The organism is Marilutibacter chinensis (genome assembly GCF_021725675.1).
GTDB lineage: Bacteria > Pseudomonadota > Gammaproteobacteria > Xanthomonadales > Xanthomonadaceae > Marilutibacter > Marilutibacter chinensis.
In genome coordinates, this window is record NZ_JAKJPO010000001.1 from 57672 (window position 1) to 288357 (window position 230686).

Genomic DNA, 230686 nt, shown 5'->3' on the forward strand with positions numbered 1-230686 from the left:
TCCCGCGACGACCGCACCCAGCGTTGTCCGGCCGACACCCGCGGCGGCGTGCGGCTGTTGCGGCAGCTGTCGAACACCCCCTGCGTCAAGGGCCAGACCTGGGGCGTCGACCGCGGTGGCGTATGGGTGACCCGTGGCTGCCGCGCCGAGTTCATCGCGGGCTACGGCGGCACCTCTCCGGGACAGGGGGCGGGCCTGGTGCGCTGCGAATCGGAGGACAAGCGCACCCGCCACTGTCCGGCCAATACCCGCGGCGGCGTGCGGTTGGTGCGTCAGCTTTCGTCGACGGCCTGCATCGAAGGCCGCAACTGGGGTTACGACCGCAACAGTGTCTGGGTCTCGCAGGGCTGCCGTGCCGAGTTCGTGACCGGGCAGGGCGGCGGCGGTGGTCATCGCCCGGACCCGGGGCGCGACCAGATCGTGCGCTGCGAGTCCCGCGACGGCCGCCAGCGTCGTTGCAACGTGCGGATCGAGCATCAGGCCGTCCTGCTGCGCCAGCTGTCCAACTCGCCGTGCATCCGCGGCACGAGCTGGGGCTGGGACCGCAACGGCATCTGGGTCGGCAGCGGTTGTCGGGCGGAATTCAGCGTCCGCTGAGTTTCCGGCCGACGCGGCGCGAGCGCTGCCGGCAGTCCGCATCGCGTCGTCGCCAGCGGTTAGACTCTGCCGATGACGCAGGACATCGACTTCGACCGCTACGACCGCATCCGCCCGATCCGCTGGACCGGTGACGCCCTCGAGCTTCTCGACCAGCGCAAGCTGCCATTCGACGTGGAATACGCGCGCTGCGAGGACAGCGACGCGGTCGCGGAGGCGATCCGGCTGCTGATCGTGCGCGGCGCTCCGGCGATCGGCATTTCCGCCGCATGGGGCGTCGTGCTCGCGGCGCGGCAGGTCGATGCGGCGGACGGACGGCAGGCGCTGGAGCGGCTCGAACCGGCGATGCAGCGCCTGAATGCGGCTCGCCCGACCGCGGTCAATCTGGCCTGGGCGCTGGCTCGGATGCGCCGTGTGCTGCTCGCGGCCGGCGCCGACTGGCGCGAGGTGATCGCGCGCGAGGCGCAGGCGATCGCCGAGGAGGACCTGGCCGCCAACCGGCGGATGGGCGCGATGGGCGCGGCGCTGATCGGCGAGGGCAGCGGGGTGATGACCCACTGCAACACCGGCTCGCTCGCGACCGCCGGTTTCGGCACCGCGCTGGGCGTGATCCGCGCCGGCGTCGCCGGGGGACGGATCGCCAAGGTCTATGCCGGTGAGACCCGGCCGTGGCTGCAGGGAGCGCGGCTGACCTCGTGGGAACTGCAGCAGGACGGCATCGCGCCGACCCTGGTCGCCGACGCCGCCGCCGCGCACCTGATGAAGAGCGGCGCGGTGCAGTGGGTGATCGTCGGCGCCGACCGCATCTGCGCCAACGGCGATACCGCCAACAAGATCGGTACCTATCAGCTGGCGATCGCGGCCCGTCACCATGGCGCGAAGTTCATGGTCGTGGCGCCGTCCTCGACCGTCGACATGGATACCCCGTCGGGCGACTCGATCGAGATCGAGGAGCGCGATCCGGGCGAGATGTTCGCAATCGGCGGCGTGCGCACCGCGGCGCCGGAGATCGCCGCCTGGAACCCGGTGTTCGACGTGACGCCGCACGAACTGATCGATGCGATCGTCACCGAGAAGGGCGTGATCGAGCGTCCCGACGCGGCGGCGATGCGGGCGGCGTTCGGGAGCTGAATCCGCAGCGTGCCGGCGACTCGCCGCGCTGCGTCGCATTGGCGTGCCAAGTCCTTGTTTCTGCCGGTAAATCAGCCGTCGCGGATGCTGCGGCGGGGGGCTCCGTTGTGCTAAGATTTCCCGTCTTTTTGGTGGCGCCGTGCGCGTCGCCCCGGATGGTGCCGTACCGGCCCGTCCGTGGGCGTCGGCGGGCGCCGGATCCACCGCCCAACACGGAACCCTGATGGCCGAACTCGCCAAGGAAATCATCCCGGTCAACCTCGAAGACGAGATGCGTCGCAGCTACCTGGATTACGCGATGAGCGTGATCGTGGGACGCGCGCTCCCCGACGCCCGGGACGGACTCAAGCCGGTGCACCGCCGCGTGCTGTACGCGATGAACGAGCTCGGCGCTCACAGCAACAAGCCCTACTACAAGTCGGCGCGCGTGGTCGGCGACGTGATCGGTAAGTATCACCCGCACGGCGACAGCGCGGTCTACGACACCCTGGTGCGCATGGCGCAGCCGTTCTCGCTGCGCTACATGCTGATCGACGGACAGGGCAACTTCGGCTCGATCGACGGCGACAACGCCGCTGCGATGCGTTACACCGAGGCGCGGATGTCGCGGCTCAGCCACGAACTGCTGGCCGACATCGACAAGGAGACCGTCGACTTCCAGCCCAACTACGACGAGAAGGAACTCGAGCCATCGGTACTGCCGACCCGGGTGCCGAACCTGCTGGTCAACGGCTCGGCCGGCATCGCGGTCGGGATGGCGACCAACATCCCGCCGCACAACATGTCGGAGGTGGTCGATGCGACCATCGCCCTGATCGACGACCCGTCGATCGACATCGACGGACTGATGGAGTACATCCCGGGTCCCGACTTCCCGACCGCGGGCATCATCAACGGCACTGCCGGGATCATGGCCGCGTACCGCTCCGGCCGCGGCCGGGTGCGCATGCGCGCGCGCGCCGAGATCGAAGTCAACGACAGCACCGGCCGCGAGGCCATCGTCGTCACCGAGATCCCGTACCAGGTCAACAAGGCGCGGCTGATCGAGAAGATCGCCGAGCTGGTCAAGGAAAAGCGCCTCGAGGGCATCTCGGAGCTGCGCGACGAGTCCGACAAGGACGGCATGCGCATCTACATCGAGGTCAAGCGCGGCGAGTCGGCCGAGGTGGTGCTGAACAACCTCTACCAGCAGACCCAGATGGAGTCGGTGTTCGGCATCAACATGGTCGCCATCGTCGACGGCCGGCCGCAGCTGCTGAATCTGAAGGACATGCTCGAGGTGTTCGTGCGCCACCGCCGCGAGGTGGTGACCCGCCGCACCATCTTCGAGCTGCGCAAAGCCCGCCAGCGCGCCCACATCCTGGAAGGCCTGACGGTCGCGCTCGCCAACATCGACGAGATGATCGAGCTGATCAAGACCTCGGAGAACCCGCAGGTCGCGAAGGAGCGGATGCTCGGGCGCACCTGGCAACCGGGCCTGGTCGGCAGCCTGCTGGCCGCCGCCGGCGCCGAGGCCTCGCGTCCCGAGGACCTGCCCAAGGGGGTCGGCCTGGTCGACGGCGCCTATCAACTGACCGAGACCCAGGCCCAGCAGATCCTCGAGATGCGCCTGCACCGCCTGACCGGCCTGGAGCAGGAAAAGCTGACCGAGGAGTACAAGCTGTTGCTGGAGACCATCCGCGGCCTGATCGAGATCCTCGAGGATCCTGAAGTGCTGATGGAGGTCATCCGCACCGAGCTGCGCAACGTCAAGGAGGAGTTCGGCGACGCCCGCCGCAGCGAGATCCGGCAGAGCGAGGAGGACCTCGACATCCTCGACCTGATCGCGCCCGAGGACGTGGTCGTGACCTTGTCGCACGCCGGTTACGCGAAGCGCCAGCCGGTCACCACCTACCGCGCCCAGAAGCGCGGCGGCCGCGGTCGCAGCGCGGCGGCGACCAAGGAAGAGGATTTCATCGACCAGCTGTGGCTGGTCAACACCCACGACACCCTGCTGACCTTCACCAGCGCGGGCCGGGTGTTCTGGCTGCCGGTGCACCAGCTGCCCGATGCCGGCCCGAACGCACGCGGGCGCCCGATCGTCAACTGGATCCCGCTGGAGGAAGGCGAGCGCGTACAGGCGGTGCTCCCGGTGCGCGAGTACGACGAGGGGCGCTACGTGTTCTTCGCGACGCGCAAGGGCACGGTCAAGAAGACGCCGCTGACCGAGTACGCGTTCCGCCTGCAGAAGGGCAAGATCGCGATCAATCTGGACGAGGGCGACGCCCTGGTCGGGGTCGAGCTGACCGATGGCGGCCGCGAGGTGATGCTGTTCGCCAGCAACGGCAAGGCGGTGCGCTTTGCCGAATCGGAGGTTCGCTCGATGGGCCGTACCGCTACCGGCGTACGCGGCATGAAGCTGGCCGACGGCGAGGTCGTCGTCAGCCTGATCGTGATCGACGGCGACGGCGACATCCTGACCGCGAGCGAACGCGGCTATGGCAAGCGCACCCCGGTCGACGAATACCCGTGCAAGGGCCGCGGCATCCAGGGCGTGATCGCGCTGAAGACCACCGAGCGCAACGGCAAGCTGGTCGGCGCGGTGCAGCTGAGCGAGCAGCACGACGTGCTGCTGATCTCCGATGGTGGCACCCTGGTGCGCACCCGTGCGGCCGAGATCTCCCAGGTCAGCCGCAACACCCAGGGCGTGACCCTGATGAGGCTGGCGGCGGACGAGTCGCTGCAGGCGGTGGAGCGCCTGGACGCGTCGCTGGAGGTGGATGACGAGTCCGAGGACGGTGCGGCCTCCCTCGTGGAGACCGTTCCTGGAGCCGACGCGAGCGGCCCCGAGCCGGTCGATCCAGCAGGCTGACCGCCGGCGCGACCGCCCACGGTGGCGGTCGCGTTCCGGCCGATTCCGCAACGCCGCCTCCGGGCGGCGTTTTTCTTTCACCGTCCACCGTCGATGACGTGCGAACCGCCGTTCCGCTCGAACTCTCCATCGCGGCGGCGGGGTCTATACTCACCCCACGTCATGGAAGCCGCAGCCGAGGGGAGTTCGACGATGGGGATCAATCGCCTGCACAGTTCCGGGGCCGGCCCGGGCCGGAGCGGTATCCGCCGGGCCGCATCGTTGTCGCTGGCGCTGTTGTTGATGCTGCTGTTCGCGACCGCATGCCAACGCGACCAGGACGGCCAGCTGCCGGCGACCAGCGGAGAGAAGATCCAGGCAGAGAAGACGGCCGTGCAGGCCGGATTCGCGCTGGCCTCGGCCTATCCCGACCATCACGACGAGCAGCTGGCGATCGCGCTGGAGTTCACCCAGCCGCTGGTCGGCTCGCAGGACTTCGATGAGCTGATCGCGGTCGCCAACGACAAGGGCGCGGTGGTGTCCGGCAGCTGGGTGCTCGGCGACGACGGCAAGGTGCTGCGTTTTCCGCACGTGGAGGCGGGCAAGGACTACAAGGTCACGATCAGGGCCGGCCTGACCGCCGCGGCCGGCGACCGGCTCGACGGGGAAGTGGTCAAGACCGTGCATACCGGTCCGCTGGCCCCGGTGGTCGGCTTCGCCTCGCAGGGCAGCGTGCTGCCGGCGCGCGACAGCCGCGGCCTGCCGGTGGTTTCGGTCAACGTGCCCGAGGTCGACGTCGAGTTCCTGCGCGTGCGCGAGAAGTCGCTGCCGAAGTTCTTCAGCGAGTACCAGCGCGGCGGACGCCGCGGTTCCTGGGAGCTGGATGCCGACTATGGCGACAACACCCCGCTGGGCGAGCTGGCCGAGTCGGTCTACGTCAACCGCTTCGTGCTCGGCGGCAAGCCCAACGAGCGCGTGCTGACCTACCTGCCGCTGCAGGACATCAAGGAGCTGCAGGAGCCGGGCCTGTACTTCGCGGTGATGAAGCGCGTCGGCCGCTACAGCGACCAGTACGAGACCGCGTTCTTCACCGTCAGCGATCTCGGCCTGCATGCGCGTGCGTACAAGGACAAGCTGTTCGTGCACACCGCGTCGCTGGCCAACGGCGCACCTGTCAGCGGCACCGGGCTGCGCATCCTCGATGCCAAGGGCGAGCCGGTGCTCAAGGGCGAAACCGACCGCCACGGCAACGCGATGCTCGAGTACCGCCTCGACGCCGGACACGTGCTGGTCGCCGAGCGCGGCGGCGACGTGTCGATGCTGCCGTTCAACCAGCCGGCGCTCGACCTGTCGGAGTTCGCGGTGTCCGGCCGGGAACAGGCGTGGTTCGACGTGTTCGCCTGGTCCGGCCGCGATCTCTACCGTCCCGGCGAGACGGTCCGCGTCTCGGCCCTGCTGCGCGACCAGGACGGCCGGCCGCTGAAGGGCGGTGATGCGGGTGGCACCGGCGGGGCGAAGCAGCCGCTGTACGTACGCTACGTGCAACCCGACGGCAAGATCCTGATCGAGACCGCGCTGGCCCCGGACCCGCAGGGGTATGTCCGCCACGAACAGGCGATCCCGGCCGACGCGGCGACCGGTCGCTGGAAGGTCGAGTTCCGCAGCGACCCGGCCAGCAAGGAGGCGGTGCAGGGCATGACCCTGCGGATCGAGGAGTTCCTCCCCGAGCGGATGAAGCTCGACCTCGACAGCCCGCAGGACGTGCTCAGGCCCGGCGAGCCTTTCAAGCTCGAGGCGACCGGCGCCTATCTGTACGGCGCGGCGGCGGCCGGCAACCGCTTCACCGCCAAGCTCGCCGTCGCGGTCGACCAGCATCCGATCGAAGGCCTGCCGGGCTGGTTCTTCGGCGATCCGACCGTGCAGCTGCCGCGCGAGGCGAAGGAGGTCGTCGACGCCAAGCTGGCCGACGACGGTACGTTCGCGCAGGACATCGCGCTACCGGCCGAGGCCAAACCCACCACGCCGATCGCGGCGATCGTCTCGGGCAGCCTGTTCGAGACCGGCGGGCGCAGCGTCAATCGCAGCCTGAAGCGGGTGCTCTGGCCGGCCGACGCACTGGTCGGCGTGCGCCCGCTGTTCGACGACAAGGAGGGCACCGACGCCAACGCCAATGCCGGCTTCGAACTCGGCCGCTTCGGCGTCGACGGCAAGCCGCGCCCGGTCAAGGGGCTGCGCGTGACCCTGGTCCGCGAACACCGCGACTACCACTGGAACTACGACGACGAGGACGGCTGGGACTACGACTTCACCCGCCGATTCGAGGACATCGAGACGCGCGAGGTCGAGGCCGGTGCGACGCCGCTGAAGCTGCATTTCCCGGTCGAGTGGGGCGACTACCGGATCGACGTGTTCGACCCGGCCACCCAGCTGACCACGCGTTATCCGTTCACCGCGGGCTGGAGCTGGAACGACGACAACCGGGGCCTGGACGCGCGCCCCGACAAGGTCAAGCTGTCGCTGGACAAGACCGGCTACCGCGCCGGCGACACCCTGAGGGTGACCCTGACCCCGCCGCACGAAGGACGCGGGCTGGTGATGGTCGAAAGCGACCGGATGCTGTTCGTGAAGGGCGTGGAGGTGAAGTCCGGCAGCACCGTCGAGGTCCCGGTGACCGAGGATTGGGAGCGCCACGACGTCTACGTGACCGCGCTGGTGTTCCGCGGCGGCAGCGCGCCGAGCAAGGTAACCCCGGCGCGCGCGGTCGGCGTCGCCCACGTGCCGATGGACCGCAAGGACCGCAAGGTCGCGGTCGGCCTGGTCGCGCCGGAGCTCATGCGTCCGGAGCGGGACATGCCGGTGACCGTCAGCGTGCCGCAACTGGCCGGCAAGGATGCCTGGGTCACCGTGTCCGCGGTCGACGTCGGCATCCTCAACATCACCCGCTTCCCGGTGCCGGACGCGGCCGCGCACTTCTTCGCCCAGCGCCGGCTCGGGGTCGACGCCTACGATGTCTACGGCCGGGTGATCGAGAGCTTCGACGGCAGCCTGGCGCGCATCCGCTTCGGCGGCGACATGGCGCTGCAGCCGCTCGCACAGGCACGCCGTCCGACCGCGCGGGTGCAGACCGTCGACCTGTTCGCAGGCCCGGTCAAGCTCGACGGCAAGGGCAATGCGCGCATCGCGCTGCCGGTGCCGGACTTCAACGGCACGCTGCGGGTGTCCGCGCTGGTCTATGCGGGTGGGCACTACGGCAGCCACGACCGCGAGACCATCGTGCGCGCACCGGTCCTCGCCGAGGCCAGCCTGCCCCGGGTGCTGGCGCCGGGCGATCGCAGCAAGCTCACCCTCGACGTGCAGAACTTCACCGGAAAGCCGGGCACGTTCAAGGTGCGCGTCGACGGCATCGGTCCGGTCTCGGTCGCCGATGGCGGCCGCAGCGTCGAGCTGAAGGTCGATGGCAAGACCACGCTCGACTTCCCGCTGACCGCGCGCGAAGGCTACGACGTCGCCCGGGTCCGCGTCCGCGTCGAGGGCAACGGCTACAAGGTCGACCGCAGCTACGACCTGCCCGTGCGCCCGGCGTGGCCGTCGGTGCTGCGTGCGCGTACCCGGGTGCTCGACGAGCTGGCCGCGATCCAGCTCGACCCGGCGCTGGCCGAGGGGCTGATGCCCGGTTCGGTGACCGCGCGGCTGTCGGTCAGTGCGCTGCCGCCGATTCCGTTCGCCAGCGCGCTCGAAGGCGCGCTCAAGTATCCGTACGGCTGCGCCGAGCAGACCACCAGCAAGGGATACGCCGCGCTTGAACTCGACGACGGGACCGCGCGGATGCTCGGCATCGAGGGTCTCGACGCGACCAAGCGCCGCAACCGGATGGAGGGTGCGTTCGCACGCCTGGCCGGCATGCAGATCAGCTCGGGCCATTTCTCGATGTGGGGCGACGGCGACTACGTCAACCCGATCATCACGCCCTACATCGTCGAGTTCCTGCTCGACGCGCGCGACGCCGGTTTCGCGGTGCCCGACGCGATGCTGCAGAAGGCGCTGAAGGTGCTCAGCGAGGACCTGCTGTCGGGTGGCCCGCCGTTCTTCGGCTACGATCGCCGCGAACACCTGAAGTTCGCCTACAAGGCCTACGCCGGCTATGCGCTTGCGCGGGTCAACCGCGCGCCGCTGGGCACGCTGCGGGCGATGTACGACAACGACCGCGACAAGAGCCTGACCGGATTGCCGCTGGTCCACCTCGGGCTGGCGCTGAGCCTGCAGGGCGACAAGGCCCGCGGTGCCAGGGCGGTTGCAGCGGGCTTCGACCGCGATTCGGCCGCCCGACCGTCATACCTGGGCGATTACGGCAGCCGCCTGCGCGACGACGCGCTGATGATCGCGCTGGTGCACGAGCACGACCTCGCCCGGCCCGAGTATGACGCGCGCGCGGTCGACCTGGGCCGCGAGCTCGACGCCCGCCGCAACCGCGGCTGGTTGTGGCTGAGCACGCAGGAACAGGTGGCGCTGGCCCGCCTCGGCAAGGCGTTGATGGCCGACCAGGGCAATCGCGTTTCCGGCGAATGGCGGGTCGGCGAGGAGACCGCCACTGCCGCGGCCGCCCGCTACATCGGTCGCGACTTCGACCACACGCGGCTGATGTCCGGGATCCGCTTCACGCCGGAGGGCAAGACCCCGCTGTACGCCAATCTCGAGGTCGCCGGCGTGCCGCGCGACGCTCCGGCGGCCGACGAGTCGGTGATCAAGGTCACCCGGCGCTGGTACACCACCGAAGGCAAGCCGTGGAGCGGGGGCACGCTCGAGGAGGGCGACGTACTGATCGCCGCGGTCAGCATCGTCGCCGATCGCGACATGCCCGATGCACTGTTGACGGACCTGTTGCCGGCCGGCCTGGAGATCGAGAACTTCAACCTCGGCGATGCCAAGCAGTGGGCCGATGTCGTCGTCGACGGCATCACCCTCAGCGAACGCGAGGATGCCGCCGAGATCCGTTACGAGGAGTACCGCGACGACCGCTACGTGGCCGCGCTCAAGCTCGACCGCGGCGACACCGACAGGGTGTTCTACATGGTCCGGGCGGTGACGCCGGGCACGTACGCGGTGCCGCCGTCGCTGGTCGAGGACATGTACCGGCCCGACCTGCGCGGGATCGGTCGCGCGGCGCCGGCGACCGTGACCGTGGTGCCGCCGGGCGGCTGAACGCATCTCCGGCGTCCCTTTGCACCCGGAGGGGGCGCCGGCTCCGCCGTCCACGCAGGTTGAGGCGCGGAATCCGGCCGCACGGAGCGGGATCGCCTCCGGCTGCGCCGCCGGCGAGCCGCTTCGGATCTCCCGTGTCGTGACGCGGCCGGGAAGTGCAGAATCCCCAGACAATGTCCGCTACCGAGCCTTCCGCAAGCGTGCCCATCGGAGCACCGCCGCCTTCCCGTTGGCGCCGTCGTGGCCTCGCGGCCGCGCTGGCGGCATTGCTGACGGCAACGCTGGCGATGCTGCTCGACCTGGCGTTTCCGCTGCCGCTGCCGGATGCGCGCGACGCCGGGGCGGTGGTGGTGGCCGCCGATGGAACCCCGCTGCGCGCGTTCGCCGACCGCAACGGGATCTGGCGCTATCCGGTCGAGGTCGAAGACGTGTCGCCGCTCTACGTCGACGCCCTGCTCGACTACGAGGACCGCTGGTTCCGGCATCATCCCGGGATCAATCCGCTGTCGATGCTGCGCGCGACCGGGCAGTGGCTGCGGCACGGGCGGGTCGTCTCGGGCGGCTCGACCCTGACCATGCAGGTCGCGCGCATCCTCGACCCGCCGGCCGGTGGCAGCAGAACGCCCTGGGCCAAGCTCCGGCAGATGCTGCGGGCGCTGCAACTGGAAGCGCATTTCTCCAAGCGGCAGATCCTGACCCTCTACCTCAACCACGCGCCGTTCGGCGGCACCATCGAAGGCGTCGAGGCGGCCAGCTGGGCCTATCTGGGCAAGCCGTCGTCGCAGCTGTCGCATGCGGAGGCCGCGCTGCTGGCGGTATTGCCGCAGGCGCCGAGCCGGCTGCGGCCGGACCGCGAGCCCGAAGCCGCGCTTGCCGCGCGCGACAAGGTGCTCGAGCGGATGGCCACACTGGGACGCTGGAGCCCGGCCGTGGTCGATGACGCCCGGATCGAGACCGTGGTCTCGCGTTCGCTGGCGCCGCCGCGCCATGCCGCATTGCTGGCGCGGCGCCTGCGCGAGGCGCATCCGCAGGCGCGGCGTATCGCCTCGACTTTGGACATCGACCTCCAGCGGACCCTGGAGGCGCGCGTCGCCAGCTACTTCTCGGCCTTGCCGGAGCGCACCTCGGCCGCGCTGCTGGTGGTCGACAACGCGACGATGCAGGCCCGCGCCTATGTCGGTTCGGTCGAGTTCGCCGATGCCGAGCGGCTCGGCCACGTCGACATGGTGCGCGCGTGGCGTTCGCCCGGATCGACGCTGAAGCCCTTCCTGTACGGCCTGGCGATCGACGACGGCTTGATCCATTCCGAAAGCCTGCTGGTCGATGCGCCGCAGGCTTTCGGCGATTACCGTCCCGGCAATTTCGATGCCGCCTTCAACGGACCGGTCAGTGTCGCGACCGCGCTGCGGTTGTCGCTGAACGTGCCGGCGGTCGACGTGCTCGACCGGGTCGGCCCGGTGCGCTTTTCCGCGCGACTCGCCCATGCCGGCATCGAACTGCACTGGCCGCGTGGCGCCTCGCCGAACCTGTCGATGATCCTCGGCGGTACCGGAGCACGGCTGGAAGACCTGGTCGGTGCGTATGCCGCGCTCAACCGGGCCGGCCTGGCCGGTCGCGTCCGCTACACCGTCGACGATCCGCAGGCCGAACGGCGGTTGCTGTCGCCGGGGGCGGCCTGGATCGTGCGCGAGATCCTGGAGACCAATCCGCGGCCGGGCACCGCTGTGGACACCTTCGACTCGAGCCGGCGCGCCCGCGTGGCGTGGAAGACCGGCACCAGCTACGGGTTCCGCGACGCCTGGGCGCTGGGCTCGACCCGCAGCCACACGGTCGGGGTCTGGGTCGGGCGGCCCGATGGCACCCCGCTGCCCGGGCAGTACGGCGCGGTGACCGCCTTGCCGCTGCTGTTCGAGGTGATCAACACCCTGCCGCGCCAGCGCGGCGATGCGGCGGCGTCGCCGCCGCCGGCCGGGGTGGCCCAGGTCGGGGTCTGCTGGCCGCTGGGGCTGCCGCCGGACCCGGCCGCACCCGGGCTATGCCAGCAGGAGCGCAAGGCCTGGACGCTGCAGGGTGTGGTGCCGCCGACCTTCGCCGAACGCGGTGCGCGCCTGTGGAACGCCGGCGTGGTCAGCTTCGATGTCGATGCACACAGTGGTGCGCGGCTGTCGGCCGAGTGCGGTCGCCCGCATCAGCGCCGCCCGGTCCGGCTCGCCCGCTGGCCGGCACTGGCGTCGCCGTGGCTGACGCGTGCGCAACGCGATGCCTCGCGGTTGCCGCCGCTGGCGGCCGACTGCGTCGACGACGGACGCGAGGGTGGGGAGGCGTTGAGCATCGAAGGCATCAACGACCGCGCCACGCTCGCGGCCGCGCCAGGCGGCCGCCGTGGGCTGCGGCTGTTCGTGCGCGCGGTCGGCAGCGATGCGCGGATCCGCTGGCTGCTGGACGGTCGCCTGATCGGCGAATCGGAGGGCAGCGGCCGTTTCGAGCACGACTTCGGTGAACCCGGTACGCATACGCTGACCGCGCTGGCCGATACCGGCGCCTGGGCGAGCGTCGATTTCCGCGTGCTGCAGTAGGAGACCCTCGGCCACGGATCAACGCGGATGTACGCGGATAAACCTTGAATGGCTTTATCCGTATTTATCCGTGTGATCCGTGTGATCCGTGGCTGATATCCGGACCGCGTGTGCTTATGACAACTGCTCGAGCACGTGTTCCGCCGAGGACACCTTGAACTCGCCCGGCGCCTCGACCCAGAGCTGCTTGACAACGCCGTCCTCCGCGTACAGCGCGAAACGCTTGGCGCGCAAGCCCATCCCATAGGCGGTGGCGTCCAGCTGCAGGCCCAGCGCCTTGGTGAACTCGCCGTTGCCGTCGGCGAGCATGTGCAGCCCGGCCGGCACGTGCTGGGCCTGCGCCCAGGCCTGCATCACGAACGGGTCGTTGACCGACAGACAGGCGACGTCCACGTCCTTGGCGCGGAACGCGTCGAACTGCTCGACGAAGCCCGGCAGGTGACGTTCGGAGCAGGTCGGCGTGAACGCACCGGGGACCGCGAACAGCACCACCTTCCTGCCGGTGAACAGGGTGGCCGAGTCGACCGGTTCGATGCTGTCGCCGACCTGCTGCAGCAGGGCGTCGGGAAGGGGGTCGCCGATCTGGATGCTCATGCGGGATCTCCGTGGGGGAAGCGCGTAGTGTAGGCCTTCCGGCTTCAGCCAGAGAGGGGCGTCCATGCGTGGCGCATCGCCCGGAAGCGTCCGCGTGGCTTGAAATCGGCGCGCCGGCACCCATCTCGCCGACATGGCCGGGGCGGCTGCGCGCCGGTCCGGCCGCGTGCGAACCAACCTGAAACTGGAGTATCGACATGAACATCGTCCGTTACCGCCAGTGGCCCGGCCCTGGCGCTTTGCAGGAAGAGATCAAGCAGGTCTTCGACCGTTTCTTCGACAATGGCGACGCCGACGAATCGTCGGTGGTGACCAGCCAATGGGTGCCGCGCGTCGACGTCAAGGAAGAGGCCGACCGCTTCGTGCTGTACGCCGACCTTCCGGGGATCGACCCGGCGGACATCGAGGTGCAGATGGACAAGGGCATCCTGACCATCAAGGGCGAGCGCCGCAGCGAGAGCACCACCGAAACCGAGCGCTTCTCGCGGATCGAGCGCTACTATGGCAGCTTCCACCGCCGCTTCGCGCTGCCGGACAGCGCCGATCCCGACGGGATCGCCGCCAACGGGCGCAACGGCGTGCTGGAAATCGTGATTCCGAAGAAGCCCGAGACGACGCCCCGCCGCATCCAGGTCGGCAAGCCCGGCTGACCGCACGACGGCCGGGGGAGGTGGGCCCTCCTTCGGACACACTGCCAACCGCGGCCGGCGGCCATCCGCCGGCCGTTGTCCACGTCGCCCCGGTACGTCCGCCGTCGTTTCCTCCGTGACCAGGAGCCCCGGATGCAGTTCAAGGATTACTACGACACCCTCGGCGTCGAGCCAAGCGCCGGCGACGCCGAAATCAAGACCGCGTATCGCCGGCTGGCGCGCAAGTACCACCCCGACGTCAGCAAGGAGCCTGGCGCGGAAGAGAAGTTCAAGGCCGTCAACGAGGCCTACGAGGCGTTGCGGGACCCGGAAAAGCGCAAGGCCTACGACCAGTTGCGCGCACGCGGCTACCGGCCCGGCGACGAGGTGCAGCCGCCCCCCGGGGGGTTTGGCGGCGGCGGTTTCGACGGCGTCGATTTCGAGGAGATCTTCGCCGGTGGCGGTGCCGGCGGAGGGTTCAGCGATTTCTTCGAGAGCCTGTTCGGGCACGGACGCCGCGGCGGCGGTTTTGGCGGACCGGGGGCGGGACCACGCGGTCCGGCGCCGCGCGGCGATGTCCGGGCCAAGCTGGCGGTGCCGCTGGAGGCGGTCTACGACGGCGGCAGCGTGCGGATCTCGGTCAATGGCAAGACCCTCGACGTGCGCGTGCCGAAGGGCGTCCGCGAAGGGCAGGTCATCCGGCTGGCGGGGCAGGGCCGCGCCGATGGGCAGGGCGACCTGTTGCTGGAGATCGAGTACGCGGCGCACCCGCAGTTCGAGGTGGACGGACGCAACATCATCCACGTATTGCCGCTGGCGCCATGGGAGGCCGCGCTCGGCGCGACCCTGAGCGTGCCGACCCTGGGCGGGCCGGTCGAGGTCAAGGTGCCGGCGAACTCCGAGGCCGGCCGCAAGCTGCGCCTGCGCGGCCGCGGTCTGCCTGGGGTCGCGCCGGGCGACCAGATCGTCGAGCTGGAGGTGCTGGCGCCGCGCGCCGACAGCGATGCGCAGAAGAACGCCTATGCCGCATTGCGTGATGCCTTCGGCGACGGCTGGCGGCGGGCCTGAATCGGGCGCAGCCGGGACACCGTCGGGGATCGCCGCAGGAGCGGCGCAAGCTGCGACCAGGTGTCCCGCAATCGCGGCTTACGCCACTCCCGCGGGGTATGACGGTCGGTCGGCGGGGTTCATGCGCTCGCCGGCAGCAACTGCGCGATCACCTCGGCGAGGTCGCTTTCGGTGAAAGGCTTGGTGATGTAGGCCTTGGCGCCCTGGCGCATGCCCCAGACGCGATCGGTGTCCTGGTCCTTGGTGGTCACCAGGACTACCGGGATGTGCCGGGTGGCTTCGTCGCGGCAGATCGAGCGGGTCGCCTGGAAGCCGTTGAGGTTCGGCATCACCACGTCCATCAGCACGAGATCGGGCAGCTCGCGCTTCGCGGCGTCGACGCCGGCGGCGCCGTCCTCGGCGGTGATCGCATCATGGCCGAGCTTCTCGACGATGCGGCGGATGCCCATCAGCTGCGAAGGTGAGTCGTCGACGATCAGGATGCGCGCCATAGTGGTCCCCCGGGAACGTGAGCCCGATTGTAGCGGCGGGCGGTGACGCCGCAAGATCAGTCGCCGAACGCGACCAGCGTCCGGCCGAACGAGCCGCCGCCGAGCATGGTCCGGAACACTTCCGGCAGGCCGTCCAGGCCGACCTCGCGGGTACAGATCCGGTCCAGGTGGCGCGGCTTCCAGTCGCTGGCCAGATGCTGCCAGACGGTCTGGCGGATATCGCGGGCGGTTCCGGCCGAGGCCACCCCGAGCAGGGACACGCCGCGGATGATGAACGGCATCACGGTGGTGTCCAGCGCGTGCGATGCGGCCAGACCGGCGCTTGCGACGTTGCCGTAGGGTGCGGTCTGCGCGAGCAGGCTGGCCAGCATCGATCCGCCGACATTGTCGAGGCCGCCGCCGAAGCGCGCCGATTCCATCGGCCGTTTCGTGGCCAGCGCGTCGCGGCCCAGGACCTCGCTCGCGCCGATCGACTTCAGATAGCCGGCCTGGTCGGCCTTGCCGCTGATCGCATGAACCTCGTAGCCGGCGCGGCTGAAGATGTCCAGCGCCAGCGAACCGACGCCGCCGCTCGCGCCGGTGACCGCCAGCGGGCCCAGCTCGGGCGTCTGCCGGTTCTCGGTCATCCGCAGCAGCGCCAGCGCGGCGGTGAAACCCGCGGTACCGAGGATCATGCTCTCGCGCAGGCTCAGTCCGGACGGCAGCGGAATCGCCCACTTCGCCTCCAGGCGCGCGTACTGCGAGTAGCCGCCGTCGCGGGTTTCGCTGAGGCCGCAGCCGGTGACCAGCACCGCGTCGCCCTCGCGGAAGCCCGGATCGGTGGAGGCGACCACGTGGCCGGCCACATCGATGCCGCCGACCAGCGGGAAGCGGCGCAGGATCTTGCCTTCGCCGGTGCCGGCCAACGCGTCCTTGAAGTTGACCGACGAATACGCGGTCCTGATCACGAGCTCGCCGGGCGACAGGTCGTCCAGCGATACCTGCTCGATGCCGCTGCGATAGCCGTCGTCGTCGTCGTGGATCCGGAAGGCGTTGAAGGCGGTGGGGGCGCTCATTGCGGGTTCCTTGTCGCAGTCGGAGGAGAAGCCGGTCCGGTCAGGCTGCCCGGTCCGGCTGTCGGATCATCTCAGCGACCTGCGCCGCTTCTCGTCCATCCATTTGCTGGCCTGGGCCGGCGTGTAGTCGCGCATCCATGCCAGCATCGCAGGGATGTCCTCGCCGTGCCACAGGTCGGCGCGCTGGTCGGGGTGCAGGAAGCGCTCCTCGACCATGCGGTCGACCATCGCGATCAACGGCGAATAGAAGTCCTCCACGTCGAGGAACGCACAGGGCTTGTTGCCGATGCCGAGCTGGCGCCAGGTCAGCATCTCGAACATCTCGTCGAGGGTGCCGAAGCCGCCAGGCAGGGCGACGAAGCCGTCGGCGAGGTCGAACATGCGCGCCTTGCGCTCGTGCATCGAGCCGACCACTTCGAGCCGGGTCACGCCCCGGTGCGCGACTTCCCAGTTGACCAGTTGCTCGGGAATCACGCCGATGACCTCGCCACCGGCCTCCAGCACCGCGTCGGCGACCGTGCCCATCAGGCCGACATTGCCTCCGCCGTAGACCAGGGCCAGTCCTTCCTTCGCCAGTTGCGTGCCAAGCGCGATCGCGCGTTCGGTGTAGGTCTGACGCGAGCCGGCGTTGGAACCACAGTAGACGCAGACGCTTTTCATCGGTCAATGGTGAGCGGTAACGGGCAGGGAATAAAAGCCAAAAAGCGGAACGCCGTGCTTCCTCTGCTTTTGCCCCAGCCTCCAAGTTGGGACGGTTCGCGCCACAGGCGCGAAAGGGCGGGGATGGCGGCATGCACAAGCCCAAGGTCGCGAAGCAAACTTGGGGGGCGGTCCGCGCCATGGGCGCGGAATGGCGGTGTGATCCGGGGCCCAAGGTTCGCGCAGCGAACCTTGGGTTCACACAAGGCCAACGTCAGTTGGCCTTGTGGATCGCGCGCTTGTCGACCGCCATCGCGGCGTCGTGGATCGCCTCCGACAGCGTCGGGTGGGCGTGGCAGATCCGGGCGAGATCGTCGGCAGAGCCCTTGAACTCCATCGTCAGCACGCCCTCGTGGACCAGCTCGGAGACGCCGACGCCGACCAGGTGCATGCCGAGCACGCGGTCGGTTTCCGCATGCGCGATCACCTTGACGAAGCCGGCCGGCTCACCCATCGCGACCGCACGGCCGATCGCCGCGAACGGGAAGCTGCCGGCCTTGTACGGCACGCCCTCGTCCTTGAGCTGCTTCTCGGTCTTGCCGACCCAGGCGATCTCCGGTTCGGTATAGATCACCCACGGGATGGTGTCGAAATTGACGTGGCCGGGCAGGCCTGCGATCAGCTCGGCGACCGCGATGCCTTCCTCGAATCCCTTGTGCGCCAGCATCGGACCGCGCACGCAGTCGCCGACCGCCCAGACGCCGTCGACGCCGGTGTGGCAGTGCTCGTCGACCTGCACCATGCCGCGCTCGTCCAGCTTCACGCCGGTGTCGTCGGCCAGCAGGTTCTTCGTCGCGGCCCGGCGGCCCACGGCGACCAGCAGCTTGTCGACGACCAGGGTCTGCTCGCCCTTGGCGTCGGTGTAGGTCAGGTGGACTTCCTTTTTCTTGCCCTTGCTCTTGACCTCGGCCTTGCTGACCTTGGCACCGAGCTGGATGTCCAGGCCCTGCTTCTTGAACTCGCGGGCGGCGGTCTTGGCGACCTCGGCATCGGCGGCAGCGAGGAAGTCGGGCAGCGCTTCGAGGATCGTGACCTCGGCGCCGAGGCGTTTCCACACGCTGCCCAGTTCCAGGCCGATCACGCCGGCGCCGATCACGCCCAGGCGCTTGGGCACCTCTGTGAAGTCCAGCGCGCCGACGTTGTCGACGATGGTGTCGCCGTCGAACTTGGCGAACGGCAGCTCGATCGAGTCCGAGCCGGCGGCGATGATCACGTTGGTGCCCTTGAGCTCGACCTCCGAACCGTCGTGTTGCTTCACCTTGACGACGTTGCCCTTGTGCAGGGTGCCGAAGCCGTAGAACGGGGTGACCTTGTTCGCCTTGAACAGCATCGCGATGCCGCCGGTGAACTGCTTCACGATCTTGTCCTTGCGGCCGATCATCGCCTCGACGTCGATCTTCGCGTCCTTGAAGCTGATGCCGTGTTCGCCGAACAGGTGGCCCATGTTCCAGAACTGGCGCGAGGAATCGAGCAGCGCCTTCGACGGGATGCAGCCCACGCGCAGGCAGGTGCCGCCGAGGGCCGGCTTGCCGTCCTTGCCGAGCGCGGCGTCGATGCACGCCGTCTTCAGGCCGAGCTGGGCGGCGCGGATGGCGGCGTGGTAGCCGGCGGGGCCGGCGCCGATGACGACTACGTCGAAATTCTGCTGATCGCTCATTCTTCTGTCCTGGATTGTTTTCCCTTCTCCCGCAGGCGGGAAAAGGTGGCGCTGGGCGCCGGATGAGGGCGGGGCGGGCGACACGTCTTGTGTGGCACGGCCCTCACCTGACCCTCTCCCGCCAGCGGGAGAGGGAGGGAGAACGGAATCACATGCCCAGCAGCATGCGGTGCGGGTTCTCGAGCTGGTTCTTGATGTCGACGAGGAACAGCACCGCGTCCTTGCCGTCGATGATGCGGTGGTCGTAGCTCAGCGCGATGTACATCATCGGCGCGGCGACGACCTGGCCGTTCTCGACGATCGCGCGCTCCTTGATCGCATGCATGCCGAGGATCGCCGATTGCGGCGGGTTCACGATCGGGGTCGACATCAGCGAGCCGAAGGTGCCGCCGTTGGTGATGGTGAAGGTGCCGCCCTGCAGGTCCTCGAGCGCCAGCTTGCCGTCGCGCGCCTTGGTCGCGTAGTCGGCGATTCCCTTCTCGACGTCGGCGAAGGACATCCGCTCGACGTTGCGCAGGACCGGGGTGACCAGGCCCTTGTCGGTCGAGACCGCGATCGAGATGTCGGCGTAGCCGTGATAGATGATGTCGTCGCCGTCGACCGAGGCGTTGACGACCGGGTGACGGGCGAGGGCGTTGGCGGTGGCCTTGGCGAAGAAGCTCATGAAGCCGAGCTTGATGCCGTGTTCCTTCTGGAAGCTCTCGCCGAGCTCCTTGCGCATCGCCATGACCTTGCCCAGGTTGACCTCGTTGAACGAGGTCAGCATCGCGATCGATTCCTTGGACTGCATCAGGCGCTCGGCGATACGCTTGCGCATGCGGGTCATCGCGACGCGTTCTTCCGGACGCGCGCCGCCGGCCTGGCCGACGCCGCCGCTGCGGGCGTAGTTGAGCAGGTCTTCCTTGGTCACCGCACCGCGGCGGCCGGTGCCTTCGACGCTGGCCGGGTCGATGCCCTGGCTGACGGCGGTGAAACGGGCGCCCGGCGGCAGGTCGTCGGTCTTGCCGGCCGGCTTTGGCGCCTCGGCCTTCGCCGCCTCGGCCTTCGGCTGGACCGGCTTGGTGTCGGCGTCCTGCTTGGCGGCTTCCTTTTCGGCGCTGGCGCTCTGCGCCTTCGGCGCCTCGGCTGCCGCGCCTTCCTCGACGAGGCCGAGGATCTGCTCGCTGGTGACGGTGTCGCCCTCGTTGAACTTGATCTCCTTCAGCACCCCGTCGACCGGCGAGGGCACTTCGAGCACCACCTTGTCGGTCTCGAGGTCCACCAGGTTCTCGTCGCGCTTGACCGCGTCGCCGGGCTTCTTGTGCCAGGTCGCGATGGTGGCGTCGGAGACGGACTCGGGCAGTACCGGAACTTTGATCTCGGTGCTCATGGGGCGGGCATCCTGGATTGCTTGGAATGTGGGTCGGTGGGCGGAGGCGGGAGGCTATTCGGGGCTGGCGTCGCCCTGGAGCGGATTGACGAGCGCGTCGGCGACAAGCTGGGCCTGTTCGGCGACATGGTCCGCATAGTGACCCGCCGCCGGTGAAGGCGAGCGCAGGCGCCCGGCATAGTGCAGGGTCTGCTTGCCCTGCAGGCAGTGGATCAGATGGTGGCGGATCTGGTACCAGGCGCCCTGGTTCTGCGGTTCCTCCTGGCACCAGACCACGTCGGTGGCCTTGGAGAAGCGCTTGAGCTCGGCCGACAGCAGCGCCCGCGGGAATGGATACAACTGCTCGACTCGGACGATCGCCACGTCCTCCAGCTCGTCCTTCTGCGACTGTTCCAGCAGGTCGTAATAGACCTTTCCGCCGCAGACCACCACACGCTTGACCTTCTTCGGGTCGGCGGCGTTGTCCGGGATCAGGTGCTGGAACTCACCGTCGGCCAGTTCGTCGAGGGTCGAGACGGCGAGCTTGTGGCGCAGTAGCGACTTCGGCGTCATCACCACCAGCGGCTTGCGCGTGGTCATGCGCATCTGCCGGCGGATCATGTGATAGGCCTGCGCCGGGGTGGTCGGCGTACAGACGATCATGTTCTCCAGCGCGCACAGCTGCAGGAAACGCTCCAGCCGCGCGGAGCTGTGTTCGGGGCCCTGGCCCTCGTAGCCGTGCGGCAGGAACAGGGCCAGCCCGCACAGGCGGCCCCACTTGGCCTCGCCGGAGGCGATGAACTGGTCGATCACGACCTGGGCGCCGTTGGCGAAATCGCCGAACTGGGCTTCCCAGATGTCCAGCGTCATCGGGTCGGTGGTCGAGTAGCCGTATTCGAAGCCCATCACCGCTTCCTCGCTCAGCAGCGAATCGATGATGGTCACGTCCGACGGCGTGTCCACCAGCCGGCGCAGCGGCAGGATGTACTCGTCGGTGTTCTGCTCGTGCAGGATCGCGTGGCGGTGGAAGAACGTGCCGCGACCGCAGTCCTGGCCGACCAGGCGCAGCTTGTAGCCCTCGTCGAGCAGGGTCGCGTAGGCCAGGTTCTCGGCGAAGCCCCAGTCGCCTGGCTGGTCGCCGGCGGCCATCTTGCGGCGGTCGTCGTAGATCTTGGCCACGCGCGGGTGCAGCTTGACGGTGTCCGGTACCTCGTTGATCGTCTCGGCCAGCCTGCGCAGCTTGTCGCCGTCGAAGGAGGTGTCGACCGGGTCGCTGAGCTTGCCCTTGAGGAAGCTCGGCCAGTCGATGGTGAACTCGTCGGACTTGGTTTCGGCCAGCTCGGTGGTGACCTCGCCGGCGTCGAGACGGTCGCGGTTGGCGTCGACCAGAGCCTGCACCTCGTCGGCCGACAGCGTGCCCTCGTTGACCAGCCGCTCGGCGTAGATCGCGCGCGGGGTCGGGTGCTTGCGGATCTTCTGGTACATCAGCGGCTGGGTCGCCGCCGGCTCGTCGGCCTCGTTGTGGCCGTGGCGGCGGTAGCAGACCAGGTCGATCACCACGTCCTTGCCGAAGGTGTTGCGGAAGTCCAGCGCCAGCTCGGCGCAGAACACGACCGCTTCGGGATCGTCGCCGTTCACGTGCAGGATCGGCGCGCCGACCATCTTCGCCACGTCGGTGCAGTACAGCGTCGAGCGCGCGTCCTGGCGGTCGCTGGTGGTGAAGCCGACCTGGTTGTTGATCACGATGTGGACGGTACCGCCGACCGCGAAGCCGCGCGCCTGCGACATCTGGAACAGCTCCATCACCACGCCCTGGCCGGCGAACGCGGCATCGCCGTGCATCAGCACCGGCAGCACCTGCGCACGACCGGCTTCGCCGCGACGGACCTGGCGCGAGCGCACGCTGCCGGCGACCACCGGATCGACGATCTCCAGGTGCGAGGGATTGAACGCCAGCGCGAGGTGGACCGGCCCGCCCGGTGTCGCGATGTCGGCGGAGAAGCCCATGTGGTACTTCACGTCGCCGGTGTGGGCACGGTCGCCCTGCGGGTGCTCGAACTTGCCTTCGAACTCGTCGAACAGCTGCCGCGGCGGCTTGCCGAGCGTGTTGACCAGCACGTTGAGGCGGCCGCGATGGGCCATGCCGACGACCACGTCCTGCACGCCGTTGGAGCCGGCGCGGCGGATCAGGCTGTCCATCAGCGGGATCAGGCTGTCGCCGCCTTCCAGCGAGAAGCGCTTCTGGCCCACGTACTTCGTGCCGAGATAGCGCTCCAGGCCCTCGGCCGCGGTCAACCGCTCGAGGATCCGCTTGCTGTCGTCGCTGCTGCGGCTGAAACGGCCACCGGCCTTCTCCAGCCGCTCGTAGACCCAGCGGCGCTGCTCGGCGTCGGAGATGTGCATGAACTCGGCGCCGATCGGGCCGGTGTAGGTGGCCTTGAGCAGGTCGAGCAGCTCGCCCAGCTTCATCCGTTCCCTGCCGGCGACGCCGCCGGTGCTGAACTCGGAGGAGAAATCGCTCCTGCTCAGGCGGTGGAACGGCAGGTCGAGGTCCGGAGCCTCCGGCTTCTCGAGCATGCCGAGCGGATCGATGTCGGCCGCCAGGTGGCCGCGCGAACGGTAGGCGGTGATCAGGCGTCCCACCGAGCGTTCGCGCTCGTCGCCGCTGCCCGGCGCGCCGGCCTTGCCGACGTTGCGGGCGGCCATGGCGATGCTGTCGAGGACGGCCGAGTGCGGCAGATCGCCGGCTTCACGCCCCTTGAAGCCGTCGAAATAGGCTTTCCACTTGGGCCCGACGCTGTCGGGATCGACCAGATACTGCTCGTACAGGTCTTCGATGTAGGCGCCGTTGGCGCCCAGTTGCGACGACTGGGAGAACTGCTTCAGGAGGCTGTCCACGATGGCATCGGGAAACTCGAGGGGAAGGATCGGGCCGTTCGGGGCGCAAATCGCACCTTAACGGGGGCCAAGCGCAAAATTATAACGGCAGCAGGGGGGGCGGCGGCCACCACCAAAGTCGAAAACGGCGGGCAATGTGTGGTCGCGGGTCATCCGACGCTCAGGGAACCGCCGGGTCTGCCCGCGACGGTCGCGACGGATGGCGCGACTTCGGGCCGGGCAGGCGGGCGGTCGAGTCCGCGAAATCGGCTCCGGTCGCGAGCCGGTTCCGCGTTTCAGGATCCGGCATCCGGTCGGCGCTCCACTCAGATTCCCAGCGCGCGGAACTCGGTGCACGGGCGGGCGCGCTCCCAGACTTCCTGGAACGCGGCACGCAGCTGGCGGGCGCGGCCAGGCGAATCGAGCCGGGTCTCGCCTTCGAACCGGTGGCCCAGCGAGCGGTAGTACCAGCCCCCGCGATCGTTGACCGCGTAGGCGCCGGCGAAATCGCGGTCGACCGGCTCCTCGACCACGCGGAAGCCGATCGCCGACGGCAGGCGCTGCGACAGTGCGATCAAGGGCGCCTGCTCCCGCTGCGGCGACTGCGGGTCCTGCAACAGGATCCGCAGTTCGCCACCGGCGACCGCGAACCGGCGGAAGGCCGCCATCAGCTCGGGCCGGTCGAGCAGCCCCGGGTCGAGTTCCCGCGTGTACAGGCGCAGTTCGCGGCGGGCGGTGGCGACCAGCCCCAGCATCGCCGCCAACGCCGTCTCCCGGTCGGCAACCGGATTGGGACCGTCGATCACGCGGCGCATGGCCTGGTGCTGGATGCCGGCCTCCTCGAAGCGCGGCCCTTCGGGCAGGAAGCCATGACGCAGGTAGAACGCGATCGCGTCGGCCTGGGCGTGCAAGGACACCGCCCGCCAGTGGTGGGCCCGGGCGCGCTCGATCAGGGCCGCCAGCAGGGCGTCGCCGACCCCGCGACCGCGCCACTCGGACAGCACCGCCATCCGGCCGATCCGCCGCTCCGGGGTCAGCCGGCCGGTACCGATCGGCCGTCCCACGCCGTCGCGGGCGAGGACGTGATCGCACAGCGGGTCCAGTGCGTCGAGCTCGATCTCGGCCGGAACGCCCTGTTCGCGGACGAATACCGTCTCGCGGACCGCGCGCAGGTCGGGCAGGGCTGCCGCGTAGTCCACCGCCTCGACGGTGAAGGCGGCGCTGTCGTCCACCGCGCTCATGTCGCGCTCCCGCCGGCCGGTCCGTCGCCAGATGGACCGTCGGATGGCAGGTAGCTGGCGCCGTTGCCGCCGTCCTCGTCGTCGACGCGCAACTGGTAATGACCGGCGCGGAACAACTCGAACACGCAGTCACGCCCGGCCTGCGACAACGCGCGGTAGTCCTGGCCGTCCAGCGAGCGCTGGTTCGCGATCCGTGCCGCGTCGCGGGAGGACAGGGCATGGGCCTGGCCGTTGACGTAGAGGCGCGCACCACGGCGGGCCCGGCGCCAAGCCATCCGCGACCATGGATGGCGATCGAGCACCGCGCCCTGTTCGAGGTCCCATTCGACTTCGATCCGGGAGTACTCGGGGCCGCCGGCCATCACCTCGCCGGCGCTGCGGTAGAGGGTGATGAAGCGGCCGAACCAGTCACCGAGGCGTTCGGGGTCGTTCATCCGCAGCATGTTCAGTGCCTCGACCGCGCGGTTCATCGCCGCGGTGTCGATCTCGGCCGGGTCGGCGGGCGGGGCGAGATCGGGATCGCGGTAGCGCTGCGATTCGTCGGCATCGGCCGCCAGGGTGTCGACGAAATCGCCGAGCAGTTCGGCCGCCGAAGGCGCGCGCATGCCGACCGAGAACGTCAGGCAGGCGTCCTCGGCGACGCCGTGGTGCGGCACGCCCGGCGGCAGGTAGAGCATGTCGCCGGGACCGAGCACCCAGTCGTGGGTCGGGCTGAACTCGCGCAGCAGCTTCAGTTCGGTGTCGTTGCGGAAGTCCAGCGGCGGCTCGCCCCGGCCCAGGGCCGCGGAGGCATCGATCTGCCAGCGGCGGTGGCCCTGGGCCTGCAGCAGGAACACGTCGTACTGGTCGACATGGGCGCCGACCGAGCCGCCGGGCGCGGCGAACGAGACCATGATGTCGTCGATGCGCCAGCGCGGCAGGAAGTCGAAATGGTCGAGCAAAGAGGCGACGTCGGCATCCCATTTGTCGACGTCCTGGACCAGCAGGGTCCAGTCCTGGTGCGGCATGCCCGGGAACTCGTCCTCGCGGAACGGCCCGCTGCGCAGTTGCCAGCGGTCGCCGGCGCGGTCGTGGCTGACGATCCGCGAAAGCGCGAGCTCCTCGCAGGCCAGCCCGGCGAGATCCTCGGGCTGGATCGGGGAGACGAAATCCGGGAAGGCGTTGCGGATCAGCAGCGGCCGTTTCTGCCAGTAGTCGCGCAGGAAATCGACCGGCGCCATTCCCAGCGGCGGCAGGGCGCGGGCGTCGATTTCGAACGGCGGGGCAGCGGCAGTGCGGCGGGTCTCCGCGCGCGTGCGGGCGGTCTTGGGGCTGGGTCGGGCGGTCTTCCGGTTCATGGGACGATCTCGTCGTAGCCGCGGCCGAGGAACTGCAGGAGGCACCAGCCGTGGCCGAAGGGATCGGCTACGGTCACGATGCGGCCCCAGACCGCTTCGCGGATGTCGCCTTCCTGCCGTGCGCCGGCGGCCAGCGCACGGGCCAGCGCGGCGTCGAGGTCGTCGACGAGCACATCGCAGTGCAGCGGCATCCAGTGTCGCGAGTAGTCGCGCGGCGAATTTCCGGCGCCGATGGTGGCGGCGCCCTTACGCAGCAGGTACAGCGGAATCTCGGCACCGAGCAGTTCGAGCACGGCGTCGCCGAACCTGCGCGCCGGTTCCAGGCCGAACGCCTCGACGTAGAAGCGCTCGGCTTCATTCAGATCCGGCACATCGATGTTGAGCAGCAGCTTCATCGGGAGGTCCGGGGGCAATGGTCGCAGCCGCCCGGCCGATGCCGGACGAACCCCGGAGGAGCGGTCTCGCGGACGCGGGCGGGTATGGTCCGGCTCATGCGGGCTCAAGCGGCGTCTGCTGGTGTGAGAACAGCATCCAGCCGCCATCTCCGCGCAGGTAGACGCTGCCCACCAGCGCGCGGTAGGGCGTATCCAGGCCGGGGCGCTCGGCCTGCGCGCGATAGGCGAGCACGGCCAGTCCGGGCGCGGGCGAGCTCACGCTCACCTCGTCAAAGGCGAACCGGGTCCAAGGAGCGGCCCGGGCGACCGCGGCCAGCACCGCGCCCTTGTCCATCGGATGCGGCAGGTGGGGCAGCAGCATCACGCCGTCGTCGTGGAAACGCGCGCCGTAGTGGCCGGCATCGCCGGCGGCTTCCCAGAAGCCGCGCTCCATCGCCACAAGTTCGTCGAACAGGCTCTCGGCGTTCACGCCAGCATTTCTCCAAGGCCGGGCGGAATAGTTTCGTCGCTGCGGCGTGATGCGGCGGTCAGTTCAGATTTCCCGCGCCAGTCGTTCGGCAAGGCCGGTATAGCGGGCCGGGGTCATCGCGAGCAGCGCTTGGCGCGCCTCTTCCGGGAGTTCCAGGCCCTCGACGAAGGCGCGCATCGACTCGGCGTCGATGCCCTGGCGACCGCGGGTCAGGGCCTTCAGCTGTTCGTAGGGATTCGGCAGGCCGTAGCGGCGCATCACCGTCTGCACCGCCTCCGCCAGTACCTCCCAGGCCGCGTCGAGGTCCTCGGCCAGCCGCTCCGGATTCGCGCTGAGCTTGCCGAGGCCGCGCAACAGCGCGTCGAAGCCGATCAGCGCATGGCCGTATGCGGTGCCCAGCGCGCGCAGCGTGGTCGAGTCGGTCAGGTCGCGCTGCCAGCGGCTGATCGGCAGCTTGGCGGCGAAGTGCTCGAACAGCGCGTTGGCGACGCCGAAATTGCCTTCGGCGTTCTCGAAGTCGATCGGATTGACCTTGTGCGGCATCGTCGAGCTGCCGACTTCCCCGGCCTTGACCGCCTGTTTGAAATAGCCCAGAGAGATATAGCCCCAGACATCGCGGGCCAGGTCGATGCAGATCGTGTCGATCCGCCGCTGCGCGTCGCACATCTCGGCGATGCCGTCGTGCGGCTCGATCTGGGTGGTGTACGGCTGCCAGTTCAGGCCGAGCGAATGCACGAAGCGCTCGGAGAACGCCGGCCAGTCGACTTCGGGATACGCGGCAACATGCGCGTTGTAGTTGCCGACCGCGCCGTTGATCTTGCCGGGCATGCGTGCTCCGGCGAGCGTTTCGCCCTGGCGCTGCAGGCGCGCGACGACGTTGGCGAGTTCCTTGCCGACCGTGGTCGGGGAGGCGGTCTGGCCATGGGTGCGCGACAGCATCGGCAGCCCGGCATATTCGTGCGCCATCGCGCGCAGCTTCTGGATCAGCTCGTCGAGCTTCGGCAGCAGCACGTGCTGGCGGGCCTCGTTGAGCATCAGCGCGTAGCTGAGATTGTTGATGTCCTCGCTGGTGCAGGCGAAGTGGACGAATTCCAGTGCCGGCCCCAGCGCGGCGTCGTCCTTCAGCCGTTCCTTGATGAAGTACTCGACGGCCTTGACATCGTGGTTGGTCGTCCGCTCGATCTCCTTGACCCGGGCCGCGTCGTCGACCGACAGCCCGTCGGCGAGCGCACGCAGGCGCTCTGCCGCGGCGTCGGAGAACGGCTCGAGCTCGGCGATTCCGGGCTCGGCAGCCAACGCCAGCAGCCATTCGACCTCGACCCTGACCCTCGCCTTGATCAGGCCGTACTCGGAAAAGATCGGACGCAATGCGTCGACCTTGCCGGCATAGCGGCCATCGAGCGGGGACAGGGCGACGAGCTGGGACTGGACGGGCATGGCGACGGCGACTGCGTGCTGGAGGCGGGCGCGCATTCTAACGCCGATGGCCCGGGGCCGTGGGCGGCCGGCTCACGCACCGGCCACGGCGGCGCCCGTATCCTGATGTGTCACAGACAGCATTCCGGAACCGGAGAACGTGATGGCCAGTCAGGACTACCGCATCGAACACGACAGCATGGGCGAGTTGCGGGTGCCGGCAGACGCCCTGTGGGGCGCGCAGACCCAGCGTGCGGTGCAGAACTTCAGGATCTCCGGTCAGCGCATGCCACGCGATTTCATCCGGGCGCTCGGCCTGATCAAGGCCGCCGCCGCCGAGGCCAACGGCCGCTTCGGCCTGCTCGGCAAGGGGGCGGCGGCGGCGATCCGCAAGGCCGCGCTGGAAGTGGCCGGCGGCGACCACGACGCGCATTTTCCGATCGACGTGTTCCAGACCGGCTCGGGCACGTCCAGCAACATGAACGCCAACGAGGTCATCGCCCGCCTGGCGGCGGGAACGCGGCTGAAGGTCCATCCGAACGACCACGTGAACCTCGGCCAGAGCTCGAACGACGTAGTGCCGAGCGCGATCCGGGTCTCGGCCTGCATTTCCGCGCGCGAGTCGCTGCTGCCGGCACTGGTGCACCTGCGTCGGACCATCGAGCGGCGGGCCCGCGCGCTTGGCAAGGTCACCAAGACCGGCCGCACCCACCTGATGGACGCGATGCCGCTGACCTTCGCCCAGGAGTTCGGCGCCTGGGCCTCGCAACTGCGTTCGGCCGAGGCGCGGATCGTGGACTCGCTCAAGCGCCTGCGGCGGCTGCCGATCGGCGGCACCGCGATCGGTACCGGCATCAATGCCGACCCGCGCTTCGGTACGGCGGTGGTGAAGGCGCTGTCGTCGCTGGCGGGCGTGCGCTTCGAATCGGCCCCGGACCGCTTCGAGGGAATCGCCGCCCAGGACGACGCGGTCGAGCTGTCGGGACAGCTCAACGTGCTGGCAGTGGCCCTGATGAAGATCGCCAACGACCTGCGCCTGATGAATTCGGGCCCGCTTGCCGGGCTCGGGGAGATCGAGCTGCCGGCGCTGCAGCCTGGCAGCTCGATCATGCCCGGCAAGGTCAACCCGGTGATTCCCGAGGCGGTGACGATGGTCTGCGCGCAGGTGATGGGGCATCACACCGCGATCACCGTCGCGGGCCAGAGCGGCAACTTCCAGCTCAACGTGATGTTGCCGCTGATCGCCTGCGATCTGCTCGACGGGGCCGGGCTGCTGGCGAACGCGATGCGCCACCTCGCCGACGACGCCATTGCCGGGCTGGTGGTGCGCAGGGATCGCGTCGAGGAGGCGCTGGCGCGCAATCCGATCCTGGTGACCGCGCTGAACCCCATTATCGGCTACGAGAAGGCCGCCGCGGTCGCCAAGCAGGCGTACCGGGAAGGGCGGCCGGTGCTGGAGGTCGCGGTCGAAGCGACCGGGATGCCGGCGCGCGAACTCAGGCGCCTGCTGGATCCGGCGGCGCTGACCCGCGGCGGCATCCGGGACGGCGGTTGACTGGCTCGCACGCTGGCTTCGGGCGGGTATGTTTCCCTGCGCGAGCGGTTATGGCAGGGTGGTGCGGCGGACGGGCTGCCCGGACCGCGAACCAAGCGGGAGCGCGCGCCCGCGCCCTTACGGAGGGGGTCCGAACATGCGGAGCGTCCCGATGAACCTGCTGCTGGTGTGCGTCATGGCGGGTACGGCCAGTTGCACGGAGCGGCCGCGTGTCGACGACGGCCCGGTCCAAAAGGTCGGCAAAGTCGAATTCGAGCGCTACTTCGTCGCGGCGGCCGAACAGGATGCCGAGAAGGACAGGTACAAGCGCTGTATGCGCTATCCGAACCCTCCCGGTTCCGATTGGTCGGAGGCATTGATACTCGCCATATGCGGGGATCATGCCTCACCGGTAGAAAAGGGCGACCGGATCCAGGCCATGGTGGGCGAGGAGGACTGGTCCGGATTGCAGGCGCTCTACGAGGGGCGGCTGCGCAAGCATCACTCCGGAGAGGATCCGGAGCGGGTGCTGTATCGGCTCTTCCTTTCCGACCTGTGGCCGTCCCTGGATGATCTCGACGCGTCCAGCCGCCGGTGGTTGCGGGCCGTGCCCGAGAGTCCGTATGCGAAGACATTGCGTGCGGAGGCCCTGCTGCGTCTAGCCTGGAAGGCTCGTGGTCAGGGCTTCGTTCGCGACATTCCCGTTTCCAGGATCAGGAAGATGCGCCGTCTTGCCGACCAGGCGATAGGCCTGGCCGAATCGGCGCTCGAGTCGGAAGCGGGGTTGATGCCGGCCTATGCGATCGTGATGCAGGCTTCGGCACTCAACGGTCGTCGCAATGCACTCCAGCTGTTGCGGCGCGCGCTCGAAGTGTCGCCGGACTCCTACTACATGCGACTCGCGGTACTGCCGTATCTCCAGCCCAAGTGGGGCGGCCGTCTCGAGGACATGGAGCGGGTAGTGGACGATGCCCAGGAGTTGTCGACGGTGAACGCCAGGATGCCGCTGCTGAAAACGTGGCAGGTGTCGTTCTCCGCAGGCGATTACAACGCACCCGACAGGTACGCGCCGGCGCTGAAGACCTTTCGAGAGGCGATGGCTTTCGGGCCCGAGTACTCGACGATGTATGAAGCGGTCTGGCTGGCCGCGCAGGCGGATCAGTATGCCGAGTCGGCGGTCATAGCCAGTCAACTCATCCGTCTGAACGGAAAGACCATCTATGCCTTGTCAAAGCGGGCTTGGGCCTTCGAGATGGCCGGGGACTGGCCCCGGGCCCTGAATGACTATATGGCGGCAGCGGAGCGCGACCCGGGGAACTCCGATCATCTTGAACGGATCGCCGGGATCCACCATGGAAGGCGGAACTTCGGGGTGGCGGAGGAGTACTACCTCAAGGCCTTGGCGATGGATCCGGACAATACCCGGGCCCTGCGCGGTGCCTGCCGCATGTGGGTGCACCTGACGCTGGAACCAGGCAAGGCCGAACCCTACGCGCAAAGACTGGTGGGACTGTTGCCGGACGATCCCGACGCCTGGCTGCTGTTGGCGAACGTACAACACAGCCTGAAGCGCCCCGAGGTGCGCGACACCGCGCGCAGGTTCCTGGAGCTGGCCCCGCCGGACGATCCGGAGTTTGCGGGACCAGTAAAGAACATCCAGAGATTCCTCGGCGATAACTGAAGCGTCGCCGGACGCAGGCTCAAATGTCGACCTTGCCGTCGTCCATGCAGTCGTCGATGTCGGCTTGGTCGAGGTCGGCGTAGGGCGCAAATTCGGGCAGCGATTCGACCAGCGCCTGCTCGGTTTCCATCATCGGCGGCAACTGTTCGCAGAGCCTGGTCACCGACGCCATGATCTTGTCTTCGACGTCGGCCTCGATGCGCTTCTCGATGTCTTTCTCGGAGTCGCCGGTGAAGATGCCCTTGATCGCGTCGCCGATCGCGTCGGTCGCGATACCGGCGGCGTGCAGGCCGACCTCGGCGCCGGCTTCGGCGACGATGGCGACGTGCTCGCGGTACTGCATCAGGAGCGCGCGCTGCGCGTCGTTGATCGCGACCTTGTCGCCGCCGATCAGCAGGTCGCCTTGCGGGGTGATCTTCGCTTCGGGCGCGTTCTTGTCGTCGCTGTTGAGGGTGATGTCGCCTTCGCGGACTTCCCTGCGGACCTCTTCGCGAACTTCGACCAGTGCCTTGGCGATGCCCGAGCGGGTTTCCTCCGAAGCTTCGGCGGCAGTTCCGCCGGCCGCGGATCCATCTCCGTCCCGGCCGCCGCATGCGGCGAGCCAGGGCACGAGGGAGAGCAGGGCGACGGCGAGAACGATGGGGCTCTTCATGATGGGGTCTCCAGATCAGCGTGACGCGAACCCTTGGCGGACCTGCTCTTCGCAGTCGTCGACGTCGTCCGCTTCGAGGGTGGCATAGGGGCGGAACTGCGGCAGGCTGCGTGCGAGCCGCTGTTGCGATTCCATCGCTGCGGGCAGTTGCCTGCAGAGGTTCCGCACCGCCGGCTCGATCTCCTCCGCGATGGTGCGTTCGACGCGACGCTCGAGGCTTCCGGTCATCGCGCCGAACAGCATGCCGACCCAGGAGGTGCCCACTGCATCGAGTGCGGCCTCGGCACCGCGCTGGCCGATATCGATGCCGGACCGGGCGATGCCCACCACCAGTCCGCGGTAGGCGAGCAGCTCGCGGCGCTGGTCGGCATCGATGGTCTGCGCGCGACCCTCGATCAGGAAATCGCCCTGCGGCGTGATCTCGGCCCGTGGCAGGTCGGCATGCGGACGGTCGGACCTACCGAAGTGCATGCCGTCGTCGAGGCGCAGGTTGCCGGTTTCGAGCTCCTGCCGGGCTCGAGCGAGTTCGACGTCGACCTCCTGGCGCGCGTCGGCCAGCTCCTGTCGGATCTCGGCGCCGATACCCGACGGTGCGGGGTCCGCGGCCTGCGCGGCGAGGGGCAGCAGCAGGCACAACATGGCGGGAAGTATGCGAAGGGTGCTCATCGTGGTCGTCTTCCGGGGGATGGCGGCAGGGCGCATGGCTCAGTTGTCGTCGCGCCAGCGGCGCAGGCGGATCGCGGCGAAGATCAGGGTCGCGCCGACGACCGCGCCGATCCACAGCTCCGGCATCGAGAGGTTCTCCAGCATGCCCATCGGTGATGCTTCGTGGAGCAGCGGTTCGATGCCGTCCTGGTCGTTGATCAGACTGTCGGAGCCTTCGCGGTAGGGCAGGTGGATGCCGGGCACGGTGCCCAGCAGCGCGCGGCCGACCACGTTCGACCAGAACCAGCCGCTCTGCATGTTGAACAGCTCCATCACGTCGAACCAGCTGACGAAGATGCCTGCGAAGACCGGGATCATGATCGCCCACAGGAACGGCTTGCTGCGCGCCCAGACCGAACACAGCATCAGCCAGCCGACGGTCGGCAGCGCCCACAGCGCATAGACCGGGATCCAGGTCAGGTGGCCGAGGGTCAGGTTGAACAGGTGCGCGGGGCCCCACAGAAGCGTGATCGGGTTGCCTCCGTGGACCAGGACCACGATGCTGATCATCGCCAGGAAGCCGAACATCGTGGCAACGCCGACCAGGCCCGCGATCACCGGGGCGACCAGGGTCGCGCTGGCAACCTTCGACAGTACGGTCTCGGTGTCCGACAGCGGCAGCGATTTCCAGAACAGCACACTGCGGTCCTTGCGTTCGTCGTACAGCGCTCCGATGCAGTAGAAGAACACCACGAAGGCGAGCACGATGTAGGGCCACATGCCGCTGAAGAACAGCGACAGGTCGATGCCCTGGCTGAGCTTGGCGATGTCCTCGGCGCTGAGCTTGCTGGTCAGCATCGCCAGATCGAAGCCATTGATCTGCACGCCGTCGATCTCGATCTCGCCGGCGGCCGCGGCGCGGTAGCCCGCGACCAGTCCGACGATGATGCCCATCAGCGTCAGCAACAGGGAAATGCCTCCGGCGATGACCGGAGCCCAGAAGAAACCGCCGCGATGCTCCCAGAACTCGCGCTTGAGCAGCAGCTTGAACTTGTGGGTCGGGTGGGGCGCCGCATGCGGGCCCCGCGCCGGCGAATCGTGGGTTTCGGCGATGGCGTTCATGCGTAGGTTCCCTTCATGGTGGCGACGAACAGGTCGGCCAGGCCCGGGGTGCGGGTCTCGCCGAGGGCAGCCAGGCGTTGGGCGGTCACGCCGGAAGGCGAGCCGTCGGGCAGCCGGCCGTCGTACAGCATCACGGTCTTGCCGAACGGCAGCGCGCGCTCGTCGATCGGCCCCAGGCTCCGCGCTTCCTCGGTCCGGTCGCCGTTGACCAGGACCTCGACGAAGCGTTCGCCCAGCTCGTCCATCCCGCTCTCCAGCACGATCCTGCCGTCGCGGATGAACATCACGTCGGTGAGGATGTGTTCGATCTCCTCGACCTGATGCGTGGTCACGATGATGGTCTTTTGCTCGTCGAAGTAGTCCTCCAGCAGGCGCTGGTAGAACTGCTTGCGGTAGAGGATGTCCAGGCCCAGGGTCGGCTCGTCGAGCACCAGCAGGCGGGCATCGATCGCCATCACCAGGGCCAGGTGCAGCTGTACGATCATGCCCTTGGACATCTCGCGTACCCGCATGTTCGGCTTGAGCTGGGTGCCCTGGAGAAAGCGCTCGCAGCGGGCCTTGTCGAAGCGCGGATGCACGCCGGATACGAACTCGATGGCCTCCTTGACCTTCATCCAGCGAGGCAGCACGGCGACGTCGGCGATGAAGCACACGTCCCGCATCAACTCGTCGCGCTGGGTGCGCGGGTCCAGCCCGAGCACGCTGAGCGAACCCTCGAACGGAATCAGCCCGAGCATCGCCTTCAGCGCGGTGGTCTTGCCGGCGCCGTTGGGGCCGATCAGGCCGACGATGCGACCGGCGGGGATCTCGAACGCCGTGTTGTCCAGCGCGAGTTTGTTCTTGTAGGCCTTGCGCAGGCCCCGGGCGTCGATGACGGTGGAAGCGTTCATTGCGTGCCTCCATTGCCTTCGCCCGCGGCCAGCAGCTCCTCGGTGCGCAGTCCCAGGCGGGCGATGCGCTCGAGTACCAGCGGCCATTCTTCTTTCAGGAACCGTTCGCGCTCGTTGACCAGCAGCTTCCGGGCGGCTTCTTCGGTGACGTACATGCCAAGTCCCCTGCGTTTCTCGATGAGGGCCTCGTCCGCGAGCTCCTGGTAGGCACGCGAGACGGTGATGGGGTTGAGCTGATACTCGGCCGCGACCTGCCGGACCGAGGGCAGGGCGTCGCCCGGCTTGAGCACGCCGTCGAGCATCATCGCGATGACGCGCTCCTTCAGCTGACGGTAGATCGGAGCGCCGTCGCTCCATTGGATGGCGGTCATGGTCAACCCCGCGGTGCGAATGAGAAATAGGGCATCACCAGCGGCTGGCGGTTGTCGCGCCGGCTGCGGCTGGATGTGGTGGTGGCCGCGTCCGTGGCCGATTTGATGTTCTGGATCAGCGGCGCGGCGGGGGCCGTGGCCGGCAGTTCCGCGGCCTGTGCGGAACATGGCGAGGCTTCCGCGCATGGGGCCGGGGCGGCGGTGAGCGTCGTACCGATGAGGGCGAGGGTGTCGACGCCGGCATGGTCAACCGTCACGTTCAGCTTCGTGACCCGGTCGCCGGCCCGGATCAGCGGACTGACGCCGACCAGCGCGAGGACCAGGGCCACGCTGCAGGTGGTGAGGGCGGTAAGGCTATTTCGGAGCTTGCGGTTCATTGGGGGCCGTCCTGCTCGTTGGTAGACCGGTGTTGTATGCAACTATAACACCAAAACACGACCGGTCAAGCCCCACGGACCTGCCGCGCCACCCAACTGAAGTCATACTGTGCTGATCGCCTGTCCGGAGACGCCCGCATGGCCCCGATTCGCCTGAAACGTCCGTTGCCGCTGGTTCCTGCGTTGTGCCTGCTCCTGTGCCTGACACTGGTTGCGGGGGTTGTCTTCGCCGCCGGCGGCTTGCTGGCCCACAGCTACCGTCCGCTGGCGGGCAAGACGCCGGTCGATCTTGCGGATACGTATGGGGGCGATGTCCTGCTGATCGTCAACACGGCCAGCAAGTGCGGCTTCACCCCGCAGTTCGAGGGGCTCGAGGCCCTGCATGCCCGTTATCGGGAGCGGGGATTCGCGGTGCTGGGCTTCCCGTCGGGCGACTTCAAGGAACAGGAGTTCGAGGACGAAGCGCAGATCCAGGAGTTCTGTACGCTGACCTACGGGGTCAGGTTCCCGATGTTCCAGAAAGTGCACGTGGTCGGCGACCAGGCAACGCCGCTGTACCGTGAACTGGCCACCGCCGCCGGCGAGGCGCCCAAATGGAACTTCCACAAGTACCTGGTCGGCCGCGACGGCCGTCTGATCGCCAGCTACGGCAGCCGTACCACCCCGGACGATCCGGCGCTGGTCGCGACGATCGAGCGTGCGCTGGCGGCGCCGCGTCCGGCTTCCGCCGCCGATTGAGCCTTCGGGATTTGCCGCGGTGGCATGAGCCCGCGACAATGGCCGCCTGTTCCGCTGCCTCAGCGGAGAGCGGATGCGGTCCGTGGTCGCGCCCGGCGGCGCATCCAACGTCGCCCGCTGCCATCGACCGGTCCTGATCACCACAGTCCGACTCGATACATTCGATACCGCAACATCCACCGAAACAGGAGCAGGTTTGCAATGAAGGCTTTGATGCGTGGCGCCGCCGCGCTGCTGGTATCCGCCGTGGCGATCACCGGCGTCGTCTCCGCCCCGGTGGCGCAGGCGCAGGACAAGACCGCGCTGGGCAGCGATCGGGAGAAGGTCAGCTACATGGTGGGCCACGATGTCGGCCGGTCGATCGAGCCGATCGGTCCGGATCTTGACTTCCAGGCCTTCCAGCGTGCGATCGAGAACGCGTTCGAAGGCGGCAAGCCGCTGATCAGCGAGGCCGAGGCGCCGGCGGTGGGCCAGGCGATGATGATGCGCTCGGCGGCGCGCGCGGGCCAGGCGCCGGAAGGCGCGCAGATCCCGGAAGTGGCCAAGGACAAGGCCGGCTATCTGGTCGGTGCCGACATCGGCCGTTCGCTGACGCCGATCAAGGACGAGCTCGATCTGCCGGTGCTGATCCAGGCCGTCCGCACCGTCGTGAACGGTGGGTCGCTGTTGCTGGACGAGACCGAGCTGGCGGCCGTGCGCGACGCGTTCTCGGCGCGTCTGAAGGAGAAGGCCGCCGCCAAGGGCGAGGCCAACAAGGCCGAGGGCGAGCAGTTCCTTGCCGGGAACAAGGCGGTCAAGGGCGTATTCAGCACTCCGTCGGGCCTGCAGTACATGGTGTTGCGCCAGGGTTCGGGCCCACGTCCGAAGCCGACCGACACCGTGCGCGTGAACTACCGCGGTACGCTGCTCGATGGCACCCAGTTCGACAGTTCCTACGATCGTGGCCAGCCGGCCGAGTTCGCGCTGAACCAGGTGATCGCAGGCTGGACCGAAGGTCTGGCGCTGATGCCGGTGGGCAGCAAGTACAAGTTCTGGATCCCGGGCGATCTGGGCTACGGTGCGCGTGGCGCGCCGGGCGGCGTGATCGGACCGAATGCGTTGCTGGTATTCGAAGTCGAGCTTCAGGCGATCCTGTAAAGCTTGGGCCCGGCTGCCGACGGCGCCATGCATGCGTATACATGGCGCCGCACCGTGGCCGGAGCGGCGGACCGGCCGGGATGTCGCGGCCGCGTTCATCGTCCGCGTGCGACCCTTGCGTCTTTCCTCTTTCCCTCCTACTGCCGGAATTCCGTCAATGTCCAAGATTGCACGCACCGCCAAGGTCGCGCTGACCCTCTCCGCCCTGAGCATTGCACTGCTTTCGGCCTGCACGCCATCCACGGACGCTCCCGGTGGCAGCGGCGACGAGCAGGCCGCAGCCGGCACGGCCGAGGGCGACGCGCCGGTAATCGAGGGGTTGGAAGGCGACAAGGCCCAGGCCAGCTACATGATCGGCATGGAGATCGGCAAGTCGCTCGAACCCATGAAGGACGAGATCGATACCGAGGTTCTGTTCAAGGCGGTCCGCGACAGCCTGGACGGCAAGCCGCCGCTGTTGTCCGAAGAGCAGGTTCAACAGGTCGCCAGCCGCTTCGGCGAGCACATGGCGAAAAAGATGGAAGCCGAACGCGAGGCGGAGGCCAAGAAGAACGCCGAGGCCGGCCGGCAGTTCCTCGCCCTGAATGGCAAGAAGGAAGGGGTGAAGACCACCGGGTCGGGCCTGCAGTACGAGGTGATCAGTGAAGGCAGCGGACCGAAGCCGAAGGCGGAGGACGTCGTTCGCGTCCACTACAAGGGCACGCTCCTCGATGGCAGCACGTTCGATGACTCGACCGCGCGCGGCGAGCCTGCCGTGTTCCCGCTTGGACAGGTGGTACCCGGCTGGCGCGAGGGCCTGACCCTGATGCCGGTGGGCAGCAAGTACCGGTTCTGGATTCCCGGGGAGCTCGGCTACGGCGAGATGGGTACCCCGGGCGGCCCGATCGGTCCGAACGCCACCCTGGTGTTCGAAGTCGAACTGCTCGGGATCGAGGAACCGACGGCCAACTGAGCAGACGGCCCGGATCGGGAGCGCGCGTGCCGCCGCGGCGCATCAGGCGCGGCGTACCTTCTTTCCCGCAACAGCCGTCATTGCGACAGGATCGAGTATGCGAGTCACAATTTTCGGAACCGGTTATGTCGGCCTGGTCACCGGTACCTGCCTGGCCGATGTCGGCCATGACGTGGTCTGCGTCGACATCGATCAGGCCAAGATCGACGGTTTGAAGCGCGGTGTCGTACCCATTTTCGAGCCGGGTCTCGAGCCGATGGTCAAGGCCAACCACGCGGCCGGCCGGTTGCACTTCACCACCGACGCCGAATCGGCGATCGCACATGGCGACATCATATTCATCGCCGTCGGCACGCCGCCGGACGAGGACGGCAGTGCCGATCTCAGATACGTGCTCGAGGTCGCCCGCACGATCGGCCGGCATCTGTCGCGGCCGGCAGTGGTGGTCGACAAGTCGACCGTGCCGGTGGGCACGGCCGACAAGGTGCGCGCGGCGATCGCCGCCGAACTGCAGTCGCGTGGCGTCGGGATCGCGTTCGAGGTCGCTTCCAATCCCGAATTCCTCAAGGAAGGCGACGCCGTCAACGACTGCATGCGCCCCGATCGCATCGTGATCGGCGCCAGCGACCCGGCAGCGGTCGAAAAGCTCAAGCGCCTGTATGCGCCGTTCAACCGCAACCATGAGCGCATCGTGGCGATGGACGTGCGCTCGGCCGAGCTGACCAAATACGCCGCCAACGCGATGCTGGCGACCAAGATCAGTTTCATGAACGAGATCGCCAACATCGCCGAACGGGTCGGTGCCGACATCGAGATGGTCCGCCAGGGCATAGGCTCGGATCCACGGATCGGCTGGCACTTCATCTATCCTGGCGCCGGCTACGGCGGCTCGTGCTTCCCGAAGGACGTGCAGGCATTGGCGCGCACCGCCCACCAGCACGGTGTCGAGCCGCGCCTGCTCGATGCGGTGGAGGCGGTCAACGATCATCAGAAGGGCCACCTGTTCGAACTGATGGCGCGCCATTACGGCGGTGTCGACGGGTTGCGCGGGAAGACGGTTGCGGTGTGGGGGCTCGCGTTCAAGCCCAACACCGACGACATGCGCGAGGCATCCAGCCGCCGCCTGCTGGCGCAGCTGTGGGGCGCCGGCGCCCGGGTGCGCGCCTACGATCCGGAAGCGCGCCGGGAGGCGCAGCGGATCTTCGGCGAGCGCGATGATCTGGTGCTGTGCGACTCGGCAAACGCCGCGCTTGCGGACGCCGATGCGCTGGCGGTGGTGACCGAGTGGAAGCCGTTCCGCAGCCCCGATTTCGCGCGGATCCGGCAGGCACTCGCCGACAGCGTGATCTTCGATGGCCGCAACCTGTATCACCCCGACGAGGTCGAGGCCGCCGGTATCGCGTATTACGGTATCGGTCGCGGGCGCTCGATCGGCGCGGGTGGATCCGGCACCCAATGAACCCGATGGCGGAGCGATGCAGGGCGACCACGAACAACGTCTGACGGAGCTGGAGTCGCGTATCGCGTTCCAGGAGCACGCATTGAACGAGCTCAGCGATGCGCTTGCCGCTGCCCGCGATGAGGAGGCCCGCAATGCGCTTTTGCTTCACCGCGCGCTGGAAGAGCTCAGGCAATTGCGTCTCGCGCTTTCCAGCGGCCCAGTGACCGGCGATCCGTCGAACGAGCCGCCGCCCCCGCACTACTGATTGATCCGGAAGACCGGCCACAACGATGAGCGACTCCCTCCGCAACCAGCTGCTCGGGCTGGGGTTCAAGCCCCGCCCGGCGAAAGAATCGGCTAAGACCGTCGACCGGACCAGGCCAAAGGGCGGCGGCAAGCCGCGACAGGGCGCTGGGACAGGAAAACCCCCCAGGCCCGCCGGAAAGGCCCGCAGCCGCGAGGACATCGATCTCGCGAAAGCCTATGCGATCCGTGCCCAGCGCGAAAAGGAGGAGCGGATCGCGGCCGAACAGGCCCGGCAGGAGGAAGCGCGCAAGCGCCGTGAGGCCCGGGCCCGGCTCGCCGAAATGCTGCAGGGCAAGACATTGAACCGCGACGATGCCGATATCGCCCGCCACTTCGAGTACGGCGGCAAGATCAAGCGGATCTACGTGACGGCCGATCAGCTCAGGGCCCTCAATGCCGGCGAACTGGGCGTGATCCAGCAGAACGGCCGCTATCTGCTGGTGACCGCGGAAGTGCTGGCGCAGGCCGAGCAGCTGTTCGCCCCGGCGGTCGCGCTGAAGGTGGATCCCGGGGCGCCGGCCGCCGATGATCCATACGCCGATCCCAGGTACCAGGTGCCCGACGATCTGGTGTGGTAGCTGCCCGACCCGCGCTCCCTCTCCGGAACAGATAGGAACGACCGCAGGAGTGGCGTGGGCCGCGATCCCTGGAAGTCTCCAGGGTTTGCTGCGCAGACCCTGGGCCCCGCCGTTGCGCTTCCATACCCCCAATCGCGCTTGTGGCGCGAATCGCCCCCTGACTCAAGGGGGCATGGCTCCATGACGTAGGGGTGGCGCAAGCCGCGACAGCGCTTTCCCGGGAAGGCCCGATCGTGGCTTACGCCGTTCCTGCAAAGGCCCGAGGCCTGCGGTCCTCCCCGGCCCTCAGCATTCAGTCCGGATCGTAGTCGAGGTTCGACGCCAGCCAGCGCTCGGCCTGCGCCACGCCGACGCCCTTGCGGCTGGCGTAATCCGCGACCTGTTCCCTGCCGATCCGGCCGACCACGAAGTACTGGCTGCGCGGATGGCTGAAGTAATAGCCGGACACCGCGGCCGCCGGGTACATCGCGAAGCTCTCGGTCAGCCTGAGTCCGGCGTGTCGCTCCGCATCCAGGATCCGGAACAGGGTCGCCTTCTCGCTGTGTTCCGGGCAGGCCGGGTAGCCGGGGGCAGGGCGGATGCCCGCGTAGGCCTCGTCGATCAACGCCTCGTTGTCCAGCGCTTCGTCGCGCGCATAGCCCCAGAACTCCTTGCGCACGCGTTCGTGCAGGCGTTCGGCGAAGGCCTCCGCCAGCCGGTCGGCCAGCGCCTTGAGCAGGATCGCGTTGTAGTCGTCGTGGTCGGCCTCGAAGCGGGCGACGTGTTCCTCGATGCCGATGCCAGCGGTCACCGCGAATGCGCCGATCCAGTCCTGCCGACCGCTCGTTCGCGGGGCGACGAAGTCGGCGAGGCAGAAGTCCGGACGGTCGGACGGCTTGTCGGCCTGCTGGCGCAGGAAGTGCAGAACGACCGCCTCGTCGTCGATCCGCGCGATCACGTCGTCGCCGTCGCTGTTGGCTGGCCACAATCCGAATACGCCCTTCGCGATCAGCCAGCGTTCCTCGACGATCCGTCGCAGCATCGCACGGGCGTCGCGGTAGAGCTCGCTGGCCTGGGGACCGACGACCTTGTCGTCGAGGATCGCCGGGAACCTGCCGGCCAGCTCCCAGGTATTGAAGAACGGGGTCCAGTCGATATAGCCGACCAGCTCTTCCAGCGGATAGTCGTCCAGCACGTGCAGGCCGGGTTGCAGCGGGGCAGGTGGCGCGTAGGCGTCCCAGCCGCCGTCGAATCTCTGCCCGCGCGCTTTCTCCAACGACACCAGGCGCTTGCCGTCGCCTCGGTTGCGGTGGCGCTCGCGGATTTCGGCATAGTCGGCATCGTTGGCGGCAACGAACGGCCCTCGCAACTCGGCGCTGATAAGCGACTGGGCGACTCCCACCGCGCGGGAGGCATCCTTGACCCAGATGGTGGGCGCCGAGTAGTGCGGATGGATCTTCAGCGCGGTGTGCGCGCGCGAGGTGGTCGCGCCACCGATCAGCAATGGGGTCTCGAATCCCTGCCGCGAGAGCTCGCGGGCGACGTGGCTCATCTCCTCAAGCGACGGCGTGATCAGGCCCGACAGCCCGATCAGGTCCGCGTTCTCGGCCCGTGCGCGGTCGAGGATGGTCTGCGCGGGCACCATGACGCCCAGGTCCACCACCTCGAAGTTGTTGCAGGCCAGCACGACGCCGACGATGTTCTTGCCGATGTCGTGGACGTCGCCCTTGACCGTCGCCATCACGATCTTGCCGTTGGACTTGCCGGCGTCGCCGGTGCGCAGCTTCTCGGCCTCGATGAAGGGCAGCAGGTAGGCCACCGCCTTCTTCATCACCCGCGCGGATTTCACCACCTGCGGCAGGAACATCTTGCCGGCGCCGAACAGGTCGCCGACCACGTTCATGCCGTCCATCAGCGGGCCCTCTATCACGTCGAGCGGGCGGGCGGCCTGCGCCCGCGCTTCCTCGGTGTCGGCCTCGATGTACTGGTCGATGCCGTGAACCAGCGCGTGGCTCAGGCGTTCGCGCACCGGGCGCTCACGCCACGCCAGGTCCTCGACCTTCTTCTCGCCCTTGCGGCCCTTGAAGCGTTCGGCGATCTCCAGCAGCCGTTCGGTGGCATCGCGGCGCCGGTTCAAGACGACATCCTCGACCCGCTCGCGAAGCTCCGGGTCGAGATCGTCGTACAGGGGCAGGGCGCCGGCGTTGACGATGCCCATATCCATGCCGGCGCGGAGCGCATGGTAGAGGAACACCACGTGAATGGCCTGACGCACCGGTTCGTTGCCGCGGAACGCGAACGAGACGTTGGAGACGCCACCCGAGATGTGGCTGAGCGGGAAGCGCCGCTTCAGCTCGCGGGCGGCCTCGATGAACGCCACCGCATAGTCGTCGTGCTCCTCGATGCCGGTCGCGATCGCAAACACGTTCGGGTCGAAGATGATGTCCTCTGGCGGGAAACCGACCCGCTCGGTCAGCAACCGGTACGCGCGCGAGCAGATCTCGACCTTGCGTTCGACGGTGTCGGCCTGGCCGGCCTCGTCGAAGGCCATCACCACCACCGCGGCACCGTACCGGCGAACCAGCCGGGCCTGGCGCAGGAACTCGTCCTCGCCTTCCTTCATCGAGATCGAGTTGACGATGCCCTTGCCCTGCAGGCACTTCAGTCCGGCCTCGATCACGCTCCACTTCGAGCTGTCGACCATCACCGGGACGCGTGCGATATCCGGCTCGGCGGCGATCAGGTTGAGATAGTCGACCATCGCCTTTTCGGAATCGAGCAGGCCCTCGTCCATGTTGACGTCGATGACCTGCGCGCCGCTCTCGACCTGCTGGCGCGCGACCTCGACGGCTTCGTCGTAGCGGTCCTCCTTGATCAGCTTGCGGAACTTCGCGCTGCCGGTGACGTTGGTGCGCTCGCCGACGTTGACGAAGTTGCTCTCCGGCGTGATCGAGAGCGGTTCGAGTCCGGAAAGTCGGGTCTGGCGGGGGAGGGTCGTCATCGGGAGACAGGTACCTGGCCGCGGATGTCGCGGATGAACACGGATGGAGCAAAGCCGCAATGCCGGTCGGTCGATGCTCTGTCCGCGTCCATTCGCGCAATCCGCGGCGAAAGGGACAGGGTCATGCCGCGTCGGCCAGTTGCGGTACCTGTCGCGGCGGAATGTCGCGGACGGCGTCGGCGATCGCGGCGATGTGCTCCGGCGTGGTGCCGCAACAGCCGCCGACCAGATTCAACAGGCCGGCCCGCGCGAACTCGGCCAGTACGCCGGCCATGTCCTGCGGGGTCTCGTCGTAGCCGCCGAACGCGTTGGGCAGACCCGCGTTCGGATGGGTGCTGACATAAGCCTCGGCGACCTGCGAAAGCACGTCGACATGCACGCGCAGGTCGCGGGCGCCGAGCGCGCAGTTCAGTCCGATCGCCAGCGGTCTCGAATGACGCAGCGAGTACCAGAACGCTTCCGCGGTCTGCCCGGACAGGGTGCGGCCGGAGGCGTCGGTGATCGTGCCGGAGATCATCACCGGAAGGCGTGCACCGCGCGCGTCGAACGCGTCTTCTATCGCGAACAGCGCGGCCTTGGCGTTGAGGGTGTCGAACACGGTCTCGACCATCAGGACGTCGGCACCGCCGTCGATCAGGCCCTCGGCGGCCTCGCGATAGGCGTCGCGCAGCTCGTCGAAGGTGATCGCGCGGAACCCCGGGCGGTTCACGTCCGGACTCAGAGAGGCGGTGCGGCTGGTCGGGCCGATCACGCCGATCACGAAGCGCGGACGTTCCGGATCGGCGGACTCCGCAGCATCGCAGGCCTCCCGCGCCAGGCGCGCGCCGGCCTCGTTGAGCTCGCGTGCCAGGTGTTGCAGGCCGTAGTCGGCGAGCGAGATCGAGGTCGAATTGAAGGTATTGGTCTCGACCATGTCGGCGCCGGCATCGAGATAGGCGCGGTGGATTTCCCGGATGATCTCCGGCCGGGTCAGGCTGAGCAGGTCGTTGTTGCCGCGCTGGTCGCGACCACAGCCGCAGTCCGGGCCGTGGGCGTGTTCCCGGGCGGCGCGCTGCGCTGCCTCGTGCTCACGATCGAAGCCGTCGGCAAAGCGCTCGCCGCGGTAGTCGGCCTCGGCGAGGCCGTGCTGCTGGATCATCGTGCCCATCGCACCGTCGATCACCAGGATACGGTCGCGCAGGCATCGTTCCAGCGTCTGTGCACGGGCGGGGTTCAACCAGGGCAGATTCTGCATGTCAGGTCTTCCTCTGTGTCTTGCGCGATGCCCGGGGCTTGTGGGCAATCAGCGCGATCACCTCGAAGTGCGGGGGACGACGCTCGCGCGTCACGGTCTCGCAACTGACGACTTCCAGCCCGGCCCTGTCGGCGAAGCGGCGCAGCTCCTTTCCGCCGAAGCCAAGGTTCACATGGCCGTAGGCTTCGACCGTGCTGCGGTGCTCGTGCGCCGCCAGGCTGGTCAGCAGCAGGCGTCCGCCGGGACGCAGCACCCGACCGGCCTCGGCGACGGCCCGGGCGGGATGGTCGGCATAGGTCAGCGCATGCATCAGCACGACCAGGTCGAATTCGGCGTCGGCGAACGGCAGCTCGTGCATGTCGCCCTCATGGACCTCGACGTTGCCGAGCCGGCGCAGACGCTCGGTCGCAGCGTTCACGACCTTGCTGCTGGCATCGAGGCAGACGTAGCGGTGCGCATGCGGCGCCATCAGCTCGGCCAGTACGCCGTCGCCGGAGGCGATGTCGAGCACGTCGCCGGGCTCGAGCAATGGCAGCGCGGAGCGCGCCATCGCCTCCCAGGTGCGGCCGGGCGAATAGTGCCGCTCCATGTCGCCGGCGACCGAGTCGGCCCAGTTCTGGTCGGCGGCGCGGCTGGCGAGGACGCCCGGCAGGCGTTCGGCGTCCTGGCGCAGCAGCGGGTCGTCGCTGCCACCCCGCAGGGTCTGCCACAATGCGCGCTGGGCCGCGTCCAGTGCGTTCTCCTCGAAGCGGTAGTAGGCGGAAACGCCGGAGCGCCGGTCGCGGACGAGCCCGGCCTCCTTGAGGCGGGCGAGGTGGGTCGACACCCGCGGCTGCGCAAGCCGGGTGACGGCGGAAAGCTCGGCGACGGTCAGCTCCTCGCTTTCCAGCAGCGCGAGCAGGCGGACGCGGGTGGCGTCGGCGAATACCTTGAGCCTGGACGACCAGCCTTCTAGATCCATGGGGACTCCTGGATGCGGGCGATGCAGGATCGGTGCCGGGCGAGGGCATCCATCAAATCATCGCGATATAGCGATAAGTCTGATTCGCAGGGCGGCCCGGGTCAAGTCCGCGACACCGCGGCGCGACCCTCCACGGCTGGGGTTATCGCGGCCCGACGGCTACAATGAGCGGATTGTCCAGCCGACCCGGGGTCGCCCCCGGGCATATCTCGAGGTGCCGACGTGGATTTCCGCTTTACCGAAGAGCAGTTGATGATCCAGGACGTGGCGAGGCGCATCGCCCAGGAGAAGATCGCCCCGAGCGCCGAGCACCACGACCAGACCGGCGAGTTCCCGCTGGAGAACATCCGCACCCTCGGCGAGAACGGCCTGATGGGTATCGAGGTGCCGGCCGAGTACGGCGGCGCCGGCATGGACCCGGTCAGTTACGTGCTGGCGATGGTCGAGATCGCCGCCGGCGATGCCGCCCATTCGACGATCATGTCGGTCAACAACTCGCTGTTCTGCAACGGCATCCTGAAGTTCGGCACCGAGGAGCAGAAGCAGGTCTATGTCCGCGCGATCGCCGAGGGACGTGAGATCGGCGCGTTCGCGCTGACCGAACCGCAGTCGGGGTCCGACGCCACCGCGATGCGTTGCAAGGCGGTCAAGCAGGCCGACGGCAGCTTCGTGATCAACGGCAAGAAGAGCTGGATCACCTCCGGTCCGGTCGCCCGCTACATCGTGCTGTTCGCGATGACGGACCCGGACAAGGGCGCGCGCGGCATCACCGCGTTCATGATCGACACCCGGCGCGAGGGCTTCCACCGGGGCAAGACCGAGCCCAAGCTCGGCATCCGTGCCTCGGCCACCTGCGAGATCGAATTCGCCGACTACGTCGCGCGTCCCGAGGATGTGCTCGGCGACGAGGGACATGGTTTCAAGATCGCGATGGGCGTGCTCGACGCCGGTCGCATCGGCATCGCCAGCCAGGCGATCGGCATCGCCCGCGCCGCCTACGAGAAGACCCTGGAGTACGTGCGCGAACGCAAGGCCTTCGGACAGCCGATCGGCGCGTTCCAGATGACCCAGGCCAAGATCGCGGACATGAAGTGCAAGCTCGACGCCGCGCTGCTGCTGACCTTGCGTGCGGCCTGGACCAAGGGCGAGACCGACAGGAACGGCGGCCGTTTCAGCAACGAGGCGGCAATCGCCAAGCTGACCGCGTCCGAGGCGGCGATGTGGATCACGCACCAGGCGGTGCAGATCCACGGCGGCATGGGCTACTCGAAGGAAATGCCGCTGGAGCGCTACTTCCGCGATGCCAAGATCACCGAGATCTACGAGGGCACCAGCGAGATCCAGAGGCTGGTGATCGCCCGCAACGAGACCGGCCTGCGCTGAGAGCCCGTTCGACGCCATGTACGCCTTCCGGGGCCTTCTTTCCTCGAGCCGCTGCGCATCGTCCGGCGGCGGCGGGAGTGAATGCCGTGGCCGCCGGCTTTGCACGATCGTGCCGGTCGACGCGGCGTCATTGCGTATTCACGCGGCGGGGCGTGCAATAGCCGCTCTTCCCGTCGATCACTGTATGGGCGACCCCAGCAAGGTTTCCTCCCCATGATCCCTGCGGCCCGCGCGAAAGCGTGGGCCTTCCTGCATTGGAATCGCGGATTCCATGAGCCATAAGCACCCATGAGCACCTCCAAGACTCCTGCCAAGAAGAAGGCCGCCAAGACCGCCGGCCGTGCGAATCCGTCCGTCCGCGCCGTTGAGCCGGGCAACAATGGTGGCGTATCCCTTGCCCCGATCGTGGCGGCGATGCGCGGCAAGCTGCCGAAGGCGCGCCACGCCGAGGCCGAAGCTTTCGTCAAGGCTTTCTACGTCCGCATGGGCGACGACGAGCTGCCGCAGCACAGCACCGAAGGCTGGGCCGCGCTGGCCAACGACTTCCTGGAGTTCGCGCGCATCCGCAAGGCCGGCAAGGCGCTGGTGCGTCTGTTCAATCCGACGCTGAAGGCGCACGGCTGGGAGTCTCCGCATACCGTGCTGCAGATCGTCAACGACGACATGCCGTTCCTGGTCGACTCGATCACGATGCGGCTGGCCGAACTCGGCATCGGCGTGCACGTGCTCGGCCATCCGGTCGTGCGCCTCGAACGCGACCGCTCCGGCAAGCTGGAGACGGTCGGCAGCGGCAGGCCCGAGTCGCTGATGCACCTGGAGATCGACCGCCAGGCCGCCGATGCGATGGTGGAGATCGAGCAGGCGATGCAGGCGGTGCTGGCGGATGTCCGCGCGATCGTCGTCGATTGGCAGGCGATGCGCGAGAAGATGGTCGAGATTGCGGAGGACCTGCCCGGACGGCGCTCGCCGGTGGGTGCGGCGGGGCGCCGTGAGGCGCGCGAGTTCCTGCTGTGGGCCGCGGACAACCATTTCACGCTGCTCGGCTACCGCGAGTACGAGGTGGTCAGACAGAAGGGCGTGGAGGTGCTGCGCGCCGTCGGGAACAGCGGCCTCGGGCTGCTGCGCGCCGGCGACGTCGGCAAGCCGCGCCTGCTGACTTCGCTGGCTGCGCACTACATGCCGCAGTCCGGCGCGGTCGATGCGCTGATCCTGACCAAGACCAATGCGCGCGCGACGGTGCACCGGCCGGGCTACATGGACTACATCGGCATCCTCGACTTCGATGCCGAGGGCAAGCCGGTACGCGAGCAGCGGTTCCTCGGCCTGTACACGTCCAGCGCATATACCTCGCGCCCATGGACGATTCCGCTGGTGCGCGAGCGCCACGAGTACGTGATGGAGCATTCCGGGCTCGCTCCGGACAGCCACAACGGGAAGGCGCTGCGCCACATCCTGGAGACGATGCCGCGCGACGAGCTGTTCCAGGCCAGCGGCGACGAGCTGCTGCGCACCGCGATGGCGATCCTCGGCCTGCAGGAGCGTGTGCGCAGCAAGCTGTTCCTGCGCCGGGACCGCTATGGCCGTTATTTCTCCGGACTGGCGTACATCCCCCGCGACCGCTTCAACACCGAGGTCCGCCACCGTATCGAGGCGATGCTCAAGCGGGTCCTGCACGGCGAGTACATCGACACCAACGTGCAGCTCAGCGAATCGCCGCTGGCCCAGCTGCACCTGATCGTGCGGCCGAAGTCGGGCGAGGCGATCGAGATCGATCATGCCGCGATCGAGGCGGAGCTGGCCGAGATCGTCCGCAACTGGCAGGACGATCTGCGCGACGCGCTGATCCGCCGCCACGGCGAGCAGGAGGGGCTGCACATCAGCCAGCGCTTCGGCCGCGCGTTGCCTGCGGGCTACATCCAGCATTCCGGGGCCGAGGCCGCGGCCCGCGACGTGGAGCACCTGGCCGCGCTGACCGGCCCGGAGGACCTGCGCCTGAGCCTGTGCCGCGTGCACGAGGGAACCGCAGGTCTGCGCTTCAAGTTCTATCGCCAGCTCGACGACATTCCGCTGTCGGACGCGCTGCCGATGATGGAGAACATGGGGCTGCGGGTGATCGCCGAGCATCCGTTCCGGATCGTGGTCGAGGACACCCCGCTGTACATCCAGGACTTCGAGGTCGAGACCGCCGGCGGCGACATCGACATCGACCAACTGGGCCAGAACTTCGAGGACGCCTTCGCCCACATCTGGCGCGGCGACGCCGAGAACGACGGATTCAACCGCCTGATCCTGGCCGCCGGCCTGTCGTGGCGGCAGGTCGCGATGCTGCGCGCCTACTGCAAGTACCTGCTGCAGGTGGGGGTGCCGTTCTCGCAGGCGTACGTGGAGCAGACGTTCGCGCGCTATCCGTTGCTGGCGCGGCTGATGGTCGAGCTGTTCGAGGCACGCTTCCATCCTTCGACCGGCGGGGAGAGCAAGGCCGAGATCAAGGCCGGCATGGCAGCGTTCCGCGCCCAGCTGGAGCGGCTTGCCGGCGGCGACGCGACCGTGATGGGCGTGCTGGAGCCGGTCATCGAGGCCCGTGCCGGCAAGCGCGAGGCGCAGACCGATGCGACCCGCAGGGCGCTCAAGGCCCTGCTCGACAGGGTCTCCAGCCTCGACGAGGACCGCATCCTGCGCAGCTACATGGGGGTGATGGAAGCGACCCTGCGCACGAGCTACTACCAGAACGGCGCCGGTGGCGCCGACAAGGGCTACGTCAGCTACAAGTTCGACTCCGCCCAGGTGCCGGACCTGCCGAAGCCGCGTCCGTACCGCGAGATCTTCGTCTGCGGCCCGCGGGTAGAGGGCATCCACCTGCGTTTCGGGCCCGTCGCGCGTGGCGGCCTGCGCTGGTCGGACCGCCGCGAGGACTTCCGTATCGAGGTGCTCGGCCTGGTCAAGGCGCAGATGGTGAAGAACACCGTGATCGTGCCGGTCGGCTCCAAGGGCGGTTTCATCTGCAAGCGCCCGCCGGCCGATGGCGACCGCGACGCGGTCTGGGCCGAGGGCGTGGCCTGCTACCGGATGTTCATCAACGGCCTGCTCGACATCACCGACAACCTCGTCGACGGCAAGGTCGTGCCGCCGCGCGACGTCGTGCGGCACGACCAGGACGACCCGTACCTGGTCGTCGCCGCCGACAAGGGCACCGCGACCTTCTCCGACATCGCCAACGGCATTGCCCGCGAGCATGGCTTCTGGCTCGACGACGCGTTCGCCTCCGGCGGATCGGTCGGTTACGACCACAAGGGCATGGGCATCACCGCCAAGGGCGCGTGGGAATCGGTCAAGCGCCACTTCCGCGCGCTCGGCCGCGACAGCCAGAAGCAGGACTTCACCGCGGTCGGCATCGGCGACATGTCCGGCGACGTGTTCGGCAACGGCATGCTGCTGTCCAGGCACATCCGCCTGGTCGCCGCGTTCGACCACCGCCACATCTTCATCGATCCGGATCCGGATGCCGCGCGTTCGTTCAAGGAACGCCAGCGCATGTTCAAGCTGCCGCGATCGAGCTGGGCGGACTACGACGCATCGCTGATCAGCAAGGGCGGCGGCGTGTTCCCGCGCACGGCCAAGTCGATCCCGCTGTCGAGGCAGGCGCGCGACGCGCTGGGCATCGAGGGCGACGTCGATGCGCTGAGCCCGAACGAGCTGATGAGCGCGATCCTGCGCGCGCCGGTCGACCTGCTGTGGAACGGCGGCATCGGCACCTATGTCAAGGCGGCGAGCGAGTCGAACGCCGACGTCGGCGACCGCGCCAACAATGCGCTGCGGGTGAACGGACGCGACCTGCGCTGCAGGGTCGTGGGCGAGGGCGGCAACCTCGGCCTGACCCAGCTCGGCCGCATCGAGGCCGCCCAGCACGGCGTGCTGTTGAACACCGACTTCATCGACAACTCGGCTGGCGTGGACACCTCCGACCACGAGGTCAACATCAAGATCCTGCTCAACGGCGAGGTCCAGGCATCGAGGCTGACGGTGCCGGCACGCAACAAGCTGCTGGCGGCGATGACCGACGAGGTCGAGGCGCTGGTGCTCACCGACAACTACCGCCAGAACCAGGCGATCAGCCTGATGGAGCGGATGAGCGTTCCGCGCCTCGGCTCCAAGCAGCATTTCATCCGCACGCTCGAGCAGCAGGGCCTGCTCGACCGCCAGATCGAGTTCCTGCCCAGCGATGCCGAGCTGGCCGAGCGCAAGGCGCGTGGGCAGGGGCTGACCCGCCCGGAGTTGTCGGTGCTGCTGTCCTACGCCAAGCTGGTGATCTACCAGCAGTTGCTGGAGTCGGATATCCCGGAGGACCCGTACCTGTCCAAGGAGCTGGTGCGCTACTTCCCGCAGCCGCTGCAGAAGAAGTACGCCAGGTCGATGGAGCACCACCGGCTGAAGCGCGAGATCATCGCCACCGCGGTCACCAACTCGATGGTCAACCGCATGGGCGCGACGTTCACCCTGCGCATGACCGAGGACACCGGCCGCAGTGCCGCCGAGGTCGCGAAGGCCTATACCATCAGCCGCGAGGCGATCGACGCGCGTGCGCTGTGGGCGCAGATCGACGCGCTCGACGGCAAGGTGCCGGAGGCGGCCCAGATCGATGCGCTGCAGGTGATCTGGCACCTGCTGCGGACGATGTCGCGCTGGCTGCTGTCGCGGCCGGGCGCGATCCCCGAGATCACCGAGGCGATGGCAAGCTACGGCGCCGGCCTCAAGGCGGTGCAGGCGGCGCTGCCGGATGCGATGTCGGACGTTCGCCGCGAGAGCTTCGAAGCGCGCAAGGCCGAGTGGAAGGACAGGGGGCTGCCGGCGGCACTGGCCGTGCAGCTCGCCGCGCTGCCGCTGCTGGAGTTCGGCTGCGACATCGTCGAGGTCGCCAACGCCCGGCGCCTGCCGCCGGCCGAGGTCGCCAGCGCCTACTTCGCGCTCGGGGCGGCCCTGCACATGCCGTGGCTGTACGAGCAGATCGACGCGTTGCAGGTCGATGGCCGCTGGCAGGCGCTTGCGCGCGGGGCCCTGCGCGACGAGCTCGGCGTGCAGCAGCGCGCCCTGGTCGCGCAGATCCTGTCCGGCGGCGGCAAGCAGCCGGCCAAGGCCAAGGTCGAGGCGTGGCTGGATCGCGACGATCCGTCGCTACGTTTCACCCAGGCGATGCTGTCGGAGCTGCTCAACCAGAAGTCGGTCGACTACCCGACCGTTTCGGTGGCGGTGCGGCGGCTGGCGCAGATCGCCGGTTCCACCGCCTGAGCGATGGCGGGGAGGAGCGAGCGGATGGCGGCCCGGCTTGTGGGCGCGCATGCCGGAGGCGTGAACGACGCCTCCGGGGTATCCTCGGTGCACGCCGCAAGGAGCCGCCGATGACCGAATCGCCCCGGATCGCCTTCTTTGCCAGTCCCGCCGAGGACGCCGCCCACGCACTCGACGAGCTGGTCGCAATCCACGGCCAGCACGACCCGGCTTCCGCCGACGTGCTGGTCGCACTCGGCGGCGATGGTTTCATGCTGCAGACCCTGCACCGCCATGGCGCGTTGGGCAAGCCGGTCTACGGGATGAAGCTGGGCAGCGTCGGCTTCCTTATGAACCATCATCGTTCCGACGGCCTGCTCGAGCGGCTGCACGCGGCCGAGCCCGCGGTGCTCAGGCCGCTGGAAATGGTGGCGGTGACCGAGTCCGGTGCCACCGTGGGCTCGCTGGCCTACAACGAGGTCTCGCTGTTGCGACAGACCCGCCAGGCCGCGCACCTGAGCATCGAGCTCAATGGTCAGGTGCGGCTGGACGAACTGATCAGCGACGGCGTGCTGGTCGCGACCGCCGCCGGCAGCACCGCCTACAACTTCTCCGCCCACGGTCCGATCCTGCCGCTGGGCACGAACGTCATCGCGCTGACCCCGATCGCCGCATTCAGGCCGCGGCGCTGGCGCGGCGCGGTGCTGAAGGCCGACACCGAGGTCAGGTTCCGTGTGCTCGACCCGTACAAGCGTCCGGTCAGCGCGACTGCCGATTCGCATGAAGTGCGCGACGTGGTCGAAGTGACGATCCGCGAGTCGCAGGATCGCACGGTCACCCTGCTGTTCGATCCCGAGCACAACCTCGAGGAGCGCATGCTGGCCGAGCAGTTTTCCAGCTAGATTCCGGCCACGGATCTGCATGGACAAACACCGATAAGGCAGCATCATGGGTGCGCTCGCGCCGAAGGAGCGGTACCGAGAGAACCGGATTTCGCTCCATCCGTGCCCATCATCCGCGCAATCCGCGGCCCGGAACCGTTCGCACCCTTTGAGACCGGGGCGGGGCACAATAGGGCCATGCCCGATGCCAATGCCGACCCGCTGATCGTCGCGATTTCTTCGCGCACCCTGTTCGACCTGGAGGACAGCCACGCGTTGTTCGAGGCCCAGGGCATCGATGCCTACGCCGACTACCAGCGCGAACACGAGGACGACGTCCTGACCCCGGGAGTCGCGTTCCCGCTGGTGCGCAAGCTGCTCGGGCTCAACGACGGCGCGCCGCCGGAGGCACCGCGGGTCGAGGTGATCCTGATCTCGCGCAACTCCGCCGACACCGGCCTGCGCATCTTCAATTCGATCGCCCATCACGGGTTGTCGATCAGGCGCGCGGCCTTCGCCGCACACGAGCGGGCCAGGGCCGGCGAGCCGCTGTCCGGCGGTCCGTTCCGCGGCTTCCTCGACGCGCTGCATCGGTTGCAGGCGGCATTCCCGGTTGGCCAGGATGCGCCGATCCGGACCGCGCTGGTCACGGCGCGCTCGATCCCGGCCCACGAGCGGGTGATCCGCACGCTGCGCGAATGGGGCATCCGCCTCGACGAGGCGCTGTTCCTCGGCGGACGGGCGAAAGGGCCGTTCCTGGAGGCGTTCGGCGCCGACATCTTCTTCGACGACTCGGTGCACAACATCGAGTCGGCGCGCGGCCTGGTCGCCGCCGGCCATGTGCCGCACGGCATCGCCAACCGCAGCTGAGGTTTCCCCGGGCGATCGATGCTTTCCGCAGGAGCGGCGCAAGCTGCGATGAGGCCTCCGTCAAAGCCCGATCGCGGCTTGCGCCGCTCATGCTGATGCTTATTGAACGTGTTGCCCGCCAGGGTCTGTCTCGCCGAGATTGATCTCGGTGACTTTCCAGCTCAGCCCCTGACGGCGCAGCACCACCTCGACTGGCAGTTGCCGCTGGCTGCCGGTGTCGTTGTCGAGGCTGACGCTGAAGCGGTCGTGCGACTGCAGGCGGTAGCGCGCATGCTCGAACGGGTCTTCCGGTGGCCGCGTGCCCAGCGGCTCGTCCAGCGTCAGTCCGGACGCGGTGCCCTGGCGCCACGCCACGCGGCCGGTGATCAGCATGGCGACGCCCTGCGGTGTCGCAACGGCCTCGACGAGACTGCCGGTCAGGCGGCCGGCGACCTCCAGCGCGATGCTTCCCAACAGGGTGTCGCGCACCATCGGCCCGGCCTGGCGGGCCAGGTAATCCTCGCTCTGTGCGCGCAGGTTGCGTTGCAGGGCCGGAAAGTCGATGTGGCGGGCGAGGGCGGCGGCGTCGTTCTCGCGCAGGGCGCTTCGGATCCCGTGGACCGCATACAGCGGCGAGACCATGAACAGCGCCAACAGCAGCGTGGCGAGCAGGGCGAGCGACAGCAGCAGTTTCTTCATCGTGATCGATCGGCAACCGGGCGGGGGAGTCGGGCGGCGTCGCGCCGCGTGCCCAGTGTAGGTGCAAGCCCGGTCCGGGGAGGACCGGGGCCTCGACGGATGCGGGGAATGCCGGCGGCCGTCGCGGCGGCCGCCGGGCTCCTGCGGAGGGATCAGAAGCGCAGTCCGTGCTCGCGCACTTCCAGCGGTGCCATCCGGGTCTGGTCGTGCAGCTCGAGCTGGCGCACCTCGAACGGGGCTTGGTAGCCGGCCGGCAGGTGGGCCGGATCGAACTTCAGGGTCAGCGCGCCGTCGCCGGCTGCCAGCCAGGCGGCCGAATGCGACTGCGACACCGGTCGCCGCACGCCGTCCGGGCCGGTTGCGTACAGCACGCCGCGGACCTCGTAGCGTCCGTCCGCCGCGACGTCCAGCGGCAATTCGACCTGCAGCCGGCGCGGATCGGCGTCGTAGCCTCCGTCCAAGCGTGCGGTCGGCACCGCCACCGCGAACGCGGTGCGGGCATCGCGCGCGGTCTCGCCGTCATTGGCGAACACCTGCAGTTCCCACAAGCCGGGCTGGCCGGGGACATGGTCGGGCAGGCGCAGGTCGGCAGTGCCGCGGCCCTGTTTGTCCAGGCGCAGCCGGACCGGGAAGCTCTCACCGTCGGGAGCGACCAGCAGGGCCTCGGCCCGGGCCGGGACGCCGCGCGCACCGCGCCGCATCTCGACGTCGACCGCCATGCGGCCGCGACCGAGGGCATGGTGGCGTCGCGGCTGGGCATGCAGGACGACGTCGCTGTCGGGCTCGAAGACGTGGACCACGTAGCGTCCGCTGGCCCCGGCAGCCTGCAGGCGGTAGCGACCGGCAGCGGCGGTGCGATCGGTGCGCACCACCATCGTGCCCGGATTCACCGCCATCCCGGTCGCGCGCAGCTGCTCGGCAGAGGCCATCGCCTCGAGCGCGACCGCACGGCCGCCGGCCTGCTGCATTTGCAGGCGTCCGGGGGCGATCGGGGCGGCGCCGCGGGCCGGACTGACCCGGATCAGCGCGCCGGGTGCGCTCAGGCCGAGGTCGACCCCGCGCTCGAGCGTGGCGCCGTCGACGGTCATCCAGAACTCGCGGCTCTCGGCGGCGTGCGGTGCCGGCTTCGACAGCTCCGCCGCCGGATCCAGCAGCCAGGAGAACGACACCGGCGCGCGCTCGAAGTCGCCGGCCGGCACCGGTGCGGCGGCCAGGCGCTGCGGGACCTGGTCGTCGTTGCCGGCAGGCAACAGCGGCTGCGCGGCCGTGGCGGCGAGCGGGATCCAGAGCAGGGCGGCGATGGACAGGGTGAGGATTCGATGGGTGTTGGACATGACGGTCACCTCACTGCTGCAGGTCGGAACGCAGGATGGTGTCGAGCCGGAAGCAGGCGCGACGGCTCTGGTTGTGGCTCAGCGGCTCGCTGCCGTTGGTTCTGCTCTTGTCGACGAACCAGACCGTGCCGGCGGCCGACTGGCTGCTGCAGTCGAGGAAACCGTCCGAACAGCTGTTGAGCCAGTTCTGGGTCGTCTCCAGGCCCACGTTCTCCCAGTAGCCGCCGCAGTAGCTGTCGGAATCGAACGGCGAGGAATCGACGTCGCTGCCGACCACGCTGCGGAACGGCTTGGGCAGCGCCGGGCGTCCGGAGGTGCCGTACAGGTACTCGGCGTTGTAGTACGCCATCCAGCTGACCTGCTGCTGGCGGACCGCATCGTTCTGATAGCCCAGCAGCCAGCCCACCGACTGCTCGAAGCTGTTGCCGTTCATCACCGCATCTGCGAGTGGAGTGCCGGCCGACGACGGCGCCAGTGCGTTGACGCGGACGACCCTGCTGATGATGCCCGGATAACGGCTGTCCCAGGTCGGATTCGACATGATCCATCGCATGACGTTGCCGCCATTGGAATGGGTGATCACGATCAGGCGGGTGATGCCGCGGTCGTTGATGAAGGTGGTCAGCTGTCCGGCCAGGCAGCCGGCTGCGCGGCTGTCCCACATGTACTGCTCGAAGTCGCAGTTGATCACCGTGTAGTCGGCGCCGTTCGGCAGCCCCTGCCGTACCGAATCCACCATCGAGGGTGTCCAGTAATCCTGGTAGGCGTTGGTCTGCTTGCCGGTGCCGTGCACGAAGGCGACGCCGGTGACGTCGGCCAGTGCGCAGGGAGAGAGCGCGGCCACGAGAAGGCCGCAGGCGAGTTTCCGCATGATCCTTGTCCCCTAATCCTTGGCGCGGCGGTGACCACCAGGGACTCCGCCGCTGGTCTGATTGCTGCTGGTATCCCCTGCGCCACCCTCCGGCGCATCGCCACCGAGCGTACCCATCCGTACGGGTATGTCATGCGGCGCTGCGGCGCTGCGGCGGTTTCAGGTCACAGAACGCAAGGGTCGGGGCGCGATGTGTCGACGTGCCGTCGCTCCGGTGACAGCGACGTGACGAAGAAACGCCTGCGACGGCCTCAGAAATCCAGGTCCAGCGCCGCGCACAAGTAGTCGATCAGCGGCGCGAGGCCTGCCAGGTCCTTCTCCAGCACCGCGCGCAGCCGGGGACCGGTCATCGTCGCATCGTCGATGTTGCGGACGGCGACGAAGTTCTTGCGCCGCAGATCCTCGGCATGCCCGAACTCGGGCGGAAAGCCGCGCGGCATCCGGGTCAGCATCTCGCTGTCGTCCAGCGCGTAGCGGCGCCGGAAGCTGCTGTCGCCGGTGACCCTGGTCCACGCACCCGGATTGTCGAGGATGAAGTGGCGGATACGGCGCAGGCTGTCGGCACCCGGATGCCAGATTCCGGCAGCGACGAAACAGTTACCTGGCTGCAGGTGGATGTAGTAGCCCGGCGCCTCGACGTTGCGGCTGCGCTCGTGGAACAGGCGGGCGCCCTGCCAGGTCTTGTACGGGGCCTTGTTGTTGCTGAAGCGGGTGTCGCGGTGGATCCGGAACAGCGAGCCGCCAACGGTCCTGGGATCGGCGCGGTAGTGTTCGCTCTGTTCGGTCAGGGCCGGCTGCAGGTCGGCCAGCAGCCGCCGGAACGGTTCGCGGACGTGGCTCTCGTAGCGCGCCTTGTTCGCGTTGAACCACTCTCGCTCGTTGTGCCGGGCGAGATCCTTGAGGAACTTGAGGCTGGCGTCGCTGAAGTAGGCGGGCATCGGAGACTCCGGGGACGGTGGGCGAGACGCTTCAGGTCAGGCTCAGGCGCAGGTCGCGGCCCCAGGCCTGGAGCTGGTCGAGCAGCACCTGGCGCGGGCCGTCGCCGGCGTGCTCCTGGCGAAGGGTAGCGATCTCGCCGTCGAAGCGCGCGAAGTCGTACTCGGCGAAGCCGCCGTCGCGGAGCCGGCGGCGGCGGTACTCGTCCCAACGCGCCCGCTCGCTGGCGGAGAGCGTCGAGGGCCAGTTGCGGGCGCGGTAGCGGAACAGCAGCTCCGGCAGCCGCGGGTCGCGGAATGCGAAGGCCGCTGCACCGAGCGCTTCCGGTGGGGTGCTGCGTACGTCGCGGAACAGGCGCTTGTCGCCGTCGCCGATGAAGCCGTCGTAGAGCGCGCCGTCGACGTCCGAGGGCGGACGCTCGCGGCCATCGTCGAACACCCGCCGCAGCTTCTCCGCCAGCGCAGGCCCGGCATCGCGCAGGATACGGGCTCGGGCCTCGGCGAGGGCGGGGTCGATGCCGAGGCGTTCGAACTCCTGCGGCCGCAGGTGCGTCCACGCGACCAGCGCCGGACACCGGTTGAGGTGGACCTCCTTCAGCGCGATCCGGCTTTCGCCTTCGGGCAGGTCGGCCGCGGGGGTGTACAGGCGGTCGGCGATACCGGACGCGTCCAGTTGCAGCAGTGCGGCCGGATCCTGGTCGAGGTCGAACACGATCACGCGACTGTCGATGCGCGGGTGGCGTGCCAGCGGCAGTACCGGGGCTGCGCACATCCGGTTGGCTGGATAGCGCTGCGAGACGTGCAGCACCGGCGTCATCGCTACCGTGTCCAGCAGGCTGGCGGCAAAGCGCTTGTCGCGCAGGCGCAGCGCGTAGTCCCAGAAGCGCGGCTGCGCCGCCTTCAGCAGCCGCGCGAGGCCGATCAGCGCACGCACGTCGGAAAGCGCCTCGTGAGCATCGCCTTCGCGCACGCCGTTGGCCTCGGCCAGGTGTTCGAGCCTGAACGAGGCGCAGCCGTCGTCGCGTCGTGGCCAGACCAGGCCGTCGGGACGCAGTGCATGGGCCAGGCGCAGCACGTCGAGCAGGTCCCAGCGCGAGTTGCCTCCGCGCCATTCCCGCTCGTAGGCGTCGTAGAAGTTGCGGAACAGACCGTGACGGACGAATTCGTCGTCGAACTTCAGCGAGTTGTAGCCCAGGCTGCATGTCTCCGGCCGGGACATCGCCTCGAATATCCGTGCGAACGCCTCCGCTTCTGGCACACCTTCGCGCAACGCGTGTTGCGGGGTAATGCCGGTGACCAGGGTCGCCGCAGGCGAGGGCAGCAGGTCGTCGGCTGGCCTGACGAAGAAACTGACCGGTTCCTCGATCTCGACGAGCTCGGCGTCGGTGCGGATCGCCGCGAACTGGGCGATCCGGCTGCTGCGCGGATCGGTACCGAAGGTTTCCAGGTCGTAGAACAGGAAGCTGGCAGGCATGGCTGGAATCGAGGACCTCATGGAACGGGAGATGCGGACTCCGCCGTTGCGATGGATCGCGATCGACGGGACGATCGGCTATCCCGCCGCCGGAAGCCGCCGCACCCGGCCCATCCTACGGGTTCAATCGTCCTGGGGCAGCGGGTCGAGCCGTGCCAGCACCATCGCGTCGACCACGTCCCAGTCCAGGGTGTCGAGCGAATCGTGGCCGCGGGTCAGCTCGACGAGCAGTTCGCGCTGCAGCCGGCCGCGCTCGAACGCCATCGCGTAGGGCAGGCGGTGGAAGCTGACCATCGAGTAGCGTGGCATGAAACGCGCCGGGTGGCGCTCGGCCAGCTTCTGCTCCAGCGCGCGCTGCAGCAGGTAGTCCTCGTCGTCGACGCGGTCGCGCATTTCCAGGTAGTTTTCCAGCGCCATCGCCTGGATCGCGCGCGAGTTGGGCAGGCGTTCGGCCTGGAACGCGGCAAACGCGGCCGCCCGGTCGCCGGTGGCATCGAGATGCTCGGCCAGTGCAACGCAGTCCTCGAACGCGCAGTTCATGCCCTGGCCGTGGAACGGTACCATCGCGTGGGCCGCGTCGCCGAGCAGTACCGCGCGATCGTCGAGTTGCCAGCTGTCCAGATACAGAGTGCCGAGCACGCCGGTCGGGTTGCGTTCGAAGTCCTGCTCCAGCGTCGGCATCAGCGGCAACGCGTCGGGGAAGTCGCGTTCGAACAGCCCGCGAGCGTCGGCGCCGTTGCGGATGCTGGCGAAGCTCGGACCCCGGGCGCGGGCCCGGTCCCGGACCGGTTCGGCCCCGTCGCGAGGGCTCTCGTCGGGAACATCGTTGTTGGGCAGGAACAAGGTGACGGTGAAGGTGCGCTCGTCGTTCGGCAACGCGATGCACATGTAGCGACCGCGCGGCCAGATGTGCAGCGCGTTGGGCTCGATCCGGAATCCGCCATCGTCGGCCGGCGGGATTTCCAGTTCCTTGTAGGAGTGGTCGAGGAATTCGCTGCGCTCGCCCAGTTCGGTCTCGGCGGCCATCGCCTGGCGCAGGGCCGAGCCGGCACCGTCGGCTCCGACCAGGGCCTCGAACGGAACATCGTGCCGGCTGCCGTCGCGCTCGTCGACGTAACGGGCGAGACGGGCATCGAAGTCGACGCTCTCCAGGCCACGGTTGAAGTGGAGACGGACCCCGGCGCGCTCCGCGATGTCGAGCAGCACGATGTTCAGCTCGCCGCGATGCACCGACCAGATCACCTCGCTGTCGTCGCGGCCGTAGCGTTGCAGGCTGGTGCGGCCGTCGCTGAAATGCACCATCCGGCCGCGCATCATCACCGCCTGGGTCATCACCGCCGCATCGGCGCCGGCCAGGCGCAAGGCATGGCGGCCGCGCTCGGCCAGGGCAAGGTTGATCGAGCGTCCCCCTTCGTAGCCACGGACGCGCGGATCGCCGCGCTTCTCGAACACCTCGACCTTCCAGCCGCGTCTCGCAAGCAGGGTCGCGAACAGCGCGCCGGCGAGGCCGGCACCGATCACGGTGATGCGCCTTTCCACCAGGCCGGGATCGTCAAGCGGCATCGCGCCAGGCCTCCACGGCTCGCGCGAAGCGCAGGATGTCCGCGTGGGTGTTGTACAGCGGCGCCGGCGAGATCCGGATCACGTCGGGCTCGCGCCAGTCGCCGAGCACGCCATGACCGGCCAGATGATCGAACAGCGCGCGTCCCTGTGCGCGACCGCCTGCGACACGCAGCGACAGCTGTGCGCCGCGGCGCTCGGGTTCGGACGGGGTGACGATCCGCAGCACGCCGGACAGTCGCTGCCTGATCAGGGTCTCGAGGTATCCGGTCAGTCGCAGGGACTTCGCCCGCAGTGCCGGCATGCCGACCGCGTCGAACAGCTCCAGCGAAGCGCGCAGCGGCGCCATGCCGAGGATCGGCGGGTTGCTCAGCTGCCAGCCCTCGGCGCCCGGCGTCGGCCGGAATTCCGGCCCCATCAGGAACCGGGTCGAGGGCTCGTGGCCCCACCAGCCGGCAAAACGCGGCCGTTCGGTGTAGGCGTGCCGGTCGTGGACGAAACAGCCGGCGACCGCGCCCGGACCGCTGTTGAGATACTTGTAATGGCACCAGACCGCGAAATCGACGCCGCAGTCGTGCAGCGCCAGCTCGCGGTTGCCGACGGCGTGGGCGAGGTCGAAACCGCAGACCGCCCCGGCCGCGTGCGCCAGCCGCACGATCCCGGCGAGGTCGAAGAACTGGCCGGTGCGGTACTGGATGCCGGGCCACAGCACCAGCGCGAGGCGGTGGCCGTGGGTGCGGATCGCGTCTTCGATCGCGGCCATCGAGATCGTGCCATCGGACTCGTCCGGTTCCAGCTCGATCAGGTCGGTGTCCGGATCGAAGCCGTGGAACCTGACCTGCGACTCCATCGCATGGCGGTCGGACGGAAACGCTCCGGCTTCGATCAGGATCGCCGGGCGCTCCGGCGTCGGCCGATAGAAGCTGACCATCATCAAGTGCAGGTTGACCGTAAGGGTGTTCATCGCGACCACCTCCGACGGCCTGGCCCCGACCAGCCGGCCGAGCTGTTCGCGGACCAGTTCGTGGTAGGTCATCCACTGCGAGTCGCCGGTGAAGTGGCCTTCGACCGCGACTTCCGCCCAGGTCCGCAACACCTCCTCGACGTGGTGCCGCGCGCCCCGCGGCTGCAAACCCAGCGAATTGCCGACGAAGTAGGCCTGCTCGCCGTCGCCATGGCGCGGGATCAGGAATTCCCCACGCAGGGTCGGCAGCGGGTCGGTCGCGTCGAGGTGGGCGGCGTGCGCGGGGTCGAACGGGTCGGTCATGCGGGTCGATCTCTCGGGACGTCGGGAGGTGCGCCAATCGTGGCGGGTGTCATTCGAAGCGGGACATCGGCAGGCCCAGCCATTCCAGCGCGGTGCCGTGGTAGAGGCGGGCCCGTTCGGATTCCGGCAGTTCCAGCGAGGCGATACCGGCCCCGGGCGACTGTTCGCCGAGCGGGAACGGGTAGTCGGTGCCGAGCATCACCTGCGAGACGCCGCAGGTATCGAGCAGGTAGCGCAGCGCGCGCGGATCGGCGACCCAGGAGTCGAAGTACAGTTGCGACAGATAGTCGCGCGGGTTGCGCGGGTTGTCGGTCGCGACCAGGTCGGGTCGCATGTTGAAGCCATGTTCGATGCGGCCGATCGTGTACGGGAACGCGCCGCCGCCGTGCGCCATGCAGACCTTCAGTCCAGGCAACCGTTCCAGCACGCCGCCGAAGATCAGGCAGCAGGCCGCGCGTGACTGCTCGGCCGGCATGCCGACCAGCCACGGCAGCCAGTACTTGGGCATCGACGGCGTGCCCATCATGTCCCACGGGTGCACCAGGATCGCCGCACCGAGTTCCGCTGCGGCCTCGAAGAACGGGAACAGTTCCGGTGCGTCGAGGTTCCAGTCGTTGATGTGGCTGCCGATCTGCACGCCCTGCAGGCCGAGCTGGTCCATGCAGCGCTCCAGTTCCTGGATCGCGAGCCGCGGCGATTGCATCGGCACCGTGCCGATCCCGGCGTAATTCCGCGGGAAGTCGTGGCAGGTACGTGCCATGTGCTCGTTCAGCGCCTGGTGCAGCTCCAGCGCCTGGTGCGGCTTCGCCCAGTAACTGAACATCACCGGTACCGTGCTCAGCACCTGCACCTGCACGCCGAAGCGCGCATAGTCGGCCATCCGCTCTTCCGGGTCCCAGGTCTTGGACCAGATCTCGCGGAAGAACTTGCCGTCCTTGTAGATCCGGTGGCGGCCGTCGTCGGTGTGGTGGATCACCGGAAACCGGTTGTCGCCGTACTTCCTGACCAGATCCGGCCAGTCGCGCGGTAGGTAGTGGGCATGGGTATCGATCTTCAGCATGGCATCGATCCGCCGGTCCGGTGGGCGACGGCCAATGTCGCCGGAGGCTCCGGCCAACCCCTTCCAGCCGGAGCGGGCACGTGCAGATTCGCCATGTCGCGGCTCAGGCCGGGTCCGCCGGCGGTTCCGGCGCCTCGTAGCGGGCCGGTCGCGGGTTGAGGTGGCCGCAGGCGCCGCAGGTGCGGTGCTCGTCGGAGCGGTAGAAACGGTCGAACACCGGCGGGAAATCGCGTTCGATGTCCTGCAGGTGGAAATACTCTTCGTAGAGCATGTGATTGCAGCGCTCGCAGTACCAGAGCAGGCCGTCCTTCTCGTGCGCCAGGCGCCTGCGCTCGATCACCAGGCCGACCGAGTCGGGCATGCGCTGCGGCGAATGCGGCACCCGCGGCGGCAGCAGGAAGATCTCGCCGGCACGGATCGGGATGTCGCGGACCCTTCTCCCGCCGTCATCGGTCTGCTCCTGGATCTTCAGCACCATCTCGCCCTCGAGCTGGTAGAACCACTCCGGACCCTCGTCCCAGTGATAGTCGGTGCGCTGGTTCGGGCCGCCGACCACCATCACGATGAAGTCGCCGTCGTAGATGCACTTGTTGCCGACCGGCGGCTTGAGCAGGTGACGGTGCTCGTCGATCCATGCCTGGAAGTTGATCGGGCTGGGCAGCATCATTCGCCTCCGGTTGCCTGCGTGGCGATGCGGGCCACGCACTTGAGTTCGATCGCGATCGGCGTCGGCAGCGCGCTGATGCCGAGCGTGGTCCGGCAGGGCGCATCGTCGGGATCGGGGAAGTACTCCGCCCAGACCGCGTTGTAGGCGGCGAAATCGCGCGCCATGTCGGTCAGGTAGACGGTCACGTCGACCAGATCCTGCCAGCGCGCACCGCTGGCCTCGAGCACGGCTTTCACGTTGGCGAACACCGACCTGCACTGCAGCTCGATGTCGTAGCCGATCAGCCGGCCCTCGGCGTCCTGTACGTTGCCCGGCACCGCGTTGGTGGCCGGATCGCGCGGCCCGATCCCGGACAGGAACAACAGTTCGCCTACCCGGCGCGCGTGCGGATAGCGGCCGACCGGCCGCGGCGCGCCGGGGGCCTGGATGCCCGTGTTCATCGCGGCGAGTCTCCGCTGGCGGCATGCACCCGCGCGACTGCCTCGGCATAGCGTCCGCCGAGCCGCTCATAGTTCTCGACATCGATCTGCAGATCGTTGACGCGGCCGTTCTTGAGGCTGTAGACCCAGCCGTGCACGGTCAGCGCCTGGCCACGGCTCCAGGCGTCGCGGACGATGTTGGTCTGGCAGACGTTCTGCACCTGGTCGATCACGTTCAGTTCGCACAGGCGATCGTGGCGCTCGTGTTCGGCGGCCGCATGCAGGCAGCCGGCATGCTTCTCGGCGACGTCGGCGACATGGCGGATCCAGTTGTCGGCCAGGCCGACCCGGTGGCCGTGCAGGGCGGCGTGGACGCCACCGCAGCCGTAGTGGCCGACGACGATGATGTGCTCGACCTTCAACACGTCCACCGCGAACTGGATCACCGACAGGCAGTTCAGGTCGGTGTGGACGACGACGTTGGCGATGTTGCGGTGGACGAATACCTCGCCCGGCGCCAGGTCGATGATCTGGTTGGCCGGTACCCGCGAGTCGGAGCAGCCGATCCACAGGTACTTTGGCGCCTGCTGTTTCGACAGTTGCTCGAAGAAATGCGGATCCTCGGCGTTGATCCGTTCGGACCACTCGCGGTTGCGTTCAAGAAGGTCGTGCAGTTTGCTCATCGTCGACTCGACAGAAGAAAGGTCAGGCGGTGTGGGGCAGGGAACGGCTGCGGCGGACCAACGAGCGCGGCACGGTCGTCCAGAACGCGCCCATCATGCCGCCCGCGATGCAGGGCAGGAAAATCGCCGCCGCGCTGTAGCGCAGTATCGGAAAGACGTAGCCGCCGAGCCAGCACGCGATCATTCCCGGGCCGGCGGTGATCACCGGCGCCACCGGCAGGCGCAGCACGGCGATGGAATCGGGCACGACCGATCCGTTCATTGCGCCTCCTTTATCAGCAGCCCGACGTTGCGGGCCTCGGTGAAGAACCGCATCGCCTCCAGGCCGCCTTCGCGGCCGAGCCCGGACGCGCCGGTGCCGCCGAACGGCGTACGCAGGTCGCGCATCAGCCAGGTGTTGACCCAGACCATGCCCGCACGCAGTGCGGCGGCCACGCGGTGGGCGCGGTCGAGGTCGCGGGTCCAGACCGATGCGGCGAGGCCGTAGTCGGAGGCATTGGCCAGGGCCAGCGCCCCGGCTTCGTCGTCGAATGCCTGCAGTGTGACCACGGGGCCGAAGATCTCCTCGCGGTTGGTCGCGCAGTCTGGGCCGAGTCCGTCGAGCACGGCGGGGGCGACGAACCAGCCCGGGCGGTCGAGCGCATGACCGCCGCAGTGCACGCTGCCACCCTCGTCGCGGGCGCGTCGCAGAGCGGCGAGCACCTTGTCGAAGTGGGCCCGCGACACCAGCGGACCCATCTCGGTGTCCGGATCGACCGGATCGCCGATGCGCAGCGCGAGCGCGCATTCGACCAGGGCGTCGCGGAACGCGTGGTAGATGCGCCGCTCGACGAGGATCCGCGAGCCGCACAGGCAGATCTGGCCGCTGTTCTGGAACGCCGAACGCACGATGGTCTCGAGCCGGTCCTCCCACGCGCTGTCGGCGAACACCAGGGTCGGGTTCTTGCCGCCGAGCTCCAGCGAGACCTTCTTCAGTTGCGGAGCGGCGATGCCGGCGATGCGCCGGCCGACCGCGGTGCTGCCGGTGAACGACACCGCCCGTACCGCCGGGTGGGAGACCAGCGGCTCGCCGACCCGCGGTCCGCTGCCGTGGACCAGGTTCAGCACGCCAGGCGGGAATCCGATCTCCGCCGCCAGTTCGGCCAGCATCGTCGCGGTCACCGGGGTCACTTCGGAGGGTTTGGCGACCACGGTGTTCCCGGCCGCCAGCGCCGGCGCGATCTTCCATGTGAACAGGTACAGCGGCAGGTTCCATGGCGAGATCGTCGCGACCACGCCGAGCGGTTGTCGCAGGGTGTAGTTCAGGCCGGCCTCGCCGTGGTGGGACTCGCTGGCGAACTGGGTCGCCGCCTGCGCGAAGAAGCGCAGGTTGGCGACCGCGCGCGGAATCTCGACATCCCGCGCCAGCCGGATCGGCTTGCCGCCGTCGCGGGATTCGGCGCGGGCGAAGTCGTCGGCACGGGCTTCCAGCGCCTGGGCGAGCCGCTCCAGCCAGTGCGCGCGCCGGCTGTTGGGCAGCGAAGACCACGCGGTGAAGGCCGCCTGCGCCGCTGCGATGGCGGCATCGACATCATCCGCGTCGCCGTCGGCGACCTCGGCGTACGCGGTGGCCGTCGCAGGGTCGAAGATCTCGAGCCAGCGATCGCCCGCAGGTGGATGGGCGGTGCCGTTGATCCAGTGGGTCAGGCGCATCCGCCAAGCTTAACGCGAGCGGAGTCGACCGCGCTTAACGTGCTGGGCGGGATGGAGGTACCGTCTGCGGTCCGTGGTACTCGAAGCCGATGCGCGCGTCGCCAGCCCGGGCAACCCGCGCCGGCACGACCACCGCCGGCTTGTCGAGGCCGTCGTAGAAGAACAGCCGGACCAGCTCCTCGTCGAGCAGATCGCAGGCTTCCGGACGGACGATCGCGCAACCGTTCTCGGACAGGTCCAGAGCCTCGGCGAACCACGCGTCGTGGCCGCGCACGACCATCACCCGTTCGGCGAACGGGCGTCTGCCGCCGAAGCGGCGTTCGTCCCCAGGCGGCTGGATCATGTGGGCGGGGTCGGGGAGGGCGTTCAGAGCGAGCGGGTGCGGCCGCCGTCGACCGGCAGGTTGATGCCGGTGATGTAGGCCGCCGCCGGCGAACACAGGAAGGCGACCGCGGCCGCGGTCTCCTCCGGCCGGGCGAAGCGCCGCATCGGGATCGCGGCGACCATCTCGGCCTCCACCGCGTCGCGATCGCGGCCGCTCCTGGCGGCGCTGCTGTCGATGATCTGCTCGATGCGCGGGGTCCGGGTCGAGCCGGGCAGCACGTTGTTGACGGTGATGCCGCCGGGGGCGAGCTCGGTGGCGAGGGTCTTGGCCCAGCTGGCGACCGCCCAGCGGGTCGTATTGGACACGCCCAGACCCGACAGGGGTTCCTTCACCGAGGTCGAGATCACGTTGACGATGCGGCCGTAGCCGGCCTGCTCCATGCCCGGAACGACGATCTCCGCGAGCACGTGGTTGCCGATCAGGTGCTGGCGCCATGCCGCCTCGAACGCGGCGATGTCGGCCCCGCGTACCGGGCCGGGCGGCGGGCCGCCGCTGTTGTTGACGAGGATCTGGACCGGTCGCCTGGCGACAAGGACCTCGGCCTCTCTCCGCAGCGCATCGGTATCGGCGGCGTCGACCGCGATCCAGCCGTGGGTCTGGCCCGGGCGCGGTCGCGGCAGCTCCGCGGCCAGCCGTTCGAGCAGATCGGAGCGACGCGCAAGCAGGGTCACGTCGGCGCCCAGCGCGGCCAGCTCGCGCGCACAGGCCAGCCCGATGCCTTGGCTGGCGCCACAGACCAGCGCATGTTTTCCGGTCAGGTCGAGATCCATCATCGTTCTCCTTCGTTTCCCTGGTCCGCTGCCGGCAGCGCATGGCGGCGCATCAGCGTGGCAACCGCACGTTCGCGGTCGCCACTGCGCCCTTCCAGGTCGGTGGCGACCGCGGCGACATTCGCGGCCGGATGGTTCTGGCCGAGCTTGAACTTGACCTGCACCTCGTCGATGTCGAGGTGGAAGCCGATGATGCCGCGCAGCTGGCGCCGGTGGTCGTCGCGTTCCGGCTCGAAGGCCCAGTCGCGGCCGAGCCGGGTTTCCTGCACGTGGCTCAGGGCGGCGACCAGTCCGGCCAGGCCCGCTTCGTCGTCGAACGTGCGCAGGGCCCCGCCCAGATGGGCGACCGCGTAGTTCCAGGTCGGTACGCGCGCGGCGGTTTCCTTGTCGGGGTAGACGCCGGGCGATACGTAGGCGTGAGGGCCGTGCACGATCGCCAGCGCGCGGCCCGCATGCCTCGCCTGGGGATTCGGCCGCGCCCAATGGCCGGACAGACGGATCCCTCGGTCGTCGCGGCGGTACAGGACCGGCAGATGGCTGACGGTCGGGACGTCGTCGCGCACCGTCACCAGGGTGACGAAGGGGTTCGCGTCGATCAGCCGGTCGAGCGCGGCCGGGTCGTCGATCGTGAAGGCGCGCGGTGTGTACACGTGTCGGTCAATGGTGCGAAGGCAGCTTCTGGACCATCAGCTCGCGCAGGCGCTCATCGTCTTCGGCGCGTGGCGGGACCAGCTCGTCGAGCACGAAGCCGCGGACCTCGGCATCGTCGTCGTCGAGGCCGTCGAGGGCGACGAACTCGGCGTCCATCAGCGCCGCGCGGGCGCTGTCCTCGCTGTCGTACGTCAGGGTGTTGCCGTCGCTGTCGAAGACCTCGGCGGTGCCGGCCTCGCGCACCCGCATCCGCGCCCAGATCACCGTGCGGCCCAGGGTCGCGAGCCACCAGTGGGTACGCAGTGCGTCGTTGTCGCCGTTCATGCCACCACCTCCGCGACCAGCCAGAGCAGTCCGGCCATCAGCAGGCCGCCGAGAATCGTCAGCAGCGACAGTCGGGCGGGCGTCGCCAGACCGCAGAGGTTGCGGTCTCCGATCGCCGCGTAGTCCTTGCGCAGCAGCCAGCCCAGGGCGGCCGGACTGATGAAGGCGCCTGTGCCGAACCCGGCCAGGATCGCCGGGTGGCGATCGCGCACGTGCACCAGCGCCAGCGGCCAGAAGATCACGAAGGCGGTGGCGCCGGCGATGGCCAGCGACAGCGAGACCAGGGCGAAGAACAGGATCATCGTGGAGGGATCACCGAAGCTGGATCGTCGTATGAACGTGGCGGATCGTATGAATTCGGGGGCTTGTCCGCCCGGCCCGCGACTCCAGGCCCGGCAGCATCAGAACTCAGCCTGGCCCGGTGCGCGCGGGTACGGGATCGCATCGCGGATGTTGGCCAGTCCGCACACGTAGACCACCAGGCGCTCGAAGCCGAGGCCGAAGCCCGCGTGCGGCACGGTGCCGTAGCGGCGGAAGTCACGGTACCAGCCGTAGTGTTCGGCATCCAGGCCGAACTGCGCCATCCGCGCATCGAGCACGTCCAGGCGTTCCTCGCGCTGGCTGCCGCCGATGATCTCGCCTATGCCCGGGGCCAGCACATCCATCGCCGCGACGGTCCTGCCGTCGTCGTTCAGGCGCATGTAGAACGCCTTGATGTGCTCGGGGTAGTTCGTCACCACGACCGGGCGGCCGACGTGCTGTTCGGTCAGCCAGCGCTCGTGCTCGGTCTGCAGGTCCAGGCCCCATTCGACCGGGAAGTCGAACTTCTGTCCCGACTTCTGCAGCAGCGCGACCGCGTCGGAGTAGTCGATCCGTTCGAACGGCGCGTTGACGAAGGCCTCCAGCCGGCTGACCGCATCCTTCTGCACGCGCTCGGCGATGAATGCCATGTCGTCGGCGCGTTCGTCGAGCACCGCGCGGAACAGGTACTTCAGGAACTGCTCGGCGACCCGCGCGTCCTCGGCGAGGTCGGCGAACGCGATCTCCGGCTCGACCATCCAGAACTCGGCCAGATGACGGGTGGTATGACTGTTCTCGGCGCGGAAGGTCGGGCCGAAGGTGTAGACCTTGCTCAGCGCCAGGCAGTAGGCCTCGACATTGAGCTGGCCGGAGACGGTCAGGAAGGTCTCCTTGCCGAAGAAATCGCGGGAGAAGTCCACCTCGCCGCGGGCGTCGTGCGGCAGGTTGGCCAGGTCCAGGGTCGAGACGCGGAACATCTGGCCGGCGCCCTCGGCGTCGGAGGTGGTCACGATCGGCGTGCTGATCCAGTAGTAGCCGTTCTCGTGGAAGAAGCGGTGCACCGCCTGGGCGAGACAGTGGCGGATGCGGGTGACCGCACCGAACAGGTTGGTGCGCGGGCGCAGGTGCGCGACCTCGCGCAGGAATTCCAGCGAATGCGGCTTGGGCTGGATCGGGTAGGTTTCCGGATCCTCGACCCAACCGACCACCTCGATCTCGCGCGCCTGCACCTCGAAGCCCTGGCCCTTGCCCTGCGACTCCACCAGTTCGCCACGCGCGATCACCGAGCAGCCTGCGCTCAGGTGCTTCACCTCCGACTCGTAATTCGGCAGCGCCGCCGGCGCGACCACCTGGATCGGCGCGAAGCAGGAGCCGTCGCTGACGTTGACGAAGCTCAACCCCGCCTTGGAGTCGCGACGGGTGCGGACCCAGCCGCGGATCGTGACTTCGCCGCCGACCGGCACCCGGCCGGCAAGCGCGTGTTCGACGCTGATGATCGTCATGCTGTGGGCACCGTCGTGGCTTGAAATCGGCCCCGTCCGGGCCGATATGGGGGAAAGCGGTGCAGTTTAACGGTTGGGCCGCAGCGCGGCGATACCGACGCGGCCCCCGTAGACCGGATGTCGACCGCATGTCGTCGACTGCACATCTATAATCGGACACAGCCTCTCCCCGGAGCTCCACATGGCCGTCACCCTCGCTCCCGCCGCTCTCGCCCGCGTCCAGCGCTTCCTCGCCGAGGATCCGTCCGCGCTCGGCCTGCGCTTCGGCGTGACCCGCACCGGCTGCTCGGGCTGGCAGCACATCGCCGATCTCGCGCGCGAGGAGAAGCCCGGCGATACCGTGTTCGAGCAGGACGGCGTGCGCATCTATGTCGACCTGACCAGCCTGCCGATCGTCGACGGCACCCGCATCGACCTGGTCAGGCAGAGGCTGGGCGAGCAGTTCCTGTTCCACAACCCCAACATCGCCGAGGCCTGCGGCTGCGGCGAGAGCTTCACCACCGAGGCGATCCCCGACCTGCACGCCTGAGCCGCGGAGCGATCCGGGTCCGCGGCCGCGCCCCCGACTTTCGTCAGGGGGCGGGTGGGGTATGCGTTGGCTAGACTCCGGCGTTTACCGTTCGCTGGAGGCCGCCGTGACCCGATCCATCCTGCTCGCACTGGCGATCGCCGCCGCGCTGTCGCCGACGGCGTCCCTCGCGGCGGCTGGGCCCGCGACCATCGCGGAGTCCCGTTCTCAGGCTGCAGTCGAGCTGCATGCGCTGTTCGGCGAGGAGTGGGAGTACGGGATGCGCGAGGACCCGGAGAGCGCCAGTTACCGCGGCGACGCGCGCTACAACGACCGCTGGACCGACCAGAGTCTCGACGCGATCGCCCGCCGCGAAGCGCACGAGCGCGAAGTGCTCGACCGGGTCCGGGCGATCGACCGCGAAGCGCTGTCCGAGGCGGACGGGCTCAGCTACGACGTGTTCCTGTGGCAGGCCGAACGCGCGGTCGAACGCCAGCGCTTCAAGGAGTGGCAGCGCCCGCTGAACCAGCGCGGCGGCGTGCAGAACGCCGAAGGCATCGCCGAGGTGCTGCCGTTCCGCAGCGTGGAGGACTACCGGGACTGGATCGAGCGCCTGCAGGGCGTGCCGGCGATGGTCGAGCAGACCACGGCGCTGATGCGCGAAGGACTGAAGGCCGGAAACACGCCGCCGCGGGTGCTGATGGCGCGCATCCCGGACCAGATCGAGGCGCAGATCGTCGACGACCCGGCCGCCAGCCCGTTCTACAAGCCGTTCACCCGCATGCCCGACAGCATCCCGGCTGCCGAGCGGGCGGCGCTGAAGGCGCGGGCCGAAGCCGTGATCCGCGATCGGGTGGTGCCGGCCTACCGTGGCTTCGCCACGTTCTTCCGCGACGAATACCTGCCCGGCTGCCGCGAGTCGATCGCGGCCGTCGATCTTCCCGACGGCCGCGACTACTACGATTTCGTCGCCCGATACTTCACCACCACCGACCTCGATGCCGAACGGATCCATGCGATCGGCCTGGCGGAGGTCGCCCGCATCCGTACCGAGATGGAGAAGGTCAGGACGGAGGTCGGCTTCGATGGCAGCCTGGCCGAGTTCTTCACCCACCTGCGCAGCGATCCGCGCTTCTTCCATGACGGTCCCGAGGCGTTGCTGGAGGCCTACCAGGCGATCTCCAAGCGGATCGACCCCGAACTGGTCAAGGTGTTCAGGACCATCCCGCGCCTGCCGTACGGCGTGCGCCCGATCCCCGACAACATCGCCCCCGACACCACCACCGCCTACTATCAGCCCGGCGCGGTCGACGGTAGCCGGGCCGGCTTCTACTACGTGAACCTGTACAAGCCGGAGGTCCGGCCGAAGTGGGAGATGATGGCGCTGAGCCTGCACGAGGCGGTGCCGGGGCACCATTTCCAGTTCGCCCGCGGGATGGAGCTGCCGGACGTGCCGATGTTCCGCCGGGTCGGCTACTTCGTCGCGTACGGCGAGGGGTGGGGGCTGTACGCGGAGCGCCTGGGCTACGACATGGGCTTGTACGAGGATCCGTACGACCGCATGGGCCAGCTGGCCTACGACATGTGGCGGGCGGTGCGTCTGGTGGTCGACACCGGCATGCACAGCAAGGGCTGGAGCCGGCAGCAGGCGATCGATTACTTCATGGACAATTCGCCCAAGACCCTGCAGGACGTCACCAACGAGATCGACCGCTACATCGCATGGCCCGGCCAGGCGCTGGCCTACAAGATCGGGCAGCTGAAGATCTCGGAACTCCGTGAGATGGCCTCGCGGGAGCTCGGCGAGGATTTCGACCTGCGCGAGTTCAACGACGCGGTGCTGGAAACCGGCTCGGTGCCGTTGCAGACCCTGGAGCGCCATATCGAGGACTGGGTCGCGCGCCAGAACCAGAAGGGATGACCGTGCGCTGATGGGCGGGGCCGGCGTGCGTCGACGACGCGCGCGCCGGCACCTGAACCGGCCGGGGATGCGTCGTGGCGCCGGCAGTTGCCTGACGCTGCCCGCTGCTGCGATAATTGCCGGCTCCCTGGCCAAGGCCGGGGACCCTTGCTCCACCGCGGATCCGGTTCGGCCGGATCGTCCGGGGGGCTGATCCGGCCGCGGCACAGCGGCCATCATCCACAAGGAAAACACAATGCGTCATTACGAAGTCGTGTTCCTGGTCCATCCGGACCAGAGCGAGCAGGTTCCCGCCATGATCGAGCGCTACAAGTCGCTGATCGAGAGCGGCGAGGGCAAGATCCACCGGCTGGAGGACTGGGGCCGTCGTCAGCTGGCCTATCCGATCCAGAACCTGGTCAAGGCCCACTACGTGCTGCTCAACATCGAGTGCGACCAGGCCGTGCTGAACGAGCTGGTCGACGGTTTCCGCTTCAACGACGCGGTGCTGCGCCACCTGGTCATGAAGCGCGACGAGGCCGACACCGAGCAGTCGCTGATCATGAAGTTCAAGGACGAGAAGGGCGACAAGCCCGAGCGTTCCGAGCGCCGTCGTCGTGACGACGACAGCAGCAAGGACGACGGCGACAGCAACGCCGACGATTCCGACGACAACGCCGAAGCCGCCTGAGGATTGCCCCCATGTCCAAGTTCTTCCGCCGCCGCAAGTTCTGCAAGTTCACCGCCGAGGGTGTCAAGGAGATCGACTACAAGGATCTCAACACCCTGCGCCAGTACCTGACCGAGACCGGCAAGATCGTGCCGAGCCGCGTCACCGGTACCAAGTCGAAGTACCAGCGCCAGCTGGCGACCGCGGTCAAGCGCGCCCGCTACCTGGCCCTGATCCCGTACACCGACAACCACAACGCATAAATCTGAGTCCCTCAGAAGAGCCCGCATATCGGTGTGCGGACTTTTCAAGGGAGCCCGAATCCCTCGGAAGAGCCCGCATGTCCATGTGCGGACTCTTCAAGGAAAACCAGTGCCTTCGGTGCGTCCCTGGACGCCCGTCGGCCGGTCTCCCTGCCTTCGGACAGCCATCCGCTGCGGGCCCTCCGGTCCGCTAACGAAACAGGACACACACCATGCAACTGATCCTCCTGCAGAACGTCACCAACCTCGGCAAGCTCGGCGACAAGGTCACCGTGAAGCCTGGCTACGGCCGCAACTACCTGGTCCCGCAGGGCAAGGCCGTGCCGGCGACCGAGGCCAACCTGGCCGAGTTCGAGGCGCGTCGCGCCGAGTACGAAGCCAAGGCCAAGGCGATCCATGACGACGCCGTGGCCCGCCAGGCCAAGCTCGAGGGCGCCAGCGTGACCGTCTACGCCAACGCCGCCACCGAGGGCAAACTGTACGGCTCGGTGACCACCCGCGACGTCGCCGAGGCGCTGACCAAGGCCGGCTACGAAGTCGAGAAGTCCGAGGTGATCATGGGCGAAGGCGCGATCCGCCACGTCGGCGAGTACGACGTCGTGGTCCACCTGCACGCCGACATCGACGTGAGCGTAAAGGTGATCGTGGCACCGGAAGCCGCCTGAGCACGGCCACCGGCACCACCACAAGGCGGGCGCTCCGGCGCCCGCTTTTCGTTGCGGTTCCCACGCGGGACGCCGCCTGAACGGCATGGTCCACTCCGGATCAGCCGGGAGCCCGGCCCAGGGTCGGTTGACTGCCGCCGCGTCTCGGCCGCTGAGACGCGTTTGCGGTATCTGGACACCCAGCGCCGGACTTGTCCCCGCCGCATACCCGGATATCCACAGGCTGGCCACAGGGTTGTATGCAACCCTCGATCGGCCGCCGGGGCTAGGATGCCCAACCCGTAATCCGCATCCGTTGCCCTGGTGGGCAGCGGTCGCAAGCATCCGCCAGGAGTTGGCCTTCCGATGAACGCACGCCCCGGTTTTCGTAGCGATGCCCGCAGCGACTCGCGTGGAGACGGACGCGGGGACAGGCGCTTCCAGACCCGCGACGAGGCCCGGGTCGACCAGTTGCGGATTCCGCCGCAGTCGATCGAGGCCGAGCAGGCGGTGCTCGGCGGCCTCATGCTGGCGCCGGACGCCTACGACCGCATCGTCGACCACCTCTCCGAGTCGGACTTCTACCGCCGCGACCACCAGCTGATCTTCCGCGCGATCAACGAGCTGGCGCAGAAGGCCAAGCCGTACGATGCGGTGACCCTCGGCGAGTGGTTCGAATCGATGGGGTTGGGCGAGCAGGTCGCCGGTGGCGCCTACCTGATCGAACTGGCCAGTACGACGCCGTCGGCCGCGAACATCCGCGCCTACGCCGACATCGTCCGCGACAAGGCGATCCTGCGTCAGTTGATCGACGTCGGCACCGGCATCGTCAACGACGGTTTCCAGCCCGACGGCCGCGAGAGCAGCGAGATCCTCGACGAGGCCGAGCGCCAGGTGCTGGCGATCGCCCAGGCCAGCAACAACGGCAAGAACGACTTCACCAGCGTCCACCAGGCGCTGACCGCCGCGTTCGACGAGCTGCAGACCCGCTACGCCAACGGCGGCGCGATTACCGGCCTGCCGACCGGCTATACCGAGTTCGACGAACTGACCGCCGGTCTGCAGAAGACCGACCTGATCATCCTCGCCGCGCGTCCTGCGATGGGCAAGACCACGCTGGCGCTGAACATGGCCGAGTACGCGGCGTTCCGCAGCAAGCAGCCGGTCGCGGTGTTCTCGATGGAAATGTCGGCCAGCCAGCTGGCGATGCGCCTGATCTCCTCGGTCGGCCGGGTCAACGCCCAGCGCCTGCGTACCGGCCAGCTCGAGGACGAGGACTGGAGCCGCGTCACCAGCGCGATCCGCCAGCTGCGCGAGGTCAAGATCTTCATCGACGACGAGCCGGGGCTGTCGCCGACCAAGCTCGCCGCCAAGGCGCGCAGGCTCAAGCGCGAGCATGGCCTGGGCCTGATCGTGATTGACTACCTGCAGCTGATGTCGGTGCCGGGCAACAACGAGAATCGCGCGACCGAGATCTCGGAGATCTCGCGCTCGCTGAAGGGCCTGGCGAAGGAGCTGGAGGTGCCGGTGATCGCGCTGTCGCAGCTCAACCGCTCGCTGGAAACGCGTACCGACAAGCGCCCTGTGATGGCCGACCTGCGCGAGTCCGGCGCGATCGAGCAGGACGCCGACATGATCGTCTTCATCTACCGCGACGAGTACTACAACAAGGAAAACTCGCCGGACAAGGGCCTGGCCGAAGTCATCATCGGCAAGCAGCGAAGCGGCCCGACCGGCTCGGTGAAGCTCAAGTTCTTCGGCGAGTACACCCGCTTCGACAACCTCGCCCACGACTCGATCGGCAGCTTCGAGTGATGCGGCGGGCAGGGCCGCCGGTGGATTAGCATAGGCAGCCATGCACGCGCCCGATCACGCCCAGGATGCATCCGGGCCGGTTCAGTCCGGCGTCGTCGACACCCGCCCGACCCGGGTGCGGGTCGACCTCGACAACCTGTCCCACAACCTCGGCCGCATCCGCGCCCATGTCGGCGTACCGGTGATGGCGATCGTCAAGGCCAACGCCTACGGCCACGGCCTGGTGCCGGTGGCCCGCCACCTGCAGGCGCAGGGCGTCGACCAGCTGGGCGTGGCCTTCGTCGAGGAGGGCGTGCGCCTGCGCCAGGCCGGCGTCACCACGCCGGTCCTGGTGCTCGGCGGCATTTCCGGTCGCCAGATCTCGCAGTACATCGCCCACGACCTGGAGATCACCGTGTCCTCGCTGGACAAGTTGCACCAGGTCGAGGCGGCGGCCGAGGCGATGGGGCGACGGGCGGTGATCCATCTGAAGATCGACACCGGCATGGAACGCATCGGGGTACACAGCTACTCGTCGCGGCCCTTCATCGAGGCGGCGGCGGCTTCGCGCTGGTGCGAGCTGAAGGCGGTCTATTCGCATCTGGCTTGCGCGGACGACCCCGGGTCGGCGATGACCGCGCTGCAGCTGGAGCGCTTCCTCGAAGCCTGCGCGCATTTCGACCGGATCGGCGCGCCGATGCCGCTGCGCCACCTGGCCAACTCCGGCGGGGTGCTGCACTTCCCGCAGACCTGGCTCGACATGGTCCGGCCGGGGATCGCGCTGTACGGCGTGCTGCCGGATCCCGCCTCGCGCCGCAGCATCGATCTCCGCCCGGTCATGTCGCTGGTCTCGCAGGTGGTCTATTTCAAGGTCGTCAAGGCCGGCAACCCGGTCAGCTATGGCGCGACCTGGGCGCCGTCGACCGACACCCGTGTGGTGACCATTCCGATCGGCTATGGCGACGGCTATCCGCGCGCGCTGTCGTCGGCTGGCGACGGGCGGGGCGGGGCGGTGCTGATCCGCGGCCGCCGCCATCCGATCGTCGGCCGCGTGTGCATGGACCAGTTCATGGTCGACATTGGCCAGGAGAGCGCCTGGAACGAGGACGAGGTCGTGCTGATCGGCCGCCAGGGCGATGCGTTCCTCGGTGCCGAGGAACTGGCCCGGATGGCCGGCACGATCCCGTACGAGATCATGGTCGGCCTCAACGAACGGATTCCGCGGCAATACGTCGGCGGCGTCGCGGAGTAGTTCGCGCCCATCGTGCATGCCGGCCGGCGCCGTCCCGGTTCCGGCGGCGCCGGCGCGAGCCCCTGCCTGCCGTCCGCGACATGCGCGTTGACGTTGTTCGAGCGCCCATGATTCACTCCGGGCGTACCGGGGAGAGCACATGGACAAGTCAGCATCGCCCGGCCGACCGGATCCCGGCGGCCAACGCGAACCGATGTCGAAGGTCGATACCGCGTGGTTGCGGATGGAGCGGCGATCGAACCCGATGATGATCACCGGGGTGCTGATGTTCGCCGAACCGTTGTCGCTGGACGCGCTGCGCCGGCTGGTCGGCGAACGTTTCCTTGCCTATCGCAGGTTCCGCCAGCGGGCCGTGCAGACGGCCTCCTCGGCGGTCTGGGAAACCGATGAAGCGCTCGACATCGACTGGCACGTGCAGCCGGCGAGCCTGCCGGGGCGCGGCGGCAAGCGGGCGCTGGAACGCTTCGTCAGTCGCCTGGCATCGACACCGCTCGACCCTGCGCGTCCGCGCTGGCAGTTCCACCTGGTCGAGGACTACCGCGGAGGTTCGGCGCTGGTCGCCCGCATCCACCATTGCTACGCCGACGGCATCGCTCTGGTGCAGGTGTTGCTGTCGCTGACCGACACCCGGCGCGACCCGCGTCGCGACGCCGACCTGACCCATGCCTGGCTGAAGCAGGAGCATGCCGGCGTCGCGCGCCGCGTCGGCGCGGTCGACCGCTACGTCAGGCTCGGCGGGAAGATGGTCGAGAAGGGGCTCGAGATGTATCGCGATCCGACCCTGGCCGCGGTGCTGGCCCGGGAGGGCGGCGAGATCGCGCGCGAGCTGCTGACCGCGCTGGCGCTGCCCGACGATCCGCCATCGCTGCTGCGCGGCGCGCTGGGCCCGCGCAAGCGGGTGGCCTGGGCCGAGCCGCTGGATCTCGAGGAGGTCAAAGCGGTCGGCCGCGCCTGCGGTTGCACCGTCAACGACGTGTTGATGGCGGTCGCCGCCGGTGCGCTGCGGCGCTACCTGGTCGAGCGGGGCGATCCGGTCGATGGCATGACCCTGCGCGCGACCGTGCCGGTCAATCTGCGGCCCCTGGAACATGCGCGCAAGCTCGGCAACCACTTCGGCCTGGTGTTCCTGGAACTGCCGGTCGGCGAGGCCAACCCGGTGCGTCGGGTGGAACGCGTCGCCGACTGCATGAAGTCTCTGAAGAATTCAAAGCAAGCCATTGTCGCATATGGACTTCTTGCGACTCTCGGCGTGGCGCCCGCAGGCGTGCAGTCGGTCGCGCTGGAGCTGCTGAGCCGCAAGGCCTCGACCGTGGCGACCAACGTGCCCGGGCCGCAGCAGCCGCTGTACCTCGCCGGCGCCGCGCTCGACCAGATGATGTTCTGGGTGCCGCAGACCGGCTCGATCGGCGTCGGTATCTCGATCCTCAGCTACAACGGCCGCGTACATTTCGGACTGATTTCCGACGGCAAGCTGATCCCGGACCCGGACGATGTGATCCGGCATTTCGGCGAAGAGTTCGAGAAGCTGCTCTATCTCGCCCTGATGGGGAGCTGGGACGCGCCGCTGGATGCCGATGCGGCCCAGGCGATGCTCCCGGAGGAGTAGGCGCAGACGCCCTTGCGACGGGCCTGCTGCAAGCTGAATGGGGTTTCCGGCCGTCACCCACCGGAGACGCTGGAAGGATTAGCGTGTGGACCTGTCCTCACGCCACCCAACGAGGTTGACCTCATGAAGATCCAGATTCGCAACGTTCTCGCGGCTGCCGTCGTCACCGCGATGGTGGCCGGTTGCGCGACCACCGGTTACGGTGGCGGCTATGGCGATCAGGGCTATGGACAGCCGCAGCAGCAACAGTCGGGCATGAGCCGAACCCAGAAGGGCGCCCTGATCGGCGCGCTGGCCGGGGTGGCGGCGGGCCTGCTCAGCGGCGACGACGCGACCGAACGCCGTCAGCGTGCGCTGGTCGGCGCCGGCATCGGCGGCCTCGCCGGTGGCGCGATCGGCAACTACCAGGACCGCCAGGAGCGCGCGCTGCGCGAGCAGATGGCCGGCACCGGCGTCGACGTGATCCGCCAGGGTGACAACATCACCCTCAACATGCCGAGCAACATCACCTTCGACTTCGACAAGTCGGACCTGAAGCCGGCGTTCTACCCGGTGCTGGACGATGTCGCCAACACCCTGCGCCAGTACGACCAGACCATCGTCGAGGTCGCCGGCCATACCGACAGCGTCGGCAGCGATGCCTACAACCAGCAGTTGTCCGAGCGCCGTGCGGCCGCGGTCGGCAACTACCTGATGTCGCGCGGGCTGCTGCGTGACCGCTTCATCCTGATCGGCGCCGGCGAGGGTCATCCTGTCGCCAGCAACGACACCGAAAGCGGCCGGGCCCAGAACCGCCGCGTCGAGATCACCCTGGTGCCGGTGCGCTCCTGAGGACGTCGCGGGCAACCCGCTTTGGCACCGACAGCTGCACAGACACGGGCCGCATCAGCGGCCCGTGTCGTGTCCGGCAGCGGCATCCACCCACCCTCAGCGTTCCAGGGCCCTGAGGATCGTCAACACCACCAGCGTCAACAGGGTGGCCGCGATGCCGAGCAGATGGAAGCCCAGACCGCAGGCCACTCCGATCACCGCGACCATCAACAGGGATGCCGCTGTCGTGATGCCGGCGATCGCACCGTCCGAGCGCCGAGCGAAGATGGTGCCGGCGCCGATGAACGCAACGCCCGCCACCACCGCTTCGATCAGCCTCAACGGGTCGACCTGCAGGGTCGCGCCCGACAGCGGAAAGGCATCGCCATCGAGGACGAGGCGGCCCACACCCAGCAGCAGGGCCGCGGCCGCGCCGACCAGCATGTGGGTCCGGAACCCGGCGGGCCGGTCCTTCAATTCGCGCTCATAGCCGATGAGCCCTCCGAGCACCATGGCGATGCCGACGTTGCCCAGCGCGATGGCTTGCGACATCCAGTCCATCGGCGCAGCTTGCGACCGCGAACGTGCAGGCCAGGTCAACCGGCCGCGGGCCGGCCGTTCTTCGGGACCGCCGGCGACGGCGGAAGGCAGGCGGTCCGGGCCAATCGGGGCCGCTGGCGTTACTATGGCGGACCTTTCCTAGTCATCGAATGCAAGGCCAGAAGCCGATGTGTACCGGACGCAGCATCGTTCATCACCACGGGTCCGGCGCCTCGGCGTGGTCCGCCCGGTGTCCGCTCCCGTCTTCCACGTCGCCGTCGGCAGACGCGGCTGATCCTCTGCGGGGGCGATGGGGTTGAAGGGGCGGCCCGAAGGCATCGGCAAGCCGGTTGCGGCTGTCAATCCCCGCCCGCTGATCGCCGCCGACGTTGGCGGCACCCATGCGCGGGTGGCGCGGGTGGAGCCGGTCGCGGTGCCGGCGACAGTGCGGCTGGCCGACTATCGCCGCTACGACTGCGCCGACTTTCCCGATCTGGCGGCGATTCTTCGCACCTTCGTCGACGAGGCCGGAATCGGCCCGCAGGCGGACGCGACGGTGGCGATCGCGGGCCTTCTGGTCGGCGACACGCTCGTGCACGCGAACCTGCCATGGTCGGTGTCGGTCAGTGCGACCGTCGCCGCGGCCGGTTTGAACAGCCTGCGCCTGATCAACGACTTCGAGGCGATGGCCTGGGCGGTGCCGAGCATCGATCTGGGCCGGGCGCGGCTGGTCAGCGGTCCGGACAGGACCACCGAGCCGGGGCCGGCGCTGGTGATCGGCCCCGGTACCGGCTTCGGCGCCTCGGTGCGGGTTCCCGGGCGGCCGCCGCTGGTAGTGCCGACAGAAGCCGGACACGCTGCGCTGTCGGTGCGCAGCGCCCATGAACTGGAGGTGCTTGCGGTGTTCATGCGCCGCTGGAGCCACGTCGGCAACGAGCGCATGCTGTCCGGCCCCGGCCTGCTCAACACCTATCAGGCGCTGTGCGGGATCGACGGCGTGGCTGCCCGTCTGCAGGAGCCGGCCGCGATCACCGCCGCCGCTCAACAGGGGTGCGATCCGCAGGCGGTCGAGGCGCTGTCGATGTTCTGCAATGTGCTCGGCAGTGTCGCCGGCGACCTCGCGCTCACCTTCGGTGCGAAGGCGGTCTACCTGGCCGGGGGCATTCCCGCGCAGATCGCCGACTTCCTGCTCGCCAGCGATTTCGCCGCGCGCTTCGTCGACAAGGGCGTGATGGGCGAGGTGCTCAGGCGCGTGCCGGTGCACCTGGTCGAACACGGTCAGCTCGGTCTGCAGGGCGCCGCGTCCTGGTACATGGAGCACCTTCCGGCTGACTGAATCGCCGGACCGCGGCGACCTGTCTGGCTGCCGATGGAGAGTTGCCAGCGAACGAACGGAAAAGCCCCCGCCATTCCTGGCGGGGGCTTTTGTCGATTGGTGGAGGTGGGCGGAATCGAACCGCCGTCCGAAGGCACTCCATCCCCGGCACTACATGTTTAGTGCTCCGTTGAATCTCGTCTGCCGACAGCACGGCGCACAAAGCGCATCGGCGGACCAGCCCGTTTTGGTTTGACCGGGGGCTGACGGGCGGCGGCCCCCGGCGATTCCGTGATGATGACCCTACGCTGCGAGCACGGACACAGGCAGTTTCGGGGCTTAGGCCTTAAGCGGCCAGAGCGTAGTTGTCGTCGTTGGCAACTATGAGTTTTGCAGCTGGATTTACGAGGAAAGCTACCCCCTCGACATGCGCCAGGCGATTTCGCGACCCCCGTCGAAGCCAGTGCACCCCCGGGGACATGAAAAACCTGTCGCAGCCAGTATAGGGGCGGCCGGCGCCAAGGCAATGGGCGGGCGTTCCGGCTCCGGCGTTCCGTTCATGCCGCCGCCACGGCTGACGGCCTGCGTCGGCGACACGGTATCCTGCATGGATGAGCGATCCAGGGGCCCGGTTGCAGGCTGCCAGCGGCGACGACAGGCCGATGTCGCTGCGGCGCGGCCACGTGCTCGCTCTCGGCGTGCTGGTGTTCTCGCTGCTGGTGACCTTCGGCGCCTGGGAGTACGCCCGCGAGAAGGAGACGCGGGCGGCGGAGACGGAGTTCGTCGCGATCACCAGCGATGTCGCCGGCGCGATCGACGCCCGGCTGGAGAACTACGAGATCGTGCTCAAGGGCGGTGCCGCGCTGTTCGCCAGCGTCGACCGGCCCACGCCGCTGCAGTGGCAGGCGTATGCCGAGGGCATGAGGCTGGGCGGGCGGTTTCCGTCGATGTCGGGGCTGGGCTACGCCGCGTACGTCCCGCATTCGCGCCTGCCCGACCTGCAACTGGAATGGAAGGACGCCGGTTACGGGCTGCTGGACGTGTTTCCCCGCGGCACCCGCCGCTTCTATGGTCCGGTGCTGTATCTCGAGCCGCGGACGCCGGTGAACGTCGCCGCGGTCGGCTACGACATGATGTCGGACGCGGCCCGTCACCGGGCGATGTCGCGGGCGATGGAGAGCGGCACCACCCAGATGTCCGGGCCGGTCCATCTGCTCGGCGATCCGGAGGGCTCGCCGCCTGGCCTGCTGCTCTACGTGCCGATATACCGCAATGGCGCGATCCTGAGGACGCCGGCGGCGCGGCGCGACGCGATGCGGGGCTGGGTCTATGCGCCGTTCTACGTGGATCACTTCGTCGAGTCGACGCTGGGCGCCGAACCGATGGTCCGGCGTTTCTCGATCCACGACGTCAGCCAGGGCAAGGCGGTGCCGGTCTATGCATCGGGGCCTTCCGCCGAGGCTGCGGAAGAACAGCCGGCATTCGTCCATCAGGTCGTGCTGGAACAGTTCGGGCGGCGTTGGCAAATGGAGTTCGAGTCGGTGCCTTCAGGGCGGGCGATCCCGCGCCTGCGCAATCTCTACAGCGCGCTCGCGCTGGGCATCTTCGCATCGATCCTGCTGTCGACGATCGTCTGGGCGCTGGCGCGCACCGAGCGGCGCGCGCGCCAGATCGCCCGCCTGATGACCGAGGACTACAAGCGCAGCGAGGAGCGCTTCCGCACCGCGATGCAGTACTCGGCGATCGGCAAGGCCCTGCTCGACAGCGACGGCAGCATCGTCGAGGCCAACCCCGCGCTCGGCCGGATCGTCGGTCTCGAACCGGGCAGCCTGGCCGGCGTGGATTTCGAGTCACTGTTCGAAGACGAGGGGCCGGACCTGAAGGAGTGGCTGGCCGGCGACGAGCCGGGGGCGGACCTGGTGAAGCGCGCGACCCGGCGGCTGCACCGCGCCGGAGATCTGCCGCGGCACGTGCAGCTCACCTGCGCGCGCATCCCGGGCAATATCGGCCAGGACGTGCGCGGCCTGGTGCAGGCCGAGGACGTGACCGAACGGATACTCGCCGAGGCCCGCGTGCATGCGCTCAACCGCACCCTGGAGGCGAGGGTGATGGCGCGCACGCGCGAGCTCAGCCAGGCGAACCAGGAGCTGGAATCGTTCGCCTACAGCATCTCCCACGACCTGCGTGCGCCGCTGCGCGCGATCGACGGCTTCAGTCGTGTGCTGGCCGAGCAGTACGGCGACCGCCTGAATGACGCCGGCCGCGCGTACCTGGGACGGGTACGTGCCGCTACCGGACGGATGGCCGACCTGATCGACGCGCTGCTGACCATGTCGCGGCTGAGCCGGGTCGCGATCAACCCCGGACCGGTCGACCTCAGCCAGCTGGCTCGGGAGGTCGTCGACGAGCTGCAGGCGGACGAACAGCATCCGCGCCTGCAGGTGGAGATCGCTCCCGGCCTGCGTGCCTGGGGCGATGCTCCGCTGCTGCGCAACCTGCTGTCGAACCTGATCGGCAACGCGATCAAGTTCAGCGCCGGCCGCGAGGCACCGCGGATCGAGATCGGACGCCGGAGTGGGCCTGGCGGGGTGGACGAGTTCTTCGTGCGCGACAACGGCGCGGGTTTCCCGCAGGAATATGCCGGCAAGCTGTTCCGCCCGTTCCAGCGACTGCATGGGCAGGACGAGTTCGCCGGGCACGGTATCGGCCTTGCGTCGGTCAAGCGCATCGTCGAGCGCCACGGCGGCTCGATACGCGCCGAGGGCAGGGTCGACGGGGGCGCGATCTTCTACTTCAGCCTGCCCGACGAGGCGCCGGCCGCCGAAGACGGCGTCTGACGATCGGCTCTGCGCGAGTCCGTCCCTGCGAAGGCCATCCGCGTCAATCGCGCGAACGGGAGGGAACGCGCAGACCGGTGCCGGGACTCTCGAGCCGTCCCGGAGTCCCGGGCGATCCGAAGCTACGCGTCGCGGTTGTGCTGACGCAGCACCCGCTGCTTCTCGCGGGCCCAGTCGCGCTCCTTGCTCGCCGCGCGCTTGTCGTGCTGCTGCTTGCCCTTGGCCAGCGCCAGTTCGGCCTTGACCTTGTTGCCCTTCCAGTAGAGCGCGGTCGGGATCAGCGTATAGCCTTCGCGTTCGACCCGGCCGATCAGGGTGTCGATCTCCTGGCGGTGCAGCAGCAGTTTGCGGGTACGCCGCTCCTCGGCGACGACATGGGTCGAGGCCGAGATCAGCGGGGTGATCTGGGCGCCGAACAGGAACATCTCGCCATGACGGATCACCGCATAGCTCTCGCCGATGTTGGCGCGGCCGGCGCGGATCGCCTTCAGTTCCCAGCCCTGCAGCGACAGCCCCGCCTCGAAGCGCTGTTCGAGGTGGTACTCGTGGCGCGCGCGCTTGTTCAGGGCAATGGTGCCGCCGGCACCGCCCTTTCCTTTATCCTTGCCGGCCTTGTTGTTGGTTTTCTTTGCCATCGCGACATTGTCCCTGATTGCGGGGGCGATGGGCGACCCGGCCCGACCCACCAAACGGCTGCATGACGACGATACGCCGCTCCGCCCTGGTCGAGCACTCGACCCGACGCATGTTCGACCTGGTCAACGACGTGGCCGCCTATCCGCGCCGTTTCGACTGGTGCGAGGCGGCCGAGGTCATCGCCGCCGACGACGCCCGGGTGATCGCCCGGCTGGACCTTGGCCTGGCCGGCCTGCGCACCTGGTTCACAACCGAGAACACGCTGTCGCCGCCGCATCACATCGACATGGTGCTGGTCGATGGCCCGTTCCGGCGCCTGAGCGGGCGTTGGGAATTCCATGCTCTCGACGAGTCGGCCTGCAAGGTCACGCTGACGCTGGACTTCGAGCCGTCGATGAAGCTGCTGACGCCTGCGTTCACGCTCGGGTTCCAGGGGCTGGCCGATCGCATGGTCGACGATTTCGTACGCGTCGCCGACCGCGAGGAGGCGGCATGAAGATCGAGCTGCTGCGGGCATGGCCGCGGCGGTCCGATAGCGTCCGGGTCGAGCTGCCCGAGGGGGCGTGCGTGGCCGATGCGCTGGCCGCGGCGGGGTGGGCGTCGCTGGAGGAGGTCGCCGGCTATTCGATCCATGGCCGGCGCGCGGCGCCGGCCACGCAGTTGCGCGACGGCGACCGACTGGAGCTGTTGCGCGCGTTGACCCTCGATCCGAAGGAGGCGCGGCGGCGGCGGGCCGAGGCCCGGCCGCTCAGGAAGCCTCGCTGAGGCGAATCGCGGTCAGTTCGGGGTAGCCGCGGATGGCGGCCGTCAGCGGCCGCGCTTGTCCTTGTCCTTGGCCAGGTTGGGGCCGAATTGCTGGACGGTATCGCGCGCCAGTTGCTCGTCCTGCTCGCCGAAATAGTCGCCTTCCCAGCGGGCCAGGCTGTCGCCCTCGAAGTACAGGGTCAGGTTCTTGGTCTCGGTGCGGGCGAGGCGGCCGACGCGCTGGCTTGCCGCGTAGTCCCAGCGATCGGGGCTGAACGGATCGCGGATCGACGGCGAGCCGAGCAGGGTCATGACCTGCTGCTTGCTCATCCCGGGCTGGAGCTGCTCGACGGCGGAAGACTCCAGCAGGTTGCCCTGGTAGATCGGCTGGCGGTACATCACGCCGCAGCCGGACGCCGTCGCGGTGGCGATCGTGGAAACCAGGAGCATGGGCAGGAGCTTGCGCATCGGGTATTTCACGGTGTGCGTTCACGGCTTGCTGGGGACGCGCCGATGATACACTGAAGCCGTCGCGACGCGGCGGCGGCGGGTGGGCGTTCATCGGACGTTGCCCCCCGCTTTTCGATGCCAGCCGAACGGGCCCGCAGGGACCGCGCCGACCCTTGCCATCGCGTCGATACGTCCCGGGCGGTACGCTTCGCCGGGTCGCCGAGGCATTGCCCCGCCGAGTCAAATCCGGAGCCCTTATGGAATCGCAAGAACTGCGCAATGCCGGCCTCAAGGTCACCCACCCGCGGATGCGCATCCTCGAACTGCTGGAGACCGCCAAGCCGCGGCACATGACCGCCGAGGACATCTACCGCCATTTGATGTCGAACGGCGAGGACATCGGCCTGGCGACGGTGTACCGGGTGCTGACCCAGTTCGAGGCGGCCGGCCTGGTGCTCAAGCACAACTTCGAGTCGGGGCAGTCGGTCTACGAGCTCGACCGCGGCCATCACCACGACCACATGGTCGACATCGATACCGGCAAGATCATCGAGTTCGAGAGCGAGGAGATCGAGGAGCTCCAGCACAAGATCGCCGCCAAGCACGGTTACGAGATCGAAGAGCATTCGCTGGTGCTCTACGTGCGCAAGAAACGCTGAGCGGCGACAGTCCGCGGGCCGCGAGGCGAACCATCGGCGGCCCGGTTGCACGGAACGGTTTTCTCCAGCAGGCGCTCGTCCGGTCCGCTGCCATGTCCCGCCGCTTCGGACCGCCGCTGGAGGGCGACATCGGGCCGTTCGTTGCTACGGCGCTCCCGATCCGGACCGCGGCCGGGTCCTAGCGCCTCACTCCACGTCGGCGAGCAGGCGGCGTGCGGCGGCGCGGGCTTCGCGGGTCAGCTCGGCGCCGCCTAGCATCCGCGCCAGTTCGTCCTCGCGTTCTCCCGCCCGCAGGGGGCGCACCTCGCTCTGGGTGATACCGGCCGCGGCGGCCTTGCTGACCCGGTAGTGGGCGTGGCCCTGGGCGGCGACCTGGGGCAGGTGGGTCACGCAGAGCACCTGACGACGCGCCCCAAGCGCGCGCAGCTTGCGGCCGACGATATCGGCGACCGCGCCACCGATGCCGGAATCGACTTCGTCGAACACCATCGTCGGCACTGCGTCCAAGCCCAGCGCCGCGACCTCGATCGCCAGCGAAACCCGCGACAGTTCGCCACCGGAGGCCACCTTGCGCAGCGGCCGCGCCGGCTGCCCGGGGTTGGCGGCGACCATGAACTCGACACGTTCGGCGCCCTGCGGATCCGGGCGGACCTCTTCGATGGCGTCGATCGCGATCTCGAAGCGGCCCGCATCCATCCCGAGCTCTCCTATCAATGCGGTGGTTTCCGCGGACAGTGCGGCAGCGGCTTCGCGACGACGCGCTCCGAGCACGTCGGCGGCCTTTTGCCAGGCCCCGCGCGCCGCGTCGATCTCGGCGTCGAGCGCCCGCAGCCGTTCGCCGGCGCCGCGCAGGCCGTCCAGTTCGGTAGCGATCTCCTGCCGCCGGGCCAGCAGGTGCTCGGGCGGGACGCGGTGCTTGCGGGCCAGGTCGTGCAGGCGCCCGAGGCGCTGGTCGAGGGCCTGGAACGCCGCCGGGTCGATGTCGAGGTCGCTGCGGATGCGGTCGAGCAGGGTCTGTGCCTCGTCGAGCTGGATCGTCGCGGCGTCGAGCATGCCGTCGACCTCGTCGAGCCGGGGTTCGTGCTCGCGCATCCGCTGCAGCGAGCCGCGGATCTGCTCGACGATGCCGACCGGGGACGGCAGGTCGTCGCCGCTCAGCTGGGCGAGGGCGCCGTCGCACGCGGCGATCAGGTCGGCGGCATGGGCCTGGCGACGATGGTCGGTGGCCAGCTGGTCGAGCGCCGCCGGTTCCAGTTCCTCGCGTTCGAGCTCGGCGAACTGGTGCTCCAGCCAGTCGATGCGGTCGGAGACGTCGCCCTGCGCGGACAGGGCTTCGCGCTCGGCCAGCAGCGCGCTCCAGCGTCTCGCCGCGTCGGCGACCGCGCTCCGTTCGGCGTCGGTACGGCCGAACGCGTCCAGCAGCGAGAGCTGGCTGGAGCGGGCAAGCAGGGCCTGCTGCTCGTGCTGGCCGTGGATCTCGACCAGCAATCCGGTCAGCTCGGTCAGTTGGCCGACGGTGGCAGGGCGCCCGTTGATCCAAGCACGCGAGCCGCCGTCGGCACGGACCACCCTGCGGATCTGGCAGGCGTCATCCTCGTCGAGGTCGTTTTCATGGAGCCATGCGCGGGCCGACGGCGCGTCGGCCAGGGCGAACCCTGCCGCCAGCTCGGCGCGGTCGGCGCCGTGGCGGACCACGCCGCTGTCGGCGCGCAGCCCGCAGATGAGTCCCAGCGCATCCACCAGCAGCGACTTGCCGGCGCCGGTTTCGCCCGAGATCACGGTCATGCCGGGGCCGAACTCGAGCTCGGCACTGTCGACGACGGCGAACTGCTTGATGGACAGATGGGTCAGCATGGGCGGGGATTCTACGGCTTGTCGGCCGCTCGTTCGCGGTGCCGGCCGGATGCGGGCGACGGACGCGCCGGTGGGCGGCCAGGGCGGGGGCGGCCGGACTTGCGCCCGCCGCCGACGGCGCTTATATCCGTCACATGGCCCGTCATCCCACCGACTCCGCCGATCTCGACCCCCGGGCCAGGCAGCTCCTGCGGACGCTGATAGGCCGTTACATCCGCGACGGCGAGCCGGTCGGTTCGCAGACCCTCGCGCGCCACGCCGGACTGGCGGTCAGCCCGGCGACGATCCGCAACATCCTCGCCGATCTCGAGGAGGCGGGCCTGCTCAGCGCGCCGCACACCTCGGCCGGGCGGGTGCCGACCGCGCAGGGCTATCGGCTGTTCGTCGACTCTCTGCTGCAGGTCAAGCCGCTGCCGGAGGGTGAGCTGGCGCGCCTGCGCAGCGAGCTGCCGGCCGGCTCCGGCACCCAGGCGCTGCTGGGCAGCGCGTCGGAACTGCTGTCGGCGATGACCCACTTCGTCGGCGTAGTCAGCCTGCCGCGGCGCGAGCAGTTCGCGTTCCGCCGGATCGACTTCGTCCCGCTCGATACCCAGCACGACAATCAGCGGGTACTGGCGATCCTGGTGTTCGCCGACAACGAGGTGCAGAACCGGATCATCCAGACCCGGCGGCCGTTCGACGCGGGCGAACTGGAGCAGGTCGCCAACTATCTCAACGGCCAGTTCGCCGGCCGTGCGCTGGCCGACATCCGCGCCGCCCTGCTGCGCGAGCTCAAGAGCGCGCGCAACGAGATGGAGAGCTTGCTGGCGCGCTCGATCGAACTGGCCGAGCAGGTGCTGGTGCCAGGGCAGGACGACATGGTGCTGGCCGGGCAGACCCGGCTGATGGGGGTGCAGGAGCTGGCCGACCTCGATCGTCTGCGCGAGCTTTTCGATGCGTTTTCGCGCAAGCGCGAGATCCTGCAGCTGCTCGAGCGCACGATCCGGGCGCCGGGGATGCGGATATTCATCGGCGAGGAAACCGGGCTGGCGCCGCTGGAGGGCATGTCGCTGGTGACCGCGCCCTATGCAGCCGGAGGGCAGGTGCTGGGCGTGCTCGGGGTGATCGGGCCCAGCCGGATGGCCTACGAGCGGGTGATCCCGGTGGTGCAGGCCGCGGCCGACGTGCTCGGGGACGCGTTCTCCATCGACCCGGCCTGAGCGGCCGCCGGCGCCCGGCAACGGATCGCAGTCTGGGATTTCAGTCTGAATCGGGCACCCGCCCGGCAGCTCGACGGGGATTGCTTGAATCCTGCGATCGCGTCCCCATTGCTGGCCGTGTCGCGGGCGCCCGTCGCCCGTGGTTCACCCAGGCCCGCGAGCCAACCGCCAGAACGCAGGGGACAGAGCAAGCCGATGACCACAGCACCGCACCAGGACGATACCGAACAGGACATGGCCATGAGCGCCGACGACAACGACGCCCACGCCCGGCTCGCGATCGAGCTGGAGGAAGCCCGGGCCGAACTGACCGCGTTGCGCGACGAATCGCTGCGCGAGCGCGCCGAACTCGAGAACCAGCGCAAGCGGATGGCGCGCGAGGTCGACACCGCCCGCAGGTTCGCCAACGAGAAGCTGCTGGCGGAGCTGCTGCCGGTGATCGACAGCCTGGAGGCCGGCCTGAATGTCGAAGGCGACACCGCCGATCACCTGCGCCAGGGCATGGAGCTGACCCTGAAGCAACTGCTCAAGGTCGTGGCCGACAACGGCTTGACCGCGGTCGATCCGGTCGGTGAGGCCTTCAATCCCGACCACCACCAGGCGATGAGCATGGTCGAGAGCCGCGAGTACGCGCCCGGCCAGGTGGTCCAGGTCTACCAGAAGGGCTGGCTGCTCAACGACCGCCTGCTGCGCCCGGCGCTGGTCGTGGTCAGCCGCCACGACTGAAGCCGCGGCCGCCGTCCAGCCCCGGTGGTTACCCGGTCCGTCCGGTTTTCCGGAGCGGCGTCAGGCATCGGTCGAGGGCGGAGCAATGGTCGGCAAACGGGCGCTCCCGCCCCCTTGAAGGGGACGCAGGAAACCCCAGATAGCAGACATCGGCGGCGCGGCCGCCCGCCCGGAGGCCGAGTCCTCCCGGCTCACCGGATACGCAACAGCAACAGCATTCAGAGAGGGAACAGCACCATGGGCAAGATCATCGGTATCGATCTGGGCACGACCAACTCGTGCGTGGCGATCATGGAAGGCGGCAGCGCCAAGGTTATCGAGAACGCCGAGGGCGACCGCACCACACCGTCGATCGTCGCGTATACCAAGGACGGCGAGGTCCTGGTCGGTGCCTCGGCCAAGCGCCAGGCCGTCACCAATCCCAAGAACACCTTCTTCGCGGTCAAGCGCCTGATCGGCCGCAAGTACGGCGATGCCGAGGTCCAGAAGGACATCGGCCTGGTCCCGTACGGGATCGTCCAGCACGACAACGGCGATGCCTGGGTGCAGACCGTCGACGGCAAGAAGATGGCGCCGCAGCAGATCTCGGCCGAAGTGCTGACCAAGATGAAGAAGACCGCCGAGGCCTATCTGGGCGAGACCGTCACCGAGGCGGTGATCACGGTGCCTGCATACTTCAACGACAGCCAGCGCCAGGCGACCAAGGACGCCGGCCGGATCGCCGGCCTTGAGGTCAAGCGCATCATCAACGAGCCGACCGCGGCCGCGCTGGCCTACGGCATGGACAAGAAGGGCGGCGACCGCAAGGTGGCCGTGTACGACCTCGGCGGCGGCACCTTCGACGTGTCGATCATCGAGATCGCCTCGGTCGACGGCGAGATGCAGGTCGAGGTGCTGTCGACCAACGGCGACACCTTCCTCGGCGGCGAGGACTTCGACAAGCGCGTGATCGACTATCTGGTCGAAGAGTTCCAGAAGGACCAGGGCATCGACCTGCGCAAGGACCCGCTGGCTCTGCAGCGCCTGAAGGACGCGGCCGAGCGCGCCAAGATCGAGCTGTCCTCGTCGCAGCAGACCGAGGTCAACCTGCCCTACGTGACTGCCGATGCTTCCGGTCCGAAGCACCTGAACATCAAGTTGACCCGGGCCAAGCTCGAGTCGCTGGTCGAGGACCTGGTCCGCAAGACCATCGAGCCGTGCCGCACCGCGCTGAACGACGCCGGCCTGCGCGCGAGCGACATCAGCGAGGTGATCCTGGTCGGCGGCCAGACCCGCATGCCGAAGGTCCAGCAGGCCGTTGCCGAGTTCTTCGGCAAGGAGCCGCGCAAGGACGTCAACCCCGATGAGGCGGTGGCGCTGGGCGCGGCGATCCAGGGTGGCGTGCTCGCCGGCGACGTCAAGGACGTGCTGCTGCTCGACGTGACCCCGCTGAGCCTGGGCATCGAGACCCTGGGCGGCGTGTTCACCAAGATCATCGAGAAGAACACCACGGTGCCGACCAAGGCGTCGCAGACCTTCTCGACCGCCGAAGACAACCAGTCCGCGGTGACCGTGCACGTGCTGCAGGGCGAGCGCGAACAGGCCCGCTTCAACAAGTCGCTGGCCCGCTTCGACCTGGCCGGCATCGACGCCGCGCCGCGCGGCATGCCGCAGATCGAGGTGTCGTTCGACATCGACGCCAACGGCATCGTCCACGTGACCGCGAAGGACAAGAAGACCGGCAAGGAACAGAAGGTCGAGATCAAGGCCGGCTCGGGCCTGTCCGAGGACGAGATCGCGAAGATGGTCGCCGACGCGGAGGCCAACCGCGAGGAGGACAAGAAGTTCCACGAGCTGGTGCAGGCCCGCAACCAGGCCGACGGCCTGATCCACATGGCCCGCAGCACGATCAAGGAGCACGGCGAGAAGCTGCCGGGCGAGGCGATCGCGCGCGCCGAGACCGCCATCGCCGAGCTCGAAACCGCGATGAAGGGCGACGACAAGGGCCAGATCGAGGCCAAGTCGAAGGCGCTGGAGGAAGCCGCGCAGGCGCTGCTCGCCGCCACCCAGGGCCAGCCGGCGGACGGTGGCGCTGCGCCGGGGACGGCGGGCGACGACGTCGTCGATGCCGAGTTCACCGAGGTCAAGGACGACAACAAGTAAGCCGGCCGGCCCCTCTGGCATGAATCCGGCGGGGTCGCCACAGGGGTTCGGGGCCGTTCCGCGGCTCCGGACCCTTGTCGTATCAACAGTCCGTGGCGGCCGATGCCGACGGAGCGGGGGAAGTCGCAACAACGATGAGCAAGCGTGACTACTACGAAGTGCTGGGCGTCGGCCGCGACGCGTCGGCGGAGGACCTGAAGAAGGCCTATCGCCGCTGCGCGATGAAGCACCACCCGGACCGCAACCCCGGTGACGCAGCGGCCGAGGTCGCGTTCAAGGAGTGCAAGGAGGCCTACGAGGTCCTGTCCGACGCCAACAAGCGCCGAGTCTACGACCAGCACGGCCACGCCGCGTTCGAGCACGGCATGGGCGGCGGCGCGGGCGCCGGCTACGCCGACATGGGCGATATCTTCGGCGACATCTTCGGCAACATCTTCGGTGGCGGAGCCGGTCCGCGCGGACCGCGCCGCGGCGCCGACATCGGCTACGTGATGGAGCTGAGCCTGGAAGAGGCGGTCGGCGGAGTCGAGCGGCAGATCGAGATTCCCACCCTGGAGAACTGCGATACCTGCAGCGGCAGCGGTTCGGCCGACGGCAGGACCGAGGCCTGTACGACCTGTGGCGGTCGTGGCCAGGTGCGGTTCCAGCGCGGCATCTTCTCGATGCAGCAGACCTGTCCGCATTGCGGCGGCCGTGGCCAGACCATCGCCGACCCGTGCGGCGACTGCCATGGGCAGGGCCGGGTCGAGCGCAACAAGACCCTGCAGGTGAAGGTGCCTGCCGGAGTCGATACCGGTGACCGCATCCGCCTGGCCGGCGAAGGCGAGGCGGGGCCGGCCGGGGTCGCGCCCGGCGACCTCTACGTCGAGGTGCGGGTCAGGGAGCACGAGATATTCCAGCGCGATGGCGACGACCTGCACTGCGAGGTGCCGATCCGGATATCGCAGGCGGCGCTGGGCGACATCATCCGCGTACCGACGCTGAACGGCGATGCCGAGATCCGGCTGCCGGCCGAGACCCAGAGCGGCAAGCTGTTCCGCCTGCGCGGCAAGGGCGTGAAGTCGGTGCGCAGCCGCAGCGAGGGCGACCTGTATTGCCGGGTCGTGGTCGAAACGCCGGTCAACCTCACCGCCGAGCAGCGCGAGCTGCTGGAGAAGTTCGAGGCGACCTTCTCCGGCGAAGGTGCGCGCAAGCACTCGCCGAAGTCGGCGACCTTCCTCGACGGCGTCAAGGGCTTCTGGGACCGGATGGTGTCGTAGTTCCGGCGGGAGCCCGGTCGCGGCTGCGCCCCGGCCTGCGGCGTCCGGCCTGAGGTTTATGATGGTGGCCGGCCATCAGGATTGCGCAGGCGTCGGATGAAGACTCCCCCGAAGGATCCCGGGACGATCCCCGCGAAAGCGCCGGAGTTCGACCGCAGCGTCCGTCCCTACGACGGTCCAGCCGGCGGCTGGGATGCGCTGAAGGCGGTCGCCGGCGCGGTCCGCGGGCAGATGGCGATACCGCGGTCGGTCGGTGCGCTGCACCGGGTCAACCAGCCGGTCGGCTTCGACTGTCCGGGTTGCGCCTGGCCCGACCCGCGCCACACGTCCTCTTTCGAGTTCTGCGAGAACGGCGCCAAGGCGGTGACCTGGGAGGCCACCGCCAAGCGCACGACGCCGGAATTCTTCGCCGCCCACACCCTGTCCGAGTTGTGGGACTGGAGCGATCACGACCTGGAGAACGAAGGCCGCCTGACCCATCCGATGGCGTACGACGCGGCCCGGGACAAGTACCTGCCGGTCTCGTGGGACGAGGCCGCCGCGCGCATCGGCGCCGCCCTGAGCGCATTGCCGAAGCCGGAGATGGCCGAGTTCTATACTTCCGGGCGCACCTCCAACGAAGCGGCATTCCTCTACCAGCTGTTCGTGCGCGAGTACGGCTGCAACAATTTTCCCGACTGCTCGAACATGTGCCACGAGGCCACCAGCACCGGCCTGCCGGAGTCGATCGGGGTGGGCAAGGGTACGGTCTCGCTCGAGGATTTCGAACACGCCGACGCGGTGTTCTGCATCGGCCACAACCCCGGTACCAACCATCCGAGGATGCTGGCGACGCTGCGCGGGGTCTCGCTGCGCGGCGCGCCGATCGTGGTGATCAATCCGATGCCCGAGCGCGGGCTGGAGCGGTTCGTTTCGCCGCAGGATCCGGCCGAGATGCTGACCGGGCATGCGGTGCGGATCGCTTCCACCTACTTCAAGCCGCGGATCGGTGGCGACCTGGCGGTACTGAAGGGCATGATGAAATGGCTGCTGGAGGCCGACGCCGCCGATCTGGCCGACGGCGGCGAGGGCCTGCTCGATCGTCCGTTCATCGCCGGGCACACGCGGGGCTTCGAGGCGCTGGCGGCCGATCTGCAGGCGAGTTCCTGGGACGCCATCGAGCGCCATTCGGGGCTGTCCCGCGACGAGATCGCGAGCGCGGCCGGGATCTACGCCAGCGCCGGGCGGGTGATCGTCTGCTACGGCATGGGCATCACCCAGCACCGACACGGCACCGAGAACGTCCAGCAACTGGCCAATCTGCTGTTGCTGCGCGGCAATATCGGCAAGCCCGGCGCCGGTATCTGCCCGTTGCGCGGACATTCCAACGTGCAGGGCGATCGCACGGTCGGCATCACCGAGAAGCCGGGTGCCGCGCTGCTCGAAGGAATCCGCCGTACCTATGGCTTCGAACCGCCGGCCGCGCATGGGCACGACGCGGTGGCCGCGGTCAAGGCGATCGCCGAAGGACGCTCGAAGGCCCTGGTCTGCCTCGGCGGCAACCTTGCGGTGGCGATCTCCGATCCGCAGGCGACCTTTCCGGCGATGCGCAAGCTCGAACTGGCGGTGCACATCGCGACCAAGCTCAACCGTTCCCATCTGATCCCCGCGCGGCAGGCCTTCCTGCTGCCGTGCCTGGGCCGCACCGAACTGGACATCCAGGCCGGCGGGCCGCAGTCGGTGACGGTGGAGGACTCGATGTCGATGGTGCATGCGTCGCAGGGCCGGCTGAAGCCGGCCTCGGAACACCTGCGGTCGGAACCTGCGATCGTCGCGCTGCTGGCGCGGGCGACGCTGCCGCAGTCGAAGGTCGACTGGGAGGGCATGGTCGCCGATTACGACCGCATCCGCGACGGCATCGAGGCGGTGTTCCCGATCTTCGCCGACTTCAACGCGCGTATCCGGATGCCCGGTGGCTTCCATCTCGACAACGCCGCCGCGCGGCGGCGCTGGAACACCCCCGACGGCAAGGCGCGCTTCCTGCCGGCACCCGGTCTGGACGAAGATCCGCCGGCCGTCGACGGCCTGCTGAAGCTGGCCACGGTCCGCTCGCACGACCAGTACAACACCACCATCTACGGCCTCGACGACCGCTACCGCGGAATCCATGGCCGTCGCGACGTGGTGTTCGTGAACCCCGACGATCTCGCCGAGCGTGGCCTGCGCGAGGGCGACCGCATCGACGTGGAGGCCTGCCGTCCGGACGGTATGCCCAACGGGCGCAGCGTACGTGGCTACGTCGCGGTGGCGTTCGGTATCTCGCGTGGCTCGGCGGCGATGTATTACCCGGAAGGAAACGGTCTGGTCGCGCTCGACGACCATGATCCGCGTTCGGGCACGCCCGGCTACAAGTCGGTGCCAGTGCGGCTGTCGGCGTCCGCGTCCGCGGCGCAAGGCGACCGTGGGCTCTGACGACACACGCGTGCGCCCCGGCCAGGCGCACCGTGCGGTCACCGTCCACGGCGGCGGGGATGGGCAGAGCGGCGAGGACTGGCTGGCCGAGGAGGTGCCGGTCGAGCTGCGCTACAACGGCGAGGCGTTTGCGGTGATGATGGCGACGCCGGTCGACCTGGAGGACTTCGCGTACGGCTTTTCGTTGAGCGAGGGGCGGGTCGCCCATCCTGGCGACATCCACGGCGTGACGGTACACGCGCAGCTGGAGGGCTACATCGTCGAGATCGCTGCCCCGGCCGCGGTGAGCCCGGAGGCGGGCGACGCGCGTCTGCTGCCGGGGCGCAGCGGATGCGGCCTGTGCGGCAGCCGCCGGCTGGAGGAGGTGCTGCAACCGGTGGAGCCGGTACCCGAGGGCCCGACAGTCGACCCCGGTGCGCTGGAGCGGGCCCAGGCGGCGTTGGCCGAGCGGCAGCCCCTCAACGCCGTCACCGGTGCGATGCACGCCGCCGCCTGGGCCTCGCCGGCAGGCGGGATCCTCCAGGTGCGCGAGGACGTCGGTCGCCACAACGCACTGGACAAGCTGCTCGGTGCGCTCGCTCGCGAAGGCATCGATCCGCGCACCGGCTTCGTGATGATCACCAGTCGCGCCAGCTACGAGATGGTGAGCAAGGCGGCCCGCCTCGGGATCGGCATGCTGGCGGCGATTTCGGCGCCGACCGCGCTCGCCGTCGACCTGGCCCGCGCCGGCAATCTCACCCTGGCAGGCTTCGTACGGCCGGGGCGCTACGTGCTCTACAGTCATCCTCAACGCCTGGCGAAGGCGCGCATCGCCGACCGGCCGTCCTGAAAGGGAGCGTCGGTGCCACGTGCCTTGTGAGTGCGCGCGGCAGCCAGTAGCCTGCGCCGATGAACGAGCCGAGTCCCCCTGTCCGACTGTTGATCCACGGTGCTGCCGGGCGAATGGGCCAGGCCCTGCTGCGCCTGGCCGGCGAGCGCGACGATGTCGACGTGGTCGCCGCGGTCACGCGTTCGAAGCCGGCCCAGCGGGTGATCGACGGTGTGCCGCATTTCTCCGCCACCGAGCTGGAAGCGGTGCCGGAGTTCGATGTCGCGATCGACTTCAGCCTGCCGCAGGGGCTGGACCCGCTGCTGGCGCTGTGCGTGTCGCGCGGCCGCGCACTGGTTTCCGGCACCACCGGGCTGGAGCCGGAACAACGCGCGGCACTGGATGCGGCAGCCGGGAACATCCCGGTGCTGTGGGCGTCCAACTTCAGTCTGGGCGTCGCGATCCTCAACGAGCTGGTCGCGCGCGCGGCGGCGGCGTTGCCGGGCTGGGACTGCGACATCGTCGAGTCGCACCACGTGCACAAGAAGGACGCGCCGTCCGGCACCGCGCTGACCCTCGGCGAGCATGCGCGGACGGGCGGGGCGCAACCGCGTTACGCGGCCCTGCGCGCCGGCGACATCATCGGCGAACACACGGTCCAGTTCACCGGCCTGGGTGAACGCGTCGAGCTGATCCACCGGGCGACCAGCCGCGACATTTTCGCCCGCGGCGCACTGCATGCCGCCGCGCGCCTGCGTGGACGCCCCCCGGGCCACTACCGGGTCACCGACCTGTTGAGCTGAACGCGCCCCCGGCGTCTGCCGTCAAGGTGTCATCGGAGGCTGGCGCCGGGGGCGTCGGCCCGCTAGAATTCCCGCTCGCCTGAACCTCTCGCGCCGGACCGGTCCTCACCGCGTCCGCGCTTTGCTGCAACCTGAATTCACGGGTCTGCGCGAAGCCGAGCGGTCAGTATTCCCCGGCATCCAAGGCGACCCCCGTGACCCAACCCGCACTCCTCGCTCTCGAAGACGGCACCCTCTTCGAGGGCGTTTCCGTAGGCGCGCCCGGCCTTTCGGTCGGCGAAGTGGTGTTCAACACCGCGATCACCGGCTACCAGGAAATCCTTACCGATCCGTCCTACGCGCGCCAGTTGGTGACCCTGACCTATCCGCACATCGGCAATACCGGCTGCACCGACCAGGACGACGAGGCGCGCCGGGCCTGGGCCGCCGGCCTGATCGTGCGAGACGTGCCGCGCCGGCCCAGCAACTGGCGCAGCCAGGTCGCGCTGCCGGAATGGCTGGCCGCGCGCGGAATCGTCGGCATCGCCGGCATCGACACCCGCAAGCTGACCCGCCTGCTGCGCGACACCGGCGCGCAGGGCGGGGCGCTCGTCGCCGGCAACGCGATCGATGCGGAGAAGGCGATCGAGGCCGCACGCAAGTTTCCCGGCTTGAAGGGCATGGATCTGGCGAAGGAGGTCACCACCGCGGAGCGCTACAGCTGGCGCGACGGACAGCTCGACCTCGACACCAACGCCTTCGTCGGCGCCCAGCCGCGGTTCCGGGTCGTCGCCTACGACTTCGGGGTGAAGCACAACATCCTGCGCATGCTCGCCGAGCGCGGCTGCGAGCTGACCGTCGTCCCGGCGAAGACGCCGGCCTCGGAAGTGATGGCGCTCAAACCCGACGGCGTGTTCCTGTCCAACGGCCCCGGCGATCCGGAGCCCTGTGACTACGCGATCGCCGCGATCCGCGACTTCGTTGCCGCGAAACTGCCCGTGTTCGGCATCTGCCTCGGTCACCAGTTGCTGGGCCTTGCCGCAGGCGCGCGCACGATGAAGATGAAGTTCGGCCACCACGGCGCCAACCATCCGGTCCAGGACCTCGACGGCGGACGGGTGATGATCACCTCGCAGAATCACGGTTTCGCGATCGACGAGAGCAGTCTGCCGGCGAACGTGCGGGTTACCCATCGCTCGCTGTTCGACGGCTCCAACCAGGGCATCGAGCTGACCGACGCCCCCGCGTTCAGCTTCCAGGGCCACCCGGAAGCCAGCCCGGGCCCGCACGACGTGGCGCCGCTGTTCGATCGCTTCGTCGCCTCGATGGAACGGGGTGCGTGAGCGGGACCATGCGCGGACTGATAGCGAGCCTCCTGCTGATGCTGTCGTCGCCGGCCTTGGCTGCGACGCCGGCCGATGGGCGGCTTGCGCAGGTCCGGCAGTTGCTGGGATTGGACGAATCGCTTCATCGTCAGTTGCGCGAGCAGCTTTACAGCTCGCCCGATTTCGCGGCCTATGACGAAGCGAAACGCAGTTGTATCAGTCAGGTGGTGTCGCAGAACTTTTCCGACGGGATCGACGAAGCCTTCAGCGAGCTGCTCGACGAGGATGCAGTCGTCAACGAGTTGCTGGGTTTTTCGCGCACCGATACGGGTTCGCTGTTCTTTGCGGCATTGCGCGAGGACATGCAGGCAAGGCTGCTGTCCGGCGGTGAGGCGGGCGGGGATGCGGATGGCCTGCTGCGTGGCCTGTCCGTCGAGCAACTGGCGGAGGTCGGCGAGTTTTCCGCGACGTCGGCGGCAGACCTGCTTCGACGTCTCCGGCGAGCGGATTTCTCGCAGGGGCGGTCGGCAACGGCGCTGGATCAGCTGCAATCGCACTGTGGCGTTGCAGCCTCAGGAACCTGATGGCGGTCCCCGTTACACATCGCATCGGCAGGCGCTGCATCGGCCATCGGTCTGCCGATATGCCCCCTCTGGCCGCAGTCGAACAATCGGCGATCGGAAGACGATCCGCCGAGCAGCTCACCCGGTCCGCCCGATGGGCGCGCCGGCAAAGATCTTATCGAGGACGAAATGCCCAAGCGCACTGATATCCAAACCATCCTGATCATTGGCGCGGGCCCGATCGTGATCGGCCAGGCCTGCGAGTTCGACTACTCCGGCGCGCAGGCATGCAAGGCGCTGCGCGACGAGGGCTACCGGGTGGTGCTGGTCAACAGCAACCCGGCCACGATCATGACCGATCCGGAGATGGCCGATGCGGTCTACATCGAGCCGATCAACTGGCAGACCGTCGAGAAGATCATCGCCAAGGAAAGGCCCGACGCGCTGCTGCCGACGATGGGCGGCCAGACCGCGCTCAACTGTGCGCTCGACCTGGCCGACAACGGCGTGCTGGAGAAGCACGGCGTCGAGCTGATCGGCGCCTCGCGCGAGGCGATCCGCATGGCCGAGGACCGCGAGCTGTTCCGTGTGGCGATGGAGGAGATCGGGCTGGAGTGCCCGCGCGCGGCGGTCGCCAGGAGCTTCGAGCAGGCGGTCGAGATCCAGGTCACCGTCGGCTATCCGACCATCATCCGGCCGAGCTTCACCCTCGGCGGCAGCGGCGGCGGCATCGCCTACAACAAGGAGGAGTTCGAGGACATCGTCAAGCGCGGCCTCGAGCTGTCGCCGACCAGCGAGGTATTGATCGAGGAATCGGTGCTGGGCTGGAAGGAGTTCGAGATGGAGGTGGTCCGCGACAAGGCGGACAACTGCATCATCGTCTGCTCGATCGAGAATTTCGATCCGATGGGCGTGCATACCGGCGACTCGATCACCGTCGCCCCGGCGCAGACCCTGACCGACAAGGAGTACCAGCGACTGCGCGATGCCTCGATCGCGGTGCTGCGCAAGATCGGCGTCGACACCGGCGGCTCCAACGTGCAGTTCGGCATCAACGCCAGCAACGGCCGCGTCGTGGTGATCGAGATGAATCCCCGCGTATCGCGCTCCTCGGCGCTGGCGTCGAAGGCGACCGGCTTCCCGATCGCCAAGATCGCGGCGAAGCTTGCCGTCGGTTACACCCTCGACGAGCTGCGCAACGAGATCACCGGCGGCGCGACCCCGGCCTCGTTCGAGCCGACGATCGACTACGTGGTCACCAAGATCCCGCGTTTCGCGTTCGAGAAATTCCCCCAGGCCGAGGCCCGGCTGACCACCCAGATGAAATCGGTCGGCGAGGTGATGGCGATGGGCCGGACCTTCCAGGAATCGCTGCAGAAGGCGCTGCGCGGGCTGGAGACCGGCAAGGTCGGCCTCGACCCGACCGGCCTGGACCTGGCCAGCGAGACCGACCTGGCGACCCTGCGCCGCGAGGTGAAGGAGCCCGGTCCGGAGCGGATGTTCTACATCGGCGATGCGTTCCGCGCCGGGATGAGCGTCGAGGACGTGCATGCGTTGTCCTTCGTCGATCCATGGTTCCTCGACCAGATCGAGGAGATCATCGCCGAGGAGAAGGCGGTCGCGGAATCCGGCCTTGCCGCGCTCGACGAGAAGCGGATGCGTGCGCTCAAGCGCATGGGCTTTTCCGATGCGCGACTGGCCGAGCTGACCGGCACCGACGAGGCCGCGGTGCGCACCCTGCGCCACGCGTTCGGCGTGCGCCCGGTCTACAAGCGGGTGGATTCCTGCGCGGCCGAGTTCGCGACCACCACCGCCTACATGTACTCGACCTACGAGGACGAGTGCGAGGCGGCGCCGAGCGACCGCGACAAGATCATCGTGCTCGGCGGCGGCCCGAACCGGATCGGCCAGGGCATCGAGTTCGACTACTGCTGCGTGCATGCCGCGCTCGCGCTGCGCGAGGACGGTTTCGAGACCATCATGGTCAACTGCAATCCGGAGACCGTGTCGACCGACTACGACACTTCCGACCGGCTGTACTTCGAACCGCTGACGCTCGAGGACGTGCTGGAGATCGCCGACCTGGAAAAGCCGAAGGGCGTGATTGTGCAGTACGGCGGACAGACCCCGCTGAAGCTGGCGCGTGCGCTGGAGGCGGCCGGGGTGCCCATCATCGGCACCAGTCCGGACAGCATCGACCTGGCCGAGGACCGTGAGCGTTTCCAGAAGCTGGTGCAGGACCTCAAGCTGGCGCAACCGCTGAACCGCACCGCGCGCAATCCGGAGGAAGCGCTGTTGCTGGCCTCCCAGATCGGCTACCCGCTGGTGGTGCGCCCGAGCTACGTGCTCGGCGGCCGCGCGATGGAGATCGTCTACTCCGATGCCGACCTGACCCGCTACATCCGCGATGCGGTCAAGGTGTCGAACGATTCGCCGGTGCTGCTCGACCGCTTCCTCGACAACGCGGTCGAGGTCGATGTCGACGTGATCGCCGACCGGGAAGGCAATGTGCTGATCGGCGGCGTGATGGAGCACATCGAGGAGGCCGGCGTGCACTCGGGCGATTCCTCGTGCTCGCTGCCGCCTTACTCGCTGCCCGCCGCGGTGCAGGACAAGCTGCGAGAGCAGGTCAGGGCGCTGGCGAAGGCGCTGAACGTGGTCGGCCTGATGAACACCCAGTTCGCGGTCACATTCGACGAGGACGGCGCCGACACGGTCTACCTGATCGAAGTCAACCCGCGCGCCTCGCGCACGGTGCCGTTCGTGTCCAAGGCCACCGGCCTGCCGCTGGCGAAGATCGCGGCCCGCTGCATGGTCGGCCAGACCCTGGCCGGGCAGGGCGCGATGAAGGAGATCATCCCGGACTACTACTCGGTCAAGGAGGCGATCTTCCCGTTCGCCAAGTTCCAGGGTGTGGATCCGATCCTCGGGCCTGAGATGCGTTCGACCGGTGAGGTCATGGGCGTGGGCCGCAGCTTCGGCGCGGCGATGGCGCGGGCGCAGGAGGCCGGCGGCATCCGTGCGCTGCCGGGCGAAGGCAAGGTCTTCGTGTCGGTCCGTGACCCGGACAAGAAGCGCGTGCTGCCGGTGGCCCGCGACCTGATCGCCCGCGGCTACTCGCTGGTGGCGACCTCGGGTACGCATGCCTTCCTGGCCGGGCACGGCATCGACTGCGAGCGCATCAACAAGGTGATCGAGGGCCGTCCGCACGTCGTCGACCTGATCAAGAACGGCGAGATCGCGTACATCGTGAACACCACCGAGGGCCGACAGGCCATCAGCGATTCATTCTCGATCAGGCGCGAGGCCTTGCAACAGCGGGTGACCTATTCGACGACGATCGCCGGCGCGCGGGCGCTGGTGAACTCGCTCGATTACCGCGGCACCGGTCCGGTCTGGTCGCTGCAGGAATTGCACGCCGAAGTGAACGGCGCCGGCTGAACGGCGCCGCCCGGCGCAGGGGCGGGGATGGGGCGGGGCGGGTTTCGGCCCGCCCCGCATTCCTGCTAGCCTGTAGAGGCTTTTTTTGCACGGCCGTGAATGGGTGGTTGGACGCCTTGGCATGACGCCAATCGCATCCGCCGCCTTCTTTCTTTTGCGGCCCCGAACGAAAGAAAGGACGTACCCATGAGAGCACCGATCACGGTGAAGGGCGCGCAGCGCCTGCGCGCGGAACTGGAAGAACTCAAGTCGGTCAAGCGGCCGGCGGTGATCAATGCGATCGCCGAGGCGCGTGCCCATGGCGACCTCAAGGAGAACGCCGAATACCACGCCGCGCGCGAGCAGCAGGGCTTCATCGAAGGCCGCATCAAGCAGTTGGAGGCCGAGCTCTCGCACGCGCAGGTCATCGACGTGGCCTCGCTGAACGCGGGTTCGCGGATCGTGTTCGGTGCGACCGTCGAGCTGGCCGATGTCGAAACCGATGCGAGCACGACCTACCAGATCGTCGGCGACCTGGAAGCGGACATCAAACAGGGCTGGATCGCGATCTCCTCGCCGGTCGCGCGTGCGCTGATCGGCAAGCACGAGGGCGACAGCGTCACTATCGAGGCGCCAGGCGGCACCCGCGAGTACGAGATCGTATCGGTCAGCTACGCAGGCTGACGGATCTGGCGATGCGGGTCAGCCTGCTGCTGCCGGATCCCGCCCGTTTCGGCGGGCAGCGCCTGTTTCCGGATCTCGCCCGAACGCTCGGGCGCGCCGATGCGACCCATGACGACAGGCCGCAGCGCGAACGCGTATTCGACGTCTTGCCGCGCGGCTGGCCGGTGGCGGCAGTCACCCGCCAGGGCGACGTCGGCGATGCCGCCGATGCGATCTGGCTGCGCGCGGATCCTGCCTACGTACGCCCCGACATCAATGGCGCCCGGTTGCTGGCTCATGGTCGCGGCCTGCGGCTGACAGAGGCCGATGCCGCTGCGTTCCTGTCGGCGTTGCGCCCGCTGTTTGGGGATCTCGGCAGTCCGATCGATGCGCCCGTGCCGTCGCGCTGGTACCTGCGGCTGCCGCAGGGCAGCCGCCTGCCGGCTTTCAGCTCGCCCGAGGAAGCGCTCGGCGACGAGCTGTTCGAACACCTGCCGGGCGCGGGCGACGAAAGCGACCGGGACAGGCAGGCGTCGCGGCGCTGGCGGGGATTGTTGAGCGAGGCGCAGATCGTGCTGCACAACCATCCGCGCAACGCCGAACGTGCCGCCGCGGGTCTTCCGATGGTCAACTCGTTGTGGTTCTGGGGCGGCGGACAATTGCCCGACCGGGTGCGATGCGCGGCGGATGCCGTCCACTCGGACGACGATGCGCTGGCGGCTTTCGCGAACCTCGCCGGAGTGACGGCGCTGCCGCTGCCCGCCGCGTGTCCGGACCTGACCGGGTCGGGCGATTGCCTGTTCGACCTGCGCGAGGCGAGGGATCTGGCCCGTCTCCAGGGCGACTGGCTGCAGCCGCTGATCCAGCGTCAGAACACCGGCACTGTCGCCGAGATCGTGCTCGATTGCGCCGACGGCAGCATCTTCACGCTTCGGCGTTCCCAGCGGTGGCGGTTCTGGCGGCGTTCGCGCGAGCGGTTGGGCGCATGAGCGGTCGGGCGCTGGAATGAAGCCACGGACCCTCTTGCAGCGTCGGGCGGCGCAGGCGTCCGGCGAGTGGTCGACGGCGATGCCGGCATTGCTGCGCAGGATCTATGCCGCCCGCGGTGCGCTCGACGAGGCGCAGGCGCGACCGCGGCTCGTGCAGTTGCCGCCGCCGGACGGATTGATGGGTGCCGCGGCGGCGGCCGGACTGCTGGCGGATGCGATCGCCGAAGATCGTCACATCGTCGTCGTCGGAGACTTCGATTGCGATGGCGCCACGGCCTGCGCATTGGGCGTACGCGGCCTGCGCATGCTCGGCGCGCGCCGGGTCTCGCATGCGGTGCCCAACCGCATCGTCCACGGCTACGGACTTTCTCCGGCCCTGGTCGATGAGCTCGCCGCGATGGAGCCGGACCTGCTGGTCACTGTCGATCATGGCATCGCCTGCCATGCCGGCATCGCCGCTGCGAAGGCGCGCGGTTGGCAGGTCCTGGTCACCGATCACCATCTGCCGGGCGACACCCTGCCGCCGGCCGACGTCATCGTCGATCCCAACCAGCCCGGCGACGCCTTTCCGGGCAAGACGCTGGCCGGGGTCGGGGTGATGTTCTATGTGCTGCTGGCATTGCGACGCCTGCTGCGCGAGCGTGGTGTCTTCGATGGCGACGCGGGCGAAGAGCCGGACCTCGCTGTCCTGCTCGACCTGGTCGCGGTTGGCACCGTCGCCGATCTGGTGCCGCTGGATGCCTGCAACCGGGCACTGGTGGCGGCCGGATTGCGACGGCTGCGGGCAGGACACGGCTGCGCCGGACTCCGGGCGTTGATCGAGGTGTCGAACCGCGATCCGGCCCGGCTGACCGCCGCCGATATCGGATATGCGATCGGCCCCCGTCTCAACGCGGCCGGCCGCCTGGAGGACATGTCGCTGGGCATCGAGTGCCTGCTGACGGACGATGCGCGCCAGGCACGCGGGATCGCGGCGACCCTCAGCGAGATCAATGGCGAGCGCCGCGCAGTGCAGCAACAGATGACCGACGAAGCCGAACTCGCGCTGGCGCGGGTGGCACTGGCCGGCGACCCGCCGCTGGCGGTCTGCCTGCACGACCCCCAATGGCATCCGGGCGTGGTCGGACTGGTCGCTTCCAAGCTCAAGGAGCGCCTGCACCGTCCGGTGATCGCATTCGCGCCGGCCGAGCCCGGCAGCGATTCCCTGCGCGGCTCGGCACGCTCGATCCCGGGATTCCATATCCGCGACGCGCTGGCGGCGATCGACGCGCGCACCCCGGGCCTGATCGAGCGCTTCGGCGGCCATGCGATGGCGGCCGGCCTGTCGTTGCCGCTTGCGCGGCTGGAGACGTTCCGCGATGCGTTCGAGCGGGTGGCGAGCGAAACACTGGGTCCGGAGCTGCTGCAGGCGGTCGTGCTCAGCGATGGCGACCTGGCGGCGGACGAGTTCACCCGCGGCAATGCCGAGGCCCTGCGCGACGGCGGCCCCTGGGGCCAGGGCTTCCCCGAGCCGCAGTTCGACGGCGAGTTCGAGGTGCTCGGCTGGCGGGTGGTCGGCGAGCGGCACCTGAAGCTGGAGCTCGGCCATGGCCACCGTCGCCTGAACGCGATCCACTTCGGCAGCTGGGACGGCAATCCGCCGCAGGGCCGCATCCGCATCGCCTACCGGCTCGAGCCCGACGACTACCGCGGCGGCGATGCCGTACAACTGGTGGTGGTGCACCGCGAGCCGGTCTGAATCAGGCCAGATCCGACTCGGGCCGGACGCCGCCAGGTGCCGGCACCGGTGTCGCATGCGCCTTCCGCTTCAGCCCGAACAGCGGCCGCAGCAACGGGATCCTGCGGATCAGCTCGTAGCCGCCAAGGCAGATCGCGAACGTGGCCAGCACCAGAAGCGGCCCTTCGAGCAGCGGCGGGATCGCCAGCGGCTGCAGGTTGTGGGCGAGCACGACGATCACGGTCTGGTGGAGGATGTAGACCGGATAGACGGCCGGGGCCAGGTAGCGGAGGGCAGGGCTGTCGCCCTTCACCAGACGGCGGGCGAAACCGAGGATCGCGGCGATGCTGAGCCACTGGTTCGCCCCCCAGACCAGCCGCTGCAGCATCCGCAGCCATTCCGGTGGCGGGTTGGCTTCGTCGAAACGACCGAAGTAGGCGACCAGAACGAGATAGGTCGCCGCAGCGACGGCCAGCGCCAGCCAGCGCCAGCGCAGGATCGCGTCCCAGACCGCGTCGGCACGGGCCAGCCAGAAGCCCAGCAGGAACACCGGCAGGTATTGGGCGTGGTTGTACCAGTCGTCGAACAGCGCATGGGTCGACTCGAAGCGGCCTGCCAGCAGCATGCGTGCCACTCCGAGGGCGAGGGCGGGGACGACCAGCACGGCGGGGCCGGCGAACCAGCGCGTCAGGCGCCCGCCGATGGTCGTCATCGCGCGGCCGGCAAGCTTCAGGACCGCCCACAACGTCATCGTGTAGGCCCACAGGTAGGGAAGGAACCACAGGTGGTTCCAGGTCGGCACCCGCAGGCAGTCGCCGTCCCTGCAGAAGCTGCCGTCGCCCTGCAGATAGCGCGACCAGAACGCCAGATAGCCGTCGTGATAGCCGCCGGGCAGCTTCTCGACCACCTCGTAGTACGACTGAGGCGGCACGATGACGAGCATGCCGAAGGCCAGCGGCAGCAGCAGTCGCCACGACCGGTTCCCCACGAAGCCCTGCGGCCGCCGTTCGAGCATGAACGCGGTGGCGGCGCCGGAGACCAGGAACAGCAGCGACAGCCGCCAGGGCGCGCTGAGCAGCATCAGCGGTTCCAGCGCGGTACCCGCGTCCGGACTTTTGACGTGCCAGTCCCAGCTCACGTAGTACATGCCCACGTGGTAGAAGACCAGCAGGCCAAAGGCGAGGGTACGGACCCAGTCGAGGTCGTAGCGGCGTGTCATGGCGGTCTCCCTTGCGACTCGCGCTCATCGTGGCCACGACCAGGCCGGAAGCCAGCGTCGAGGGACGTGACGACAGCGCTCTGGGACGAATGGCGGATCGTCGTGACGAACCGTGGGGCGGGCACGCGGCACGGACCGTAGAATGCGCGGGATGGACCGGACCGATAGCCGCGATACCGGCGATGAACGCCCCGGCGAGATCGTCTCGCCGCTGAGGCGGACCTTCGAGGTCGGGTTCTGGGTCGCGGTGACCCTGGTCAACGGCGTCGCCAACAGCATCACCGTACTGATCGACATCCGCCGCTCCGGCCTGGCGTTCGCCGCCTGGGAGCCGGCGGTCTGGGAGTTCTCCAGTGGCCTGGCCTTCCTCGCCCTGGTCCCGGCCCTGCTGTGGTTCACCCGACGCTTTCCACTGCACTGGGATACGCTGCGCCGGCACCTGCCGTGGCACCTGCTGGCCAGCGTCGTGTTCTCGTCCGCACACGTGCTCGCCATGGTCGCCATGCGCGAGCTGGCCTATGCGGGGATGGGGACGAGCTACGAATTTGGCGATTGGTCGCGTGGCCTGCTCTACGAATACCTCAAGGACGTGCGTACCTACGTCACGATGGTGGCGACGATCGAGGGTTACCGTTTCGTCCGCCGCCGCCTGAAGGGCGAAGCGCGTCTGCTGGATGCGCCCGACGACGTCGAGACGCCGCCCGGAAAGATCGAACGGCCGGAGCGCTTCCTGGTCCGCAAACTCGGGCGCGAGTTCCTGGTCGCGGCGACGGACATCGAATGGCTGCAGGCGGCCGGCAACTACGTCAACCTGCATGTCCGCGGGCGCGAGTATCCGTTGCGCAGCACGATCGGCGGCATCGAGGCCAGGCTCGATCCGGCCCGTTTCGTCCGCATCCATCGCAGCTACATGGTCAATCTGGACCGTGTCGCCTCGATCGAGCCGCTCGATACCGGCGATGCGCGGGTGCTGATGGCCGACGGCAGCCGGCTGCCGTGCAGCCGGCGCTACCGCGAGGTGCTGCGCGAGCGGGTGGCCGGCGGCCGTACCTGATCGCGGGGGAGGCCGCGGCCGCCGGGGCGGGGTGCCGCGTTGCGAGCACGGAAGCCTGGACGTTGCCGCGCCCGGACATTGTCGTCCCCGGCGCCTGCCGGTCCCAGCTCCTGTCGACCTGATAGAATTGCCGGCCTTTGCACTTTTGTCCTGCGGCTGGAAGCTATCTATGATCGAGCTCAATCCCATTCGCCAGCGCATCGCCGACCTGCAGGGTCGGCTGGATGCGCTGAGGGGGTATCTTTGACTTCGACAGCAAGGTCGAACGTCTCGAGGAAGTGAACCGGGAGCTGGAAAGCCCCGATGTCTGGAACGATGCCGAACGCGCCCAGGCCCTGGGCCGCGAGCGCGCGTCGCTGGAGAAGGTGGTGCTCGGCAGCCGCCGGCTGACCGACGGTCTGGCCGGTGCGCTCGAACTGCTGGAGCTGGCCGAGATGGAGGACGACGAGGACACCGCCCAGGCGGTGGTCGCCGACGTCGACGGCTACCAGCGCGACGTCGAGCAGCTCGAGTTCCAGCGCATGTTCAGCGGCAAGATGGACGGCGCCGCGGCGTTCGTCGACATCCAGGCCGGCGCCGGCGGTACCGAGGCGCAGGACTGGGCCGAGATGCTGCTGCGCATGTACCTGCGCTGGGCCGAATCGCGCGGCTGGAAGACCGAGCTGATGGAGGTGTCCGGCGGTGAGGTCGCGGGCATCAAGTCGGCGACGTTCCGGGTCGAGGGCGATTTCGCCTACGGCTGGCTGAAGACCGAGACCGGCGTACATCGCCTGGTCCGCAAGTCGCCGTTCGACTCCGACAACCGCCGCCACACCAGCTTCACCTCGGTGTTCGTCTCGCCCGAGGTCGACGACAACATCGACATCGAGATCAATCCGGCCGACCTGAAGACCGACGTCTACCGCTCCTCCGGCGCCGGCGGCCAGCACGTCAACAAGACCGAGTCGGCGGTGCGCATCACCCACGTGCCGAGCGGAATCGTGGTCGCCTGCCAGAACGGCCGCAGCCAGCACCAGAACCGCGACACCGCGATGAAGATGCTGGCCGCCAAGTTGTACGAGCTTGAGATCCAGAAGCGCAACGCCGAGCGCGATGCGGTCGAGGCGACCAAGTCCGACATCGGCTGGGGCAGCCAGATCCGCAACTACGTGCTCGACCAGAGCCGGATCAAGGATCTGCGTACCGGCGTCGAGCGCAGCGACACCCAGAAGGTCCTCGACGGCGACCTCGACGAGTTCGTCGAGGCCAGCCTGAAGGCCGGTCTCGAGGCCGGGGCCAAACGCGCCGACGCGGTTTGATCTTCGGCCGGTCGATCTTCAGCCAGGGGGTTCACGGATGAACCCGGATAAATCCGAAACCTGATTGGAAACGCTCTATCCGTGTTGATCCGCGCCAATCCGCGGCCTCCATGTTCTTCATCGAAAACCACACCCATGACCGACAAGACGCCCGAGACCCCGACGCACGCCGACGAGAATTTCCTGATCGCCGAGCGTCGGAACAAACTCGCGGCCCTGCGCGAGCGGGGCCAGGCGTTTCCGAACGACTTCCGCCGGCAGGACTATGCCGGCGACCTGCAGGTCGAGTTCGCGGATGCCGATCGCTGGACCGCCGAGGCGATCGAGGGTGAGGGCCGTCACGTCGCGATCGCCGGCCGCATCCTGCTCAAGCGGGTGATGGGCAAGGCCAGCTTCGTGCAGATCCAGGACGAGTCCGGCCGCATCCAGTTGTTCCTGCAGGCCAACGCACTGGGCGAGGTCTACGACGCGTTCAAGGGCTGGGACGTCGGCGACATCGTCGCCGCGCGCGGCGGGCTGACCCGGACCCGCACCGGCGAGCTGTCGGTCAGGGCGACCGAGCTGCGCCTGCTGACCAAGTCGCTGCGCCCGCTGCCGGACAAGTTCCACGGCCTGGCCGACGTCGAGCAGCGCTACCGCCAGCGCTATGTCGACCTGATCGTCTCGCCGGAGGCGCGCGAGGTGTTCGTCAAGCGCTCGCGGATCATCCGCGCGATCCGCGAATGGCTGGACAGCCGCCGCTTCCTCGAGGTCGAGACGCCGATGATGCATTACATCCCCGGCGGCGCCGCGGCCAAGCCATTCGTCACCCACCACAACGCCCTCGACCTCGAGCTGTACCTGCGGGTCGCACCGGAGCTCTACCTGAAGCGCCTGGTCGTCGGCGGCCTGGAGCGGGTGTACGAGATCAACCGCAACTTCCGCAACGAGGGCGTGTCGACCCGGCACAACCCCGAGTTCACGATGCTCGAGCTGTACGAGGCCTACGCCACCTACAACGAGGTCATGGACCTGACCGAGAACATGATCCGCGACGTCGCCAGTTCGGTGCTCGGCACCACGGTGATGGAGTGGGAAGGGGCCGGGATCGATCTCGGCCCGGCGTTCCGCCGCTGGCGCCTGGACGAGGCGGTGCGCGAAAAGAACCCGGAGATCAGCGAGGCCGACTGCCGCGACCGCGAGGCTCTGGCCGCGCACTGCGCGCGGCTGGGCGTTGCGGTCAGGCCGTCGTACGGCTGGGGCAAGCTGCTGCTGGAGATCTTCGAGAAGACCGTCGAGGGCCAACTGGAGCAACCGACCTTCATCACCCATTACCCGGTCGAGGTCTCGCCGCTGGCCCGGGAGAGCGACAGCGAGCCGGGCATCACGGACCGCTTCGAGCTGTTCGTGAACGGAAAGGAACTGGCGAATGGCTTTTCCGAGCTGAACGATCCGGAGGACCAGGCCGAGCGCTTTCGCGCCCAGGTCGAGCAGAAGGAAGGCGGCGACGACGAGGCCATGCACTACGACGCCGACTACATCCGCGCCCTCGAGGTCGGCCTGCCGCCGACCGGCGGACTGGGCGTCGGCATCGACCGGCTGGTGATGCTGATGACCGGCTCGGCGTCGATCCGCGACGTCCTGTTGTTTCCGTACATGCGGCCGGAATCCGGCAGCTGATCCGTTCAGCCCCGATAGGAGGGTCGTCAGCCCGGGCGGCCAGGGAGGGGCGGCCGGACGGGCGCAAGCTGCCAAGCGCGGCTGAGCCGGGGTATGCTGCCGGCATGGCCACCCGGACAGGTGACGTTGCATGCAGGGACCAGTGTGAACGTTGTCATCGTTGACGATCAGACATCGGCGCGCACGATGCTGCGCCATATCATCGAGGACATCGCGCCGGAGCTGAAGGTGCACGACTTCGGTGAGGCCGAGAGCGGTCTGGAGTGGTGTGAGAACAACCACCCGGACCTGCTGCTGCTCGACTATCGGATGCCGGGGATCGACGGGCTGGAATTCGCCCGCCGCTTCCGCCGACGTCCGCTGCACCGTGACATCCCGATCATCCTGGTCACCGTCGTCGGCGACGAGCCGATCCGCCAGGCCGCGCTGGACGCGGGCGTGATCGACTTCCTGGTCAAGCCGGTCCGTCCGCGCGAACTGCGTGCGCGCTGCCGCAACCTGCTGCAGCTGCGCCAGCAGTCCGAGAGCGTCAAGCAGCGGGCGATGTCGCTGGAGCAGCGACTGCTGTCGAGCATGCACGAGGTCGAGGAGCGCGAACGCGAGACCCTGCAGCGGCTCGCGCGGGCGATCGAATACCGCGATCGCGGTACCAGCGTCTACCTCGAGCGGATGTCGCATGTCGCCGGCCTGATCGCCGAGCAGTTGGGGATGTTCGAGGACGAGGTGCGGATGATCGAGATGGCCGCACCGCTGCACGACATCGGCAAGATCGCGATCCCGGACGCGGTCCTGCTCAAGCCCGGCCCGCTGAGCGAGGGCGAGAAGGAAATCATGCGTCGCCATCCGGTGATCGGACAGGAACTGCTCAGCGGCAGCCAGAACCGCTTCATCCAGACCGCGGCCACGATCGCCCTGCGCCATCACGAACGCTACGACGGCAGCGGTTACCCGGACGGGCTGGTCGGCGAGGAGATTCCGATCGAGGCGCGCATCGTCGCGGTCGCCGATGTGTTCGACGCGCTGATCTCGCCGCGGCCGTACAAGGAACCGTGGGGCATCGACGTCGCCCTTGAATACCTGATGGCCGAGCGCGGCCGACTTTTCGATCCCACCTGCGTGGACGCGCTCATGCGCAGCCGCTCGCGACTGGACGAGGTCTGCAAGCGCTACGCCGCCGGCTCGGTGCGCCCGGGACTGCCGTGACCGGCATGGCTGGCGTCCTATCCAGCCTGAAGCAGCGCCTGGCCGGACGGCCGGACAGCGAGCACGGCCAGGCCTTCGTGCGCCTGGCGATCCTGTTCGTCGTGCTCGTCTACATGCTGATCCGCGGCTACGGCGGATCGCTGCCGAGGCAGGAGTATTTCAATGTACTGGCCATGGTGGTGGTCGGCATCAGCGTCGGCCTGGTCATCATCGGATGGATACTGGCGGCCCCCGGCAAGTCGAGGATCCGGCGCGGGGTCGGGATGGTTTCCGACTATGGCTTGATGGGACTTGCCATGACCCACATGGGCGAACCGCTTGCCTGGGTCTACGTGATCATCATGTGGGTGACCATCGGCAATGGCCTGCGTTACGGCAACCGGTATCTGTATGCCGCGGTGGCCATGGCCTGTGCCAGCTTCGGCGTGGTCGTGGCGTTGAATCCCTACTGGCGGGCCAATCCGGTAATCGCGCTCGGCCTGCTGCTGGGGCTGGTGGCCATCCCGCTATACCTGTCGGGTCTGCTGAGGGCCTTGACCCGCGCCACCGAGGAAGCGCGACGGGCCAGCGAGGCGAAGACCCGGTTCCTCGCGAACATGAGCCACGAGTTCCGCACGCCCCTCAACGGCCTGGCCGGGATGTCGGAGCTTCTGGCCACGACCCGACTGGATCCCGAACAGCGCGAATGCCTGGACACGATCCAGGCGTCCACCCGAAGTCTGCTCTCGCTCGTCGAGGACGTGCTGGATATCTCGGCGATCGAGGCGGGAAAGCTCAAGCTCGATACGACCGAATTCTTTCCCCGGGAGATCGTCGAGAGCGTCAGCCTGATTCTGCAGCCGCAGGCACGGACCAAACAGATCCGTTACGAGTCCCGCATCTCGCCCGAGGTGCCGGAAGCATTGCGCGGGGATGCCGGCCATCTTCGACAGGTGCTGCTCAACCTTGCCAGCAACGCCGTCAAGTTCACGGACTTCGGCTCGGTGCAGATGGACGTTGCGGTCACCGCGCGGACCGGGGGCAAGATCAGACTGCGCTTCACCGTCACCGATACCGGAATCGGCATTCCCGAGTCGATGCGCCAGCGCCTGTTCGAGGCATTCGAGCAGGCCGACGCCGGGCTGGCCCGGCGTTATGGCGGCACGGGGCTCGGCACCACCATCGCCAAGGGACTCACCGAGGCAATGGGTGGGAGCATCGGCTTCGAGAGCCTCGAACAACGGGGCAGCAGGTTCTGGGTGGAGCTGCCGTTCGAGGTGGCCACGGTGGAGGCCGACGGTCCAGGCGGCCACGTGGCGGATGGATGCGAGGCGCATTCCGCCAACGTGATCGCGTTCAGCGATCCGTTCCTGCGACATCGGGCGCGGGTGCCGCGCCTGTCGATTCTCGTTGCCGACGATCATGCCGCCAACCGGAACGTGCTGCAGCGCCTGCTCGAGAAGGCCGGCCATCGGGTGACCTGCGCTGACGGCGGTGAAAGGGTGCTGGATGCCTTGGCCCTGGCCGATTTCGACGCGGTGATCGCCGATCTGCACATGCCGGATGTGAGTGGGTTGGACCTGCTGCGCCAGCTGAAGGTGATGGAGGCGGGGGAGGGACCACGGACCCCGGTCCTGATCCTCAGCGCGGATGTGACTCCGGAGGCCATCCGCTCCTGCCAGCAGGCGGGAGCGCGCGCGTTCCTGTCCAAGCCGGTGTCGGCGGTCCGTCTGCTCGATGCCCTGGCGGACATCGCGACCACCGGCGCCAAGGCCCCCCCGATCGTCGCGTTGCGCGACGATCCCGCGCCCTCAGCTCCGGACAGCGAGATGCTGGACGATTCCGTACTCGATGAACTCCGGGCGCTGGGTATGGGCGAGTCCTTCGAGCGGGAGTTCGTCGCCCAATGCCTGCGCGACGCTACCGACTGCATCCAGACCCTGGAGCAGGCCGGCATGAACGGAGACTGGAACTGCGTGAGGGAGCAGGCTCATGCGCTCAAGGGAGTTGCGAGCAACATCGGGCTGACAAGACTGACCAGTTCCAGCAACGATCTCATGCGGCTTGCCGACTGGCAGGTCGCGAGCGAGTGGAAGTTGCGGCACGGTGAGCTGAGCGAGCATCTGACCCAGGGCAGGGAGGTGCTCGAAGCGCGCGGGCACCTTCGTGCCCGCGGCGACGAGCATACCTACTGAGCGACAGCTCATGCGGCTATCGCCGAGCGTCGCGTCTGTGCCCTGACGATACGTTCCATCGTGCGAAGGGATTTTTCTCCCAGGGCCAGGGCGGTATCCACCCATACTTCGGCGATGCCCATCAGTTCGTCGTAGCCGACCGGCTGGGAAATGCCTCTCATTGCATTCATCGCCAGATGCGCATGAGGAGAGCGCTGCTGCTGTCGGATGATCTCCTGGACCGCGGCCTCCCCCTGGCCCCTGGGCACGAGCACGTCGACGATTCCCATCCGATGGAGTTCCTCGCCGGGAAGAATCGCGCCTTCGAGGATCAGTTTCTCGGCCACGTTCGGCGACACGCGCTTGCAAAGGAACGAGTAGGCGCCCATCCCCGGAAACAGCCCGAACATGACCTCCGGCAGCCCCATTTCCACGCCTTCCTCGGCGATGATCGTGTGACAGGACAGCGCCAGCTCCATGCCTCCGCCGAGCGCATCGCCCTGGACCAGTGCGATCGTCCGCACGTCGCCACCCAGCCCGCAATGCAGGTGATGGACTCCGTCGATGCAGCGGCGGGCATAGGCCAGAAGCAGTTCGCGATTGTCCTCGCGGATCAGTCTGGAGAACAGCTCCAGGTCTCCGCCCAGATTGAACGCCGGGGCAGCAGAGGCAAGTACCACGTGCCGCAGGCGCCCCGACTGGCGCTGCTCGTCCCGCAGCGTGATCGAAGACAGGAAACTCCACATGTCGTTCATCAGTTCGGTACGGAAGCAGGGACGCCCCCCCGGTTCGATGTCGTGGTGCATGTACATCCAATGGACATTGCCCGCCGGGTCCGATTCGATCTGGAGGGTGGGATATTGACACGCGCGTTGCAGTTTGACGGTGTTCATCAGGAGCCCCCGGTTGACCGCCCAGGACTGGTGGGTGGTGGGTATCGGGCGGCCAGGTGTGCCCACCGCTTTCGATGCTACACCCGCACGAGCGCCCGCAAATAAAAGCCCCTCCGGGGAGGGGCTCGGGTAACCTGAATGAAGCCGGAGTTCAGGAGCCGGCAGCTTCGTCTCGCAACTCCCGGCGCAGGATCTTGCCGACGTTGGTCTTGGGCAGTTCCTTGCGGAACTCGACGATCCGCGGATGCTTGTAACCGGTGAGGTGCTCGCGGGCGTGGGCCTTCACCTGTTCTTCGGTCAGGCCCGGGTCCTTCTTGACGATCACCACCTTGACCACCTCGCCGGACTTCTCGTCGGGCACGCCGACCGCGGCGACCTCCAGCACGCCCGGCATCAGCGCGATCACGTCCTCGACCTCGTTCGGGTACACGTTGAAGCCCGAGACCAGGATCATGTCCTTCTTGCGGTCGACGATGTAGAAGTAGCCCTGTTCGTCCATCCGGGCCATGTCGCCGGTATGCAGCCAACCGTCGGCGTCGATGACCTTGGCCGTTTCGTCCGGGCGCTGCCAGTAGCCCTTCATCACCTGCGGCCCCTTGATGCACAGCTCGCCGACCTCGCCGACCGAAAGAATCCGGCCGTCCTCGTCCTTGACGCAGGCATCGGTCGACGGGATCGGCAGGCCGATCGAGCCGTTGTAGTCCTTCAGGTCCATCGGGTTGATGCAGGCCGCCGGGGAGGTTTCGGTCAGGCCGTACGCCTCGATCAGGGTCACGCCGGTGACCTTCTTCCAGCGTTCGGCGACCGAGCGCTGTACCGCCATGCCGCCGCCAAGGGTCAGATGCAGGGCCGAGAAGTCGACCTCGTCGAAACCGGGCGTGTTCAACAGACCGTTGAACAGGGTATTGACGCCGGTGATCGCGGTGAACCTGACCTGCTTGAGTTCCTTCACGAAACCCGGCATGTCACGCGGGTTGGTGATCAGGTGGTTGAGGCCGCCGAACTTCATGAAGACGAGCCCGTTCGCGGTCAACGCGAAGATGTGGTACAGCGGCAGCGCGGTGATGATGACCTCTTCGCCGAGCTTGACGTTGGTCCCGACCCAGGCCGCGGCCTGCTGCATGTTCGCGACCAGGTTGCGATGGGTCAGCATCGCGCCCTTGGCGATGCCGGTGGTGCCGCCGGTGTACTGGAGGAACGCGATGTCGTCCGGAACGATGCTGATCTCCGGCAGCGCGTGCTTCTGGCCCAGCGCCAGCGTGTCGCGGAAGCGGACGGCGCCGGCAATGCTGTAGTCGGGCACCATCTTCTTGATGTGCTTGAGCACGAAGTTGACGATCGCGCCTTTCGGAAAGCCCAGCATGTCGCCAAGTCCGGTCGTGATCACCTGCTTGACCGGGGTGTCGGCGATCACCTCCTGGACCGTGTGGCCGAAGTTGTCGAGCACCAGGATCGCGCTCGCGCCGGAGTCGACCAGCTGATGCTTGAGCTCGCGGGCGGTGTACATCGGGTTGGTGTTGACCACGGTCAATCCGGCACGCAGCACGCCGAACGTGGCGATCGGGTATTGCAGGCAGTTGGGCAACATGATCGCGACCCGGTCGCCCTTCTTCAGCTTCAGTTCGCCCAGCAGATAGGCGGCGAACTGCCGGCTGAGGACGTCGATCTCGGCATAGGTCAGGGTCTTGCCGAGGTTGGCAAAGGCCGGCCGCTGGTTGTAATGGCTGATCGCGTTCTCGAGGACGGAAACGACCGAAGGAAACTCATCGACGTCGATGTCGGACGGCATGCCTTCTGGATACTGCTTCAGCCACGGACGGTCAGCACTCATTGCGGTCCCCTATGCATTTCGGATGTCGTCGCGTGCGATGCGCAAGCGTACGGTCGCTCGGATTGGAGCATAGGCTCTAGGGGCTGGCAAGGTCGGGCGCAGCAATGCCCGCATGCGCCTGACCGGTGCCCGATACCGGTTTCGATGCGCTAGGCTGGGACTTTGCCGAGGGGGACGCGGATGCGTCGCAGTCGATCGCTGGCGTACGCGGCCGTGTTGCTGGCCGCGATGTTCCTGCTGCTGGCGGCCGGGTGCCGCCGGGACGATCCGGAAGCGGCGTTGCTGGCCACGCTGGTCGATGTCCAGACAGCACTGGAGAAGCGCGATGCGGCTGCGCTCGGCGGGGCCCTGGCTGCGGATTTCGTCGGCCCTGAAGGACTGGATGCAGACGGCGCGGAGCGGATGGCCAGAGCGATGTTCCTGCGTTACCGCAATGTCGACGTCAGCGTCGGTCCGCCCGCGGTAGCGATGACCGGTGGCCACGCCACGGTGAAGTTCGAGGCCATGCTGACCGGCGGGCAGGGACGGATTCTTCCGGACGCGGTGCGGGTCTACTCGATCGAAAGCGGCTGGCGTCTGGAGGGCGACGACTGGCGCCTGACCAGTATCCACTGGGAACCGCGCATGTAGCACAAAGCGCATCCGACGGCCCGTCGCGCAGCGACGGGCCGGTCTTCCGCCCTCTCCGATGCCTAGGCGGCCTGCTTGGAGGCGAGCTGGCGGAGGACGTAATGCAGGATACCGCCGTGGCGGAAGTACTCGACTTCCTTCGGCGTCAGCAGCAGCACCTTGGCCTCGAAGCGCACCTCGTTGCCGTCGCTCTTGCGTGCGACCACCGTCGCCGCCCTGGAGCCGCCGTCCTCGAGCCCGCCGATGCTGATCGTCTCGCTGCCCTCGAGGCCCAGCGAGCCGACGCTGTCTCCATCCTTGAACTGCAGCGGCAGCACGCCCATGCCGACCAGGTTGGAACGGTGGATCCGTTCGAAGCTCTCGGCGATCACCGCCTTCACTCCGAGCAGGTTGGTGCCCTTTGCTGCCCAGTCGCGCGACGACCCGGTGCCGTATTCCTTGCCGGCAAGCACCACCAGCGGCACGCCGTCCGCCTTGTACTTCATCGCAGCGTCGTAGATCGACATCTTCTCCGGAGGGTTGCTGCCGAAGTACAGCGTGTTGCCCCCTTCCTCGCCGTCGAACATCAGGTTCTTGATGCGGATGTTGGCGAAGGTGCCGCGGACCATCACGTCGTCGTTGCCACGACGGGAACCGTAGCTGTTGAAGTCGGCCGGCTGCACGCCGCGCTCCATCAGGTAGCGGCCCGCGGGGGAGTCCTTCTTGATGTTGCCTGCAGGGGAGATGTGATCGGTCGTGATCGAATCGCCGAACAGCCCGAGCACGCGTGCGCCGACGATGTCGTCGATCGAGCCCACCGCCATCGTCATGCCGTCGAAGTAGGGTGGATTCTTGATGTAGGTCGAGTCCGCGTCCCACGCGAACGACTCGCCGTCCGGCGACGCGATCGTGTTCCAGCGATTGTCGCCCTTGAACACGTCGGCATAGTTCTGGGCGAACATCTCCGGGCCGACGGTCGCGGCGATGACGTCGCCGATCTCCTTGTTGCTCGGCCAGATGTCGCGCAGGTAGACGTCGTTGCCGTCGCGGTCGTGGCCGATCGGATCGTTGACCAGGTCGATGTTGATCGTGCCGGCGATCGCGTAGGCGACCACCAGCGGCGGCGATGCGAGGTAGTTCATCTTCACTTCGGGATGCACGCGGCCCTCGAAGTTGCGGTTGCCCGACAGCACCGAGGCGACGACCAGGTCGTTCTCGGCGATGCCGCGGGACACCTCGTCCGGAAGCGGACCGGAGTTGCCGATGCAGGTGGTGCAGCCGTAGCCGACCACGTAGAAGCCCAGTTTCTCGAGGTCGTCGAGCACCTCCGCCTTGCGCAGGTAGTCGGTCACCACCAGCGAGCCCGGCCCGAGCGAGGTCTTCACCCACGGTTTGGCGGTGAGGCCGAGCCGGGCGGCATTGCGGGCGAGCAGGCCGGCGCCGATCATGACCGCCGGGTTGGAGGTGTTGGTGCAGGAGGTGATCGCGGCGATCACCACCGAACCGTCGCGCAGCTCGGCCTCTTCGTCGCGGATCGTGATCCTCGACACCGGAGGTGCCGCCAGATGGTCGGCCTGGTGCTGGTGGCCGCCTTCGGCATCCATCCGCGACTCGCCGTTGCGCTGCGCACGATGGGCGATCAGTCCGGTCAGGTTCTCGCGGAAGTTGCTCTGCATGTCGCTGAGCAGCACCCGGTCCTGCGGCCGCTTCGGACCGGCCAGCGACGGCTTGACGTCGCCCATGTCCAGTTCCAGCGTCGCCGAATAGGTGGCCTCGGGCGCGCCGGGTTCGTGCCACAGGCCCTGTGCCCGCGCATAGGCCTCGACCAGGGCGACCTGGTCGTCGCTGCGACCAGACAGGCGCAGGTAGGTCAGTGCCTCGACGTCGATCGGGAAGATGCCGCAGGTGGCGCCGTACTCCGGCGCCATGTTCGCGATCGTCGCGCGGTCGGCCAGCGGCAGGTGCTGCAGGCCGTCGCCGAAGAACTCGACGAACTTGCCGACCACGCCGAGCGAACGCAGCATCTGGGTCACGGTCAGCACCAGGTCGGTCGCGGTCGCGCCCTCCGGCAAGCGACCGCTCAGCTTGAAGCCGACCACCTGCGGGATCAGCATCGACGAGGGCTGGCCGAGCATCGCCGCCTCGGCTTCGATGCCGCCGACGCCCCAGCCGAGCACGCCGATGCCGTTGATCATCGTGGTATGGCTGTCGGTGCCGAACACCGTGTCGGGGAAGGCCAGCGTCCGGCCGTCGACATCGCGTTCGACCACGACACGCGCCAGGTGCTCCAGGTTGACCTGGTGCACGATGCCGGTGTTGGGCGGCACCACTTTGAAGTTCTCGAACGCCTTCTGGCCCCAGCGCAGGAAGCTGTAGCGCTCCTTGTTGCGCTCGAACTCGATCTTGCCGTTCAGGTCGAGCGCGTCGGGGCGGCCGAACACGTCGACCTGCACCGAGTGGTCGATCACCAGCTCGGACGGGATCTGCGGGTTGATCTGGCCGGCGCTGCCACCGAGCCGGCCGACCGCGTCGCGCATCGCCGCCAGGTCGACCACGCAGGGCACGCCGGTGAAGTCCTGCAGCACCACGCGCGCCGGCATGAAGGCGATCTCGGTATCCGGCTCCTTGCCGGCATCCCATCGGGCGACCGCCTCGATGTGCTCCTTGCCGACCGTCTGGCCGCCATCCTCGTGGCGGAGCAGGTTCTCGAGCAGGATCTTCATCGAGTAGGGCAGGTGACGGATGTCGAAGCGCTCGCCCAGCGCAGGCAGACTGAAGTAATCCAGCTCGCGGCCGTTGACGGACAGGGTGCGGCGGGTGGAGTAGGAGTCGGACATGGGGGTGGGGCTCCTGTGTTGGCATGGCTGCGCCCCCCGTGGCCCGGAGGGCGATGGCTTGGTGACGCCGTGCGCGGATGCGGCAGCGGGCGGCGTCGGGCGACGCGCACCGCCCATTATCGCCGCATCGCATTCAGGTAGCGTGGAGACATTCGTCCAATGGTGGACGCCCGATTGCGGCGCGACGGCCGTCCGATGTGCTGAAACCCTTGTGCGGCAGGCCTTCCGCATCGGCAGCGAATTGCCGGGAGGCCCCGGATCGGGCAAAATACGCGGTCGTAGGGTCGCCCTTCGCGGCGGCCCGACATTCCGGCAACGCCCGTCGATCCCGCTTTCGCGCCCGCCGTGGACAGCCCTGTCCCGGCAGGACGTGCGTCGATGCGCGGGCGTCCTCTCCGCTGCATTCCGACGGGAGTCTTCATGCTTTCCAGCTATCGCCAACACGTTGCCGAGCGCGCCGCGCTGGGCATTCCGCCGCTGCCGCTCACCGCCGAACAGACCGCCGAGGTCATCGAGCTGCTGAAGACTCCGCCGGCGGGCGAGGAACAGTTCCTGCTCGAGCTGCTGACCGAGCGCGTGCCGGCAGGTGTCGACGATGCGGCGAAGGTCAAGGCGTCCTATCTGGCCGCGCTGGCCTTCGGCAGCGAGAAGAACCCGCTGATCGACCGCGCCCGCGCCACCGGACTGCTGGGCACGATGCTCGGCGGCTACAACATCCACCCGCTGGTCGAACTGCTCGACGACGTCGAGGTCGGTACCCTCGCCGCCGATGCGCTGAAGAAGACGCTGCTGATGTTCGACGCCTTCCACGACGTGCAGGAGAAGGCATCCGCCGGCAACGCCAATGCGCAGGCGGTGATGCAGAGCTGGGCCGACGCCGAATGGTTCACCGGCCGTCCGGAGGTGCCCGAAAGCCTGACCATCACCGTGTTCAAGGTGCCGGGCGAAACCAATACCGACGACCTGTCGCCGGCGCCGGACGCGACGACCCGTCCGGACATCCCGATGCACGCGCTGGCGATGCTGAAGAACCGGCGCGAAGGCGCCGCGTTCGAGCCCGAGGAGGACGGCAGGCGCGGGCCGATCCAGCTGATCGCCGACCTCAAGCAGAAGGGGCACCTGGTCGCCTACGTCGGCGACGTGGTCGGCACCGGCTCCTCGCGCAAGTCGGCGACGAACTCCGTGCTGTGGTGGACCGGCGAGGACATCCCGTACATCCCGAACAAGCGCTTCGGCGGCGTCTGCCTGGGCAGCAAGATCGCGCCGATCTTCTACAACACCATGGAAGACGCCGGTGCGCTGCCGATCGAGCTCGACGTGTCGAAGATGGAAATGGGGGACGTGGTCGAGCTGCGCCCGTATGAAGGCAAGGCGCTGAAGGACGGCGAGGTGATCGCCGAGTTCGCGCTCAAGTCCGAGGTGCTGCTGGACGAGGTCCGCGCCGGCGGCCGCATCCCGCTGATCATCGGCCGAGGCCTGACCGCGAAGGCGCGCGAGGCGCTGGGCCTGCCGCCGTCGGAGCTGTTCCGGCTGCCGCAGAATCCGGCCGACAGCGGCAAGGGCTTCTCGCTCGCACAGAAGATGGTCGGCCGCGCCTGCGGATTGCCGGTGGTCGACGGCGTGCAGCCGGGCATCCGCCCGGGCACCTACTGCGAGCCGAAGATGACCTCGGTGGGTTCGCAGGACACCACCGGTCCGATGACCCGCGACGAACTGAAGGACCTGGCCTGCCTGGGCTTCTCGGCCGACCTGGTGATGCAGTCGTTCTGCCATACCGCGGCCTATCCGAAGCCGGTCGACGTCAAGACCCATCACACCCTGCCGGAGTTCATCTCCAACCGCGGCGGCATCTCGCTGCGTCCGGGCGACGGCGTGATCCACAGCTGGCTCAACCGCATGCTGCTGCCGGACACCGTCGGCACCGGCGGCGACTCGCATACCCGCTTCCCGGTCGGCATCTCGTTCCCGGCGGGCTCCGGCCTGGTCGCGTTCGCCGCGGCCACCGGCGTGATGCCGCTGGACATGCCCGAGTCGGTGCTGGTCCGTTTCAAGGGCCAGATGCAGCCGGGCGTCACGCTGCGTGACCTGGTCAACGCGATCCCGTTGTACGCGATCAGGCAGGGCCTGCTGACCGTCGCCAAGCAGGGCAAGAAGAACATCTTCTCCGGCCGCATCCTCGAGATCGAGGGCCTGCCGCAGCTGAAGGTCGAGCAGGCGTTCGAGCTGTCCGACGCTTCCGCCGAACGCTCGGCCGCCGGTTGCACGGTCAAGCTGGACAAGGAGCCGATCGTCGAATACCTCAACAGCAACATCACGCTGCTGAAGTGGATGATCGCCGAGGGCTACCAGGATGCGCGTTCGCTGCAACGCCGGATCAAGGCCATGGAAGCGTGGCTGGCAGACCCGCAACTGCTCGAGGGCGATGCCGATGCCGAGTACGCGGCGGTGATCGAGATCGACCTGAACGAGATCGTCGAGCCGATCGTGGCGTGCCCGAACGACCCGGACGACGTGAAGACCCTGTCCGACGTGGCCGGCGCCAAGATCGACGAGGTGTTCATCGGCTCGTGCATGACCAACATCGGCCACTTCCGCGCTGCCGCGAAGCTGCTGGAAGGCAAGCGCGACATCCCGACCCGCCTGTGGGTCGCGCCGCCGACCAAGATGGACGCTTCGGAGCTGACCAAGGAAGGCCACTACGGCACCTTCGGCACCGCCGGCGCGCGGATGGAGATGCCCGGCTGCTCGCTGTGCATGGGCAACCAGGCGCAGGCGCGCGAGGGCGCGACCGTGTTCTCGACCTCGACCCGCAACTTCCCCAATCGCCTGGGCCGCAACACCAACGTGTACCTGGGTTCGGCGGAACTGGCGGCGATCTGCTCGCGCCTGGGCCGGATCCCGACCCGCGAGGAGTACATGGCCGACATCGGCGTGATCAATGCGACCGGCGCCGAGGTCTACCGCTACATGAACTTCGACCAGATCGCCGAGTACAAGGACGTGGCGGACACCGTGGCCGCCTAGACATCCCGGTAACACTCGGGCCTAGCGGAAACCCCGGCAGCAGTGCCGGGGTTTCTCGTTCTGGACAGCTGTTCCGGCGGTGCGCGGGCGTCGTCGCGATGGTCGCCGGGTCGCCACCGCCACGGTGCCGCCCGGGACCGGAGCCGTGGGTCAGGCGTGGTCCTGCAACAACCTGACGAATTCCTCGGCCGCCGCACTCCGCTCGCCCGGGCGGCGCACCAGCACGTACTCGGCTTTCGGCAACGGCGGCAGGCCCAGCTCGTCGTCGACGATCTTCAGGCCCGGCACCAGCTCGCTGGTCGTCATCACGGCGACCCCGAGGCCAGCAAGGGTGGCCGCACGCAGACCTTCGTTGCTGGAGGAGGTGAAGGTGAAATGCCAGGACCTGCCGGCGCGCTCCAGCGCCGTGAGTCCGATGTGCCTGCGCAGGCAGGGCGCAGGCGCGAACGCGAGCGGCAGGGAATCGCCGGTGGGCGGCGCGTAGCTTTCGGCCGCGCTCCACACGAACCGGCTGCTGCGCAGCAGCAGCCCGTCCTCCTGGTCCGGCTCGACCAGAACCACGGCCATGTCGAGTTCATCGGCGGCGACCATCGCGCGGAAATCCAGGCTGGAAGCGACGTTCACTTCCAGCCGCACGCAGGGATGGCTGCGTGCGAACTGGCCGAGCAGGGTCGGCAGGCGTGCGCCGAGAAACGTCTGGGACACTCCGAAGCGGATCACGCCGGACACCGGCGACAGATGGAAACGGCGCGTCAGCGCGTCGGACGCATCGAGGATGCGCTGCGCCAGGCTGAGGAACTCTTCGCCGTCCTCGGTCAAGGCGAGGCGCCTCGTGGTGCGGCGGAGCAGGGGACGTCCGGCCTGCTCTTCCAGCCGCCGGATCTGGTGGCTGATGGCCGATTGGGTCAGGTGCAGGCGCTCGGCGGCTCGGGTGAAGCCGCCGCTGTCGTGGACGGCGACGAAGGCGCGCAGAAGCGTGGGATCGAAGTCCATGTCGGATAAATGAAAGGAATTCATGGGTGAGAATAAATTAAATCATTTCCTTCATTGAGTGCGGCTTCGGACAATGGCCTCCAGAGGCGCCCGGCTCCTCGCCTGCCGCGCTGATGATTCCTGCCCCTTCGGAGCCCCCATGTCCGCTTCCCTGTCCACGCGGAAACGGACGGCGTTGTTCGCCGTCTGTCTCGCCTCGCTGATGTTCGGTCTGGAAATTTCCAGTGTGCCGGTGATCCTGCCGACCCTGGAACGGGTGCTGGGCGGCGATTTCCGGCAGATGCAGTGGGTGATGAATGCCTACACCATCGCCAGCACCACGGTGCTGATGGCCGCCGGTGCGCTCGCCGACCGGTTCGGCCGGCGACGGGTATTCCTGGTCAGCGGCCTGCTGTTCGGGGCCAGCTCGGTGATGTGCGGCCTGGCCGGCGAAGTGGGCGTGCTGATCTTCGCGCGGGCGTTGCAGGGCATGAGCGGCGGTGCACTGCTGATCAGCATGCTGGCGATCCTCTCGCACCAGTTCCGCGAGGGTCGCGAGCGCGGCAAGGCGTTCGCGGCCTGGGGTGTGGTGTTCGGTTTCGGGCTCGGATTCGGGCCGCTCATCGGCGGCGCGATCGTCGCGTTGTCCGACTGGACCTGGGTGTTCCTGGTGCATGGGCCGATCGCCGTGCTGACCCTGCTGCTGGTGCTCGCCAGCGTGGACGAATCGCGGGACCCGCAGGCGCGGCGGCTGGATCTGGGCGGAATGCTGTCGCTGTCGCTGGCCGTGCTGGGGCTGACGTTCTACCTGACCCAGGCGGGAGCGATGGGCTTTGCCGGCGGCGCGTCGCTGGGGGTGCTGGCGGCGACCGCGAGCAGCGTTGCGGTCTTCGTCGCGGTGGAGCGGCGGGCGAGCCATCCGATGTTCGATTTCTCGGTGCTGCGCAATCGCGGGTTCTCGGGTGCCTTGCTGGGCTCGATGGGAATGAACTTCAGTTTCTGGCCGCTGATGGTCTACCTGCCGATCTACTTCCATGGCGTGCTGGGACTGGGAGAGCTGCGCTCGGGCATCGCACTGCTGGCCTATACGCTGCCGGCCCTTGTGTTCCCACCGGTGGGCGAGCGTCTGTCACTGCATTACCGGCCGGGGCTGGTGATCCCGGCAGGACTGTTCACCATCGGCATTGGCCTGCTGCTGATGCACTGGGGGACAGCGCAGGCGAAGCCCGGCTTGTGGACCGTGCTGCCGGGCGCGCTGATTGCGGGCGTCGGGCTGGGCATCACCAACACCCCGGTCACCAACACCGCCACCGGTGCGGTATCGCCGGACCGCGCCGGCATGGCGTCGGGACTGGACATGAGCGCGCGCCTGATTTCGCTGGCGATCAACATCGCCCTGATGGGCCTGTTGCTGGTGCGCGGCGTGCAAGCCGCACTGCAACAGCACCACGCCGCGGCCGCCCGTCCCGACCTGCATCGGCTGGCCGAGCGGATCGCTGCCGGGGACGTGGGCGGCGATCCGGCCGCGGCTGCTGCCCTGGCGCATGGCTTCGGCTGGGTCACCCTGTATGGCGGCGTGAGCGTCTGTCTGCTGGCGTTCGCCAGCCTGTGGGTGTTCGGGGCGGCGGGTGTGCGCCGGAAGGCTCGTGTCCCCTGCGTCGGCTGAGCCGGCGCAGATCGGTTCAGCGCAACAGCTGTTCGACCGCGGCGACGATCTGGCGTCGACGCAGCAGCAGGTCCCACAGGCTGCCGCCGAGCTGTCGCCACAGCACCGCCGAGCGCACCGCCGCCAGCAATACCGCACGCACTTCGGCGACCACGTCCGGCTGGCCGAGGTAGTGCGGGTTGCCCTGCACCAACACCCGCGGACGCAGGTGGCTGAGCGTGGCGGCGTACAGATCGCCGAGTGCGCTCATCACTTCCGGATGGGTGCTGCCCTGACGCTCGGCGGGCGCCTGCTGGGCGACGATTCCGTCGCGGACACGCCGCGCCATCGCATCGTCGGCGACGAAGCGGCGTTCGAGCTGGATGACCGCCAGCGCCAGTCGCGGCAACTGCTCGTCCTTCAGGCGGCTGCCGAAGTATTCGCGCAGCAGGGTCAGGCCCGGGCGCAGCGCCGCCTGGCCGCCATAGACATCGGCCGGGGAAGCGGCATCGATCCGGAACACGGAATCGAGCGAGGTCGTCAGCACGTCACCGTTGGCCTGACCGGTTTCGGCGATGCGGCGGACCTGGGCGAGCGCCTGAAGCAGGCCGGCCAGGGCGAGCGTGCGATCGACGAGGCTGCGGTCGACGGGCGGGGAGTTGCTGGAATCGGTCATGGTTCGATTTCGGGTACGGATGGGATGATCAGGCCGCCTCGGAGCGCAGGCGCTGCTCCAGCGGCGCATCGGTGGCGGCGATGACGGCGCCACCGATGCATTCCTCGCCGTCGTACAGCACCACCGACTGTCCGGGCGTCACCGCCCTCTGCGGTTCGGCGAAGACGATCTCGAGGGTGCCGTCTTCGCGGACCTCCACCTCGCAGGCCTGGTCGTCCTGACGATAGCGGACCTGCGCGGTACAGGCGAAGCGCGCGGCCGGCGGTGCACCGGCGATCCAGTGGGCGGTCTCGCTCCACAGCCGCTGCGAACGCAGCCAGCGGCTGTCGGCGCCCTGGTCGACATAGAGGATGTTGCGGGCGACGTCCTTGCCGACCACGTACCAGGGGGCGGCTTCGAAGCCCTTCACGCCGCCGATGTTGAGGCCCTCGCGCTGGCCGAGGGTGAAATAGAACACTCCCGGATGCTCGCCGATCGCGCGGCCGTCCGGCGTCAGCATCTCGCCGGGGCGGGCCGGCAGGTAGCGCGACAGGAACTCGCGGAAGTCGCGCTCGCCGATGAAGCAGATGCCGGTCGAGTCCTTCTTCGCCGCGGTCGGCAGGCCGGCGTCCTCGGCGATGCGGCGCACCTCGGGTTTGGGCAACTCGCCGAGGGGAAACTCGGTCGCGGCCAACTGGGCCTGGCCGAGCTGGTGCAGAAAATAGCTCTGGTCCTTGCCGCGGTCGCGCCCGCGCAGCAGGCGCTGGCGGCGACCCTCGCGGACGACGCGGGCGTAGTGGCCGGTCGCGATCGACTCGGCGCCCAGTTCCCGGGCCGCGTCGAGGAAGTGCTTGAACTTGATCTCGCGGTTGCACAGCACGTCCGGGTTCGGTGTGCGGCCGGCGGCATACTCGGCGAGAAAGTGCTCGAACACGCCGTCCCAGTACTCGCCGGAGAAATCGCGGAAGTGGATCGGGATGCCGAGCCGGCCGCAGACCGCGACCGCGTCGCGGCGGTCTTCCTCGGCCCGGCAGTCGCCCCCCTGTGAGTCTTCCGTCCAGTTCTGCATGAACAGTCCGGCGATCGGCTCGCCTGCATCGCGAAGTCGCAGGGCCGCGACCGAGGAATCCACGCCCCCGGACATGCCGACGATGATCCGTGCCGAGCTCATTGCCTGTCCTTCACCGGCCAGCACTCACGCCAGCGCCCGCGCCAGCTCCAGCGGATGCCGCTGGCCGGCGAGGAAATCCGCCGCCGCGCGCCAGACCAGCGGACTGCGATGCTCGTCGCGCCGGGCCTGGAGCTCGGCCGGGGTGAGCCACACGGCACGCAGGATGCCCTCGTCGAGCGGGCGTTCCGGGTCGTGGCGCAGCGGCTCGGCGGCGAATGCGAAACGCAGGTAGTGACGTCCACCGCTGCCGTCGTCGGCGGTCGGCGACTTCCACTGGTAAGCGCCGACGAACGCCGTCAGGCGGACGTCCCAGCCGGTCTCCTCGCGGGTTTCGCGAAGCGCGGCCTCGAGCAGGGTCTCGTCCGGCTCGAGATGGCCGGCCGGCTGGTTCAGCACGCGGGCGCCGGCGACCATCTCCTCGACCAGCAGAAGGCGGCCGCCGTCCGCCACCACCGTGGCGACGGTCACGTCGGGTTGCCAGAAGCGGCCTTCGCGATAGCTCATCGGATACCTGCGTGCGTGGTGGGTGGGCCCGGAATCTCCGAATCATCCGGAAATTCCAGATGTCCGGGATGGTGTCCGCGGAGCGGGCATGCAAGTGCCCGCTCCGGCGGAAGCGGGGCAGGCGCTTGCCTGGCCCCGCCCTATCTGAACGAATACGGAGGATCCGTTCAGCCTCTTCTAGAACTCGTCCTCGCCGTCGGTCAGCACCACCTCCATCCGGTCGGCGACCTGGGCGGCGTACTCGATCGCGTCGTTCAGCTCGTCGTCGGGAGCATCGGCGGAAATCTTGACCACGTACACCGCCATGTCGTCCTGCTTGGCCCAGGCGCCGAGCTTGTTCTCCATCGTTTCCTGCAGCAGCCGGTTGGCGACCAGCGCCGGGAAGTCGCTTTCCTCCGCCCGGTAGGCCGGTGCCCAGACCTCGCGTACCCGGTGGCTGCCGTAGGTCTCGACGTTGGAGATCACGAAGACGAGCTGGGTACGGCCGTCGTCGACCTCGAAGGTCATCTTGTAGTCGCCGTCGTCGTCGATCTCGTAGTCGTGGCCGAGCGCGTCGAGCTGGCGCTTGATCGCGGCGTCCTGCGCATGCGCAGTACTGCCGAACAGCGCGGCGCAGGACAGCAGGGTGGTCGCCAGCAAAGCCGAGGTCAGTCGCATCGTATATCCCCCTGGGTGGATGGGTCGTGGTCCAGCGTTGAAGAAGACAACGGCCGCATTGTGCCGGTGCCCGCGGGGGAGCGTCCATCCGCGGGCGCCCCTTATAATCGCGGCATGGCGAAACAGATCGACCAAGAACACAGCCACGGCGTCCTGGTGGAAGTCGGCAAGCCCGAGGTGGCCCGCCCGCCGCTGTACTCGGTGCTGCTGCTGAACGACGACTACACCCCGATGGACTTCGTGGTCGAGGTGCTGATGCGGTTCTTCCCGATGAACATCGAGAAGGCCACCCAGATCATGCTGCATGTCCATACCCGGGGCAGGGGCGTGTGCGGCGTCTTCACCCGCGAGGTGGCGGAGTCCAAGGTGGCCCAGGTGAACGAATATTCAAGACTCAACCAGCACCCCTTGCTGTGCACCATGGAAAAGGCCTAAAAGCTCTGTTCATGACGTCCTATCCAGTGAGGGGCGGCAGCAACGGGGCGGGTTGACCTGATAGGTTGAACCTCGCGCGGCCGACCCGGTCCAAGAATGCAGGAGGAACACGGGCAGGGGCGGTCGACGGGATTCAGTGTCCCCCCCGGACGCGGTGGAATTCCGTCGCGGAAACCCCCATACAGGACCGCAGTAGCTTTCCCGGAGATCATCCATGTTCAGCAAGGATCTCGAATACAGCATCGGCCAGTGTTACAAGCGTGCCCGCGAAGCGCGGCACGAGTACATGACGGTCGAACACCTGCTGCTGGCCCTGCTCGACAACCCGTCGGCCGAAGGCGTGCTCAAGGCCTGCGGCGTCGACTTCCACCGTCTGCGCGGCGACCTGGAACAGGCCATCTCGACCTCGGTGTCGGTGCTGCCCGAGGACATCGACCGCGACACCCAGCCCACGCTCGGTTTCCAGCGCGTGCTGCAGCGGGCGGTCTATCACGTGCAGTCCTCGGGCAAGAAGGAGGTCACCGGCGCCAACGTGCTGGTGGCGATCTTCGGCGAGAAGGACTCCCACGCGGTCTACTACCTCGGTCAGCAGGACATCTCGCGTCTGGACGTGGTCAACTACATCTCCCACGGCATCATCCGCCACGACTCCGCCAGTGGCGAGGGCGAGGGCGGTACCGAGAGCGAGGTCCGCCCCCCGGAGGCCGAGGGCGACGGCAAGGCCGAGCCGCTGGAGGAGTTCGCCACCAATCTCAACAAGGCGGCCGAGGAAGGGCGGGTCGACCCGCTGGTTGGCCGCAGCGAGGAGGTCGAGCGGACCATCCAGGTCCTGTGCCGCCGGCGCAAGAACAATCCGCTCTACGTCGGCGAGGCCGGTGTGGGCAAGACCGCGATCGCCGAAGGGCTGGCCCTGAGGATCGTCGAGGGCAAGGTCCCCGCGGTGCTGCAGGACGCGGTGATCTACGCGCTCGATCTCGGTGCGCTGGTCGCCGGCACCAAGTACCGCGGCGACTTCGAGAAGCGCCTGAAGGCGGTGCTGGCGCAGATCAAGAAGCAGCCCGACGCGATCCTGTTCATCGACGAGATCCATACCATCATCGGCGCCGGTTCCGCCAGCGGCGGCACCATGGACGCGAGCAACCTGATCAAGCCCGCGCTTGCCACCGGCGAGCTGCGCTGCATCGGCTCGACCACGTTCCAGGAATATCGCGGGATCTTCGAGAAGGACCGGGCGCTGGCGCGGCGGTTCCAGAAGATCGACATCGTGGAGCCCACCGTCGGCGAGGCCTTCGAGATCCTCAAGGGCCTGCGCAACCGCTACCAGGAGCACCATGACGTGCTCTATACCGACGACGCCCTGCAGGCGGCGGTGGACCTGTCGGTCAAGCACATCGGCGACCGTCTGCTGCCGGACAAGGCGATCGACGTGATCGACGAGGCCGGCGCCCGCCAGCGGCTGATGTCGGAGGAGGAGCGGCACAAACTGATCGACGTCGACGACATCGAACTGATCGTCGCCAAGATGGCGCGGATCCCGGCCAAGCAGGTCAGCGCGACCGACAAGGACGTGCTGCGCAACCTCGAGCGCAACTTGAAGATGGTGATCTTCGGCCAGGATCCGGCGATCGAGACGCTGACCTCGGCGATCAAGCTGGCCCGTTCGGGGCTCGGCAATCCGGACAAGCCGATCGGCAACTTCCTGTTCGCCGGCCCGACCGGCGTCGGCAAGACCGAGGTGACCAAGCAGCTGGCGCTGCAACTGGGCATCGAGCTGGTGCGCTTCGACATGTCCGAGTACATGGAGGCGCATTCGGTCTCGCGCCTGATCGGCGCGCCTCCTGGCTACGTCGGCTTCGACCAGGGCGGCCTGCTGACCGAGAAGATCGTCAAGACCCCGCATTGCGTGTTGTTGCTGGACGAGATCGAGAAGGCGCACCCGGACATCTTCAACATCCTGTTGCAGGTGATGGACCGTGGCGTGCTGACCGACACCAACGGCCGCGAGGCGAACTTCAAGAACGTGATCGTGGTGATGACGACCAATGCCGGCGCGGCCCAGGCGGCCCGCCGCAGCATCGGCTTCACCCACCAGGACCATTCGACCGACGCGATGGAAGTCATCCGCAAGAGCTTCAGCCCGGAGTTCCGCAACCGCCTCGATGCGGTCGTGCAGTTCCAGCCGCTGGCGATGGAGCACATCCTGCGCGTGGTCGACAAGTTCCTGATCGAACTGGAGGCGCAGCTGCACGAGAAGCACGTGACGCTCACCGCGACGCCGACCGCGCGCGACTGGCTGGCCCAGCACGGCTTCGATCCGCTGATGGGCGCGCGGCCGATGACCCGGGTGATCCAGGACCGCATCAAGCGTCCGCTGGCGGACGAACTGCTGTTCGGCAAGCTGGTCGACGGCGGCCGGGTCACGATCGACGTGCGCGACAACGAACTGGTCATCGACGTCCAGCCGGAGCCCGAGAAGCTGCTGCCGGCGTCGATCGCCTGACCCGCCGGCCAGATCCGGTCCACGAAAAAGGCGGCCTTGGCCGCCTTTTTCAATCAATGAGTTGCAGCAATTATTTCATGCGGTAGGTGATGCGACCCTTGGTCAGGTCGTAGGGCGTCATTTCCACCTTCACGCGGTCGCCGGTCAGGATGCGGATGTAGTGCTTGCGCATGCGGCCGGAGATGTGGGCGATGATCTCGTGCCCGTTTTCGAGGCGCACGCGGAACATGGTATTCGGAAGGGTTTCCGAAACCGTGCCCTCGAATTCGATCACGTCGTCTTTGGCCATGTGTTCCTTGGTGTTGCGGTATGGGGATTGTCGGGAAGGAAAGGCCGCCGCGGGCGGGTTTCCGGAAGCGACTGACAAGCCGCGCATTCTGCCATGCCTGTGGCGGCGGCGCAAAGAACGCGTTAAGCCGGCGCCGGTAGTCTTCCCAGACCGAGCGCCGGTGTACCGGCCGCCGTCGCCTCAGCCGGCGGGTGGTGCGGCTGGTCTGCCTTCGGCCAGTTCCATGGCAGCCATCGTTCCGAAGCGTTCCCGCCAGTCGCCCGGCGGGGAGGGCAGCGCCACCTGTCGGGCGACGGCCCCGAGGAATTCCGCGCGCGGCATCGCGACCGCCCCCAGGCTGAGCAGGTGCGCGTTCTCGACCTGGGCATCGAGCAGCGGCCAGCCCCACTCGTGCAGGCGCCGGGCGAGCCCGGCCAGGGCGACCTTCGATCCACCGGATTCGGCGCTGAACATGCTCTCGCCGAAGAACATCCGTCCGACCGCGACGCCGTAGAGGCCTCCGACCAGGCGACCGCCACCGGAGCCGTCATCATCGACGACCTCGATCGAATGGGCATGGCCGGCGCGATGCAGGTCGAGGTAGGCGCGGATCATCGCATCGGTGATCCAGGTACCGCGCTGGCCGTCGCGACGGATTCCGGCGCAGCGGCGGATCACCGCTTCGAAAGCGTGGTCGGCCCGCAGCGTCCAAGCGGAACGGCGCAGGCGGCGACGGAACCTGGACGGGAGATGGACCCCTTCGCGGTCGATGCGGAACACGGTACGGGGATCGGGCGACCACCACAGCAGCGGCTGGCCCGCGGAGTACCAGGGAAACACGCCGTGGCGATAGGCATTCAGCAGGCGGGGCACGGACAGGTCGCCGCCGATCGCGAGCAGGCCATTGGGGGACGCGAGTGCGGTGTCGGGCGGCGGGAACGGTGCCGTCGGATCGGCGGACAACAGGCACGGGAGCTGGCTCATTGCCGAAGGGTAGCGGCTGACAGCGGATGCGTGCGGATCGGGCGGGCACGATATCCCGGGGCATCGCGTTCTTCCGCATCGTTTCGTGGCCGTCAGGTTTCCGCCCGGCGAAAAGGGGAGTGGGCCGCCAGCGTGCGGGCATGCTGCCGGACCGCGGCGGTCTGCTGTCGACACCAGTCCTGCAGGGCCGCCCGGAATTGCGGGTGCGCGATCCAATGGTGGCTGCGGGTAAGGGCCGGCAGGAAGCCGCGCGCGAGCTTGTGCTCGCCCTGGGCGCCCGGCTCGAAGCGGGTCAGGCCCTCGCGCAGACAATAGTCGATGCCCTGGTAATAGCAGGTCTCGAAATGCAGGCCGGGCAGTCTCACGTGACTGCCCCAGTAGCGCCCGTACAGGGTGTCGCCGCCACGCAGGCACAGCGCGCCGGCGACCGTGTCCCCTCCGAGTTCGGCCAGGATCAACACCAGCTGCCGTGGCATCGTTGCAGCGAGGTGCCGCAGGAACGGCAGGGTCAATGCCGGATGGTTGCCGTACTCGGCGAAGGTCTGCAGATAGAAGCCGTGCATCGCGGCGAGATCGGCGGGGTCGGCCTCGTCGCCGTGCACGATGCGGAATCCGACGCGACTGCGGGCGACCCGGGAACGCTCCTGGCGGATGTTCTTGCGGTGCTTGTGGTCGAAGGCAGCGAGGAAGGCGTCGAAGTCCTGCCAACCTGCGTCGTTGCGCCAGTGATACTGCACGTCCAGGCGCTGCAGCCAGTCGGCTCCGAAGCACGGTGTCTCCTCTACCGGATGGAAGTTCACGTGGGCCGAGGACACCGCGCCCCCGTCGCAAAACGTGGCCATTGCCGCCGTCAGCATGGAGCGGTGGGCGGCATCGGCAGCCAGCAGCCGCGGTCCGCTGACCGGCGAGTAGGGCACCGCGCACAGCCACTTTGGGAAATACTCCAAACCGTGATGGGTGTACGCATGGGCCCAGGCGTGGTCGAACACGAATTCGCCGTGGGAGTTGTTCTTCAGGTAGCCAGGGGCGGCGGCGATCAGGGCGCCGTCCCGCCACAGGGTGAGGTGGTGCGGCGTCCAGCCCCAGTCCGGCCGGATGCAGCCGTACTGCTCGAGCCCGGCGAGAAAGGCGTGGGAGACGAAGGGATTGCGGCCGTCGTGCAGGGCGTCCCAGCGGGAGGGCTCGACCTGGTCGAGCCCGGCGAGCCAGCGGATCTCGGTGGCACTCATCCGGCGTCCGGGACCTCGGTTTCGGGCGGATCCTGCAGCAGCGACGGCCGGGCGGCCGCACGTACGGCTTCCAGGTCCGGCGCGAAGCCCATCGCCGCTTCCGCGCGTGCCAGCGCACCGCGCGCGTGCCGACGCAGCGGGATCTCGAAGCGCGGATCGCCGAGATCGGCCAGGGCCGCGAGGGCCTTCTGCAGGCGGATGCCGATCTCGCGCATGCCGGCGCCGTCGCGCGCGATCGGCGGAAACACATCGTCGAACATGTCCTCCTCGCGCAGCGCCGGGACGAACACGCGAGGATAGGTGATCTCGACTTCCTCCTCGCGGCGCGCGCGGCCCCGGGACCAGCCCGACAGCAGGCGTACGACCGTTCCGATCACGTCGATCGCGGTGCCCGGGTCGTTGATGCCGGGAGAAAGCGCCCTGATCGCGACCTCGGTCAGCACGACCAGGCCGTAGCGAGGATCGTGCTCGAAGGTCCTGGCATCGCCGATGACGAAAGCCTTGCGGATCTCCGCGGCCTGCTCCTCTCCAATGGCTGCCGACGCCATCGCCAGCGGCCGCCCGGGAACCGCGAACGTGCCCGGCAAGGCCTCCAGGTGAACGTCGAATCCGCCCTCCCGGCTGACCCGGTCGAGCCGCTCGATGTCGACGTACTCGATGTAACCGACCCGTCCGGCCTCGATCGCAACGCCGCCGTCCGGAGCCGGGCGATAAGGGGCGCCGCCGAGCCATGGACTGCGTGCGCGGTGCTGCATCGCCCGCCGGGTCGCATCCTCGACCAGGTTGACGGTCTCGCCCATCCGTCCGAACCGCGACAGCTGCTCGATCCAGCGCAGCAGGGTGACGGTGATCAGCACGATCACCGCGATGGTCGCGGCCAGCAGCAGGACCCGGCCGCTGTCGCCGTAGATGCTGGCGCTGAGCGCGATCAGGCCGACGATGGAGTAGAGGAATGCGCCGATGAATGTCGCCAGCGAGGCCTGGGCGGTCGTGTCCTCGATCAGCAGCTTGGCGGCGCGCGGGGTGGCGGTCGTCGACGCGGTGCCGTAGGCGGACACCATCGTCGCCAGCGAGAACGTGGTCACCGCCAGCATCGACGTGGCGAGGATGCCGAGGATGTTGCCGACCGAGCCGGCCCCGATCGACCCGGCCAGGCCCGGCGGGATCAGCGGCTGGGCGACCGCGCCCAGCAACGCCGTGACGATGCCGAGCGCGCCGTACAACGATGCGCGGAACCACATACGCCGCGTCAGCCGCGAGAGCAGGAACCGCCACTTTTCGGTGATTGCCATGCAGGTCTTCCGTCCGGGCCTGATGCCAGTATGGCCGGCCGCGGGTACGTCGCGTTCACCGCGTTCCTGCGACCGGCATCCGTGCGGCCCGGTTCAGGGCCTGAGGTGGAGCACGTCGATGGTCGGTGGATTGAACAACCGCATCGGCAGGCCGATCTCGCCGAGCCCGGAGGTGACGAACACCCGCACCGTGCCCCGCGGCGTCGCGAACAGGCGCTCGCCGCGGTCGAAGCCGTAGACGCTCGGGATCACGTGCGGGTACAGCAGCGGGATCCGGATCTGGCCGCCGTGGGTATGCCCGGCCAGGACCAGGCCGGCATCCGTCGGCGACAGTTCGATCGCGCTGTCCGGGTTGTGCGCGAGCACGAAGGTGGGCCGGGCCGGATCGGGGAAGCGCCGCAGGAAGGTCGGATCGTCCTTGCCGGCCCAGCGGTCGCCCAGGCCGGCCCAGCGTATTCCGACCGGGTCCACCAGTACGCGACCCTCGATCACTTCGACCCCGAGCGCGGCCAGCGCGGCGCGCAGTTCCGCGTCGATGTCCGGGCCCGGCGCCTGCTGGTCGTGATTGCCGAGCACCGCATGGACCGGCGCGCGCAGTTCCGCCAGCGGCGCGAACATCTCACGCAATGGCGCGCCGCCAGGCTCGTAGGTCAGGTCGCCGGCGATCAGCACCGCGTCCAGTTGCAGGGTGTTCAGGCGATCGACCACGCGACGCAGATAGCCGGTGTCCTTGTAGACGCCCAGATGGATGTCGCTCACCAGCGCGATCGTCGCACGTGCGCCGGTGCCGGGCAGGGTGGTTTCCCGCACGCGGAGCATCTGCGGTTCGACGAAGCGCGCCCAGACGAACACCAGCAGCGCCGCCATCGCCGCGCCGGCGATCAGCCGCCCGCGCGGACGGCGCAGGCGCCACGCGAGCCAGGCCAGGACGGGGAACACGAGGTAGCTGCCGAAGAACAGCGCCTGCTTGATCAACAGCTTGTCCATCGGAGACATCCTTGTCGTCGGCGCTTCGGCGGGCCGCTCAAGGGCGGGGGAGCCGGACGGGGTGGATCACTTCTCCAGGAAGCGCTCGGCATCCAGCGCGGCCATGCAGCCGAAGCCGGCAGAGGTGATCGCCTGGCGGTAGACCTGGTCGGCGACGTCGCCGGCGGCGAACACGCCCGGGACGCTGGTCGCGGTGGCCTCGCCGGCAAGTCCGGTCCTGATCGTGATGTAGCCGTTTTTCATTTCCAGCTGGCCCTCGAACAGCCCGGTGTTCGGCGTATGACCGATCGCGACGAACAGGCCGTGGATGTCGACCTCGCGGGTCGAACCGTCCTGCACCGACTTCACCCGCAGCCCGGTGACACCCGCGTCGTTGCCGAGGACCTCGTCCACGACGTGGTGCCAGACCGGCTCGATCTTGCCGGCCTGGATCTTCGCGAACAGCTTGTCCTGCATGATCTTTTCCGCGCGCAGGGTGTCGCGGCGGTGCACCAGATAGACCTTGCGGGCGATGTTGGACAGGTACAGCGCCTCCTCGACCGCGGTGTTGCCGCCGCCGATCACCGCCACGTCCTGGTCCTTGTAGAAGAAGCCATCGCAGGTCGCGCAGGCGGACACGCCGCGGCCCTTGAACGCCTCCTCCGACTCCAGCCCGAGGTACTTGGCGGTCGCACCGGTGGCGATGATCAGGGCGTCGCAGGTGTACTCGCCGTTGTCGCCGACCAGCTTGAACGGCCGCTCCGACAGATCGGCGGTATGGATGTGGTCGAACACGACCTCGGTGTCGAATCGTTCGGCGTGCGCCTGCATCCGCGCCATCAGGTCCGGTCCCATCAGGCCATGGGCGTCGCCGGGCCAGTTGTCGACCTCGGTGGTGGTCATCAGCTGACCGCCCATCTGCAGGCCGGTGATCACGACCGGCCTGAGGTTGGCGCGGGCCGCGTAGACGGCGGACGTCCAGCCGGCGGGACCGGATCCGAGAATGACGAGGCGGGCGTGCTTGGGAGGGGTCATGGGTATAATCGCGGCCGGTTGGGGCGCGCATCCGCGCGCGAGAATCGTGGTCCGGAAACCTCGCGACGCAGCGCGCGCGAAGCTGTCCGGCGAAAGCTTCATAGCTTGGAGGCGGCGTGCGGGCAAAACAAGCCGCGGTTCGCGACGCAGCGTTCCGGGTGGGAGCTGGCCGGTGACGTGTCATCGGGCGAAGCGGGAACGAAGGGCAGGGCCGCCGCATCCGCGTTTTTTCACAAAGGCACGCCCGACTCCGGCCGGTCGCGCGCCGTTCCCGGGATCGGCGGGAGGTTCGCTGGCGCGGCCACCCGGATCATCGATTTTGCTGTATCTTCAACAACTAACGGAATCTAGCTGAGGCAGAACATCACGGTGGCGTCCGCGGCAAGCCGAAAGAAGTCCCAATCCGCCGATCCCAAGCGCGTGCCGCCGTCGCCGCGTCGTCAGCGGTTGATGCGCGACATCGCCCTGATCCTGATCGCGCCGTTCCTGCTGTACCTGCTGGTCAGCCTGTTCACCTATTCGCCGGACGATCCGGGCTGGTCGCAGTCGGGCAGCATCACCGCGCCGCTGCACAATTCCGGCGGTCGGGTCGGCGCATGGATCGCCGACGTGCTGCTGTACCTGACCGGCTACGTGGCCTTCCTGCTGCCGCTGGTGCTCGGACTGGTCGCCTGGATCGCACTGTTCGGGATGGACAGCGATGGTGACGGTGAGGCCGACCTCGGCCCGGCCCTGCGCCTGGTCGGAATCGTCGGTTTCCTGGTGTCGTCCACCGGCTTCCTGCACCTGCGGCTGGGCGTCGCCGAGAACTTCTCCGCCGGCAGCGGCGGCATCCTCGGCCAACTGGTCGGCAAATCGCTCTACAGCGGTTTCGGCTCGGTCGGCGGCAATCTGTTCCTGCTCGCCCTGATGCTGGTCTCGGTGACCCTGGCCACCGGCATCTCCTGGCTGGCGGTGATGGACCGGATCGGCCAGTGGGTGCTCGCGCTCGGCCCGCTGCTGTCCGGGCTGTTCCGTCGCGGCAGCAAGCAGGCCAGCCAATGGCAGCAGACCCGGGCCCTGCGCGAGGAGCGCGAGGAGATCCGCAAGGTCGATACCGAGTTGCGGGCCAAGCGCGCACCGGTCCGGATCGAGCCGCCGCCGGCGCCGGTGGTGGAAAAGAGCGAGCGCGCCAAGCGCGAGACCCAGATTCCGCTGTTCCATGCCGGCGATGGCTCCGGCATCCCGCCGCTGGCGCTGCTGGACGACCCCAAGCCGCAGCCCAAGGGCTACGACGAGCAGACCCTGGAGACGCTGTCGCGGCAGATCGAGTTCAAGCTCAAGGACTTTCGCATCGACACCCAGGTGGTCGGCGCCTACCCGGGACCGGTGATCACCCGTTTCGAGATCGAGCCGGCGCCCGGGGTCAAGGTCAGCCAGATCAGCTCGCTGGACAAGGACATCGCCCGCGGCCTGTCGGTGAAGTCGGTGCGCGTGGTCGACGTGATCCCGGGCAAGTCGGTGATCGGACTGGAAATCCCGAACACCTCCCGGGAGATGATCTTCCTGTCCGAGCTGCTGCGTTCGAAGGAGTACGACAAGGCCGCCAGCCCGCTGACGCTGGCGTTGGGCAAGGACATCGCCGGTCGCCCGACCGTCGCCGATCTGGCCCGCATGCCGCACCTGCTGGTCGCCGGCACCACCGGTTCGGGCAAGTCGGTCGCGGTCAACGCGATGGTGCTGAGCCTGCTCTACAAGGCGTCTTCGAAGGACCTGAAGATGCTGATGATCGACCCGAAGATGCTCGAGCTGAGCGTCTACGAGGGCATTCCGCACCTGCTGGCGCCGGTGGTCACCGACATGAAGGAGGCCGCCAACGGCCTGCGCTGGTGCGTGGCCGAGATGGAGCGCCGCTACAAGCTCATGAGCGCGGTCGGCGTGCGCAACCTGGCGGGGTTCAACAAGAAGGTCCGCGACGCCCAGGAAGCCGGCCAGCCGATGATGGACCCGCTGTTCAAGCCGAACCCGGAGCTGGAAGAGGCGCCGCCGACGCTGGAGCCGCTGCCGTACATCGTCGTGTTCATCGACGAGTTCGCCGACATGATGATGATCGTCGGCAAGAAGGTCGAGGAACTGATCGCGCGCCTGGCGCAGAAGGCGCGTGCGGCGGGCATCCATCTGATCCTGGCGACCCAGCGGCCGTCGGTCGACGTGATCACGGGCCTGATCAAGGCGAACGTGCCGACCCGGATCGCGTTCCAGGTGTCCAGCAAGATCGACTCGCGCACGATTCTCGACCAGTCCGGCGCCGAGACGCTGCTGGGCAACGGCGACATGCTCTACCTGCCGCCGGGCACCGCGATGCCCGAGCGCGTGCACGGCGCCTTCGTCTCCGACGAGGAGGTGCACCGCGTGGTCGAGCACCTGAAGGAGGCGGGCGGCGGCCCGGACTACATCGAGGGCGTGCTCGACGAGGTACAGACGATGGGCGACGGGGTCGTCGTCGGCGCGACCGGCCTGCCGGAGAACGGCGGTGGCGGCGACGAGTCGGACCCGCTTTACGACCAGGCCGTACAGATCGTCACCGAAACCCGGCGCGCATCGATTTCCGGCGTGCAACGGCGGCTGAAGATCGGCTACAACCGTGCCGCCCGGCTGGTCGAGGCGATGGAGGCCGCCGGCGTGGTCAGCGCGCCCGAACACAACGGCGACCGCACCGTGCTGGCGCCGCCTCCGCCGAAGTAGGCGCCCCCCTTTCGGTGAGATCGGCGCAGGACGCGGTGAGGCCTTCCGCTGAACGTCCATCGCGGCTCACGCAGCTCCTGCGACCGCTTCCAGGGCCGTTCCTGCGACGGCGGAAGCGGTGGAGCGCCTCCGTTCATCGAGCGCCCCGCACACTCGTCCCATATCGCACCTCCGAGGATGCCCAGATGCGTCTGACCCGCCTGTTCGCAACCACCGCCACCCTGGCCGCGCTGCTGTTCGCGTCCGGCGTCCATGCCGGCGCCCGCGAGGACATGGCGAGCTTCACCCGGGGCCTGAAGGGCCTCGATGGAGAGTTCACCCAGAGGGTCTTCGACGCCAACGGTAAGCTGAAGGAAACCTCGACCGGCAAGGTCGCGGTATCCGCGCCGCGGCAGTTCCGCTGGGAATACCTGACGCCATATCCGCAGCTGATCGTGGCCGACGGTCGCACGGTATGGATCTACGATCCGGACCTGGCCCAGGTCACCCGCCGCCCACAGGGCGTCGAGGAGCAGAACAACCCGCTCGGCGCCCTGGTCGATCCGTCCCGGCTCGATGCCCAGTTCACCGTCACCGAAGCCGGCCAGGCCGACGGTCTGAGCTGGCTGACGCTGTCGCCGAAGGATGCCGCCGATGCCAGCTTCAGCTCGGCACGGCTGGGCTTCCGTGGCGGCGCGCTGGCGCGGATGAGCATCGTCGACACGCTCGGCCAGCGCACCGAGATCGAATTCAGCCCGTGGACCCGCAATCCCGGCTTCGCCAAAGGCACCTTCAGCTACACGCCTCCGGAAGACGTGGACGTGATCGGCGAAGGCTGAGCGACGCCGCTCCTGCGGAATACGTGAGGGCACGTGGTCCTTGTCGGATCTCGCCCTGACGGACGCGCGATTGGTATCGTGGGCGTTCCCAACCTCGTTCGCATCCCGAACCTTGTCACGCCGCGCTTCGCAATCGCCGCCTGAAACTCCGGACCTGCTGGGTGCCGGTGGTGAATCGAGTCCGTTGTCGCCGTCATCGCCGGTGCCGGTCGCGGGCGCGGCGCTTCGCCCGCTGGCCGAGCGCATGCGTCCGGCCAGCCTCGACGAGATGGTCGGCCAGCGTCGCCTGCTGGCCGGGGGCAGCGCGTTGCGCCGCGCGATCGAGGGCGGCCACGTCCACTCGATGGTGCTGTGGGGGCCTCCGGGTTGCGGCAAGACCACCCTCGCGCTGCTGCTGGCGAAGTACGCCGACGCCGAATTCCGGGCGATCTCGGCGGTGCTGTCCGGACTGCCGGAAGTGCGCCAGGTGCTGGCCGAAGCCGCGCATCGCTTCGCCGGCGGTCGCCGCACCGTGCTGTTCGTCGACGAGGTCCATCGCTTCAACAAGGCGCAGCAGGATGCGTTCCTGCCGCACATCGAACGCGGCACGATCCTGTTCGTCGGTGCGACCACCGAGAACCCCTCGTTCGAGCTGAACTCCGCACTGCTGTCGCGCTGCCGCGTGCACGTGATGGAGGCGGTATCGGCCGAGGACATCGGCACCGCCCTGCGTCATGCGCTGGACGACGGGGTGCGAGGGCTCGGCGGGCAGGCGATCGAGGTCGACGATGCCCGCCTGGCCGAGATCGCCCGTGCCGCCGATGGCGATGTGCGCCGGGCCCTGACACTGCTGGAAATCGCCGCCGAACTGGCGGTCGAAGAGGGCGGAAGGATCACCGAAGCCACCCTCGTGCAGGTCCTGGCCGACCGCACCCGCCGCTTCGACAAGGGCGGCGAGCAGTTCTACGACCAGATCTCGGCGCTGCACAAGTCGGTGCGCAGCTCCAACCCCGATGCCGCGCTGTACTGGCTGACGCGGATGCTCGACGGCGGCTGCGACCCGGTCTATCTCGCCCGCCGGCTGACCCGGATGGCGGTCGAGGACATCGGCCTGGCCGACCCGCGCGCACTGCAGATGGCAACCGAAGCCTGGGATGCCTACGACCGCCTCGGCAGCCCAGAGGGCGAGCTCGCGCTGGCGCAGGTCGCGATCTACCTGGCCAGCACCGCGAAGTCGAATGCCGCCTACACCGCGTTCAAGGCGGCGAAATCCGACGTGCGCGAGTTCGGTACCCAGGAGGTGCCGCTGCATCTGCGCAATGCGCCGACCAGGTTGATGAAGTCCCTCGGCTATTCGAAGGGCTATCAGTACGATCACGACGCCGAAGGCGGCATCGCGCTGGACCAGACCGGTTTTCCGGACGCGCTCGGCGAGCGGGTGTACTACCGCCCGGTCGAGCGTGGCATGGAGATCAGGCTGAAGGAGAAGCTCGACCGCCTGCGCGCGACCCGCGAGCGGGCCCGGCGTGAGGCCGGCGAAGATCCCGGCAAAGGCGGGTCCGCGGAAGACGGCGGGCGGGACTGAATCAGGCGAGGGGGCGTTGTGGTGTCGATTCCGTTGTGGTGGCAGCAGTTGCTGCTGGTGATGTGCGGAGGAGCGCTGGGGGCCGCCGGTCGCTACTGGCTCGGCGGCCTGCTGCTGCGCCAGCTGGGCAACGGATTCCCGTGGGGGACCTTCGCCGTCAATCTGATCGGCTCTTTCGCCGCCGGCTTTCTCGCCGTCTGGCTGGAGGGGCGCGGTCCCGCAGGCCTGTACTGGAAGGCCTTCCTGATCGTAGGCGTGCTCGGCGCATTGACCACCTATTCGGCGCTGATGCTCGACTGCCTGCTGTACGCGCGCTCGGAACGGACGCCGCTGATGCTGCTGTACCTCGGACTGACCCTGGTCGGAGGGCTGTTCCTGGTCTGGAGCGGCTCGCGCCTGGCCGTGCTGGTCAAGGGATGAGTGCCGGGCGGTAACCCGCCGGTGGAGTCGCGGCGGCCTTCAGGGGCCGCGCGCCACGCCGTTCCCGGCACGATGCCGCTCAGCAGGGCCCCGCTTCCTGCCATTCATTGCCCTGCTTGCGATAGGCGCGGCCGTCGATGCACTTGCCGCCGGAGGCCTGCAACTCGCGCCGCTCGCGTTCGACCTGTTCGCGCATCGCGCGTTCCTGCTCCGCCGCCTGGATCCGCTTGCGCCGGATCTCGTTCAGGGCCGCTTCGCGCTCGTCGGTCGACAGCGGCTGCGGGGTCGCGGCAGCGGCGGCCGTCGGGGGAGGGGCGGTCGCCTGCGATGCATCCGCGCCATCCTGTCCCGTGCATCCTCCGAGCAGGGCCAGAAGCGCAGGCGCCATCGTCGTCAGCACTGCCGACCGGAACGTCTCTGCGATGCTGCCGATCCCGTTGCCGCCGCCCACCGGCGCACCTGTCTGTTCCATCGTTCCACCCGCTGGTACGAACTGGCGGCAATGGTAATCTGAAGTCGAGCGCTCCCGCAGCGCAGGGCGGTACGGCCGGCATGCTGTTTGTGACCCGGTTCAAGCCCCCGCCGGACCGAATGCCGAAGCGGAGCGCGATACCCGGAGAACGTCTCATGCGCGATGATCGCCCACCACGGACGAACCTGAAGGTCGGAGGGAGCGGGTCGCTGGTGGTCGCGCTGCTGATCGTCGTCTTGGTACTGCTGGCCGCCCTCGGGATCCTGCCGGGGCCGATCGCCTGGGAGGTGCTGGGACAGTAGACGCACCGCCCGCGGTCGAGGCCGACGTCTGCGGCCCGGGCCAGCCCGTCACCGGTGCATCCGATCATGCACGCCGCGTTGGCGCGGACCATGACAGCGTGACAGCCGTGCCGGCCGCTGGCATGTCGAAGCAGGTGATGCCGTATGAGAAGCGGGACGATGCCGTCCGATCCGCCGCCGGGCAATGCTCACGCAACCCTCGAGACAGCTGCCGGGCTGGCGACCGCCTCGGTGCCGGTGTACACGCCGGACCGCCGCGTCGGCGACCTGCGACGGGAAATCGCCGGGCAGCGATACGACTGCGCCAGTCACGTGGTCGCCTGTGACGGGACGGCATTTCTGGGCCTGGTGCGCATCGAGGACCTGCTGGCGGCGCCGGCCGACGCCACCCTGCAGACCGTGATCGATCGCGATCCGCCGGTGGTGGGGCCGGACATGGATCAGGAGATCGCGGCATGGCTCGCCGTGAGCCATGGCGAGTCCGCGCTTGCCGTCGTCGATGCGCAACGGCGGTTCATCGGGCTGGTTCCGCCGCGCAGATTGCTGCAGGTGCTGCTGTCCGAACACGAAGAGGACCTGTCGCACCTGGGCGGCTTTACCAGGGGCGCGATGCAGGCGCGCGTGAGCAGCGTGGAGCCCGTCCGGAGGCGTTTCAGGCATCGTCTGCCCTGGCTGCTGGTCGGGCTGGGCGGAGCATTGCTGGCGGCGGACCTCGTCGGCCGGTTCGAAGCGCAGCTGCGCACACAGGTGATGCTGGCGTTCTTCATTCCCGGAATCGTCTACCTGGCCGACGCGGTCGGCACCCAGACCGAGACGGTGGTCGTGCGCGGGCTGTCGGTCGGCGTCGCCTTCGGCCGCATGGCAAGGCGGGAGTTGCTCGCAGGCCTGGCGATCGGCCTCGCCCTGGCCGTCGTCGCCGGCCCCGTCGTCTGGTGGCGCTGGGCAGATGCCGAGCTCGCGTTGAGCGTGGGCCTGGCGGTGTTCGCCACCTGTTCGACGGCCACCGTGACCGCGATGGCGCTGCCTTGGCTGTTCGAGCGGTCCGGTCTGGACCCGGTGTTCGGCAGCGGTCCGCTGGCGACGGTGATCCAGGACCTGTTGTCGATCCTGATCTACTTCGCCATCGTCTTCGCGGTGATGGGGTAGGCGGACCGTGTCCGGGAACCGGGAACCTGCCGGCGCCGGCCCGTCCACGAAGACGGGCCTGGGGCGCGGACCGCGGGGCGGATCGCCGTCGGCCCGCTATCCGCTGGTGCTGCTGACGATCTACCTGCTCTGGTGGTTCGCGTTGGCGATCGCACCGCGGTATCGCGAGGACTGGCTGCTCGAGAACGTGCTGGTCGGCCTCGCGCTGCCAATGCTGGTCTGGGGGTACCGGCACCTGCGTTTGTCCGATCGGGCCTATACGTCGCTGTTCGCGTTCTTCGCCCTGCATGCCGTCGGCGCCTACTACACCTACGCCGAAGTTCCCTACGACGAATGGACGCAGGCACTGACCGGCCATGCCCTCGGCGACGTGCTGGGCCTGGAGCGCAACCATTTCGACCGCCTGGTGCACTTTCTCTACGGCCTGCTCGTCGCCCCGGCGGCGATCGAACTGCTCGACGCACGTGCCCCGCAGTCGGGCATGTGGCGCTGGCTGTTGCCCGTGCTGTTCATGACCTCGCACTCGACGCTCTACGAGGTGATGGAGTGGGGCGCGGCGGAGGTCTTCGGCGGCGATCTCGGCCAGGCCTATCTCGGTACCCAGGGCGACGAATGGGATGCGCAGAAGGATTCGGCGCTGGCGCTGCTGGGTACGGTGATCGCGACGCTGTGGTATCGCCGGCGTGACCCGCCCGAATCCGGTACAGGCCGACAGGCGGGTCGCAGCACCTGAAGATCGGGAGCGTTGCGGTGCATCCATCGCATTTCGCCCGCGGTGCCGGGCGGCGGCCATTCTCTCCGCAAAGCAGAGCGTTGCGATGCGGAACTCCCGGGGCTTTGCGCACGACCGGAGCGGGTGAGCATCGGATCACCCCGGCCCACCCGTCGTCGCGGCATCCATGGCGCGTCGCGGGAGGCTAGAAGTCTTCGACGAACTCGACGTTGGCGTCGAGCAGCTCGGAGGTGCGGGCGGCGATCTCGCGCACCTGCTCGGCCTTGACATGGTCGGACACCTCCACCTCGATCGCACGCATGCCGGGGCCCAGATCGCCGGGCAGTCCCGCCGAGCTCGAGTCCTCGTCGTCCATGTGCGGCATCAGGTCGGCGACCTGCTCGACGCGCTCGACACCATCGAGTCCATGGAGGACGGTGATCAGCGAACCGGTGTCGGTTTCGCTTCCGAAGACACGGATTCTCACGATAGGCATCGGCGGCTCCCGCTAGTCGATAAAAGTCCTGAAGGCGTATGCAGGGGACGGAATGGACGTCGACACGAACCCGTCGTCGCGCTGCCGGGCGACAAAGCACCCCGCAGCAGCGGCACGCGGGGAACCGCATGCCGGCCGCGACTCCAGCTGTCCCGGTCGCCGATCTGGATGGTGGACATCCGGGCCCTGCCTTTCGGCATCGGCGGCGCCCACCACCGCTTCGGGTACGGTGTCGTGGGAGTAACGGTCCTGCTGCGAGGCTTGTGGGTATCGGACCGCGGATGCGCCATGGCGTTATTGATCCAGGTCAAACCTGCGGCTTCTGGGACGTATCTTCCGGAGCGCGATGTCAGCGAGCCCACAGGTGAAGGAAATGAAAGGCGGGATCCGCAATCCCGCGTCAATCGAGCGGATGTGCCCCGTTCCGGGCGACGGCCGTTCCCGCGGTCGGAGCGGTCCACCTGCGCGCCAGCAGCGAGGCGCGGTGATGGCGCAGGAAGGACGACGGCAGCGCGTCGCGGACTTCAGGGAGAGATCCGGCGGTCAGGTTCTTGGACACCTTGGCCACCACGCATCCACCCGTTTGCGCGCCCAATGCCGTGTTCAGTTCGCCCATGAATGCGGGAGGCGCGATCAGCACGAGTTCATCGTAACGACGGGTCGCGCGGCCCTTGTCCAGCATTCCACCGAGCTGGTTGGCGAAACGCCGCGCGGCCTTCTCGCGCGGTCGTGTGTGGGGTTCGATCGCATGGCGGCCTTCGCCGAAGCGATCGTGGGCACGAGGTGGGCGATCACTTTGCAGCTCACGACCGGGAAGGCGGCCCTCGACATTGACGAAACTCTGCAGCTCGACCAGTGCTTCGTCATTCCCGTCCAGCGAGAACAGGCGCGCCTTCGCGCGATCGGCGACCAGGATCCAGGTGGAGGACATGGCGAACCTCATGGAGAACAACCGGATATCCAGTCTATCCGCCGCGCCCCGGAATGAATTGACGAGGGTCAACAATCAGGCAGGGTGGAGTGAGGAGTAGGTTATTGATTCAGATCAATGAACGTTTCGTCATGCGGCGTGAAATGCATGCACAGTCACTGCCATTGGAATCGCGGCCATGATCAAGGACCTAATGCTCGCCCTCACCGGTACAGACGCCGACGACAATGCGCTCGACAACGCATTGGCCATGGCCGACTACGCGCAGGCGCACCTGACCGTCGTCGGCACCGTGCGCCTGCTGGTGCCCGCCGTCGGCGACTGGGGCGTGGCCCCGGACGCCTCGTCGATGCAGTTGATCCACGCCGAGATCCGGGCAATGGCCGAAGCGCAGGCAACCCGGCTGCGGGAACGGCTGGCGCGCGAGTCGGTGCCCTCCGAAGTGCGCATGGTCGAGACGATGTCCTACGACCCACAGCGCGAATGCGCACTGCATGCGCGCTACACCGATCTGGTGATGATGACGGCGGACGGCGGCGGCAGGGGCGAGAGTGCTTCCGTCAACGCGTTCTTCAGCTCGATCCTGCTGGAGTCCGGCCGCCCGGTGATCGTCGTGCCGCCCAGCCACCGGATGCGGGTGCCGCCTCGGCACGTCGTCGTGGCCTGGCGACCGACGCGCGAGGCCAGTCGTGCGCTGCACGAGGCGATGCCGTTCCTCAGGGCCGCGGACTCGGTCGACGTGCTTGAGATCGAGTCGGGGCCCGACGAGCGCAGCGACGACGGCCCACAGCCCGGTGCGGATATCGCCACCCATCTTGCGCGGCACGGTCTCAAGGTGCGGGTGGTGGTCCGGCAGAGGCGGGACGAAGCGGTGTCGACGGCGCTGCTCGACCACTGCGAACAGTCGGGTGCGCAGCTGCTGGTCGCCGGCGGCTACGGCCACTCCCGGCTTCGCGAGTGGATGATCGGGGGCACCACGCGGGAGCTGCTCCAGTTCGCCCGGCTGCCGGTGCTGTTCTCGCACTGAGCATTGACTGGGAGGCATCGGACCCAAGGCCCGTCCCAAGGACTCTTCCTCCGGCCGTGGGAATCGCGTCACGCCCCATGCGACATCCGCCGGGCGGGCTGTCAGGGAACGAGCCCGCCGGAGATACTCGCCGTACCGCTACGCCCGCGTCTGCAGCTCGAGTTCATGGATCAACTGGGAAGCGTCGGCCGGATCCGGGCGCGTGTGGAAACCGAGGTGGAACGCCAGATCCTTCATCGCACGATTTCCGGCCGAATCGACCGAGTACAGACGCGTTACGCCTCGTTCGCGCGCGATTCCGATCAGGTGTTTCATCAGGATCGTTCCGAGGCCCTTGTTCTGCCACTCGTCGTCCACGGTGACGGCGCATTCGCCTCCGGCTTCGTCCCGGCTGATGCTGTAGCGGCAGGTTCCGACGAAGCGTTCGTCGTCGCCCATCGGCACGACCGCGGCGAACGCGACGTGGTGGACCTGGTCGACGTCGGTGAGCTGATGGACGAGCGCGTCTCCCGGCACGCCCAGCTGGCCAAGAAACCTGAATCGCCTAGCCGCCGGAGACAGCCCTTCGATGAAGGCGCGCTCGCGCTCGGCGTCACCTGCGGTGATCGGCCGGATCGTGACCTGGCTGTGGTCGCGCAGGGTGTCGGTCCAGCGCGGGTGGCCAGGACCGATGTCCGGGGTTGGGAGAGTGATGGACTTGTTCATGCCTGCTGTCTCGCAACGGAGGGTGCCAGCGGTAGCGAATGCGCCGCGGGGGCGAACGGCCCGGATCGATATTGACCGGCGCCGCGAGCCCGCTGTTGATCCAGGTCAATCGCGGCGGATGTCGGCGTGGCACGCTGCGGTATCGAAATCCTGCCTGCCCGCCATGTTCAAGGACATACTGCTTCCGCTGCTGTCCGGCCGGTTCAGCGAGCCGGCGCTCAGCACGGCCTGTGCGCTGGCGAAGACGTTCCGCGGACATGTGGTCGTGCTGCTGACAAGCGATGCGGCCGCTTCCGAAGCCTCGATGCGGACGCACTCTCCAGGCGGCATCTATGCGCTGCTGCAGGAACATGCCGGCACGCCGACGTGGGCACATGTCGGCGCGCTTCGCGAAAGGCTTGCACGGGCCGGCGTGGCCTTCGATATCCGTCAGGCAGACGGCTTCTGGCTGACCGCCGAGCAGCAGTCCGTCACCCATGCGCGCTATGCCGATCTGGTCGTCCTCGGCATCGAGCGGGAGAGCATGCATGCCGAATCGCGCCGGTTCTCCAGCGTGGTGGTGGAGGGCGGACGCCCCGTGCTCCTTGTTCCTCCGCAGGCCGCGGACAGGGACGCGTGGCGCCACGTGGTGATCGCATGGAAGTCGACACCGGAAGCCGCGCGTGCGGTTCATGACGCGCTCCCCATCCTCCGGCGCGCCGACACGGTGGATCTGCTGATGGTTGACAATCGATACGAGTCCCATGGAATCGAGCAGACGGCCGATGCGGCGATCGTTCCCTGCCTGTCCCGGCATGGGCTGCAGGTGAATCTGGTGCGGCGATCGGCCGCGCACTCGTCGATCGGCGAAGAGGTGCTCGCCTACGCCGGGGAATGCGGGGCCGACCTCATCGTCGCCGGCGCCTACAGTCGCCCCAGAGCGCTCGAACGGCTGTTTGGCGGAGTCACCCGGACGCTGCTCGAGCGAACCGGCATCCCGGTGATGTTCTCGCACTGAGCTCGCGGGACCGGACACCGTTCAGTATCGGTGACGAGCACGCGGTACCTGGCTCATCGCGCGGTGTAGCCTCCGTCGATGACAAGTTCGGCACCGGTCACGAACTTCGACTCGTCCGACGCCAGGTAGACCACGCCCCAGGCGATGTCATCGGGCTCGCCCATGTGGCCGAGCGGATGCAGCTTGCCCACCTCGGTACGCGCGACGCCCAGATCGGTGGCGCCGCTGTCGCGCAGGTGCCGCTCGACCATCGGTGTCCAGATGTACCCCGGGTGCACCGAGTTGACCCTGATCCGGTCTCCGGCATAGAGCAGCGCATCGGTCTTGCTCATCAGCCTGACAGCACCCTTGGATGCATGATAGGGCGGTACGTCGGGGCCGCCGACCAGGCCGTAGATCGACGACAGATTGATGATGCTGCCGCCGCCGCTGCGCCGGAGGTGTGGAATGGCGTGCTTGGTGCACAGGAAGACGCCTTTGACATTCACCGCCTGCACGCGATCCCACTCCTTTTCGCTGATCTCATGGGTGGGCTTGTTGATGCCGGCGATGCCGGCGTTGTTCACCAGCACGTGCAGCGAACCGAAACGCGCGACCACCTCGTCGATTGCGGCCCTGACTTCCTTCTCGCGGGCGACATCGACATGCCAGTAGTGCGCATCGGCGCCCCAGGCCAGCAGCTCCGCGAGCAGTTCCTCCGCGGCATCGTCCTGCATGTCGAACAACGCCACGGTCGCTCCGTGCTCCGCCAGGCGCCTCACACATGCCGCGCCTATTCCCATGGCGGCGCCGGTGACGATGCAGGTCTTTCCACTCACGCGACTCATGGCGCTCTCCCCGGATCATCGGACCGGCACAGTCCAGCACGCGGGCGGCAACGTGGCATTGACCTGGATCAACGCGCCCGGCGCGGCAGAGGCCGGGAGCGCCGATGTCGGGGGGGGGGCCACCGCCGGGGATGAATGCGGGAAGCCTTGATCTCGATCAACGCGGATGTCCGGGATCCACCTACAGTCCCTCCCTGCGCCGGATGGCGGGCGTCCTTACCTTCCCCCGCGCCATCAAACTACCGGAGAACCGCCATGACACTGCCCACACGCTGGAATCCGTTCCAGACCGCCCGTTTCGACCCGTTCCGGGACTTCGACGACCTGGTGCGAAGGCTCGGCACCCAGGATCTGATCTCGCGCGAGTACGAGAAGACCATGGAGATGCGCATGGACATCACCGAGGACGATGGGCAGTACCGCGTGGCCATCGACATCCCCGGTGTCCGGAAGGAAGACATCGAGGTATCGGTCGACGGCAACCAGGTCTCCGTCAGCGCCAAGGTCGAGCGCGAGAGCACGAAGGAAGACGAGAAGACGATATGCAGCGAGCGCTACCAGGGCAAGGCTTACCGGTCGTTCCTGCTGCCGTCCGAGATCGACGCCGCGAAGGCAGAGGCCCATTACGACGGTGGGGTGCTCAGCCTGGCGTTGCCCAAGAAGGCGGGAAACGGTTCTCGCAAGCTGTCGGTCAACTGAGACCTCGCCCGCGCGAGAAGCGAGAGTGGACATGAACAGGCAGCTGGTTGTGCTTGCGTTGTCGCTGGTGCTGCTCCTTCCGACCGCCGCGCCGGCCCAGGAGCGACACGAGGAAACGGCCGCCCAGCGGCTCCTGAGGAAGCGGCGGACGAGGACGAAGCCAGGCTCAGGAGAGAGGTCGACGAGGCCATGGACGTACTGCGAACGTACTCGGTCGAGCGTCGCGACGAAGCGGTGGCCCGGGCGAGACAGGCAACCGCGTCGATCGACGTGCAGATCCAACGCCTGCAGGCACGGATCGATGCAGACTGGTCCGGGATGAACGACGACGCCAGGCGCAGGTCGCGATCGGCCCTGAGGGAGATCGAACGCGGGCGAAACGCCGCGGCGGAATGGTATGGCGGCATGCGCCATGGTTCGTCCGCGGCCTGGAAGGAGGTCCGGGAGGGATTCGTGCGCAGCTACGACGAGCTGGCGCGGGCCCTGAGACATGCGCGCGAGGAGCTGAGGGACGGGGGGCGTCCGCGCCCGGAAGACGACCCGTCCTCGCAGGACGCCGGGCAGAAGGAAGGTTCATGAGCTGGCCACGGCCAGGATCCACTGGCAGACATCCACCAACCGAGGCATCGGGATGAACAGGCTTGATACAAGACGGATGCGTCACGACCTTCATGGCCTTGTCGATCAATTCGAGGTCCTGTTGCAGGACATGGCGGACGCGACAGGCGAGCGACCGGACGAGTTGAAGCGGCGTGCGGATCGGCGGTTGCGGAAGCTGCGCTCACGCCTGTCCGGACTGGAGCAGGCGGCCGCCGGCCGGGCGCGGGCGATCGGCCGCAGCACCCGCGGCTACGTGTCCGGCCATCCCTGGATTGCGGCGGGTGCCGTGCTGGCGGCCGTGCTCGCGGTGGGGCTCGTCGCGAGGCGCCGCCTGCCATGACGGGGCAGGGCGACGGCCATCGCCCATGGCGACCGTAACCGTTGCGTTACCGTCCGTTTCATTCGGTTACACAGGCCCAATCAACGGGTGACGCGGCTCCGGCAGGATCCCGAACATGGTCCTTCCGGAGCCGTTTCCATGTTCGACTTTCCCGATATCGTCCATACACCGGATCACGCGCCTTCGTTTCAGGCGCCTGCTCCTGTCGCGCGGATGCCCGCGCTGCTCGAGCTGGAAGCCATGCTGGCGGCATTGCCGCTGCACAGGCGGCGGATCCAGGCGCGCCAGACCCTGTTCCGCGCCGGTCAGCCGCACACGTCTCTCTACCTGGTGCATGCCGGATTCTTCAAGACCTGCGTGCTCAGCGAAGACGGGCGCGAGAAGATCACCGGTTTCCACCTGCGCGGCGATCTGCTCGGCATCGATGCACTGGGCATGCCCTGCCACGGCTGCGATGCGGTGTCGCTCGATCTGGGTGAGGTATGGGAGATCCCGTCCAGCGTGATGACTGGCGGGATGCCCGAGATCCGCGAGGCGATCACGTCGGCGCTGGCAGCGGAGATACGACGTGACTGGAACTGGATGCTGATGGTCAGCACGCTGACCGCCGAGCAGCGTGTCGCGACCTTTCTGCTGGATCTGGCGACGCGCCTGCAGTCGCTGGGATTCAGCCGGCGACACGTGATGCTGCGGATGACGCGCGGCGACCTCGGGAACTATCTTGCGCTGAAACTCGAAACGGTCGTGCGTGCGCTGACACGCATGCAGGGCGCCGGGCTGATATCGATCGACCGCCGGGAGATCCGCATCGAGGACGAGCCGGCCCTGCGCGAGCTGATGAGTCGGGCACGGACGACGCATTGACGCCGTCGGACGGCACCCCGCCATCAGCCTGTCTTCGGTACGGCCGCATCCGGCTTCCTGCTGTCTCGGGGCTGTTGGATTCATCCTTTCGCCGCGCGGGACAGGGGGGCCATCCGCATTGCCAGGATTTCAGGGCGCATCCGGCTCCCAGTCGAGGTCGAAATCGTCGCTTCCCTCCAGCAGCTGCTGGAGGATGGACAGCAGCAGGTCGGAGGCGCCGGCCTCCGCCCAGCGCTCGATCAGTTCGGGATCCAGCGGAATCGGGTCGTCCTCACGGCCGGGTTCTTCGAACAGCGACATCAGCCGGTTGCATTCGTGTTCGCTCAGCTTCCCGAGATAACGGCCGCTACGACGGTCATACAGGCGCGGCATCACGGCTTCTCCAGTGGTTCGTCGCCATCGGGGGGCGAGCCTGCGTCGATGAATACGGTCGAACGGGAAGCGGGAGCCGTCACCGCGGAAACCGTGGACTCCTGGAGCCGTTTGCGCAGGGCACCGAAGGCATGGTCGACGGTCTCGTACAGACCTTCGCGACCACGGCTTCCACCCCCGGAACGTGCGATCTGGACCACCTGCCCGGGGATGTCCGTGCTGATGCGGACGAGATAGCGATCATGGCGCCGGTGCCGGACGTCCCGGCTGATCGTCACCAGGCAGGATTGCAGGCCGGGGACGTAGCGCAGGAGGTGACAGGCCTGACCCTCAATGTCGGCGCGAAGCAAGGTCGAAGGTGGCATGCCGAAGAAGTTGACGGCGATGTGGAGTTGCATGGCCGGATTCCGCTGCTGCGACGTCCGAAGCATGGCCAGGGACGACGGCGGGATCTTGATCCAGGTCAGCAGTCGTGCGGATTCCGGGTCCGGCCCGGGACGCGGAAGCAGATCCTGGTCGCGCACCCAACGGGTCTGACCTGTGCGGATCGCGACCCGGGCGGCGTCCTCGCACCGCCGCAACGCAACGATTCAAACGGACGCACGCAGGGCAAGTGGAGATGGCCGGCTGTCGGCGCCGCTCCAGTGACCATCCCCATCGTCCGGAGAGCCGGTTGCGGGAGGCGAGGGCGCACGTCATGTCCGCGCGGTGCTGCAATCCGCGGCCCGAATCGCACCGGGCAGGCGCGGCAAGTTGATGCAGGTCAATCCGCCCCGCGGGGACGGGACCAGAATCGTTCCATGTCCCGCGCACCCGAACCGACATGATTCGACTCCCGTTCCATGACCGTGAAGATGCCGCGCGCCAGCTCGCGGTAGCGCTGGCCGGATACCGCGACACGCATCCGCTGGTGCTCGCGATTCCGCGCGGTGCAGTTCCGATCGGACGGATCGTCGCCGACATGCTGTCCGGAGATCTGGACGTGATCCTGGTTCGCAAGCTGGGGGCGCCGGGAAATCCGGAGCTGGCCATCGGCGCGGTCGATGAGCGTGGGCTCGTGATGCTGAACGAAAATGCGGACTGGACAGGAGCCGACGACGTATACGTCCAGGACGAGGTGGCGCGCCAGTTGCGGGTGATTCGCGAACGCGAGCAGCGCTACCGGGCCGGAAGACCCGCGACGGCATTGGCGGGACGGGTGGTCATCGTCGTCGATGACGGGCTGGCGACCGGTGCCACGATGATCGCGGCGCTGCGCGCGGCGCGCGCGCAGAAGCCCGCGCGCCTGGTCTGCGCGGTACCGGTGGCGGCCCAGGACAGCATGTTCGAAGTCCGTCGCCATGCCGACGACACCGTGTGCCTGGCGACGCCGTATCCGTTCCGCGCTGTGGGGCTCTACTACCGGAACTTCTCCCAGGTCGAGGACGAGGAGGTCGCCGCGCTGCTGGGCGCCGCGCCGGCGTCGGACGAGCCGCCGGGAGGTACCGCAGCGGTGTCGCGCGCGGTAAGGATCAAGGTCAATCATGTCGTGCTCGACGGGGATCTGGTTGTCCCTGCGTCGCCCAGGGGGCTGGTGCTGTTCGCGCACGGCAGCGGCAGCGGCCGGCACAGCAAGCGCAGCAGGTTCGTCGCCGGCGTGTTGCAGCAGCACGGCGTCGCCACCCTGCTGCTGGATCTGCTGACACCCGAGGAGGATGCGCACCCGCGGGCACGCTTCGATATCGCACTGCTGACCCTGCGGCTCGAGGCGGTACTGGACTGGGTGCGTGCGGAAAAGACACTGATGTGGCTGCCCACCGGATTGTTCGGTGCCAGCACCGGCGCCGCTGCGGCGATATCCGTCGCGGCCCGGCATCCCCAGCACGTGGTCGCGGTGGTCTCGCGGGGAGGGCGGCCGGACCTGGCGGGCTGGCTGCCTCTGTCGCAGGTGCGCACGCCGACATTGCTGATCGTCGGCGGCGCGGATCGCGAGGTGCTGGAGCTCAACCGGGCCGCCCGAACGGTAATGGGCCGCTGGGCCGAGATCGTCGTCGTGCCGGGCGCGACGCACCTGTTCGAGGAGCCCGGTGCGCTGGAGGAGGCGGCGAACCGTGCCGCCGACTGGTTCATGCGTCACTTCCGCGACACGGCGCCCGTGGGGGCCACGCTGACGCTCTAGAATCGGTCCCGCCTTCAGGCGCGGCTGCCGGCGCAGCGTTTCAGCGCCGCCGCCAGTTCGTCGCGCCGGTAGGGCTTGCGCATCAGCTCGAAGCCATGCTGCTCTCCAGGCGACACGCTGTTCTCGTCGTATCCGGACGTCATCAGCACGGCCAGCCCGGGACGCATCGCGCAGGCTGCGCGGGCCAGCTCGTATCCGTCCATTCCCTCGCCGAGGCGGACATCGCTGAACAGCAGCGAGATCGAAGGAGTCTCGCGCAGGCGTTGCAGCGCTTCGGCGGCATTGCCGGCGCTGACCACCCGGTAACCCAGCGAATGCAGGAACGCCTCCGCGATCGTGCGGACTTCATCCTCGTCCTCGACCACCAGCACCGTCTTTCCACCGTCCGCCTCGAGCGGAGCAGAGGCGCTGCTGGTCTCCGCACTCCGGCTCGACCCGGTGGCTACAGGCAGGTAGATTTCCACCCGCGTGCCGTGGCTCGGCCGGCTGTCGATATGCATGTAGCCGCCACTCTGCTTGATGAAGCCGTACACCATGCTCAGGCCCAGTCCGTTGCCCGACTTCTTGGTGGTGAAGAACGGCTCCACGGCGTGCGCCAGCGTCGCGGGATCCATTCCGCAACCGGTGTCGCCGACCGAGAACATCACGTAGTGCCCCGGCCCGGGCTCGGCGTCATGCCCGGCGGAGCCGATCCTGCATTCCCTGGCGGACAGGGTGACCTCGCCGCCGCGCGGCATCGCGTCGCGCGCATTCAACGCGAGGTTCACCAGCGCGGAATCGAGCAGGGTCGAATCGGCAAACACATTGGCGATCGGCTGCTGGCACTCGACCGCGATCCGGATCGTTTCGCCCAGCGTCCGTCGCAGCATCGAAGCCATTTCGGCCAGCAGCACCTCCGGTTCGAGCGCCTGCGGGGACAGGCGCTGGCGTCTGGCGAAGGCGAGCAGCTTGGCGGTGAGGTCGGCCCCGCGGGACGTCGCCCGCGAAGCGCTGGCGATCAGTCCCTTCGCGCCAGGGGGCAGGTCCTCCCGGGCTTCCAGCAACTGCAGGTTGCCGGATATGACGGTCAGCAGATTGTTGAAGTCGTGGGCGACGCCACCGGTCAGCTGCCCGATCGCATCCAGCCGCTGTGCGTGCGCGAGCTGCTCTTCCGTATGGCGGCGCTGTATCGACGTGGTCAGCAAACTGGCGGTCATCCGCAGAAGATGCATCGCGTCGTGGCTGAAGCGGCGGGTGTCCTGCGCCATCACGATCAGTGCACCGATCGGCCGTTCCCGGTCGGACATGGGCATCACCGCGACGCTGGAGGCCTGGCCGCTCATGGGTTGAGGCCAGCCGTCGGGTTCGTCGTGGCCGAGCGATTCCACGATGACCGGCTGGTCGTTCGCCAGTGCGCGCCACACCGCCGTGTCGCGCTGCGGTCTCCTGACGAACCGCTCCAGCTGCCGGGATTCGATGCCATGGGTGGCCACCACCCGCGCATGGGCCCGGTCCGGCGTCACGAGAATCACCGCGGCCGCTTCGGCCTGCAACGCCTGCACCAGTTGCTCCGGCAGCATGTCGATCACGTCGCTGTCGTTGCCGGACGCCATCGCGACCTGGCCGATCCGTGCCGCCAGCGCGTCGTACCTGGCCCTCACCAGTGCCTGCCTGACCCGCTGGCTTTCGGACACGTCGCGGACCAGGGCCAGATACTGCATGTCGTCGGGGGTACGGATCGGGCCCAGCGAGATCTCGACCGGAAACTGGCCGCCATCGAGCCGCTGGCCGATCAACGACAGGCTCGCGTCGCCCATCGGACGGACCCGGGGGTGCGCCATGTACTCGGCGCGGTGCCGGCTGTGGCGGTCGCGCATCTCGACCGGCATCAGGGCTTCGATGGAAAGGCCCTCCAGGTCGCCGGCGGGATAGCCGAACAGGCGCTCGGCATGGGAGTTGGCGCGGACGATGCGACCTTCCCGGTCGACGACGATCATCGCGTCGGGAATCAACTCGAACAGCTGTTCCAGCATGGCGGCGGCCTCAATGGACCCGCACCCGGGCGGCCATCAGGTAGCCCGCGCCGCGGATCGACTGGATCAGTTGCGGTCGCGCGGCGTCGCGCTCGATCTTGCGCCGCAGACGGCTGATCTGCACGTCGATCGAGCGGTCGAAGGGACCGGCTTCGTGGCCGTGCAGGTGGTTCATCAACTGGTCCCGGCTGAGCACCTGGTTCGCGTGCTCCAGCAGGACGCGCAACAGGTCGAACTCGCCGCTGGTCAGGTCGATCGCGCGGCCGTCGCGGCCGGACAGCCGGCGCGACGACAGGTCCAGAGACAGGCTGTCGAACTCGAGCCGACGCGATGCGCCGGCATCATGGCGCGGCGTGGATCTGCGCAATACCGAACGGACCCGCGCCAGCAGTTCGCGCAGATCGAACGGTTTGTCGACGAAATCGTCGGCACCCAGTTCCAGACCTACCACGCGCTCGACCGACTCCCTCCGGCCGCTGATCACGATCACCGGACCCTGCCATTGCTGCTGGAACTCGCGCAGCAGGCTCAGGCCGTCCGCATCCGGCAGGCCCAGATCGAGCAGCATCAGATCGATGCGCTCCCGTCCCAGGGTCCCGCGAAGGCCGGCCGCATCGCCGACATGGCTGACCCGATAGCCGTGCTCGCTCAGGTAGAGGTCGAGCATGCGGGCGATCTCGACGTCGTCGTCGACCACCAGCACATGGGGTTTGGTCTTGGGAGAATCCACGCAAGCATGCATGACGACAGGTCGATACCCGTTGGCGGCAAGCATAGGACGAATCGCGGGCCCCGCCCACATCCGCCCCGACACCGGCAGGCGCGCGCCCATGCGCAGCCGCGCGGGAGTGCGGGGCCGGCACGGCGGCGCCTCCGACGTTCCATTCAGACGTGATTCGCCGGAAGGACAGGCCATTTCCGCAAGGTGGTGTCCTGCAGATGCCTGCTAGCGGAGCCGCGGATTCGCCCGATCTCCAGCCCCATTGATCGAGATCAATGCGCCTGCCGCAGGGTAGAGGACGATCGGGTCATCCCGATCGAGGGCTCCCGCATGACCGACTTCCTCGTGCTCGGCGCCGGCCTCGCTGGAATGAGTGCCGCCTATGAGCTTCGCGACACGCTGGGCCCGGCCAACCGGATCACGGTGCTGGGCGATGGCGAGCGTTTCAGCTTCACCCCGTCCAATCCCTGGCTCGCGGTGGGCTGGCGGAAGCCGGAGGATTTCACCTTCCGTGCCTCCGGGCCCCTGGCGGACAAGGGCATCGATTTCGTGCCGCATCCGGCGGTTGACATCGATCCCGTGCGCAGGCGCGTGCGCGCCGCCGACGGCAGCGAACACGGCTACGACTACCTGCTGATCTGCACTGGCCCGAAGCTGGCCTTCGACGAGGTGCCGGGACTGGGACCCGACGGCGGCCATACCTGGTCGATATGCACCACCCCGCATGCGCAGCGGGCCTGGGAGGCCTACCAGGCCTTCCTGGCCGATCCCGGCCCGGTGGTGGTCGGTGCAGTGCAGGGGGCGAGCTGCTTCGGCCCCGCGTACGAGTTCGCGATGGTCCTCGATGCCGATCTGCGCAGGCGCAAGCTGCGCGACCGGGTGCCGATGACCTTCGTGACCAGTGAGCCGTACGTCGGCCACATGGGCCTGGGCGGCGTCGGCGATTCGAAGGGACTGATGGAGTCGGAACTGCGCCAGCGCCACATCAGATGGATCACCAGTGCCCGGGTGCAGAACGTCGAGGCCGGCCGCATGACCGTCGTCGAGCACGAGGACTCCGGCGCGGTGCGGGGCGAGCACGTGCTCGGCTTCAGGTACGCGATGATGCTGCCTGCCTTCAAGGGCGTCGACGCGGTAGCGGCGGTGGAAGGGCTGTGCAACCCGCGCGGCTTCGTGCTGGTCGACAGATACCAGCGCAGCACCGGCTACCCGGAGATCTTCGCCGCCGGAGTATGCGTCGCGATTCCTCCGGTGGAAACCACGCCGGTCGCCACCGGCGCCCCGAAGACGGGGTTCATGATCGAGTCGATGGTGACCACCATCGTGCGCAACATCGGTGCCGAGCTGAATGGTGAACCGGCGACGTTCGAAGGCACCTGGAACGCGGTATGCCTGGCCGACATGGGAGATTCGGGGATCGCCTTCGTCGCCCTGCCACAGATCCCGCCGCGGAACGTGACCTGGGCGAAGGAGGGGCGCTGGGTGCACCTGGCCAAGATCGCGTTCGAGAAGTACTTCCTGTTCAAGATGCGGCACGGCACTTCCGAACCGATATACGAAAGGCACGTGCTCTCGCTGCTCGGCATCGAGCGCCTGAAGCCGCATGACTCCGGCGTCGCCGATCGGGAGAAGACGCCATGACTGCGGCCGTGCCGAAAACGGCGCGTTGGCTGAACACCCAGGAACGCTATGGAGCTGTGTCGATCCTCCTGCACTGGGCGATGGCACTGCTGCTGGTTGCGGTCTACGCCACGATGGAGCTGGAAGACGTGTTGCCGGGCGGGGAAGGGGAAGGCGCGATGGAGGCATGGCACTACACGCTGGGACTTGGCGTGCTGGTATTGGTCGCCGTGCGTCTCGCGATGCGCCTGATCGGGAGCACACCGCTCATACATCCGCAGCCGCCCACCTGGCAGCGTGTGCTTGCGAAATTGACCCACCTGGCGCTGTACCTTTTCATGATCGCGATGCCTCTGCTCGGCTGGCTGACACTCAGCGGCGAGCATGAATCCGCGCGGATACCCGGACCGGGCTGGACGATTCCCTTGCTCCCCGGTGTCGATGAATCTGCCGGCGAGGCCGCGGAAGAGCTGCATGAGGTCGTCGCCGTGCTCGGTTATTGGCTGGTCGGACTGCACACGGTCGCCGCACTCGTTCACCACTACCTGATCCGCGATGACACCCTGCGGCGCATGCTGCCGCGTCGGTCGCGCGCGTGATGCCGCGTCCCACTACCTGTTGGAGGCTTCCATGAACCTCGATCGAGCCGTAATGGCGTTCGCCGGCGTGATGATTCTGGCCAGCGTTGCACTGGCGCAGCTGGTGTCGCCGTGGTGGTGGCTGCTGACCGCCTTCGTCGGCCTCAACCTGCTGCAGTCCAGCTTCACCGGCTTCTGTCCGGCGGCGATGTTGCTGCGCAGGCTCGGCGTGCGCAGCGGTTGCGCGTTCCGCTGACGGCGTACCGGGATGATGTCGCCGTTGCGCTCTTCGACCGTTCGTGCCGCCGGCCTGCTGTGGGGCCTGTTGACGGTGCTGGCAGGCTGCGCTGACGAGGCCGGCGTGCGGGCGCCCCCCCTGTCGGCGCAGCTGGAGACGACGACCGTGGAGGCCGTCGCTCGCGACGGTGGCCGCAGTTGGGACGGCGTGGTCGAGGCGGTGCAGCGGGCCGACCTGTCGGCGCAGACCAGCGGCCGCGTCGTCACGGTCGCGGTCGACATCGATGACCGTGTCGAGCGCGACCAGGTACTGCTGCGCATCACCTCGGTCGAGCAGCAGGCGGGCCTGCGCATGGCCCAGGCGGCATTGCGCGCCGCCGAGGCGGCTGTCGTCGAAGCGGAGAGCAACTACCGGCGTCTCGCCGCGCTGGAGGATCGCCAGTACGTTTCGCGCGCGCAGATCGACCAGGCGCGCGCGGCGCGCGACAGCGCAGTGGCCGCGCGCGATGCTGCCCGAGCCGACCTGGCCCATGCCAGCCGGCAGGCCGGGTACACGGTAGTCCGGGCGCCGTTCGCGGGCATCGTCAGCGCACGCCAGGTCGAACCCGGCGAGACCGTCGCGCCGGGACAGCCTCTGCTTTCGATGCACGCGCCGGATACCTTGCGCATCGAGGTCCAGATCCCACAGTCCGAAGCCGCAGCGATCCGTGCAGCGGGAAGGGCCGTCGTGGCGCTGGACGATGGCCGCCGGATCGATGCGGCCCGGGTCACCGTGTTTCCGGCTGCAGACCCGTTGACGCACAGCGTCGGAGTACGCGTCGAGCTGCCGGATCCCGCGACATCCGGGCCGGGGCCCGTTCCGCAGCCTGGCGTCACCGCACGGGTGGTGTTTCCCGGTACCACCGCAGCGACCGGGACACCGCAGATCCTGCAGGTCCCGCACTCGGCGCTGGTGCAACGCGGAGAAGTCAGCGGCGTCTACGTGTTGTCGGGCGACCATCTCGGGCTGCGCCAGGTGCGGATCGGACGGAGAATCGGGGACGAGATCGAAGTGCTGGCCGGGCTGGCGCCCGGCGAACGTATCGCCACGGATCCGGTGGCCGCGGCCCGGCTGCTGGCCGCGCGGCATGAGACCGGCGAGGACGGGCGGTGAGCCTGCCCGCGAACGGCGGACGTCCGCCCGCCGGGCCCGGTCTGTCCGGACGCCTCGCCGGCGCCTTCCAGGACAATCCGCTGACGCCGATCCTGGCCCTGCTGGGCCTGTTGCTCGGGCTGGTCGCGGTCGCGATCACGCCGCGCGAGGAAGAACCGCAGATCGACGTGACCATGGCCAACGTGTTCGTTGCGCTGCCCGGCGCGGATGCGCGTGACGTCGAGCAACTGGTGGCGACGCCGCTGGAGCAGAAGCTCTCGGAGATCGAGGGCATCAAGCATGTCTACTCGGTCAGCCGGCCGGGCATGGCGCTGCTGACCGTCGAGTACACGGTCGGGGTCGAGCGGCAACCGGCTATCGTCCGCCTGTACAACCAGATCTACTCCAATCAGGACTGGATGCCCGCCGGGGTGGGCGTCGGTACGCCGCTGATCAAGCCCAAGGGCATCGACGACGTGCCGGTGATGAGCCTGACGTTGTGGACCGACGATCCCGGCCGCAGTGCGACCGATCTGGCCGAGGTCGCGCACTCGCTGGAAACGGAGCTCAAGCGGATACCCGGCACCCGCGACATCTACACCATCGGCGCGCCGGACCGGGTGGTCGCGGTCACGCTCGATCCGGCGAAGCTGGCGGTCCATGGGCTGACCGTCGCCGATCTTGCGCAGGCCCTGCAGGCGGCCAACGTCGTGCGTCACGCCGGCGAGCGTGTCGGCGGCAATGCCGCGGTGCCGGTGACCGTCGGCACTTTCCTGGCCGACGCCGAAGACGTCGCCGGACTGGTGGTCGGGCTGAGCGGCGGGCGGCCGTTGCTGCTGGCCGATGTGGCCGAGATCAGGGCGGGCGGAGACGTGCCGGTCCGCTATGCCTGGCATGGCGCGCCGGCTGGGCGTGCGGGGCCGGCGCAGGGCGTCGCGCCGGCGGTCACCGTCGCCATCGCCAAGAAGCCCGGCGCCAACGCCGCCGACATCACCGGTGCCATCGAGCGCCGGCTCGGGCAATTGCGGGGCGAGCTGATTCCCGAGGGCATCCACGTCACCGTGACCCGCGACTATGGACGCACCGCCACCGACAAGGCGCAGAAGCTGATCCAGAAGCTGGTGTTCGCGACCGGCTCCGTGGTGCTGCTGGTGCTGTTCGCCCTGGGCTGGCGTGAGGCGGTCGTCGTCGGCACCGCGGTGATCCTGACCCTGGCGGTGACCCTGTTCGCCTCGATGACGATGGGATTCACCCTCAACCGGGTGTCGCTCTTCGCCCTGATATTCTCGATCGGCATCCTCGTCGACGATGCCATCGTGGTGGTGGAGAACATCCACCGGCACATGGCGCTGGGCGGGAAGAGCCTTCGCGAGGCGATCCCGCCGGCGGTGGACGAGGTCGGCGGCCCGACCATCCTCGCGACATTCACCGTGATCGCGGCGCTGATGCCGATGGCGTTCGTTTCCGGCTTGATGGGCCCATACATGCGGCCGATCCCGATCAACGCGTCGGCCGGCATGCTGCTGTCCCTCGCCATCACCCTGGTGGTGACGCCGTGGCTGTCGCTGAAGCTGCTGTCCCGGCATGTGCCACACGCGCCGGCGGCAGGCGCGGAGCGGGGCGATTCCCGTCTGCACCGGCTGTTCGGCCGGATCATGCGCCCGTTCCTCGATCCGGGCCAGGGCCGGCGCCGCCGGCGCATGCTGTTCGCCGGAATGGCGGTGCTGGTGCTGCTGGCAGCGTCGCTGGCGGCGTTCGAATGGGTGGTGCTGAAGATGCTGCCATTCGACAACAAGTCCGAGCTGCAGGTCGTCGTCGATCTGCCCGAAGGGCGGACACTGGAAGACACCAGCGCGTTGCTGGGCGAACTGGCGGCAGCCGTGGACGAGGTGCCGGAAGTGCTCGATTACCAGGGCTATGCCGGCACCGCAGCGCCGATCAACTTCAACGGCCTGGTCCGCCAGTATTTCCTGCGCAGCGGCAGCAACGTGGGCGATCTGCAGGTCAACCTGGTCGACAAGCACGACCGCGACCGGCAGAGCCATGAGATCGCCCGAGCCCTGCGGCCGCGGCTCTCGGCCATCGGGCACGCGCATGGTGCGTCGGTGAAGGTGGTCGAGGTGCCGCCGGGACCGCCGGTGCTGTCGCCACTGGTCGCAGAACTGTATGGGCCGGACCATGCCCGCACCCGGGAACTGGCGCGCAGCCTGGAGCGGCGCTTTGCCGCGACCGAGGGCATCGTCGATGTCGACACCAGCGTGGAAAGCGCGGCGCCGCGGGAAACCCTGGTCGTCGACCGGGTTCGTGCGGCGCGTCTGGGGGTGCCGCAGTCGGCGATCGCGGAGGCACTGGCCGCGGCCCTCGGCGGACTCGACGCGACCTGGCTGCAGGACCAGCGGTCCAAATACCCGCGCCCGGTGCGCCTGCGCCTGCCGGTGGCCGACCAGGCCGACCTGGACCGGCTGCTGGCGCTGCGCGTGCGCGGCGGGCAGGGGCAACTGGTGCCGTTGTCCGCGCTCGTCGAAGTGAAGCGGAGCGGCTGGGATGGCGCGATCCATCACAAGGACCTGCTCCCGGTGGTGTACGTGACCGGCGACGAGGCCGGCCGCCTCGACAGCCCGCTCTATGGCATGTTCGACCTGGTCGGGCAGCTGCGCCGCGAGGACGTCGGCGGCCATCGGTTGCGCCAGCACTTCATCGGCCAGCCCGGGGACACCAGCCGGTTCGCGGTGAAGTGGGACGGCGAGTGGCAGATCACCTACGAGACTTTCCGCGACATGGGCATCGCCTATGCCGCCGGCATGGTGCTCATCTATCTGCTGGTGGTCGCTCAGTTCCGCAGCTATCTGGTGCCGCTGGTGATCATGGCGCCGATCCCGCTGACGGTGATCGGCGTGATGCCCGGCCATGCGTTGCTTGGCGCACAGTTCACCGCGACATCGATGATCGGCATGATCGCGTTGGCCGGCATCATCGTGCGCAACTCCATCCTGCTGGTGGACTTCATCAACCAGGCCCTGGCCGATGGCATTCCAGCGGAACAGGCAGTGATCGACGCCTGTGCGGTGCGGGCAAAGCCGATCGCCTTGACCGGCCTGGCGGCGATGCTGGGGGCGTTCTTCATTCTCGACGACCCGATCTTCAACGGCCTGGCGGTATCGCTGATCTTCGGCATCCTGGTCAGCACCGTGCTGACCCTGATCGTCATCCCGCTGCTGTACTACGGACTGCGAACCGGGCGGGGAGCCGCCGCATAGGAACGCGTCGCCACGATCGTCCTTGCGCCCGGCACGGGGCGCGGTCCCTCACGTTGCCCGGGTCACCGCGACGATGATGGCGGACGCACGCCGCCTGCCCGGATGCCGTGCCTGTCAGCGGCACGCCCTGGGCGCCAGCGCCTCATGATCCCGGTTACGAGCAACGGCAATATCGCCGCGAACAGCCAGCCGGACAGAGGAGGGGGCGCGAAACCGAACCAGCCGGCCGAGGGAGCGAACCGGGTGGCCAGCAGCAGGGTCGCCAGCGCCAGTGCCACGACCGCGACGAATGCGATATTCGGTTGTCGCAGCGACTGCCGCCACGGCCGCCTGGGCCGATAGAGCGCGATCAGGCCCAGATTGCCGGCAACCAGCGAAGTGAACGCCAACGCCGCCACCTGTGGCGTCGGCAACGCGTGCGCTGCGCCGATCGCATAGGCCGCGACAACGACTGCGAAGAGGGCCGTGCCCTGGGCCAGGCAGACCAGCAGCTCACGTGGGCCCAACAGCCGTGCGCCCGGCGGGCGCGGCGGTCGGCGCATCAGGTCGGGGGCGGCGGGTTCGCGTTCGAACACGATCGCGCAGGCGGGGTCGATGATCAGTTCGATGAACACCACATGCAGGGGCAGCAGCAACAGCGGACCGCCGGTGATCAGCGGCAGCAACGCCAGCCCGGTGATGGGCACGTGCACGGCGAGGATGTAGCGCACCGCGCGATGGATGTTGTCGTAGATCCGGCGCCCGGCACGGATCGCTTCGACGATCGAGACGAAGTTGTCGTCCAGAAGCACGATCGATGCCGCCTCGCGGGCGACGTCGGTGCCGCGTCCGCCCATCGCGATGCCGACGTGGGCGGCCAGCAATGCCGGCGCGTCGTTGACACCGTCGCCGGTCATCGCGACGACCTCGCCCGAACGCCGCATTGCATCGACCAGGCGCAGCTTGTGCTCGGGTCTCACGCGTGCGAACACGTCGACCTCCGCCAGACGCCTGTGCAGGGCGAGGTCGTCCAGTTCGTCGAGCTCACGTCCTGTCATCGCGTTTCCGCGATCCATGAGTCCGGCCTCATGCGCGATCGCGATGGCGGTCTCGACGTGGTCGCCGGTGAGCATGACCGGCCGGATCCCCGCCGCGCGCGCTTCGCAGACCGCACGGGGAATGCCGTCGCGCAACGGATCGGCGAAGCCGACCAGGCCGAGCCACTCGAATCCGAATTCCTCCATCGAGGCAGGAAGCGGCGGCGCTCCTGCTCCTGCCGGCCAGGATGCGACGGCGACGCCCAGTACCCGCAGACCGCGCCGCGCCATCGCCGAGGCCGCCTGCAGCGCCTGCCCGCGCGTTTCCGCACGCAAGCGGCACAGGCCGACGACCGCCTCCGGTGCACCCTTGCACGCGACCTGCGCCGAAGCGCCACCGGGTGAGATCCAGACATGGGCGAGGGCGGGGAGAGCCGGTGTCAGCGGATACTCGCCCAGGTGTTCCAACGCCGGTTGCGGGGCCGAATCGCTGGCGGCACGCAGCGCACGGTCCATCGGATCGTGCGAGTCCGGAAGTCCGGCCAGTGCGGCGGTTTCGAGAAGCCGCGCGGATGCGGCGCCCTGTCCGCCAGGTCGGTCATCGTCGGCCGAGGGAAGCGACTCGGCGACTGCCATGCGGTTCTCGGTCAGGGTGCCGGTCTTGTCCACGCAGAGCACGGTGATCGCGCCCAGCGCCTCGATCGCGGGCGTGCGCCTGACCAATGCGTTCCGCTGCGACATCCGCCATGCGCCCAGCGCGAGGAATACGGTCAGCACGACCGGGAACTCCTCGGGAATGTTGGCGATCGCGAGGGTGATGCCGGCGAGCAGCGCTTCCAGCCAGTTGCCCCGGGTGGCCACGTACAGCCCGACCATGAGCGCACACGAGGCCAGGCTCAGGGCGGCGAACAGCCACACCATGCGGCGGATCTCGCGTTGCATCGGGGTGGGGGAGGGCTGGATGGCATGCAGCGCCGCCCCGATCCGGCCGACCGCGGTGCGCGCGCCGGTTGCGGTTACCGTCGCGATGCCGTGACCGCTCACCACCAGCGTGCCGGCATGCAGCGTGCAGCGGTCGCTGTCGGCCGCATCCAGTTGCACGGGTACCGATTCGCCGGTGAGCAGGGACTCGTCGGCCTGGAGGCCGGCCGACTCCCGCACCCGCGCGTCCGCGGGAACGCGGTCGCCCTCGGCGACATGGATGCGGTCGCCGACCACCAGTTCCGATGCCGCAAGCACCGTCAGCCGACGGTCGCGCTCGACGCGCGCGCGCGGGCTGCTGAGATCGCGCAGCGCCTGCAGTGCGTCCTCCGACTTGCGCTCGTTGTGGAACGTCAACGCGATCACCAGCACCACCGACGCCGCCAGCAGCGAGGCCTCGCGGGGATCTCCGAGCAACAGGTATACGCATGCCGCGGCCAGAAGCAGCAACAGCATCGGTTCGGTCAGCACATCGCGCAGGATCCGCCAGCGGGAACGGCGGTCCGGCTGCGGCAGCGTATTGGGTCCATCGCGGCGCAATCGCGCCGCCGCCTCGGAAGACGAGAGTCCTGCAGTCGCCGCGGCGGCTTCGACGGAATGGTCGTCAAGGGCAACGGATTCGTTCTGCATCGGCGGACCCTCGCTGCGATTCCACGAGCATGGAGGACGACACCGACCTGCGCGTTGATCTCGGTCAGGGCGGAGCCGTGCACCCGGCACCAGGATCAGGATGCCAGATCGCTCCCGAGCGCCTGTCTCGCGAACCGGGAAGGACCGCGGCCGCCTCGGCAGCCAGGGGAGCGGACCATCGTCGTTTACCGGCGACCCGACCCAAACCGGCCTGGAGACATATTGACCCGGATCAAGGTCCTGCGCGGATTCAGGCTGGAAACTCGACCCATCGCGCGCACCGTCAGGTCGCAGTCGCCGTTCGGTCCGGAGGCAGCATCGATGTTGGACACGCTGATCGCCAGTCAGGACGCCGCCCGGGCCGAGGCGCTGGTGGCGATCCTGGTGCGTCACGGCTTCGGCGACATGTTGCGCCGTCTCGGCCTGGCACGCGCCCTGCATCGTGCCGGCAGCGCTTCGTCGCTGGCCAGGATGGAGGAATGGGTCGCGCAGCCGGTGCCGGTGCGCATCCGCCATGCGCTTGAGGAAATGGGGCCATGCTTCGTCAAGCTGGGGCAGGTGCTGGCGACGCGGGTCGACCTGTTTCCGCCGGAGTGGATCGCGGAGTTCAGCCGCTTGCAGAGTGCGGCTCCTGCGGTGCCGTTCGAAGCCATCCGCAGCGAGATGGAGACCGCCCTGGGTCACGCGCCGTCGTCGGAGTTCGAGGCGATCGATCAATCTCCCCTGGCGGCCGCCTCCATCGCCCAGGTGCACCGGGCGCGGCTTCACGACGGTCGCGAGGTCGTCATCAAGGTGAGGCGGCCGGGCATACGGCGTGTCGTCGAAGCGGACCTGCGGTTGCTGCAGTACGCCGCGCGGCGCGCCGAAGCGCGCTTTCCGGAGTTGCGGCGCTTCCATCCGGCAGGGATGGTGCGGCAGTTCCACGATTCGCTGATGCGTGAGCTCGACCTGGCCGCGGAATGCCGCAACGCGGAGCGGATCGCCGCCAGCTTCGCCGACGATCCGCGGATGGTGGTTCCTTCGGTCTACTGGCCATGCACGAATGAACGCATGAACGTCCAGGATTTCGTCGACGGACTGCCCGTGGCGGATCTCGCCGCGCTGGAAAAGGCTGGCGTGGACAGGAAGGAAGTCGCCCGGACCGGCGCGCAATTCGTGCTGAAGATGATGCTGCAGGACGGGTTCTTCCACGCCGATCCGCATCCAGGGAACGTGTTCGTCCTGTCCGACGGACGCATCGCGGTGATCGACTTCGGCATGGTCGGCCATCTTTCCCGGATGAGGCGGGAGGAGGTCGTCGATCTGCTGTTCGGCCTGGTCGAACGGGATGCGGGGCGCGTCGGCGAGGTGTTGCTCGACTGGGCCGGCCCGGCCGACGTGGACATCGACCCGTTGATGCTCGACATCGACGGCTTCATCGACCGCTACCACGGATTGCCTCTGGCGCAGCTCGACCTGGCCGGGATGTTGCTGGAGGTGACGACGCTGCTTCGACAGCACCGGCTCGCGCTGCCTGCGGACCTTGCGCTGCTGATCAAGGTCTGTCTCACCCTCGACGGGCTGGGCCGGAGCCTCGACCCGGGGTTCGACATGGCCCGGCAGGCGCGGCCGTTCCTGCGCCGGGCGATGGTCCGGCGCTATCGTCCGCGGGCCCTGGTCCGGGACGGCTTCTCGGCGATGACGGACGTGCTGGGCCTGGCCGCGTCGGCGCCTCGCGAACTGCGGGGCCTGCTGCGCATGATCAGGAGCGGCAATGGATTGCGCATGCGGGTGGACGGGCTGCGGGAGTTCAGCACCGATGTGAGCCATTCGGCGAACCGGCTCGCCGGCAGCATGGTGATCGCCGCGCTGATCGTCGGTTCCTCCATCGCGATGACGGTCGAGGGCGGCCCCAGCATGTTCGGACTGCCGTTCTTCGGTCTGCTCGGTTTCGTCGGAGCCTCGCTGGCCGGCATCTGGCTGCTGTGGTCGATCTTCCGCAGCGGGGGCGGCCGCTGAGGACCTGTCCTCCCGCAGGATCTGCGGAGGCGTTCGCTCGGGAAACCGGTGTTCATCGGCCCCGGACCCTTTCTCCCGTCATGCCTGGCGCGGCTTCTTGGGTTGTCCGCATTCCAGCCGAAGCTCGACGACCACGCGCTGCCTGTCGTCTCTGGCGCGGCGGCGCCACTTACAAGGAACGGGGCGCGACCGCGTTCAGCCGCAGCTGGCGGGAAGGCAAGCCGTCCGTCTCGACGTCGACGATGATGGGACCGGCCCGGGTACCGGCGCGGACCACGGCGACCACACGCCCGTGGAAGCTCTTGCGATCGCCGGACTGGAAGCTGGAGACATCGATGGGATTGCCGTTGCCGATGCCAGCCAGCGTTCCGGCGCCGCGCACGCGTACGCGTACCTGCCTGTCGTCGCTGCGGGCATAGACGGGCGTGCCGTCGGCGTCGTGCAGTTCCACGGTGACGTAGGCCAGGTCCTCGCCGTTGGCCGCGAGCTGCGACCGGTCCGTCGTCGTCACGACGAGGGCTGGCCGGCCCGCCGTACGCAACTCCCAGCGCCCGGCTTCCCGTCCGTCGCGATACCCCAGTGCCAGCAGGCGTCCCGGTGCGTAGGGCACCCGGTAAACAGCCTTGTATTCGCTGTCCTCGCCGACTGTCTTGCGGCCCAGGCTCTTTCCGTTGAGCAACAGTTCCACTTCCGGAAACTCGGAGTAGACCACCACGTCCAGGCCTCGGCCCTCCTGTCCCGGCCAGGTCCAACTGGGATGCACATCATCGAGCGACCAGTCGAGATGGGGCGGCACGGTCGGGTAGACGTCGCGGTCGGGCAGATCCTCGGTGCCCTCGGGCTGGCGTACGAATGCGGAGATCGGCGTCGTTCCGGTCTTCCATACGACCTGGCGGTAGTAGGCCGCCGGTCGCAGGCGTCCGGTCGCGTCGATCTCGCCGCAGTACGCCAGATGCCACGGGTAAGGCCCCAGCTTCTGCCAGTCCTGGCTGTAGCCCATCCAGCCGATGCCGGCTTCCCCCAGGTAGTCGACGGCGGTCCAGACGAAGTCGCCGATCACCCACGGCATGGTTTCCACCGCGCGCCAATAGGCAAACAGGTCCTGCGGTACCGATTCGGAGGTGTACATGGCCATCCCGGGGAGCCGCTCGTGCTCCTCGGCGAAAACGTGGGCGTGGTAGTTGTAGCCGACCACGTCCAGCACCGCGGCCTGCTTCGTGCTTCTTGGGGGATCGGCGTTGATGCCCTGGGTGACCGGCCGGGTCGGATCGAGACTGCGCACGCGCTCGGCGAGCTTGCGACCGGCCTCGACGCCCTCGGGCGTGCCGTCCTCTGGAATCTCGTTGCCGATGCTCCAGAACAGCACGCTGGGATGATTGCGTCCGCTCACCACCATGCTGTCGATGTCCTGCTGCCAGTCCTCGGCGAAGTAGCGCGAGTAGTCCAGCGGCTTCTTGCTCTTGTTCCAGCTGTCGAAGGCTTCGTCGATCACCAGCATGCCCAGCTCGTCGGCGGCGTCGAGCGTGGCCTGGCTGGCCGGATTGTGCGCGCTGCGGATGGCGTTGTAGCCGGCGGCCTTCATCAGTGCGACCTTGCGGGCATCCGCGTCGGGTGCGCCGGCAGCGCCGAGCATGTAGTTGTCGTGGTGGATGTTGCCGCCCCGCAGCAGTATCGGCTGGCCATTGATGCGCAGGCCGTTGGCCGCGTCCAGGGCGATCGTGCGGATGCCGAAGCGGGTGCGACGTTCGTCGACGACCGCGTCGTCAATGCGGACCTGCTGCACCAGGGTGTGGAGATTGGGCGAGTCGGGGGACCACAGGCGCGGATCGGTCACGGCCAGTTCCAGCGAAGACTGCGCTCGACCACCTGCCGCCACCATGTGCGTCTGCCTGGCCTCGGCCACGGTCTCGCCATTGGCCGCAACTGCCCGGACCACCCATTCGGCCGAGCGTGCCTCCTCCGACCGGTTGGCGATGGTGGCGCGCACCGAAACCACGCCGCGCTCTTCGGATGCCACCGGGGTGGTGACGAATACGCTTTCGGGCTCGATGTGGACCGGGTCGAGGATCTCCAGGGTCACCGGCCGGATCAGGCCCGAGCCGGCATACCAGCGCGATGACGGATCGGCATGGTTCACGCGCACGACGACGGTGTTGTCGCCGGCGCGAATCCTGCCGGTCAGGTCGACGGCGAATGCGGTATAGCCGTAGCGGTGCTTCTTCAGGTGCTCGCCGTTCACCCAGATGTCGGCGTCCATGTACACGGCTTCGAAGTTCAGCCGGACGATGCGCGACGCCTCGGCCGGCGTGAGCGTCAGCTGGCGGCGGTACCAGCCGACGCCGCCCGGCAGGTAGCCCGAGTCCTGTCCGCTGATGGCGTCCGGATCGAACGGTGGGCTGCCGTCGGATCCGTCCATGATCGAGAAGTCGTGTGGCACGACCACCCGTTGCCAGGTCCGGTCATCGAAGGCGCCATGCTGCGCCCCTTCGGCATCGCCAGCATGGAACACCCAGTCCTGTGACAGGTTGCGGATCTCCGCCCCCGCCGGCGACGCCGCCATCATCATCAGCAGCGCAGTCGCCAGCTGTCGGCCCGTGACCGGAATCGTTCTCATCGCGTATCTTCTCCCTCGGTTCTGGCGCCTGTCACCGCCTGGGGCATGGTTTCCGCAAGGCGTCGGGCGTCAGTGCGAATCGCGCTCGACACCATCGCCGCTGCCACCGACCAGGATGTCGAGATCGGCACCGAGATGGGCCTGCTGCACGTGATCGACATAGATCCTCGCCCATCCCCGCGCGGGGCGTGGCGCTTCGCGCCACTGGCTGCGGCGGAGCTCCAGTTCAGCCGGGTCGACGTCCAGATGCAGGCTGCGACCGGGCACGTCGAGCTCGATGAAGTCGCCGTCGCGCACCAGCGCCAGGGGACCACCGACCGCTGCCTCCGGCGATACGTGCAGCACAACGGTGCCATAGGCGGTGCCGCTCATACGCGCGTCGGAGATGCGCACCATGTCGGTAACGCCCTTGCGCAGCAGTTTCGGCGGCAGCGGCATGTTGCCGACCTCGGCCATGCCGGGATAGCCGCGCGGGCCGCAGTTCTTCAGCACCAGCACGCAGGTTTCGTCGACATCCAGCGCTTCGTCGTCGATGCGTGCCCTGAAGTCCTCGATGTCCTCGAACACCACGGCACGTCCGCGATGTCGCAGCAGATGGGGAGAGGCCGCCGACGGCTTGATCACCGCGCCATCCGACGCCAGATTGCCACGCAACACGGCGATGCCGGCCTCGGACTTGAACGGAGCATCGGCGGTGCGGATGACCTCGCGGTTCCAGCACGGCGCCTGCGCTATGTCCTCGCCGAGCGTCCGGCCGCTGGCGGTGATCGCGTCCAGGTCCAGTCCGGCGGCGATCTCGCGCAGGACCGCCGGCAGGCCGCCGGCGTAGTAGAAGTCCTCCATCAGGTATTCGCCGGAGGGCTTGAGGTTCACCAGGCAGGGCAGCTTCGAGCCGATGTCGTCCCAGTCCTGCAGTGTCAGCGGTACGCCCAGGCGTCCGGCCAGCGCGAGCAGATGCATCACCGCATTGGTGGAGCCGCCGATCGCGGCATTGGCGCGGATGGCGTTCTCGAATGCGGCGCGGGTCAGGATGCGCGACATCCGCAGGTCCTCCTCGACCATCTGTACGATGCGACGGCCGGTGAGGTGCGCAAGGCGGAAGCGGCGCGAATCCACGGCCGGGATCGCGGCGTTCTCAGGCAACGACATGCCCAGCGCCTCGACCATGCATGCCATGGTCGAGGCAGTGCCCATGGTCATGCAACTGCCCTTGGAGCGCTGCATGCAGGCTTCGGCCTCGACGAACTCATCCTGGCTCAACTCGCCGGCGCGCACCATTTCCGACATCTGGATCACGCCCGTGCCCGAACCGATCGGGCGCCCGCGCCAGTTGCCCGACAACGCGGGACCGCCGGACAGGCCGATCGTCGGCAGGTCCGCGCTGGCCGCTCCCATCAGCAGCGACGGGGTGGTCTTGTCGCATCCCATCAGCAGCACCACGCCGTCGATGGGATTGGCGCGTATCGACTCTTCCACGTCCATGCTGGCCAGGTTGCGGAACAGCATGGCGGTGGGTCGCATCTGGGTCTCGCCCAGCGACATCACCGGGAACTCCAGCGGAAATCCGCCGGCCTCGTGGATGCCGCGCTTGACGTGCTCGGCCAGTTCGCGCAGCGAAGCGTTGCACGGCGCCAGTTCGGACCAGGTGTTGCAGATGCCGATGATCGGACGCCCGTCGAACACGTCGCCCGGAATGCCGAGGCTCTTGAGCCAGCTGCGGTAGTAGAAGCCCTGTTTGCCTTCGCGGCCGAACCACGCCTGACTGCGCCGGAGCGGCTTTTCGGGTGAGCCCATGGATGAAGCGATCCCCGGAACGGGAGTGCGGAAACGGGATCCGCCGATCGTCCGGCGGCGCTTTACGGCAATCGATGCTACAGGGCATAGTGATGCTTCAAAAATAACAATATTGTCGATTCCGATATCCGTTTGGATATGGATATCGACCTGCCCAATGAGGATTCCCGCGTGCATCGTTCCGACATCCCGGCCGGGCCGGCATCCCGCGCGGCCATCGGCCAGGCGCTTTATCCCGAGCTGCGCGGCCGTCGCGTGTTCGTCACCGGCGGAGGCAGCGGCATCGGCGCGGCGACGGTGGAGGCCTTCGCCCGCCAGGGCGCACGGGTCGGCTTCGTCGACGTGGCCGAGGAGGAGGGGCAGGCGCTGGTCGAGCGCATCGCCGCCGCCGGCCTGCCGCGGCCGTGGATGCGATGCTGCGACGTCGTCGACGTGGCCGCGCTGCAACGGGCGATCGCCGATGCGGCGGTCGAACTGGGGGATTTCCACGTGCTGGTCAACAACGTCGGCAGCGACGACCGCCACGGTCTTGCCGATGTGACCCCGGACTACTGGGACCGGCGCGTGGCCATCAACCAGCGGCCGGCATTCTTCGCGATCCAGGCGGTCGTGCCGGGCATGCAGCGACTGGGAGGCGGATCGATCGTGAACCTGGGCTCCACCGGTTGGCAGACCAAGACCCGCGGCTACCCGGTCTATGCCACTGCCAAGTCGTCGGTGAACGGTTTGACCCGCGGACTGGCGCACGAGCTGGGCGCTTCCCGCATCCGCATCAACGTCGTCACGCCGGGTTGGGTGATGACCGAACGCCAGGTGCGCCTGTGGCTCGACGCGGAAGGCGAACGCGAACTGGCCCGCAACCAGTGCCTGCCCGACAAGGTCGTTCCGGAGGACATCGCCGCGATGGTGCTGTTTCTCGCCTCCGACCAGGCCCGCGCCTGCACCGCTCAGGAGTACGTGGTCGACGCCGGCTGGTCCTGAGCTCCCCGTACGGCCCGGTCAACCACCGCGCCGCCCCTGCGCCTTCCTCGGCGCATAGATCTGGCTCGCGGCGTCCTTGAGGGTGTCCAGCACGGCGCACGCTCCCGGCGACAGCAGCCAGTCGGTGCGGGTGATGAAGCCGAAGGAATCCATTCCGCAGGAAAGCTCCAGCGGCACGATCTCGGCGATGCCGTGTTGAAGGTAGTGCCGGGCGACGTCCACCGGCACCACGGCAAGGTTGTCGCTGTCCTGCAACAGGCGGGGCAGCACGACCAGCGCGGCGGTGCCGATCATGCGTCGTGGCGGGTCCAGTCCGGCGGACTGGAACATCAGTTCGAAGCGATGGCGCAGGATGCTGCCCTCCGGCGGCACCACCCACGATGCCGACGCCAGGTCCTGCAACTGCGGGTTCTCCAGCGAAAGCAGCGGATGCCCGGGACGGGCGATCGCGCAGACCTCTTCCTCGGCCACCGGCTGGTAGTGCAGGTGGCGCTTGTCATGACGCGCGAACAGGCGTCCGATCATCAGGTCGATCTTGTTCTGCGCCAGCTGTTCCAGCAGTACGTCGCTGCCTTCCACCACCAGCGACACGCGCAGATCGGGATATGCCTGGGAGACTCGTGCCAAGGCAGGTGGCAGCAGGGTCATGGCGGGCCCCGCGATGGCACCGATGGCGACGCTGCCGGCATGCCCGGCCTTGAGCGCTTCGATCTCCGAACCGGCCTCGCCGAGACTGGACAGCGCGATACGCGCATGGCGGATCATGCTTTCCCCGTACCAGGTGGGGACCATGGCGCGCGGCTGTCTGTCGAAGAGTGGTACCCCGACGAGGTCTTCCAGGCCCTTGAGCAGCTTGGAAGCTGCCGGCTGCGTCATGTGGAGCGCCTCCGCCGCGCGCCGGACGTTGCCGTGTTCCTCGATGGCGATCACCAGCATCAGCTGCCGGGTCCTGAGGTGGGCGCGGATGAACCAGGGGAGCGTGGACACGGCGTGTTCCGATATCGATTTGGATATCGATAATGACGATTTATGTATTTGTAGCATATCCCTGAAGCTCACAGAATAGACGCGTTGCCGCCGTCCGGCGGTTGCACTTGCGCCTGGAGGCGCAGGCCACCTCCGCCGCCGGCCACGACAGGGCGGCGGCCCAGCAGGACGAGACGATGCGACTGATCCAGCTTCTCGACGACGCCTCCGCGCTGCGCGTGGGAGAAGTCTGCGCTGACGGACGCCAGGTCCGCCTGCTCGAGGAAGTGGCCTCGATGTACGAGCTGGCGCGCATGGCGATTGCTGAAAGGTGCGGTGTTGGGGAACTGGCCGCCGATCGGGCCGGTGACGTGCGGCTGGACTATGCCGGGCTGCTGGAACAAGGGCGCGTGCTGACGCCGTTGCACCATCCCGATCCGGCGCATTGCCGGGTGACCGGCACCGGACTGACCCACCTGGGCAGTGCCGCGGCCCGCGATGCGATGCACCGGAACTTCCGGCAACAGGACGAGGCGGGCACGCTGACCGATTCGATGCGGATGTTCCACTGGGGCGTGGAGGGCGGCATCCCGTGCGACGGCCGCCCGGGTGCGCAGCCCGAATGGTTCTACAAGGGCGACGGCGGCATCGTCGTGGCACCCGGCGCGCCGCTGGATTCACCGGACTTCGCGCTGGACGGCGGCGAGGAGCCGGAGCTGGTCGGCTTGTACGTGATCGCCCCGGACGGCACGCCGCACCGGCTCGGCTTCGCCCTCGGCAACGAGTTCTCGGACCACATCACCGAGCGCCGCAACTACCTGTACCTGGCGCATTCCAAGCTGCGTGCCTGCGCGGTCGGCCCGGAGCTGCGCACCGGCGAGCTGCCGCGCGACCTGCGGGGAACCAGCCGCATCCGCCGGGACGGCGAAGTGCTGTGGGAAAGGCCCTTCCTGACCGGCGAGGCCAACATGTGCCACTCGCTGGCCAACCTCGAATACCACCACTTCAAATACGCTGCGCACCGCCGTCCCGGCGATGTCCACCTGCACTTCTTCGGCACGGCCACTCTGAGTTTCACCGACCAGGTGAATGCGCGTGCCGGCGACGTGTTCGAGATCGAGTTGCCCGAGCTTGGCGCGCCGTTGCGCAACCCCTTGCGCACCGTCGCCTCCGGCTTCGCGCTGGGCGGCGTGGCCGTGGCTTGAGCACGGCGACCGGCGTGGGAGACGACCACAGGAGAGTTGCATGACCCGCCAGTTCAAGAGCTACATCGATGGCCAATGGATCGCCGGCAGCGGCGGCGCGGAGGACGAGAATCCCGCCGACCTCGCCAAGCCGGTCGGCACCTACGGCGTGCTGGACGCGGCGCAGGTGGCGCAGGCGGTCGACGCCGCCTCCGCGGCATTGCCGGCCTGGTCGCTGAGCCCGCCGCAGCAGCGCGCCGATATCCTCGATGCCGTCGGCAGCGAGATCCTCGCGCGCAAGGAGGAACTGGGTCGGCTGCTGGCGATGGAGGAAGGCAAGACCCTGCCGGAGAGCATCGGCGAGGCGGCGCGGGCAGGGCAGATATTCAGGTTCTTCGCCGGCGAAGCGCTGCGCATTCCCGGCGAGAAGCTGGCCTCCACCCGGCCCGGCGTGGACGTGGAGATCACCCGCGAGCCGGTGGGCGTGGTCGGCGTCATCGCGCCCTGGAACTTTCCGCTGGCGATTCCGGCCTGGAAGATCGCGCCCGCGCTCGCCTACGGCAACACCGTGGTGTTCAAGCCGGCCGAGATCGTGCCGGGTTGCGCCTGGGCCATCGCCGGCATCCTCGACCGCGCGGGCGTGCCCGCCGGCGTGTTCAACCTGGTGCTGGGCGCCGGCCGCACGGTCGGTGCGGCGCTGGCCGGGCACCGCGGTCTCGATGCGCTGAGCTTCACCGGTTCGGTGGCGACCGGCCGCGCGTTGCTGCGCCAGGCCGCCGAGCGCGGCCTGAAGATCCAGATGGAAATGGGCGGCAAGAACCCGCTGGTGGTACTGGCCGACGCCGACCTCGACAAGGCGGTGGAATGCGCGGTCAACGGCGCCTATTTCTCCACCGGCCAGCGCTGCACGGCATCCAGCCGGCTGATCGTGGAAAACGCGGTGTACGACGAATTCGCCGCGCGCATGCAGGCGCGGCTGGCCACACTGACGGTGGGCGACCCGCTGCAGGCGGGGGTGGACATCGGCCCGGTCGCCAGCGCCCCGCAACTGGACACCGATCTGTCCTACATCCGCATCGGCCGCGAGGAGGGCGCCGAACTGCTGTCCGGAGGCGAGCGCGTCGAATGCGCCACCCGGGGCCATTTCCTCGCCCCGACCCTGTTCGCCGCCCAGGCCGGGCACCGCATCGCGCGCGAGGAGATCTTCGGCCCGGTCGCGGCGCTGATCCGCGCCGACGACTACGAGCATGCGCTCGCCCTGGCCAACGACACCGAGTTCGGTCTGTGCGCGGGCGTCTGCACCACGTCGCTGAGGCTCGCCACGCACTTCAAGCGCCACGCGCAGGCAGGCATGGTGATGGTCAACCTGCCAACCGCCGGCGTGGATCCGCACGTGCCATTCGGCGGTCGCAAGGCCTCCAGCTACGGGCCGCGCGAGCAGGGCCGCCATGCGGTCGAGTTCTACACTACGGTGAAGACCGCCTATACGGCAGCCTGACATCCACCACGGCATCGGTTCTTCGGGAGGGAACGGAATGCGGAAGTTCGTAGTGACGTGCGTCGCCATGCTGGCATTGGCAGCCTGTTCCGGAGGCGGGACGGGAAACAGCGACGGGGGAGGCGAAGGCACGCCAATCACCGTTGGCTTCAGCCAGGTCGGCGCGGAAAGCGAATGGCGCACCGCCAACACCGCGTCGGTGAAGGCGGCGCTGACCTCTCCGGAGTTCAGGCTCAAGTTCTCCGATGCGCAGCAGAAGCAGGAGAACCAGATCAAGGCGCTGCGCTCGTTCATCGCCCAGCGCGTCGACGTGATCGCGTTCTCGCCGGTGGTCGAATCCGGCTGGGAGACGGTGTTGCGCGAAGCGAAGGCCGCAGGCATTCCGGTGGTGCTGACCGACCGCGCGGTGAAGGTCAGCGACGACTCGCTGTACGCCACCTTCATCGGATCGGATTTCGTCGAGGAAGGGCGCAGGGCCGGCCGCTGGCTGGTCGGGGACAGCCAGGGCAAGGCCGGACCGATCCGCGTCGTCGAGCTGCAGGGCAGTGTCGGCTCCGCGCCCGCCATCGACCGCATGAAGGGCTTCCGGGAAGTCATCGATGCCGATGCGCGCTTCCGGATCGTGCGCTCGCAGAGCGGCGATTTCACCCGCGCCAAGGGCAAGGAAGTGATGGAGGCCTTCCTCAAGTCCGAGGGCGGCAACATCGATGTGCTGTTCGCCCACAACGACGACATGGCGATCGGCGCGATCCAGGCCATCGAGGAGGCGGGGCTGAAGCCGGGCCAGGACATCCGCATCGTCTCCATCGACGGCGTGCGGGGCGCGTTCGAGGCGATGAAGGCCGGCAAGCTCAACGCCACCATCGAATGCAATCCGCTGTTCGGCGAACAGCTGGCGCAACTGATCCGCGACGTGGCCGCGGGTAGGCCGGTTCCCAGGCGCGTGGAGGTCGAGGAAGGCGTGTTCACCGCCGATCAGGCCGCCATCGCGCTGCCCAACCGCAAGTACTGACGCCCGCCGGCGCGTCCCGATGCAGTTCTCCATTGCCTCCACGTCCGGCTATGCCATGGTGCTGCAGGCCGCGGGCCTGTCCCGCCGCTTTGGCCAGACGGTGGCACTGGAGGACGTCGCACTTGCCCTGCGCGCGGGCGAAGTGCATGCGCTGATGGGACAGAACGGCGCGGGGAAGTCGACCCTCATCAAGCTGCTGACCGGCGCCGAGCGCATGGATGCCGGCAGCATCCGCATCGACGGGCGTTCCATCTCTCCGGCCACGCCGCTCGAGGCGCAGCACGAGGGCATCAGCACGGTCTACCAGGAGGTGAACCTGTGCCCGAACCTGTCGGTGGCGGAGAACCTGTTCGCCGGCCGGTTTCCGTGCAACCGGTTCGGCCTGATCGACTGGGCCCAGGTAAGGCGCGGTGCGCGCGAACTGCTGGCGCAGTTGCATCTGGATCTCGACGTCGATTCGCCGCTGGAGAGCCATCCGGTGGCGATGCAGCAGATGGTGGCGATCGCGCGTGCCCTGGCCGTATCGGCGCGGGTGCTGATCCTCGACGAGCCCACGTCCAGCCTGGACGAAGGCGAGGTGCGCGAGCTGTTCCGGGTGATGTGCCGATTGCGCGAGCGCGGCATGGCGATCCTCTTCGTCACCCATTTCCTCGATCAGGTCTACGCCGTCGCCGACCGCATCACAGTGCTGCGCAACGGCCGGCGGGTCGGCGAGTACCTGCCGGCCGAACTGCCGCAGGCGGCGCTGGTGACCGCGATGGTGGGGCGCGAGGTGGTCCTGGCAAGAGGGCATGCGCGCGGCGGCGGCGTGGCCGACGACGCGCCGATGGTGGTGGAGGCCGAGGGTCTTGGCCGCAAGGGCAGGCTGCACCCGACCGACCTTCGCCTGCGCGCGGGCGAAGTGCTGGGGCTGGGCGGCCTGCTCGGCTCCGGCCGTACCGAACTGGCGCGGCTGTTGTTCGGCCTGGACCGGGCGGGGCAGGGACGGCTGCGCGTGGCGGGCCGCGACGCCATGTTCGGCCATCCCGCCGACGCGGTCGCCGCGGGACTGGCGCTGTGCCCGGAAGAGCGAAAGACCGAAGGCATCGTCGCCGAACTGTCCGTGCGCGAGAACATTGTCCTGGCCCTGCAGGCGCGCAGGGGCTTGCGGCGCTCGGTAACGCGCGCGAGGCAGGAGGAGATGGCCCGCCGGTTCGTCGAGCTGCTGGGCATCAGGAGCGCCGGTATCGAGACGCCGGTCGGTGCCCTGTCCGGCGGCAACCAGCAGAAGGTCGTGCTGGCGCGCTGGCTGGCGACCGAGCCTAGGCTGCTGATCCTCGACGAACCCACGCGCGGCATCGACGTTGCCGCCAAGCAGGAGGTCATGGCCGAGGTGGAGCGGCGAGCGGAGGAGGGCATGGCGGTGCTGTTCATTTCCGCCGAGATCGAGGAGCTCGTGCGCCTGTGTGATCGCATCGCGGTGATGCGCGAGCGCTGCAAGGCCGGGGAACTGCCAGGCGGCAGCGACGCCGAACGGGTGCTCGCCTTGATCGCAGGGCAGTGAACGCATGACGGAAGCGACGAACGCAGCAATGACGAGTATGGGATGAAGACTTCTCTCGCTGTCGGCCTCTCGCGCCGCCTGCAGGCTGCCGCCTCCCGGCCATTGTTCTGGCCGCTGCTCACGCTGGCGTTGCTTCTGGCCGGCAACGGACTGCTCAACCCCGGCTTCCTGTCGCTGCAGTGGCGCGACGGCCACCTCTACGGCAGCCTGGTGGATATCGCCAATCGTGCCGCACCGCTGATCCTGGTATCGCTGGGCATGACGCTGGTGATCGCGGTCCGCGGGTTGGACATCTCGGTGGGGGCGGTCGCCGCGATCGCCGCCACCGTGGCCGCGTGGACCCTGCTGCGGCTGCAGGCCGGGGACGGCGATGCGCGCGGCCTGCTGCCGCTGTTCTCCGCGCTGGCCGCAGCGATCGCGGCCGCTGCCGCATGCGGATTGTGGAACGGCCTGCTGGTCACCCAGGTCGGCATGCAGCCGATCATCGCCACCCTGATCCTGATGGTGGCCGGGCGCGGCATCGCCCAGCTGATCGGCGACGGCCAGATCCTTACCGTCTACTACACACCGTACTCGTACCTGGGCAACGGCTTCCTGCTGGGGCTGCCGTTCGCGCTGTTCGTGGCGGGTGCCGCGTTCGTGATGCTGCATGTGCTGCTCCGGCACACCGCGTTGGGCCTGTTCGTGCGCGCGATGGGCCACAATCCGCGGGCCGCGCACGTGTCCGGAGTGCGGACGGGAGGAATTTCCCTGGCGCTGTACACGTTCTGCGGCATTTCTGCAGGGATGGCCGGACTGTTGATCAGCTCCAATGTTGCCAGCGCGGACGCCAACAGCGTCGGGCAGCTGATGGAGCTGGATGCGATCCTGGCGGTGTGCCTGGGTGGAACCGCGTTGACCGGTGGCCGTTTCAGCCTGGCGGGGAGCCTGGTGGGCGCGCTGATCATCCAGACGCTGACTTCCACCATCTACGCCGCGGGCGTGCCGCCGCAGGTCAACCTGGTGGCGAAGGCGCTGCTGGTCTTTGTGGTGATGCTGCTGCAATCGCCGGAGTTCCGCCGCAGCGTGCGCGGTCTGGCGACGCGCGCGAACGAGGGACACACGCGATGAGTGCGACACGTCCCGCTCCGGCGTCCGGCCTCCGCCCGGTGCATGCCCGGCGGCTCGCCGAACGGCTGCCGTTGCTGGTGACCCTGGTGCTGTTCGTGGCGATGTCGGCAACCGGCGGCGTGCTGTACGACGGGTTCCTTTCGCCGCAGGTGTTCCTCAACCTGCTGATCGACAATGCTTTCCTCTGCATCGTCGCGGTGGGGTTGACCTTCGTCATCCTGACCGGGGGCATCGACCTGTCGGTGGGGGCGGTGATCGCCTTCACTTCGGTGCTGTCGGCATCGCTGGTGCAGCGGCATGGCTGGCATCCGCTGGCGGCCATTCCGCTGGTGCTGGCGCTGGGTGCCGGTTTTGGGGCGCTGATGGGCCTGCTGATCCGGCGGTATCGACTGCAGCCCTTTGTGGTGACCCTGGCGGGCATGTTCCTGGCCCGCGGTGCGGCCACGCTGATCAGCGTGGATTCCATCAGCATCGAGCATCCCGCCTATGTCGCAATCGCCGCGTTGCGCATTCCGTTGGGCGGCGGCGCCTCGTTGTCGTTCGGGGCGCTGCTGGCGCTGGCGGTGGTAGCGGGCGGCGTGGCGCTGGCGCGCCTGACCCGTTTCGGCCGCACCGTGTACGCCATCGGTGGCAACAAGCAATCGGCCTGGCTGATGGGATTGCCGGTCGGTTCCACGCTGGTCGGCGTGTACGCGCTGAGCGGGCTCTGCGCGGCACTGGCCGGAGTGGTCTACACCTTCTACATGCTGAGCGGCTACAGCCAGCATGCGATGGGCCTGGAGCTGGACGCGATCGCCGCGGTGGTGATCGGCGGTACGTTGCTGTCCGGCGGCCGCGGCCATGTGCTGGGCAGCTTCATCGGGGTGCTCATCCTCGGATTGATCCAGACCCTGATCGTGTTCGACGGCACGCTCAGTTCGTGGTGGACACGCATCGCGATCGGCATGTTGCTGCTGGCGTTCTGCCTGCTGCAACGGCTGCTGGTCGCCCGGCGCGGCGGTGGGTGAGTGTGCATCTCCTTCAGATGGAGTCCCGGATGAAACGTGAATTCGGAACGTTGCCCGACGGACGGAAAGTCCACCTGCTCACGTTGCGCAACGATCAGGGGCTGGAAGCCGAAGTGCTGACCTACGGCGGCATCCTGCGCGCGTTGCGCCTGGAGGCGGGAGACAGGTCCGTGCCGTTGGTGCTGGGCCTGGACGACCTGCCTGCATACCTGCTCGACGATCTCAACCTCGGCAGGCTGGTCGGCCGAACCAGCGGCCGGATCGCATGCGGCCGCTATGAGCACGATGGCAGGACGCACAGGCTCAGCGTCAACGAGGGACGCCATCACCTGCACGGTGGCAGCGGAGGATTCGGCCGGAGCCTGTGGCGCGTGGAGGAACAGAATGCCGATCGCGTGCGCCTGGCCCGCACGTTCGAAGACGGAGAGGACGGCTACCCGGGGTGCCTGGAAGCCGGTGTCGAGCTCCGCCTGCAGGGAACGACGCTGCATGTCGGCATCACGGCACTCTGCGATGCCCCCACACCGTTCGATCCGACCTATCACCCGTACTTCAACCTGGCGGGCGACTCCGCGATCCCTGCGGCCGGGCAGTTGCTGCGGGTGCCGGCCGATCGCTACCTGCCCGTGGATGCCGAACTGATCCCTCTGGGAGAGATCGCGTCCGTGGATGGCACGCCGTTCGACTTTCGTCTACCGGTCACTCCTGAACGCAACACCGATCCGACGGATCCGCAGATCCGCATGGGCAGGGGCTACGATCACTGCCTGGTGCTCGCCAGCGGTACCCGCTGCAGTGCGGAGCTGTATTCGTCGCACAGCGGCGTGGCGATGCGCGTATCGAGTGACGCTCCGGCGCTGGTGTTCTACGAAGGGCAGGCGCTCGACACCGCTCATCCGCATCTCGGACGAGGCCTGTGCCTGGAACCGCAGGGCTTCCCCGATGCGCCGAACCAGGCGGGGTTTCCGGATGCGATCCTGCTGCCCGGCCAGCGGTACGTTCGCCGTATCGCTTACCGGTTCGCGCACGTCGATCCGGGCAGTCATTGGGACCAGGCCATGGCTGCCCTGGCCTGAGCCGCCAGCTTCTCCACCCGACCATCGGCCGCTCACGAGCGGCAGATCGAACCTCGATGCGGCAACGCGGCGTCGAGGCTGGTCGTGCGCTTCGCTTCGGCATGCGGCGGGCGCACAACGGGGGGAGGGAAGGCGAATTCGATATAGGTCGATTCCATTATCGGTCTTGATGTATTGCATGTATGGCGGCGAATCTGCATGGGCAGCGATGGTGGGGCAACGACGTCGCAGCGAGCCAGGTCCGCCATGCCATTGGATGCTCATGAAACTGTCCAGACGATCCTTTCTCCATTCCGCCGCAGCCGTGGCAACGATCCCGTTGTGGGGAGCAAGGGCGGCGACGCTCGCGCCCGAGTTCAGGCCAACCTGGGACTCACTGGTGGAGGGCTACCGCACGCCCGACTGGTTCCGCGACGCCAAGTTCGGCATCTGGGCCCACTGGGGCGCGCAGTGCGTGCCCGAGATGGGCGACTGGTATGCGCGCCACATGTACATCCAGGGCAACTGGCAGTACGACCACCATCTGCGCACCTACGGCCATCCGACGAAGGTCGGCTTCATGGAGATCCAGAACCAATGGAAGGCCGAGAACTGGGATCCCGACGCACTGCTCGACCTGTACGTGAAGGCCGGCGCCAAGTACTTCGTTGCGATGGCCAACCATCACGACAACCTCGACGCCTACGATTCCAAGTACCACGCCTGGAACACGATGCGCGTGGGTCCGAAGAAGGACATCATCGGAATCTTCGCCGAGGCCGCGCGCGCGCGCGGCCTGCGCTACGGCGTCAGCAACCACAGCGCGCACGCCTGGCACTGGTTCCAGACCGCCTACGGTTACGACGCCGAAGGCCAGCACGCCGGCCAGCGCTACGACGCCTACACACTGACGAAGGCCGATGGCCGCGGCAAGTGGTGGCAGGGCCTGGACCCGCAGGAGCTCTATACCGGCCGCAACATGGTCATACCCGACGGCTTCCGCAGCGCGCGCACGGCCGCCGCATGGCACGAGGAGAACACGCGTCACTGGGACGAAAAGCCGCCGCTGCAGAACCCGGCGTTCACTCGCCAGTGGTTCCTGCGCTGCCGCGACCTGATCGACAGCTACAAGCCCGATCTCGTCTACATGGACAACTCGGGCCTGCCGCTCGGCCAGGCGGGGCTGGACATCACCGCGCACTACTACAACGCCAGCATGGCCTGGCACGGCGGCAAGCTCGAAGCGGTGGTCAACGCCAAGATGCTGCCGGCCGAGCGCCGCTCGGCCGTGGTCGAGGACGTCGAACGCGGCTTTCGCGAAGGCATCGAGCCGCTGCCGTGGCAGACCTGCACCTGTCTGGGCGACTGGCACTACAACCGCGGCCTGTTCGAGAACCACCGGTACAAGTCGGCGACCACGGTCATCCACAGCCTGTGCGACATCGTGTCGAAGAACGGCAACCTGCTGCTGTCGGTGCCGATACGCGGCGACGGCACCATCGACGCCGACGAACACCGGATCCTGGAGGACATCGCCGCCTGGATGGCCCGCAACGGCGAAGCCATCCATGGCACGCGCCCGTGGCGGACCTTCGGCGAAGGCCCCACGCGCGTGGGCGGCGGCATGTTCAGCGAAGGCTCGTCCAAGCCGCTTACCGCCGAGGACATCCGCTTCACCAGCAAGGGCGGCGCGCTGTATGCCATAGCGATGGGTTGGCCGCGCGACGGCGTATTGCGCATTGCCTCGCTGGCGGAGGACTCGGCGCTGGCGCCGGGCACCATCGAGCGCATCGAGGCGCTGGGCTCGACGGAAAGCCTGCCGTTCACGCGCAGCCGCAAGGGGCTGGAGGTGCGACTCCCCGAAGGCCTGGCCGGACAGCTCGCGATCGCACTGAAGATCCGGGGACCTGGATTGGCATGAACGGGCGGAGAGGGGGGCGATGATGCGAGCAAGCCGGCGCGACATCCTGCGCCTGATTGCCGCGGCGCCGTGGCTGGGCATCATTGCACCCACGACAACGCATGCCACCGGGAATGGAATGCAGACCTTCGCGCTGGCCGACGTGCGGCTGCGCGACGGTCCGTACCGGCATGCTCAGGAACTGGATGGACGCTACCTGCTGCTGCTCAGCCCCGACCGGCTGCTGCACAATTTCCACGTCAATGCCGGCCTGTCGCCGAAGGCGCCGGTCTATGGCGGGTGGGAGTCGCAGGAGCCCTGGGTCGACATCCGCTGCCACGGGCATACCCTGGGCCACTACCTGAGCGCCTGCGCGATGATGTGGGCGGCCACCGGCAAGCCGGCGTACCGCGAGCGTGTGCAGTACGTCGTTGCCGAGCTGCAGGCCTGCCAGCAGGCAGCAGGCAGCGGCCTGGTCTGCGCATTCCCCGATGGAGATGCGCAACTGCGCAATGGTCTTGCTGGACGATCGGTGGTCGGCGTCCCCTGGTACACGCTGCACAAGGTGATGGCGGGCCTTCGCGACGCCCACACGCATGCCGGCAGCGCGCCCGCGCTGGGGGTGCTGCGTCGCCTGGCCGACTGGATCGACGATGCCGCGCGCGATTGCGACGATGCGCGCTTCCAGAAGATGCTGGACGTGGAGCATGGCGGCATGAACGAGGTGCTGGCCGACCTGCATGCGCTCACGGGTGAAGCCCGCTGGCTGGTGCTGGCGGAACGTTTCAACCACCGCGCATTGCTCGATCCACTGGCCGAAGGGCAGGATCCGCTCGACCAGTTGCACGCCAACACGCAGATTCCCAAGGTCATCGGCTTCGCCCGCCTGCACGAACTCACCGGCGAGCCGCGCTATGCGCGCGCCGCCCGCCATTTCTGGAACTGCGTTTCGGGTCCGCGCGCCTTCGCGACCGGCGGCCACGGCGACTTCGAGCACTTCTTCCCGCCGGACGAGGTACGTCGGCACCTGGCCTCGGCGAAGACGATGGAGACCTGCGGCATGCACAACATGCTCAGGCTGACGCGCGCGCTCTTCCTGCGCGACCCGCAGCCGGCCTACGCCGACTGGTACGAACGCGCGCTCATCAACGGCATCCTCGCCTCGCAGGATCCGGACACGGGCATGGTGACCTACTTCCAGGCGCTGCGCCCCGGTTATCCCAAGCTGTACTGCACGCCCGAGCACTCCTTCTGGTGCTGCACGGGCACGGGCATGGAGAACCACGCCAAGTACGGCGATTCGGTCTGGTTCCACGACGGCGAAGCGCTCTACCTCAGCCAGTATGTCGCGTCGGAACTGGCCTGGCGCGAGCGGCAGGTGCATATCCGCCAGGAGACGGCGTTCCCCGAGCAGGCCGGTGCGCGCCTCCAGGTGCGTGCCGTCCGGCCTTCGAGCTTCGCGCTGCGCCTGCGTCACCCCGCCTGGTGCCGCGTGATGACAGTCAACGTGAACGGCGAGCGCGTGGAGGAAAGCCACCAAGGCGGCCGCTGGATCGAGCTGCGACGCCGCTGGCGCGATGGCGATACCGTCGACGTGCAACTGCCGATGCACCTGCACCTGGCGCCGCTGCCCGGCGCCGATCCGCAGGCGCCGGACATCGCCGCGCTGATGTACGGCCCCATGGTGCTCGCCGCCCGCCTGGGTGCTGCCGGCATGGCGCCCGGGGCCGACCTCATCGTCAACGAGCGCACCTACGGCGATGTGCTCGATCTTCCGGAACCGATGCCGATGCCGCGGCTGGCATTGAGCCCGGACGCACTGGAGGACGCCGTACGTCCCGCCGGTGGAATGCTTGCCTTTCGCGTGCGGGCACAGGAACCGGCCACCACCTTCGAACTCATTCCATACCACCGGATCGCCCATGAACGCTACAACCTGTACTGGCGCATCGCCTGAGTCCGGCCGCCAGCATGCCGTCGGCCACGCGGGATCGGCGGGGCAGGGGTTCGCGCGACCACCGGCCCGGGTGTACCCGGGATGATCCATTCGACCATCCGCCGCATGCTCGCCTGGGCACTTGCCGGTGTGGCCCTGGCCGCCGCTGGACCGGCTCTCGCCCGCGAGCCGTCCGCCATCGGGCAATCCGCCCACGAGCTGCCCGTCGCGCTGGACGCCGCCGGTCAGCTCAAGCAACTGGTTGTCGAGTCGCGGGCCGGATTCGGCTGGTTGCGCGTTGCCGGCGGCGTGCAGTTCCAGACCGGCGGCATGACCAAGAACGTGCTCTTCTACGGGTCCGGCATCGTTCGCGTGTCCGCGCACAAGGGAGAATCGCACACGCGGCAGCCCAGCCTGGTCGTGGTGGCGTCGCCGCAGGAATCGCAACTGGACGTTGAGGAGTCTGCCGACGCCCTGACCATAGCCGGGGCAGGGCTGCGCGTGATCGTCGACAAGAGCACGGGGACTGTCGCGTTCCAGCGCCTCGATGGCACCCCGCTGGTCCGCGAGCAGGATGCGCCGGTGCTTACGCCGGCGGCCGAACCCTCCGGAACCGAGACCTACGCCGTCGAGCAGCGCTTCGCGCTGACGCCAGACGAATCGCTCTATGGCCTGGGCCAGTACAACGAGCCGTACATGGACTATCGCGGCCGCGACGTGCTGATGGTGCAGACCAACATCGGCATCGTCGTGCCGTTCATGGTATCCACGCGCCGCTATGGGCTGCTGTGGGACACGTATTCGAAGATGACGTTCTCCGATGGTCCGCGGGGCGCTGTGTTTCGTGCCGAGAACGCGCCTGCCGGCGTCGATTACTACCTGGTGGCCGGCGACACGATGGACGGGGTGATCGCGGGCTACCGCCACCTCACCGGCGCGGCGCCGATGTTCCCGAAATACGCGTTCGGGCTGTTCATGAGCAAGGAGCGCTATGCCACGCAACAGCGCCTGCTGGAGGTCGTGCGGCGCTTCCGCCGCGAGCGCTTCCCGCTGGACGTGATCGTGCAGGACTGGCAGTACTGGGGCGGACAGAAGGACGGCCAGTGGGACGGCAACTGGAGCGGCATGATCTGGGATCCCGAGCGCTATCCCGATCCCGCTGGCATGGTACGCACGCTGCACGAGGATCTGCACACCCGGCTGATGGTGTCGATCTGGCCGTCGGTCGGCAACGACACCGCGCTGGCCGGCGAACTCGATGCCAGGGGATTGCGCTTCGAACCGCTGCACTGGATTTCCGGGCGCGCGCGCATCTACGACGCATTCAGCGACGAAGGCCGGGCCATCTACTTCAAGCACGCGAAGAAGGGCCTGTTCGACATCGGCGTCGATGCACTATGGATGGATGGCACCGAGGTGGAAGTGGGCGGTGCCGCGCACGATCCGGCCGAGGTGGAGGCCGATATCAAGCGCCTGGGCCGCAACGCGATGGGCGACTTCGGGCGCTACCTCAACATCTACAGCCTGCTGACGACGCGTGGTATCTACGAAGGCCATCGTGCCAGCGCCGATCTGGCCGACAGGCGCGTCTTCACGCTTACCCGCTCCGCCTGGGCCGGACAACAGCGCCATGCCGCGTTGCCATGGTCGGGCGACACCACGGCCGGCTGGGCCGCGCTGCGCGCGCAGATCGCCGGCGGCCTGAACGTCTCGATGGCGGGGCTGCCGTACTGGACCCAGGATGTCGGTGGCTTCTTCGTCAACGCACCCGGCGGTGAACGCGATCCGGCCTACCGCGAACTGTTCGCACGCTGGAACCAGTTCGGCGTCTTCAACCCGGTCTATCGCATCCATGGCACTTCGATCGAGCGCGAACCCTGGGTCTTCAAGGCACTCGAGCCAGAGGTCTACCGCTCGATACGTCGTGCCGCCGAACTGCGCTACCGCCTGCTGCCCTACATCTACAGCCTGGCCTGGGCCAGCACGCACGACGGCTACACCATGATGCGCGGCCTGGCGATGGACTTCCCGGACCAGCCGGCGCTGCGTCGCGTGGACGATACCTACATGTTTGGTCCGGCGTTCCTGGTGCAGCCGATCACCAGGCCGATGTTCCACGCCGAACTGCCGCCGCCGCCGACGGTGCCGGCGGCGCAGTTGCGCACATCCGACGGCAGGCCGGGCCTCGAGCTCGAGTACTACCGAGGCACGGAATTCGAGGAATTCGCCAGTCGCACCATCGACACGCAGGCCGAGCACCATTGGCCCGGCCCGCCGCTGGACGGCGTGCCGCCTGGCCTGGCTGGGCTGCAGAACTTCTCGGCGCGCTGGCGAGGCCAGATCATCGCAGCCGAGGACGGCGAGCATGAGATCGGTGTCGAAGGCGACGATGGCTTCCGCGTCTGGCTCGATGACGAGCTCGTCGTCGACGAGTGGAAGGAATCCGGTGCGCGCTTTGCGGGAGCGCGCATGTTGCTGCGCAAAGGGCAGGCGGTGCGCGTGCGCATCGACTATTTCCAGAAGGGCGGCGGCCGGTCGATGCGGCTGGCCTGGCGCACGCCGGGCGAACGCCACGCCCTTGAGGAGCACCAGCGGCAACTCGATCCAAGGCAGGCCACGCTGCTGCCGGCCGGTACGGACTGGTACGACTTCTGGACCGGCCAGCGCCATGCCGGCGGTGCCAGCGCCGCGCGGCGCTATGCGATCGACGAATTTCCGCTGTTCGTGCGCGCCGGCTCGATCGTGCCGTTGGGCCCGCTGGTCCAGCACGTCGACGAGAAGCCGGACGCGCCCTACGAGGTCCGCATCTACCCCGGTGCCGACGGCCGCTTCACGTTGTACGACGACGACGGCGAGACCTATGCGTACGAGAACGGCGAGTACGCCACGGTCGCGCTCGCCTGGGACGACGCGCGGCGCGCTCTGCGCATTGGCGCCCGGAAAGGCAGCTTCCCCGGCATGGTCGGGCAGCGCACGTTGAACGTTCGGCTGATGCCGTCGGCTCCCGGTGACCGCGCCCAGATACGGACCGTGCGCTTCCACGGTGAGCCGATCGAGCTTCAATTCACACCATGACGGACATGAGGGTTGCTTCATGAAGATGCACAAGAGGTTGCTCGCGGCGATCGCCACCGTGTCGTGGGCCACCTTGGCGGGATCCGCCACCGCGGGCCCGCAGATCATTGAGTCGCCGGGCGGCGACGCCGTGATCCATATCGAGGACGACGCCAGCCGGTTCTCGGTGCTGTGGCGCGGGGAGACCGTCGTTGCCTCCTCGCCGCTGGGGCTGGAGCTCGACGGTGCGCCGGCGTTCGGCACCCTGACGCTCGAAAGCCGCGAGGATGCCGAGGTGGACCGCGATGTCCCGCTGGTCGCGACCAAGGCATCCGCCGCGCGCGACCGCTACCGCGGCGCCACACTGACTTTCCAGGAAGCGGATGCGTCCGCGCGCAGGCTCATCATCGATGTGCGCGCTTACGACGATGGCATCGCGTTCCGCTATCGCATCGATGACGCGGCGCCCGTGCGGCTGCGCGGCGAGCGCACGGCGTTCACCCTGGAGGGCGATCCCTCCTGTCTGGTCACGCAGCGCGACTATGGCGCGCACGAGTTGCCGTTCGAGCGCCTGCGCGTCTCGCAGCTGAAGGAAGACGTCGCCTACGACGTACCGGTGGTATGTGCCACGCCGTCGGGTCGTACCCACTACGCGATCACCCAGGCGCACCTGCAGGGCTACACCGGCGCCATGCTGCGGCGCGAGGGTGCGTCCCTGCGCGTGCACCTGTCAGCCGTGCCGGACCGGCAGGGCCCGGCCTACATCTCGCCGGCCGGCCTGACGACGGCCTGGCGTGCGGTCATGCTGGCCGACCGCACGGGCCGGCTGATCGAATCGAACCTGGTCGGCAACCTCAATCCCCAGCCCGAGGGCGATTTCGGCTGGGTGGAGCCCGGCAAGGCAGCCTGGGACTGGTGGTCGGGACCACTGGAGGGCGTGACCCCGGATCTCGCGACCTATCGTCGCTTCATCGATTTCGCGGCCGAGTCGGGATTTCCCTATTACCTCATCGATGCGGGCTGGTCGTGGGGAGCGGGTCCCTGCTGCGAGGCGCGGCCGACCACCGACATCGCGCGTGCAGCGGACGGCATCGACATGCCGGCACTGGCGCGCTACGCGGCGGACAAGGGCGTGGGCCTGTTGCTGTGGGTGCATTGGGAACACCTGGCGCCGCGCATGGACGAGGTGCTGGACACCTATGCGCGCTGGGGCATCAAGGGCATCAAGGTCGACTTCATGAACCGCGACGACCAGGAGATGGTCGATTTCTACCAGCGCATGGCCGAGGCCACCGCGAAGCGCAGGATGCTGCTCAACTTGCATGGCGCCTACGTGCCCGCGGGCCTGCAGCGTACCTATCCGAACTTCGTCACCCAGGAAGGCGTGCTGGGCGCCGAGTGGAACAAGATGGACCGGCGCATCACCGCCCAGCACAACCTGATGTTGCCGTACACGCGGATGCTGGTCGGACCGATGGACTACACGCCAGGCGGCTTCCGCAACGCCACGCCGCAGAGCTTCGAGGTGCGGGCGGCGATGCCGCAGACACAGACCACGCGCGGCCAGGGGCTGGCGATGTACGTGGTCTACGACAGTCCCTTGCAGATGGTGTCGGACGATCCCGAAGCCTATCGGGACGCAGAGGGCTTCGAGTTCATCCGTCGCGTGTCCACCGTCTGGGACGAAACCCGCTTCCTCTCCGGCGAGCCCGGGCGCGACATCGTGCTGGCGCGGCGTTCGGGCAGGGACTGGTACGTCGGTGCGATGACCGCCGACGAGGCGCGCACCGCACGGGTGCCGCTGGACTTCCTGCCCGACGGCCAGTACCGCGCGACGGTGTGGGAGGACGGCGATGCGCCGGACGAGGTGCGGCGCAGCGAGCGCACGGTCACCGCTGGAAGCGTCCTCGAATTGCGCCAGTCGCCCGCCGGTGGGGCCGCGGTGATCCTGGAGCCCGCCGGGCCATGAATGCGACGCTCCGCAAGACCTTCGTTGCCTGGTGCTCGGCATTCGCGCCGTTCCAGGTCGGCGCGACCCTTGCGCGGAGTGTCAACAATCGCAGGGGGAACCACGGGAGGTACCGGTCCATGGCCCGGCGCCGGACCGGGCAGGGGTCGTCCATGAAACCCCTTACATGCATGTTGCTCACGGTCGCGGTTCCGTTCCAGCTTGCGGCTTGCGGCCCGAATGCGGGACCTGTCATCGCTCCCGATTCCGGCAGGGCGGTTTTCGAATGGGTGGAATATGCCGGGGCCGACCCCGTGTTCGAGCAGGTACCGCCGCCCGGCGCCTTCCGGAACCCCATCCTCGCGGGCTTCCATCCCGACCCGAGCATCGAGCGGGTCGGCGACGACTACTACCTGGTCAACTCCACCTTCGGGTTCTATCCGGGTGTCCCGGTCTTCCACAGCCGGGACATGGTGAACTGGACACAGATCGGAAACGCGATCGACCGCCCCGACATGATGCCGTTCGGCCCGGACGTCAGCCTGAGCGGCGGCGGCATCTACGCGCCCGCCATCCGCCATCACGACGGGACCTTCTACCTGACCACCACCTGCGTGGGGTGCGGCGGCAACTTCATCCTCACCACCCGCGATCCGGCGCAGGGCTGGAGCGATCCCGTCTGGCTGCCGCACATCGGCGGGATCGATCCGTCGCCGTTCTTCGACGACGACGGCCGGATGTACATCGTCCACCATGCCGATCCACCGGTGAAGAAGTACCCCGCGCATACCCAGATCCGGATCATGGAGGTGGATCGGAAGACGTTCGCGCCACTGTCGGAGGACGTGCTGCTAGTTGATGGCAGCGACAAGCAACCCTGGCATACCGACTACATCGAAGGCCCGCATCTCTACAAGGTCGATGGCCGCTACTATCTCGGCGTGGCAGGCGGCGGCACCGGGTACTACCACCAGCAATTGTTCTATCGCGCGGACTCGCCGTTCGGTCCCTTCCGCGCCAATCCCCGCAACCCGGTGCTCACCCAGTTCGGCCTGCCGGACGATCGTCCCGACCCGGTCACGGCCACCGGTCATGCGGACCTGGTGCAGGACCAGAACGGACGCTGGTGGGCGGTGTTCCTGGGCACGCGCGTGTACGACCTGGCGACCCCGCCGCAAGACCCCGGCAACTTCCATACCGGTCGCGAGACCTTTCTGCTGCCGGTGCGCTGGGAAGACGGCTGGCCGGTGATGCTGGCCAAGGGACAGCCACTGCCGTGGACCCCGAAAGCCCCGGCGTTGCCCGCGGGCGACGCGCCTGCAGTCCCCACCACGGGCAACTTCGGCTGGCGCGAGGAATTCGATGCACCCGCACTCCCGCCCCAGTGGCTGTTCGCAAGAACGCCGCGCAGCCAGTGGTGGAGCACCGGCAGCGGTGCCCTGGTCCTGCAGCCGCGCGCGGACCGCATCGGCGGGAACGGGCAGCCCTCGTTCGTCGGTCGTCGCATCCAGCACATGAAGGCGTCGTTCTCCACCCGGCTGAAATTCTCGCCGTCCCGGCCGGGGGACGAGGCGGGGCTGCTGGCCGTCCAGAACGACGACTTCTATTACGCCTTCGGCCTGGGAACCGATGAGCAGGGCAACGCCGTGCTGAGGGTCCATCGCCGTCGGGGTGGTGACGAACCCGCCGATGGCGTGGTGCTGGCCGAACGGGCGCTGGGTCCGGAAGTACGTGAAGGGGTGACCCTGAAGATCGATATCGATCGGGCCAGGATCGACTTCCGCTACAGCGCCGACGACGAGACCTTCACCGCCCTCCTGGACGACGCCGATGCGGACGTGCTGACCACGGCGGCGGCCGGCGGGTTCGTTGGCGCCGTTGTGGGCCCCTATGCGCACAAGGAGGCGTCGCCGTGACAGAACATCGCGCCGCGCCACCGGATGCGTACTGCCTTCGTTCCATGTGTTCGAACGACGCCGGCGCCGCCCGGCCCGGCTGCGTGGGAGCGCTCATCCAGTGAAGACGGATGCCAGGCGCTACCCGCCGCGATGCAGAACGTTCCCGGGTACCCGACGGGACGCGGTCCCGCCCATGCGGTTGCCCGGCCTCCTGGCCGCCATTCTCCTGCTCTTCGTGGCCGGTGCTTCGTTTGCCTGGGACACCGAGGAAGTCACGCCGGAACGGGTGCGCGCCAATTTCGCCAGACCGATCGTTCTGGGCCCGGACGATGTGCGTGCGTTTCCCGATGCGCCGGCCGGCTTCCGCGACGTGCGCGCCGGCGCCGCGCAGGGGAGGGTGGAGACATTCGGCTATGGTTCGGGCGTCACCGGCACGCGGCGCCATGCCAATGTCTACCTGCCGGCCGGCTTCCGGGGCGACCGCACGTATCCCGTGCTCTACCTGTTGCACGGGATCGGCGGCAACCAGGATGAGTGGCCCGGCTACGTGCGTGCGCAGGCGATCCTGGACAACCTGATCGCGGACGGCAGCGCGGTACCGATGATCGTCGTCATGCCCAATGGCCGCGCGCTTCCGGACGATCGTAGTCCCCCGCCGGAACGTGTGTTCACGCCGGAGAACGCGGCGGGCTTCGCGAGGTTCGAGCATGATCTGCTGGATTTCCTCATTCCTGCGATCGAGGCGAAGTATCCGGTCCACGCCGACCGCGCGCACAGGGCGATCGCCGGACTCTCGATGGGCGGCGGCCAGGCATTGAACTTCGGTTTCGGCCATCCCGACATGTTCGGCTGGGTCGGCGCATTCTCCGCGGCCCCCAACACCCTGCCGCCGGCGGAGCTGGTGCCCGATCCGGCAGCGCTACGCGGACGATTCGCGCTGCTGTACCTGTCGTGCGGGAATCGCGACGGCCTCATCAACGTGTCCCAGGACCTGCATGCATACCTGAAACGACACGATATCGTCCATCTCTGGAACGTGGGCGATCACGGTCACGATGGCGACAGCTGGGCGAACAATCTTCATCACTTCGTGCAGAGGATCTTCCATTGACCCGGCACCCGACGCCAGTTCGGTACGGGGCGGGGGCGGGTCCCGATCACCGATGCCATGCGTTGGCGGGACATCCGCGTTGCGCCGATTGCACTCCAACCGCTGTCGGCGGCGATCCCTGCTGTCGGCGCGCCGGGACAATCGACTCTGCAGCGGCACCATTTCCCGTTGACCTTTACTCAACTCCTGCACAGAGGCGGAGCAAACGATGACGAACCTAGACCTGCGGGGCATGGCGGCCCTGTCCGTCGCTCTGGGCATGGCGGTCGGCCTGCCAGCCTGTGGAGGTGGTGGAAGTCCGCAACCCACAGCTTCCGGACCCGCAGCGGCGACGGCGGCCACTGAGACGGCCGCAGCCATGGCCCTGGCCAGCACCGTTGCTGCGGAGTCCACCACCTCACGGCCGCGGGTGATGTCGAAACCACTGCCTCCGATGCTGAGCAGTGTGGTGGGTGACGGTCCGTTCATCGTCGTCGATCAGTTCGGCTATCTGCCCGGCCTGGAGAAGGTGGCGGTGCTGCGCGATCCGGAAGACGGCTTCGACAGCGCCGACCAGTACGTCCCGGGCGCGACGCTGCAGGTGATCGATACGGCAACGAACGCCGTGGTGTTCAGTGGTTCGCCGACGCCGTGGAAGGACGGCGCCGTCGATACCTCGTCCGGCGACCGCGTGTGGCACTTCGACTTCAGTGCCGTCACCGCGCCCGGCACCTACGAGGTGGTGGATGCGGCGCGCAACCTCCGCTCGGCCCGGTTCGAGATAGGTGCCGATGTGTACCGGCCGGTACTGGTACAGGCGGTGCGCACCTTCTTCTACCAGCGCGCCGGTCACGCCAAGCTTGCGCAGTACGCCGGCGCCAGGTGGGCCGACGGCGCAAGCCACATGGGCCCGCTGCAGGATACCCAGGCGCGCCGCTACGACGCCCCCGGCGATGCATCGACCCAGCGCGACCTGCATGGCGGCTGGTATGACGCCGGCGACCTCAACAAGTACACGAGCTGGGCAGCGAGCTACGCCGTCGACCTGCTGCATGCCTACACCGAGAATCGGCCGGTGTGGACCGACGACTTCAACATTCCCGAGTCCGGCAATGGCGTTCCCGACATTCTGGACGAAGTGAAATGGGGCATGGACTGGCTGGCTCGGATGCAGAACGGCGATGGCTCCGTGCTGTCCATCGTGGGGTTGGCGTCGGCCGACGGAGGCGGCCGGCCTTCCGCCGCCACCCGGCAGAGCCTGTACGGCAACGCAAGCACTTCGGCGACGCTCGCGTCGGCGGCGGCCTACGCCTACGGCGCCCAGGTGTATGCATCGTTGAACAGGCCGGCCTACGACACGTATGCCGCCGACCTCCGGCAACGCGCAGAGCGGGCGTGGGACTGGGCCATCGCCAATCCCGACGTGACCTTCTACAACAACGATGCGGCCCATGGCACCGCCGGCCTGGGCGCAGGCCAGCAGGAGACCGACGACCAGGGCCGTGCCAACCTGCGCCTGGCGGCGGCGATCTATCTGTACGCGTTGACCGGCGAGGCGAGCTACCGCAGCTACGTCGACAGCAACTACACCGAAGTGCCGATGATGAAGTCATGGTGGCTGTCGCCCTACCAGAGCGGCGTGACCCGCCCGCTGCTGTACTACGCCTCGTTGCCAGGTGCGACGTCCGGAGTGGCGCAGGCCATCCGCACCCGCTACACGGAGTTGTGGGAGCGGCCGGACTATGCCGGCTGGGGGGCCATCGCCGATCAGCGCGATCCCTACCGCGCCCACCTCGACTCCTACCATTGGGGCAGCAACGGAATAAAGGCGCTCATGGGCGGCATGTTCGCCGACCAGGGCCTGTACGGCCTGAGCCAGCACGGTTCCGCCGAGATCGCCAACGCCGGCGCGGCGTACCTGCACTATCTGCACGGCGTCAACCCGCTGGGCAAGGTGTACCTGTCGAACATGGGCGCCCACGGCGCGGAGAACTCGGTCGATCAGTTCTTCCACTCGTGGTTCGCCGACGGCACCGCGTGGGACAGCGCGCGGGATTCGCTATATGGCCCCGCACCCGGCTTCCTGGTGGGCGGTCCCAACAGCACCCAGTACGACTGGGACGACCGCTGTCCCGGTATATCGCCCAGATGCGGTTCGACCCGGCCCTCGCCGCCGTACGGCCAACCGGGACAGAAGGCGTACAAGGACTTCAACGACGGTTGGCCGCTGAATTCCTGGCCGATCACCGAGAACTCCAACGGCTACCAGACCGCCTACATCCGGCTGCTGGCGCGGTACGTGAGGTAGCCCATGACCGGCATGACGGAGGGGAACTCCCGTGTATCCACCGAACGGGCCAGCGTCGCCGCTGGATGAAGAACGGCCGACGGCTCGGTAGGGGGCGCCCCGCGCGCTCCCACCGGACCAGACAACTCCTGAGAGAACCACGATGCATCACCTTGTCCGACACACCACGCATGCCGCCATCCTGCTTGGCCTGCTCGCTACTGCGCCCCTCCATGCCCACGAGACGCTCAAGCTGGAAGCGCCCAAGCCGCTGCTCGCACCGACGCCTCCGATGGGCTGGAACTCGTGGAACAAGTACGGCTGCGATATCGACGAGGCGCTCGTACGCAGGCAGGCCGACGCGATGGTGGCGTCCGGCATGAAGGACGCCGGCTACCAGTACATCATCATCGACGACTGCTGGCAGAAGAGCCGCGACGCCGACGGCAACATCATTGCCGACCCGGAGCGCTTCCCCAGTGGCATCAAGGCGCTGGCCGACTACGTGCACTCGAAGGGGCTGAAGTTCGGCCTGTACTCCGACGCCGGTGTGCTCACCTGCGGTGGCCGCCCCGGCAGCGCCGGCCACGAGTTCCAGGACGCGCGCCAGTACGCCAGGTGGGGCGTCGATTACCTGAAGTACGACTGGTGCTACACCGGTACCCGCAACGCCGAGGCCGCCTACACCCTCATGGCCAAGGCGCTGCGCGAGTCCGGGCGCGACATCGTGCTGTCGATCTGCGAATGGGGCGACAACCACCCAGAACGCTGGGCGCAGCCGGTGGGCCATCTGTGGCGCACCACCGGCGACATCTTCGACGCATGGGAGGGCAGGAAGGATTATTCGCTGGGCATGACCAACATCCTCGACCTGCAGGTGGAGCGCTGGCGCCACTCCGGGCCCAACGCATGGAACGACCCCGACATGCTCGAGGTCGGCAACGGCGGCATGACGACCACCGAGTACGAGTCGCATTTCTCGCTGTGGGCGATGCTGGCGGCGCCGCTGATCGCCGGCAACGACTTGTCGGCGATGGACGCGGACACCCGCCGCATCCTCACCAACGCCGACGTCATCGCCGTCGACCAGGATCCGCTGGGCCAGCAGGCGCGACGCATCTGGAAGGAGGGCGACCTGGAGATATGGGCACGCCCGCTGAAGGGCGGTGAGCATGCGGTGGTGCTGTTCAATCGCGGCGAGGCGCCGGCCGAGATGGCGGTGAGCTGGGATCAGCTCAATCTTCCCGCCGGCCTGAAGGCCGACGTCAAGGACCTGTGGAGCAAGCAGGTCACGCAAGACGTGCGCGGCAGCTACGGCGGCACGGTTGCCTCGCACGGCGTGATCATGGTGCGGATCGCACCGGTGCTCTGATGCGCAAGGCCGGCAACGTGAAGAACTTCCTGCAACTTGCGATGGCCGTGTGCATCGGCCTTCTTGCCAATCTTGCCTGCGCGGCCCCGCGCAGCAGCGAGGTGATCAACCGCGACTGGACCTTCACGCTCGGCAACCCGCCGGGCGCGCAGGCGGGGGACCACGACACGGCGGCCTGGCGTCGCGCGGACCTGCCGCATTCGTTCTCGGAGCCGTACTTCCTGGGCACCGGCTTCTATGTCGGTCACGGCTGGTACCGCAAGCAATTGGACGTGCCAGCCGGCGCCATCGGCAGGCGCATCACGCTGGAGTTCGATGGCGTGTTCCAGGACGCCGTGGTCTGGGTCAATGGGCAGAAGGCAGGCCGCCACGTCGGCGGCTACACCGGCTTCAGCATTGACATCACTCCTTACGTGAGGGCGGGCGACAACCTGCTGGCCGTGCATGTCAACAACGAGTGGAATGCGCGCGTGGCACCGCGCGCAGGCGAGCACCAGTTCTCCGGCGGCATCTACCGCAACGTGCGCCTGGTCGTTACCGACCCCGTGCACGTGGCCTGGTACGGCACCTTCGTGACCACCCCGCAGGTATCCGACGAACGCGCCACGGTGCGCGTGCAGACCGAGGTGCAGAACGACCGCGGCGGCGAGCCGGTGAAGGTGGAACTGGTTTCCGAAGTGCTCGACGCCGACGGCAAGCGGGCGGCGGTGCAGCGCAGCGAACGTGTGGTGCCGGCCGCTGGCGTCGTGGTCTACGACCAGACGCTGCCGGAAATCATCGGGCCGCAACTGTGGTCGCCCGACCAGCCTTACCTCTACACGCTGGTGAGCAGCTTGCTGGTCGACGGCAAGCCGGTGGATCGGTTCGAGACGCCGTTCGGCATCCGCAGCATCGAGTTCACCGCCGACCATGGCTTCTTCCTCAACGGCAAGCACCTGTACATGATCGGTGCCAACGTGCACCAGGATCATGCCGGCTGGGGTGACGGCGTGACCGACGGCGCGGCGCGGCGCGACGTGCAGATGATCAAGGACGCCGGCTTCAACTTCATCCGCGGCTCGCATTACCCGCATTCGCCGGCCTTCTCCAGGGCCACCGACGAGATCGGCCTGCTGTTCTGGTCGGAAGCGCCGTTCTGGGGCATCGGTGGGTTCGGCGCCGATGGCAGCTGGCTGTCCAGCGCCTATCCGCCCGACCCGGCGGACCGGCCCGAGTTCGAGGCCAGCGTGCTGCAGCAGGCGGCGGAGATGATCCGCATCCACCGCAACCATCCGTCCATCGTCATCTGGAGCGCCAGCAACGAACCGTTCTTCACCGTGGACGAGGCGATGGCGCCGATGCGCGATTTCCTCAGGCGCCAGGTGGACTTCATGCGCCAGCTCGACCCGACCCGGCCGGTGGCCATCGGCGGTGCGCAGCGCGGTGAGATAGACAAGCTGGGCGATGTGGCCGGCTACAACGGCGACGGCGCCACGCTGTTCCTGGACCCCGGCATTCCCTCGATGGTGTCGGAGTACGGTTCGACGATGGTCGACCGTCCCGGCGCCTACGCGCCCGGCTTCGGCCTCATGCCCGACACTCCGGACCAGAAGGCCAACCCCAAGCCCTATTCGTGGCGCTATCCCTGGCGTTCGGGCGAAGCGCTCTGGGCCGGTTTCGATCACGGCTCGATCGCTTCGGTCGAGTTCGGTTCGATGGGCTTCATCGACTACTTCCGCCTGCCCAAGCGCCAGTACCACTGGTACCGCAACACCTACGCGGGCGTACCGCCGCCTGCCTGGCCGGTGGACGGCAGGCCGGCACAGTTGCGGCTCACCGCCAGCCAGACGCGGATCCGCGGCACCCAGGGGCTGGACGATGCGCATCTGGTGGTGACCGTGCAGGACGAAGCGGGCAGGGCGCTGAGCAATTCGCCCGACGTGACGCTGACCATCGTCGACGGTCCCGGCAAGTTCCCCACCGGCCGCAGCATCCATTTCAGCAACACGTCGATGGTCGCCATCCGCGACGGCCAGGCCGCGATCACGTTCCGTTCCTACTTCGCCGGCGAGAGCGTGATCGAGGCCACCTCGCCTGGCCTGAAGCCGGCACGCATCACGATCACGACCACCGGGCCCGATCCATTCGTTCCCGGTGTCTCACCGCTGGCCCCCGACCAGCCTGTCGTCACCTGGCCGGCGATCGCCCGCAACGCGCTCGCCGACGATCCGGTCAACGTCAGCAGCAGCCGCCCGACGTCGACCAGCGGCGCCGGTACCGGCCATGCGGGACCGATGGCCAACGACGGCCAGGAGCAGACCTGGTGGCGTGCCGACGCGAACGACGGCTCGGCGTTCTGGACCGTGGACCTGGAGAATCTCTATGCGCTCCATTGGCTGTCGCTGGTCATGCCCGACGAGCTCGTGCCCGGCTTCGTCGTCGAGGTCAGCAGGAACGGCTCGGACTGGCACCAGGTCGGCGAGGGCGAGGGCGGACGCAGGACCTACGGGATCGCGCTGTTCGAGCACGTCGACAGCGCCCGCTTCCTGCGCATCCGCTTCCCCGCGGTGACGCCCGGACACCCGGCCATGCTCAGCGAGGTGAAGGTATGGGCCAGGCCGGCGCAGGAACGACGATGAATGACTCCATGGAACAGAAGATGAAAATGAGACATCTGCTATGCGCCGCGATGCTGGCGTTCTCCGCATGCATTCCGGCGATTGCCGCCGAACCTGTCGAAGCGCATCTGACGGTGGCGAAGGAGGTCGCCGGCCCGCGCATCGAGCCGGAGATCTATGGCCACTTCGTCGAACACCTCGGTACCGGCGTCTATGGCGGACTGTGGGTGGGGCCGGAATCGGAGATCCCGAACACCCGCGGCTGGCGCAACGACGTCATCGAGGCATTGCGCCGGATCGAGGTGCCGGTGATCCGCTGGCCCGGTGGCTGCTTCGCCGACGATTACGACTGGCGCGACGGCATCGGCGATCCGGCGAAACGGCCGGTACGTCTGAACAGGTGGTGGGGCAGGGTGCCCGAGTCCAATCGCGTTGGCACGCACGAGTTCATGGATCTGGTCGAGCTGCTCGACAGCGAAGCCTACATTGCGGCCAACATGGGTTCGATGTCGCCGATGGATACCAGCCGGTGGCTGGAGTACATGACCTCGGACAGCGATTCCACGCTCGCAAAGGAGCGTCGCCGCAATGGCCGCGAGCGTCCCTGGCGGGTGAAGTACGTGGGCGTCGGCAACGAAAGCTGGGGCTGCGGCGGCAACATGCGTCCCGAATACCAGGCCGACCTGCACAACCGCTACGCGACCTATCTGCACGACACGCTGCGGGTGGCATCGGGAGACGGCCAGCGCGACGACCATCTGGTCGAGGTGCTGATGGAACGGTCCGGCGCCCACATGGACGCGTTCACACTGCACTACTACACCATCGCCGGAGAATGGGAGGACAAGGGTCCGGCCACCGGATTCGGCCTCGATCGCTGGGCGAAGGGGTTGGAGTCCGCACTGGGCATCGAAGAGCGCATCGTTGCAGTGTCCGGCATCATGGACAAGTACGACCCGGACAAGCGCATCGCGCTCTACGTCGACGAGTGGGGGACCTGGCACGACCCCGCACCGGGCAGCAATCCCGGCTTCCTGCAGCAGCAGAACACGCTGCGCGATGCCTTGGTGGCCGCGGTGTCGTTCAACGCGTTCCACCGCCACACGGAACGGGTGAAGATGGCCAACATCGCGCAGATGGTCAACGTGCTGCAGGCCATGGCGCTGACGGACGGCCCGCGCATGGCGCTCACGCCGACCTATCACGTGTTCGACATGTACAAGCCGTTCCGCGGCGCGACTCCGTTGAAGGCGACACTGGAGACCCCGCGCTGGCGGGAGGGCGACATCGAGCTGCCGGCCGTGGACGCATCGGTGGCGCGCACGGCCGACGGCCGCGTGGTGTTGGCGCTCGCCAACCTGGATCCGCGGCGATCCGCGCGGGTACGGACCAACCTCAGCGGCGCCGTGCAGGGCCGGATCCTGACAGCCGACGCGATCGATGCGCACAACACGTTCGCACGGCCGGACGTGCTTGTGCCGACGCCGTACAGCGCTGGGGGGGAGGGTGAGGCATTGACGCTCGAGCTGCCGGCAAAGTCCATCGTCGTCGTGGATCTGCCGCGATGAGCCTTCCAGCAGGTGATCGGCTGGCGCGACATCACCGCCGTTCGCGTGGCGCCATGGCCGCGGGATGGCAGCACGACAAGCAGGCTTCACGCAACGCGGCGATGCCGTGCCGCAGGAGAACGAAATGAGTCGAGTCGGTTTGGTCAGGATCCTCGCGACCCTGACGTTCATCGCCCTGGTCCCGTTGCTGTCCGCCCACGCCGTCGAACTGCCGCTGTTGTTCTCGGACGGCGCGGTGCTGCAGCGCGACCGGCCGCTGCCGGTGTGGGGCAGGGCGAAGCCGGGAGCCGGGATCGCGGTGGAATTCGACGGCCATCGCGTCGAGACCGCAGCCACCGCCGCCGGAGAATGGCGGGTGGAGCTGCCTGCGCACGCCGCGGGCGGGCCCTACGAACTGGTCGTGCAGGAGCGCGGTGGCGGCACCGTGCGCGTTCGTGATGTGCTGGTCGGCGACGTGTGGCTTGCCTCGGGCCAGTCGAACATGGAATGGCCGCTGCTGCAGACGGACGGCGCCGAAGTCGAGATCGCGCATGCCGACGATCCCATGATCCGGCATTTCAAGGTCCCCATATCCTGGTCAGAGAAACCGGAAGCACGTCTGGCCGGCGGCGCCTGGATCGCGGCTTCGCCGCAAACCGCAGGCGAGTTCTCCGCCGTTGCCTACCATTTCGCCCGGGAGGTCCGCGAGGCTACCGGCGTACCGATCGGCATCATCAACAGCACCTGGGGCGGCAGCGCGATCGAGGCCTGGATGGGCCTGGACATGCTCGGCATCGATGTCGCCACGGTGGCCGAGAAGATACGACAGAAGCGTGTGGTCTACGACGAGGCGGAGGCGAAGACCCGGGCGATGATAGCCCGCTGGAGCGACACTCCACCTGCCATGCGGGACGCGGACTGGGCGGCGACCGGATTGGACGAGTCCGACTGGGCCGACCTCCGCGTGCCGGCGTCCTGGGAGTCGCGGGGCTACGCCGGGATGGATGGCGTGGCCTGGTATCGCACGACCTTCCAGCTGAGCGCGCGCGAGGCAGAAGGCGACCTGGAACTCGGCGTCGGCCAGATCGACGATTCCGACAGCGTCTGGGTCAACGGGCGCCGGGTCGGTGGCATGGAGCAGAGTTGGAACGTGCCGCGCAGGTACGTGGTACCGGCGGAAGCGCTGCGTCCCGGGTCGAACACCATCGCGGTGAAGGTAACCGACCTCGGCGGCAATGGCGGCATCGCCGGCAGTGTGGACCAGGTCTATCTGCGGCCAGCCGGTGGGTCGCAGCGGTCGCTCGCGGGCGAATGGAAGTTCCGTACCGTCGAAGTCAGCGTAGCGGTGCAGGGCGACAAGAACCAGATCGAAACGCTGCTGTACAACGCGATGATCCATCCGCTGCAACCGTACCCCTTGTGCGGGGTCATCTGGTACCAGGGGGAGGCGAACGCCTATCCCGGCGGCGACCGTCGCTACCGAGACCTGTTCGCCGCGATGATCCGCGGCTGGCGCGCGGAGTGGAATGCACCGGAACTGCCGTTCCTGTGGGCCCAGTTGACCAGCTGGATATCCGCAGGCGATACCACCGATGCGCTCGGCAACGTGCAGAGCCCCTGGGCGGTGCTGCGTGAATCGCAGACGGCGACGCTGGCGCTCCCGGCCACCGCGCAGGCGGTGATCATCGATGTCGGCGACGCTCACGACATCCACCCGCGCGACAAGCGCACCGTCGGCCACCGCCTGGCACTGGCCGCACGGCACGTGGCCTACGGCGAGGAACTGACATATGCCGGTCCGATGTATCGATCGATGTCGACCCGGGGCAGTCGCGCGGTGCTGCACTTCGACCTGCAGGGCAGCGCATTGGCAGTGCGAGACGGAGGCGATGCGGTGAGTGGTTTCGAGGTCGCCGGGACCGACCGCATCTTCCATCCGGCGCAGGCGCGCATCGTCGACGACACGGTGGAGGTGTGGAGCACTCATGTGAGCACACCGGCTGCGGTCCGCTACGCCTGGCGGGACAACCCGGAAGGCGCCAATCTCACCAATCGCGAAGGCCTGCCTGCGTCTCCGTTCCGTACCGTGGAATGGTGAAGCGACGATGTCTGCCGCAGGACATGCATGGATGGCAAGAAAAGTTGCCATCCCGGCGCCAGCGAGTCCATGCCGGTCCCGCTGAAAGCGAACACCAGCTTGGCCTGCGGCAGCGCCGGAATGCTGCTGGTCATAGGTACGCTCCTGCCCAGTAGCAGATGTCGATGCGGCAGTTGATTGGGGGCCGTTATCGCAGGTGCAAGACCCGATGGGTGCGGCCTCACGACACCAGTTGGGTTGGTGTCTTAGACCGATAATCGGACGGTTGGCCGCACTGAATGATTATCCTGCATAAGGGTAGGGGAAAACCCCTGTTGAAACTAATAGCAGCAAAAGGAAGGCTCAAGGGGTGACTCCTCCCAAGCCTATCGTGATACTGGGAGCGCATGGATCACAACGATACAAACGCCACTACAAGTTTCTGCTCACTAGCGAGTGCACCTTCCCCGGAACTACTAGCCTATTGAGAACCTCAACATGCACACATCCCTGTCGTGTGCATGTAACTGGGCGAGCGAGAGCCCCTATGCAGCTCGCCAAGCAGGCGAAGAAACTATGGAAGCCGAGCCTGAGCCAGCCGTGAGGCGGCCAGAAGCGGAGGGAAGAAAAGGAGTCTTTCTCTCCCTTTAACCAGGAACTCAAGGCAGAGAACAGAAGAAAGTCTGGCGAGACTGGAATCATGCGCAATCACAACGACCGCCGAGCATAAGGCATAAGACAAGGAGTCCGTCATGAATGTGGTAGAGATGACCGCACCAAAATCTAGTCGATTAGAATCGTGGGCTATCTTTGAGCGAGTCATGGCGCAGTACGAAGTCTACAACTCAAGAACTCACCTTTATTCCATAGAGGATATGAACTCGATAATGAAGTTGGTCGATCACTCCGGGCAGATGGCGCACAGAGTGCTGATGGACAAGCATGATGAAGAGGTGATCCTTGCAGCTTTCTTCTACAACATAAGAGGAATTATAACAAGATCAAAATTGAGCGTTTGCTTGAGAAATATTGCTTGCAGCAAGCAAGGGGTTCTGTCGGGCATGGGACTATCAATGAGAGTTTCGAATATGATTGATTCCAAGCATGAGGCGGGGCGCTACATGGAGCTAAAGAAAGGTTGCGGAAGGAAAAGAAAGCCCTGCGGGGGTGATCTGTGGGTGTATCGTGAGAAGCCCGGCGATGTGGTAATGACGAGAGCTGAAGCCGATCGATTCGAGTCACATACTGACTTTCCTGTCTATCTAATGCTGCGCGAACTGGATGACGGCGTGGACGGCGATGGAATGCCATCTGGGATTCTTTCCCACGTGCGCCGAATTGCAGCAAGGCACATAAGGTAGAGCGTCAGGTGATAACCTCGATCCTCCGGTATTCGAGGCCTGCCGACAGCGTAGCCTTGACGTCCTCGTCAAACGACTCTGCTTGACCACGCTGCAGGCGCGACGCACCCGGAGGCGGTACCCGGTTACGCATCAGGATAGTTTTCTGCGACCAGCCCAATTATTCCGACAATCTGCTCGCGGATCCTGACCGGTATCCGACGAAGCGCTGCAAGGCACTTGGCCTCAATATCGTCATGGACGTAGTCCGAGGTATTTATGGCCGGTATCCAGTCGTCTCCGGTTGGATGGATCGGGCCGCGGCCAGTTCCCAACCATTCCAGGCAGACCTGGGTCGTGATCGCGATCCGAATCAAGTGATGCATGGACGGGTAGCTGCCGTTAGCCCGTTCCCACTGAGCCACCGCACTTCGCTGGACACCTACAGTGTCCGCCAATGTTTGTTGTGAGAGTTTCGCCATCATCCTGGCGCGGCGGATTCGGTCGGATAACGTCGCCATGGGTATCGCCGGAGCTCCTTGTCCTTGGCTTGGGGGGTGAGCACTGATAACGGGTTAGAGATTCATGCTGCAATGCGGTCCGGAATCGATGACATGGCAGAGTTCCAATGCCGATAACTCAGGACCAGCGCGTGTCGATATTCCTGAAGTCATTGGTTTCGTACATCATGTAAATCCTTGTTTTCACTTCGCCTTGATCTGGAAATATCAAATCTGCCCCCGTTCAGCGAGGAGGTAGCGACAGTTTGGGGGCGTACGGCCATCTTGTCTTCTAGATGGCAGGGCAATGTGACGTAAATCACAGATTCAGCCCGTGCCGCCCGAACATTGATCCGCGAATCGCGGACTCCTTCTTCCGTCCTCGCTTACACACTGCGGGCCGGCATGTGCCGGTTTGCGAGGGGACGTTTGAGTTGTAGCCGCCCAAGTTCATGGAGGATGGATCATGTTGAAAGCCGCACGCAAACAACGTGGCAAGCGCCGTATCCGCGTCCATCCGCTCAGCCGAAGCATCGCGCTGGCATTGCCGCTGGTGGCAGCACTGCAACTGGTCAGTCCTGCCGCAGCCGCACAGGACGCTACCTGGAACGGGCCTGCTGCAGGCTCCTGGAACAGCGGAGTGAACTGGTCAGGCGGGACGGTCCCGACCGGAACAGCGACTTTCGGTAACTCGTTCTTGCTTCCACGCACCATTTCCTTTGACGACGGCTCGAACAACTCGATCGGGACGATCCAGTTTGATGCTTTCGTCAACGCGGCGCATACCTTCAACGTGGGAGGCGCGCTTACCGGTGCCACCCTCAACGTGACAGGGACTGGCATCGTCAACAACTCGGTTTTCGTGCCAGTCTTCAATGTAGGCGGCGCGACGGGTACCGGAACCCTCAACTTCAACGGCGCCGGTACGACGGCGGCAAACTCCCAGCTCAATGTCGGCCTCAACGGCAACCTCGGCTTCGATGGCACGGCCACGGCAGGCACCGCGACGATTGGCGTGGCCAGCGGCGGCAGCGCCAGCTTCCTTGGCTCAAGCACGGCCGGCGACGCCAACATCGACGTCACACTCGGCGGCAGTCTGAGCTTCGGGGGTTCAAGCACGGCCGGCAATGCCAACCTGACGGTTGGCGGGAACCTCGATTTCGATGGCCTAAGTACGGCCGGCAACGCGACGATCGACGTTAATAGCGGTGGTGTCATCGCGTTCTCGGGCTCAAGCACGGGCGGCGACGCCCAGCTCACGCTCAACGCCGGCGGTTCGCTCGACATGAGCGGCCTGACCTCCGGCTCGATGAGCTTTGGATCCCTGGCAGGCGCGGGTTCGGTCAACCTGGGTACCAACACACTGTCGCTCGGCGCGACCGGACTAAATTCGACCTTCAGCGGCGTCATTACCGGCGGGGGTGGTGTGGCTTGGGACGGCACCGGCACGCTTTCGCTGTCGGGCGCCAATACGTTCACTGGCGGCGTGACCATCAATTCCGGCAGTGTGTTTGCCGGGAACACAAGCGCACTGGGTACGGGCGCGATCAACTTCGGCGCAGGCAGTGCGCTGACACTAGGCGCGAACGGGTCGTTCGGCAATGCCCTCAACCTGGCGGGTGGAGCCAACGCGACCCTGTCGGCAGCGACGGGCTTCAACGCGACCCTGAGCGGCGATGTGAATCTGGACAGCGGCGCATCGTTGAACTTCGGCGGTGGGGCCGCGACCGGCGGCCTGATTCTCGACTGGGGCGCCGGTTCCGTGATCGGTACGGGCGCGAACCTGTCGGCCGATTTCGGCACGGTTGGACTGGGGGCAGGATTCAACGGCGGCCTGCTCGGCGGCGCGAACCTCAACATCGGCGGCGCGGGCGCGTTCAACCTCAATGGTATCAATACCACGCTCGGGCGGCTGACCGGCACGGGCAACCTGGGGCTGGGCAGCGGCTTCCTGTCGCTTGGCGCGACCGGGCTGGACTCGAGCTTCGGTGGCGTGATCGGCGGCACTGGCGGGTTGAACTGGAACGGCGCCGGCACACTGTCGCTGTCGGGCGCGAACACCTTCAGTGGTGGCATGGCGATCAACAGCGGCAATGTCTTCGCCGGCCACACCAGCGCGCTGGGCATCGGCGCTGTCGGTCTTGGTGGCGGCAGCGCATTGACGCTGGGCGCAAACGGGACGTTCGGCAACGCCTTCAACCTGGCAGGCGGACTCAGCGCGAACCTGTCGGCGGCGAACGGCATCAACGCGACCCTGGGTGGGGACTTCAACCTCGGCGCCGGCGCGTCGCTGGGCTTCGGCAGCGGGGCCGCGACCGGCGGACTGATCCTCGACTGGGGTGCCGGCTCCGTGATCGGCGCGGGCGCGAACCTGTCGGCCGATTTCGGCACGGTCGGACTGGGGGCAGGGTTCAACGGCGGCCTGCTCGGCGGCGCGAATCTCAACATCGGCGGAGCAGGGGCGTTCAACCTCAACGGCATCAACACTTCGCTCGGGAGGTTGACCGGGTCAGGCAGTCTGGAGCTCGGCAGCGGCTTCCTGTCGCTGGGTGCGACCGGGCTGGACTCGAACTTCGGCGGCATCATCGGCGGCAGCGGCGGGCTGAACTGGAACGGCACCGGCACGCTGTCGCTGTCAGGGGCCAGCACCTTCACCGGTGGCCTCAACCTGGGCAGCGGCACCCTCAACGTCGGTCATGATCTGGCTCTCGGCACCGGCGCATTGACGGTAAGCGGTGCGGCCACACTCGCATCGAGTGCCGACGTCACCTTGGGCAATGCGCTGATCCTCAATGCCGACCTTTCGCTCGGTGGCACCAACAACCTGGGCCTGGCGGGCAACCTCAGCGGTACCGGCGGCCTGACCATGAACGGAACCGGCGTACTCAGCCTGAACGGCGACAACTCGCTGTGGGGCGGCAGTTTCAACCTCGCCAGTGGCACCTTGCAGTTGGGCAATGCCAATGCCCTCGGCAGCGGCCTGCTCGACATCGCGGGCAACGCCACGCTGGGGCCCGGCTTCGCCGGTTTCGACCTGGGCAACGACGTCAGCCTTGGCGCCGGCGCGAATCTCGCGCTGGGTGGCGATTTTGACTGGAGCCTGAGTGGCATCGTCAGCGGCGACGGCAGCCTGAGCTACGGCGGCCCGAGCCTGCTGACCTTGAACGGTGCCAATACCTTCACCGGCGGATTCACGCTCAGCGGCGGCCGTGTGCGGGCCGGCAACCTGGGCGCGTTCGGCACCGGCGGCGTGAGTCTGGGCGGCGGCGAGCTGATCCTGGGCGTGAACGGCACGTTCGGCAACGCACTCGGTGTTGACGCCGGGCTGGGTGGCACGCTGTCGGTCGGCGGCGGCCTCGCCGCGGGCTGGGGCGGTGGACTCAACCTCGGTGCGGGGTCAACCCTAGGCATTGGCACCGCGACCAACAACGGCACGCTGACCCTGTTCGGCGGCGGATCGCTGGGCACAGGGACCACGGTGTCGGCCGACTTCGGCAGCCTGCTGTTTGGCGACGCGGCATCGGCCGCGCTGCTGGGCAACGGCACGCTGAACATCGGCGCGGGCGGCTCGTTGGGACTCAACGGCTTCGATGCCTCGCTCGGCAACCTGACCGGCGCCGGCGGGATCGACCTAGGCGGCAACCTGCTCTCGATCGGCGGGCTGGGGCTCGACGGCAACTTCAGCGGCATCATCGGCGGCACCGGCGGCCTGGCCAAGCTTGGCGCGGGCACACTGACCCTGTCCGGCGCCAACACCTTCAGCGGTGGCATCGATCTCGGCGCGGGCGGCTTGCGCCTGGGGCATGCAAGCGGGCTCGGCACCGGCGCGCTGGGCGTGTCCGGCGACGCCACATTGGGTGTCAGCGTGGGCGGACTGGACATCGGCAATGCGCTCAACCTGGGCGCTGGCGCCACACTGGGACTGGATGGATCGCTCGACTTCTCGATCAGTGGCAACATCGATGGCAGTGGCGGCCTGGCCTTCAGCGGGCCGGGAGCGCTGACGCTCAACGGGGCCAACAGCTTCAGCGGCGGCTTCGGACTCGGTAGCGGCACGTTGAACCTCGGCAGTGCGACTGCACTGGGTAGCGGGCTGCTCTCGGTCGGCGGCAACGCCGACCTCAATGCCGGTCTGGCCGGGTTGAACCTGGGTAATGCTATCGACCTCGGCGGCGCCGCGACACTGAACCTCGGCGGCGTCGGCGACCTGAGCCTGTCGGGAACGATCGGTGGCACCGGCGGGCTGAGCTACAGCGGCCCGAACACGTTGAGCCTGGGCGGCGCCAACACGTTCAGTGGCGGCTTCAATCTCGGCGCCGGCACCTTGAACCTCGGCCACAATGCGGCGCTGGGCACGGGCCTGCTGACGGTGAGCGGCAATGCCAACCTCGAGGCCGGCCTGGCGGGCCTGGACCTGGGTAACGCAATCGACCTGGGAGGTGCAGCGACCCTGAACCTGGGCGGGGCCAACGATCTGAACCTCTCGGGTGCGATTGGCGGCACCGGCGGTCTGGCCTTCGACGGCAGCGGCACGCTGGGCCTCAACGGGGGCAACAGCTTCAGCGGCGGCTTCACTCTAGGCAGCGGCACGCTCAGCCTGGGCAGCGGTACCGCGCTGGGTACGGGCGCACTGGACGTCAGCGGCAATGCATCGTTGCAGGCGGGTATCGGCGGCCTGGATATCGGCAATGCGTTCAATCTGGGCGCCGGCACCACGCTTGGGATCGGCGGTGCCAACGGCGGCAGCATAAGCGGGAGCATCAATGGCGATGGTGGCCTGGCCTTCAACGGCAGCGGCACCTGGACGCTGGGCGGTGCCAATGGCTTTACCGGTGGCGTCGCCATCGATTCGGGCACGGTGCTGGCGCTCGATGACCTTGCGTTCGGCAGTGGCGGCATCACGCTCGGCGCGGATACCACGCTTGGGCTTGGCGGTGGCATCGCGATCGACAACGACGTGGTTCTGGGGGGCGACGGCAGCATCGACGTGACCGCCGGCATCGGCACGTTGGGCGGCAGCCTCAGCGGTGGTTTCGGCTTCACCAAGACGGGCGACGGTACGCTGTCGTTGACCGGCAGCAGCACCTTCACCGGGCCCGCCACGGTCACGGGCGGCACGCTTTCGGTCGATGGATCGCTGGCGGCCGGGGCGGACATCGGGGCCGGTGCCACGCTGGCCGGTACCGGCAGTCTCGGCGACGTGACTCTGAACGGCACGCTCACCCCCGGCAGCGTCGGTACCGCGGGCACGCTGACCGTCGGTTCGCTGTTCATGGGCGGTGGCGCGGTGCTGGATTACGACCTCGGCGTGTCCGGCGTGGTCGGCGGCAACACCAATGACCTGATCGTCGTCAACGGCGACCTGACCCTCGACGGCACCCTCAACGTCTCCGACATCGGCGGCTTCGGTCCCGGCGCCTACCGCCTGATCGACTACACCGGTACGCTGACCGACCAGGGCATGGACATCGGCACCCTGCCGACCTGGTTCACCCTGGACGATGTCGAGCTGCAGACGGGTGTGGCCAACCAGGTCAATCTGGTGGTCGACGGCGACGCGCCGCTGCAGTTCTGGGACGGCGCAGGAACCGCGCCGGACGGCAGCGTGGGAGGTGGCAGCGGCATCTGGAATGCCAGTTCCGGCAACAATTGGACCAATGTCAACGGCGGTTTCAATGGCGACTGGGTCGGCGGGTTCGCGGTGTTCCAGGGCGCGGCCGGTACTGTCACCGTCGAGGGTGCGGTCGACTTCGGCGGCCTGCAGATCGGTACCGATGGCTACTCGATCGTCGCCGGCACCGGCGGCGTGCTCAACACCGACAACGCCACGACGATCATCCGTGTCGATCCCAACGCGACCGGCGAGATCGCGGTACAGATCAACGGTACCGGCGGGCTGGTCAAGACCGATGGAGGCACGCTGGTGCTGTCCGGCGACAACGGCTTCACCGGTGGCCTGACGATCAATCACGGCGGCGTCGTGGCCGGCCACACCTCCGCACTTGGTACCGGTGACGTCACGCTGGGCGCCAACACCGGCTTGATGCTGGTCGCCGACGGCGTGTTCGCGAACGGCCTGAACCTCGCTGCCGGCACCAATGCAACCCTGTCCGCCGGCGGTGGCTTCAACGCGACCTTGGGCGGCGGTCTCGACATCGGCGACGGCGCGACCCTCAATATCGGCACGACGACCAATACCGGAACGGTGGCATTGACCGGCGCCGGTTCGACCCTCGGCTCCGATGTCACGTTCTCGGCCGGCTTCGGTACCCTCGCGGTCGGCGATGCCGACTTCGGCAACCTGCTGGGTTCCGCGACGCTGGATATCGGCGACGCGGGGACGTTCGACCTGGCCGGCTTCGATGCCTCGATCGGCCAGTTGGAAGGTAGCGGCGCGATCCAACTGGGCGGCAATACCCTTACGTTGGGGGGGCTGGGCCTGGACGACGCCTTCAGCGGAACCATTGACGGTACCGGGTCATTGGCCAAGGTCGGCGACGGCATATTGGCATTGAGCGGCAGCAACAGCTTCAGCGGCGGCGTCGACCTGTCCAGCGGCACGCTGGAACTGGGCAGCGACACCGCGCTGGGCACAGGCACGCTGGATGTGCTCGGCGATGCGACGCTGGCGACCTCGGTCGACGGACTCGACCTCGGCAACGCGCTTACCCTGGCCGGCGGCAGCACACTGGGCATTGGCGGGAGCAACGACCTGACCCTGTCCGGTGGCATCAGCGGGGCCGGCGGACTGGGCTTCGATGGCACCGGCACGCTGGGCCTGACCGGCAGCAACAGCTTCAGCGGCGGCGTCGACCTGTCCAGCGGCACGCTGGAACTGGGCAGCGACACCGCGCTGGGCACGGGCACGCTGGATGTGCTCGGCGATGCGACGCTGGCGACCTCGGTCGACGGGCTCGACCTCGGCAACGCGCTTACCCTGGCCGGCGGCAGCACACTGGGCATCGGCGGGAGCAACGACCTGACCCTGGCCGGCGGTATCAGCGGGGCCGGCGGGCTGGGCTTCGATGGCACCGGCACGCTGGGCCTGACCGGCAGCAACAGCTTCAGCGGCGGCGTCGACCTGTCCAGCGGCACGCTGGAACTGGGCAGCGACACCGCGCTGGGCACGGGCACGCTGGATGTGCTCGGCGATGCGACGCTGGCGACCTCGGTCGACGGGCTCGACCTCGGCAACGCGCTTACCCTGGCCGGCGGCAGCACACTGGGCATCGGCGGGAGCAACGACCTGAGCCTGTCCGGTGGCATCAGCGGGGCCGGCGGACTGGGCTTCGATGGCACCGGCACGCTGGGCCTGACCGGCAGCAACAGCTTCAGCGGCGGCGTCGACCTGCTGGGCGGCACCCTCAGCGTCGGCAGCAACACCGCGTTGGGCAGCGGCAGGCTCAGCGTGGGTAACGACGCCAGTCTGACCGCGGCCAGCGACGGTATCGATATTGGCAACACGGTCGCGATCGATCCCGACACCACCCTCACAGTGGGTGGTGCGAACGATCTCGTCCTCAGCGGCGACCTGCAGGGAACCACGGGCACGCTGGCCAAGACCGATAGCGGCGCGCTGACGCTGGACGGCGACATGAGCGGCTTCACCGGCACGCTGGCGGTGAACGGGGGCACCCTCAACGTGTCCGGCCCGGTCGACACTTCGCTGACTAGTGCGGTGGGCAGCACCGCCAACTTCGGTGGCGGAAACGATGTATTGACCGTGGCCGGAGACGTGGCCGGCACGGTCAATCTAGGTGGTGGCAACGACATTCTCAACGCAAGCCTTGCAAGCCTGGAAGGGGTCACCGGCACCATTGACGCGCAAGACGGCAGCGACCAGCTTGCGTTGACGGGTGATGGCGAAGCGACGTTGCCAGCCGACGCGTTCGTCGGGTTCGAGACGCTGGACCTGGCGGGTGGCGGTACCCTCGTCGCGGCCGAGAACAGCACCGTCGATTTCCTGGACACGCAGATCAACGAAGGCACCCTGGTTCTCGATGGCACCTGGGGCGGCACCGCCACGGTGGCCTCGGGCGCCGGGCTGGTCGGCGATGGCGCGCTGCAGGGAGACCTGTTGCTGCTGGGCACCCTCGCACCGAGCGGCCTGGATGGCGCCACTGGTGCGGCCGGCGGCAGCGGGACGCCGGGCGCGTCGCTCAGTGTGGGCGGCCTGACCACGGGCGCGGGTTCGACCCTTCAGTTCCGCCAGGATGGCAGCGGCGCGACAGATTCGATCACCGTTGCCGGCAACGCGACCCTGAACGGCGGACAGGTAGTGGCCTTGCCGCAGGCGGGTACCTATGCGGCCAGCACCGAGTACCGGATCCTCACCACCGGTAGCCTGGGCGGCGCATTCGACAGCGTCACCCAAGACCTGTTGCCGTTCCTGCATGCCAGCCTGGTGACCCGAGGCAACGACATTTACCTGCGCTTGGCGCAGGCGAACTTCAACCAGTTCCCGGGGCTTTCCAGCAACCAGCAGTCCGTGGCCGATGCGATGCAGGCGATCGCCGATCGCGACCAAGGCGAGCTCGAGGACCTGCTGTCGGCCGCACGTGGCGTGACCGCGGACCAGGCACCTCGGATGTTCGACACCCTGACCGGCGAGAGCTACGCCTCGGTGCTCAGCGCTTCGCGCTTCGGCGCCGAGCGCCTGCACCGTACCGTCGGCCAGCAGCTCGACAGCGGCCGTGACGAGGCCCGCGGCGCTGGCGCGGTTACCGCTTGGGCCACGGCCTACGGCGGCAATGCCGATTTCGAAAGTGATCAGCTGGCCGCGATCGACAACCAGCTCAGCGGTCTTGCCGTCGGCGTGGACTACCAGGCCAGCGAGGCTTTCCTGTGGGGCGGCCATCTGGGTCTCTCGCGCTCGGAACAGGACATCGACCGCCGCGGCGACAACATCGACAGCGACAACGTCAATCTCGGCGCGCACTTCGCCTATGCGCCGACGAACTGGTGGATACAGGGCGCGGCGGGCCTGAGCCGGCAGAGCCACGAAGGCCGGCGCACCGTCGAGGTCGGCACGTTCGAGCGTACAGCGCGTTCGGACTTCGACAGCGACGGCCTGTATGCGATGGTCGAAAGCGGTCTGCGATTCGACCGCGGATCGTGGCGGATCGAACCTTTGATCGGTGCGTACTATCACAACGTGAATCTCGACGGCTTCACCGAACGGGGAGCTGACGATGCCAACCTGCGGGTCGAGTCGGCCGACTACGAGACCATCACCGCCGGCGCAGGCGTGCGCCTGGCCGGCGCGTTCGACAGGTCCGGTGGTGGCCGACTGTCGCCGACCTTCGACCTGCGTTACCTGCATGACCTCAATGACGGCCGTCCGCGTACGGTGAACCACTTTGCGGCGGCGCCGGTTCCCGGGTTCTCCACGGTCGGCTATTCGCCCGAGCGCAATCGCTGGAACGCCGGCATCGGCCTGGCCTATGACTTCTCACCGGCGACACGTGCCTTCGTCGAGCTCCGCAGCGATCTGGGGGGCGACGATCGAGGCAACACGATCGGGATCGGCATGCGCACGAGCTGGGGCGGCGTCCCGGCGACCGCCGCGGCGCGTCCGGCACCGACTCCGGTGGCATCCGATCCTGATCTCGATCCGGCAGTGGCAGTCACACCTGCCGATCCTTCGAGCATGGAGCAGGGGGCCGATCCCGCACCTGCTGCCCTCGCTCCGACCGGCGCGGGCGCGAGTGTGGGGGCCGCTCAGCCAGCCCCAGTGGCACCGACCTCAACGGAGCCGTCCTCGACGGGGGAGAGGGGCATGTGCAGAGCCCGGCCTGCGCCCAGGCCGGTCACGGAGTGTGCCAGCTACACCGTGGTGCAGGGCGACTCGGTGAGCGGAATTGCAAGCCGTATGAGCACCGGTGTTCAGGAACAACGGATGGTGGCGCTGTACCGCGGCAACCCTCCTGCATTCATCGGCAACAACATGAACCGGTTGAAGAGCGGTGCCGAAATGGACGTACCGTGTCCAGTGACCATCGAGGCGATCCCGGTGTCCGAGGCCAGAGGCGTGGTGGGGCAGCACGCCCGCGACTACGTCAGGCGCTACGGGCCGTTCAAGCCCGGCGATCCGGATGCCACGACGCAGGCGCTGGATTGCGAATGAGATCAGCTATCCACTAGTTGTTCAAACACACGCTCGAACCCGCGGGGCCGCAATCGTCGAAGCGATTGTGGCCCCGTCGGCTATTCTGCAGGTAGGTTCGGCGGTTGTTCGCGGGTCGGAAGTTTCCGAGGCGGAGCGACCGCAGCCACCTGCAAACACTTCGCATAATGCATAGGACGTGTTGCCGTTCAGGTTCGCCGGCACCTTCGCCTTAGCCGGGGCAGGGAACACCATCAGGGCGACGACCGCGAGCGCCGCCGCCGCCCCGAGCTGGCGCGCCAGATCCAGCCACGCCCGGTGCGCCGGACCAGTCGATTTTTCGGCCTGTGTGAGGACCAGCCACGGGGCTGCGTCCTCCCCAGCCATCCGGGCAAGCGCGCACACGTGGTCCTCGGAGGGGAACTTGGTTCCTTTTCGCCATTCGCTGACGATCGACCTCGAGACGCCCACAGCAGCCGCCAGAGCCATATCTGACGGGTAGGAGCGCCTTTTCTTCGCTTTGTCAAGTAGTGTCGCAGTGGTGCTCATGTTCGCCTCTGTGTTGACACCTGTTCGCCTTTCAGCTTACATCGGCCCTGTTCGCTAATTGGCGAACATGGCCACCCGCCGGGGGCAGGCCCCGGCGACCCGAACTCCCCCTAGGAGCGCCGTCGAGCCCCCGGCCATCGCGTCAGGGGAGTGACATGGACGGCATCGAGTTCGTATCGGCTTTCTTCGTGAGCTGCGTCCTGCTGGGAATCCTCGCGGCGGAAGTGAGCGTCGGGGTCCAGAGCTATCGCGAGCATCGCATTCGTCGGCGGGCCGATTCCGAGTACCGCGCCGCCGCGCTCCTCCTGTGGGCCAAGCAACACGCCGCGCTGCTCAAGCGCAAGCGGGCAGGGGAGGGCATCGAGGCATGAGCGCCCAGCACATCAGCCAGGTCATGGCCGACATCGCGTGGGATCGCTACGAGGAAGCCAGCGCCCGCGCCTCCCGCTTTCTGTCGGGCGCACAGCTCGACCTTTACGACCCGGCCCCGGCCGAAGCCCGGGAGTGGCGTGACATCGCCGTAGCGTGCGACAGGGAGGCGCTCCGGCATGGCGGCTGACGGCGGCGGTTTTGATCTTCCGGGCGGCGTAGCCGCTGGGCTTGTCCATATAGGAACAAGTGACACGAACCTTGCTCGCCTCGCGGCTCTTACGAACGCCGCGAAGCGGCAGAACTCCGAGCCGAGCGCGGAGGTTCGTCCGTCGAAGGTGATCACTGCCGATGAGCAACGGCGTAAGCGCCTCGGCAAGATGAAACAGAACGTGATCACTTCCGCGCGGCTCCATGTTGAAGAGGCCCAGCGCGGTGGTTTCCGTGGCCGCTGGGCCATGCTGACGTTGACGTATCGCGACGATGAACGATGGGTCGCGAAGCAGGTCACCGAGCTTTTGAAGTGCTTGCGCCAGTACGCATCGCGCAGTGGCTTCGTTGCTCGGTACACGTGGGTTCTCGAGCTGACCAAGCGCGGCCGTCCGCACTATCACGTTCTCGTCTGGCTTCCCAAAGGCCGCACGCTGCCCAAGCCCGACAAACAGGGCTGGTGGAAGTACGGCATGACCCGTATCGAGTGGGCGCGCAATGCGGTCGGCTACTTAGCCAAGTACGCCAGCAAGGGCGATGACTACGACCTCCGCACGCTTCCACGCGGAGCGCGTCTTTCCGGTTTCGGTGGCTTGTCGATTGATAGCCGTATCGAACTGCGCTGGTGGAAGCTGCCCGGTTGGCTTCGTGACCGATGGACTGAAATTACCGACGTGGGCCGCATCAAAGGCGGCTACGTCAACCGCGCGACGGGCGAGTTCCTCGCCAGCCCGTATCGCGTTCTCTTCATCGGCGGGGCACTGATCCTATGCGAGGTCATCTCATGAACATGCACGTCCGCGTTGTCATCCAGTCCACCAACACCAACCGCCCCAGCGAGTTCAAGGGCCGCCGCTATGGCTGGCAGAACGCCGCGATTTTCAACGGCGGCGACTTCCCTTTGCCGTTCGGCGTGCATGTCGAACTGGGTCATGAGTACCCGCCCGGCGAGTACACCATCGATCCGGTGAGTTACCAGCTCGATGAACGCGGAAACCTCCGCCTCAAGGGAATCAAGCTGCTGCCCGTCGGCGGCAATTCCAAGGCTGCCAAGGCTACCTGATCAACCGGCCGACCGTCGCTTGCGGCGGGCGGCCTGACGGAGTTCACCCGTGGAAGAAACCGCGTACCTCGTTCTGCACTGCAAAGCCTCGGACTTCGACGCCGCAACAGGCGAGTGCGTGTCGCCATTCTACGGGCCGGCATCCACCTTTCCGCCTCCGATGGATGTTGGTGAAGCCCTTCTCATCTTCGCGGCCATCGGCTCGTGTTGGGGGATCGGCTACATGATCAAGCTGTCCGGCCGGGCAGCTCGGAGCGGGTAACCCTCAACCACCAAAGAGAGAACCCACCATGCAGAACAAGACCTTCACCACCCGCGCCAAGGCCATCGTCGCCGGCGGCGCTGCTGCCGTCGCTGCTGGCGCTGCGAATGCCGGTGCACTCGCCGATGCGATCACCGCCGGCCTGGACTCGGCCGAGCTGATGCTCATCGGTGCCGGCGTTCTGACGCTCACCGGCATCGTCGTGTTGATCAAGAAGTCGGGCCGCGCAGCGGGCGGTTAAGCCGCTGGCGTTGTGTATGCAGGTCAGGGCGGGGCAACCCGCCCTTTCCTTTCCACCGGGAGCATCGTCATGGAGTACACAGGCTATTTCGTCTTGCTCGGACTGCTGGGGGGTCTATGGATCGCTCTGGACGACTGAGTGGCGTTCGCATTTACGTCGCTAAGCGTGTGGTCGCGTGGCTGATCATCGCCGCGCTTGCTGCAGTGTTCGGCACGGGCCGCGCTGAGGCGGGGCCGGGTACGTGTTCGCCGCTTCCGAGTGACAATCCCGATACGGGCTGTGCCGACATTCCAGCTGCGATAGCGGCGGCTACAGCGGCTGCGGAAGCGGCAACACACAACGGTTACCCCGATGCCGTTGTGTGCAAGACCGAGGTTGTCGAGAGCAGCAATTTTGCACGGGTGAGCAAGTGTGCGTTTCAGGGTGGCAGCATCTTTCACAGCCAGATTCGCTACTACCTTACAAATTGTTCGACTCCCGGCACTGTCTACGATCCGGCGACGATGACCTGTCGGCAGGATTGCGCATCCAAGCCTGACGAGACGAGTTCATGCCCCGCCGGTCTTTGCGGCGCATATTCAACCTTCCGCAGCGGCACCGTTTCGTGTCGCGGTGGCTGCACGGTGTCGTGGTTTGGAAACGGTGATGGTACTTATACCGGCAAGTACGACGTTTACTCGAATACGTGTCAGGAGCCCTACAGGTGCGATCCCGCCTTGCTTGCCGCTGGATACGTCTACAACGCGTACGCCAACGCATGCGTGCCGCCTCCGGCAGAGTGCGAAGGCAACGAAACAAGAGATCCGGCGAGTGGTGAATGCCGCCCGAGCTGCCCGGAAGGGCAATCGCTGGACGAGTTCGGCCAGTGCAAGCCGCAAAAGAACACCTGCCCGCCCGGCGAGGTCAAGAGTCCGGAGGGCAATTGTTTGCCCGGTGACGGCCAATGCGCGGCCGGTGAAGCGCGTCGCGCCGATGGCACCTGTGGCAAAGACGAAGACGGCGACGGTGAGGCGGACGACGAAGACGACAACCCCGACAACGATTCTGACAAGAACTCGTTCTCCGGCGGCGACAACTGCAACACGCCGCCTTCTTGTTCCGGTGATCCGATCATGTGTGGTCAGGCTCGCATACAGTGGCGGATCGATTGCAATACGCGTCGCAACCGTGACGTCAGCGGCGGCACTTGTGGTGCGGTTCCCATCTGCACAGGCGACAAGTGCGACGCACTCGAGTACGCGTCGCTTCTTCAGCAGTGGCGCACCGCATGCAGCCTGCAGGAGTTGCTCGCGCGTGAGGGTGGAACGGGCGATGGTGGCCAACCCGGTTGGACGAAAGTCGATGGCATGAGCCAAGACCCGGGGCAGGGTGCTACGCCCGATGATGCGCCTGGACTCACCACCGTCGCACTGACCACTGACGACCTCGACCAGTCTGGCCTCGGTGGTGGCGGTAGCTGCGCCGCGATCATGACGGCGTCCGGCGGTCAGCTCTCTGGTGGCTTCGCGTCGTTCCTTGCCTCGCCGCCGCCGATGTTCTGCAACTGGATCAACATGATTAAAGCCATTGTCGTGTTGGTGGCTGCGGTCACGTCCTGCTACATCCTCGCGAAGGGAGGCCGCTGATATGCCTGCGATCATCGGCGCGCTCGTCGCCATGCTGATTCAAGCCTTACGACAGTACCTGCCCGGCATCATCGGGCGGATTCTGCTGGCGTTCGGCATTACCTTGGCCGTGCACGAGGTTGCCATGCCTCAGTTGAAGGCCTTCATACAGGCCAAGATGGGTGCCTTGCCGGCGGTCATCTACGCCTACGTCGATGCGACCGGCTTTGGACTGGCCGTGACGATGATCCTGTCGGCGGTCGCTGCCGGCGTCGCGCAACGCGCGTTCCTCTCCAAGTTGAGCAGCAGCTAATGGGCCTCTATCTCGTCACCGGACAACCCGGCCACGGCAAGACCGCTTACGCGCTGGACAAGGCGTTCCAGTTCAAGAAGGAAGGGCGCGCGGTCTACGCGCATGGCGTCAAAGACCTCGATTACGAAAAGGCCGGCTTCACGTACCTCGACGATCCGACCCAGTGGGAGCAACTTCCGGATGGATCGGTCGTGCTGCTCGATGAGTGCTACACCGTTTTCCCGAATCGGAATCCCGGCGCCAAGGTGCCATCGCATGTTGAAGCGATGGCTCGCCACCGTCATCGTGGTTTCGATTTCATCCTCGTTGCTCAACAAGGGTTGCAGCTCGACCCGTTTCTGCGCGGCCTGTACGAAGAACACGTCCACGTCCGTCAGACCAGCGTGTTCAAGTCCAAGACCAAGCTCAAGCGATGGACGCAGTATCAGGGGAACACGCAAGGTGCGTGCAACGATGTCATTGACTGGATCAGGCCCAAATACGTCTTCGACTACTACACCAGCACTACGCTGGTCACGACGAAGCGATCCATGCCGATGTGGCTGCGCTGGCTGCTCGTCGCGTTTGCGTTTCTCGCGGTCGTGCTGTTGGCGGTCAAGTGGTACTTCAACATGAAGATCGCCGAATACACGCAGCCGGTGCCCACCACCACCACTGAGGAGGCGGCGACCGCTGCCCGCCGCGGAGCGGACGGGGCGGCGGGTGCCGCCGACCTCCGCACCTTCGAGACGCCAACGGACTACGCGGAAGCTCATCTCCCACGCTTCGCAACGATGCCCTGGACAGCGCCAATTTTTGACCAACGCCAGCCGGTCACGGATCCTCAGTTGGTGTGCATGTCCGCACTCGGCGGTGTCGATGCTACGGGCCAGCACCGTGAGCCGTCCTGCACGTGCTTGAGCGAGCAGGGCACGCGTTACGAGATCAGCGAACCCGAGTGCCGCCGTGTTGCCCGCCAAGGGCCTGTCTACAACCCGTACAGGCAGACCCAGCCGTCCGCGCCGGCCGGGGGTGTAGGGGGCATGCCCCCTACGGCTATGGCCGCCACAGCGGCCGCTCCGGCTCTCTCGTCAACAGTGATCAGTGCGCCGCAGATGACCGGCTATGGCGACATCGGCGAAAGGGACATCACCCCGGCCGCTCCCTGATGACCGCTTTTCAGCAGCGCCCGACCTCGCGCCACTCATTCCCCGTCTTCTGGAACTTGCGTCCACCGATGCACTTTGAGCTACTGTCGTTCTCGGGTCGCACATCGTTCTGTTGTGCGGCTTCACGGGCGCGGCGAAGGTTGTCTATCTGCTGCTGACGCTTAAGGTCATGCAGCTCTCTGCGAAGCCGGGCGTTCTCCAGCGCGATATTGGCCTGCGTTGTCCGCTTCGCGTATAGCTCTGCGGCCTCGGCGCGCTGCTCTTGCTCGGCGCTGCGCTTCGTCCATTCGAAGATGCCCAGCACCGTGACAATGATCCCGCCGACGCCCAGGGCGAGACTGACCCATACCGTGATGCCGCGATCACGCAGCGGCTTGAATCGACGTTCCATCGTTTCCCCCGTGGTGTCCTGTCGCGGCAATCTTAGTCCGAGAACATGCGGCCGTGCCTGTATAGCCAACGGTCCAATAGGTTCGGCGAGATCCAGTCGCCCGAGGGCGACACCAGCCGGGCGCCGGCCATGCGCCAGCCGCTCCACGGTCCATGGAGCGGCGTATGGTTGTAGATGACCCGGCGGTGCAGCTGGGCCGCACAGTTGTTCGGGCATTCGCCGCCTGGCTGCCAGCATGGCGGCCTTTCCAGCTCGATCATGGTGTCCGTCCCCTGAAACGGACCGGGGACCGTATAGGCCCCCGGGATGCTGTGGGATCGGACTACGCCGCGAGGGCGGGTAGGAAATTTCCGAGGCGGAGTGACCGTAGCAGCCTACGGATAACTTCGCATAATGCATATTATGTAAAAGTCGGACTGACAAAGGCACGCCGTTACCGGCATGCCTCCCGGACGGCCTCGTCCCAGGAACTGGACTGGTCGAAGGTGCGATTCAGGCCGAGCCTCTCGTAGGCTGCGTCTCGCCTCCGCTTGGTCTGTTCGCATCGGCGGCGGTTCGATCTTGCCGATGAAGAGATCGCCGCGCCCTGTGCGTACGACGAGGATCGGCGCGATCCCGCCAGTCGCGAGAGATAAAGCGAGTCTGCCTCGCTGTGCCTGCGCCGTTGCTCGCGCAATCGTGTCTCTTCATGCGTGGGTGGCGGTTCGGGCTTGGCATCCCACGATCGCTCCTGCCTGGAGGTCGCTGGACATGGCGCGCTCTGGTAACTCACGCTGCCGTCGTGTGAAACGCACTTGTGCACCTGCTGGGCGGCGACCGGAAACGTCAGCATCAGCAAGCCCACCGTAAGCATCCATCGCATAAACAGCTCCATGTTTGTGACGTAGCTCACGGATGGTAGCGCTGCAGGAGTGAAGGCAAAAGCCGGCCATCACGGTCCCGACCGCGGCGAGCGTCCATTGCACAGCGCCGCGGCCAAGAGCAAGGGCAGAATCCGGTACGTCAGCTTCTCGCGCCGCGAAGCCTGAGCGCGTTGGCGATCACCGACACCGACGACAGGCTCATCGCCAGTGCAGCCAGCATCGGGCTCAGCAGCAGCCCGGTCAGCGGATACAGCACGCCGGCGGCGATCGGTACGCCGATGCCGTTGTAGACGAAGGCGAACCCGAGATTCTGCTTCATGTTGCGCACAGTGGCCCCGGACAGCTCGCGAGCGCGCAGGATGCCGCGCAGATCGCCCTTGACCAGGGTGACCTGGGCGCTCGACATCGCCACGTCGGTGCCGGTGCCCATTGCGATGCCGATGTCGGCAGCGGCCAGCGCCGGCGCGTCGTTGATACCGTCGCCGGCCATCGCCACGCGGTGACCCTTCGCCTGCAGCCGTGCCACGAGCTCAGCCTTGTCCTCCGGCCGTACTTCACCGTGGAAGCTGTCGATACCCAGTTTCCGCGCCACCGCACGCGCTGTGGTCCGGCCGTCGCCGGTCGCCATCACGACGTCGATGCCCGTCTCGCGCAGCGCCGCCAGCGCCGGCGCGGAGGATTCCTTGATCGGGTCGGCGACCGCGACCAGACCGGACAACCTTCCATCGACGGCCAGGAACATCACGCTCGCACCCTCGCCTCGCATCCGTTCGGCCGCATCGGTCAGCGCGTCCGTGGCGACGCCCGATTCGGCCATCAAGCGATTGTTACCCAGCACGACCGCCCTGCCCCCGACCGTGCCGCGCACACCGGTTCCGGTGACGGACTCGAAGTCCTCCGCCGGCTCCAGTGCGAGCGAACGGCTGCGGGCTTCTCCGACGATCGCTTCCGCCAGCGGATGCTCGCTTCCCTGGTCGAGGCTGGCGGCGATCCGCAGCACCTCATCGGCTTCGGTACCATTGATTCCCAGCGCATCGTGGAACGCTGGCCGCCCCTCGGTCAGGGTGCCGGTCTTGTCGACGACCAGCGTGTCGATCGTGCGGAACCGTTCGATCGCCTCGGCATCCCTGAACAGCACGCCGGCGTTGGCCGCGCGACCGGTTGCGACCATGATCGACATCGGCGTCGCGAGCCCCAGCGCACAGGGGCACGCAATGATCAGCACCGAAACCGCGTTGAGCACGGCGTAGGTCCAGGACGGCTCCGGGCCGGCCAGGCCCCAGGCGAGGAAGGTCGTCACCGCGACCGCCAGCACCGCCAGCACGAACCAGTATGCGACCTTGTCGGCCATCCGCTGCATTGGTGCGCGCGAACGCTGCGCCTGGGCGACCAGCTGGATGATCCGGGCCAGCACGGTGCCGCTCCCGACCTGGTCGGCACGCATCACCAGACTGCCGGTGCCGTTGAGGGTCGCGCCGATCAGGAGATCGCCGGCATGCTTCTCGACCGGGATCGGCTCGCCGGTGAGCATCGATTCGTCGACGCTGGAGCGGCCCTCCAGCACGGTGCCGTCGACAGGCACCTTCTCGCCCGGGCGCACCCGCAGGCGATGACCGACATGGACGTGCTCGAGCGGGATGTCCTCCTCGCTGCCGTCGTCGTGGATCCTGCGTGCGGTCTTCGGCGCAAGCCCGAGCAGGGCCCTGATCGCCGCCGAGGTCTTCGAACGCGCACGCAGTTCCAGCAGCTGGCCCAGCAGGGTCAGCGAGACGATCACCGCGGCGGCCTCGAAATAGACGCCGACCCTGCCGTGCTCGTGGAACGAAGCCGGAAACAGGTCCGGGGCGACGGTCGCGACGACGCTGTAGCCGAAGGCGGCACCGACGCCGGTGCCGATCAGGGTCCACATGTTCGGGCTGCGGTTCCGGATCGACTGCAGCCAGCGTTCGAAGAATGGCCAGCCGGCCCAGAGCACCACCGGTGCGCTCAGCGCCAGCTCCAGCCAGGTGCGCGCCATCACCGACAAGGCCGGCGCACGGTTGCCGAACATCGCCAGTACCAGCACGACGACCGTCAGTGGCAGCGTCCACCAGAATCGCCGGGCGAAATCGCGCAGCTCCGGATCGTCGTCCTCTTCCAGGCTGGGCATCTCCGGCTCCAGTGCCATCCCGCACTTGGGGCACGTGCCCGGCCCCTCCTGGCGGATCTCCGGATGCATCGGACAGGTGTAGATCGTGCCCGCCGGCGCCTGCTGCGCGGGCGCCGGATCGGGTGACAGCCAGCGCTGCGGATCGGCGGCGAACTTCTCCCGGCAGCGAGCGGAACAGAAATGATGGATCTGGCCGTCGTGCACGTGACGGTGCGCGCTGGTCTCCGGGTCCACGGTCATGCCGCAGACCGGATCGACCACCCCGCCCGTGTCGTCGTCGGAGCCGTGACAGGCCTTGTCCGATTCGCAGCAACCGCCCTGCCCCGTGCCCTGCACGTGGCCATGATCATCGCGAGGGGCCTGACCGCCATCGCGGCACTGTCCTTGGTCGGGATGTCGTCCTTCTTCGCCATGCCGGCCGGCGTGTTCGCGTGCGCTCATGCTGCATCCTCCACCAGTGCGTTGAGGATCGGGCAGCGCGTCATCGCACCATGGCCCGGGCAGGCGTCGATCAGACTCCGCAGACCGTCGCGCATCCGCTCGAGTTCGGCCAGGCGGCGTTCCACGTCGACGAGTTTGGCGGAGGCCACCGCGTTCAGCGAGGCCATGTCGTCCTCGCGATGGTCCGACAGCGCCAGCAGTTCCCGGATCTCCTCCAGGGTGAATCCCAGCCCCTTTGCGCGACGGACGAACTGCAGTCGTGCGACGTCGTCCTCATCGAACAGGCGGTATCCGGAGGCCATCCGGCTGGCGGGACGCAGCAGCCCCTGGCGTTCGTAGTAACGCACGGTGTCGATGCCGATCCCGGTGCGACGCGACAGTTCTCCGATCTTCATGGTCGTGTCCATGGCAGCCCCTGCAGGGCGATACGGGAAGTCTGCAGTCTGGAGCATGGTCCAGAGTCAATACCCTGTTCCGTCACACGTCAGTGCGATGCGAACGGGACCGTGTCACCGTCTTCGTCGACCAGCTCAACCGTGTACGACTGAACGGTGCCGTCCGGGACTTCCATGCCGGGCGAACCCAGCGGCATTCCCGGCAGAACGAGCCCCTTCCCGCTCGGCGCCTCGACCAGCAGGCGCTGGACGTCGGTGGCGGGCACGTGCCCCTCGACGAAATAGCCGCCGACTTCGGCGGTGTGGCAGGAGCCCTTGCCATAGGGAACGCCGAGGTCGAGCTTGATCCGGTTGAGCGCGTCCGGTGCATGGTCGCGGACCTCGACTTCGAACCCGGCGTCGCGCAGGTGTTCGACCCACAGTTCGCAGCAGCCGCAGGTCGGGCTCTTGTGGACGATCGCCGACGGCAGTGCCGTCGACTCCGGCGCCATGGAAGCGGTATCCGCCAGAGCGGCCGCGGTCGTGTCGACGTCCACGCTGGCCACGACCGCCTCCCGGTCGCCGGCGCAGGCGGAGAGCAGCGGCGACAGGACCAGCAGGCCGAGGGCCGCGATACGCATGTTCATCTTCATCGGTTGCCCTCTCCCGCCTTGAGCGGACGCGACGACCAGTGGATATGGACGATCTTCCACCCCCTGGGGGTGTCGCCAAACACCAGGGTCTCGGTGCTGAGCAGGGTCATCGGCTTGCCGTCACGGGTCGCATGGACCTCGCGTTCGCTGCCGATCCAGACCATGTGCTCGCTGGTGCGCACGGTGCGATGCAGGAGCCGCACCTGCGCGTCCTTCAGGAACGCGGCATCATGGCCGGCGTGCCCGTGGAGGTACTCCTCGCGCGTGCGCTCGCTGCCGCCGCTTTCCAGGATCAGCACGTCCTCGGCCAGGAAGTCGCCGACACGCTCCAGGTCGCCGGCCTTGAGCGCATCCGAAAAGGCGTCGGCGATCGTGACGAAGCTCTGTCGCATCGCCGCGTGCCGGCCGTCGATGTCGGCGGGTGTCCCGGTGGAAGCCTGGGCATCGGCTCCGGACGCGGCTGCCCCGTCATGGGCATGGGCGCTCAGGC

187 protein-coding genes and 1 other RNA gene (2 of these 188 only partly in view) are annotated in these 230686 nt (G+C 67.9%); 106 read left to right on the plus strand and 82 right to left on the minus strand.

The features are described from left to right. The 5 genes from L3V18_RS00255 to pbpC all read left to right on the plus strand — a co-directional run. On the plus strand, positions 1-597 hold the 3' portion of the coding sequence (locus L3V18_RS00255) for a DUF3011 domain-containing protein (RefSeq protein WP_237052623.1). Its footprint begins 183 nt before the window's first position; the window shows 597 of its 780 coding nt (coding positions 184-780); its start codon lies off the left edge, out of view; the stop codon is at positions 595-597. A gap of 72 nt (positions 598-669) precedes the next feature. Beyond that, positions 670-1728 (plus strand): S-methyl-5-thioribose-1-phosphate isomerase, encoded by a 1059-nt coding sequence (gene mtnA, locus L3V18_RS00260; RefSeq protein ID WP_237052624.1) that lies wholly within the window; start codon positions 670-672, stop codon positions 1726-1728. 223 nt (positions 1729-1951) lie between these two features. Next, positions 1952-4579 (plus strand): DNA gyrase subunit A, encoded by a 2628-nt coding sequence (gene gyrA, locus L3V18_RS00265; protein WP_237052625.1) that lies wholly within the window; start codon positions 1952-1954, stop codon positions 4577-4579. A 192-nt stretch (positions 4580-4771) separates the two neighbouring features. After that, positions 4772-9757, plus strand: coding sequence for an alpha-2-macroglobulin family protein (locus L3V18_RS00270; protein ID WP_425493440.1), 4986 nt, complete (start codon positions 4772-4774; stop codon positions 9755-9757). Between the two features lie 173 nt (positions 9758-9930). Beyond that, complete coding sequence (gene pbpC / locus L3V18_RS00275) at positions 9931-12333, plus strand: penicillin-binding protein 1C (protein WP_237052626.1); 2403 nt, start codon at positions 9931-9933, stop codon at positions 12331-12333. Positions 12334-12447: 114 nt separating this feature from the next. Here pbpC and L3V18_RS00280 read toward each other — a convergent pair whose 3' ends face one another. Next, positions 12448-12927, minus strand: a complete 480-nt coding sequence (locus tag L3V18_RS00280; RefSeq protein ID WP_237052627.1) for a peroxiredoxin — start codon at positions 12925-12927, stop codon at positions 12448-12450. Positions 12928-13124: 197 nt separating this feature from the next. On the opposite strand from L3V18_RS00280, the gene L3V18_RS00285 reads away from it, so the two are divergent. Beyond that, positions 13125-13577: an Hsp20/alpha crystallin family protein gene (locus L3V18_RS00285; protein ID WP_237052628.1), complete on the plus strand. Its 453-nt coding sequence runs from the start codon at positions 13125-13127 to the stop codon at positions 13575-13577. 132 nt (positions 13578-13709) lie between these two features. Continuing rightward, complete coding sequence (locus L3V18_RS00290; protein ID WP_237052629.1) at positions 13710-14624, plus strand: DnaJ C-terminal domain-containing protein; 915 nt, start codon at positions 13710-13712, stop codon at positions 14622-14624. 119 nt (positions 14625-14743) lie between these two features. Here L3V18_RS00290 and pilH read toward each other — a convergent pair whose 3' ends face one another. The 11 genes from pilH to purB form a co-directional block, all read right to left on the minus strand. Next, positions 14744-15115, minus strand: a complete 372-nt coding sequence (pilH, locus tag L3V18_RS00295; RefSeq protein WP_237052630.1) for a twitching motility response regulator PilH — start codon at positions 15113-15115, stop codon at positions 14744-14746. A gap of 56 nt (positions 15116-15171) precedes the next feature. Next, entirely contained in the window at positions 15172-16170 is a 999-nt protein-coding gene (locus L3V18_RS00300) for a YhdH/YhfP family quinone oxidoreductase (protein ID WP_237052631.1), read from the minus strand. 66 nt (positions 16171-16236) lie between these two features. Beyond that, positions 16237-16830: an LOG family protein gene (locus L3V18_RS00305; RefSeq protein WP_237052632.1), complete on the minus strand. Its 594-nt coding sequence runs from the start codon at positions 16828-16830 to the stop codon at positions 16237-16239. 253 nt (positions 16831-17083) lie between these two features. Beyond that, on the minus strand, positions 17084-18526 hold the full coding sequence (lpdA, locus tag L3V18_RS00310; RefSeq protein WP_237052633.1) for a dihydrolipoyl dehydrogenase: 1443 nt from the start codon (positions 18524-18526) through the stop codon (positions 17084-17086). A 148-nt stretch (positions 18527-18674) separates the two neighbouring features. Continuing rightward, complete coding sequence (gene sucB / locus L3V18_RS00315) at positions 18675-19895, minus strand: dihydrolipoyllysine-residue succinyltransferase (protein WP_237052634.1); 1221 nt, start codon at positions 19893-19895, stop codon at positions 18675-18677. A 54-nt stretch (positions 19896-19949) separates the two neighbouring features. Next, positions 19950-22772 carry a 2-oxoglutarate dehydrogenase E1 component gene (locus L3V18_RS00320; protein ID WP_237052635.1) on the minus strand — a complete coding sequence of 941 codons (2823 nt, stop codon included), beginning with the start codon at positions 22770-22772 and terminating at the stop codon, positions 19950-19952. Between the two features lie 305 nt (positions 22773-23077). Further along, positions 23078-23992: a GNAT family N-acetyltransferase gene (locus L3V18_RS00325; RefSeq protein WP_237052636.1), complete on the minus strand. Its 915-nt coding sequence runs from the start codon at positions 23990-23992 to the stop codon at positions 23078-23080. After that, positions 23989-25329: a ribosomal protein uL16 3-hydroxylase gene (locus L3V18_RS00330; protein ID WP_425493441.1), complete on the minus strand. Its 1341-nt coding sequence runs from the start codon at positions 25327-25329 to the stop codon at positions 23989-23991. The genes L3V18_RS00325 and L3V18_RS00330 overlap by 4 nt, the downstream gene beginning before the upstream one ends. Beyond that, on the minus strand, positions 25326-25724 hold the full coding sequence (locus L3V18_RS00335; RefSeq protein WP_237052637.1) for a VOC family protein: 399 nt from the start codon (positions 25722-25724) through the stop codon (positions 25326-25328). Before L3V18_RS00335 ends, L3V18_RS00330 begins: the two co-directional genes overlap by 4 nt. Positions 25725-25818: 94 nt before the next feature. Beyond that, on the minus strand, positions 25819-26193 hold the full coding sequence (locus L3V18_RS00340) for a nuclear transport factor 2 family protein (RefSeq protein ID WP_237052638.1): 375 nt from the start codon (positions 26191-26193) through the stop codon (positions 25819-25821). A 63-nt stretch (positions 26194-26256) separates the two neighbouring features. Continuing rightward, on the minus strand, positions 26257-27630 hold the full coding sequence (gene purB, locus L3V18_RS00345) for an adenylosuccinate lyase (RefSeq protein WP_237052639.1): 1374 nt from the start codon (positions 27628-27630) through the stop codon (positions 26257-26259). Positions 27631-27772: 142 nt separating this feature from the next. On the opposite strand from purB, the gene L3V18_RS00350 reads away from it, so the two are divergent. Together L3V18_RS00350 and L3V18_RS00355 are read left to right on the plus strand one after the other, a co-directional pair. Beyond that, positions 27773-29164: a class II fumarate hydratase gene (locus L3V18_RS00350; protein ID WP_237052640.1), complete on the plus strand. Its 1392-nt coding sequence runs from the start codon at positions 27773-27775 to the stop codon at positions 29162-29164. Positions 29165-29315: 151 nt separating this feature from the next. Next, on the plus strand, positions 29316-30824 hold the full coding sequence (locus L3V18_RS00355) for a tetratricopeptide repeat protein (protein ID WP_237052641.1): 1509 nt from the start codon (positions 29316-29318) through the stop codon (positions 30822-30824). A 19-nt stretch (positions 30825-30843) separates the two neighbouring features. Here L3V18_RS00355 and L3V18_RS00360 read toward each other — a convergent pair whose 3' ends face one another. From L3V18_RS00360 to L3V18_RS00385, 6 genes are read right to left on the minus strand one after another with little or no spacing between them, the layout of a single operon-like run. Continuing rightward, the gene (locus L3V18_RS00360) at positions 30844-31476 is read right to left on the minus strand and encodes a DUF2884 family protein (RefSeq protein ID WP_237052642.1); all 633 of its coding nucleotides are present in this window, start codon (positions 31474-31476) and stop codon (positions 30844-30846) included. A 15-nt stretch (positions 31477-31491) separates the two neighbouring features. Then, complete coding sequence (locus L3V18_RS00365; RefSeq protein WP_237052643.1) at positions 31492-32142, minus strand: hypothetical protein; 651 nt, start codon at positions 32140-32142, stop codon at positions 31492-31494. 39 nt (positions 32143-32181) lie between these two features. After that, on the minus strand, positions 32182-33243 hold the full coding sequence (locus L3V18_RS00370; RefSeq protein ID WP_237052644.1) for a hypothetical protein: 1062 nt from the start codon (positions 33241-33243) through the stop codon (positions 32182-32184). Further along, positions 33240-34133 carry an ABC transporter ATP-binding protein gene (locus L3V18_RS00375; RefSeq protein WP_237052645.1) on the minus strand — a complete coding sequence of 298 codons (894 nt, stop codon included), beginning with the start codon at positions 34131-34133 and terminating at the stop codon, positions 33240-33242. The genes L3V18_RS00370 and L3V18_RS00375 overlap by 4 nt, the downstream gene beginning before the upstream one ends. Beyond that, positions 34130-34504, minus strand: a complete 375-nt coding sequence (locus tag L3V18_RS00380; protein ID WP_237052646.1) for a GntR family transcriptional regulator — start codon at positions 34502-34504, stop codon at positions 34130-34132. Before L3V18_RS00380 ends, L3V18_RS00375 begins: the two co-directional genes overlap by 4 nt. A gap of 2 nt (positions 34505-34506) precedes the next feature. Further along, positions 34507-34881 (minus strand): hypothetical protein, encoded by a 375-nt coding sequence (locus L3V18_RS00385; RefSeq protein WP_237052647.1) that lies wholly within the window; start codon positions 34879-34881, stop codon positions 34507-34509. Between the two features lie 138 nt (positions 34882-35019). On the opposite strand from L3V18_RS00385, the gene L3V18_RS00390 reads away from it, so the two are divergent. From L3V18_RS00390 to L3V18_RS00415, 6 genes are all read left to right on the plus strand, one after another. After that, the gene (locus L3V18_RS00390; RefSeq protein ID WP_237052648.1) at positions 35020-35619 is read left to right on the plus strand and encodes a glutathione peroxidase; all 600 of its coding nucleotides are present in this window, start codon (positions 35020-35022) and stop codon (positions 35617-35619) included. A gap of 201 nt (positions 35620-35820) precedes the next feature. Next, a complete protein-coding gene (locus L3V18_RS00395) occupies positions 35821-36756 on the plus strand; it encodes an FKBP-type peptidyl-prolyl cis-trans isomerase (RefSeq protein ID WP_237052649.1) in 936 nt (311 codons plus the stop codon). A gap of 157 nt (positions 36757-36913) precedes the next feature. Continuing rightward, complete coding sequence (locus L3V18_RS00400; protein ID WP_237052650.1) at positions 36914-37708, plus strand: FKBP-type peptidyl-prolyl cis-trans isomerase; 795 nt, start codon at positions 36914-36916, stop codon at positions 37706-37708. A gap of 97 nt (positions 37709-37805) precedes the next feature. Beyond that, positions 37806-39167, plus strand: a complete 1362-nt coding sequence (locus L3V18_RS00405) for a UDP-glucose dehydrogenase family protein (protein ID WP_237052651.1) — start codon at positions 37806-37808, stop codon at positions 39165-39167. Next, on the plus strand, positions 39148-39414 hold the full coding sequence (locus tag L3V18_RS00410; protein ID WP_425493442.1) for a SlyX family protein: 267 nt from the start codon (positions 39148-39150) through the stop codon (positions 39412-39414). Before L3V18_RS00405 ends, L3V18_RS00410 begins: the two co-directional genes overlap by 20 nt. Before the next feature lie 25 nt (positions 39415-39439). Further along, on the plus strand, positions 39440-40033 hold the full coding sequence (locus tag L3V18_RS00415; RefSeq protein WP_237052652.1) for a DUF2058 domain-containing protein: 594 nt from the start codon (positions 39440-39442) through the stop codon (positions 40031-40033). Between the two features lie 292 nt (positions 40034-40325). On the opposite strand, the gene metH is transcribed toward L3V18_RS00415, so the two are convergent. The 3 genes from metH to L3V18_RS00430 form a co-directional block, all read right to left on the minus strand. After that, positions 40326-43013: a methionine synthase gene (gene metH, locus L3V18_RS00420; RefSeq protein WP_237052653.1), complete on the minus strand. Its 2688-nt coding sequence runs from the start codon at positions 43011-43013 to the stop codon at positions 40326-40328. A gap of 121 nt (positions 43014-43134) precedes the next feature. Further along, on the minus strand, positions 43135-44247 hold the full coding sequence (locus L3V18_RS00425; protein ID WP_237052654.1) for a homocysteine S-methyltransferase family protein: 1113 nt from the start codon (positions 44245-44247) through the stop codon (positions 43135-43137). A 1-nt stretch (position 44248) separates the two neighbouring features. Further along, positions 44249-45208: an ArsR/SmtB family transcription factor gene (locus L3V18_RS00430; protein WP_237052655.1), complete on the minus strand. Its 960-nt coding sequence runs from the start codon at positions 45206-45208 to the stop codon at positions 44249-44251. A 204-nt stretch (positions 45209-45412) separates the two neighbouring features. Here L3V18_RS00430 and L3V18_RS00435 point away from each other — a divergent pair, with 204 nt between their 5' ends. The 4 genes from L3V18_RS00435 (at position 45413) to L3V18_RS00450 (ending at position 53604) form a co-directional block, all read left to right on the plus strand. Continuing rightward, positions 45413-46591, plus strand: a complete 1179-nt coding sequence (locus L3V18_RS00435; RefSeq protein WP_343226308.1) for an acyl-CoA dehydrogenase family protein — start codon at positions 45413-45415, stop codon at positions 46589-46591. Positions 46592-46879: 288 nt separating this feature from the next. Continuing rightward, positions 46880-51874, plus strand: coding sequence for an NAD-glutamate dehydrogenase (locus L3V18_RS00440; RefSeq protein ID WP_237052657.1), 4995 nt, complete (start codon positions 46880-46882; stop codon positions 51872-51874). A 110-nt stretch (positions 51875-51984) separates the two neighbouring features. After that, on the plus strand, positions 51985-52755 hold the full coding sequence (locus L3V18_RS00445; protein ID WP_237052658.1) for an NAD kinase: 771 nt from the start codon (positions 51985-51987) through the stop codon (positions 52753-52755). Positions 52756-52932: 177 nt separating this feature from the next. Beyond that, complete coding sequence (locus L3V18_RS00450; RefSeq protein ID WP_237052659.1) at positions 52933-53604, plus strand: 5'-nucleotidase; 672 nt, start codon at positions 52933-52935, stop codon at positions 53602-53604. Between the two features lie 99 nt (positions 53605-53703). Here L3V18_RS00450 and L3V18_RS00455 read toward each other — a convergent pair whose 3' ends face one another. The 19 genes from L3V18_RS00455 to asnS form a co-directional block, all read right to left on the minus strand. Beyond that, a complete protein-coding gene (locus L3V18_RS00455) occupies positions 53704-54282 on the minus strand; it encodes a DUF2939 domain-containing protein (RefSeq protein ID WP_237052660.1) in 579 nt (192 codons plus the stop codon). 152 nt (positions 54283-54434) lie between these two features. Continuing rightward, entirely contained in the window at positions 54435-55616 is a 1182-nt protein-coding gene (locus L3V18_RS00460) for a DUF4785 domain-containing protein (protein WP_237052661.1), read from the minus strand. 10 nt (positions 55617-55626) lie between these two features. Then, positions 55627-56487: a hypothetical protein gene (locus L3V18_RS00465; protein WP_237052662.1), complete on the minus strand. Its 861-nt coding sequence runs from the start codon at positions 56485-56487 to the stop codon at positions 55627-55629. Positions 56488-56738: 251 nt separating this feature from the next. Then, positions 56739-57425, minus strand: a complete 687-nt coding sequence (locus tag L3V18_RS00470) for a DUF2461 domain-containing protein (RefSeq protein WP_237052663.1) — start codon at positions 57423-57425, stop codon at positions 56739-56741. Between the two features lie 31 nt (positions 57426-57456). Further along, positions 57457-58896: an exodeoxyribonuclease I gene (gene sbcB, locus L3V18_RS00475; RefSeq protein WP_237052664.1), complete on the minus strand. Its 1440-nt coding sequence runs from the start codon at positions 58894-58896 to the stop codon at positions 57457-57459. Between the two features lie 123 nt (positions 58897-59019). Beyond that, positions 59020-60459, minus strand: a complete 1440-nt coding sequence (locus tag L3V18_RS00480; RefSeq protein ID WP_237052665.1) for an FAD-dependent oxidoreductase — start codon at positions 60457-60459, stop codon at positions 59020-59022. Continuing rightward, positions 60449-61723, minus strand: a complete 1275-nt coding sequence (gene kynU, locus L3V18_RS00485) for a kynureninase (RefSeq protein ID WP_237052666.1) — start codon at positions 61721-61723, stop codon at positions 60449-60451. The genes L3V18_RS00480 and kynU overlap by 11 nt, the downstream gene beginning before the upstream one ends. A gap of 49 nt (positions 61724-61772) precedes the next feature. After that, positions 61773-62783, minus strand: coding sequence for an amidohydrolase family protein (locus L3V18_RS00490; RefSeq protein ID WP_237052667.1), 1011 nt, complete (start codon positions 62781-62783; stop codon positions 61773-61775). Positions 62784-62886: 103 nt separating this feature from the next. Further along, positions 62887-63447, minus strand: coding sequence for a 3-hydroxyanthranilate 3,4-dioxygenase (locus tag L3V18_RS00495; RefSeq protein WP_237053660.1), 561 nt, complete (start codon positions 63445-63447; stop codon positions 62887-62889). Further along, complete coding sequence (locus L3V18_RS00500) at positions 63447-63890, minus strand: RidA family protein (RefSeq protein WP_237052668.1); 444 nt, start codon at positions 63888-63890, stop codon at positions 63447-63449. Before L3V18_RS00500 ends, L3V18_RS00495 begins: the two co-directional genes overlap by 1 nt. Next, on the minus strand, positions 63887-64552 hold the full coding sequence (gene can / locus L3V18_RS00505) for a carbonate dehydratase (RefSeq protein WP_237052669.1): 666 nt from the start codon (positions 64550-64552) through the stop codon (positions 63887-63889). The genes L3V18_RS00500 and can overlap by 4 nt, the downstream gene beginning before the upstream one ends. Positions 64553-64574: 22 nt before the next feature. Then, positions 64575-64814, minus strand: a complete 240-nt coding sequence (locus L3V18_RS00510) for a hypothetical protein (RefSeq protein WP_237052670.1) — start codon at positions 64812-64814, stop codon at positions 64575-64577. Further along, positions 64811-66244, minus strand: a complete 1434-nt coding sequence (locus L3V18_RS00515) for an aldehyde dehydrogenase (RefSeq protein WP_237052671.1) — start codon at positions 66242-66244, stop codon at positions 64811-64813. The genes L3V18_RS00510 and L3V18_RS00515 overlap by 4 nt, the downstream gene beginning before the upstream one ends. A 34-nt stretch (positions 66245-66278) precedes the next feature. Beyond that, a complete protein-coding gene (locus tag L3V18_RS00520; RefSeq protein WP_237052672.1) occupies positions 66279-66587 on the minus strand; it encodes a PilZ domain-containing protein in 309 nt (102 codons plus the stop codon). Positions 66588-66610: 23 nt separating this feature from the next. Then, a complete protein-coding gene (locus L3V18_RS00525; protein ID WP_237053661.1) occupies positions 66611-67399 on the minus strand; it encodes an SDR family oxidoreductase in 789 nt (262 codons plus the stop codon). Further along, positions 67399-68049 (minus strand): FMN-binding negative transcriptional regulator, encoded by a 651-nt coding sequence (locus L3V18_RS00530; RefSeq protein WP_237052673.1) that lies wholly within the window; start codon positions 68047-68049, stop codon positions 67399-67401. Before L3V18_RS00530 ends, L3V18_RS00525 begins: the two co-directional genes overlap by 1 nt. Before the next feature lie 7 nt (positions 68050-68056). Beyond that, positions 68057-68374: a hypothetical protein gene (locus L3V18_RS00535; RefSeq protein WP_237052674.1), complete on the minus strand. Its 318-nt coding sequence runs from the start codon at positions 68372-68374 to the stop codon at positions 68057-68059. Beyond that, complete coding sequence (locus L3V18_RS00540; protein ID WP_237052675.1) at positions 68371-68676, minus strand: hypothetical protein; 306 nt, start codon at positions 68674-68676, stop codon at positions 68371-68373. Before L3V18_RS00540 ends, L3V18_RS00535 begins: the two co-directional genes overlap by 4 nt. A 99-nt stretch (positions 68677-68775) precedes the next feature. Continuing rightward, the gene (gene asnS / locus L3V18_RS00545; RefSeq protein ID WP_237052676.1) at positions 68776-70176 is read right to left on the minus strand and encodes an asparagine--tRNA ligase; all 1401 of its coding nucleotides are present in this window, start codon (positions 70174-70176) and stop codon (positions 68776-68778) included. A gap of 181 nt (positions 70177-70357) precedes the next feature. Between asnS and L3V18_RS00550 the strand changes: the two genes are divergently transcribed. The 9 genes from L3V18_RS00550 (at position 70358) to L3V18_RS00590 (ending at position 79644) form a co-directional block, all read left to right on the plus strand. Continuing rightward, complete coding sequence (locus L3V18_RS00550) at positions 70358-70705, plus strand: HesB/IscA family protein (RefSeq protein WP_237052677.1); 348 nt, start codon at positions 70358-70360, stop codon at positions 70703-70705. A gap of 106 nt (positions 70706-70811) precedes the next feature. Beyond that, on the plus strand, positions 70812-72605 hold the full coding sequence (locus L3V18_RS00555) for a DUF885 domain-containing protein (protein ID WP_237052678.1): 1794 nt from the start codon (positions 70812-70814) through the stop codon (positions 72603-72605). 235 nt (positions 72606-72840) lie between these two features. Continuing rightward, positions 72841-73275, plus strand: a complete 435-nt coding sequence (rpsF, locus tag L3V18_RS00560) for a 30S ribosomal protein S6 (protein WP_237052679.1) — start codon at positions 72841-72843, stop codon at positions 73273-73275. Between the two features lie 11 nt (positions 73276-73286). Further along, positions 73287-73517 (plus strand): 30S ribosomal protein S18, encoded by a 231-nt coding sequence (gene rpsR, locus L3V18_RS00565; protein WP_123769111.1) that lies wholly within the window; start codon positions 73287-73289, stop codon positions 73515-73517. Positions 73518-73729: 212 nt separating this feature from the next. Further along, a complete protein-coding gene (gene rplI / locus L3V18_RS00570; RefSeq protein WP_237052680.1) occupies positions 73730-74182 on the plus strand; it encodes a 50S ribosomal protein L9 in 453 nt (150 codons plus the stop codon). 345 nt (positions 74183-74527) lie between these two features. After that, positions 74528-75976 carry a replicative DNA helicase gene (locus tag L3V18_RS00575; RefSeq protein WP_237052681.1) on the plus strand — a complete coding sequence of 483 codons (1449 nt, stop codon included), beginning with the start codon at positions 74528-74530 and terminating at the stop codon, positions 75974-75976. Positions 75977-76016: 40 nt separating this feature from the next. Then, the gene (gene alr / locus L3V18_RS00580; RefSeq protein WP_237052682.1) at positions 76017-77207 is read left to right on the plus strand and encodes an alanine racemase; all 1191 of its coding nucleotides are present in this window, start codon (positions 76017-76019) and stop codon (positions 77205-77207) included. A 139-nt stretch (positions 77208-77346) separates the two neighbouring features. Next, positions 77347-78813 carry a WS/DGAT/MGAT family O-acyltransferase gene (locus L3V18_RS00585; RefSeq protein WP_237052683.1) on the plus strand — a complete coding sequence of 489 codons (1467 nt, stop codon included), beginning with the start codon at positions 77347-77349 and terminating at the stop codon, positions 78811-78813. 123 nt (positions 78814-78936) lie between these two features. Then, on the plus strand, positions 78937-79644 hold the full coding sequence (locus L3V18_RS00590; protein WP_237052684.1) for a YiaD family glycine zipper/OmpA-like lipoprotein: 708 nt from the start codon (positions 78937-78939) through the stop codon (positions 79642-79644). A gap of 96 nt (positions 79645-79740) precedes the next feature. Here the strand turns inward: L3V18_RS00590 and L3V18_RS00595 are convergent, their stop codons facing one another. Further along, positions 79741-80175, minus strand: a complete 435-nt coding sequence (locus L3V18_RS00595) for an MgtC/SapB family protein (protein WP_237052685.1) — start codon at positions 80173-80175, stop codon at positions 79741-79743. A gap of 298 nt (positions 80176-80473) precedes the next feature. Between L3V18_RS00595 and L3V18_RS00600 the strand changes: the two genes are divergently transcribed. Then, positions 80474-81499 (plus strand): glucokinase, encoded by a 1026-nt coding sequence (locus L3V18_RS00600; RefSeq protein ID WP_237052686.1) that lies wholly within the window; start codon positions 80474-80476, stop codon positions 81497-81499. A 97-nt stretch (positions 81500-81596) separates the two neighbouring features. Here L3V18_RS00600 and ssrA read toward each other — a convergent pair. Further along, positions 81597-81951: a transfer-messenger RNA gene (gene ssrA, locus L3V18_RS00605) on the minus strand. 138 nt (positions 81952-82089) lie between these two features. Here ssrA and L3V18_RS00610 point away from each other — a divergent pair. Continuing rightward, entirely contained in the window at positions 82090-84315 is a 2226-nt protein-coding gene (locus tag L3V18_RS00610; RefSeq protein WP_237052687.1) for a CHASE domain-containing protein, read from the plus strand. Between the two features lie 122 nt (positions 84316-84437). Here the strand turns inward: L3V18_RS00610 and smpB are convergent, their stop codons facing one another. Beyond that, the gene (gene smpB / locus L3V18_RS00615; protein ID WP_237052688.1) at positions 84438-84950 is read right to left on the minus strand and encodes an SsrA-binding protein SmpB; all 513 of its coding nucleotides are present in this window, start codon (positions 84948-84950) and stop codon (positions 84438-84440) included. Positions 84951-85012: 62 nt separating this feature from the next. Here smpB and L3V18_RS00620 point away from each other — a divergent pair, with 62 nt between their 5' ends. Together L3V18_RS00620 and L3V18_RS00625 are read left to right on the plus strand one after the other, a co-directional pair. Continuing rightward, positions 85013-85447 (plus strand): type II toxin-antitoxin system RatA family toxin, encoded by a 435-nt coding sequence (locus L3V18_RS00620; RefSeq protein WP_237052689.1) that lies wholly within the window; start codon positions 85013-85015, stop codon positions 85445-85447. Continuing rightward, positions 85444-85716, plus strand: a complete 273-nt coding sequence (locus L3V18_RS00625) for an RnfH family protein (protein WP_237052690.1) — start codon at positions 85444-85446, stop codon at positions 85714-85716. The genes L3V18_RS00620 and L3V18_RS00625 overlap by 4 nt, the downstream gene beginning before the upstream one ends. Before the next feature lie 42 nt (positions 85717-85758). Here the strand turns inward: L3V18_RS00625 and L3V18_RS00630 are convergent, their stop codons facing one another. Then, positions 85759-86163, minus strand: a complete 405-nt coding sequence (locus tag L3V18_RS00630; RefSeq protein WP_237052691.1) for an outer membrane protein assembly factor BamE — start codon at positions 86161-86163, stop codon at positions 85759-85761. A 239-nt stretch (positions 86164-86402) separates the two neighbouring features. Here L3V18_RS00630 and fur point away from each other — a divergent pair, with 239 nt between their 5' ends. Further along, positions 86403-86804, plus strand: a complete 402-nt coding sequence (fur, locus tag L3V18_RS00635) for a ferric iron uptake transcriptional regulator (protein ID WP_237052692.1) — start codon at positions 86403-86405, stop codon at positions 86802-86804. 186 nt (positions 86805-86990) lie between these two features. On the opposite strand, the gene recN is transcribed toward fur, so the two are convergent. Continuing rightward, positions 86991-88658 carry a DNA repair protein RecN gene (recN, locus tag L3V18_RS00640; protein ID WP_237052693.1) on the minus strand — a complete coding sequence of 556 codons (1668 nt, stop codon included), beginning with the start codon at positions 88656-88658 and terminating at the stop codon, positions 86991-86993. Between the two features lie 134 nt (positions 88659-88792). On the opposite strand from recN, the gene hrcA reads away from it, so the two are divergent. From hrcA to recJ, 13 genes are all read left to right on the plus strand, one after another. Continuing rightward, positions 88793-89857 (plus strand): heat-inducible transcriptional repressor HrcA, encoded by a 1065-nt coding sequence (hrcA, locus tag L3V18_RS00645; protein ID WP_237052694.1) that lies wholly within the window; start codon positions 88793-88795, stop codon positions 89855-89857. 195 nt (positions 89858-90052) lie between these two features. Further along, on the plus strand, positions 90053-90583 hold the full coding sequence (gene grpE / locus L3V18_RS00650) for a nucleotide exchange factor GrpE (RefSeq protein ID WP_255783553.1): 531 nt from the start codon (positions 90053-90055) through the stop codon (positions 90581-90583). A gap of 237 nt (positions 90584-90820) precedes the next feature. Next, positions 90821-92725 carry a molecular chaperone DnaK gene (gene dnaK / locus L3V18_RS00655; protein WP_237052695.1) on the plus strand — a complete coding sequence of 635 codons (1905 nt, stop codon included), beginning with the start codon at positions 90821-90823 and terminating at the stop codon, positions 92723-92725. Positions 92726-92859: 134 nt separating this feature from the next. Next, positions 92860-93984: a molecular chaperone DnaJ gene (gene dnaJ / locus L3V18_RS00660; protein WP_237052696.1), complete on the plus strand. Its 1125-nt coding sequence runs from the start codon at positions 92860-92862 to the stop codon at positions 93982-93984. Between the two features lie 96 nt (positions 93985-94080). Next, positions 94081-96435, plus strand: coding sequence for an FdhF/YdeP family oxidoreductase (locus L3V18_RS00665; protein ID WP_237052697.1), 2355 nt, complete (start codon positions 94081-94083; stop codon positions 96433-96435). Next, positions 96425-97264 (plus strand): formate dehydrogenase accessory sulfurtransferase FdhD, encoded by an 840-nt coding sequence (fdhD, locus tag L3V18_RS00670; protein ID WP_237052698.1) that lies wholly within the window; start codon positions 96425-96427, stop codon positions 97262-97264. The genes L3V18_RS00665 and fdhD overlap by 11 nt, the downstream gene beginning before the upstream one ends. Before the next feature lie 59 nt (positions 97265-97323). After that, positions 97324-98046 carry a 4-hydroxy-tetrahydrodipicolinate reductase gene (gene dapB, locus L3V18_RS00675; RefSeq protein ID WP_237052699.1) on the plus strand — a complete coding sequence of 241 codons (723 nt, stop codon included), beginning with the start codon at positions 97324-97326 and terminating at the stop codon, positions 98044-98046. Between the two features lie 194 nt (positions 98047-98240). Continuing rightward, on the plus strand, positions 98241-99368 hold the full coding sequence (gene carA / locus L3V18_RS00680; RefSeq protein ID WP_237052700.1) for a glutamine-hydrolyzing carbamoyl-phosphate synthase small subunit: 1128 nt from the start codon (positions 98241-98243) through the stop codon (positions 99366-99368). 8 nt (positions 99369-99376) lie between these two features. Continuing rightward, on the plus strand, positions 99377-99934 hold the full coding sequence (locus L3V18_RS00685) for a hypothetical protein (protein WP_237052701.1): 558 nt from the start codon (positions 99377-99379) through the stop codon (positions 99932-99934). Positions 99935-100102: 168 nt separating this feature from the next. Further along, the gene (gene carB / locus L3V18_RS00690; RefSeq protein WP_237052702.1) at positions 100103-103354 is read left to right on the plus strand and encodes a carbamoyl-phosphate synthase large subunit; all 3252 of its coding nucleotides are present in this window, start codon (positions 100103-100105) and stop codon (positions 103352-103354) included. 186 nt (positions 103355-103540) lie between these two features. Further along, a complete protein-coding gene (gene greA / locus L3V18_RS00695) occupies positions 103541-104017 on the plus strand; it encodes a transcription elongation factor GreA (protein ID WP_237052703.1) in 477 nt (158 codons plus the stop codon). An 11-nt stretch (positions 104018-104028) separates the two neighbouring features. After that, the gene (locus tag L3V18_RS00700) at positions 104029-104985 is read left to right on the plus strand and encodes a phosphoglycerate mutase (protein ID WP_237052704.1); all 957 of its coding nucleotides are present in this window, start codon (positions 104029-104031) and stop codon (positions 104983-104985) included. A gap of 16 nt (positions 104986-105001) precedes the next feature. Further along, positions 105002-106723, plus strand: coding sequence for a single-stranded-DNA-specific exonuclease RecJ (gene recJ / locus L3V18_RS00705; RefSeq protein WP_425493443.1), 1722 nt, complete (start codon positions 105002-105004; stop codon positions 106721-106723). 1 nt (position 106724) lies between these two features. Here recJ and L3V18_RS00710 read toward each other — a convergent pair whose 3' ends face one another. Then, on the minus strand, positions 106725-107921 hold the full coding sequence (locus tag L3V18_RS00710; RefSeq protein WP_237052705.1) for an acyltransferase: 1197 nt from the start codon (positions 107919-107921) through the stop codon (positions 106725-106727). A gap of 151 nt (positions 107922-108072) precedes the next feature. Between L3V18_RS00710 and L3V18_RS00715 the strand changes: the two genes are divergently transcribed. The 5 genes from L3V18_RS00715 to L3V18_RS00735 all read left to right on the plus strand — a co-directional run bounded on the left by L3V18_RS00715 (position 108073) and on the right by L3V18_RS00735 (position 115309). Continuing rightward, a complete protein-coding gene (locus tag L3V18_RS00715) occupies positions 108073-108975 on the plus strand; it encodes a LytTR family DNA-binding domain-containing protein (protein ID WP_237052706.1) in 903 nt (300 codons plus the stop codon). A 169-nt stretch (positions 108976-109144) separates the two neighbouring features. Then, a protein-coding gene (gene prfB, locus L3V18_RS00720; protein ID WP_237052707.1) for a peptide chain release factor 2 occupies positions 109145-110273 on the plus strand; the annotation gives its coding sequence in 2 pieces (ribosomal slippage) (positions 109145-109219 and positions 109221-110273; 1128 coding nt in all). 135 nt (positions 110274-110408) lie between these two features. Continuing rightward, the gene (gene lysS, locus L3V18_RS00725) at positions 110409-111932 is read left to right on the plus strand and encodes a lysine--tRNA ligase (protein ID WP_237052708.1); all 1524 of its coding nucleotides are present in this window, start codon (positions 110409-110411) and stop codon (positions 111930-111932) included. Positions 111933-112025: 93 nt separating this feature from the next. After that, positions 112026-113135 (plus strand): response regulator, encoded by a 1110-nt coding sequence (locus L3V18_RS00730; protein WP_237052709.1) that lies wholly within the window; start codon positions 112026-112028, stop codon positions 113133-113135. Positions 113136-113140: 5 nt separating this feature from the next. After that, on the plus strand, positions 113141-115309 hold the full coding sequence (locus L3V18_RS00735; protein ID WP_237052710.1) for an ATP-binding protein: 2169 nt from the start codon (positions 113141-113143) through the stop codon (positions 115307-115309). An 8-nt stretch (positions 115310-115317) separates the two neighbouring features. On the opposite strand, the gene L3V18_RS00740 is transcribed toward L3V18_RS00735, so the two are convergent. After that, positions 115318-116181 carry a crotonase/enoyl-CoA hydratase family protein gene (locus L3V18_RS00740; RefSeq protein ID WP_237052711.1) on the minus strand — a complete coding sequence of 288 codons (864 nt, stop codon included), beginning with the start codon at positions 116179-116181 and terminating at the stop codon, positions 115318-115320. 151 nt (positions 116182-116332) lie between these two features. Then, a complete protein-coding gene (locus L3V18_RS00745) occupies positions 116333-118012 on the minus strand; it encodes a long-chain fatty acid--CoA ligase (RefSeq protein WP_237052712.1) in 1680 nt (559 codons plus the stop codon). Positions 118013-118240: 228 nt separating this feature from the next. Here L3V18_RS00745 and L3V18_RS00750 point away from each other — a divergent pair, with 228 nt between their 5' ends. Beyond that, positions 118241-118642, plus strand: a complete 402-nt coding sequence (locus L3V18_RS00750; protein WP_237052713.1) for a nuclear transport factor 2 family protein — start codon at positions 118241-118243, stop codon at positions 118640-118642. 62 nt (positions 118643-118704) lie between these two features. Here the strand turns inward: L3V18_RS00750 and acnA are convergent, their stop codons facing one another. Beyond that, entirely contained in the window at positions 118705-121458 is a 2754-nt protein-coding gene (gene acnA / locus L3V18_RS00755; RefSeq protein ID WP_237052714.1) for an aconitate hydratase AcnA, read from the minus strand. A gap of 420 nt (positions 121459-121878) precedes the next feature. Between acnA and acnB the strand changes: the two genes are divergently transcribed. Then, positions 121879-124482 (plus strand): bifunctional aconitate hydratase 2/2-methylisocitrate dehydratase, encoded by a 2604-nt coding sequence (acnB, locus tag L3V18_RS00760; protein ID WP_237052715.1) that lies wholly within the window; start codon positions 121879-121881, stop codon positions 124480-124482. A gap of 150 nt (positions 124483-124632) precedes the next feature. Here acnB and L3V18_RS00765 read toward each other — a convergent pair whose 3' ends face one another. Then, complete coding sequence (locus L3V18_RS00765; protein WP_237052716.1) at positions 124633-125475, minus strand: LysR substrate-binding domain-containing protein; 843 nt, start codon at positions 125473-125475, stop codon at positions 124633-124635. Between the two features lie 139 nt (positions 125476-125614). Here L3V18_RS00765 and L3V18_RS00770 point away from each other — a divergent pair, with 139 nt between their 5' ends. Then, positions 125615-127120: an MFS transporter gene (locus L3V18_RS00770; protein WP_237052717.1), complete on the plus strand. Its 1506-nt coding sequence runs from the start codon at positions 125615-125617 to the stop codon at positions 127118-127120. A 16-nt stretch (positions 127121-127136) separates the two neighbouring features. Here the strand turns inward: L3V18_RS00770 and hflD are convergent, their stop codons facing one another. The 4 genes from hflD to L3V18_RS00790 form a co-directional block, all read right to left on the minus strand. Continuing rightward, entirely contained in the window at positions 127137-127775 is a 639-nt protein-coding gene (gene hflD, locus L3V18_RS00775; RefSeq protein ID WP_237052718.1) for a high frequency lysogenization protein HflD, read from the minus strand. A 28-nt stretch (positions 127776-127803) separates the two neighbouring features. Then, entirely contained in the window at positions 127804-128925 is a 1122-nt protein-coding gene (gene mnmA, locus L3V18_RS00780; RefSeq protein ID WP_237052719.1) for a tRNA 2-thiouridine(34) synthase MnmA, read from the minus strand. Between the two features lie 24 nt (positions 128926-128949). Further along, positions 128950-129429 (minus strand): NUDIX hydrolase, encoded by a 480-nt coding sequence (locus L3V18_RS00785; protein ID WP_237052720.1) that lies wholly within the window; start codon positions 129427-129429, stop codon positions 128950-128952. A gap of 177 nt (positions 129430-129606) precedes the next feature. Then, positions 129607-130086 carry a YbjN domain-containing protein gene (locus L3V18_RS00790; protein WP_237052721.1) on the minus strand — a complete coding sequence of 160 codons (480 nt, stop codon included), beginning with the start codon at positions 130084-130086 and terminating at the stop codon, positions 129607-129609. Positions 130087-130200: 114 nt separating this feature from the next. On the opposite strand from L3V18_RS00790, the gene clpS reads away from it, so the two are divergent. Both clpS and clpA read left to right on the plus strand, forming a co-directional pair. After that, positions 130201-130521: an ATP-dependent Clp protease adapter ClpS gene (clpS, locus tag L3V18_RS00795; protein ID WP_237052722.1), complete on the plus strand. Its 321-nt coding sequence runs from the start codon at positions 130201-130203 to the stop codon at positions 130519-130521. A gap of 214 nt (positions 130522-130735) precedes the next feature. Further along, a complete protein-coding gene (clpA, locus tag L3V18_RS00800) occupies positions 130736-133021 on the plus strand; it encodes an ATP-dependent Clp protease ATP-binding subunit ClpA (protein ID WP_237052723.1) in 2286 nt (761 codons plus the stop codon). Between the two features lie 70 nt (positions 133022-133091). Here the strand turns inward: clpA and infA are convergent, their stop codons facing one another. The 6 genes from infA to trxB form a co-directional block, all read right to left on the minus strand. Beyond that, entirely contained in the window at positions 133092-133310 is a 219-nt protein-coding gene (gene infA / locus L3V18_RS00805) for a translation initiation factor IF-1 (protein ID WP_027068842.1), read from the minus strand. A gap of 180 nt (positions 133311-133490) precedes the next feature. Beyond that, the gene (gene aat / locus L3V18_RS00810) at positions 133491-134273 is read right to left on the minus strand and encodes a leucyl/phenylalanyl-tRNA--protein transferase (protein WP_237052724.1); all 783 of its coding nucleotides are present in this window, start codon (positions 134271-134273) and stop codon (positions 133491-133493) included. A gap of 92 nt (positions 134274-134365) precedes the next feature. Continuing rightward, positions 134366-135502: a GNAT family N-acetyltransferase gene (locus L3V18_RS00815; protein WP_237052725.1), complete on the minus strand. Its 1137-nt coding sequence runs from the start codon at positions 135500-135502 to the stop codon at positions 134366-134368. After that, on the minus strand, positions 135499-136794 hold the full coding sequence (locus tag L3V18_RS00820; RefSeq protein ID WP_237052726.1) for a DUF2254 domain-containing protein: 1296 nt from the start codon (positions 136792-136794) through the stop codon (positions 135499-135501). Before L3V18_RS00820 ends, L3V18_RS00815 begins: the two co-directional genes overlap by 4 nt. Positions 136795-136887: 93 nt before the next feature. After that, positions 136888-137781 carry a metallophosphoesterase gene (locus L3V18_RS00825; RefSeq protein WP_237052727.1) on the minus strand — a complete coding sequence of 298 codons (894 nt, stop codon included), beginning with the start codon at positions 137779-137781 and terminating at the stop codon, positions 136888-136890. A 66-nt stretch (positions 137782-137847) separates the two neighbouring features. Next, a complete protein-coding gene (trxB, locus tag L3V18_RS00830; RefSeq protein WP_237052728.1) occupies positions 137848-138795 on the minus strand; it encodes a thioredoxin-disulfide reductase in 948 nt (315 codons plus the stop codon). A 369-nt stretch (positions 138796-139164) separates the two neighbouring features. On the opposite strand from trxB, the gene L3V18_RS00835 reads away from it, so the two are divergent. The 4 genes from L3V18_RS00835 to crcB all read left to right on the plus strand — a co-directional run bounded on the left by L3V18_RS00835 (position 139165) and on the right by crcB (position 144321). Then, a complete protein-coding gene (locus L3V18_RS00835) occupies positions 139165-141519 on the plus strand; it encodes a DNA translocase FtsK (RefSeq protein WP_343226298.1) in 2355 nt (784 codons plus the stop codon). Positions 141520-141704: 185 nt separating this feature from the next. Then, the gene (gene lolA, locus L3V18_RS00840; RefSeq protein WP_237052730.1) at positions 141705-142337 is read left to right on the plus strand and encodes an outer membrane lipoprotein periplasmic chaperone LolA; all 633 of its coding nucleotides are present in this window, start codon (positions 141705-141707) and stop codon (positions 142335-142337) included. A gap of 244 nt (positions 142338-142581) precedes the next feature. Continuing rightward, the gene (locus L3V18_RS00845; protein WP_237053664.1) at positions 142582-143901 is read left to right on the plus strand and encodes a replication-associated recombination protein A; all 1320 of its coding nucleotides are present in this window, start codon (positions 142582-142584) and stop codon (positions 143899-143901) included. Between the two features lie 21 nt (positions 143902-143922). Then, positions 143923-144321: a fluoride efflux transporter CrcB gene (gene crcB, locus L3V18_RS00850; protein WP_237052731.1), complete on the plus strand. Its 399-nt coding sequence runs from the start codon at positions 143923-143925 to the stop codon at positions 144319-144321. 79 nt (positions 144322-144400) lie between these two features. On the opposite strand, the gene L3V18_RS00855 is transcribed toward crcB, so the two are convergent. Continuing rightward, the gene (locus tag L3V18_RS00855; RefSeq protein ID WP_237052732.1) at positions 144401-144793 is read right to left on the minus strand and encodes a hypothetical protein; all 393 of its coding nucleotides are present in this window, start codon (positions 144791-144793) and stop codon (positions 144401-144403) included. Positions 144794-144948: 155 nt separating this feature from the next. On the opposite strand from L3V18_RS00855, the gene L3V18_RS00860 reads away from it, so the two are divergent. The 3 genes from L3V18_RS00860 to L3V18_RS00870 all read left to right on the plus strand — a co-directional run bounded on the left by L3V18_RS00860 (position 144949) and on the right by L3V18_RS00870 (position 146974). Then, on the plus strand, positions 144949-145095 hold the full coding sequence (locus tag L3V18_RS00860; RefSeq protein ID WP_237052733.1) for a hypothetical protein: 147 nt from the start codon (positions 144949-144951) through the stop codon (positions 145093-145095). A gap of 159 nt (positions 145096-145254) precedes the next feature. Continuing rightward, entirely contained in the window at positions 145255-146241 is a 987-nt protein-coding gene (locus tag L3V18_RS00865; RefSeq protein ID WP_237052734.1) for a magnesium transporter, read from the plus strand. A gap of 106 nt (positions 146242-146347) precedes the next feature. Continuing rightward, on the plus strand, positions 146348-146974 hold the full coding sequence (locus L3V18_RS00870; RefSeq protein ID WP_237052735.1) for a DUF2238 domain-containing protein: 627 nt from the start codon (positions 146348-146350) through the stop codon (positions 146972-146974). 184 nt (positions 146975-147158) lie between these two features. On the opposite strand, the gene L3V18_RS00875 is transcribed toward L3V18_RS00870, so the two are convergent. Continuing rightward, positions 147159-147449, minus strand: coding sequence for a hypothetical protein (locus tag L3V18_RS00875; protein WP_237052736.1), 291 nt, complete (start codon positions 147447-147449; stop codon positions 147159-147161). A 400-nt stretch (positions 147450-147849) separates the two neighbouring features. Then, on the minus strand, positions 147850-148452 hold the full coding sequence (locus L3V18_RS00880; protein WP_237052737.1) for a host attachment protein: 603 nt from the start codon (positions 148450-148452) through the stop codon (positions 147850-147852). 106 nt (positions 148453-148558) lie between these two features. Between L3V18_RS00880 and L3V18_RS00885 the strand changes: the two genes are divergently transcribed. Beyond that, positions 148559-149407, plus strand: coding sequence for a universal stress protein (locus tag L3V18_RS00885; protein ID WP_237052738.1), 849 nt, complete (start codon positions 148559-148561; stop codon positions 149405-149407). Between the two features lie 138 nt (positions 149408-149545). On the opposite strand, the gene L3V18_RS00890 is transcribed toward L3V18_RS00885, so the two are convergent. After that, positions 149546-150112, minus strand: coding sequence for a GNAT family N-acetyltransferase (locus L3V18_RS00890; protein ID WP_237052739.1), 567 nt, complete (start codon positions 150110-150112; stop codon positions 149546-149548). 163 nt (positions 150113-150275) lie between these two features. Here L3V18_RS00890 and L3V18_RS00895 point away from each other — a divergent pair, with 163 nt between their 5' ends. Next, a complete protein-coding gene (locus L3V18_RS00895) occupies positions 150276-151109 on the plus strand; it encodes a universal stress protein (protein WP_237052740.1) in 834 nt (277 codons plus the stop codon). 53 nt (positions 151110-151162) lie between these two features. Here L3V18_RS00895 and L3V18_RS00900 read toward each other — a convergent pair whose 3' ends face one another. Beyond that, positions 151163-151936: an SDR family NAD(P)-dependent oxidoreductase gene (locus L3V18_RS00900; protein ID WP_237052741.1), complete on the minus strand. Its 774-nt coding sequence runs from the start codon at positions 151934-151936 to the stop codon at positions 151163-151165. Positions 151937-152191: 255 nt separating this feature from the next. Between L3V18_RS00900 and L3V18_RS00905 the strand changes: the two genes are divergently transcribed. The 4 genes from L3V18_RS00905 (at position 152192) to L3V18_RS00920 (ending at position 154439) form a co-directional block, all read left to right on the plus strand. Further along, a complete protein-coding gene (locus L3V18_RS00905) occupies positions 152192-152635 on the plus strand; it encodes an Hsp20/alpha crystallin family protein (RefSeq protein WP_237052742.1) in 444 nt (147 codons plus the stop codon). A 189-nt stretch (positions 152636-152824) separates the two neighbouring features. Beyond that, positions 152825-153214: a sll1863 family stress response protein gene (locus L3V18_RS00910; protein ID WP_237052743.1), complete on the plus strand. Its 390-nt coding sequence runs from the start codon at positions 152825-152827 to the stop codon at positions 153212-153214. Positions 153215-153290: 76 nt separating this feature from the next. Continuing rightward, positions 153291-153575: a DUF883 family protein gene (locus tag L3V18_RS00915; protein WP_237052744.1), complete on the plus strand. Its 285-nt coding sequence runs from the start codon at positions 153291-153293 to the stop codon at positions 153573-153575. A gap of 138 nt (positions 153576-153713) precedes the next feature. Continuing rightward, the gene (locus L3V18_RS00920; protein WP_237052745.1) at positions 153714-154439 is read left to right on the plus strand and encodes a helix-turn-helix domain-containing protein; all 726 of its coding nucleotides are present in this window, start codon (positions 153714-153716) and stop codon (positions 154437-154439) included. A 129-nt stretch (positions 154440-154568) separates the two neighbouring features. On the opposite strand, the gene L3V18_RS00925 is transcribed toward L3V18_RS00920, so the two are convergent. Beyond that, positions 154569-154811, minus strand: a complete 243-nt coding sequence (locus L3V18_RS00925; RefSeq protein ID WP_237052746.1) for a hypothetical protein — start codon at positions 154809-154811, stop codon at positions 154569-154571. Then, entirely contained in the window at positions 154811-155335 is a 525-nt protein-coding gene (locus L3V18_RS00930; protein ID WP_237052747.1) for a hypothetical protein, read from the minus strand. The genes L3V18_RS00925 and L3V18_RS00930 overlap by 1 nt, the downstream gene beginning before the upstream one ends. 299 nt (positions 155336-155634) lie before the next feature. Here L3V18_RS00930 and L3V18_RS00935 point away from each other — a divergent pair, with 299 nt between their 5' ends. Beyond that, on the plus strand, positions 155635-156969 hold the full coding sequence (locus tag L3V18_RS00935) for a phosphoribosyltransferase (RefSeq protein ID WP_237052748.1): 1335 nt from the start codon (positions 155635-155637) through the stop codon (positions 156967-156969). A gap of 14 nt (positions 156970-156983) precedes the next feature. On the opposite strand, the gene L3V18_RS00940 is transcribed toward L3V18_RS00935, so the two are convergent. Beyond that, positions 156984-158981 carry a PAS domain S-box protein gene (locus tag L3V18_RS00940; RefSeq protein WP_237052749.1) on the minus strand — a complete coding sequence of 666 codons (1998 nt, stop codon included), beginning with the start codon at positions 158979-158981 and terminating at the stop codon, positions 156984-156986. A gap of 10 nt (positions 158982-158991) precedes the next feature. Continuing rightward, positions 158992-159711: a response regulator gene (locus tag L3V18_RS00945; RefSeq protein WP_237052750.1), complete on the minus strand. Its 720-nt coding sequence runs from the start codon at positions 159709-159711 to the stop codon at positions 158992-158994. A gap of 321 nt (positions 159712-160032) precedes the next feature. On the opposite strand from L3V18_RS00945, the gene L3V18_RS00950 reads away from it, so the two are divergent. The 5 genes from L3V18_RS00950 to L3V18_RS00970 are packed head-to-tail and all read left to right on the plus strand — an operon-like array spanning position 160033 to position 166526. Beyond that, a complete protein-coding gene (locus L3V18_RS00950; protein WP_237052751.1) occupies positions 160033-161343 on the plus strand; it encodes an NAD(P)/FAD-dependent oxidoreductase in 1311 nt (436 codons plus the stop codon). Continuing rightward, on the plus strand, positions 161340-161921 hold the full coding sequence (locus tag L3V18_RS00955; RefSeq protein ID WP_237052752.1) for a cytochrome b: 582 nt from the start codon (positions 161340-161342) through the stop codon (positions 161919-161921). The genes L3V18_RS00950 and L3V18_RS00955 overlap by 4 nt, the downstream gene beginning before the upstream one ends. 31 nt (positions 161922-161952) lie before the next feature. Continuing rightward, positions 161953-162156, plus strand: a complete 204-nt coding sequence (locus tag L3V18_RS00960) for a YgaP family membrane protein (protein ID WP_237052753.1) — start codon at positions 161953-161955, stop codon at positions 162154-162156. Between the two features lie 24 nt (positions 162157-162180). Next, positions 162181-163290, plus strand: coding sequence for an efflux RND transporter periplasmic adaptor subunit (locus tag L3V18_RS00965; protein ID WP_237052754.1), 1110 nt, complete (start codon positions 162181-162183; stop codon positions 163288-163290). Next, positions 163287-166526 carry an efflux RND transporter permease subunit gene (locus L3V18_RS00970; protein ID WP_237052755.1) on the plus strand — a complete coding sequence of 1080 codons (3240 nt, stop codon included), beginning with the start codon at positions 163287-163289 and terminating at the stop codon, positions 166524-166526. Before L3V18_RS00965 ends, L3V18_RS00970 begins: the two co-directional genes overlap by 4 nt. Positions 166527-166588: 62 nt before the next feature. On the opposite strand, the gene L3V18_RS00975 is transcribed toward L3V18_RS00970, so the two are convergent. Further along, positions 166589-169153: a cation-translocating P-type ATPase gene (locus tag L3V18_RS00975; RefSeq protein ID WP_237052756.1), complete on the minus strand. Its 2565-nt coding sequence runs from the start codon at positions 169151-169153 to the stop codon at positions 166589-166591. Positions 169154-169474: 321 nt separating this feature from the next. Here L3V18_RS00975 and L3V18_RS00980 point away from each other — a divergent pair, with 321 nt between their 5' ends. Next, positions 169475-171151: an ABC1 kinase family protein gene (locus tag L3V18_RS00980; RefSeq protein WP_237052757.1), complete on the plus strand. Its 1677-nt coding sequence runs from the start codon at positions 169475-169477 to the stop codon at positions 171149-171151. A 169-nt stretch (positions 171152-171320) separates the two neighbouring features. Here L3V18_RS00980 and L3V18_RS00985 read toward each other — a convergent pair whose 3' ends face one another. Both L3V18_RS00985 and L3V18_RS00990 read right to left on the minus strand, forming a co-directional pair. Then, the gene (locus L3V18_RS00985; protein WP_237052758.1) at positions 171321-173765 is read right to left on the minus strand and encodes a glycoside hydrolase family 2 TIM barrel-domain containing protein; all 2445 of its coding nucleotides are present in this window, start codon (positions 173763-173765) and stop codon (positions 171321-171323) included. Between the two features lie 69 nt (positions 173766-173834). Continuing rightward, positions 173835-175559 carry an IlvD/Edd family dehydratase gene (locus L3V18_RS00990; protein ID WP_237052759.1) on the minus strand — a complete coding sequence of 575 codons (1725 nt, stop codon included), beginning with the start codon at positions 175557-175559 and terminating at the stop codon, positions 173835-173837. Positions 175560-175730: 171 nt separating this feature from the next. Here L3V18_RS00990 and L3V18_RS00995 point away from each other — a divergent pair, with 171 nt between their 5' ends. Further along, the gene (locus L3V18_RS00995; protein WP_343226299.1) at positions 175731-176540 is read left to right on the plus strand and encodes an SDR family NAD(P)-dependent oxidoreductase; all 810 of its coding nucleotides are present in this window, start codon (positions 175731-175733) and stop codon (positions 176538-176540) included. Between the two features lie 18 nt (positions 176541-176558). On the opposite strand, the gene L3V18_RS01000 is transcribed toward L3V18_RS00995, so the two are convergent. Then, a complete protein-coding gene (locus L3V18_RS01000; protein ID WP_237053666.1) occupies positions 176559-177476 on the minus strand; it encodes a LysR family transcriptional regulator in 918 nt (305 codons plus the stop codon). Positions 177477-177703: 227 nt separating this feature from the next. Between L3V18_RS01000 and araD1 the strand changes: the two genes are divergently transcribed. Genes araD1 through L3V18_RS01035 form a run of 7 tightly spaced genes read left to right on the plus strand, consistent with a single transcriptional unit; the run spans position 177704 to position 185936 of the window. After that, positions 177704-178711: an AraD1 family protein gene (gene araD1, locus L3V18_RS01005; RefSeq protein WP_237052760.1), complete on the plus strand. Its 1008-nt coding sequence runs from the start codon at positions 177704-177706 to the stop codon at positions 178709-178711. 40 nt (positions 178712-178751) lie between these two features. Further along, a complete protein-coding gene (locus L3V18_RS01010; RefSeq protein WP_237052761.1) occupies positions 178752-180188 on the plus strand; it encodes an aldehyde dehydrogenase family protein in 1437 nt (478 codons plus the stop codon). A 37-nt stretch (positions 180189-180225) separates the two neighbouring features. After that, positions 180226-181200, plus strand: coding sequence for an ABC transporter substrate-binding protein (locus tag L3V18_RS01015; protein ID WP_237052762.1), 975 nt, complete (start codon positions 180226-180228; stop codon positions 181198-181200). 19 nt (positions 181201-181219) lie between these two features. Then, positions 181220-182743 carry a sugar ABC transporter ATP-binding protein gene (locus tag L3V18_RS01020; protein ID WP_237052763.1) on the plus strand — a complete coding sequence of 508 codons (1524 nt, stop codon included), beginning with the start codon at positions 181220-181222 and terminating at the stop codon, positions 182741-182743. Positions 182744-182785: 42 nt separating this feature from the next. Next, entirely contained in the window at positions 182786-183853 is a 1068-nt protein-coding gene (locus tag L3V18_RS01025; protein WP_237052764.1) for an ABC transporter permease, read from the plus strand. Next, positions 183850-184860 carry a galactofuranose ABC transporter, permease protein YjfF gene (gene yjfF, locus L3V18_RS01030; protein WP_237052765.1) on the plus strand — a complete coding sequence of 337 codons (1011 nt, stop codon included), beginning with the start codon at positions 183850-183852 and terminating at the stop codon, positions 184858-184860. Before L3V18_RS01025 ends, yjfF begins: the two co-directional genes overlap by 4 nt. Before the next feature lie 29 nt (positions 184861-184889). After that, positions 184890-185936 carry an aldose epimerase family protein gene (locus L3V18_RS01035; RefSeq protein WP_237052766.1) on the plus strand — a complete coding sequence of 349 codons (1047 nt, stop codon included), beginning with the start codon at positions 184890-184892 and terminating at the stop codon, positions 185934-185936. 32 nt (positions 185937-185968) lie between these two features. Here the strand turns inward: L3V18_RS01035 and L3V18_RS19200 are convergent, their stop codons facing one another. After that, on the minus strand, positions 185969-186094 hold the full coding sequence (locus L3V18_RS19200; protein ID WP_255783559.1) for a hypothetical protein: 126 nt from the start codon (positions 186092-186094) through the stop codon (positions 185969-185971). A gap of 104 nt (positions 186095-186198) precedes the next feature. On the opposite strand from L3V18_RS19200, the gene L3V18_RS01040 reads away from it, so the two are divergent. The 12 genes from L3V18_RS01040 (at position 186199) to L3V18_RS01095 (ending at position 208982) form a co-directional block, all read left to right on the plus strand. Next, on the plus strand, positions 186199-187836 hold the full coding sequence (locus L3V18_RS01040; protein WP_237052767.1) for an alpha-L-fucosidase: 1638 nt from the start codon (positions 186199-186201) through the stop codon (positions 187834-187836). Positions 187837-187855: 19 nt separating this feature from the next. Beyond that, positions 187856-189772, plus strand: coding sequence for a glycoside hydrolase family 127 protein (locus L3V18_RS01045; RefSeq protein ID WP_237052768.1), 1917 nt, complete (start codon positions 187856-187858; stop codon positions 189770-189772). Positions 189773-189853: 81 nt separating this feature from the next. Then, positions 189854-192826 carry a glycoside hydrolase family 31 protein gene (locus L3V18_RS01050; protein WP_237052769.1) on the plus strand — a complete coding sequence of 991 codons (2973 nt, stop codon included), beginning with the start codon at positions 189854-189856 and terminating at the stop codon, positions 192824-192826. A 19-nt stretch (positions 192827-192845) separates the two neighbouring features. Further along, positions 192846-194774, plus strand: coding sequence for a glycoside hydrolase family 97 protein (locus L3V18_RS01055; protein WP_237052770.1), 1929 nt, complete (start codon positions 192846-192848; stop codon positions 194772-194774). A 269-nt stretch (positions 194775-195043) separates the two neighbouring features. Further along, positions 195044-196669: a glycoside hydrolase family 43 protein gene (locus L3V18_RS01060; RefSeq protein WP_237052771.1), complete on the plus strand. Its 1626-nt coding sequence runs from the start codon at positions 195044-195046 to the stop codon at positions 196667-196669. Continuing rightward, a complete protein-coding gene (locus tag L3V18_RS01065) occupies positions 196623-197762 on the plus strand; it encodes an alpha/beta hydrolase (RefSeq protein ID WP_237052772.1) in 1140 nt (379 codons plus the stop codon). The genes L3V18_RS01060 and L3V18_RS01065 overlap by 47 nt, the downstream gene beginning before the upstream one ends. 412 nt (positions 197763-198174) lie before the next feature. Beyond that, complete coding sequence (locus tag L3V18_RS01070) at positions 198175-200049, plus strand: glycoside hydrolase family 9 protein (RefSeq protein WP_237052773.1); 1875 nt, start codon at positions 198175-198177, stop codon at positions 200047-200049. A 142-nt stretch (positions 200050-200191) separates the two neighbouring features. Next, positions 200192-201400, plus strand: coding sequence for a glycoside hydrolase family 27 protein (locus L3V18_RS01075; protein WP_237052774.1), 1209 nt, complete (start codon positions 200192-200194; stop codon positions 201398-201400). Next, entirely contained in the window at positions 201400-204018 is a 2619-nt protein-coding gene (locus L3V18_RS01080; protein ID WP_237052775.1) for a glycoside hydrolase family 2 protein, read from the plus strand. The genes L3V18_RS01075 and L3V18_RS01080 overlap by 1 nt, the downstream gene beginning before the upstream one ends. Before the next feature lie 20 nt (positions 204019-204038). After that, a complete protein-coding gene (locus L3V18_RS01085) occupies positions 204039-205565 on the plus strand; it encodes an alpha-N-arabinofuranosidase (protein ID WP_237052776.1) in 1527 nt (508 codons plus the stop codon). A 124-nt stretch (positions 205566-205689) separates the two neighbouring features. Continuing rightward, a complete protein-coding gene (locus tag L3V18_RS01090; RefSeq protein ID WP_237052777.1) occupies positions 205690-207642 on the plus strand; it encodes a sialate O-acetylesterase in 1953 nt (650 codons plus the stop codon). Between the two features lie 731 nt (positions 207643-208373). After that, positions 208374-208982 carry a hypothetical protein gene (locus L3V18_RS01095; protein ID WP_237052778.1) on the plus strand — a complete coding sequence of 203 codons (609 nt, stop codon included), beginning with the start codon at positions 208374-208376 and terminating at the stop codon, positions 208980-208982. A 125-nt stretch (positions 208983-209107) separates the two neighbouring features. On the opposite strand, the gene L3V18_RS01100 is transcribed toward L3V18_RS01095, so the two are convergent. Then, complete coding sequence (locus L3V18_RS01100; RefSeq protein ID WP_237052779.1) at positions 209108-209482, minus strand: helix-turn-helix transcriptional regulator; 375 nt, start codon at positions 209480-209482, stop codon at positions 209108-209110. Between the two features lie 676 nt (positions 209483-210158). Between L3V18_RS01100 and L3V18_RS01105 the strand changes: the two genes are divergently transcribed. Then, entirely contained in the window at positions 210159-219587 is a 9429-nt protein-coding gene (locus L3V18_RS01105) for a FimV/HubP family polar landmark protein (RefSeq protein WP_237052780.1), read from the plus strand. Positions 219588-219608: 21 nt separating this feature from the next. Here L3V18_RS01105 and L3V18_RS01110 read toward each other — a convergent pair whose 3' ends face one another. Beyond that, a complete protein-coding gene (locus L3V18_RS01110) occupies positions 219609-220115 on the minus strand; it encodes a hypothetical protein (protein WP_237052781.1) in 507 nt (168 codons plus the stop codon). 155 nt (positions 220116-220270) lie between these two features. On the opposite strand from L3V18_RS01110, the gene L3V18_RS01115 reads away from it, so the two are divergent. The 9 genes from L3V18_RS01115 (at position 220271) to L3V18_RS01155 (ending at position 225325) form a co-directional block, all read left to right on the plus strand. Further along, on the plus strand, positions 220271-220486 hold the full coding sequence (locus tag L3V18_RS01115; protein ID WP_237052782.1) for a hypothetical protein: 216 nt from the start codon (positions 220271-220273) through the stop codon (positions 220484-220486). Then, positions 220483-220674, plus strand: a complete 192-nt coding sequence (locus tag L3V18_RS01120; RefSeq protein WP_237052783.1) for a hypothetical protein — start codon at positions 220483-220485, stop codon at positions 220672-220674. The genes L3V18_RS01115 and L3V18_RS01120 overlap by 4 nt, the downstream gene beginning before the upstream one ends. Continuing rightward, positions 220664-221482 (plus strand): rolling circle replication-associated protein, encoded by an 819-nt coding sequence (locus L3V18_RS01125; RefSeq protein ID WP_237052784.1) that lies wholly within the window; start codon positions 220664-220666, stop codon positions 221480-221482. The genes L3V18_RS01120 and L3V18_RS01125 overlap by 11 nt, the downstream gene beginning before the upstream one ends. Beyond that, the gene (locus L3V18_RS01130; protein ID WP_237052785.1) at positions 221479-221757 is read left to right on the plus strand and encodes a G5P family DNA-binding protein; all 279 of its coding nucleotides are present in this window, start codon (positions 221479-221481) and stop codon (positions 221755-221757) included. The genes L3V18_RS01125 and L3V18_RS01130 overlap by 4 nt, the downstream gene beginning before the upstream one ends. A gap of 49 nt (positions 221758-221806) precedes the next feature. Further along, complete coding sequence (locus tag L3V18_RS01135) at positions 221807-222019, plus strand: hypothetical protein (RefSeq protein WP_237052786.1); 213 nt, start codon at positions 221807-221809, stop codon at positions 222017-222019. 28 nt (positions 222020-222047) lie between these two features. Further along, entirely contained in the window at positions 222048-222260 is a 213-nt protein-coding gene (locus L3V18_RS01140) for a hypothetical protein (RefSeq protein WP_237052787.1), read from the plus strand. Positions 222261-222376: 116 nt separating this feature from the next. Beyond that, positions 222377-223885, plus strand: coding sequence for a hypothetical protein (locus L3V18_RS01145; protein WP_237052788.1), 1509 nt, complete (start codon positions 222377-222379; stop codon positions 223883-223885). A gap of 1 nt (position 223886) precedes the next feature. After that, positions 223887-224177, plus strand: a complete 291-nt coding sequence (locus tag L3V18_RS01150; RefSeq protein ID WP_237052789.1) for a DUF2523 family protein — start codon at positions 223887-223889, stop codon at positions 224175-224177. Next, positions 224177-225325, plus strand: coding sequence for a zonular occludens toxin domain-containing protein (locus tag L3V18_RS01155; protein WP_237052790.1), 1149 nt, complete (start codon positions 224177-224179; stop codon positions 225323-225325). Before L3V18_RS01150 ends, L3V18_RS01155 begins: the two co-directional genes overlap by 1 nt. 10 nt (positions 225326-225335) lie before the next feature. Here the strand turns inward: L3V18_RS01155 and L3V18_RS01160 are convergent, their stop codons facing one another. The 6 genes from L3V18_RS01160 to L3V18_RS01180 form a co-directional block, all read right to left on the minus strand. After that, a complete protein-coding gene (locus L3V18_RS01160) occupies positions 225336-225716 on the minus strand; it encodes a hypothetical protein (protein ID WP_237052791.1) in 381 nt (126 codons plus the stop codon). A 433-nt stretch (positions 225717-226149) separates the two neighbouring features. Then, positions 226150-226590, minus strand: a complete 441-nt coding sequence (locus L3V18_RS19370; RefSeq protein WP_425493466.1) for a DUF4124 domain-containing protein — start codon at positions 226588-226590, stop codon at positions 226150-226152. A 128-nt stretch (positions 226591-226718) separates the two neighbouring features. After that, positions 226719-229169: a heavy metal translocating P-type ATPase gene (locus tag L3V18_RS01165; protein WP_255783561.1), complete on the minus strand. Its 2451-nt coding sequence runs from the start codon at positions 229167-229169 to the stop codon at positions 226719-226721. Then, complete coding sequence (locus tag L3V18_RS01170) at positions 229166-229564, minus strand: heavy metal-responsive transcriptional regulator (RefSeq protein ID WP_237052792.1); 399 nt, start codon at positions 229562-229564, stop codon at positions 229166-229168. Before L3V18_RS01170 ends, L3V18_RS01165 begins: the two co-directional genes overlap by 4 nt. An 89-nt stretch (positions 229565-229653) precedes the next feature. Beyond that, positions 229654-230184: a DUF411 domain-containing protein gene (locus L3V18_RS01175; protein WP_425493445.1), complete on the minus strand. Its 531-nt coding sequence runs from the start codon at positions 230182-230184 to the stop codon at positions 229654-229656. A gap of 8 nt (positions 230185-230192) precedes the next feature. Next, positions 230193-230686 carry the 3' portion of a YybH family protein gene (locus L3V18_RS01180; RefSeq protein ID WP_237052793.1) on the minus strand. The gene runs 82 nt beyond the window's last position, so only the last 494 of its 576 coding nucleotides appear in the window; its start codon lies off the right edge, out of view; the stop codon is at positions 230193-230195.

Coding starts and splice junctions, on each gene's coding strand:
- can (WP_237052669.1), bottom strand. CDS start 64,552: ATGAGCAAACTGCACGACCTTCTTGAACGCAACCGCGAGTGGTCCGAA.
- L3V18_RS00920 (WP_237052745.1), top strand. CDS start 153,714: ATGTTCGACTTTCCCGATATCGTCCATACACCGGATCACGCGCCTTCG.
- recJ (WP_425493443.1), top strand. CDS start 105,002: ATGAAGCCACGGACCCTCTTGCAGCGTCGGGCGGCGCAGGCGTCCGGC.
- L3V18_RS00665 (WP_237052697.1), top strand. CDS start 94,081: ATGAAGACTCCCCCGAAGGATCCCGGGACGATCCCCGCGAAAGCGCCG.
- L3V18_RS00465 (WP_237052662.1), bottom strand. CDS start 56,487: ATGCGGAAACTCGCCTGCGGCCTTCTCGTGGCCGCGCTCTCTCCCTGC.
- L3V18_RS00450 (WP_237052659.1), top strand. CDS start 52,933: ATGCCCGATGCCAATGCCGACCCGCTGATCGTCGCGATTTCTTCGCGC.
- L3V18_RS00955 (WP_237052752.1), top strand. CDS start 161,340: ATGACTGCGGCCGTGCCGAAAACGGCGCGTTGGCTGAACACCCAGGAA.
- infA (WP_027068842.1), bottom strand. CDS start 133,310: ATGGCCAAAGACGACGTGATCGAATTCGAGGGCACGGTTTCGGAAACC.
- L3V18_RS00820 (WP_237052726.1), bottom strand. CDS start 136,794: ATGGCAATCACCGAAAAGTGGCGGTTCCTGCTCTCGCGGCTGACGCGG.
- L3V18_RS00405 (WP_237052651.1), top strand. CDS start 37,806: ATGCGAGTCACAATTTTCGGAACCGGTTATGTCGGCCTGGTCACCGGT.
- L3V18_RS01155 (WP_237052790.1), top strand. CDS start 224,177: ATGGGCCTCTATCTCGTCACCGGACAACCCGGCCACGGCAAGACCGCT.
- L3V18_RS00815 (WP_237052725.1), bottom strand. CDS start 135,502: ATGAGTGCCACCGAGATCCGCTGGCTCGCCGGGCTCGACCAGGTCGAG.
- purB (WP_237052639.1), bottom strand. CDS start 27,630: ATGCCCGTCCAGTCCCAGCTCGTCGCCCTGTCCCCGCTCGATGGCCGC.
- L3V18_RS00770 (WP_237052717.1), top strand. CDS start 125,615: ATGTCCGCTTCCCTGTCCACGCGGAAACGGACGGCGTTGTTCGCCGTC.
- L3V18_RS00540 (WP_237052675.1), bottom strand. CDS start 68,676: ATGATCCTGTTCTTCGCCCTGGTCTCGCTGTCGCTGGCCATCGCCGGC.
- metH (WP_237052653.1), bottom strand. CDS start 43,013: ATGACGACCCTCCCCCGCCAGACCCGACTTTCCGGACTCGAACCGCTC.
- L3V18_RS00985 (WP_237052758.1), bottom strand. CDS start 173,765: ATGAGAACGATTCCGGTCACGGGCCGACAGCTGGCGACTGCGCTGCTG.
- L3V18_RS00480 (WP_237052665.1), bottom strand. CDS start 60,459: ATGCCGCTTGACGATCCCGGCCTGGTGGAAAGGCGCATCACCGTGATC.
- L3V18_RS00290 (WP_237052629.1), top strand. CDS start 13,710: ATGCAGTTCAAGGATTACTACGACACCCTCGGCGTCGAGCCAAGCGCC.
- hrcA (WP_237052694.1), top strand. CDS start 88,793: ATGGCCCGTCATCCCACCGACTCCGCCGATCTCGACCCCCGGGCCAGG.
- L3V18_RS00385 (WP_237052647.1), bottom strand. CDS start 34,881: ATGAACCGCAAGCTCCGAAATAGCCTTACCGCCCTCACCACCTGCAGC.
- trxB (WP_237052728.1), bottom strand. CDS start 138,795: ATGACCCCTCCCAAGCACGCCCGCCTCGTCATTCTCGGATCCGGTCCC.
- L3V18_RS19370 (WP_425493466.1), bottom strand. CDS start 226,590: ATGGAGCTGTTTATGCGATGGATGCTTACGGTGGGCTTGCTGATGCTG.
- aat (WP_237052724.1), bottom strand. CDS start 134,273: ATGAGCCAGCTCCCGTGCCTGTTGTCCGCCGATCCGACGGCACCGTTC.
- L3V18_RS00490 (WP_237052667.1), bottom strand. CDS start 62,783: ATGCTGAAGATCGATACCCATGCCCACTACCTACCGCGCGACTGGCCG.
- mnmA (WP_237052719.1), bottom strand. CDS start 128,925: ATGAGCTCGGCACGGATCATCGTCGGCATGTCCGGGGGCGTGGATTCC.
- L3V18_RS01120 (WP_237052783.1), top strand. CDS start 220,483: ATGAGCGCCCAGCACATCAGCCAGGTCATGGCCGACATCGCGTGGGAT.
- L3V18_RS00550 (WP_237052677.1), top strand. CDS start 70,358: ATGGCCGTCACCCTCGCTCCCGCCGCTCTCGCCCGCGTCCAGCGCTTC.
- L3V18_RS01100 (WP_237052779.1), bottom strand. CDS start 209,482: ATGGCGACGTTATCCGACCGAATCCGCCGCGCCAGGATGATGGCGAAA.
- L3V18_RS00750 (WP_237052713.1), top strand. CDS start 118,241: ATGTTCCTGCTGCTGGCGGCCGGGTGCCGCCGGGACGATCCGGAAGCG.
- L3V18_RS00330 (WP_425493441.1), bottom strand. CDS start 25,329: ATGAACCGGAAGACCGCCCGACCCAGCCCCAAGACCGCCCGCACGCGC.
- araD1 (WP_237052760.1), top strand. CDS start 177,704: ATGCGACTGATCCAGCTTCTCGACGACGCCTCCGCGCTGCGCGTGGGA.
- L3V18_RS00575 (WP_237052681.1), top strand. CDS start 74,528: ATGAACGCACGCCCCGGTTTTCGTAGCGATGCCCGCAGCGACTCGCGT.
- L3V18_RS01175 (WP_425493445.1), bottom strand. CDS start 230,184: ATGCGTATCGCGGCCCTCGGCCTGCTGGTCCTGTCGCCGCTGCTCTCC.
- L3V18_RS00390 (WP_237052648.1), top strand. CDS start 35,020: ATGGCCCCGATTCGCCTGAAACGTCCGTTGCCGCTGGTTCCTGCGTTG.
- L3V18_RS00360 (WP_237052642.1), bottom strand. CDS start 31,476: ATGAAGAGCCCCATCGTTCTCGCCGTCGCCCTGCTCTCCCTCGTGCCC.
- L3V18_RS00890 (WP_237052739.1), bottom strand. CDS start 150,112: ATGAACAAGTCCATCACTCTCCCAACCCCGGACATCGGTCCTGGCCAC.
- dnaK (WP_237052695.1), top strand. CDS start 90,821: ATGGGCAAGATCATCGGTATCGATCTGGGCACGACCAACTCGTGCGTG.
- L3V18_RS01075 (WP_237052774.1), top strand. CDS start 200,192: ATGCATCACCTTGTCCGACACACCACGCATGCCGCCATCCTGCTTGGC.
- L3V18_RS00620 (WP_237052689.1), top strand. CDS start 85,013: ATGACGACGATACGCCGCTCCGCCCTGGTCGAGCACTCGACCCGACGC.
- L3V18_RS00885 (WP_237052738.1), top strand. CDS start 148,559: ATGATCAAGGACCTAATGCTCGCCCTCACCGGTACAGACGCCGACGAC.
- L3V18_RS00855 (WP_237052732.1), bottom strand. CDS start 144,793: ATGGAACAGACAGGTGCGCCGGTGGGCGGCGGCAACGGGATCGGCAGC.
- L3V18_RS00860 (WP_237052733.1), top strand. CDS start 144,949: ATGCGCGATGATCGCCCACCACGGACGAACCTGAAGGTCGGAGGGAGC.
- hflD (WP_237052718.1), bottom strand. CDS start 127,775: ATGACCGATTCCAGCAACTCCCCGCCCGTCGACCGCAGCCTCGTCGAT.
- L3V18_RS00590 (WP_237052684.1), top strand. CDS start 78,937: ATGAAGATCCAGATTCGCAACGTTCTCGCGGCTGCCGTCGTCACCGCG.
- L3V18_RS00495 (WP_237053660.1), bottom strand. CDS start 63,447: ATGCTGCCCAGCCCGATCAACTTCCAGGCATGGATCGACGAGCACCGT.
- L3V18_RS01020 (WP_237052763.1), top strand. CDS start 181,220: ATGCAGTTCTCCATTGCCTCCACGTCCGGCTATGCCATGGTGCTGCAG.
- L3V18_RS01140 (WP_237052787.1), top strand. CDS start 222,048: ATGCAGAACAAGACCTTCACCACCCGCGCCAAGGCCATCGTCGCCGGC.
- greA (WP_237052703.1), top strand. CDS start 103,541: ATGAGAGCACCGATCACGGTGAAGGGCGCGCAGCGCCTGCGCGCGGAA.
- lpdA (WP_237052633.1), bottom strand. CDS start 18,526: ATGAGCGATCAGCAGAATTTCGACGTAGTCGTCATCGGCGCCGGCCCC.
- L3V18_RS00300 (WP_237052631.1), bottom strand. CDS start 16,170: ATGAGCGCCCCCACCGCCTTCAACGCCTTCCGGATCCACGACGACGAC.
- sucB (WP_237052634.1), bottom strand. CDS start 19,895: ATGAGCACCGAGATCAAAGTTCCGGTACTGCCCGAGTCCGTCTCCGAC.
- clpA (WP_237052723.1), top strand. CDS start 130,736: ATGTTCAGCAAGGATCTCGAATACAGCATCGGCCAGTGTTACAAGCGT.
- L3V18_RS00730 (WP_237052709.1), top strand. CDS start 112,026: ATGCTGCCGGCATGGCCACCCGGACAGGTGACGTTGCATGCAGGGACC.
- L3V18_RS01000 (WP_237053666.1), bottom strand. CDS start 177,476: ATGCTGGTGATCGCCATCGAGGAACACGGCAACGTCCGGCGCGCGGCG.
- rpsR (WP_123769111.1), top strand. CDS start 73,287: ATGTCCAAGTTCTTCCGCCGCCGCAAGTTCTGCAAGTTCACCGCCGAG.
- L3V18_RS00305 (WP_237052632.1), bottom strand. CDS start 16,830: ATGAAAAGCGTCTGCGTCTACTGTGGTTCCAACGCCGGCTCGCGTCAG.
- L3V18_RS01025 (WP_237052764.1), top strand. CDS start 182,786: ATGAAGACTTCTCTCGCTGTCGGCCTCTCGCGCCGCCTGCAGGCTGCC.
- L3V18_RS00430 (WP_237052655.1), bottom strand. CDS start 45,208: ATGGATCTAGAAGGCTGGTCGTCCAGGCTCAAGGTATTCGCCGACGCC.
- lolA (WP_237052730.1), top strand. CDS start 141,705: ATGCGTCTGACCCGCCTGTTCGCAACCACCGCCACCCTGGCCGCGCTG.
- rpsF (WP_237052679.1), top strand. CDS start 72,841: ATGCGTCATTACGAAGTCGTGTTCCTGGTCCATCCGGACCAGAGCGAG.
- L3V18_RS00895 (WP_237052740.1), top strand. CDS start 150,276: ATGTTCAAGGACATACTGCTTCCGCTGCTGTCCGGCCGGTTCAGCGAG.
- sbcB (WP_237052664.1), bottom strand. CDS start 58,896: ATGCCTGCCAGCTTCCTGTTCTACGACCTGGAAACCTTCGGTACCGAT.
- fur (WP_237052692.1), top strand. CDS start 86,403: ATGGAATCGCAAGAACTGCGCAATGCCGGCCTCAAGGTCACCCACCCG.
- smpB (WP_237052688.1), bottom strand. CDS start 84,950: ATGGCAAAGAAAACCAACAACAAGGCCGGCAAGGATAAAGGAAAGGGC.
- pilH (WP_237052630.1), bottom strand. CDS start 15,115: ATGGCGCGCATCCTGATCGTCGACGACTCACCTTCGCAGCTGATGGGC.
- L3V18_RS01160 (WP_237052791.1), bottom strand. CDS start 225,716: ATGGAACGTCGATTCAAGCCGCTGCGTGATCGCGGCATCACGGTATGG.
- L3V18_RS00910 (WP_237052743.1), top strand. CDS start 152,825: ATGGACGTACTGCGAACGTACTCGGTCGAGCGTCGCGACGAAGCGGTG.
- L3V18_RS00765 (WP_237052716.1), bottom strand. CDS start 125,475: ATGGACTTCGATCCCACGCTTCTGCGCGCCTTCGTCGCCGTCCACGAC.
- L3V18_RS00745 (WP_237052712.1), bottom strand. CDS start 118,012: ATGAGTGCTGACCGTCCGTGGCTGAAGCAGTATCCAGAAGGCATGCCG.
- lysS (WP_237052708.1), top strand. CDS start 110,409: ATGACCGACAAGACGCCCGAGACCCCGACGCACGCCGACGAGAATTTC.
- L3V18_RS00535 (WP_237052674.1), bottom strand. CDS start 68,374: ATGAACGGCGACAACGACGCACTGCGTACCCACTGGTGGCTCGCGACC.
- L3V18_RS00460 (WP_237052661.1), bottom strand. CDS start 55,616: ATGTCCAACACCCATCGAATCCTCACCCTGTCCATCGCCGCCCTGCTC.
- L3V18_RS00380 (WP_237052646.1), bottom strand. CDS start 34,504: ATGACCGCCATCCAATGGAGCGACGGCGCTCCGATCTACCGTCAGCTG.
- L3V18_RS00710 (WP_237052705.1), bottom strand. CDS start 107,921: ATGACACGCCGCTACGACCTCGACTGGGTCCGTACCCTCGCCTTTGGC.
- L3V18_RS00915 (WP_237052744.1), top strand. CDS start 153,291: ATGCGTCACGACCTTCATGGCCTTGTCGATCAATTCGAGGTCCTGTTG.
- L3V18_RS00470 (WP_237052663.1), bottom strand. CDS start 57,425: ATGCCCGCCTACTTCAGCGACGCCAGCCTCAAGTTCCTCAAGGATCTC.
- L3V18_RS00785 (WP_237052720.1), bottom strand. CDS start 129,429: ATGAGCTATCGCGAAGGCCGCTTCTGGCAACCCGACGTGACCGTCGCC.
- L3V18_RS01115 (WP_237052782.1), top strand. CDS start 220,271: ATGGACGGCATCGAGTTCGTATCGGCTTTCTTCGTGAGCTGCGTCCTG.
- L3V18_RS00520 (WP_237052672.1), bottom strand. CDS start 66,587: ATGATCCAGCCGCCTGGGGACGAACGCCGCTTCGGCGGCAGACGCCCG.
- mtnA (WP_237052624.1), top strand. CDS start 670: ATGACGCAGGACATCGACTTCGACCGCTACGACCGCATCCGCCCGATC.
- grpE (WP_255783553.1), top strand. CDS start 90,053: ATGACCACAGCACCGCACCAGGACGATACCGAACAGGACATGGCCATG.
- L3V18_RS00900 (WP_237052741.1), bottom strand. CDS start 151,936: ATGAGTCGCGTGAGTGGAAAGACCTGCATCGTCACCGGCGCCGCCATG.
- rplI (WP_237052680.1), top strand. CDS start 73,730: ATGCAACTGATCCTCCTGCAGAACGTCACCAACCTCGGCAAGCTCGGC.
- L3V18_RS00980 (WP_237052757.1), top strand. CDS start 169,475: ATGTTGGACACGCTGATCGCCAGTCAGGACGCCGCCCGGGCCGAGGCG.
- L3V18_RS00975 (WP_237052756.1), bottom strand. CDS start 169,153: ATGCAGAACGAATCCGTTGCCCTTGACGACCATTCCGTCGAAGCCGCC.
- kynU (WP_237052666.1), bottom strand. CDS start 61,723: ATGACCGACCCGTTCGACCCCGCGCACGCCGCCCACCTCGACGCGACC.
- L3V18_RS00425 (WP_237052654.1), bottom strand. CDS start 44,247: ATGCAGAATCTGCCCTGGTTGAACCCCGCCCGTGCACAGACGCTGGAA.
- L3V18_RS01035 (WP_237052766.1), top strand. CDS start 184,890: ATGAAACGTGAATTCGGAACGTTGCCCGACGGACGGAAAGTCCACCTG.
- L3V18_RS00285 (WP_237052628.1), top strand. CDS start 13,125: ATGAACATCGTCCGTTACCGCCAGTGGCCCGGCCCTGGCGCTTTGCAG.
- gyrA (WP_237052625.1), top strand. CDS start 1,952: ATGGCCGAACTCGCCAAGGAAATCATCCCGGTCAACCTCGAAGACGAG.
- L3V18_RS00700 (WP_237052704.1), top strand. CDS start 104,029: ATGCGGGTCAGCCTGCTGCTGCCGGATCCCGCCCGTTTCGGCGGGCAG.
- L3V18_RS00400 (WP_237052650.1), top strand. CDS start 36,914: ATGTCCAAGATTGCACGCACCGCCAAGGTCGCGCTGACCCTCTCCGCC.
- L3V18_RS01050 (WP_237052769.1), top strand. CDS start 189,854: ATGATCCATTCGACCATCCGCCGCATGCTCGCCTGGGCACTTGCCGGT.
- L3V18_RS00925 (WP_237052746.1), bottom strand. CDS start 154,811: ATGCCGCGCCTGTATGACCGTCGTAGCGGCCGTTATCTCGGGAAGCTG.
- L3V18_RS01090 (WP_237052777.1), top strand. CDS start 205,690: ATGAGTCGAGTCGGTTTGGTCAGGATCCTCGCGACCCTGACGTTCATC.
- L3V18_RS00625 (WP_237052690.1), top strand. CDS start 85,444: ATGAAGATCGAGCTGCTGCGGGCATGGCCGCGGCGGTCCGATAGCGTC.
- L3V18_RS01055 (WP_237052770.1), top strand. CDS start 192,846: ATGAAGATGCACAAGAGGTTGCTCGCGGCGATCGCCACCGTGTCGTGG.
- L3V18_RS01095 (WP_237052778.1), top strand. CDS start 208,374: ATGAATGTGGTAGAGATGACCGCACCAAAATCTAGTCGATTAGAATCG.
- L3V18_RS00280 (WP_237052627.1), bottom strand. CDS start 12,927: ATGAGCATCCAGATCGGCGACCCCCTTCCCGACGCCCTGCTGCAGCAG.
- L3V18_RS00865 (WP_237052734.1), top strand. CDS start 145,255: ATGCCGTCCGATCCGCCGCCGGGCAATGCTCACGCAACCCTCGAGACA.
- L3V18_RS00630 (WP_237052691.1), bottom strand. CDS start 86,163: ATGCGCAAGCTCCTGCCCATGCTCCTGGTTTCCACGATCGCCACCGCG.
- acnA (WP_237052714.1), bottom strand. CDS start 121,458: ATGTCCGACTCCTACTCCACCCGCCGCACCCTGTCCGTCAACGGCCGC.
- L3V18_RS00445 (WP_237052658.1), top strand. CDS start 51,985: ATGACCGAATCGCCCCGGATCGCCTTCTTTGCCAGTCCCGCCGAGGAC.
- L3V18_RS01165 (WP_255783561.1), bottom strand. CDS start 229,169: ATGAGCGCACGCGAACACGCCGGCCGGCATGGCGAAGAAGGACGACAT.
- L3V18_RS00370 (WP_237052644.1), bottom strand. CDS start 33,243: ATGAACGCCATCGCCGAAACCCACGATTCGCCGGCGCGGGGCCCGCAT.
- L3V18_RS00990 (WP_237052759.1), bottom strand. CDS start 175,559: ATGGGCTCACCCGAAAAGCCGCTCCGGCGCAGTCAGGCGTGGTTCGGC.
- alr (WP_237052682.1), top strand. CDS start 76,017: ATGCACGCGCCCGATCACGCCCAGGATGCATCCGGGCCGGTTCAGTCC.
- L3V18_RS00350 (WP_237052640.1), top strand. CDS start 27,773: ATGGCCAGTCAGGACTACCGCATCGAACACGACAGCATGGGCGAGTTG.
- L3V18_RS00685 (WP_237052701.1), top strand. CDS start 99,377: ATGCGCGGACTGATAGCGAGCCTCCTGCTGATGCTGTCGTCGCCGGCC.
- recN (WP_237052693.1), bottom strand. CDS start 88,658: ATGCTGACCCATCTGTCCATCAAGCAGTTCGCCGTCGTCGACAGTGCC.
- L3V18_RS00270 (WP_425493440.1), top strand. CDS start 4,772: ATGGGGATCAATCGCCTGCACAGTTCCGGGGCCGGCCCGGGCCGGAGC.
- L3V18_RS01170 (WP_237052792.1), bottom strand. CDS start 229,564: ATGAAGATCGGAGAACTGTCGCGTCGCACCGGGATCGGCATCGACACC.
- L3V18_RS01045 (WP_237052768.1), top strand. CDS start 187,856: ATGATGCGAGCAAGCCGGCGCGACATCCTGCGCCTGATTGCCGCGGCG.
- L3V18_RS00735 (WP_237052710.1), top strand. CDS start 113,141: ATGGCTGGCGTCCTATCCAGCCTGAAGCAGCGCCTGGCCGGACGGCCG.
- L3V18_RS00595 (WP_237052685.1), bottom strand. CDS start 80,175: ATGTCGCAAGCCATCGCGCTGGGCAACGTCGGCATCGCCATGGTGCTC.
- L3V18_RS01130 (WP_237052785.1), top strand. CDS start 221,479: ATGAACATGCACGTCCGCGTTGTCATCCAGTCCACCAACACCAACCGC.
- yjfF (WP_237052765.1), top strand. CDS start 183,850: ATGAGTGCGACACGTCCCGCTCCGGCGTCCGGCCTCCGCCCGGTGCAT.
- L3V18_RS00940 (WP_237052749.1), bottom strand. CDS start 158,981: ATGCTGGAACAGCTGTTCGAGTTGATTCCCGACGCGATGATCGTCGTC.
- L3V18_RS00415 (WP_237052652.1), top strand. CDS start 39,440: ATGAGCGACTCCCTCCGCAACCAGCTGCTCGGGCTGGGGTTCAAGCCC.
- L3V18_RS00845 (WP_237053664.1), top strand. CDS start 142,582: ATGCGTCCGGCCAGCCTCGACGAGATGGTCGGCCAGCGTCGCCTGCTG.
- L3V18_RS00335 (WP_237052637.1), bottom strand. CDS start 25,724: ATGAAGCTGCTGCTCAACATCGATGTGCCGGATCTGAATGAAGCCGAG.
- asnS (WP_237052676.1), bottom strand. CDS start 70,176: ATGACGATCATCAGCGTCGAACACGCGCTTGCCGGCCGGGTGCCGGTC.
- L3V18_RS01080 (WP_237052775.1), top strand. CDS start 201,400: ATGCGCAAGGCCGGCAACGTGAAGAACTTCCTGCAACTTGCGATGGCC.
- L3V18_RS00715 (WP_237052706.1), top strand. CDS start 108,073: ATGGACCGGACCGATAGCCGCGATACCGGCGATGAACGCCCCGGCGAG.
- dapB (WP_237052699.1), top strand. CDS start 97,324: ATGAACGAGCCGAGTCCCCCTGTCCGACTGTTGATCCACGGTGCTGCC.
- L3V18_RS00515 (WP_237052671.1), bottom strand. CDS start 66,244: ATGCGCCTGACCCACTGGATCAACGGCACCGCCCATCCACCTGCGGGC.
- L3V18_RS00935 (WP_237052748.1), top strand. CDS start 155,635: ATGATTCGACTCCCGTTCCATGACCGTGAAGATGCCGCGCGCCAGCTC.
- L3V18_RS01145 (WP_237052788.1), top strand. CDS start 222,377: ATGGATCGCTCTGGACGACTGAGTGGCGTTCGCATTTACGTCGCTAAG.
- L3V18_RS01085 (WP_237052776.1), top strand. CDS start 204,039: ATGAAAATGAGACATCTGCTATGCGCCGCGATGCTGGCGTTCTCCGCA.
- L3V18_RS01040 (WP_237052767.1), top strand. CDS start 186,199: ATGAAACTGTCCAGACGATCCTTTCTCCATTCCGCCGCAGCCGTGGCA.
- L3V18_RS01110 (WP_237052781.1), bottom strand. CDS start 220,115: ATGAGCACCACTGCGACACTACTTGACAAAGCGAAGAAAAGGCGCTCC.
- L3V18_RS01125 (WP_237052784.1), top strand. CDS start 220,664: ATGGCGGCTGACGGCGGCGGTTTTGATCTTCCGGGCGGCGTAGCCGCT.
- L3V18_RS00365 (WP_237052643.1), bottom strand. CDS start 32,142: ATGAGCACCCTTCGCATACTTCCCGCCATGTTGTGCCTGCTGCTGCCC.
- dnaJ (WP_237052696.1), top strand. CDS start 92,860: ATGAGCAAGCGTGACTACTACGAAGTGCTGGGCGTCGGCCGCGACGCG.
- L3V18_RS00610 (WP_237052687.1), top strand. CDS start 82,090: ATGAGCGATCCAGGGGCCCGGTTGCAGGCTGCCAGCGGCGACGACAGG.
- L3V18_RS00825 (WP_237052727.1), bottom strand. CDS start 137,781: ATGGACAAGCTGTTGATCAAGCAGGCGCTGTTCTTCGGCAGCTACCTC.
- L3V18_RS00325 (WP_237052636.1), bottom strand. CDS start 23,992: ATGAGCGCGGTGGACGACAGCGCCGCCTTCACCGTCGAGGCGGTGGAC.
- L3V18_RS00950 (WP_237052751.1), top strand. CDS start 160,033: ATGACCGACTTCCTCGTGCTCGGCGCCGGCCTCGCTGGAATGAGTGCC.
- L3V18_RS00440 (WP_237052657.1), top strand. CDS start 46,880: ATGAGCACCTCCAAGACTCCTGCCAAGAAGAAGGCCGCCAAGACCGCC.
- pbpC (WP_237052626.1), top strand. CDS start 9,931: ATGTCCGCTACCGAGCCTTCCGCAAGCGTGCCCATCGGAGCACCGCCG.
- L3V18_RS00600 (WP_237052686.1), top strand. CDS start 80,474: ATGGGGTTGAAGGGGCGGCCCGAAGGCATCGGCAAGCCGGTTGCGGCT.
- L3V18_RS01015 (WP_237052762.1), top strand. CDS start 180,226: ATGCGGAAGTTCGTAGTGACGTGCGTCGCCATGCTGGCATTGGCAGCC.
- L3V18_RS01070 (WP_237052773.1), top strand. CDS start 198,175: ATGTCGAAACCACTGCCTCCGATGCTGAGCAGTGTGGTGGGTGACGGT.
- L3V18_RS00905 (WP_237052742.1), top strand. CDS start 152,192: ATGACACTGCCCACACGCTGGAATCCGTTCCAGACCGCCCGTTTCGAC.
- L3V18_RS19200 (WP_255783559.1), bottom strand. CDS start 186,094: ATGGAATCGACCTATATCGAATTCGCCTTCCCTCCCCCCGTTGTGCGC.
- L3V18_RS00500 (WP_237052668.1), bottom strand. CDS start 63,890: ATGAACACGGGCATCCAGGCCCCCGGCGCGCCGCGGCCGGTCGGCCGC.
- L3V18_RS00525 (WP_237053661.1), bottom strand. CDS start 67,399: ATGGATCTCGACCTGACCGGAAAACATGCGCTGGTCTGTGGCGCCAGC.
- L3V18_RS00960 (WP_237052753.1), top strand. CDS start 161,953: ATGAACCTCGATCGAGCCGTAATGGCGTTCGCCGGCGTGATGATTCTG.
- L3V18_RS00585 (WP_237052683.1), top strand. CDS start 77,347: ATGGACAAGTCAGCATCGCCCGGCCGACCGGATCCCGGCGGCCAACGC.
- L3V18_RS00355 (WP_237052641.1), top strand. CDS start 29,316: ATGAACCTGCTGCTGGTGTGCGTCATGGCGGGTACGGCCAGTTGCACG.
- L3V18_RS00790 (WP_237052721.1), bottom strand. CDS start 130,086: ATGCGACTGACCTCGGCTTTGCTGGCGACCACCCTGCTGTCCTGCGCC.
- L3V18_RS00510 (WP_237052670.1), bottom strand. CDS start 64,814: ATGAACGGATCGGTCGTGCCCGATTCCATCGCCGTGCTGCGCCTGCCG.
- L3V18_RS00395 (WP_237052649.1), top strand. CDS start 35,821: ATGAAGGCTTTGATGCGTGGCGCCGCCGCGCTGCTGGTATCCGCCGTG.
- carB (WP_237052702.1), top strand. CDS start 100,103: ATGCCCAAGCGCACTGATATCCAAACCATCCTGATCATTGGCGCGGGC.
- acnB (WP_237052715.1), top strand. CDS start 121,879: ATGCTTTCCAGCTATCGCCAACACGTTGCCGAGCGCGCCGCGCTGGGC.
- L3V18_RS00740 (WP_237052711.1), bottom strand. CDS start 116,181: ATGAACACCGTCAAACTGCAACGCGCGTGTCAATATCCCACCCTCCAG.
- L3V18_RS00875 (WP_237052736.1), bottom strand. CDS start 147,449: ATGCCTATCGTGAGAATCCGTGTCTTCGGAAGCGAAACCGACACCGGT.
- L3V18_RS01010 (WP_237052761.1), top strand. CDS start 178,752: ATGACCCGCCAGTTCAAGAGCTACATCGATGGCCAATGGATCGCCGGC.
- L3V18_RS00375 (WP_237052645.1), bottom strand. CDS start 34,133: ATGAACGCTTCCACCGTCATCGACGCCCGGGGCCTGCGCAAGGCCTAC.
- L3V18_RS01150 (WP_237052789.1), top strand. CDS start 223,887: ATGCCTGCGATCATCGGCGCGCTCGTCGCCATGCTGATTCAAGCCTTA.
- L3V18_RS00455 (WP_237052660.1), bottom strand. CDS start 54,282: ATGAAGAAACTGCTGCTGTCGCTCGCCCTGCTCGCCACGCTGCTGTTG.
- clpS (WP_237052722.1), top strand. CDS start 130,201: ATGGCGAAACAGATCGACCAAGAACACAGCCACGGCGTCCTGGTGGAA.